We start from the raw sequence: 223,893 nt of genomic DNA, 5'->3' as shown, positions 1-223,893 counted from the left end.
CGTTGTCCCGCGTCGCTGCAAGCAGCGCAGCGCGAGGTGAGTGTGCGCGAGATTGAGCTGGACATGCAGAACGATGAGCTGCGCGCCGCCCAGGCTGCATTGGAAAATACTGGCGAATTGTTTAACCGCCTGTACGACCAGGCGCCCATCGGCTACATCAGCATGGATGCCCACAGTATCATCATGCACTCGAATCTCACCGCATCGGCCTTGTTAGGCACACCGCCAGAGATGCTTTCCGGCCAGCCGTTCACGCGTTTCATTCTTCCTGATGACCAGGATATTTTTTACTTCCTGCGCCAGCGCCTGCTGGACCGCAACACACCGTGTTCCGTCGTACTGCGCATGAAAAAGGGCGTGGGTGACGTATTTTCAGTCATGGCGGAAGCTAAACTTGGCCAGGAGCATTTTGGCCCGGGCGCCGTGTTGTTGGTACTCAATGATATTACCGAGCGCACCGTGGCGGCGGCGCAGCTGCATGCCAGCGAGGAGCGATTTCGCGGGGTAGTTGAAAACGCATCTCTTGGCATGATCATGGCTGACATGCAAGGCCGCTGGCTAACTGTGAATCGGGCGCTGTGCGAGATGTTGGGCTATACGGGGCCGGAATTGCTGGCGATGGGATGCCTGAAACTGACGCATCCCGACGACGTTGACAATAGCGTGCAGTTCGGGCAGCGCCTGTACAGCGGCGAGATCAGCAACTATCGCATCGAAAAGCGCTATTTGCACAAGGATGGCCATGCCATCTGGGCCATACTCAGTGCCACGACGGTGTGCGGTGCCACGGGACTCACCCGGCAGTACGTGGGCATGGTGGAAGATATCAGCGTGCGCAAGCTGGCATTGGAAAAGCTGGAACAGTCGCATGAGAAACTGCGCCAATTCATTGCCCATCAGGAGCGTGTGAAGGAAGGGGAGCGTATTCGCATTGCCAGGGAAATGCATGACGAACTCGGTAGTGTATTAACTGGCGTCAAGGCCCACCTTTCCGTTGCCCTGATACATGACCAGCGTAATGGCGGTACCTTGCAAGCTCGGCTTGAAGATGCCTGCTCCTTGCTCGATACCGCTACCGCGGCCGTACGTACGGTGATCACTGAACTGCGGCCCAGCGTGCTCGATCAGCTTGGCGTCTGGGCGGCGCTGGAGTGGCACGTGGAAGAGGTCTGTGCCAGAGCGGGGCTCATCTGCCACACCCACATTCCTCCTGAGACTGTTCTGCTGGAGATCGACCCCGAGCGCAGTACTGCCTTGTTCCGTATCTTGCAGGAAGCGCTCACCAATGTCGTCCGCCATGCCGGGGCTACGCGGGTTGACCTGCGCGTCAGTCATGCCTACTCGTCGATCCGGATGGAAGTGCAAGACGATGGCAAGGGTATGGATAGCGAGAGCCTGGTGACGGCCAACTCCTGGGGCCTGGCGGGCATGCGCGAGCGCGCCCGGCATTTTGGTGGAGGAATCCGTTTTATGGCCGTTGCGCATGGCACCTTGCTGGTCTTGCAGTTGCCGATACGGGGTGGCGCATGAGATGCGGAAAAATCAGGGTGGTGCTGGTGGACGACCATGTCGTCGCACGCAACGGTATTCGGCTGATGCTGGGCACGGACGACGGCATCGAAGTCGTGGCCGAGGCCGAAACTGCCCGCGCGGCATTGTATCTGCTGCAGGGACAGACATTTGACGTTGCCATTGTCGATATCGGCCTGCCCGATCAGAACGGCTTGCAGTTACTCAAGCAATTGCGCCGCGAGCAGCCACGCCTTGCCGTGCTGATGTTGTCCATGTATGCCGAGACGGTGTACGCTGTGCGGGCCCTGCAATATGGCGCCGCCGGCTATCTGACCAAGAATTGCACTGCGTCCATACTGGTTGGGGCGGTCTACAAGGCTGCAGCGGGAGGGAAATACATCAGCTCGGCGGTGACGGAAGATATTGCTGATATGATCAGCGGCAGCAGGATGGCCTGGCACGAGAAACTGTCGGACCGCGAGCTGGAAGTCCTGCGGCTGCTTGCCGCCGGCGAAGACTTGGCAGATATCGCGCAAATTTTGCATTTGAGTATTAATACCGTGAGCACTTACCGGGCGCGCCTGTTGGAAAAGACGCGCGCCAAGAATAATGTGCAGCTGACTCGGTTCGCCATAGAACATGGCGTCGGTCCGCCGATTCTTGGCGGCTAGCTGGTGGATCGGCACCGAGACAACGCCGCTGTTTTCGGCGCTGCACGGATGTGGCCTTGTTCAGGCACGGCTTGCCGCCTTTGAGATGGAGGACAGCAGCGCCGTGGTTCGCTCCGTGAGTGCATCGATGCTTGCCACTGTTTCCATGGTTTCCCCGTTGGCCAGCGCCTCGATGGCGCCATGATTGAGGATATGCAGGTCTTTGCCGTCCGTGCTGATCCAGCCCTGGCGGCGGAACTTCGACATCAGCCGACTGACGCTTTCCATCGTCAAGCCTATATAGTTCCCGATGTCTTCACGCGACATCAGCACCGTGAAGTCATGGCGCGAGTATCCCCTGGCCGCGAAACGGCTCGACAGATCGAGCAGGAAAGTGGCAAAGCGCTGCTCGGCGGAGTTGCCCAGGAAGCGCATGACGCGCTGGTCGCGATTGATTTCCTGGCTCAATAAACGGTGGAAATGTTGTTGTAGCGCTGGAATGTTGGCGCATAGTATCTGCAGTTGGGCAAAGGGAACTTCGCAGACCTCGCTATCCTCGAATGCCATCGCATTGCTGTCATGAATGCCAGTACTGATGGCGTTCATGCCGAGAATTTCGCCTGCCATGTGAAAGCCCATCACATGCTGTTTGCCATGGGCGTTATCGCGGAACGTTTTGAACTGGCCGCCGTGAATAATGTACAAACAATGAAAAGGCTCGCCCACCCTTAGCAGCAACTCATTGCGCTCCACCCAGTGCCGTTTGCCAATTATTCTATCGAGCTGAGCGACGCTACGCTCGTCCAGGCCGTGGGGCAGGCAACGTTCCCTTGAACTGCATTTCGCGCAGGTATTGCCGCTAGTGTAAATTTTCGCTGGTAACGATTGATAGGTCGAGAGTGGGGCGTTCATGGGTTCCTCTTATTGTAGTTCATGGTGTGCATCAAATTTCTTTGTCTTTCTGACTACATGCCTAATAGTATGTGCGCGCCCAGGCAAGGTGCATATAAGATTAACCCTTGGTCTTGCGTAGCAAATTTCGCAAGCTTTTTGGTAGGGGATCCCCTACATTCATCCTTTGCCAGTACGCACGGGCTTTGTCTGCCGCGCAACTGCGGCTGGTGCAGTCTAGCGTTGACGCCGCTAGCCGTTCGGCGCAGAATCAAATGCATGGAAATCATAGAATCACGCTAGGCAAGGCATGTTCAGGCCCTTGACCATCGAAGCGGGAATCATTCGGGTGCTATTGGTTGACGACCATGCCATCGCACGCCATGGCGTGTCGCTGATGCTTGGCACGGCAGCGGACATTTGCGTTGGCGGCCAGGCGACGTCCTTTGACGACGCGACCGAACGTATTGCGTCCGAGGAATTCGATGTGGCCCTCATTGACATTGCCATGCCGGGAAAAAGCGGCTTGCAACTATTGCAAACCTTGCGCTTGGCCAGGCCGCGCATGGGGCTGATGATACTGAGTCATTATTCGGAAGAAATCTATGGCTTGCGGGCACTCAGCCTGGGGGCATCTGGCTACCTGACCAAGGATGTGTCAGCCGACGTTCTTGTACAGGCCGTGCGCAAGGTGGCGTCGGGAGGGAAATATGTGAGCCCGGCGATGACGGACCGGCTGGCAATGGTGGTGGCACAGGGGCATGTGCGTGTGCACGAGAACCTGTCCGAGCGCGAACTGCACGTGTTCCAGCGCATCGCCGCAGGCCAGTCGCTGGTGCAGATCGGCGCTGCATTGAATTTGCGCCCGAATACGGTCACGAGCTATCGTGCGCGCATCCTGAAAAAAATGAAAATGGCATGTAACGCCGAGTTGATCCGCTATGCGCTGGAACTTGGCATGCTGTAGGCTGCCCAGATATAAACATGAAAAACACCAACAAGGCCACCCTGACCGGGTTGGCGGCCATTCTGCTGTGGAGCGCCATTATCGGTTTAATCCGCAGTGTCAGCGAACTCCTGGGGCCCACGGGCGGGGCGGCGATGATGTACAGCGTGGCGTCGGTGTTCCTGCTGCTGTCCGTGGGCTACACGAGACTGAGCGAATTTCCGCGGCGCTATCTGATCTGGGGCAGCCTGCTGTTCGTCACCTACGAGCTGTGCCTGGCGCTATCGATAGGCTATGCCAGCACGGCCCGTCAATCCATCGAGGTGGGCATGGTGAACTACCTGTGGCCGACCTTCACCAATGTCGCGGCCATCCTGTTTAACGGGCAGAAGAGCAATTTCTTGATCGTGCCGGGCTTCCTGCTGTCCGTCGCCGGCGTCTGCTGGGTGCTGGGTGGCGAGCAGGGCTTCGACCTGGCCAGCACCCTGGCCAATGTGCGCGGCAATCCGCTCAGCTATGGCCTGGCCTTTGCGGGCGCGCTGATCTGGGCCGCGTATTGCACCGTGACGGCGCGCCTGGCGCGTGGCAAGAACGGCGTGACCCTGTTTTTCATCCTGGTTTCCATCAGCTTGTGGATCAAGTACCTGCTGCAAGGGGGAGGCCACATGGTGTTCACTGCCGAGGCCATCACCTACCTGACCCTGGCCGCCGGCGCCATGGGCTTTGGCTACGCCGCCTGGAATGTAGGGATTCTTCACGGCAACGTCACGCTCCTGGCTGGCGCCTCGTATTTCATCCCCGTGCTGTCTGCCGCGCTTTCTTCGCTGCTGCTGCGCACGCCGCTGTCACTGGCCTTCTGGCAAGGCGCGGCGATGGTGTGCGGCGGCGCCATCCTGTGCTGGCTGGCTACGCGTGCAGGACGCACCCGTCCGATCATGAACTGACTCAGCCGGGCAAAAAAACGGCTGAGTACGACATGATTTGCTCAAATATAGTTGTATTTATATATTTGTTTCCATCGGTTTGTACATGTCTTGCGAGCCCGCTTGCGCCTATTTCCCGGAGTAATATCGTCATATTCCCCCGTCCACTTCAGATATTTGCTGTCTTATATAAGATTCGTCGCCATCGGATACACAAACAGCGGCAGGACAGTCTAAAATACGTGGTGGGCAAGCACGGCGTCACCGCCGGCACACTAGCCGTCCAAAGCAAGGCTAACCGTCCTGTGTTTGGAATGAAGAAAGTTAACCACCAGGCATCACCGCATACAAGGGAATGAACATGGCAACACAAAAATCCAAAATCATCTACACGCTGACTGACGAGGCGCCGCTGCTCGCGACGTATTCCCTGCTGCCAATTATCAAAAAATTCACCGCGCCGGCTGGCGTGGACGTGGTCGCCAGCGATATCTCGGTGGCGTCGCGTGTACTGGCTGAATTTCCCGAATTCCTGACGGACGCGCAAAAAGTCCCGAACACCCTGGCTGAACTGGGCAAATTGACCCAGAATCCGGACACCAACATCATCAAGCTGCCGAACATCAGTGCCTCGCAAGGTCAATTGATCGCCTGCGTGCGCGAATTGCAAGGCCGTGGCTACAAGCTGCCGGACTATCCGGAAGATGCCAAGACGGAAGAAGAAAAAGCCTTGAAGGCCCGCTACGGCAAGTGCATCGGCAGCTCGGTCAACCCGGTCCTGCGTGAAGGCAATTCCGACCGCCGCGCGCCGAAAGCCGTCAAAGAGTATGCGCGCAAGCACCCGCACTCGATGGGCGAATGGAGCCAGTCGTCGCAAACCCACGTCTCGCACATGCATCATGGTGACTTCTACCATGGCGAAAAATCGCTGACCCTGGAAAAGGCACGCGATGTCAAGATGGAACTGGTCACGGCCTCGGGCCAGACCATCGTGCTGAAACCGAAGGTTTCCCTGCAAGCCGGTGAAATCATCGACAGCATGTTCATGAGCAAGAAAGCGCTGCTGGAGTTCTACGAGAAGGAAATCGACGACGCATTCAAGACGGGCGTGATGTTCTCGCTGCACGTCAAGGCCACCATGATGAAGGTCTCGCACCCGATCGTCTTCGGTCACTGCGTGCGCATCTTCTACAAGGATGCGTTCGCCAAGCACGCTGCCCTGTTCGACAAGCTGGGCGTGAATGTCAACAATGGCATGAGCAACCTGTACGACAAGATCGAAACCCTGCCAGCGTCGCAAAAAGATGAAGTGCTGAAAGACCTGCACGCCTGCCACGCCAACCGTCCGGAACTGGCCATGGTCGATTCGGCCAAGGGCATCACCAACTTCCATTCGCCGAACGACATCATCGTCGACGCGTCGATGCCAGCCATGATCCGTATCGGCGGCAAGATGTGGGGCGCCGATGGCCGTCCAAAAGACGTCAAGGCAGTGATGCCGGAATCGACTTTCGCGCGCATCTACCAGGAAATGATTGGCTTCTGCAAATGGCATGGCAACTTCGATCCGAAGACCATGGGCACCGTGCCGAACGTGGGCCTGATGGCGCAGCAAGCGGAAGAATACGGTTCGCACGACAAGACCTTTGAAGTGCCGGAAGGCGGCATCGCCAACATCACCGACCTGGAGACTGGCGAAGTGCTGCTGACGCAAACGGTGGAAGAGGGCGATATCTGGCGCATGTGCCAGGTCAAGGACGCGCCGATCCGCGACTGGGTCAAGCTGGCCGTCACGCGCGCGCGCAACTCGGGCATGCCTGCCGTGTTCTGGCTCGATTCCTACCGTCCGCACGAGAACGAAGTCATCAAGAAGGTGCAGGTTTACCTGAAGGAGCACGACACCAAGGGCCTGGACATCCAGATCATGTCGCAAACGCGCGCCATGCGCTACACCCTGGAGCGCGCCTTCCGCGGCCTGGACACCATCTCGGTGACCGGCAACATCCTGCGCGATTACCTGACCGATTTGTTCCCGATCCTGGAACTGGGCACCTCCGCCAAGATGCTGTCGATCGTGCCGCTGATGGCCGGTGGCGGCATGTACGAAACGGGCGCCGGCGGTTCGGCACCGAAACACGTCAAGCAACTGGTGGAAGAAAACCATTTGCGCTGGGATTCGCTGGGCGAGTTCTTGGCCCTGGCCGTGTCGCTGGAAGACATGGGCATCAAGACGGGCAATGCGAAGGCCAAAATCCTCGCGAAAACCCTGGATGAAGCCACCGGCAAGCTGCTGGACAACAACAAGTCGCCATCGCCACGTACCGGCGAACTGGACAACCGCGGCAGCCATTTCTACCTGGCCATGTACTGGGCGCAAGCCCTGGCAGGGCAGAAGGACGATGCGGAACTGGCAGCGCATTTTGCGCCAGTAGCCAAAGCCCTGGCGGACAACGAAGAAAAGATCGTTGCCGAGCTGAAAGCAGTACAAGGCAAGGAAACGGATATCGGCGGCTACTACCTGCCAGATCCAGCGAAGACGGAAGCGGTCATGCGTCCTAGCGCCAGCCTGAATGCCGTGCTGGACAGCATCTGATGCAGTCCTGACAGGCAGTAAGTTCTTTACTGCCTGACAAAAAACAACGCCGCCGGGAGTGATCCTGGCGGCGTTTTTCATTTCCCCTCGGTTTTATTGGTAGTGCTTGTAGACCTCGGTGCTGCCATTGTTCTTGACCAGCAAGACGTCATACGCATCCTTGCGCGGTCCTTCCATGCCAGGCGAACCCATCGGCATTGCCGGCACGGCCAGTCCTTTCGCCTTGGGTTTCTCGCGCAGCAACTGCTTGATCTCGCTGGCTGGTACATGGCCTTCGATGGCGTAGCCGTTGACGAGGCCCGTGTGGCAGGAACCGAGCGCGTCGGGAATGCCTGCCAGCTTGCGGTATTGCGCCGGCATCTCGACATTTTTCGCGCGCACCGTAAAACCGTTCGCTTCCAGGTGCTTGATCCATGCGGAACAGCAGCCGCACGCGGCGCTCTTGTAGACTTCAATGACGGGCAGGGCCGCCATGGCGAACGTGGGCATGCCCAGCATGGCGGCGAAGGCGCCGCGCAATAAGAAATGTTTGATCATGTGTTGCTTTCAGACGAATAAAGTCAATCGTGGCCACACGGGTGGCCTGCTTGCTACTTAAGCGGAAAGCGGCCGCGGGGGCCGGCGCGGGCCGTCGGGAATGAATCCCGTCAGCAAGGTGGCCGTTGCGATGGTGACTTGTTGCGCGCCGGTGCAGGCCGCAGCAGGAAGGGCGAGGCAGGGCGGCATCAGTGCGCCCAGGCAAAAGCTGGAACAGGCGCCGCACGCGGGGTGCTTGGCAGGGGTCTTGTTTTCTTCTGGCGTGCCGGTGCTGTGGGGGACGGCGGATGACTGCGCCGCGTGATGCTGGCAGTCCGCTGTCATCATGGCGGCAGGCAAGGCAGCGAGTGGCGAACACAGCCGCGTGGCGCCTGCTGCGGCCGCTTGCAGCGGCACCGCCGTGATCAGCAGCAGTATCAGCCATGTTTTGAAGAGTCTTAGCATCGCTGGAAAGTATAGCATAGGGGCACTGTCGCCAGGAGCAGGCGCCCACTAGCGCGAGGCGGCGGCAAGCATTTTCGACGCGTACATGGCCCGGTCCGCATGGCGCAGCAGCAACTGCATGGTATCGCCGTCTTCCGGATAGTGGGCCGCGCCGATGCTGACGGCGATCTGCAATTGCTGTCCGTTGCCCAGGTGCAGCGGCGCGGCCAGGGCCGCGTGGATCTTTTGCCCGATCAGGCCGACGTCCACCGGCGTGGCATTGCTTTCCAGAAGCACGACGAATTCATCGCCACCCATCCTGGCCAGGGTGTCTGTTTCGCGCATGCAATCGCGCAGGCGGCTCGCCACTGTTTGCAGCAGCAGGTCGCCGCAGGCATGGCCGTGCTCGTCGTTCACCCGCTTGAAGTTGTCGAGGTCCAGGAACAGCAGCGACAGCCGGCCTTCCTGGCGGTGCGCGCGCGCGAACGCAGTGTGCAGGCGGTCGAGGAACAGGCGGCGGTTCGGCAGGCGGGTCAGCTCATCGTGCATGGCCATGAACTGCATTTGCGTCTGCAACTGCCGGCGTTCGATGGCGGTGGCAAATTGCTTGGCGACAAATTGCAGCAAATCCTGGTCTTGCTCCGAGCCGATGACGGTGTCCTGGCCGCCTTGCAAGGCCAGCGCGCCGATGCTGCCCATGGAGGAGTACAGCGGCACGGCAAGCCAGCTCGAGGACAGCGCGCAGGCCGCCGTTTGCAGCGCCGCCGGCAGGCCGGCCAGTTGTCCCGCCTGCAGCAGCAGGGGGCGGCCGCTGCGCAGGACTTCGTCGCACAGCAGGCTGCCAAGGGACGACGTTGGCTGGGGTGCGCTATCGTCGGCATGGCTGGTCATGGGAGGCTGTGCGCCGTGTTCGTCATGCAGCAGCAAGGTCAGGCTGCGTGTCGGCAAGTGTTCGCCGATGATGTGCTGGATGCGGTGCAGCAAGGCGGGCAAGTCCTGCGTCGCCTGCATGGCTTCGGAAATGGCGTACAGGGCGGCCTGCTTTGCCTGCGCCTGTTTCAGCAAGGTGATGTCGCGCGCCACCGCCACGCGCAACTGGTCGGCGGCGGACCAGCGGGCGGACCACATGATGTGTGCCAGGCTGCCATCCTTGCGCAGGTAACGGTTTTCAAAGTGCGTCTGCGCGTGGCCATCCATGATGGCTTGCGCGGCGGCAAGGGTGCGGACACGGTCGGCGGGAGCGACCAGGTCGAGCATGAGCTTGCCGATCATTTCCTGCTGTGTGTAGCCGAAGATGCGTTCGCAGGCCGCGCTGACGAAGACAAAGCGCCCCTCCACGTCGACCATGCACACGGCATCGAGCAACAAGTCGGTAAAACTGGCCAGCGGGGCGCGCAGAATCTTGTGTTCCATAGAGGCATTTTAATGGACATTCCCGGCCGTGATTCAACTTGTTGACGCAGGCGAGGCCGGCGGCATGAAAATGTTTCATTTCCCCGACGCTCATGCTTTGCTGTTTCTTGCCGTTAATGCAGTATTGCCATGCAGTACTTGCCACCACGCCAGATAACGTGACGCAAGGTTTGCCTGGCGCCAGGCAATTGTGAAAAACCCAACCATATCGATATTTTATGATGTCCCTACTCGCCACTTGCAAGGTTACAGCGCCATGACCTCCATTTCTCCACTTTCAAGCTGGAACAGCGCCCCGTCACGGGCCTCCGCCGTCACGTCAAACCGCACGGAGGCACCGTCGCCGTCGCCCGCATCCACGCCGTCTTCCATCGTTGCCCTCAGTCCGGAGAGCGTGAACGAAAGCAAGCCGGCGACAGCGTTCGTAAAACCGCCGATGGTGTGGGAAAGCGCGACGCGCGACAAGGTGAGCGAGGCGATGACGAAGAATTTTTCTTCGTATGCGTTTGGCGGCCGCTTCAGCGGCCTGGGCGCGGCCATGCTGGGACAAGCCAAGCTGGGGAACTACAATTTCTCGCAGGCGATGCGGCAACCGCCGCCGAGCACCACGCCGAACATCTATGCAGCGTCCGGCATCGCGCCCGGCAGCCTGCATGGCAATGGCGAAGACAGGGTTTCCCTCAGCATCACCACCAAGAGCGGCGTGGAAGTCAAGCTGTCGCTCGACAGCCAGGGCGATGGCCTGGCCGTGAACATGACGACCAGCGGCGACCTTAGCGACGCTGAAGCCAGCGCCCTGGGCGAGCTGGCGAAAGGTTTCCAGGAAGCCATCGACGGCATGGGGCAAAGTACGCCGAAAATCAAGCTCGAAGGCTTGATGCAGTTCGACCAGCAAGTGCTGGAGTCGGTGAAGCTGCATGCGGAAGTGAAGGTGCGTGGTGAGCCGGAAAGTATTCAAACCCTGGATTTCCAGGCCGATGGCGCGCAGCGCAAGGTCAGCTTCAGCGGCGAGGCCGGCAGCCTGGACCTGAAGGTTGACGCCAGCCAACTCAATACCTTGGGCGGCAAGGAGCGGCAAGCCAAGGCGCTGGGCAGTTATATGAAGCAATTCGACCAGGCGGCGTCGCGCGGCCATGGCGACGCGGGCCTGGTGGCCATGCTCAAGGATAGCTTCACGGCCTTGCACAGCAATGCCGCCGTGCCGCAAGCGGCCACGGACAGTCCCGCGACGGGCAAGTGGCGCCTGGCGGCCGAGGACAAGTCTATCCTGACGGGGCTGGCCGATTTCAGCGCCTCCGTGTCGCAAACCGTGAAATTCAGTAATCCCATGCGCAGTACGGAAAGGGATGGCTTCAATTACGAAGTATCGCAAAAGACGGAGCAGGCCGGCGCCAACCAGGACTCGCGTTCAATCAGGCAGCAGCAGCAATCGAAGCTGAGCGCCAGCTTCCATGAGACGCTGGTCCCCGGCGTGCCGCTGCGCCTGCTGGACAATACGGAATCGCAGAACTACACCTACCACCAGATCGAGGATACGGCCAGCAGCGATGCGCAAGTGGCTTACAAGGATGGCAAGATGGTGAAGGCGAGCTTGCGGCAGGAGGGCAACCAGTCCGAGCACGTCATGAAGTATTTCCTGGGCAAGCTGGAATCGGACAAGACTACGCCGGGCAATTATTCCGTGCTGCGCGACTTGCTGCCCGTGCTGGGCCCCTACAAGACGGGCGAGAAGGACATGACGCCCGAGGCGCGCCTGGAACAGCGCAAGCAGGCGTTGCTGACCTTGAACGATGACGTGCTGCTGCAGTCGTATGCGGGCCAGACCATCAGCCTGTGGCAAGCCGATGTGCTGCCGGAGCAGGACAAGGCCGTCGCCGTTTAGCGATAGAGCGCGCCCAATGCAAAAAGCCCGTCTTCCTGCGAAGACGGGCTTTTTGTTTAATGCGGCGCAAACACCTTACGCTTTGGCCTTGCTTTGCTTGATCCAGTAACCGATGCCTAGCGCGGCGAGCCACACGGGAATCAGGTAGACGGAGATGCGCAGGCCCGGCGTCAGATACATGATCACCAGGATGCCGGCCAGGAAGGCCAGGCACAGGTAGTTGGTAAACGGGTAGCCCAGGCTCTGGAACAAGGTCGTCTTGCCTTCGATTTTTTTCTGCGCGCGGAAGCGCAAATGGATCCAGCTGATCATGGCCCAGTTGATGATCAGCGCCGACACCACGAGTCCCATCAGCACTTCGAACGCTTCGCCCGGCATGAAGTAATTGACCACCACGCAGGCGCCCGTGGCCAGGGCAGATACGCCCAAGGCCACCAGCGGCACGCCGCGGCGGTTCAGGTGCAGCAGCGCGCGCGGCGCATTGCCTTGCTTGGCCAGGCCGAACAGCATGCGCGTGTTGCAGTACACGCCGCTGTTGTAGACGGAGAGGGCGGCCGTCAGCACCACCACGTTCAGGGCCGTGGCCACCAGGTTGCTGTCGAGTGCATGGAAGATCAGCACGAAGGGGCTGCCGCCGGTGACGACGTTTTGCCACGGGTACAGCGACAGCAAAATACCCAGCGCGCCGATGTAGAAAATCAGGATGCGGTAGATGGCCTGGTTGGTGGCGCTTGGAATCGTCGTGCTCGGGTCGTCCGCCTCGGCCGCCGTGATGCCGACTAGTTCCAGGCCGCCGAACGAGAACATGATGACGGCCATGGCCATCACCAGGCCTTGCCAGCCATTCGGGAAGAAGCCGCCGTGCTGCCACAGGTTGGCCACCGACGCTTGCGGGCCCGCGTCGCCGGAGGCGAGCAGCCAGGCCCCGAAGACGATCATGCCGATGATGGCGACCACCTTGATGAGGGCGAACCAGAACTCCATCTCGCCAAAGGCCTTTACATTGAGCAGGCTGATGGCGTTGATGACGCAAAAGAAGATGAGCGCCGAAACCCAGGTCGGTACGCCCGGCCACCAGTACTGCACGTAGATGCCGACGGCCGTCAGTTCGGCCATGCTGACGAGCACATATAGTACCCAGTAATTCCAGCCCGACAGGAAGCCGGGCAGGTGGCCGCAGTATTTGTCGGCAAAGTAGCTGAAGGAGCCAGCGACGGGTTCGTCGACCACCATCTCGCCCAGCTGGCGCATGATCAGGAAGGCGATGACGCCGGCGATGCCATAACCCAGCAGCACTGAAGGGCCGGCCATCTTGATGGTTTGCGCGATGCCCAGAAACAGGCCGGTGCCGATGGCGCCGCCCAGGGCGATGAGCTGGATGTGGCGGCTTTTCAGGCCGCGCTTGAGCTCTTGTGGTTCGGTATTCCCGACTGCCGTCATATGTTTTATCCTGTTTTTACGGGGCTGAGGTCGCTGATTCTAAAGCATGAACGGGCAAATCAGGAGTGAAATGCATGTTGCACTGCGGAGGCGCAAGAAAAGCCCTGCATCTTCGCTGATCGGCGCGCAAAACGGCTGCCTAGGCGTTCCCGTGCTACGCGCTGGCGGCGACGATGGCCGGTTCGTACGCGGCCAAAAACTCAGGCGGCAGGCGGCGCGCGCGGCCGCTGCTCAATTCGATGCAGATCAGGTCCCAGCGTGCGCGCACGACGGTGGCGCCGTCGCTGTCGCGGATCAGCTGGAAGCGCCGTTCCATGCTGGAGCGGCCATCGCTGGCGCACAGCCAGGTGGCCAGGGTCAGCGCTTCGCCGGCCCGCGTCGGCAGCAGGTAATCGTATTCGCCGCGGCGTATCGCCATGGCCCGGTCCAGGCGCCGGTAATCGTCCAGGTCCAGCCCCAGGGTGGCCGAGTGGTGCCAGGCGATATGCTCGCACCAGCGCACGTAGACGGCGTTGTTGGTGTGCTGCAGGCCGTCGATGTCGGCCGCTTCGGGCGTGATGGGCAGGGTGTGAGCGTGCGGGTAATCCCAGTTCAAGTGCAGTCCTTTCGATACGGTGGCGGCTGATTGTACGGTCTTGCGGTGCTTCCTGTCTGCGGCGCACGGATGGAAAAACACCGTTTTTCCAATTGATGTATGATGCATCATAATTTTCAACAATTCAAAAACACGCATGAACCATCAATTGGACAGTCTGGTGCATGTCAACCTGGGCAAGTCCGTGTACGCCATGCTGCGCGAAGCGCTGGCGGCCGGGCGCTTCCAGCCGAATGACCGGCTGCGCATCCGCGAGCTGGCGTTGCAGCTGGGCACCAGCGTCACGCCCGTGCGCGACGCCATGCTGCAGCTGGTGCAGGAAGAGGCGCTGGTGCTGCGCTCGCCGCGCGACTTCCGCGTGCCCGTGCTGAGCGTGGCGCGCTACCTGGAAATCCGCGCGCTGCGCCTGGAACTGGAAGGCCTGGGCGCGTTTGAAGCGGCGCAGCGCATCGACGACGCCACCCTGGCCGACCTGGAACGCCTGCTGCAGGCGAATGAAGAGGCCATTGCGCGGCACGACTTGGCGGCGGCCCTGCAATGCAACCAGGCCTTTCATCTGGGCCTGGCGCAGGCGGCCGGCATGCCGACGTTAAAACGCTTCGTCGACCATCTGTGGATGCAGACGGCGCCCCTGATCGCCGCCGGCTATGCCAGCTTTTCGCCGGACATGCGGGTGGGCCACCACCACGCCATCATCAGCGCGCTGCGCCAGCGCGACAGCGCGGCAGCGCGGCGCGCCATCGAACAGGACATCCTCGACGGCGGCACGCAGATGCTGGCCTATGTCATGCGCCAGGAGCGCATCCACGCCGGCGCAACCGAACAAGGAAAAGAAAAGGACGAGGAAGAACATGACGAACATCAAGCACAAGATTGAACAGAAAACGGCCATCGTCACGGGCGCCAGCCGCGGCATCGGTCACGCCGTCGCGGAACGTTTCCGCAGCCTGGGCTGGCGCGTCATCACCGTCTCGCGCAGCCCGATTCCCGGCGGCTGCCCGCGCAGCCAGGAGCACAACACGCATGTGTGCATGGATTTGTCGGACCTGAGCCAGATCGGGCAGATGGTCGAGACGCTGCGCCCCATGCTGGGTGACTCGAAACTCCACGCCTTGGTCAATAATGCGGGCGTGTCGCCGAAGGGGCCTGGCGGCTCGCGCGTCAATTCGCTCACTACCGACATGCAGACATGGCAGGAAATGTACAACACGAATTTCTTTGCGCCGCTGGCGCTCACGCGCGGCTTTGCGCAGGAATTGTCGAACGCGCATGGCGCCGTCGTGAACCTGTGCTCGATCGCCGGCTACCGCGTGCACCCGTTTGCCGGCTCGGCCTACGCCAGTTCGAAGGCGGCGCTGGCGTCGCTGACGCGCGAGATGGCCAACGACATGGCGCCGCTGAACGTGCGCGTCAACGCGATTGCACCGGGCGAGATCGACACGGCCATCCTGTCGCCCGGCACTTCGCACATCGTCGACACGCAAATCCCCCTGCGCCGCCTGGGCACGACGGCCGAAGTGGCCGACCTGGTGGAGTTCTTGTGCAGCGAGCGCGCCTCGTACATCACGGGTGCGGAAATTCCCATCGACGGCGGCCAGCGCATTTAACTGAAAAGGAAGATCGCATGACACGACATATCGGCATCGTCGGCTGCTCGGCCGAAGGCGCGGCCCTGTGCTACCGTACGATCTGCGAAGAGGGCGCGCATGCGCTGGGAGCGTATGAACACCCGGAAGTATCCATGCACACGCCGCCGCTGGCGCGCTATGTGGCATGCCTGAATGCGGGCGACCTGGCCGGCGTGGCCGAGCTGATGCTGGCGTCGGCGCGCAAGCTGGCCGCCGCCGGCGCCGAGTTCCTGATCTGCCCCGACAACACCATCCACCAGGCATTCGAGCTGATGGCGCCCCGTTCGCCGCTGCCCTGGCTGCATATCGCGGATGTGGTGGCCGCCGAAGCGGCGGCGCGTGGTTACCAGCGCGTGGGCCTGACGGGCACGCGCTGGCTGGTCGACAGCGCCGTGTATCCGGACAGGCTGGCCGCGCGCCGCATCGCTTGCGTGCGGCCCGGCGAGGATGAACGCAGCGCCATCAACCGCATCATCATGGAAGAACTGGTGCCAGGCGTGGTCAAAGGGGACAGCGTGGCCCGCTTCCAGGCCATCATCGCCGGCTTGCGCGAGCAGGGCTGCGACGCCGTCATCCTCGGCTGCACGGAAATCCCGCTGATCATCAGCGATGCCAATTCGCCGCTGCCGACGCTCGATTCCACGCGCTTGCTGGCGCGCGCCGCCTTGCGCAGGGCGCTGGCCGCCTGATTATTTGTCCAGCTGCGCCTGCAGCGCGGCCACCACCAGCGCGTGGTCGTCGGCTTGCGCCAGGCCGGAAACGGTCACCGTGCCGACCAGTCCCACGCCGCGTATCAGCAGGGGGAAAGCGCCGCCGTGGCCCGCGAACTCGATGTCATCGAGGTATTTCACGTCTTCGAAGGTGCTGCCGCGGCTTTTATACGAGATGCCCATGTAGTAGGAGCTGCGGCAAAAGCGCTGCACCGTATTGTTCTTGCGGCGTATCCAGTCCGCCTGGTCCGCCGTGGCGCCCGTCATGGCGTGGTGGAACAGGATTTGACCGTTGCGCGTGATGTTGACGGTGACGGCCTTGCCCCGCTTGCGCACTTCTTCGACGATCCACAGGCCCACGGCCAGCGCGGCGTCGTTGTCGAAGCGTTCGAATTGCAGGGATTCTTCCTGTTGCGCCAGGGTTTGCAGCAAATCGGCGTAATGATCCATCGTGGAGGCGGGTGGTAGTGGCTGGAGACGCTACTGTAGCGCACCATGGGCCAGTCGCGCGCGCTTTTTCCATGCCGGGCCTACAATAGGCGGCATGAACCTGTCCCTGTTTGCCGATGAAGACTACGCCGCGGCCGGCCCGGCGCCGCTGGTGCCAGGCTCGTCCGCGTCGGTCCTGCTGCGCGGTTTTGCGCTGCCGTATCTGGACGAGGTGTTGCCGGCGCTGGACGCCATCGTCCTGGCGGCGCCCCTGCGCCACATGGCCACGCCGGGCGGCTTGCGCATGTCGGTTGCCATGAGCAATTGCGGCGCCCTGGGCTGGATCACGGATGGACGCGGCTACCGCTACGCGCGCCACGATCCGGCCAGCGGCCTTCCGTGGCCGCCCATGCCGCCCGTGTTCCTGCGCCTGGCGCAGGAGGCGGCGCTGGCGGCCGGCTATCCGGGCTTTGCTCCCGACGCCTGCCTGGTCAACCGTTATGCGCCCGGTGCGCGCATGGCCCTGCACCAGGACCGCGACGAATGCGATTTCAACGCGCCCATCGTCTCCGTCTCGCTGGGGCTGCCTGCCACTTTCCTGTTCGGCGGCGCCGAGCGGGCCGACAAGGCGGCGCGCATCGCCCTGCTGCATGGCGACGTGGTGGTGTGGGGCGGCGCCGACCGCCTGCGCTTCCACGGCGTGGCGCCCATGAAGGAGGGCGAACACGCGGTACTGGGCGCGCAGCGCATCAATTTGACGTTTCGCAAGGCCAGCTGATCTGTCAATATCGCCTGGTAATGCAAGATACTGGCCAATGCGATTGTTTTTTCATGATAGGCAATTTGTTTGCATATGGAGCAAGCTTGCTGAAGATTGTTAGTCAACCACCGTGGAGGAGGGCAGCATGCCGGAGAAAACCGCGCAGGAGCCTGGCGAAGGCAGCCTGGAGGACGAAGTGGAACGTGAACGGCGCGAACATGCGCTGATCGACGAGGAAAAGCTGGGCATGGACGAGCTGGAAGAAGAACATTTGAAGCGGGAACGCCAGCCGGGCACGCCGGCAGGGCGCTAGATTGCAAGGCGCAGCGTCAAGGCGATCCATCGTCGCTGGCATCGCGCCGCGCTGCCCGGTACAATTTCGCTTTGTCCTTCTCCCCCAACCCCGGAGGCCCATGAAATATCGCGCATTTTTTCCGTTCATCCTCGGCCTGACAGGTGCCACTCTGGCCCCCTCGCAAGCCCAGGCCGCCACCATCTGCACCGCCATGGCCGACGCCAAAACAGGCGCCGTCTTGCTGCAAGAGGGTAATTGCATCGACCGCGTCACCCCCGCATCCACGTTCAAGATCGCGCTCAGCCTGATGGGTTACGACGCCGGCTTCCTCAAGGACGAGCACAAGCCCAGCCTGCCATACCGCCAGGGCTACGTGGACTGGGGCGGCGAAGCCTGGCGCCAGGATACGGACCCGTCGCGCTGGATGCAGTACTCCGTCGTCTGGTATTCGCAGCAGATCACGCAGGCGCTGGGCGCCGAACGCTTCCGGAAATATGCGAAGGCTTTGCGCTATGGCAATGCGGACGTGTCGGGCGACCCGGGCAAGGACAACAGCCTGGAGCGCTCGTGGATCAGCTCTTCGCTGAAGATATCTCCGCTGGAACAGCTGGGCTTTTTGCGCAAGCTGGTCAATTACCAGCTGCCCGTGACGAAACAGGCGATGGAAGAAACGCATCGCCTGACCCGCCTGGCGGACGTGGGCGGCTGGCAAGTGCATGGCAAGACGGGCGCCGCTTTCCCGCGCAAAGCCGACGGCAGCTTTGACGAGGCGCATGGCTACGGCTGGTTCGTGGGTTGGGCCAGCAAGGGTGAGCGCAGCATCGTCTTCGCGCGCCTGGTGCAGGACGAGCAGAAAGGCCAGCCATCGGCGGGCCTGCGCACGCGTGAGGCCATGCTGAAAGAATTGCCGGCCCTGCTGGAGCAGGCGCAGAAGTGACGGCCCGAGTCGTCGCCGCCACCTTCATCGCGACCGAGGGCGACTACCTGGAAGCGATCATCGAGGTGGCCGGCCAGCGCCTGCACGTGATGGACGAGTTTGGTGGTGGGCAGATGGACGCCGGCACGCAAGTCCAGCTTGAACTGTGGCCCATGCCCAGCGAGATGAACGATTGGGACGCCATCTTTCGCGCCAATCCGGGCCAGGAGAAGGGGCTGCGCCGGCTCGATGGCTGGCGCTACCTGGCGCTGGGCGTCGTGACCCAGGTCGATCCCGTCATCTGCGACTGCGGCCTGCTGCAACTGGAAAACCCGTTTACGACGCATGACGTGCGCTGCGTGGGCGCTTATGTCGGCGTCATCCTGGCGCGCCTGGATGCTTGCCTGGCGTAAAATCCGGCCCGCTTTGTTGCCCGCCCTATATACTTGCTGAAACGGATTTTCCGGCATCAGACAAGGTTATAAGCATGGCATCAGGCATGGAGCAGTTTCAGGAGAAAGCACGGCAGGCATTAACATGGGCGCGCGCGCAGGCCTTGCGCGTGGCGGGTGTGACGTGGGTGAGGGCAGTGGCGCTGTACCGGCGCGGCCACGCGCACTTGATGACCTTGCCTCCCGTGCGGCGTGCACTGGTGCTGGGCCTATGGTCCTTCCTGGCCGTGCTGGCGCTGCTGACTTTATACATGCTGTTGCTGATTCCCCTGACGCCCAGCATCCACGATTTGCGCCAGGCGCGCGCGGCCGCACCGAGCACCATGGTCAGCGCCGACGGCAAGGAACTGGCCCGCTTCGACCAGGGCTTGCAGGAACGGGTCACCCTGAAACAGATTTCGCCGAACGTGATCAGCGCGCTGATCTCGACGGAAGACCACCGTTTCTATGAACACCACGGCATCGACTTCACGCGCACGGCCGGCGCCGTCTTGCACACTGCGGGAGGCAATCCCCAGGGCGGCTCCACCATCACGCAGCAGCTGGCGCGCAATATGTTCCCCGAGGAAATCGGCCGCTCGCGCAACCTGAACCGCAAGCTGAAGGAACTGATCACGGCCCTCAAAATCGAGGCCACCTATAGCAAGACGGAAATCCTGGAAGCCTACCTGAACACGGTGCCTTTCCTGTACAACACCTACGGCATCGAAATGGCGGCCCGTACCTATTTCGACAAACCCGCCTCGCGCCTCGACATCCTGGAAAGTGCCACCCTGGTCGGCATGCTCAAGGGCACGAATTACTATAATCCCGTCGGTAATCCCGAGCGTTCCCTGCAGCGCCGCAACGTGGTGCTGGGGCAGATGCGCAAGCACGATGTCATTGACGAGGCGCGCTACAAACAGTTGATCAAACGGCCGCTGCGCCTGCATTTCGAGCGCCAGAGCGAACGGGCGCAGTCGGACAGCCATTTCACGGCCTATGTGCGCAAGTGGCTGATCGAGTGGGCCGACGAAAATGACTACAACCTGGAACTCGATGCCCTGGTGGTGCACACCACGCTCGACTACGATTTGCAGCAGGCGGCCGAGCGCGCCGTCGAACGCCAGGCGAATGCCTTGCAGGCGATTGCCGACGTGGAATGGAGCCGCGCGGGCGTGCCGTCGTCCACTTCGACGGGCATGTACGCTGGCATGCAGGGCGGCAGCGTGCCGTTCGATTATTTCTGGAAATCCCACCCGGCCCTGCTCGACGCCTTCGTGCGCGAGTCGGGCGACTACCGCAAGCTGACGGCCTCCGGTGGCATGCCCGAGGCAGCGCTGGCGCAACTGAAGGGCGACCGCGCCTTCATGGCGGCCCTGCGCAAGTCGAAGACGCGTCTGGAAGCAGGCTTTACGGCCATGGATCCGGCCACGGGCGCCGTGCGCGCCTGGGTGGGCAGCCGCGACTTTGCGCGCGAGCAATTCGACCACGTGTCGCAGGCGGCGCGCCAGCCCGGTTCCACCTTCAAACCTATCGTGTATGGCGCGGCGCTGGAAAAGGGCCTCAGCCCTGAACACGTGTATCGCGATGAAGTGATGGATATCAAGGCGGCCGACGGCACCAAATGGCGCCCGACGGACATGAGCGGTACCACGGGACGCGACATGACCATGCGCGACGGCCTCGTCTACTCGAAAAACACCATCACGGCGCAAGTGATGCAGGATGTCGGCTTGCCGCCGATCATCAAACTGGCGCGCGCGCTCGGCATCCGCGACAGCAAGCTGGAAAAAGTGCCATCGCTGGCGCTGGGCACCAGTCCCGTCACTTTATTGGAAATGGTCAACGCCTACGCCAGCATCGCGGCCCAGGGCGAAGCGCGCCTGCCATTCGTCGTCACGCACATAACCGACCGCGAAGGCAAGGTCATCGCCCGTTTCGGTGAAGAAAAGCCCAAGCGCGCCATGCAGGAAGCATCGGCCGCCACCCTGACGGACATGATGCGCGGCGTCATCGACCGCGGCACGGGCACGGCCATCCGCAGCCGCTTCGGCATCCGCTCCGACGTGGCCGGCAAGAGCGGCACCACGCAAAACAATGCGGACGGCTGGTTTATCCTGATGCATCCGGAACTGGTGGGCGGCGCCTGGGTAGGTTTCAATGACGCCAGGGTCACCATGCGCAGCAACTACTGGGGCCAGGGCGGCCACAACGCCGTGCTGGTGGTAGGCGACTTCTTCAAGACGGCGCTCGACACGGGCAAGCTGTCGCGCGATGCCATCTTCCCCGGCGGCAAGCCGCCACCGCCGCTGCGCCACGTGGAGCCGGTCGAGGAGCCACAGGACGAAGCGGTGGAAGAGCCGGGAGATATGCTGCAGGAGGGCGCGCCGCAGGCGCCGCTGGCCATGCCGGCCGAAGGCGACGGCGGACAGGAAGCGCATGGCAAGGCGGTACAGGAGCCGGCGCCATTCCCGGCACCGCAGCCCGCTCCTGCACCGCAGCCGGCGCCGCAAGGATAAGCGTCGCCATCATGGCGAATTCAACCATTGCAAAGAATAATCATGACTTCACCGAAGCCCACACTGCGCCTGATACTCGGCGACCAGCTCAATGCGCAGCACCGCTGGTTCACCGAAGTCGATGACGCCACCATCTATGTCTTGATGGAAGTGCGGCAAGAAACCGATTATGTGCTGCATCATGCGCAGAAAATCCTGGCGATCTTCGCTGCCATGCGTGAGTTGGCGCGCCAGCTGCGCCAGCTTGGCCACACCGTGCATTACATCGCCATCGACGACGTGGAAAGCACGCGCTCGATACCGGAGAATATCGAAGCGCTGCTTGGCCACTATGACGCCGGCGCCTTCGAATACCAGGCACCCGACGAGTGGCGCCTCGACCAGCAGCTCTACCAGGCGGGGCGACGCTCGAGCATCCCCTGGCTGATGGTCGACAGCGACCATTTCTATACGGCCCGCCATGAGGCAGCCGATATTTTCGCCGGACGCAAGCAATGGCTGATGGAGTTTTTCTACCGCCAGATGCGCAGCGCGCATCAGGTGCTGATGGAAGACGCGAAAAAACCCGTTGGCGGCCAATGGAATTTTGACCACGATAACCGCAAGCCATGGCGCGGCACGCCCGCCGAGCCGCAGGATCCGCGCACCATGCATGACCACTCTCGACTATGGCAAAGCATCGTCGCCGCAGGCGTGAAAAGCTTCGGCGCGCCGCATGCCGACCGGCTGGCGTGGGCGCTGAACCGGGATGAGGCGCTGCAGCAGCTCGATGCCTTCATCGAGCGGGCCTTGCCGCATTTTGGTGATTTCCAGGATGCGATGAGCGTCAAGGCGTGGCGCTTGTTTCATTCCCTGCTGTCGTTCGCGCTGAACGTGAAAATGCTCAATCCGCGCGAAGTCGTCGCCAGGGCGCAAGCGGCGTATCAGGCGGGCCATGCGCCGCTGGCCGCAGTCGAGGGTTTTATACGCCAGATACTGGGATGGCGCGAATATGTGCGCGGCGTCTACTGGGCCCATATGCCCGGCTATGCCGAGAAGAATTTCTTTGGCCACACACGCCCGTTGCCAGCATGGTTCTGGGATGGCAAGACGAAGATGCATTGCCTGTCGCAGGCGATTACCCAGTCGCTGGAACAGGCCCATGCGCATCACATCCAGCGCCTGATGGTGATCGGCAATTTCGCGCTGTTGGCGGGCCTCGACCCGGCCAAGGTGCATGGCTGGTACCTGGGCATTTATATCGATGCCTTCGAGTGGGTGGAACTGCCCAACACCGTCGGCATGAGCCAGTTCGCCGACGGTGGGCTGCTGGCCACCAAGCCGTATGTCTCCAGCGCAGCGTATATCGACCGCATGGGCGATTATTGCAAAGGCTGCCATTACGATAAAAAGGCGCGCATCGGCGAGCGCGCCTGTCCCTTCAATGCCCTGTACTGGGATTTTTTCCATCGCAACGCGGACACCTTGGAACGCAATCCCCGCATCGGCATGGCGTACCGCCAGCTGGAGAAAATGGACGAGGCGACAATCGCGGCTTTCCGGCAGCAGGCCGCCACGATGCTGGCCAGGCTCGATTTCCTGTAACCCAGGGCAATCTGGCCCGGCACGCGCTTAGAGGGTATTGCGTCGCAAGCCCGCTTCCCGCACGAACACTTGCAGCGCGGGCATGGTTTGCCGGTGCAGCATTTTCATTTCCGCTTGCAGCTTGGGCGTGATGGTCAGGCTGCCGTCGGCTTGCTGGCGCACGGGCAAGCCCAGCGCCTTCGCCATTTCAACCGGGTAATTCGTGAAATCGCCGTACGGGCGCTTGCCGTCGACGGACGGGGTGGGCCAGTAGCCTTCGGCCAGGTAATCTTCCGCGCCAATGCCCAGCATTTCCAGCGTCATCCACGACTGTTGCCGCAGCAGTGACAGATGCCGGGTAGTCAAGGTGAAGGGCGCCTTGCCGTAGACATAGCTGCCCGGTTTCAGATCGGCCATCTGCACGAATTGGGGCAGTATTTGCGACGCTTCTATCAGGCGTTGCGCGGCCAGCGCCGCATCCTTGCTGGCGATGGCTTGCATGGCCAGTTGCAAGGTATCGCCTTTGCCCAGCGGGTACGCCGGATTGAGCATGGGTGCGCCGCTTTCCACGGGCGACCAGCCGATGTTGAAACGCCGTATCAGCGCCAGATGGTGCGCATTGAGCACCTTGGGCAGCGGAGAGTCGAGGGTGGCCAGGATGCGCTGGCGCACGGCGTTGGGCAGGTCGCCGTCGGCCGCGTGCGCGAGCATGGGCGAACACAGCAGGGCGCCGGCGAGGCGCAGCAACTGCCGCCGCATGGGCTGGATCAGGCGCGGCATCATGGTGTCGTCAAGTCCTGGCGCTGGAATTCGATGCGGTTTTCCTGGTAGGCCCACTTGGTGTAGGGCCCGAACACGCGCCGGTTTTCCTTGCTGTCGGCATTCGACAGCTCGCGCTTCATGCGCCGCACAAGGGCGGGGTCCGTGAGCGGCGCGGTCGTGGCGGCGAACACGTCATGCCTCACGCTCTGCTTGGCGTCGGCGCCGCGCGAGATGATGGTGAGCTTGCGTGAGGCGGGATCGAAGTACAGGCGCATGGCGAAGGTATTCATGTCCTGCAGATACAGGCCGTCGTCGCGTTGCTGGGCATAGAAGTAATCGCCGCAGACGGCCTTCGGCTCGCGTTTCCACTCGCAGGACAGGGCGATCAGCAGATGCCGGTCATCGAGTTGCTTGACCGAAATGCGTCCTTTGGAATAGCCCCAGGTGCTGGCCGGCACGGTCGCCGACGAGGCAAGATTGTATTCGCCTACCAGATTGGTCAGGGGAGCTTGCGCCGAGGCGCCGGCGCAGAAAATCAAGGCGGCTGCCGCTGCGGCGCCGCGTATCTTGGAAAATGGTGTCATGATGGCCATAAAAAAAAGTTGCCATATTATAGATGGCAACTTTCCAATATGGCCACGCGCTTGCCTTTATTTCAGCTTGCTCAGTTCCGCTATGTCGATCTTGACGACCTTGTCGCCCACGGCGGCGACCAGCGCCTTGAAGTGGGGCGTCGCGTCATGCGCCGTCAGCGCGGCTTTGTCGGCCCACTCTTCCAGCATGATGAAGCGCGTGGGAATCTTGTTGTCGACGTGCAGCTCGTAGCGCAGGCAGCCGCTTTCGGTGCGGCTGGGTGCTACGACGGCTTCCAGGGCGGCGCGCACGGCGTCGATATGGTCAGCTTGGGCATCGATGGTGGCGACGACGATCAGGGTCATGGTGGTCCTTGTGGTTGGGGTTCCCGCAGCTTAGCGCATCTGGCGCTTCCTTGCCGGCCGCTCATCCTGGGGCTGCGCCGAAACAGCTTGCGGCGCAGCTGGCAATCGCTTACGCCGCTTGCAGCGCGCCGATCTGTTCGAAAGCGCCCGTCAACGCCTGCGCCCTGGCTGCATCGCTGACCTTGACGCCTTCGGCGCGCACGATCTCGAGCTGCGTGATGCCAAGGAAACCGAGGAAGGCGCGCAGATGGCTTTCCTGGTGCTCCAGGCTGGCCATCGGCGTGTCGGCGCCGTAATAACCGCCGCGCGTCGAGGCGATGATCACGCGCTTGCTACCCAACAAGCCTTCGGGGCCATTGGCGCCGTACTGGAAGGTTTTGCCGGGCACGGCCAGCGCGTCTAGCCACGATTTGAGCTGGCTGGGGATGGCGAAGTTGTACATGGGCGCGCCGATGACGATGACGTCGGCGGCCAGCACTTGCTCCAGCGCGCCGGCCAGCGCTGCGCCGTCGGCGTCGCTGGGGGCGGCCGTAAATTGCGGCAAGGGTTGCGCGGCCAGGTCGCGGTAGTGGGCGGTGGCGCCCGGCGCGGCCGCTTGCAGGCGCGCGACGATGGCGGCGGACAATTGGCGGCTGACGGAATGCTCGCCGAGGACGCTGGAATCGATATGCAGGATGTTCATGGTAGCCTTCTTGAATGGTATGATCGGGTGGTATGTTTTCGTAACCGAGGTAAATATAGTGACTATCAAATGAACGCACAAGAAGGCACTTTTTCCACACTGGGGCACACCGATGTGACTATTGGCGACGTTGCCGCGCAAGGGGCCGCGCTGGAACGGCGCATGCGCGACGCGGGGGGCCATGCGGGTGTGGCGGACTCGTGCCGCCCGATCACGGACATCCTCACGCGGGTGGGCGATAAATGGAGCGTGATGGTGGTGATGTTGCTCGGCAATGGCACCAAGCGCTTCAACGAGATGCGCCGCCTGATCGGCGGTATTTCGCAGCGCATGCTGACCCTGACCCTGCGCGGACTCGAACGCGATGGTCTCGTGACGCGCACCGTGTTCCCCACCGTGCCGCCACGCGTCGATTACGCCTTGACGGACCTGGGGCGCTCGCTGTTGATCCCCATCAGCGCGCTGAGCGCCTGGGCGTACGGTCACCGCGACGCCATCGATGCGGCGCGGCTGGTGTTTGATGCCAGAAGCGCCGCTCAACCGCCCTCAGGCAATTAGATCGGCTCAAACGGCGGCGCGGGAAAGGCCGGATGCATCAGTTCCTCTGCAACCTTCCTATAAGCTACCTTGCATGTCGTGCCGGTAGCGCGCCGGCGGCAGCTCGAACTGGGTCTTGAAGAAGCGGGTGAACGCGCTTTGCGAGGAAAAGCCCAGGCGCTCGCTGATTTCCACCACGCTTAGGCTCGTTTCGCGCAGCAGACGGCGTGATTCGCGGCTCTTGGCGCGCAGTTCCAGCGCGCGGAACGAGGTCTGCTCCTGCTGCAGCTGGCGCTGCAAGGTCCAGCGGTTCATCGCCAGGCCATCGCACAGGGCCGGCAGCAGCGAGGCGCCGTCGGCATCGCCTGCACCTTGTCGGTCGAGTAAATCGATGATGGCTTGCTCCACGCGGGCCGAAAACAACTGCGCTCCCTGCAACTGCTGCAATTGCCCCTGCGCGTGCCGCAGCGCGTGCGGCGCCAGCATGGCGTTGAACTGGGCGAAAGGCCGGTCCAGCGCGGGCGCGTCAAACGTCAGCGTGTTGCGCGCCTGGCCAAAGGTGGCGGCGGCGCCGAAGCACTCGGCAATGGCCGGCGCGAACCACGGCGCCTTGCCCTGGAAGCCGGCGTGGAAGGCGGTGGCCGCGCCATCGTCATAGGCGCGCGCCACCAGCGACAGCATGCGGAAATTGGCCAGCGCCTGCATGGCGCCCCCTAGCGGGCAAAACTCGGACAGGTATTCGATCTCGATGCGCGTGCCATTCTCGCTCATCAGCATGAAGTCGAATTCGCCGATCAGGCCCCGCAAGTGCAGCAGCTCGTGCAGAGCGCTGCGCAGGGTGGGGCGGTTGAAGCAGACGTGGGCGATGCCCGAGTAATGCGCGAACCAGTGCGTCACGTCGAGGTCGAGAATGGCCCGGTGCTGCGGCAGTTGCTGGGCGTAGGCCGTCATGCGGCGGTGCCGCTCGGCGTTGATGCGGCCACCGGGCTCGTCCAGCTGCGCCGGCGTGATGCCCGTGTGGCGGAAAAAGTCGGCGGGGTCGTGGCCATCGGCTTGCATGGCGCGCGCGCATTGCTGCGCGATCCGGTTCGAAACCGTGCGCGTATCGGGTTTGTGCAAGGGTGTCTCCTGCTTGTTGTAGTAATTTTTCACAAATATTAGCACTTTGTAGGAGATTGTTGGTTGTCGTGCCGTCTAACCAAAAATTGTTCTCGCGGGTATAAAACGCGTGCTGTGCGGTCAAGAAACTCACGCATTCTCACGCTATATTGCTTTCGGGCTGGCCCTGATGCCACCCGGATACCTACAAAAACAGTCTTGGAGATAATGATGAATTGCACTATGAAACCGATGGCCCGCGTGGTCGCCGGCTGCGTCGCCACGCTTGCCCTGGCCGCCTGCGGCAATAACGACAGCGAGCAATACACGCAGCCCGTATTCGGCGCCACCACCTACAGCCAGCTCAAGGTCGACGGCTATACCTTCAAGGATATGAACCGCAACGGCAAGATCGACCGTTACGAAGACTGGCGCCTGCCGGCCGAGGTGCGTGCCGATGATTTGCTGTCGCGCATGAGCCTCGATGAAAAAGCGGGCTTGATGATGCACGGCACGGCGCCCACCGTGGCCGACCCCACCGGCATCGGCCAGGGCGGCGCGTATGACTTGACGGCCCTGCAAGACCTGATCGTCAAGCAGTACGTGAATACCTTCATCACGCGCATGGCGGGCGACACGGCCAATATGGCTACGCAGTACAACAAGGTGCAGGAACTCAGCGAAACGTCGCGCCACGGCATTCCCGTGTCCATCAGCACGGATCCGCGCCACCATTTCCAGTACACGGTGGGCGCCAGCGCCGGCACCAAGGGGTTTTCCCAGTGGCCGGAAACCCTGGGCCTGGCCGCCATCGGCGACGATGCGCTGGTGCGCCGCTTCGGCGACATCGCGCGCCAGGAATATTTGGCCGTCGGCATCACGCAAGCCTTGTCGCCGCAGGCGGATCTGGCTACCGAGCCGCGCTGGTCGCGCATCAACGGCACCTTTGGCGAAGACGCCGACCTGGCCAAGCGCATGGTGCAGCACTATATCGAGGGCTTCCAGGATGGGAACACAGGCCTGCATGACGGCAGCGTGGTGGCCGTCGTCAAGCACTGGGTCGGCTACGGCGCCACGAAAGAGGGCTTCGACGGCCACAATTACTACGGCCGCTACATGACTTACCCGGGCAATAACTTCGCTTACCACGTGAAACCGTTCGAGGGCGCCTTCACGGCCAAGGCGGCCTCCGTGATGCCCACCTACGCTTTGCCGGATGGCAATATCACGATCGACGGCATCACCCTGGAACAAGTGGCGGCGGGTTTCAGCAAGACTATGCTGACGGATCTGCTGCGCGGCAAATACGGCTTCGAGGGCGTGATCCTGTCCGACTGGGGCATCACTTCCGACTGCGACGCCAACTGCCGCAACGGCACGGCGCCGGGCGTGGCACCTTCCTTCATCGGCTTCGGCACGCCGTGGGGCATGGAAAACGCCACCAAGGCCGAGCGTTATGTCAAAGCCGTCACGGCGGGGATGGACCAGTTTGGCGGCGTGACGGAAGCGCCGTACCTGACGCAAGCCGTGCAGCGGGGCCAACTGACGGAAGCGCGCATCAACGCGTCGGCGCGGCGCATCCTGATCCAGAAATTCAAGCAAGGCCTGTTCGAGCATCCGTTCGTCGATGCGGCCAAGGCGGCCACCACGGTGGGCAAGGCGGACTTCATCGAGGCGGGCCTGGACGCCCAGCGCCGCTCGCTGGTCCTGCTGGAAAACAAGGACAAGGTCTTGCCGCTGGCGGCTAGCGTCAAGAAGGTCTATTTGTACGGCATCGACGCGGCCGTGGCGAAGCAGTATGGCTACACGGTGGTCGCCACGCCACAGGAAGCGGACGTGGCCCTGCTGCGCGTGGCCGCGCCATATGAAATCCTGCATCCGAACTACATCTTCGGCAGCATGCAGCACGAAGGACGCCTGAACTATGTCGATGGCGACGCCGACTACGAGGCGATCAAGAACGCGGCGAAGTACGCGCCGAAGACGGTGGTGACGGTCTACCTGGACCGCCCGGCCATCCTCGGCAACGTGCAGGACAAGGCCAGCGCCATACTCGCCAACTTCGGCGTGAGCGACGGCGCGCTGTTCGATGTCTTGACGGGCAAGGCCAAGCCGCAAGGCAAGCTGCCGTTCGAACTGCCATCGTCGATGGCCGAAGTGCAGGTGCAGAAATCGGACGTGCCATATGACACGGCCCATCCGCTGTACAAGTTCGGCTACGGTCTGGTGTATTGACAGGAGTGGGACGGGCCGCCCGGCGCGGCCTGTCCCCGCCCGATTGACAGTACCGGGATGCTCGCCGATACTGGCCGCTTCGTTCGCCGATTCTGCCAGGAAGGAAACCCCCGATGTCCGTCATACCGAAACTGCACCAGACCGTGCTTGCCGCGGCACTGTCCATCGCATTTGCCATGCCCGCCATGGCCGCCGCCCCTGCAGCGCCCAATGCGGCATCGGCCTGGGTCGAGGCCAGCAACCGCAACGCGGCCATCGTGCTGGCGGCGCAGGCGCAGTTTTCGCCCGAAAACGCTTCCGACACGGGCCTGGCGCAGTACGACGGCCTGGCCGCCGACCTGGGGCCGAAGATCACGGAACGTTATGTGACGGCCATGCAGCAGGCGCGCGCGCAATTGCAGCAAAAGCTGGCGGCGGAAAAAGATGAACGCATCCGCCAGGATCTGGAAATCCTGACGCAGGCCGTCGACCAGGAAATCGCCGGCGCCCGGCTGGACGCCAAGTACACCTTGCCGTGGGTCGATGTGCCGCAAATGGTTTTTGGCAGCATGCAAAGCCTGCTGCAGGAACAGCGTCCGGCCGCGCGCCGCGCCAAGGCGCTCGAACGCCTGCAGCGCTACGTGGGCCAGTTCCCGGGCAGCACGCCGATCACGCAGCAGGCCAAGGCGCGCTTCACGGAAAAGATCGGCAAGCCTGGCCTGGCCGGACCCGTGCGGCTGCAGGTGGAGCAGTCGCTGGAAAACGTGCCGACGTATATCGCCGGCATCCGCAAGCTGTTCGCCGACATGCAGATCACAGGCGCGGAAAGCGCGCTGGCCGCCATGGAGCAGCAGTTGAACGAGTATGCGGCATGGGAAAAGCAAGTAGTGCTGCCCCTGTCGCGCACGGATTTCCGCATGGCGCCCGAGCTGTATGCATTTCGCCTGAAGCAGGTGGGCATCGATATCGAGCCACGCATACTTGTCGAACGGGCGCAAGTGGCTTACCTGGAAACGCGCGCCGCCATGCAGGCGCTGGCGCCCGTGGTGGCGGCCAAACTGGCCTTGAAGGGCGTCGACGGCAGCGACTACCGCCAGGTGCTGCGCGCCCTCAAAGTGGACGCCATTCCGAACGAGCAGCTTGAAGCGCACTACAAGGGCGTCAATACGCAGCTGGAAGAGCGCATCGCACGGCAGCGCGTGGTCGATATTCCCGCGCGCGCCATGACCATGCGCCTGGCGTCAGACGCGGAATCGGCGGCCCAGCCGGCGCCGCATATGCGTCCGCCTCCGCTGATCGGCAATACGGGAGAACACGGCCAGTTCGTCCTACCCGTCAGCAATCCGGCTGCCAGCGGCAAGGGCGAGGCCTATGACGATTTCAATTTCGCGGGCGCCGCCTGGACCCTGAGCGCGCACGAGGGCCGTCCTGGCCACGAGCTGCAATTTAGCGCCATGGTGGAGCGGGGCGTGTCGCAGGCGCGCAGCCTGTACGCGTTCAACAGTGTCAACGTGGAAGGCTGGGCCCTGTACGCGGAAGCGGAGATGATTCCCTACGAGCCGGCCGAAGGCCAGTTCATCGCGCTGCAGTTCCGCATGCTGCGCGCGGCGCGCGCCATGCTCGACCCGCTGCTGAACCTGGGGCAAGTCACGCGCGAGGAAGCGGGCCGTATCCTGACGGATGAAGTGATGTTGTCGGCGCCGATGGCACGCCAGGAGCTGGACCGCTACACCTTCAACATGCCGGGCCAGGCGGGCAGCTATTTCTATGGCTATACGCGCATCCTGCAGTTGCGCGCGGAAACGGAGCTGGCGCTGGGCGCGCAATTCGACCGCCTGGCCTTCAATAACTTCCTGCTGGGGCAGGGTTTGCTGCCGCCTGACTTGCTGGCCAAGGCCGTGCGCGAACACTTCATCCCCGCGCAGAGAAAAGCCAGGGGCTGACGCCATTGCATCAAGCGCGCCAGGGAAGGGGAATTTTGCCGCTATTGTCCTCGGGCGAGTCGTATAATTACGCTAATTGTGCTGGCCACCCTGGAGTTCCACTTGCAGCTACCGATCCGTTATCCGAATATGCCGCAACTGCTGCTGAAGGCCCGCGACAGCCTGCTGCAGCATTTCCGTCCCATCCTCAATCACTTCGGCGTGACGGAGCAGCAGTGGCGCATCATGCGTGCGCTGAACGAAAGTCCGACCCTGGAGCCGCGTGAGCTGTGCGAGATCTGCCAGATTTCCAGTCCCAGCATGAGCGGCATCCTGGCGCGCATGGAAGAAATCGGCTTGATCGGGCGCAGCAAGTTCGAAGGTGACCAGCGCCGCCGCAAGGTGCACCTGTCGGAAGCGGGCGCCAGCCTGCTGCTGCAGATGGGTAAGTTGATCGACCTGCAGTATGCACACCTGGAAGCGGCCTACGGCAAGCAAGTGTTCGAAGACATGCGCCGCACCCTGGAAGCTTTTATTGCCCTCGAAACCCTGCCGGTGGCGCCCGCCATCCTGCGCTGAACCCCTTCCCCGCACACCACTTCTCCTTGCCTGAGCATCGACCGGGCGCGTGTTTTTCGACACGCGCTGTCGCTGCTTTCCCCATGCCTGTTCCGTGCATTTCCGCAGTCTGCCGGGCATGTGTCCGCGCGCCTGTCGGTTTTGCTATAAGACACAAGAAAGTTTTGCTATAAGACTACGCCTTATAGTCAATCACTTACATGTGAGTAAATGAGCGTATAATTTGCTTCACTTGATCCACATCAAGAAGAACAGCGGACGCCCCATCAACGGATGGGGCTGCAACGCGGCGCCACGCCTGTATTTCGCCGTCACGGCGGCAATACTGACCGGGCGTACAATAAAACAGGAAAGTCAGGAAAAATGAACACACCATGCATGCGCGCTGCGGCGCTGGCCGTCTCCACACTCATCGGCGCAAACGTTTGCGCCCAAAGCAATGTCACCATCTACGGCGTGGTCGACGCGGCTACCGCCTACGCGAGCAACCAGGGCGGCAAGTCGAATACCTACATGCGCAGCGGTAACTTATCCGCCAGCAAGATCGGTTTCCAGGGCGTGGAAGACCTGGGCGGCGACCTGAAGGCGCTGTTCCTGCTGGAAAATGGCTTTGAAAGCGATACGGGCGCGCAAAGTTCCGCCAGTTCCCTGTTCAACCGCCAGGCCTACGTGGGCTTGCAATCGAAGGCCTACGGCACCTTGACGGCCGGACGCCAGTACACGCCGTACTACCTGCTGGTGGGTTCGCTGGCGTCGAGCAACGTCTTGACGGGCGCCACCGGTGCACACCCGGGCGATATCGACGGCCTCGATACGACCGTGCGCATCAGCAATTCCCTGACCTACAGCATGCCCGTCTGGCGCGGCCTGCAGGCCAGCGCGCAATACGGCTTTGGTGAAGCGGCCGACGGCAATGCCGCGGGCAGCAGTTTCAGCGCCGCCGTCAAGTACAGCACTTCGCCCGCCGAATTCGCGCTCGGCTATCTGAAACTGAAAAATGGACAGAATGGCGCCGGCTGGAGCGATAACGCATCCGGCAGCTTCGGCATCTCCGCCGTCAACCGGGGCTATGCCACGGCGGACAGCATAGCGTTCATCGCCGCCAGCGCGCGCTACACCATGGGCAAGTGGATGGTGGGCGCCAATGCCAGCAACGTGCAATACCAGGCGGGCAGCCGCTCGGCCTTCCGCGACACGGCCATCTTCAACACGGCCGGCCTGATCTCGAGCTACCAGCTGACGCCGCAGTGGTTCCTGGCCGCCGGCTACAGCGACACTTTCGCCAGCCAGTCCAACGGCGTGTCGGACCGCGCGCGCTACCGCCAGCTGTCGTTCGAACAGAATTACGCGCTGTCGAAGCGCACCGCGATCTACCTGATCGAAGCGCGCCAGCTGGCGCGCGGCCAGACTCTGGGCCAGGACGGCGCCATCGTCAAGGCCGTTGCCTCGGTCGGCGATTCGCAAAACGGCACGCCGTCGTCGAACGGCGGCCAGACGGTGGTGATGGTCGGTCTCAAGCATTCTTTCTGAACGGTTGCTGAACTCACGGGAGCTTCAATTGGACGCTACACATCACAAGGAGGGCCGTGGCCCTCTGAATCCCGGCCGCCGCATGGTGCTGGCTGGTTTGCTGTCGGCTTCGGCCGCGGCGCTGATTCCCTGGGCGCTGGCCGAACCGGTCGCCAATGCGGAGCAGGGCGCTTTCCTGGGCGTGTCGGCCATGCTGGTCGGGCGGCAAGTGCTCGACCCCGTGCTGGCCAGGCGCCTGTATGACGCGCTGGTGGCGCAGGACGCCGCCTTTCCCGCCAAGGTGCGCGCGCTGCTTGCCCTGATCAATGCGCAGGGCTTGCAGGCGGCCGGCCTGCAGGAAGCGCTCGACGCGCTCGACCCGGCCCAGGCGCCGCTGGCGGCCCTGCCGCGCCAGATCGCCAGCGCCTGGTACCTGGGCATCGTCGGCACGGGCGAGGCGGCCGTTTGCGTCGCCTACGAGCAGGCTTTGAACGCGGCCGTCGTGGCCGACGTGCTGAAGCCTCCCACGTATTCCTACGGCGCTTACGGCAGCTGGGCCAGAAAACCAATTTAAGGAGCCATCATGGCTGAAGAACTCTCCGCCGATTACCTCGTGATCGGCTCCGGCATCATTGGCTCCCTGGCCGCGCGCAAGCTGGCGCTGGCCGGCGCCTCGGTGCTGATCCTGGAAGCGGGGCCGCGCGTGTCGCGTGGCGAACTCGTCGCCCGCTTCCGCAACACGACGCGCCGCAGCGACTGGATGTCGCCGTATCCCTCGGTGGCCACGGCGCCGCACCCGATTTACCAGCCGAAGGATAACGGCTACCTGGTGCAGGCGGGCCCGTATCCTTACCCGGCCGAATACATCCGCCAGTTCGGCGGCACTTCATGGCACTGGGCCGCGCAGGCGTGGCGCAATGTGCCTAACGACTTCCGCATCCATACCCTGTACGGCGTGGGCGTCGACTGGCCCATCAGCTACGAAGACCTGGAGCCGTTCTACCAGGAAGCGGAAGACATCATGGGCGTTTCCGGTGCGGAGAACACGGGTTCGCCGCGCAAGCAGGCCTTCCCGATGGACCCCGTGACGGAGCCGTACGCCATGCGCCGCATCCGCGAACGCCTCGACCCGTCGTTCAAGGTGGTCGGCAATACGGTGGCGCGCAACAGCGTCAGCTACGATGGCCGCCCGGCCTGCTGCGGCAACAACAGCTGCCAGCCGATCTGCCCCATCGACGCGCAATACCATGGCGGCATCGCCGCGCAGCAGGCCGAAGACGCCGGCGTCAAGATCGTGTGCAATGCCAACGTCTACAAGCTGGAACACGATGCGCAGGGCCGCATCTCGGCTGCCCTGTACTATGACGTGGATAAAAAAAGCCACAGGGTCACGGCCAAGACCTTCATCCTGGCCGCCAACGGCATCGAAAGCCCCCGTTTGCTGCTCGTTTCCGCCTCGGACAAATACCCGAACGGCCTGGCCAACAGCAGCGACATGGTGGGCCGCAACCTGATGGACCACCCGAGCACCTCGATCACCTTCGACGCCGATGAAGACCTGTGGCTGGGCCGTGGCCCGCAAAGCCCCAATTCCATCAACACCATGCGCGATGGCGATTTCCGCAGCCAGCATTCGCCATACCGCCTGGACTTCACGAACATTTCGCGCGTGGACGGCGCCTCGAAAGAACTGATCGGCAAGGGGGTGTTTGGCGAAGCCTTCGAACAGCAACTGCGTTTCCGCTCGGCGCGTGAAATGAGCCTGAAAAACGTGCTGGAAGTGCTGCCGAACCCGGAAAACCGCATTGCCCTCAGCAGCGAGAAGGACGCCATGGGCATCCCCAAGCCGCAAGCGCATTACTCGATCGACGACTACACGAAGCGTGGCCACGAACGCTCGAAGCAGGATTTCGAGAACATCGCGAAGCTAATGGGCGGCACCAATCTGCGCCACAGCAAGGAAGGCGTGTTTGCCAACAACCAGCACATCTGCGGCACCCTGTCGATGGGTTCCGACCCGGCCAAGGCCGTGTGCGACCAGTGGGGCCGCACCTTCGACCATGCCAACCTGTTCTTGTGCAGCACCGGCGTGCTGCCCACGTCCGGCACCTGCAATTCGACGGAAAACGGTCTGGCCGTGGCACTGCGCACCGTCAAGCACATCCTCGACGAACAACAGGGAGGAACAGCATGATGGCGACCTTCAGAATGGCGACCGGCGCCGCCTTGCTGTCACTTTTCAGCCTGCCAGTGCTGGCGGCGCAAGCACCGGGCGCCGACGTGCAGGCGATCGAGCGTGGCCGCTACCTGGCCACGGCCGGCGACTGCATCGCCTGCCATAGTGTGCCTGGCGGTCAACCGATGGCGGGCGGGCTGTCCCTGGCGACGCCGCTGGGCGCCATCATCGCCACCAACATCACGCCGTCGAAAACGCATGGCATCGGCAACTACACGCTGGCGCAGTTTTCCGATGCCGTGCGGCACGGCGTGCGGGCCGACGGAGCGCACCTGTACCCGGCCATGCCCTACACGGCCTACGCCAAGGTGACGGATGACGACACGGCCGCCCTGTACGCCTACTTCATGCACGGCGTGGCGGCGGTCGATACGGCGCCGGCAAAACAGACGGACTTGCCATTCCCGTTCAATATCCGCTTGTCGATGGCGGGCTGGAATGTATTGTTCCTCGACAAAAAGCCCTTCGTGGCCGATGCGTCGAAAAGCATGGAGTGGAACCGCGGCGCCTATCTGGCGCAAGGGCTGGCCCACTGCACCACTTGCCACACGCCGCGCAATGCGCTGATGGCCGAGCAGCTGTCGAAAGAGTTGGGCGGGGCCGACCTGGGCACGTGGTACGCGCCGAACATCACGTCGGACGTCAACAGCGGCATCGGCAGCTGGAGCCAGCAGGAGTTGGCCGGCTACCTGCGTACGGGCCGCGCGGCCAACAAGGCGCAGGCTGCCGGACCCATGGCCGAAGCGATCGACCATAGCCTGAAGCACCTGAGCGATGCGGATTTGAACGCCATCGCGCACTACATCAAGAGCGTGCCCGCCATCCGCGACAAGGCGGACACGCAAGCGGTGACGCAATGGGGACAAGCGGGCGACGAGTTGAGTGCCATCCGCGGCGTGCCGCTGCCGCAAAACCTGAACAAGATGTCGGGTGCGCAGCTGTACGATGCGCAGTGCGCCAGCTGCCACCAAGCCAGGGGCGAGGGCAGTTTCGACGGCAGCTTGCCGCCCCTGTTCCACAATTCGGTGACGGGCCGCAGCAACAGCAATAACCTGGTGATGGCGATACTCGATGGGGTGGAGCGCCAAGGCGGCAAGGGTAGTCATGCTGCGGGCCACCTGATGCCCGCCTTCCGCCAGACCCTGTCGGACGAACAGATCGTCACCCTGGGCAATTACGTGCAGAAGATGTACGGCAATCCCGCAATCAAGGTGACGGCGGAGCAGGTGACGACCCTGCGCAACGGCGGCGCGCCGTCAAACCTGATCGGCCTGGCACGCGCGGGCATCATCGTCGGCGTGCTGGTGCTGCTGGCTTTGCTGGTGTGGTGGCGGGGGCGGCGCAAGGCGGTGTAATCCTGAAAGCATGGCAAAGGCTGGGGTCAGACCTGACAGGGTCTGACCCCTTTTTTATGCTTCATTATTGCAACTCGTTTGCATGTGCGATGAATATGTACTATCATTAGTTACATGAGACGCGACAGCAAACTATCATCGATTCTCCATGTGCTGCTGCACATGGCCCACGCGGGACGCCCGATGACGTCCGAGGAACTCTCCGGTTACCTGGACACCAACCCCGTGCTGGTGCGGCGCGTGATGGCCGGCTTGCGCGAGCGCGGCTACGTGGTGTCGGTCAAGGGCCATGGCGGTGGCTGGCGCATCGTCTGCGACTTGCGCAGCGTGACCCTGCAAGACATTTACGTGGCCGTCGGTTCGCCCACCATCTTCGCCATGGGCAATCGCGTCGATCAGCCGGGCTGCCTGGTGGAGCAAGTGGTCAACCAGTCGCTGGCCGGCGCCTTTGACGAAGCCGAGGCGCTGCTGATCCAGCGCTTCGGCGCCGTCACCCTGGCCGACCTGGCCGAACGTTTCAGCCAACAATACGCCATACATCGAGGAGCACCCCATGCACATTCCTGAACCCCGGGGCGCGGACAGCGCCACGATCTCCGCCCCGTTCGATGCCATCATCGTCGGCGGCAGTTATGCAGGCCTGTCCGCCGCCACGCAACTGGCGCGCGCCCGCCGCCGCGTGCTGGTGATCGACGGCGGCCAGCGCCGCAACCGCTACGCCAGCCATTCCCACGGCTTCCTGACCCGCGACGGCAGCGGGACGGCCGCCATCGCCGAAAAGGGTAAGGCGCAGCTGCTGGCATATGCCACCGTCACCTGGCTGGACGGCACGGCCGCGCAGGCGGCAGCCTGCGGCGATGGCGATGGCGATGGCTTCAACGTGACCCTGGCGGACGGCAGTGTCGTTCACGGCCGCCGTCTGGTGCTGGCCACCGGCGTGATCGACGAACTGCCGCGCGTCGAAGGCCTGGCCGCGCGCTGGGGCAGCAGCGTCTTTCACTGCCCGTATTGCCACGGCTATGAGCTGGAGCAGGGCGCCATCGGCGTGCTGGCCACCGGGCCCCTGTCCATGCACCACGCGCTGATGCTGCCCGACTGGGGCACGGTCACCTTTTTTCTCAATGACGCGTTCGAGCCCGATGCGGCGCAGCTGGCGCAACTGGATGCGCGCGGCGTGACGGTGGTGCGCACGCCCGTGGCGCAGATTGACGGGGTGGCCGATGTAGTCTTGGCGGACGGCAGCCGCCATGCGATGGCCGGCCTGTTCGTGGCGACCCGCACCCGCCTGGCCAGTTCCCTGGCTGGCGAATTGGGCTGCTTGCTGGAAGAGGGCGCCATGGGTCCGTTCGTGCGCACCGACGAGCAAAAGGCCAGCAGCGTGCCCGGCGTCTTTTGCTGCGGTGACGCGGGGCGCATGGCTGGCAGCGTGGCGTTCGCGGTGGCTGATGGCGCCATGGCGGGCGTGGCAGCACACCGCTCGCTGATGTTCGGACTGGATCAGGCGGCAAAACCGCCGTCGATCTTCAGCCCGGCGCCCGTGACGAATGCCGCCTCCGCGCTGGCCAAATAGGCCACCATGCCCGCGATTTCATCGGCCGTGCCGTGGCGGGGCAGGGCCATCAGACCGTGCATCAGATCCGCGAAGTCGCCCGTCGGCGGGTTCATGTCGGTGGCGACGGGGCCCGGCTCCACATTGTTGATGGTGATGCCGCGCGGGCCCAGGTCGCGGGACAGGCCTTGCGTCAGGCCGCTCAGCGCCGATTTGCTCATGGCGTAGGCGGCCGCGCCACCGAACGGCATGCGGTGCGCATTTGTGCTGCCGATGTTGATGATGCGCCCGCCCGTCTGCATGTGCGCCACGGCCGCCTTGATGGCGACGAACACGGCGCGCACATTGACGTTCAAGGTCTTGTCGAAGTCTGCCAGCGAAAAGTCGTCGATGGCGCCGGGCAGGAACACGCCCGCGTTGTTGACGAGGATATCGAGACGGCCAAACTGCGCCGCTACCTTGTCGATGGCGGCTGTCAGGGCAGTGGCGTCGGCCGCATCGGCCTGCACGCCATGCGCCTTGCCGCCGCTTGCCTCCACCGTGGCGGCCAGCGCCTGCGCTTCGGCGGTGGAGCTTTGATACGTGAAGACGACGTTGGCGCCCTGGCTGGCAAGGCGGCGCACGATGGCGGCGCCGATGCCGCGCGAGCCGCCCGTCACAAACGCGATCTTGTCTTGCAGTGGCAAAGAGGTGCTGGTGGTGGCTTGGGTTTGCATGATGGGCTTTCTGTGTGAGGAGTCGAGGAAGCCAGTATCTGCCTTTCATTCCTGCCGCGCTAGCCATGAATCATGACAATCAATTTCAACTATAAGTATCAGATGACCGGGTAGAATAGGCGTATGGAAGCCCTTAATCACTTGCAATCCTTCGTGCTGTCTGCCGAGCTGGGCAGCTTTTCGGCGGCCGCGCGCCGTCTGGGGCTGACGCCGGCCGCTGTCAGCAAGAACGTGGCGCGGCTGGAAGCGAGCCTGGGACTGCGGCTGTTCCAGCGCAGCACGCGCCGCCTGACCCTGACGGAAGGGGGCGAGCGTTTCCTGCAGCAGATAGGCGGCGCCCTGTCCACCTTGCGCGAAGCGATCGCCGGCGTGGCCGAAGAGGGCGGCCAGCCGGCTGGCATCCTGAAAATCAGCATGGCGCCGTCATTCGGGCGCAGTTATGTGGTCCCTCTGCTGGGCGACTTTATCGCGTGCTACCCGGGCGTGATTCCCGACTGCCATTTCGACAACCGCCAGGTGGACTTGATCGGCGAAGGGTTTGACGTGGCCATCGGCGGCGGCATCGAGCTGACGCCGGGCGTGGTGGCGCGCGAACTGGGCCACGCCCACATCGTCGCCACGGCATCGCCCGCCTTCATGCAGGGCAAGGCCATGCCCGTGCATCCGTCGGAGCTGGCGCACTTCGATGGCGTGGCGCGCCGCTCGGCCGGCAGCGGGAGACTGCGCAGCTGGATATTGCGCAATGGCTCGGGCGGCGAAGGCGTTGCCGAATGCCGGCCGCGCGCCATCTTCGACGATCCGGAAGCGATGGCGCAGGCAGCCATCCTGGGCGTCGGCGTGGCGCTGCTGCCCATGCCGCACGCGCTGGCCCATTTGCGCAGCGGCGCCTTGATCCGCTTGCTGCCAGGCTGGCATGCCGATTCCGGTCCCTTGTCCGTGTACTATCCCAGCAAGAAGCTCTTGCCCGCGAAAACGCGCGTGTTCGTCGATTTTTTGCTGGAGCAGTTCCGCCAGCGCGATTTCGCCGCGCAGATACGGCCCGATTAAACAATGAAAAATCTCATGCCTAGTAATTACAGCCTGTTTTACACCTTTGACGGCGATCAACCGGCCCGCTTCCAGGAAGCGCGCGTCTTCAACACGACCGTGTGGACGGCCGCCGGCGGTGCCATGACCTGGGGCGAAGAGAGGCGCGACGACTACGCCAGCGAGGCGCAAGCGTACGCCGCCTACGACGCTCGTTGCCAGGCAGCGCAGGCCGACGGCTATACGCTGGCGCGCGCCACGCTCATCGACCCGGCCGTATTTGATTTCGCGCTGCTGCAAACGCTGGTGGCGGACGCCGCGCGCCTGGCTTTCGACGCCGTGCGCCGTGCGCATCCCGAGCAGCACATCAACGCTTTCGCGCTGGTGAGCGACGACAGCGCCATGACCATCGGCCCGATGGCCAACAGCCGCGAAGCGCTGGCCGCCTCGGAATATGGTGAAGAGATGCTGTGGAATCCGGCCGAATGGGCGTTCGACGAAGGTGGCGCGTACTTCGACAGCGCCTACCGTTTGCTCTTGCAGGCGAACCGCGAGCTGCCGTTCGACGTCGATTTCGACAATTTCCGCAGCGGTGTGTTTGACGCTTGCATCGCGGCGCTGGCGCAGCTTGACGCCCAAGGGGTATTCGGTACGGGCGCGCAGCGCGACGAGGGTGTGCTGCTATTCGAGGTCAGCGACAGCGAGCCAGTGGAAGGCGCGATGGCGTGCTTGAACCCGCCAGTCGTGGTGGCGCGTTTCGAGGCGTGGATGGCCAGCTGGGCGGAATGAGTCTTACGCCGCCACCAGCCTTAGCCTCGTAATCTCCGCCGGCGCGCCGATGCGCTTGGGCGGGCCCCAGTAACCGGTGCCGCGGCTGACGTAAATCCACAGGCGGCCGCGCCGGTGCAGGCCCGCCACGTACGGCTGCTGCAGCGGCACGAACAGGTTCCATGGCCAGAACTGGCCGCCGTGCGTATGGCCCGACAGTTGCAGGTCGTAGCCGGCCGCTTCGGCCTCGGGCGCGCTGCGCGGCTGGTGCGCCAGCAGGATGCGGGGGATATCGGCGGGTGCGCCGGCGATGGCCGCTTGCGGGTCGCTTTTCTGGGCGGGATCGAAGGCGGCGGCGTTGAAATCGGTGACGCCGGCCAGCGCCAGGCGCGCGCCATCGTGCTCAAGCAGCGTGTGTTCGTTCATCAGCACACGCAAGCCCAGGCGGCGGAATTCCGCCACCCAGGGCGCGGCGCCCGAATAGTATTCATGGTTGCCCGTGACGAGGAAGACGCCATGGCGCGCGCGCAGCTCGCCCAGCGGCGCCGTATGGCCGCCCAGCTGCGCCACCGTGCCGTCGACCACATCGCCCGTGATGGCGATGAGGTCCGCCTGCAGGCCGTTGGCGCGCGCGACGATGGCTTCCACGTAGGCGCGCTTGATGGTGGCGCCCACGTGGATGTCGCTCAGTTGCACGATGGTCAAACCCTGCAAGGCGGCAGGCAGGCCGGTGACCGGCACGTCAACCTCGCGCACGCGCGCCACACGGCGGGCATTGATGAAGCCGACGACGGTGGCCAGCAACGCCAGAAGCAGCACGGCCACGGCGGACGCCTGCGTGTGCAGGCGGACGGCAGGAATCAGCATCAGCAGTTCACGCAGCACGGTGAGTATGAACAGCGAGGAAAAAAAGCCCATGCACAGCGAGCCGGCCCAGCTCAGACGGTCGGCCAGGCGCGCATCGTTGGTGACGGCACGGGCGAAGATCGTCATCGGCATCAGCATGGTCGACGCCAGCAAGACCAGGCCGCCCAGCAGCCAGCCGGCCAGGCCGACGGGGAGCGAAGGCAGCAGCAGCCAGCCCAGCAGGGCGTGCAGGGCGCCCAGTATCATGGTGATGCGCAGCAGCGGCGTGCGGGTTGTCATGTCATGGTTCCAGTGGTGAGGCGGCCGCCGATTATAGCCGACGCCCTGGGACCAGGCAGCCGCGGCCCCGCTCAGGGTGCGATATGCAGTCCCAACATGGCCAGCTTGCCGAAATCGACAGGCTTGGCGAAGTGCTCGTTGAAGCCTGCCTGCAGGGCGGTCTGGCGGTCGTGTTCCTGGCCATAGCCGGTCAGCGCGACGAGCAGGAATTGCTGCGGTATCGGCAGCTGGCGCAATTGGACGGCTACGTCGTAGCCGCTCATGTCGGGCAGGCCGATGTCGAGAAAGACGATGTCGGGCTTGAATTCCAGGGTGCGCTCGATGGCTTGCGCCCCCGTGTAGGCCGTGCGCACCGTGTGACCGTACATTTCCAGCAGTTCGGCCAGGGTGTCGGCCGCATCGCAGTTGTCGTCGACGACGAGGATGCGCTGGCTGCCGCCGGGCGCTGCCTGCGGCGCTGGCGCGGCCGGCAGCGGCACGTTGGCGTCGAGCGGCAGGATGACTTCGAAGGTGCTGCCCAGCCCCACGCCGGGGCTGCGCACGCTGACCTGGCCGCCATGCAAGGTCACCAGCTTGCGCACCAGCGACAGGCCGATGCCCAGGCCATCCTGCACCCGGTCGGGCGAGTGGCCGCTTTGCTCGAACAGGCCGAAGATGCTGTCGATGCTGGCGGCGGCGATGCCGATGCCGTTGTCGCTCAGGCTTATGCGTACGTTGTCACCTTCGCGCACGGCGGTAATCACGATGCGCCCGCCCGGCGCCGTGAACTTGGCCGCGTTGAGCAGCAGATTGGCGACGATCTGCGACAGGCGCACGGCGTCGCCGCAGACCCACAGTTCTTCCAGAGGCAAGTGCACGTCCAGTGCATGGCCGCGCGCTTCGACGCTGTGCGAGCTCGTTTCCAGCGCACTGCGGATGACGCTGGCCAGGCTCACGCTTTCCCATTGCAGCGAGATTTTGCCCTGCGAAATGCGCGACACGTCGAGCAGGTCGTCCACCAGCCGCACCAGGTGATCCGTGTGGCGCCCGATGGTGCGGCGCGCATTGTCCTGCACTGCAGGCACGACAGGGTCGAGCTTGCACAGCAGGGCCAGCGCCGTGCGGATGGGGCCCAGCGGGTTGCGCAATTCGTGCGCGAGAGTGGCCAGGAATTCATCCTTGCGGCGGTCCACGTCGCGCAGTGCGCGCTCGACCCGGCCCAGGCGCAGCAGCGCCTTGACGTTGGCGATCAGTTCATCCGCCTCGATCGGCTCGACCAGGTAATTGTCGGCGCCGCCGTCCAGGGCGCGGATCTTATCGGCCGTGCCGATGCAGGAGGCCGACGTCTGCAGCACCAGGATGGTGTTCGTTTCGGCGCCGCCCTTCAACTGGCGGCACACTTCCAGGCCGTTGATGTCGGGCAGCTTGACGTCGAGGAGGATCAGGTTGGGGTGGTCCTGGCGGGCGCGCAGCAGCGCGTCGCCCCCGTTCGAGGCTTCGATGACCTTGAATCCGGCCCGTTTGAGGATGTGTGACTTGGCGTAGCGTGCGCCATCGCTATCGTCGACGTTCAGGATCAGAGCATCGCTGTTGTTATCCGGTAGCATGCGTATTGTCCCATGTGGTTGTGCCTTGCGGCGGAACCGGCTCTTGCCGGTGGTGTGGATTGCCGATCAGCGCGCGCAGGGTCGCCAGCAATTGCTGGCGCGACAGCGGCTTGACGTAGTAGGCGTCGGCGCCCAGGGCCAGACCCTTGCGCACGTCGTCGATCTCGGTGGCGACGATGACGGGCACCTGGCGCCGCAGCGGGTCGTTTTTCAGCTCGGCCAGCCAGTGCCAGGCCGTTTCGCCATGCAGCATGATGTCGAGAATGACGGCGGCGGGACGCTGTTGTTCCCAGTGTTCCTGTGCCTCACGCACGCTGCGCGCCGGGACCACGCGAAATTCGCTGCCGGCCAAAAATTTTTCATACAGCAGGCGGATGGGCGGGTTGTCTTCCACCACGAGCACGGGTATGCGCTGGTCGTTGCCATTGTCGTTGGCCGGCGCACACGGCGGCAGGCTGCCCTCGGGCGCATGATAGCTGGCTGGCAGCACCACGGAAAACAGCGATCCGTGGCCCGGCGTGCTTTCCACGGACACCGTGCCATTGAGCAGGGTGGCCAGGTTACGGCACAGGGGCAGGCCCAGGCCCGTGCCCTTGACCTTGCGCTGCAGGTGGTTTTCCACCTGGCTGAATTCCTCGAAGATCAGCTGCACGTCTTCGGCGGCGATGCCCAGGCCCGTGTCGGAGACGGAAAAACGGATGGCGTCCTGCTCAGGCAAGGGCGTGGCGCTGACGACGATGGCGCCGGCCTCGGTGAACTTGAGGGCGTTGGCGATGAAGTTGCGCAGGATTTGCGACAGCTTGCCTTCATCCGTGTGGATGTGCAGCGCCGGATCGGGATCGATGAAAGTGAGCGTGAGCGAATCGGACACCAGCAGCGGGCGCAGCATGCCGCGCAGGGCGCTGAACAGGTCGGTCACCTGGAAGCTGTTGGCGTGCACGTCGACCTTGCCCGCCTCGATCTTGGCCAGGTCCAGCAAGTCGTTCACCAGGTCGCTCAGGCCGACGGCGCTTTGCAGGATGAACAGCACCTGCTTTTCCTGTTCCTCGGACAGCTCGCCGTCGATGCGGTCGAGCAGCAGCTTGGACAGGGCGCGGATGGAGCTGAGCGGCGTGCGGAATTCATGGCTCATGTTCGACAGGAAGCGCGATTTCATCTGGTCGGCGCGGCGCAGGTGGTCGGCTTTTTCATCCAGTTCCGCGAACAGCGCCACCACGCCCCGGTTGGTGTCTTCCAGTTCGCGCGTCAGCTGCAGCAGGTCGTCCTGGCGCGTTTTCAGTTCGGCCAGGGTGCTCAGCAGCTCGCGATTCTGCTGCTGCACTTCGGAGAGTGTGATATCCGGAGGCAGCGCCTGCAGGCTGCCGGACAGCACACCTATCATGGCTCCGTCGAGCAGGGGCGCGTCGCGCGGGAACAGTTTGTGCAGCGTGATGTGCGTGCCGTCGCCTGGCGCGCTGTGGATGTGGCAGCGGTCCATCAGGCGCTGGGCGCCCAGGATGCCCAGTTCCAGGCCCGTACGCGAGCGGTAGGTGCCGTCCAGTATCCGGTCGAGCTGCGCGATGCCGGGGCCCTGGTCCTCGATGCGGATGCTGAGCACCTGCGGCGCCGTCTGGCCATCGATGGCGAATTGCACCTTGCCATTGCCGGCATAGTTATAGACGTTGCGCGCCAGTTCCGACACGGCCGTGGCGATGCGCACCTGGTCCTGCACGCCGAAGCCGCACAGGGCGGCGATTTGCCGCGCGCGCTGGCGTGCCCCCACCACATCGAGTTCGCTGCCGATATGGGCTGTCAATATGCGTTGTGTCATGCCGCACCTGTTCCTTCTGCTGTTTTTGCTGTTGTAGCCTGGTGTTCCTCATGTTGGCGCAGCACCACCACCGTGACGTCGTCGCGTCCGCGCGCAAAATCGCGGTACAGCACGGCGGCGACGAGGCTGGGGTGGCAGTGCGCCAGGCCCGGGTACTGTTCCAGGTCCCAGCGCGTGTGCAGGCCGTCCGAGTGCATGATCAACGTCGTGCCCGGCTGCCATGGATAGCAAAATTCCTGCACCTTGCGCAGATTGCTGCCGACGATGCCGTTATGCGACAGCAAATGCCGGCGCTGCTGCGCATCGAAGGCGCAGGCGGCGATGTTGCCCACGCCGGCATAGCGCAATTCGCGGCGCGCGCTGTCGATATGCGCCACGGCCATGGCCGCGCCGCGCGTGGCGCGCAGGGCGCCGTGGGCCAGCTCGATGAAGGGGGCGGGCAGGGGCGGCAAGCCAGGCGTGTCGTCTTCCAGCAGCGCGCTGGCGCGTTCCGACGCGCGTGCCGCCAGGGGGCCGTGGCCCAGACCATCGGCCACCATCAGACTCAGTTCATGGCCTTCGCAGACCACGTTCCAGGCGTCGCCGCACACCTGTTCCGAGGCCAGCGGCAGGCATACTGCACCGATCCGCCAGTTCGGATGGGCGGGAATGGCGCTGCTGGCGTGCTGCCCCCAAACCACCATCATCAGTACCGTGCCCTTGCCGGGCGCCGTGTACAGGTCGAATTCCTGGCTCAAACGGCGTATCGCGCCCAGTCCCACGCCGTAGGTGCCCGTGGTGGAATGGCCATCCTGCATGTGCTGGCGCACATTGGCCATGCCGGGGCCGTTGTCGATGGCCAGCACTTCGATGCCGCTGGTGCCGCCGCGCAGCACCTTGCGCAGCAGGATTTCACCGCGCTGTGCGTGCTTGACGATGTTGGTGGCCGCCTCGCTGATGATGATGGCCAGCTGGCCCGTGCGCACGTCGTCGAAACCGATGCGGCGCGCCAGTTCGTTGCCGGCGCGGCGGGCCGCGGCGATCTCGCTCGGTTCGCCGATGGGAAAACTGCGTTGCCTGGCAATGTCAGGGGACGGCTCTTGGTGGTTCAAAACAACTTCCATTTCGCGATAGTGACGGTGGTGCCCGCGCCGGGCGCCGTGTCGATGTGAAAGGCGTCTGCCAGGCGCTTGGCGCCACCCAGCCCCAGTCCCAGCCCGCCGCCGCTGGTATAGCCATCGGTCAGCGCCAGGGCGATATCTTCGATACCCGGTCCCGCGTCGACAAAACGCAGTTCCAGTCCCTGGCGCGCGCCATCGCAGACGCGCGCAATGCTTGCTTCGCCACCGCCGCCGTAGCGCAGGGTGTTGCGCGCCAGTTCGCTCGCCGCCGTGATGATCTTGGTCTGTTCGATCAGGCCAAAACCCATGGCGACCATGCTGTCGCGCACCTGCTTGCGCAACCGCACGACGTCTTGATCGCTGTGCAAGGGCAGGATCTGCGCGTGCTTCTGTGCCTGCGCGCCTAGCACGGCGCTCCCGTCATGCGCATGCGCCGCCCCGTTCCAGCAGTTTGATGCCCAGTTCCACGTTGAGCGCCGTGCTCACGCCTTCCAAGGTCAGGCCCAGTTCCACCAGGGTGATGGCGACGGCCGGCTGCATGCCCACGACCACGGTGTGCGCGTCGAGGATTTTCGCCATCGCCGCCGTATTGCTGATCATGCGGCCGATGAAGGAATCGACGATGTCGAGCGCGGAAATGTCGATCAGCACGCCAGTGGCGCGGTCGGTCACGATGCGCGTCGTCAGATCGTCCTGCAAGGTCATCGCCAGGCGGTCATGCATGTCCACCTGTATGGTCACCAGCAGCAGCCGGCCCATGCGTAAAATGGGGATTCTTTCCATAGGCGCCTCAGTGTGGGTGCTGCTGGTAGGTGATGCTGGAGCCCGTGCGTTTCAGGGCTACGACGAAGGCGTCTGCCAGGGTGGCCTTGGTCATCACGTCCTCCAGGTTCACGCCCAGGTGCACGATGGTTTGCGCGATCTGCGGGCGGATCCCGCTGATGATGCAGTCGGCGCCCATCAGGCGCGCGGCGGCGATGGTTTTCAGCAGGTGCTGCGCCACCAGGGTGTCGACTGTAGGCACGCCCGTGATGTCGATGATGGCGATCAAGGCGCCTGTGTCGACGATCTTTTGCAACAGGCTTTCCATCACCACTTGCGTGCGGGCGCTGTCGAGGGTGCCGATCAGGGGCAGGGCCAGCACGTTTTGCCACAGTTGCACCACGGGCGTGGACAGTTCCAGCAATTCCTGCTGCTGGCGCAAAATTACCTGTTCGCGCGCCTTCTGGTAAATGGCGATGGTCAGCAAGCCCAGCTCGTCGAACAATTTGCTGGTGCTGACGATGGCGTCGCCCAGTTCCTGCGGCTGCGCCGTGATTTCCTTGCGCAGGTAGGCGAACAGCGGCTCCTTGAGGGCGAACATGAAACTGGCCGTGTCGATCGGCGAATAGCCCTGGCGCACGCGCGATTGCGATATTTCCGCGATCAGCTGGCGCGTGTCGTCCCAGGCGCCGCCTTCGAGGTCGAAAGAGTCGCCGCTTTCCAGCGCGCTGGCCAGCAGCGGCAAAAATTGCGATGCCTGCTGGCGCAGCTCGTTTTCCGCGATCTTGTCGCGCCGCACCAGGCGGGCGATCAGGCCGGCCATCCAGCCGTCCAGCAGTTCCGTGTGGTGCTCGTTGATGATGCCGGCCAGTTGTTGCGCCTGGCCCAGGCCCGTCTTGACCGTGTCCGTCTTCATTCTCATGCTCATCCTTGGCTGGAGTGGAGGGTGCGGCACGGTCGAAACGGACCCGCGCTGTGATGAATAAATTATAGGCAGACGTGGCCGTAGCCTGTGTTCTGTGCCGCACATAGTGGCGCATGTCGATCCAGATTCCCGCAGGAAACACTTACGCCTTAAAGATGCATCTATTTTGCATGTTTAAGCGAATTCCGCTACACTGGCAACACTCAACAAGAGAAACACGCCATGAATATTGATAAATTCAAACAACAGCACCTGGCCATCCTGTCCGCCATCGACGATTTGCGCCAGCTGGCGCGCGGCGGTGTCGCCGCGCAGGCGCAGGCCATTGCCGAACAAATCATCGCCATGAGCGGCTTGATCAAGCTGCATCTGTCCGTCGAGCAGCGCTACCTGTATCCGGCCGCGCAAGCGTCCGGCGTGGCCGAGGTGGCCCAGTTGGGTCGCCAGTACGAAAACGAGATGCAGGGCATCGCCGGCGCCTACCTGGATTTTGCGGGCCGCTGGAATACGCCCGTGCGCCTGGAAGCCGAACCGGAAGCCTTCCGCAGCGAAGCCAATATCGTGCTGCACGCGCTGTTCCAGCGCATGCGGCGCGAAGACCATGAGTTATATCCAGCCGTTGAAACGCTGGCCTGATACCGCTTACTAATCTACACAGGAGTTTTACATGCTGACCCAAGAACAACGCGCCATCATCACTGCCACCGTCCCCATCCTCGAGCAGGGCGGCGAAGCGCTGACGCGCCACTTCTACAAGAATCTGTTCCGCGACCATCCCGAAGTGCTGCCGTACTTTAACCAGGCGCACCAGCACAGCGGCGACCAGCAGCGCGCGCTGGCCAATGGCGTGCTGATGTATGCCAAGAACATCGACAAGCTTGCCGCGCTGGGCGACCTGGTGGCCACCATCGTCAACAAGCACGTGGCCCTGCAGATCCGCGCCGAGCACTATCCGCTGGTGGGCGCCAGCCTGCTGCAAGCGATCCGCGAAGTGCTGGGCGCCGAGGTGGCCAGCGACGCCGTCATCGATGCCTGGGGCGCGGCTTACGGCCAGCTGGCCGACATCCTGGCCGGCGAAGAAGGGCGCATCTACAAGGCGCAGGCCGCCGCGCCTGGCGGCTGGAGCGGCGCGCGCGATTTTTTAGTGCGTAGCAAGACGGTGGAAAGCGCGGAGATTACCTCCTTCCTGATGGCGCCCGCTGATGGCCAGCCCGTGCTCGACTTTGCGCCAGGCCAGTATATCGGCGTGCTGGCCAGCGTCGATGGCGTGCCCATGCGCCGCCAGTATTCCCTGTCCGCCGCCAGCAATGGCCAGACTTACCGCATCAGCGTCAAGCGCGAAGAGGGCGGCAAGGTGTCCAATTTCTTCCACGACCATGTGCAGGCGGGCGACACCGTGCAACTGACGCCGCCGTCGGGCGATTTCGTGCTGCGCGACAGCGACAAGCCGCTGGTGCTGATCAGCGGCGGCGTGGGCATCACGCCCACCCTGGCGATGCTGACGGCGGCCCTGCGCGGCAAGCGTCCCGTGCATTTCATCCACGCGGCGCGCAACCACGGCGTGCATGCGTTTCGCGCGCAGATCGACGCACTGGCCGCGCAGCACCCGCAGCTGCAGCGTTATTACTGCTACGCGGAACATGGCGGCGAACAAGATGCGCCGGACGCCGTCGGCTTGCTCAATAAAGAGCAGCTCGGTCACTGGCTGCCGGCCTCGCGCGATGTCGATGCCTACTTCCTGGGGCCGCAGCCGTTCATGCGCGCCGTCAAGCAATACTTGCGCGAACTGGGCGTGCCGGAACAGCAGACGCACCATGAGTTCTTCGGACCGGCAGCCGCGCTGAACTGATCTTGCCGCAAGCCTGCCTGGTGTTGCTCCTGCGAGAAAAAATCGCTGCCGTAAGGGGCGGGTAAGTCTCGCGCCGTATTGTGAATGCAAGCTCGCACAAAAGAGCACGCTTTTACATAACAGGAGGCAACACAATGCATGACGATCTGGTTCAAAAAATCAAGGGCGACCCCAACTATCATCAGTTGGTCAAGGTGCGTTCACGCTTCGGCTGGGCACTGACGGGCCTGATGATGCTGGTGTACTACGGCTACATTCTGCTCATCGCCTTCAACAAGGAATTTCTTGCCACTAAAACGGGCGCCGGTGTCATGACCTGGGGTATGCCGATCGGCCTGTTTGTCATCGTCTTTACCGTGCTGATCACCGGCATTTATGTGCGCCGTGCCAACAAGCAATTCGACGACCTGACCAGCGCCATCCAGGCACGGGTGCAAGCATGAACCGCAGCCCATCGACGCAACGCAAATTTTCCTGCCTGGCAGCCCTGACCTTGCTGGCGAGCGCCAGCAACAGCGTGCTGGCGGCCGGCGCTGACCTGGGCCAGGCAGTCAAGCAGCCCACCAACTGGACGGCGATCACCATGTTCGCCGCCTTCGTCATCTTCACCCTGTTCGTCACCAAATGGGCGGCCGCGAAGACCAAGTCGGCCTCCGATTTCTACACGGCCGGCGGCGGCATCACGGGCTTCCAGAATGGCCTGGCCATTGCGGGCGACTATATGTCGGCTGCCTCCTTCCTCGGCATTTCCGCCGCCGTCTTCCTGAATGGCTACGATGGCCTGATCTATGCCATCGGCTTTCTCGTCGGCTGGCCCGTCATCACCTTCCTGATGGCCGAGCGCCTGCGCAACCTGGGCCGCTATACTTTTGCCGATGTGGCCGCCTATCGCTTCAAGCAGGCGCCGATCCGCATTTTCTCGGCGTCCGGCACCCTCGTCGTGGTGGCCTTTTACCTGATTGCGCAGATGGTGGGCGCGGGCCAGCTGATCAAGCTGCTGTTCGGCCTCGAATACTGGATCGCCGTCGTCCTGGTCGGTACACTGATGATGATCTACGTGCTGTTTGGCGGCATGACGGCCACCACCTGGGTGCAGATCATCAAGGCAGTGATGTTGCTGGGCGGCGCCACCTTCATGGCCGTGGCCGTGCTGGCGCAATTCAACTTCAGCCCGGAAGCGCTGTTCGCCAAGTCGGTGGACGTGCACGCCGCCAAGGAAGCCATCATGGGCCCCGGTTCCTTCATCAAGGACCCGATCTCGGCCATCTCGTTTGGCATGGCGCTGATGTTCGGTACGGCTGGCCTGCCGCATATCCTGATGCGTTTCTTCACGGTGCCGAGCGCCAAGGAAGCGCGTAAATCCGTGTTCTGGGCCACCACCTGGATCGCCTACTTCTACATCCTGACCTTCATCATCGGCTTTGGCGCCATTGTGCTGGTGAGCACCAATCCCGAGTTCAAGGATGCTGCAGGCAAGCTGCTGGGCGGTAATAACATGGCGGCCGTGCATCTGGCCAAGGCCGTGGGCGGTAATGTCTTCCTCGGTTTCATGTCGGCTGTCGCGTTTGCCACCATCCTGGCCGTCGTGGCGGGTTTGACCCTGTCGGGCGCGTCGGCCGTGTCGCACGATCTGTATGCCACCGTCATCAAGAAGGGCAAGGCCACGGGCGCCAACGAATTGAAAGTGTCGCGCGTGACGACGATCGTGCTGGGCATTATCGCCGTGGTGCTGGGCATCGCCTTTGAAAAGCAGAACATCGCCTTCATGGTCTCGCTGGCCTTCGCCATCGCCGCTTCGGCCAACTTCCCCGTGCTGTTCATGTCGGTGCTGTGGAAGGATTGCACCACGCGGGGTGCCACCATCGGCGGCTTCCTGGGCTTGACCACGGCCGTCGCGCTGACGGTGGTGTCGAAGTCCGTGTGGGTCGACGTGCTCGGTCATCCGGAGGCGCTGTTCCCGTATGCTTCACCGGCGCTGTTCTCGATGACGGCCGGCTTCGTTGGCATCTGGCTGTTCTCGGTGCTCGACAAGAGCCCCCGCGCGCGCATCGACCGCGCCGGCTACGAAGCGCAGCAAATGCGTTCGGAGACGGGCATCGGCGCCGCTGGTGCCAGCGCGCATTGATGGATTAGTTCGTTACTGAAGGAAGCAATGCCCGGTTCGCCGGGCATTGTCGTTTTTAGCGCACGGTGTAATGCGCTTACTTTGCCAGATGCAGGGGAATCACGCCCGCCGCCAGCGCGGGTACATTGCCTGCGGGCTCAAGGATGGCTGCCAGGGTCACCGTGTCGAGCACGGCCAGGAAGGCGCCTGTGGCCTGGCCCAGCTTGGCTTTCAGCAGGCAATCCGGCGTCAGCGGGCAAGTATTGTGTTCCTTGTTAAAACACTCCGCCATGAAAAAATCGTTCTCCGTTTCGCGCACCACCGTACCGATATTGATCTCGGCCGGGTCGCGCGCCAGGCGCAGGCCGCCGTTGCGTCCACGCACCGTTTCCACGATGCCTGACAGGCCCAGCTGGTGCACCACCTTCATCAGGTGATTCTTCGAAATGGTATGCAGGTCGGCGATGTCCTGGATGGTCACGAGCCGGTCGCGGTGCACGCCCAGGTACATCAGGGTGCGCAGGGTGTAGTCGGTATAGGCAGTCAGTCGCATGGGGTATCGTTTCTAAAGATGTGGATTACATCCTTGTTTCAGCCGCCAGCATACAGCAGAGCGCCTGGCCATGTGTGTTGTGCCGTCACTTTTCAGCCTCGAAAGACAAAAGTTGGTTGCCTTTCGCTTAAATGCGTAGTAAATTTTCATATTGTTGCCCTGGCAAACAGCTCGCAAGCCCTTTGTGGCCCTTTTGGCGTGGATTTTATTGATGAAAATCAAGAGGATGGTGAGACAATAAGGTAAATTTACTACAAAATGGATGATGGGCGTTTCCCGGGCCGGGAAGCGCGTACTACGCAATCTGTGCGGTGCCGCCGTGGCCGCCCCAGGAAATGAATACCATGCAAATGAATGAAGTGAAAGACGAGCTGCTGAGCAGCGATATCCGCCAGCTGGGCCGTCTGCTGGGCGACGCCATCCGCAACCACCTGGGCGACCCCGCCTTCGAGCGCATCGAACATGTGCGCCAGCTGGCCATCCGTTTCCGCCGCGACAATGATGAAGTGGCGCGCGCGCAGCTGTCGGACGCCTTGCAAGCGCTGTCGCAGGAAGAAACCACGCAGTTGACGCGCGCTTTCAGCTATTTCTCGCTGCTGGCCAATATTGCGGAAGATCAACACCACATCCGCCGCACGCGCGCCCATTTGATCGCCGGTTCGCCGCCGCGCCAGGGTAGCCTCAGCCATGCCGTTGGCAACGTGTTTGACGCGGGCAAGGCCGATGCGCTGGCATCGTTCTTTGAAGATGCCTTCGTCAGTCCCGTCTTCACGGCGCACCCGACGGAAGTGCAGCGCAAGAGCATCCAGAATTGCCAGATGGCCATCGCGCGCCTGTTGAGCGAGCGCGACCGCGTACAAATGACGCCGGAAGAGGCCGAGCAAAACGAGGAAGCGCTGGGCCGGGGCATCGTCACCCTGTGGCAGACGCGTCTGTTGCGCACCAGCAAACTGTCCGTCATGGATGAAGTGGCCAATGGCCTGTCGTTCTACGACCACACCATCCTGCGTGAACTGCCGAAACTGTATTCCTCGCTGGAAACCATGCTGGCCCAGCGAGATGCCCGCTGGGAAGATGCGGAATTGCCCAATTTCATGAAAGTCGGCAGCTGGATAGGCGGCGACCGCGACGGCAATCCGTTTGTCACGGCCGACATCCTGCGCAGCACCCTGCAGACGCAGGCTGACAAGGTACTCGATTTTTACCTCGGCGAATTGCGCAAGCTCGCCTCGCAGCTGTCGCTGGCGCAAATCCTCAATGCCTGCAGCGAGCCGCTGCGCGCGCTGGCCGAACGCTCGGCCGATGCGTCGCCGCACCGCGTCGACGAGCCGTACCGCCGCGCCCTGCATGGCATCCATGCGCGCCTGGAAGCCACGCGCGTGGTGCTCTCCAACAAGGGCAAGCAGGCTGAAGGCGTGCAGCCCTACGCTGCAGCGGCCGAACTGCTGGCCGACCTGGACGTGGTTCAGCATTCGCTCGTCAGCAATGGCTTGCGCGCGCTGGCGCGTGGCCGGCTGCGCCAGCTGCGCCGCGCCGTCAAGGTCTTCGGCTTTTCTCTGGCACCGCTCGATCTGCGCCAGAATTCTGACGTGCATGAGCGTGTCGTGGGTGAACTGTTCGCTGGCGCCCAGCCGGGCCTCTCGTATCTGGACCTCGATGAAGAACAGCGCATCGCCGTGCTGCTGGCCGAACTGGAGTCGCCACGCTTGCTCACGTCGCCGTATGCGCAGTACTCGGAGGAAACCACCTCCGAACTCGACATCTTCCGCGCCGTGCGCGAAGCCCACGTCAAATACGGCCGTGAATCGGTACCGAACTGCATCATCTCGAAGGCGGCCAGCGTCTCGGACTTGCTGGAAGTGGCTTTGCTGCTGAAAGAAGTGGGCTTGCTGCGCCAGGACAGCCGCGAAGTTGATGTCAACATCATCCCCCTGTTCGAAACCATCGACGACCTGCGCGCCGGCCCCGCCATCATGGCGCGCGCCTTCGGCTTGCCGTTCTATCGTGGCTTGCTCGCATCGCGCGCGGACCAGCAGGAAGTCATGCTCGGCTATTCGGACAGCAACAAGGACGGCGGTTTCCTTACGTCGGGCTGGGAACTCTACAAGGCCGAGATCGAGCTGGTGACGGTCTTCAAGCAAGAGCAGATCAAGCTGCGCCTGTTCCACGGCCGCGGCGGCTCCGTCGGCCGCGGCGGCGGCCCCAGCTACGAAGCCATCCTGGCCCAGCCGGCCGGCGCCGTGCAGGGACAGATCCGCCTGACGGAGCAGGGCGAAGTCATCACGGCCAAGTACGCGAACCCGGAAGTAGGGCGCCGCAACCTGGAAGTGCTGGTGGCCGCCACTATCCAGTCGACCCTGCTGCCGCAGGCACAGCTGCAACCGAAGGCCTCGGCCGGCGCGGGCCACCTGGCCGCGATGGAAGAACTGTCCGGCACGGCCCTGAACGCCTACCGCGACCTCGTGTATGGCACGGAGGGCTTCGAACAGTATTTCTGGGAATCGACGGTGATCGCGGAGATTGCCGCCCTGAACATCGGCAGCCGTCCCGCGTCGCGCAAGAAATCCACGTCCATCGAAGATTTGCGCGCCATTCCCTGGGTCTTAAGCTGGGCGCAATGCCGCTTGATGCTGCCGGGCTGGTTCGGCTTCGGTTCCGCCGTGCAAGCCTACCTGGCCGCCCATCCGGCGGACGGCGCGGACGTGCTGCGCGGCATGTACACGGACTGGCCATTCTTCACGTCCCTGCTGTCGAACATGGATATGGTTCTGGCCAAGAGCGACATCGCCATTGCCGGCAAGTATGCGGAACTGGTCAAGGACAAGGTCTTGCGCGATGCCATCTTTACACGGATACGCGCCGAATACGCGGCCACCCTGGACGCCTTGAAGCTGATCACGGGCCAGGAAGAGTTGCAGCAAGCCAATCCGCTGATGCAGCGCTCGATACGCAACCGTTTCCCGTATATCGACCCGCTCAATCACGTGCAGGTGGAGTTGTTGAAGCGTTTCCGCGAAGGCAAGCAGGACGCGGCGGCGCGCACGGGCATCCATTTGTCGATCAACGGCATCGCGGCCGGGCTACGCAACAGCGGTTAATTCATTCAAACAATATCAAGGAGACAGCATGACCATCAAAGTTGCCATCAATGGCTATGGCCGCATCGGCCGCAATGTCTTGCGCGCGTTTTATGAAGGCGGCAAGCAGCAGGATATCGAAATCGTCGCCATCAACGACCTGGGCGACGCCAAGTCGAATGCGCATTTGACGCGCTACGACACGGTGCACGGCAAGTTTCCCGGCGTCGTCACCATCGACGGCGACAACATGCTCGTCAATGGCGACCGCATCCGCGTCTTCGCGCAGCGCGACCCGGCCCTGATACCCTGGGGCGAACTGGGCGTCGACGTGGTGCTCGAATGCACGGGTTTCTTCACGACCAAGGAAAAAGCGTCGGCCCACCTGAAGGGCGGAGCGAAAAAAGTCATCATCTCTGCCCCTGGTGGCAAGGACGTGGACGCCACCATCGTGTTCGGTGTCAACCAGCATGTGTTGAAGGCATCCGATACGGTCATTTCGAACGCATCGTGCACGACGAATTGCCTGGCGCCATTAGTAAAGCCGCTGAACGACGCCATCGGCATCGAATCGGGCCTGATGACCACCGTGCACGCCTATACGAACGACCAGGTGCTGTCCGACGTGATGCATGAAGACTTGCGCCGCGCCCGCTCGGCCACGCATTCGATGATCCCCACCAAGACGGGCGCGGCCGCGGCTGTCGGCCTCGTCTTGCCGGAACTGAATGGCAAGCTGGACGGTTTTGCCATCCGCGTGCCGACGATTAACGTGTCGCTGGTCGACCTGTCCTTCATCGCCAAGCGCGACACCAGCGTCGAGGAAGTCAACGCCTTGCTGAAAACGGCGTCGGAAGGCGCGCTGAAGGGCATTTTGACGTACCAGACGGAACCGCTCGTTTCCATCGATTTCAATCACAACCCGGCCTCGTCGAACTTCGATTCGACCCTGACCAAGGTCTCGGGGCGCCTCGTGAAAGTGTCGTCGTGGTACGACAACGAGTGGGGTTTCTCGAACCGCATGTTGGACACCACGGTCGCCCTGATGGCGGCCAAGTAAGAAGGAACCACCGCTGATCCAGCGCACCAGGACGGCCGGCCCACAAGGCTGGCCCTTGTAGCAACTCATTATAGAAAGCAGCACACCATGACCATGCAAGTACAGCAACGCGCCACCAAGATCGTTTCCACCATCGGCCCCGCTTCGAACGATATCGATACCCTCGTGCGCATGTTCAAGGCCGGCGTCGACGTCGTGCGCCTGAACTTTTCGCATGGCAAGGCGCAAGACCATATCGACCGCGCCCGCATGGTGCGCGAAGCGGCAGCCCTGTGCGGCCGCGAAGTGGCCATCATGGCCGACTTGCAAGGCCCGAAGATTCGCGTCGGCAAGTTTGAAGAAGGCAAGATTTTCCTGGAAAACGGCGCCAAGTTCATCCTCGACGCGAAGTGGGGTGAAAACGGCGAACTGGGCAACATCGAGCGCTGCGGCCTCGACTACAAGGAATTGCCGCGCGACTTGCGCACGGCCGACGTGCTGCTGCTCAACGATGGCTTGATCGTGCTGACGGTCGATAAAGTCGTCGGCAGCGAAATCCACACGACAGTGAAAATCGGCGGCGAATTGTCGAACAACAAGGGCATCAACCGCCAAGGCGGCGGTCTGTCGGCGCCGGCCTTGACAGCCAAAGACATGGAAGACGTAAAAACGGCGATGAGCTTCCAGGCCGATTACGTGGCCGTGTCCTTCCCGAAAAACGCCACCGACATGGTGATGGCGCGCCAGCTGGCCAATATCGCCGGCGAAGCGTGGGACCACAAGCCGATGATGATCGCCAAGATCGAGCGGGCGGAAGCCATTCCTGCGCTGCAAGAAATTCTCGACGCTTCCGACGGCATCATGGTGGCGCGCGGCGATTTGGCCGTGGAAGTGGGTAATGCGGCCGTGCCGGCCTTGCAAAAGCGCATGATCAAGATGGCGCGCGCGTCGAACAAACTGGCGATCACGGCCACGCAGATGATGGAATCGATGATCGTCAACGCCGTGCCGACCCGCGCGGAAGTATCCGACGTGGCCAACGCCGTGCTCGATGGCACGGATGCCGTCATGACGTCGGCGGAAACGGCCTCGGGCCGCTACCCGATCGAGACGGTGGAAGCGATGGCCGCCATCTGCCTGGACGCGGAAAAATGGGATACCTGCAAGCTGGACGCCGATTTCCTCAACGCCACGTTCTCGCGCATCGACCAGTCGATCGCCTACGGCGCCCTGTTTACGGCCCATCACCTGCGCGTGAAAGCCATTGCCACCCTGACGGAATCGGGTTCCACGGCCTTGTGGATGAGCCGTTGTAACATCGACATCCCCATCGTCGCGCTGACCCCGAGCGTGGGCACGCGCCGCAAGCTGGCCCTGTACCGCAACGTCAGCACCCTGGAACTGACGTCCGGCACCGACCGCGACAAGGTCTTGCAACAGGCGGAAGACTTGCTGCTGGAACATAAAGTCGTGGCCAAGGGCGACACCGTCGTGCTGACCTGGGGCGAGCCGATGGGCAAGGTCGGCGGCACGAACGCCTTGAAAATCATGAAGATCGGCCAGCACTGACCGTGTATTATTGAACACATCGCTGGCCGACCGCCGTCTGCAGCCTTAAGAATGGCTGAAAGAGTGGCGGTTGGCCGGCCACCGCAATGGCAGGTGCCCAATCTGCCATTGCGGTGAGCACATTTCCGTGTCAGCATGGTTTCCTGCCTTCCAAGGCGCATCCGGAGTTCATGATGACTACATACTTGCCTGCCTTGATCTGGTCGCTGTCGGCCTTCGCTTGCCTCTTCATTGCCAAACGCCGCTCCTTGAAAACAACTGCTGTCAGGGCCATCCTGGTGGTGTTTCTGGGGCCGTTTGCCATTCCCTTCGTGCTGACCGCAAAGCCAGAGAAACGCCATCTGGCATAATCGCCCGCGACCGCCATGTACGGCTAAGCGTGTGGCCTGCGGGCATTCCTCTTTGCTATATTCAAGTTTTTAGCCGAAAGAGCATGCCCATGAAGCGCAGCGCGACCCTGTTCCTGATGACTATCCTTCCCCTGTGCGCGGCCACGTTCGCCTCGGCGGCCGAGCCTGTGCAGCGCCTGCAGCGCGCCACGGGGCTGTGGAAGGTGACGCCCGCCACCTCGCCGTTTTCCTGGGAAATCTGTGTTGACCAACAATACGACCGCCTGATCGAAGATGACTTGTGGACCGATTTCGAGCAGGAATGTCAGATCGCGTCGCAAAACCGCCAGGGCGACAGTTACCACTTCCAGTCCAGCTGTCCGGGTGCCATGCTGGCCGGCAGCTTCAAGGGCGACCTTGCCAAGGGATACACGTTGATCGCCGACACCACGATGGAATTGAACGGCAAGACCGAGGTGCAGCGGACTGAACTGACGGGGGTGTTTCTGGGCGCTTGTCCAGCAGGACTGGCGCCGGGCGCCAAGAAAATGCGCGGCGGCATGGTGATGAAGAGTCTGTATATAGACCGCCAGCAACCACGCTGAAACAACAGTTTCCAGGGATAGGCAGGCGCCGGCATTGACGCCGAAGGCAATGATTTGTGATAATGAGAATTATTATCAATTAGACGCGCCTTGCCATGAGCGCATCGGAGTCCCTAGTGAACATTGCGCAGTCCAGCGAGTCGATAGCAGGCATCTACAGCAGCCACCACGGCTGGCTGATGCGCTGGCTGCGCGCCAAGCTGCAGTGCGCCGACCATGCGGCCGACCTGGCGCAGGATACCTTCGTGCGCCTGTTGACGGCGCCGCCGGAAGGCCGGCAGACCCTGCGCGAACCGCGCGCCTACCTGACGACCGTGGCGCAGCGCCTGCTGATCGACCATTACCGGCGCGTGTCGCTGGAGCAGGCGTGGCTGGAAACCCTGGCGCAGCAGCCCGATCTGCTGATGCAATCGCCGGAAGAGCGTTTGCTGGTGCGCGAAGCCTTGCAGCGCATCGACGCCATGCTCGACGGCTTGCCGCCGCTGGTACGCAGCGCCTTCCTGCTGGCGCATGTGGACGGCCTCGCTTATGGGGAAATCGCCCGGCGCCTGGCCGTGAGCGAGCGCAGCATCAAGCGCTACATGGTGCAGGCGTTTGAACGCTGCATCCTGCTGATCCTGTGAATGCCAGCATGACCGCCATCGATCCCCGCGTCGCGCGTGCGGCGGCGCAATGGCTGGTGCGTTTGCACGGGGGCGCCTTGACTCCCGACGAGCAGCAAGCTTTCCAGGCCTGGCGTGCCAGCGATCCCGCGCACGAAACGGCCTGGCAGCGTGCCGAACTGGTGTGCAGCACGCTGGCCAGCGTGCCGCCCGCGCTGCGCCAGACGGCGGACGCGGCGCCGCAGTCGCCGCACCGGCGTGCCGTGCTGTACGGCTTGGCCGGGCTGATCGCGGCCGGGCCGGCGCTGTGGCTGGCCAGCCGGTCGGCGCCTTGGCAAGCGTGGCGCGCCGCCATCCGCACGGCCAGGGGGGAAATCCGCCACATGACATTACCTGACGGCACGCAACTGGTGCTCAATACGGACACGGCCATTGATATGCATTACGGCGCGGCATTGCGGCTGGTCGTGCTGCATGCCGGGGAAATTCATGTCGCCACGGCGCACGACGGGGCCGTGCCGGCACGTCCGTTCCTCGTGCGCAGCAGCAATGGTGCCGTGCGTGCGCTGGGCACACACTTCAGCGTGCGCCACGCTGGCACCGTGCTGGCGCCGCGTACGCAGGTGAGCGTCAGCGAAGGCGCCGTCGAGATGCAGCCAAGTGAAGCGCCCGGCGCCTTGCGCAGGGTTGATGCGGGGCAGCAGGGCAGTTTCGACGATCATGCCGTTTCTGCCTTGACGCCGCTGGCGCCGCACGCTGCCGGCTGGCTGAAAGGCGTGCTGATCGCCGAGCGCATGCCGCTGGGCGAGCTGCTCGGGCAGGTAGCGCGCTATCGCTACGGCGTAATCCGCTGCGATCCGGCGCTGGCTGCCATGCCCGTGGACGGCATCTTCCAGCTGAACGACCCGGACAACATCCTGCTCTTGCTGCAACGTTCCTTGCCGATCCGGCTGGCGCGTCGCACGCGCTACTGGATCAGTGTCGAGGCTGCCTGAAGCAAAATTTTCCGTTTGCCTGTCCCTTTTTTCAGATTGCTCCGTCATACAAGGTAGAGAACGAACAATCCGAATCATCGAAAGGGCTTACATGGCTTTGCAGCACCGCATCCTTGCACCATTTTCTCCAGCGCGAATGACGCTCCATCCGACTACGGGCGCCGTGCGCGCCGCGCTGGTCCTGCTCCTCGCCGTGGGCGCCGCCGGCACCGGCTTGCCTCAGGTGGCGCTGGCTGCCGAGTCCAGCCCGGCCGCCAACGTGCGCGACTACAATATTCCTGCCGGCAGCCTGCGCGGCGCGCTGGCGTCGTTTGCCATCGCCGCCGGCGTCAACCTGTCCACCCAGGGCGTGGCGCTCGACGGCCTGGCGACGTCAGGCTTGCAGGGCCGCCATGGCGTCGTGGCCGGCCTGCAAAAACTGCTGCAAGGCAGCGGTTTGGAAGTGACGGATAGTGGCAATGGCAATTACCTTTTGCGCAAGATCAATGTCAGTACGGCCGATGGCGGCCTGGACAGCATGCCCGCCGTGGTCGTCAGCGCCGAGGCGGACCGCGCCACGGAAGGCACGGGTTTATACACGTCGAGGAATCTGTCGACGGCCACGGGCTTGAACCTGTCGCAGCGCCACACGCCGCAAACGGTCAGCGTCATTTCGCGCCAGCAAATGGAAGATTTCGACCTGACCACCTTGCAGGACGTGGCGCGCGCCACGCCCGGCCTGTATGGCAAGACGCAAGGCGTGTCCGACCAGGAAACCACGTATTTCGCCCGGGGCTTCGCCTTGAGCCACGTGAATGTCGATGGCTTGCCGCTCGATGTCACGGGTTTTAATGAACGCAACGTCTCCGCCGACATGCTGATGTACGACCGCGTGGAAGTGGTGCGCGGCGCCACCGGCCTGATGGAAGGGGCGGGCGCGCCGTCGGGCAGCATTAATATGATACGCAAGCGCCCCACGGCTACGCCCTTGCTGGACGCCTCGGCCCACCTGGGCAGCTGGAAGGACCGGCAATTGACGGTGGACGCCAGCAATGCCCTGAACGCCTCGGGCAGCGTGCGCGGCAGGGTGGCGGCCAGCTGGCGCGACAGCGACAGTTTCGTCGACGTGGTCAACAACACCAACGGCACCGTGTATGCGATCGTCGAGGCGGACCTGACGCCGTCGACCACGGCCGGCATCGGTTTCTCGCGCCAGCACAGCCGCACCGACGGCGTGTTCGTCGGCCTGCCGACCTTGCCTGATGGCCGACACATGGACTTGCCCCGCTCGACTTTCCTGAACAACGCCGATTCCTTCCAGAAACGCGACAACAACGTGTTCTTCGCCGACCTGGAAACGAAACTGGAGAAGGGCTGGCGCAGCCGCTTCGCCATCACGCGCATCGATGCCTCGTCGAGTACGCGCAATACCACCAACAGCCGCGTCGATGGCGAAACGTTTCTGCTGGAACAGTCGGAAACGGGCTGGAAGTACAACACGCAACAAGTGGTGGCGGACTGGCGCTTGAGCGGCCCCGTCACCTGGTTCGGCCGCCAGCATGACGTCATCGTCGGCGCCAGCTACCGCCATGACGATTCGGACGCGGCGCAGAGCTGGGAAGGTGCGGGGAAGCGCGTGATCGACATCCGCAGCTGGAATCCGCGCGCCTACCGCATGAATGGCGCGCCATTTGAGCCGTACAACTGGGGCCGCAAGACGGATGAGAAGGGCCTGTATGCGGCCGGCAATTTCAGCCTGGCCGATCCGCTGCGCCTGGTGCTGGGCGGGCGTTTCGGCTGGTATGCGCAGGATGTCACGGGCTGGTATGCCACCAATCCGACGTGGCGCCGCGACCTGACGGAAAACGCGAAGTTCACGCCGTACGCGGGCCTGGTCTACGATTTGGATCAGCACCATTCCGTGTATGCGAGCGGCACGCAGATCTTTCAGCCGCAAAGCGTGCTCGATGTAAAGGGCAACACCTTGCCACCGCTGAGCGGTACCAATCTGGAAGTAGGCGTGAAGGGCGAGTATTTCGGCGGCAGGCTCAATGCCAGCGGCGCCTTGTTCCGCATCAAACAAAACAACCGCGCCATGGCCGATGAAGTCAATTGCCCCACGGGCGGCGCCATCTATTGCGCCCGCGCGGCCGGGCAGGTGCAGAGCGAAGGCGTCGATCTGCAATTGTCGGGCTCGCCATTCCCGGGCTGGCAGATCGCGGGCGGCTACACCTATGTGCTGGCCAAGTATACAAAGGACAGCGTGGCCGCCAACATCGGCCAGCGCATCGCTACCGATGAACCGAAGCAATTGTTCAAGCTGTACACGAACGTGCAGCTGAGCGGCAGCCTGGCGCAATGGAATCTGGGCGCCTACGTGACTGCGCAGGACAAGATTTACCGCCGCGACAAGGCTTACCTGACGCAGCAGGGCGGCTACGCCATCGTCGGGCTGACGGCCGGCTACCGTCTCAGCGAGCAGCTGCAACTGCGCGTGAATGTCGACAACGTGCTCGACCGCCGCTACTACCAGGGACTCGGCTACTCCTGGTCGGGCGGGCTGGAACGCTACGGCGCGCCGCGCAGCGTACTTGTCTCGCTGAACTACAAGATGTAAAGGCTGTGCTTGCAGAACGCGTCCCTCGCGGCGCCTCTGCTACACTGCCGCCGTCTCCATTTTTTACTGTCCCCATGTCCGCCACACCAGTCCTCACGCTCCTGAAAAGCGCTTTCCAGCAATCGCGCGCCGAGAATAACATCGAGCTGATTCTGCCCGAACTGCTGGCCGCGCAATTGCATGTCGTCATCGGAGGGCAAAGCGAGCAGATCGACCTGTTCCTCGTGCCATCGCCCAATCCCGAGCGCCAGTGCGTGACGGTGGCGGAAGACCCGGCTTTCCTGGACGGCATCGCGTTCCCCAAGATTCCCGTCACAGGCGCGCAACTGATCGCTTCGATTCCTCCCGAGATCGAGATCGTCATCCTGCATGGCGATGGCGCCAATTACCTAACGCGCGAGCAGCTGGCGTGGTTCCGCGGCATGCTGGCGCCGACCGCTTGAGCGGAGATATGGCGCGCAAGCTGAAAGGGGCGCGCGCGGAGTGGATATGCTTTGCACCAGCCGAGGGTGCGGCTGCCGAGGCGGCGTTGATGGCGCATATGCATCCCGTGCTGTCGCGCAGCGTGCTGCTGGGCGGCTGCGCCCTGATCCTCGCCTTTATCGGGCAAGCCGTCTGGCGCGACGTGCCGTATGCGGGCGAGGCAGTGTTGTTCGGTCCGCTGGCGCTGGCCGCCTGGATTGCAGGCCTGGTACTGTTTCCCGGACGCAGCCTGCTCTTTCATGTGGAACTTGACGATGCGGGCCTGTTGCTGCGGCGCCATGCGCGGCGCCTGCCGGGCTGGGATAAAAGCGTACAGCTGGAGTTGGTGCAGCTGCAGCGGGTGGAAGTGGTCAGGTATGGAGGCGCGCTGCAGGTCTACCGGGCTGCGCCACCGCTTGCGCGCGTGGAGCTGCTGCTCTACACGACCCTCACGGACTGTCCGCTGATCCGCATGGTGGGCCTGGACTTGCCCGTGCCGCAGCGCTGGTCGCTGTGCCAGATCAAGGACGAACTCAGCCGCCGCTGTAGACTGGCCGGTATCCCTGTCAGCGAGACGGCTGGCCCGATCAGCCAGCAATCCGATGCCATCCGCGCGCGCTGGCCGCAGGCATAGGCGGGCCATTGTCGCATCGCCGCCGCAATTACTATCATTTTTGATAACTGTATTGCTGAAGTCCTATGAATATGTTCGCAAAGCAACTATACTCGTGGCTCTTTAAAAAATCATCGTCACGCTGGCGGCCAGACATCCGCGCCAGAGTTCGTACGCATTCCGCTTTTTCTCTCTGAACAAGCACCTTTCCCCCGCGCGGCAGGCGCGGGCGTGATGACCGAGCCTTGCCCTGGTCGACTGCTACCGTTGTCATTTCCGCTGTGTTGCCGCTTTAGTAAAAAGCGTGGCGCCGGCGCACGGTGCGCCGTCATGTTTTGCGACGTCACGTTTCACTCACCTTATGCCACGACAGTATGCTTAGTTCCATGTTTGATGTATCGGACAACACGCTTGCCTATATCTATGGCACGCACAATGTCTGGCTGGTGCTGTTTTCCATCGGCATCGCCATTTTCGCCTCGTTCATGGCCCTGCAGATCGCCGGCATGGCGCGCAGCAGCGAGCGCGGCTTCCAGCGCCAGACGGCCATCATCACGGGCGCCATCGCGCTCGGCGGCGGCATCTGGTCGATGCACTTCATCGGCATGCTGGCATTCGATATCTGCACGCGCGTTTCCTTCGACCCCGGCCTGACCCTGCTGTCGATGCTGCCCGGCGTGGCCGCTTCGTGGGTGGCGCTGCACTTGCTGGCGCGTCCGCGCATCAGCTGGCGACAACTGGTGGTGGGTGGCGCGCTGGTGGGCGTGGGCATCGGTTCCATGCATTACAGCGGCATGGCCGCCATGCTAACTTCGCTGACCCTGCATTACCAGCCGTGGCTGTTTGTCTTGTCGCTGGTGGTGGCCGTCACCATGGCCATGCTGGCGCTGTGGATACGCTTCGGCCTGAACGCCATGCGCCAGCGCCTGAGCCCCCTGGCATCCTTGCTGGTCAGCAGCGTCGTCATGGGCCTGGCCATTTCCGGCATGCATTACACGGGCATGCTGGCGGCGCGCTTTTCCGGTACGCCCACGGCAGGCGAGAATACGATTACGGTACAGGCCTCGTTCGTGGCCCTGGCCGTGGCCCTGATCACCGTCACCCTGACCGTCTTCGTGGCCGCCGCGAACGGCTTGCTGCGCTACCGCCAGCTGCTGGGCCACGCCAGCGTCAGCGAATCGCGCCTGCGCGCCATCGTCGACACGGCGGCCGATGGTCTGATCACCATCGATGGCCAAGGCAAGGTACGTTCCTTCAACCCCGCCGCGGAAAGCCTGTTTGGCTGGCGCGAAGCCGAGATCGTGGGGCGCGACGCCAGCGTGCTGCTGCAGCCGGCCGACGCGGTCGAATACGAGGGCTATCTGCGCGATTACCTGGAGACGGGCGCCTCGCGCATCCTCGACAGCGGACGCGAACTCGATGGCTGCCACAAGGATGGCGCCGTGCTGCCCATGCGCGTGGCGATCGGCAAGATCGACACGCCGGGCCAGCCCCTGTTCGTGGCTTTTGTCACGGACATGCGTTCGTCGCGCAGCATGGAGCAGGCGCTGAAGGACAGCGAGCGCCAGTACCGCACCCTGATCCGCAATATCCCCGGCGTGTCCTTCCACTGCAGCTACGCGCCCGCATGGCAGATGATTTTCATCAGCGATGCCGTTTTCAACCTGACGGGCTGGATGCCGCAGGATTTCATCGAAGGGCGGGTCAGGCTGTTCGACCTCGTACATCCGGACGACCGCCAGCGCGTCAACGACACCTGCGTGCAGGCGGCCGGCGAGAAGCGCGATTTCGAGAACGTCTACCGCATGATTCACCGCGACGGGCGCGAACGCTGGGTGCGCGAAAGCAGCGGTCCCGTGCTCGATAACGATGGCGTGGTGCGCTGGGTCGATGGTGTCATCCTCGACATCACGGAAAGCGAATTGCGCAACGCCGAATACGAAGGCAAGGTGACGGCCATCTCGCGCGCGATGGCCGTCATCGAGTTCGACCTGCAGGGACGCATCCTGGCGGCCAACGAGAACTTCCTCAACCTCGTCGGCTACCGGCTCGACGACGTGCTGGGCCTGCACCACAGCATCTTCTGCGAACCGGGTTACGTGACTTCGCCGGACTATATGGCGTTCTGGCACCACCTGGCGCAGGGTGAATTCAATACCGGCGAGTACAAGCGCATCGACAAACATGGTCAGGAAGTGTGGATACAGGCCTCGTACAACCCGATCTTTAACACGGACGGCAAGCCGTTCAAGGTGGTCAAGCTGGCCACCGACGTCAGCGAACGGCGCGCCATGCAGGAAAACCTGCGCGCGGCTAAAGACCGCGCCGAGCTGGCCGCCGAATCGAAGACCAGCTTCCTGGCCAACATGAGCCATGAAATCCGCACGCCGATGAACGCCATCATCGGCTTTACGGAAGTGCTGCTGGGGACCGCCCTGGACAGCCTGCAGCGCCGCCATCTGGGCACGGTGCGCCAGTCCGCCCGTTCCCTGCTCGAGCTGCTCAACGACATCCTCGACATGGCCAAGTTGGAAAAAGGCGCCACCGAACTGGAACTGGTGGACTTTTCGCTGCCTGACCTGGTCGACCACGTGGCCGCGTCGCTGCGCATCACGGCGCATGCGCGCGACCTGGTGCTGCATGTGGATGTCGATCCCGGCATGGGCCAGTTCTTCCTGGGCGACGCGCGCCGGGTACAGCAGGTACTGACGAATCTGATCGGCAACGCCGTCAAGTTCACGGAAGTGGGCCATGTGCGCGTGGCCGTCGGCACGCAGGGCGAGCAGGTGCATATCGCCGTGCACGACACGGGCATCGGCATCCCCGCCGACCGGCTCGATAAAATCTTCGCTCCCTTTACGCAAGCCGATTCCTCGATGAGCCGCCGCTTTGGCGGCACGGGCCTGGGCACGACGATTTCACTGCAATTGGTCGAACTGATGGGGGGCACCATCACGGTGGAAAGCACCCTGGGCGTGGGCAGCGTGTTCCACGTGCTGCTGCCGCTGGCGCCGGGCAAGGCCGTGGCGCGCCGCAGCGAGCAGCCCGTGGTGGCCTTGCCGCCGCTGCGCATCCTGGCAGCCGACGACGTGCCGCAGAATGTGGAGCTGCTCCTGATCAGCCTGGGCGCGGCCGGCCACCAGGTGATCGCCGCCAGCGATGGCGAGAGCGCCGTGCGCGAGTTCAGCAAGGGCAGCTTCGACATCGTCCTGATGGACGTGCAGATGCCGCGCATGGATGGCCTGGAAGCGACGCGCCTGATCCGCGTGCACGAGCGCGAACAGGGCCTGAAGGCGACGCCCATCATCGCCCTGACGGCCAGCGTGCTGGAACAGGACCGGCGCGCCGCGCAGACGGCCGGCATGAACGGCTTTGCTTCGAAGCCGCTGGAGATGCACAAGCTGACGGCGGAAATCGCCCGCCTGCTCGACATCGCCGTGGCCATGCCGCCGCCGGCGGCCGGCGCGGTGGCGCGTGCCGCCGCTGGCCAGGTGGACTGGCAGCGCGGCGTCGCCCTGTGGGGCGGCCGCGAGGCCTTGCAGCGCGCCATTGCGCGCTTCGTGCAGGCCAATGGCGACTGCGCCGCGATGCTGGCGGCGGAAATGGAACGCGGCGGCGGCAGCAGCGTGGCGGGCCATTTGCTGCACCGTATCAAGGGCGCGGCGGGCAACCTGTGCCTGGTGCAGGTCGAAAGCCTGCTGGGACGCATCGAGCAAGCCATCGCGCGCCAGCTGCCTGTGACCGAATTGCTGGTGCAACTGGCGGCCGCCTTCATGGCGCTGGCCGGCGAGCTGGAGGCGGGCGCCGAAGCGCCTTTGGTGCCGGCGGCCGAGGCACTCGCCAGCGCGTCGCTCGATGCCTCCGCCTTTGGTGCCTTGCTGCGGCAAGCCATCGCCAGCCTGGAAGGCGGGCAGCTGGACGACGCCTTGATGGCGCAGATCGCCGCCATGCTGGCGCCGCACGGCCAACAGCAGCGACTGCAGGCGCTGGCCAGTGCCATCGACGACTTTGAATTTGCGCGCGCCGCGGGCGTGCTGCGCCAGTTGCTGGCGTGGCTGGATGCGCCGGCGCCCGCCGACCTTTCCTGATATTGGGCTACAGATGACCTTACACGAAGACAAACCGATCCTGCTGCTGGTCGATGATGAAGCGACGAATCTGCAGGTGCTGCGCCAGATTCTGCAGGACGACTACCGCCTGCTGTATGCGAAGGACGGCGAGAAGGCGTTGGAACTGGCGCAGAACAACCCCGTCGAACTGATCCTGCTCGACATTATGATGCCCGCCATGACGGGCTATGAAGTGTGTCGCCAGCTCAAGGCCATGCCGGTCACGGCGCCGATTCCCGTCATTTTCGTCACCGCCCTGTGCGACGTGAAGGACGAGGCGGACGGTTTTGACGCTGGCGCCGTCGACTACATCACGAAACCCGTCAGCCCGCCCATCGTGCGCGCCCGCGTGCGCACGCATCTGTCGCTGGTCGACGCCGAGGAATTGCGCCGCTCGCGCCTGCAGGTGATCCAGACCCTGGGTCAGGCGGCCGAATACAAGGATAACGAGACGGGCATGCACGTCATCCGCATGAGCTATTACGCGCGCCAGCTGGCGCTGGCGGCCGGCTACAGCGCGGGCAGGGCGGAAGACCTGCTGAACGCAGCGCCGATGCACGACGTGGGCAAGATCGGCATCCCCGACGCCATCTTGCAAAAGCCCGGCAAGCTCGATGCGGACGAATGGAAAGTCATGCGCAGCCACGCGGAAATCGGCGCGGCCATCATCGGCGAGCATGCGGGCGGCCTGCTGAAAATGGCGCGCACCATCGCCCTCACGCATCACGAGAAATGGGATGGCAGCGGTTATCCGCAAGGCTTGAAAGGCGAGGAAATCCCCCATGAGGGCCGCATCGTCGCCATCGCCGACGTCTTCGACGCGCTCACCAGCGAACGCCCGTACAAGCCCGCCTGGACGGTGTCGGACGCGATCGCCACCATGCAGCGCGACAGCGGCACGCACTTCGACCCGGACCTGCTGGCGCTGTTTGTCGAACACTTGCCGGCCATGCTGGAGATTAAGGACAAATGGCGCGAGCCGGCATGAACAGGCTACCTGCCCGCCTGTCTCTTATAGTAGTGTCCTGACCCTCATCTCAGGATTACCCATGGATTACCAGAACCGCATTGCCGACTATTTTCGGCAATGGTCACTGCGCGCCGATGGTGTGCCCGTGCTGCAGGGCGGCCAGCCGGCCATGCTGAAGCTGTCGACTGGCGACGATGAGCGCCGCGCTGGCGCCGTGCTGCGCTGGTGGGATGGTGACGGCACCGTGCGCGTGCTGGCCGCGTCATCCGATGATGATGTCTTGCTGCTTGAGCGGGCGATGGGCTCCCGTTCGCTGGCCGCGCTGGCGGGCACGGGGGAGGCGGGCGATGCGGCCGCCACCGGCATCCTGTGCGCCGTGGCGTCACGCCTGCATGCGCCACGGCCATCCGCTCCACCTTTGCCTCCCTTGTCCGGCTGCTTTGCCGCGCTGGCCGCCGCTACTGCGCTGGCGGCCTTGCGGGCGTGACGGGGCCTAAGGCAGGCTGTCAGGCAGCCGCAAAATCCGCCGTATCTCCAAAATCGCCTGCGGGCTTTCCTGCACGCTGTGCCACGAGGGGATGACTTTCTCCGACAACGCGCCATCGAGGTGGGCGCTGGCGTAGGGCACCACGCCGTCGCTCGATTCCGCCAGGGGTAGGTCCGGCGTGTCGTTGCCCATGATGGAGTAATAGCGCACTTTCGGGCAGATGGGCAGGTCCGCCACCAGGCGTACGAATGGGTCCTTGTCGCTGAGGTTGTCGATGCTGTTGGGGATGCGCAGTGGCTCGCTGCTGCCCGTGTCCAGCTGCGCCAAGCTGCCGGCCGCGTCGGACAACTGGTCGAGCATGTTGATGGGCAGTGTGATCAGGTTGGCGATCCAGCGCGCCACCTTGTGGTTGGCGAACGAGGTGCCGCGGTGCGGCGCGGCGATGAAGATGGCGCGGTTCACCTGCGGCATGGCCGTGAAATTCAGGTAGGGCGCCAGGCCGGCGCGCACCTTTTCCGCCTTCTTGCCCTTCAAATTGTATTCTTCGGTGATGGCGTCGAGCAGGGTGTTGCTGGCATCGGACACCATCAGGCGCGCCAGTACGCCGCCCATGCTGTGGCCGATCAAGACCATGTCGTTCGCGGCGTCGGCCTTGGCCGAAGGGGCGAATTGCGCCAGCGTCGCGTTCAGCGCCTGGCGGATGGCGACATTGTTGGCCGCCAGTGGCGCATTGCTCGGGTAGTACACCTGCCATATCTGGTAGCGGCGGCGCAGCTGTTCGTCGCCCATCAGTTCATTCGCCACATTGATCCACGCTTCCGGGCTGCTGGCCAGGCCATGCAGCATGACGATGGTGCGCTTGTTCGGGTCGTAGGGCTGCATCAGGTGCACCTGCGGGCGCGAAATGCCGTCGGCGCGGCCGAACAGGGTGCGCAGCGCCTGCACGCCAAAGCCGGAACGGGCCAGCCACAAGCCATAGCCGGCCGTGAAATTGGCGGCAACGGGCAGTTCCTGGCCCGCCATGCGCGTCGATTCGCTGCGTGTCGGGTCGACCAGCATCACCAGCAGCTGCTGCGTGGCCAGCACTTCCTGCAGGCTGTTGCCGTCGAAGCGGATCAGCGCCGTGACGACGGGGAAGCGGGTTTCCTGGTAGGGCACATACTCGCCTTTCGACGCCTGGGGCTTGGGCATGACTGCCACCAGGTCGGCGCCGAAGCCGTCGCGCCGGTACACATTGCGCAGGCCGGAAAACGACAGCGAGGTGGCCGGCAGCAGTTCCTCGGGCAGGGTGCCGTCGTCGGGCAGGCGCAGAGCCGACAATTCGCTGTCGATTTCCCAGCCGGCGACGCGGATCACATGGCCGTCGGGACGGTATTCGCCGCGGTGGCGGAACAGGTTGCCGACGGCCTTTTGCACGGCATAGTTATAGTAGTCGCGGATTTGCGTCTGCCGCTCTTCGAAGGCGCGCTGGCCCGGCGTGCGCGTCGTGTAAAACAGGTAGGCATACGCATAGCGGGCCGATTCGAGCCAGGCGGCCAGCCGTTCGGCGCTCGGGTGGCCGCCCTGTTTTTCTTCCGCCAGGGCAGTTTCGAGCCACAATTCGGACAGTGTGGCCAGGCGCTGCTCGTCGCTGAGCAGCTCGGAGCGGGCCAGGTCGGCGCGGCAACTGCCCGTATTCGCTTCGCAGGCGGCGATGTCGCTGCCGATGATGCGCAGCACTTCGCTGGCCGAGGCACTGAGCTTGCCCGTGGTGAGGATGTCGCCGCGCCGTTGCTGCAGGTAGTCGGCTGGCGAGATCGCGCTGACGGTGACGGCGGCGCAGCCGCTCAGCAGCGCCGCGGCGCACAGGAGGGCGCATACGCGCAGTCGCCGCATCAGCGTGGCCGGCATCTCAGAACGAGTAGACCAGGGTCAGCGACGTCTGCGTATCCGTGTTCTTCTTGTCGTCGGGTACGCGCGTATCGTTACGGGCGCTGAAGGCGGCCTTCATCTGCATGGTGCCGTTGATTTTCGTGCTGAGGGCCGTTTCGGCGATCGAGTGGGTGTTCGAGGTGCCCCGTTCCACGCTGATCGTCTGCGTAAACATGGCCGACTGGCTGATCTTCCACTTCATGGCGGCTGCGCCGCGTACCGTCAGGCCGTGTTCCGATTCGCCTGCATCGTTGGTGCCGCTGAAATAGCCCGGACCGACTTCCACGTCGACGCTCTTGTCGCTCGACTGGTACCAGCGCGAGCCATGACCGACGGCCAGGGTCGAGTACTTGGTGTAGGCGCCGAACTTGTCGTTCACGTGCGAGGCCAGCACGAACAGTTTTTCATGGTCAGCCATCAGCTTGTAGGCGGCCTTGGCGGAGGCGGAAAAGCGTTCGGCCGAGCGTTCGCGCACTTTCTCGCCGTCGTCGTTGGTCGTTTCGTCTTCCTTGAAGTAGCCGCTGAAGATGTACTGGTTGCTCCAGTCATCGAGTTCCTGGCGTGCGTCGATCTTGCCGGTGACGGAGGTGCCGACCGTGTTGCCCGAGGTGGTGATGGCGCCCAGTTCGGCGGAAGTGCTCCAGCTGCCGATGGGGATTTCATCGAACAGCATGCTTTGCTTGGTGTCTTTGGCGGCGGCGCTGCCGCAGGTGATGGCCATGGCCAGCGCCAGTGCGAGAGAGTAGGTCGATTTCATGGCTGTATTTGTCTGTGGCGCGCGTCAGGCGTGCCTGCTGTTCGTTAATGGCAGTGGTGGCTATGCAGGCCGCGGCAAGCCGCGAGGCGCCGATAAAACCTGCGCACATGCGCGCGCGGGCGCGGCGAAAAATTGTCGAGGCTGTATTGTACCCGACCCTGTCATCGTTCGCCGCACGTGGCGGCGCGTTGCAAGCGGCCCGTGCCTGGCGTATGCTGCGCGTATCTGCTGCCCTGACTTTTACAAGGAACCTCCGTGCGCTGCCTGGTCATCGAAGACGAAGCTGAAACTTCCCGCTATATCTGTGCCGGCCTGCGTGAGGCGGGCCACGACGTCACCGCCTGCGACAATGGCATCGACGGCATGCGCCTGGCCTGCGGCGAAGACTGGGATGCGCTGGTGCTCGACCGCCTGTTGCCCGGCGAGATCGATGGCCTGGCCATCGTCGCGCGCCTGCGCGGCATGGGCAGCAACACGCCCGTGCTGGTGCTGTCCGCCCTGTCCAGCGTCGACGAGCGCGTGCGCGGCCTGCGCAGCGGCGGTGACGATTATCTGTCGAAACCGTTCGCCATCGCCGAACTGCTGGCGCGCATCGAGGCGCTGCTGCGGCGCGCCGCGCCCGTGCCCGAAGCGACGCAGCTGCAGGTGGCCGACCTGGTGCTCGACATGCGCACCATGCGCGTGACGCGCGCCAACCGGCAAATCGCCCTGCAGCCGCGCGAGTTCCGCCTGCTGGAATACCTGATGCGCCACCAGGGCCAGTCCGTCACGCGCGCCATGCTGCTCGAAGCTGTGTGGGACTACCATTTCGACCCGCAGACGAACGTCATCGACGTGCAGGTGAGCCGTTTGCGCACCAAGGTGGACAAGGAATTTTCGCCGCCGCTGATCCACACGGTGCGCGGCGTCGGCTACACCCTGGGCGTGATCGATAGTGCGTAACTGGCACCGCTCGATCGCGGCCCGCCTGGCGCTCGGCTATGGCGTGCTGGTGGTCGTCTCGATCAGCATTGTCTGCGCCGTGTTCTATTTCGGCACCATCGGCGTGCTGGACCGCAGCGTGGACCGCAAGCTGACCTTGCTCTCGGAGCGCCTTGCGGCTTTGTACGAGCAAGGCGGCAGCAGCCGCACGACGGCGGAAATCGCCCATTTGCTCACAGACCGCACCGACAGCGACACGGAGATTTTTTTGCTGGTGGGCGCCGATGGCCGCCGCGTGGCGGGCAATCTGTCGTCGTGGCCCGACCTTGGCAGCCCCGTGGACCGCTTGCTGCACCGCGACGTCACGCGCGAAGGACGCAGGGTGCCCGCGCGCATGCTGATCCGCGACCTGGCGGGCGGCGCGCGCCTGTTCGTCGGACGCGACATGGAGGAGGGCAAGTCGATCCGCACCCTGGTGCTGCGCTCGCTGGCCTATGGCGGCGGGGTGGCCATCCTGCTGGTGGTGGCAGGCGCGTGGCTGTTCCGGCGCCAGCTCGAAGCGCGCATCGGGCAGATCCGCCGCACGGCGGGGGAAATCGAGGCGGGGGACCTGAGCCGGCGCATACCCGTCTCCAGCGAAGATGAATTTGGCTTGCTGAGTCGCGATATCAACCGCATGCTCGACCGCATCGAGCACTTGATGGAAGGCGTGCGCCACGTGTCGAACGCCATCGCGCACGACCTGCGCACGCCGCTGGGCCGCATCCGCAACAAGCTCGATGGCGCCTTGCGCCAGCAGCAGGGCGTGGCCGGCTACGAGAGCGCGGCGCAGGCGGCCATCGACGATATCGACGACCTCACGCGCGTGTTCGACAAGCTGCTGCAGATCGCGGCGGCCGAATCGGGCATGCGCCCGGAGAATTTCGACGACATCGACCTGCAGCAGATCGGCGCCGACATCGTGGAAATGTACGAAGCGACGGCCGACGAGCAGGGCGTGCTGCTGGTGCAGATGTATGGCGAGGGCGTGCCGGCGCGCGGCGACCGCAACCTGCTGGGCAGCGCCCTGGCCAGCTTGGTCGACAACGCCATCAAATACGCGGGGCGGGGCGCCACGGTGGAAGTGTCGGCCGGCAGCGATGAACAGGGCAACTGGCTGGCCGTGCGCGACAACGGCCCTGGCGTGCCAGCGGAGGAACTGCCGAAGCTGACGCAGCGTTTTTACCGGCTCGACAAGAGCCGCCATTTGCCCGGCAATGGCCTGGGCCTGTCCATCGTCGCGGCCATCGCGGCCCTGCATGGCGGCAGCCTGGAGATCGAGGATGCGGCGCCGGGCTTGCGCCTGCGATTGCGGCTGCTGCGCTAAGCTGCCAGCGCCAGTGGCCGGCCGGCACATTACCAACTTGTAACCCCCTTCATTTTCGCCTCCCCCTATCATCCGCTCTACCCGGAACAGGCGGCAGCATGCGCGCAGCCGCCTGTTCCGGGCTGCCCGCGGCCCGCCGCGGCTTGCCTGTCCCGACCCGTCGCAGAGCCGTTTTCATGCATACTTTTACCGCTACCGGCGACAACGCCGCGCCGCAGCAGGCGCCACTGCGCCAGCATGGGCACCGCCTCAAGGCCGCCCTGGGCGCCATCGTCTTTCCCGTGCAACGCGCACGCTGGCAAGCGTTCATCGCATTGATGCCTGGCCTGGCGGCGCTGACGCAGGCCCATCCCAGCCTGCGGTACAAGATTTATCGTCCCTATGCCAGCCGCCGGTTTGGCTGCGCGGCGAGGGTGGACCTGCTGTGCGGACATTACCGCTTCCTGTGGCAGGCTGGCGCGCGGCCGCTGGTCGAATACGCGGCGCGGCGCGCGCTGGTGCTGGCCACTATCGAGGGCAAGGATGGCGCCAGCTACCGCTTGCAGCTGACGGCCATCCACGACAGCCACCGCGAAGGGGAACTGTGCCTGCGTCTGACGCGCGACGGCGTCCCGCTATACCTGGCCAGTTTCCTGTTCCGTCCCCAGTCTGGCGGCACTGTCATCCAGCTGGGCGCCTTGCAGGGCTTGCGCTCACCCGCCGGTGCGCAGGCGGTGAAAGAGGCCACACGGGCGCTGCATGGCTGCCGGCCGAAAAACCTGATGGTGGCCGCCTTGCGCGACCTGGGCGACTTTTTCGGCTGCGGCCACCTTGACCTGGTCAGCAACGCCAACCGCATCGCGCTGAACTGGCGCCGGCGCCGACACATCTCCTGTGACTACGACCTGGCGTGGCAGGAACTGCATGCGCTGCCCACCAGCGACGGCAATTTCCGCCTGCCATGCGGCCCTTGCCGGATGCCGGACCTGGAGCTTGTGCCGTCGAAAAAGCGCGCCGATGCGCGCCGCCGCGGCGCGATGCTGGTGCAACTGGCGGCGGACATGCGCTGGCAAGTGGCGGCCCTGCTGCACGCGCAATGAAGGTAGAACGAAGCGTTTCTTGACCTGCGCGGCTTTTTTGCCGGGCGGCCCGGCGCAATCGGCGTGATCGGCGTATACTTATCGGCGTTCTTAACCTGAAGCCAGTCACCCCATGCCAGCACAATTCCCCACTTCGCGCATGCGCCGCCTGCGCGCGACCCCGCAACTGCGCGAGCTGTTCCGCGAGACCGAGATCAATCCGCGCGACCTGGTCCTGCCGATCTTCGTCGATGAAGGGTCCAGCGATTTCATCGACATCAAGTCCATGCCCGGCGTGCGCCGCATTCCCGAAGCGAAGCTGGCGCAGGAAGTCGAGCGCTACGCGCGCGCCGGCCTGCGCTCCGTCATGACCTTCGGCATTTCGCACCACAAGGATAGCCATGGCACGGACACCCTGAACCCGGACGGCCTGGTGGCGCGCATGTCGCGCATCATCAAGGACGCCGTACCGGAAATGGTCGTCATGTCCGACACCTGCTTCTGCGAATACACGGACCACGGCCACTGCGGCATCCTGCATGGCGACACGGTCGACAATGACAGCACGGTGCTGAACCTGGGCAAGCAAGCCGTCATCGCGGCCCAGGCGGGCGCCGACATCATCGCCCCATCGGCCGCCATGGATGGCCAGGTAGCGGCGATCCGCAGCGCGCTCGACGCAGCCGGTTTCCACGACACGCCCGTGATGGCGTATTCGACCAAGTTCGCCTCCGGCCTGTACGGCCCTTTCCGCGACGCCGCCGGCAGCACCCTCAAGGGCGACCGCAAAACGTACCAGATGGACCCGATGAACCGCCGCGAAGCGGTCCGCGAGTCGCTGATCGACGAAGCCGAAGGCGCCGACGCGCTGATGGTGAAACCGGCCGGTGCCTACCTGGACATCATCCGCGACCTGCGTGAGGTGACACGTTTGCCGATCGGCGCCTACCAGGTCAGCGGCGAGTACGCGATGATCAAGTTCGCCGCACAGGCGGGCGCCATTGACGAGCGCCGCGTGGTGCAGGAAACCCTGGGCGCCATCAAGCGCGCGGGCGCGGACATGATCTTTACTTACTTCGCGATGGATGTGCTGAATAATCCGTACTAAGTAAACATGGGGCAGTGCGGCCGCCTTTTCAGCTATCATGGCGCGCTGCCCAACCGGGTTTTATTTGTAGCTTGTTTATGCCCCTGAAAATCTCCCGCATCCTGCACGCCGGCTATGTCTTCGAATGCGAAGGCACGGCCATCGCCTTCGACCCCATCGTCGAAAACCCGTTCAGCCGCAACTGCCACGCGTTTCCGTCCGTGCGCTTCGACCTCGACGCCGTGCGCCGGCTGCGCTGGGATGCCGTCTTCATCTCGCACTTCCACGACGACCACTGCTCGCTCGACAGTCTCGACGTGCTCGACCGCGCCACGCCCATCTACCTGTACTGCGTCTTCGACGAGCTGTTCGCGATGATCCGCGCGCTGGGTTTTACTGCCGTCGAGCGGCTGCACGTGGACGTGCCCGTGCGGGTGGGCGCCATCGAGGTGATTCCGCGCCGCGCGCTGGACGACGATGTCGATTCGCTGTTCCAGGTGCGAGCGGCGGGACTGAACGTGCTCAATGTCGTCGATTCCTGGATCGGCCCGGAGACGCTTGAGCAGCTGGCCGCCTTTGCGCCCTGGGACATGGTCTTGTGGCCATTCCAGACCATGCGCGAAATCGCCGTCATCGCGCCGTCGCTGGCAGCGCGAGGACCAGTGGATTTGCCAGACGACTGGGTGCCGCAGCTGCGCGCGCTGGCGCCCCGTTACCTGGTGCCCAGTTCCTGCCAGTTCGTGCAGGAAGACTGGTCCTGGTACAACCATGCGATGTTCCCGATCACTTACCGCCGGTTTGCCGATGAGATCGGCGCCGCGCTGCCGGACGCGCACATCTTCCGCCTCGACCCGTCGACGGCCGTGCTGCTCGACGCACACGGTTTACAGACGGCCGTGCCGCTGCCGTGGGTCATTCCCGTGGGCCCGCAGGACGTGGATTTCGACTACCGCCCCGAGGCGCCGCCGCCCGCCACGGCGGACATCGCCCGGCGTTTCGCGCCCTTGCATGCCGACGACACGGCGCTGGTGCTCGATTTTTGCCGGAACGGCTTGCTCGAGCGCTACCGCGACATGGAATTGCCCGAGGATAGCTATTTCCAGGCGCCGCGTTTGTGGCGGCTGTCGCTGTCCGGCCAGGATGGCGCCGCCACAGTCCTGCATTACCGTACGCATGGCGATTTGATCGACCTTGTGCCGGACACGGGCGAAGCGCCGGGCTGGACCACCGAGGTGCCGCTGGTGAAATGCCATGCGGCGCTGGTGCTGGGCGAATCGCTGACGTCGATGTACATGCGCATCAACGATGGTCCTTTCGATGCCGAGGCGCGGGCCGAACTGGAGGAGGCCGACATCGTCGACGATCCCTTGATCCGCTGCCTGTTCAACGACGCCATCGGCGCCTACCAGGCGGCGCAGCTCAAACGCTTGCTGGCCCGCTGAAGAAAGTCGCGCGACAGAGTAAGATAGCTGCTTCTGACTAGAACGGGAAAGACACCATGGCACAAGACAAGGAAACCGCGATCCTGGCGGGCGGCTGCTTCTGGGGCGTGCAAGACTTGCTGCGCCGTTATCCTGGCGTGATCGCCACGCGCGTGGGCTACAGCGGCGGCGACGTGGCCAACGCCACCTACCGCAACCACGGCACGCACGCGGAAGCGATCGAGATCATCTTCGACCCGAACACCATCAGCTACCGCAAGATCCTGGAATTTTTCTTCCAGATCCATGACCCCAGCACGCCGGACCGCCAGGGCAATGACCGCGGCACGAGCTACCGCTCGGCCATCTTCTACACGAACGAAGAGCAAAGACGGGTCGCCGAAGACACCATCCGCGACGTCGACGCCTCCGGCCTGTGGCCCGGCAAGGTGGTGACGGAAGTGGCGCCGGCCGGCCCGTTCTGGGAAGCGGAACCCGAGCACCAGGATTATCTGCAGCGCTTGCCACACGGCTATACCTGCCACTACATCCGGCCGGACTGGGTCTTGCCGCAGCGCGCGCAGTAAGCGAAGAGGAAGAGGGGGAGCGGGCATGCGTTACTGGCGCGTCGAGCGGCGGCAGGCGGAAGGGCAGCTGGACTTCGGGCGTACCCTGGAGCTGATGGCGGCCATCGGCCATGCCGACGTGAATGCCGTCGCCGGGGCCATCCTGAAAACGGTCAGCACGGTCGCGCCCATTGCCCAGTGCACGATTTTTGCCTATGAATTTGGCAACCGCCCCCGCACTGTCGCCGTGGCCGACCGGCGCGGCGGCCGTTTCCTGCAAGACATTGCCGAGAGCTACGCGCGCCACTACTACGCGCTCGATGGCAATCAGCGCGTGATTGTGCCGGCGCCGGGGCGGAAACTCGATCCCGCCATCGTGCTGCACCAGCAGGCCAGCGACGAGATCGATCATCCGGGCTACCGCGCCGTTTGCTACCAGAAACCGAATGTCTCGGACCGTTTATCCCTGCTGGTGCAGCCAGCCGGTGACATCTGGCTGTCCGTCAATTTCTACCGCGACAGCAGCCAGGGCCAGTTCCTGCCCGGCGAAATCGCCGCCGTCGAAACCCTGTCGCCGCTGCTGGCGTATGCGGCGAAACACCACTACAGCCTGAAGGGCCAGCCCGCGCAAGGCGTTTCGCCCATGATGCTGGCCCGGTTGCACCAGCATGGTCCGCAATTGAGCAAGCGCGAACTCGATGTGCTGCGCGGCGTGCTCGAAGGGCTGACGGCCGTGGAGATCGCCGACAGCATGGGCGTGCAGCCTTCCAGCGTCATCACCTATCAAAAGCGCGCGTATAAGCGCCTGGGCATTTCCAGCCAGCGTCAATTGTTTGCGCTATGTCTGGGGCCGCCAGCGATATAGATCGCTGGCTAAGCCCGCATGGCGTGTACAGCACAAAATTGCTGAAATTCAAGGCAATAATGTGAGCATATTGGCACGAAAATAAGGACTATGCTGTCGGCAGAGTGTTGATGCGCCGCTAAGTAACGGCCATCGGCAAGGCTGATAGCCAGTGCCTGTCGCCGCGCGCGATCTCCACCTTTTCATGGCTCAGGAATCATTCCCCGAAGGAGTCCATTGTGTCCTCAACTGAACTGAATGCGGTAGAACACGTCTATCTGATCGCCGGCAATCTCGGCCTGCCTGGCGCACCCATCCTGAATCTGGCCCTGTTTTACAATCCCGCTGACGGCAGCGTCAGCGGCGAAGCCCTGATTACGCAGTCGATCGCACCACCGAATGGCCGCGTTGTGATCCGTCCCGTCAGCGGTCCCGTGCACGGCCTGGGCATCGGCGGCGCCACGCGCGTCTTCAGCCTGAGCGGCGAATACGTGGTGTCCGTACCGCCACCGGCCATCGGCAGCTACCTGGCCAAGTTCGAGGCGACCTTTGTGACCGACAACAACTGGAGCGGCCACGGCTCCTTCATCTATGGCAACCAGAAGATCGACAACGTGCCCATCAAGAAACGCGGCTAGGCACGCTGGCTAGTTCTTTTGGCCAAAGGCTGTCCCTAAAATGGGGACAGCCTTTGGCGTAGTCGTCTGCATACTGTGTTGCAAGCCGGGATCACCCGGCAGCTCTTACCCAAGAACAACAACAAGGGGAGGGCGACACCTTATGGAGACAAGCATGACCATCACCCAGGCGGCTCCCCCCGCCATTTCCGCTACTACTGCGCCCGTTCCTGACGCGGCCACCGTCCAACTTGAACAGCAAGTCATGCGCAAGGTGTCGCGCCATTTGCTGGGATTCTTGTTCCTGCTGTTCGTGTTTTCCTTTCTTGATCGCATCAATATCGGCTTCGCCGGCCTGACCATGATGCAAGACCTGGGCCTGTCCGGCACCCAGTTCGGCTTTGCCACCACCCTGTTTTATATCGCCTACATCGCGTGCAGCATTCCCAGCAACATCGTGCTGGCCCGCATCGGCGCGCGTAAATGGATAGGCAGCATGATGATCGCCTGGGGCCTGGCCTCGACGGCGACCCTGTTCGCCAGCGGCCCGGCCAGCCTGTATGCGCTGCGCTTTCTCGTCGGCGTGACGGAAGCGGGCTTCCTGCCCGGCATGCTGCTCTACCTGACCTACTGGTTCCCCAGCGCCTACCGGGCGCGCGCCAATGCCCTGTTCATGATCGCCATGCCCGTCACGGCCGCCATCGGCTCGGCCTTGTCGGGCCTGATCCTGGGCCTCGATGGCCACTGGGGCTTGAAGGGCTGGCAATGGCTGTTCTTGCTCGAAGGCATGCCTTCCGTGCTGCTGGGCCTGGCCGTGTACGGCTACCTCGATGACTCGCCTGGCAAGGCGAACTGGCTGGGCAAGCTGGAACAGCAAGTGCTGGCGCGCATGCTGGCGGCCGAACACAAGCCTGCCGCGGTGCACATCGCGCCACAGCAAAAGATATCGGTGCTGGCGGAAATGCTGTCGCCCACCGTGCTGAAATTCGGCATCGCCTATTTTTGCCTGGTCAACACCCTGGCCATGGTGGCCGTGTGGACGCCGCTGATCGTGAAAAGTTTTAATAGCAACGCCAGCAACACGCAAATTGGTCTGCTGGCCGCCATTCCGCAAGTGTGCACCGTGATTGGCATGATTCTGTGGGGCCGCCGCTCGGACCGCCTGCAGGAGCGCCGCTGGCATATCGTCTGGCCCATGCTGCTGTCGGCCAGCGGCTGGCTCTTCACCGCGTATGCCGGCAATCCTGTGGTGCAGTTGCTGGGCGTGTGCATGGCCTCGACGGGCGCTTACACGGCCATGTCCGTCTTCTGGACGACACCGGACCGGGCGCTGAGCCTGGGGGCGCGCGCCATCGGTATCGCCGTCATCAATGCCACGGGCAATATCGGCTCCGCCCTGAACCCCGTCGTCGTGGGCTGGCTGAAGGATTTGACGCACAGCTTTGCCACGGGCTTGCTGTACGCCAGCGTGCTGCTGGTGGCCGGCGCGGCCATCGTGCTGACCCTGCCCATCGCGCGTGCCGGTAAAACACATTCTTGAAGAGGAACCCATCATGAGCGACACGTTTCACCCTTATCCCCATGTGCCGAAGGTGTATCCGCCCGGTAAAGCAGTTGGCTCTGGCACGCAGCATGTGCCGGTCCTGATCGTCGGCGGCGGGCCCGTGGGTCTGGCCACGGCCCTGGGTCTGGCCCGCCACGGCGTGCGCTGCGTGCTGATCGAAGCGGACGATGGCGTCTGCACGGGCAGCCGCGCCATCTGCATCTCGCGGCGCAGCCTGGAAATCATCGAACGCCTGGGCGCGCTGGACGGTTTCCTGGCCAAGGGTTTGCCCTGGGCGGGCGGGCGCAGCTTTTACCGCGATGCGGAAGTTCTGCACTTCACGATGCCGCAAGACGCGAACCAGAAGCTGCCGCCCATGGTCAACCTGGCGCAATACCATATCGAGCAATTCCTGCTCGACGCGGCTGAACGCTTGCCGGAGCTGATCGATATCCGCTGGCAAACGCGGGTCACTGGCGTGGACCAGCGCGCGGACGGCGCCACCGTCACCGTGGCCACGCCAGATGAAACCTACAAAATCGAGACGGACTGGCTGGTGGCGGCCGATGGCGGGCGCAGCGTGGTGCGCGAGGCGCTGGGCCTCAAATTGCAGGGCACCAGCTATGAAGGCCGCTATGTGATCGTCGACATCCACCTGCAGAGCGATCGCCCGACGGAGCGCCTCGCGTATTTCGACCCGCCATCGAATCCCGGCTCGACCGTGCTGGTGCACAAGCAGCCCGACGATATCTGGCGCATCGACTATCAATTGCGCGACGACGAGGATGCGCAGGCGGCCGTGCTGCTGGAAAACGTGGCGCCCCGCGTGGACAGCTTGCTGGCCATGATGGGAGAAAAGGCACCGTGGCATCCCGTGTGGATCACCATCTATAAAGCCAACGCCTTGACGCTGGATAAATACCGGCACGGCCCCGTGCTGTTCGCGGGCGACGCGGCCCACCTGGTGCCCATCTTCGGCGTGCGCGGAGCGAACTCGGGCATCGACGATGCGGACAATCTGGCCTGGAAGCTCGCTTATGTCGTCAAGGGCCAGGCGCCGCATACCTTGCTGGACAGCTATTCGGACGAGCGCGTGTACGCTGCCCGTGAAAACCTGCGCCACGGTACGAAAAGCACGGAATTCATGGCGCCGCCCACCTTTGCCTTCGAGCTGATGCGCACGGCCGTGCTGGGCCTGGCGGGCAAGCATGCGCACGTGCGCTCCCTGATCAACCCGCGCCAGACCAGCGCCATCGCCTATGCGCAGTCGCCCCTGAATGCGCCAGAGAGCGAGACGTTTGCCGCCGGCCCGGCGCCGGGTACGGTCTTGCCGGAATGTCCGCTGGCGCTGCCGCACAACGGCGGACAAAAAGCGGGGTATATTACCGATCTGGTGCAGCGCACCGATGGCGATTTTACGGGACTGTACTTCAGCGACGATGGTGCCGTGCCCGCGGAACTGCTGGCGCTGGGCGACATATTGCCGTTGACGACGGTGGCGATCGCCCGCAGCGGGGCGCAAGGGTGCGCCTGGGACCACACGGTGCAGGTATTCTCGCTGTTTGATGCGCAGCCAGGCACGTTTTACCTCGTGCGTCCCGATGGCCATGTGCTGGGCCGCTGGCGCGAGGTGCAGGCGGGGCAGGTGGCGGCGGCGCTGGCGGCGGCCGGCATCGCCCAATCAAAGTAACAAGGAGACAATATGACCGATATCGAACTGGACAATCTTTACACTGAGCTGTGCCACACCATCAGCGGCCTGGGCGAACAGCGTTCGCCCCTGTTTCTGGCCCGCTTCGCCTTGCTGGCCATGGGCGCCATCGGCCAGGCCGACGTGGTGCAGCGCTTGCTGCGCGACGCGGCCGACGGCTTGGCGGAGCCGGCATGATAGGCGCCGGCTACCAAAGCGGCTTCGGCAACGAATTTGCCACGGAAGCCGTGTCCGGCGCCTTGCCACAGGGGCAGAATTCGCCGCAGCAGGCGCCGTTAGGCCTGTATGCGGAACAATTGTCGGGCACGGCCTTTACGGCGCCGCGCGCGCAGAACCGGCGTTCCTGGCTGTACCGCATCCGTCCCGCCAGCCAGCATCCGCCATACACTTTGCTTGCCAACAGCCGCATCGTCAGCGATTTCCACGCCATGCCGCCCACACCGCCGAACCAGTTGCGCTGGGACCCGCTGCCACTGCCCGACGGCAGTACGCCAGTGGACTTCATCGATGGCTGGCAGACGATGGCTGGCAATGGCAGCGCCGAAGCGATGAGCGGCTGCGCCATCCACGTGTATGCGGCCAACCGTGCCATGCAGCGCTTCTTTTATTCGGCCGATGGAGAATTGCTGGTCGTGCCGCAGGAAGGCCGGCTGGCGATTGCCACGGAACTGGGTTTGATCGAACTGGAACCGCAGGAAATCGCCGTGATTCCCCGCGGCGTGCGTTTCCGCGTGACCCTGCCCGATGGCGTGGCGCGCGGCTATGTGTGTGAAAACTTCGGCACGGCTTTCCGCCTGCCCGACATGGGGCCCATCGGCTCGAACGGCCTGGCCAACAGCCGGGATTTCCTCACGCCGCACGCGGCCTATGAAGACATCGATGGCGAGTGCGAACTGTTGGCCAAGTTCGGCGGCCATTTGTGGCGCACGACGCTCGACCATTCACCGCTGGACGTGGTGGCCTGGCATGGCAATTACGCGCCGTATAAATATGATTTGCGCCGTTTTAACACCATCGGATCGATCAGTTACGACCATCCGGACCCGTCGATCTTTCTCGTGCTGCAAGCGCCCAGCGAAAACCCGCTGCTGGGAGCCATCGACTTTGCCATCTTTCCGCCGCGCTGGCTGGCTGCCGAGCATACCTTCCGCCCACCCTGGTTCCACCGCAACGTGGCCAGCGAATTCATGGGCCTGATCCACGGCGTGTACGACGCCAAGGCGGCCGGCTTCGTGCCGGGCGGCGCCAGCCTGCACAACTGCATGTCCGGCCACGGTCCCGATGCGCAGACCTTCGAAAAGGCGTCGCACAGCGACACGTCCGCCCCCGTCAAGGTGGGCGACACCATGGCCTTCATGTTCGAGACGCGCACCATCCTCAAGCCGACGCCGTTCGCCCTAAGCAGTGAGCTGCTGCAAAACGACTATTTCGAATGCTGGCAAGGCTTGCGCAAGCATTTTGATCCTGATCCAAGCTAGTCTGGCCTTGCTCAGGCGGCCCGCGCCCCCGCCACCGTGTGCGGGTTGGCGGGCCGCGCCAGTCCCAGATGGCCGCGCGAGGCAAAATACTCGCCCTGGAAGTTGAGCGCATGCCCTTGTGCGGGCGCGTAAAACTGGCCGCCGGCGCGGTCGGGCTGGTCGAGGGCGTCGTCATCCCAGCTATCCCACAGGGCCTTGGACAAGGCGACGAATTCATCGGCGCGCGCGTAGCGGGCCGCGTGACTGCGTGGTTCAAGAATGCCGAAATTGCGCGCCGTATGCTCGCCAAACGAGGAGACGACGTTCCAGCCAGCGCGCCCGCCGCTCAGGTGGTCGAGCGAACTGAATTTGCGCGCCACGTGGTAGGGGTGTTCGTAATTGGTGTTGATGGTGGCGATCAGGCCGATATGGCTGGTGACGGCGGCAATCGCCGACAGCAGGGTGAAGGGCTCGAAGGGCAGGCCGATGGCGGCGCGGCCCGTGTCGGGCGTGACGGCGCCGGAGCGGCCGATGAAGTCGGCGATAAAGAAACTGTCGAACCTGGCCGCCTCGGCCAGTTTGGCGGCGCGCAGCCACCAGGCCAGGTCGGGCCGCCCGCTGGCGCTGGCGGATGGCTGGCGCCAGGCGGCCGGATGGTGGCCGTGGCGTTGTAAAAACACATTCAGGCCAAGCTGGCGTGCTGGCATGGGGGCTCCGTGGTGGGCAGGCGACATTGCCTGCTCCTTTGCTGCAGCAAGGTTCGGGCCAACGCCCCACATATGCAAAATCCGGATAAGCTAGCGCGGCACCATTCGTTCACGCCTGGAGATGGAGCGCGGTATAGTCGGCTCATGGAACTCTTAGCCCACAATTTCAGCAGCGATTTCGCGCGCAGCGCCCACCTGGCCCGCGGCGCGGGCGATGACGGCGATAGCGAGGCGCTGGTCGCCTTCCGCGACCCGCAGCAAATGAGCTTGTTGGTGCGCGCCACGGCCTTTGTCTTTGCCGACCCCCGTTCGCGCCAGTTGCATGAGCTGATCGAGCGCATCGCTCCCAGCGAGGCGACGGTGCTGATCACGGGCGAAACGGGTACCGGGAAAGAGTTGATCGCGCGCCATGTACACGGCTTGAGCGGGCGCGCCGAGCAGACTTTTGTGGCGATTAACTGCGGCGCGTTTTCCGAAACCCTCGTCGAGAGCGAACTGTTTGGCTATGAAAAAGGCGCGTTTACGGGCGCGCAGCAGGGCAAACCTGGCTGGTTCGAGACGGCCAGCGGCGGCACCCTGTTCCTCGACGAAATCGGCGACTTGCCGCTGGCGATGCAGGTCAAGCTGCTGCGCGTGCTGCAGGAGCGCGAAGTGGTGCGCCTGGGGGCGCGGCGCGCCATCCCCATCGACGTGCGCCTGATTGCCGCGACCAATGTGGATCTGGCCGAAGCCGTGCGGGCCGGGCGCTTCCGCGAAGACCTGTATTACCGGCTGCAGGTGATCGGCCTGCCGCTGCGTCCTTTGCGTGAACGCCCGGGCGACATCATGCCGCTGACGCGCCACTTCATGGCCATCTATGCGCAGCGCTTGCACTTGGGTGAGGTGGAGCTGGGCGCTGACGCGCAGCAAGCCTTGCTGGCGTACCCGTGGCCGGGCAATATCCGCGAACTGGAAAACGTCATCCACCGCGCGCTGCTCGTGTGCCGCAGCGGCGTGGTGCGCGCCGAGGACCTGAGTTTGTCGGGCTGGCACCGCGCACTTGCCACCACTCCCGCGCCAGCGCCCGCATCCGCTCCTGTCCCCGTGCCGGACGCCTGGGCCGGCGGCGCCGATATCGCCTACGCGGCCCACGGCGCGGCCGGCCAGGACGACTTGCTGGCCGCCGAACGTTTCGCCCGCGCCTGGCAAGCCTTGCTCGACTCGGGCGAAGCCGTGGAATTTGAGGCCATGCAGCAGGAACTGGTGCGCGCCGCGTGGGAGCGCAATGAGCGCAACCAGGTGCGCACGGCGAAGCATTTGAATCTGAGCCGTAACATCCTGCGCACCTTCCTGAAAAAGGCGGGCGCCATCGACTAGGCGCATGACTGACCCCGTGGAGCCGGAACCGCAGTGATGCGGCTCCGGCTTTTTTCATGGCTGCTGCGCGCGCAGCACGCTGCTGCCATGGATGCAGCGGATTGCTGCCAAATCAACAGCGAATGGCGCTGGCGGGCGCACGCAGCATGGCATGTTTTCTGCGAGGAGGGTAGGGCAGACCGCTGCGCGCAAGTATGGAAAGCGCGCCCCGGCCCTTTCTTCGACCCACGACAGGAGTCCATGCATGACCATTGAATTCATCTGGCAATTACCCACCAGCGGCGATGGCCGCTATGCGGCGCCCGGCATCACGCGCCGCGGCGAACGGGCGGCAGGCGCGCCCAGTCCGCTGCAGCCGGGCGTGAGCGACCCACGCGGCGCGCGTCCGCCCTTCAACTATTTCGATTACCTGCACCAGATCGCCCGCGCGGCCGACCTGTCCGGCTTTGACGGCATCCAGGTGCGCCACGATACGCAAGGTGATGAAAGCTGGATCGTCGCCGGCTACCTGGCGCGCAGCACGCGCCACCTGAAGCTGATCGCTGAATTCGACGCGGCCTGGGGTTCGGCCGTGTACGCGGCAAAGAACGCCGTCAGCTTCCAGCGCTTCACGGGCGGGCGCTTCGCCTGGCAGATCAGCCAAGGTGGCGATGCGGCAGCGCGCCGGCGCCAGGGCGATGCGGCGCCGGACGCCGATATCCTCCCGCGCATCGATGAATTCATCACGGTGGCGCGCGGCGTGCAGAACACATCGCCGTTTAGCTTCAAGGGCAAGTTCTTCGAAGTGCAGGACGGCGGTTTCAAGGGCCCGCTGGCGAACCACCCCGTCAACGGCATCTATTTGACCGGCGATAGCGCCGAGGCGCTGGCGCTGTCGGCGCGCCAGGCCGACGTGCACGTGTTCGATGCGGCGCCGCTGGCGGACTTGCAGCCTGCCATCGACAGCTTGGCCGCGCAGGTACGCCAGCTGGGCCGCACGGCGGCGGCGGGCTTGCGCATCGACGTGCTGGCCCGTGAAACCTTCGACGAAGCCTTGCGCGACGCGCGCCGCTACCGCAGTGGCGCGGCGCTGCCCGGCGAACTGCCATCCGACGGCAGCACGGCGGTCTTCTGGCCCGGCTTTGCGCAAGCGCAAACAGGCGCCCATGGCGCCCTGGTCGGCAGCTATGCGCAGGTCAGCGCGGCATTGCAAGCCTACGCGCAGGCCGGTGTGTCGAGCTTCGTGCTGGCCGCCATCCCCCATTTCGAGGAAGCCTACCGCATCGGCGAGCACGTGCTGCCTCGTGTGCGGGCAGCGTTGAGCGCGCAGCTGCAAGCGGCTTGAGTTTCTGTATCCAACCTACTGAAGGAGTACCTTGATGGCAATCGATTTTTTCTGGCGCATCCCCACGCATGGCGAACCGAGTTCGCACCGCGCCCGCACGCCGTTTCGCGGCGACTGGTTTCCCGGCAATGACAACCTGCGCCAGGCCGGCCTCGGTGGCGGCGGCGCCGACGGTTTTAGCTACATCGACTACCTGGCGGAAATCGCCCGCGCAGCCGAGATATCGGGCTTCCAGGGCGGCTTGATTCCGTCCTTTCCGATGACGGATGAACCGTGGGCCATTTCCGCGCTGCTGGCGCGCGAGACGAGCACCTTCCGCTTCATGATCCCGTTCCAGCCCGGCTTTTTGAACCCCGTGGTGGCGGCGCGCATGACGGCCAGCCTGCAGCGGGCCACGGGCGGCCGCGCACTGTACAACGTGATCACGGGCGGCGGCGGCCCGGCGCAGCTGTGGTGGGGCGATTCGGCCGGCCACGACGACCGCTACACTCGCACAACGGAATTTCTCGACGTGGTGCGCGGCGTGTGGCGCGGCGGGCCATTTTCCTACCAGGGCAAGTTCTACCAGGTGGAAGACGCGGGCCTGGCCACGCCCCTGTCGGAGCAGGACTTCCCCGAGATTTACTTTTCCGGCTCGTCCGACGCGGCCCTCGGTTCCGCGTCGAAGCATGCAGATTACTACCTGACGTGGCTGGAACCGTTCGAGCAGCTGCGCGAGAAATTCGCCCGGGTGCATGAAAAGACGGCGCTGCTGGGGCGCAAGATCAAGTGCGCCGTGCGCGTCGACATCGTGGCCCGCGCCACGGAGGAAGAGGCGTGGGACGAGGTGCGCAAGGGCTTTGACGCCGTCGATGCCGCCACCCTGCGCCAGTTCCTCGGCACGGATGGCGGCAATTCCGTGGGTGCGGCGCGCCAGCGGGGCAACCGTCCGACCACCCTGAACAGCTACAAGGACTTGATCACGGCGCCGAACATCTGGTCCGGCTTCAATCTCCTGCGCGGCGGGCAGACGCAGGGCATCGTCGGCAGCTATCAGCAGGTGGCCGAACGTCTCGATGAACTGGTGCAGCTGGGCGCCGACGCCTTCATCCTGGCCAGCACGCCGCATCTGGAAGAAGCGTACCGGGTGGGCGAAGAAGTGCTGCCCCTCGTGCGCGGACATACGGCAGCTTTGTTGCGCGCCGCCTGAGTATCCCCTGTTGCCGCGACAGCAGCGCCACCGCCTGCTGTCGCGCAGGCAGCATGCGGCAGCAGCGCTGCTGCCAAATCAACAGCACTATCATGTCGATAGTCTTCCTTTTAAATCAAACACTTAAGTTAATTTTTCTGCGCTGCGGCAGCGGGCATGCGCCTTGCAATAACAGTCATCACCATCTCGCGTTTTGACTTTACTCAAGGATAACCACCCATGCGCCGTTCGACTGCCCCCGCCGCCTTTTCTTCCTTTCCCTTTCATCTGACCCCGCTGCGCCGCGCGTTGCGCTCGGCCTTCGCCATCGGCGGCTTGATGCTCGTCCATGGCATGGTCCACGCGGAAACGCCTGGCGCCGACGTCATTGCCTCGGCCGACGCCAACGGCGCCGGCGAGGGCGCCTCCTTGCAATCGGTGACGGTGACGGCGCAAAAGCGCGAGGAATCCGCGCAAAAAGTGCCGAGCGCGATCACGGTCCTCGGTGGCAAGGAGCTGCTCGATACTGGCATCGGCCGCTCGGCCAGCGAAATCCTCAATTACGTGCCGAACGCCTCGGCCGGCACGCAGCAGCACGGCCGTCCGCGCTGGTGGATACGCGGCGTGGGCGCGGGCCAGCAGCAAATTGATTTCCCGAATCCCGTCGGCTTTTACCTCGATGACGTCTACATCAGCAATTCCAGCGCCACGGGCTTTCCCCTGTTCGACCTGGACCGGGTGGAGGTGCTGCGCGGCCCGCAAGGCACCCTATGGGGCAAGAATACGACGGGCGGCGCCATCAATGTGATTTCGCGCAAGCCGTCCTTCAAGTCCAGCGGCTACGCCAAGCTCGATTACGGCAGCTACGACACCACCCTGGCCGAAGGGGCCATCGGCGGCGCGCTGGTCGACGAAGTGCTGGCGGGGCGTTTGTCTTTCCACACGGAGCAGCAGGACAAGGGCCGCTTCCACAACCAGTTTACGGGCGAGCGCGATGGAAAACTCAAGGATAGCGCCATCCGCGGCCAGCTCAAGGCCCTGATCGGGCGCGACCTGACGGCGAACCTGAACCTGCATTACCGCGACTACACGACCAAGGGCGCCACCACCACCGTTGCCAGCTACGGCGCCAATGGTGTGTACCGCAACGGCTACGTCCCCAGCACCAATCCCGATGATGTCAGCACGAATGCACCGGCCGACAGCGACGTGAAACAGGGTGGCGCCCAGCTGAACCTCGAGTACGCGCTGGGCGAGCTGACCCTGACGTCGATCACGGGCTATGAAAACTTCCGCAACGAAGCGACGGGCGACAGCGACAACACGCCGCTGGAAGTGGGCCGCAGCCGCTCGAAGGCCAGCAGCCGGCAAGTGTCGCAGGAGCTGCGCCTGACGTCGCCGCAAAACGGCGCCGTGAGCTGGGTGGCTGGCCTGTTCTACTTCAATGAAAAGATCGATTCCGATTCGGCCGGCGCACGCCTGCCCAATGGTACCGTGCCGGCGCTGGCGGGCAGCACCCAGCCTGTCGGCTACAACCGCACCGTCTACCAGCACAAGGCGCGCAGCGCGGCCATCTTTGGCAGCACCACCGTCAACTTCAGCGAGCAGTTCCTGTCCACCTTTGGTTTGCGCTGGACCACGGAAACCAAGGACCTGGACTTGCAGCGCGTGCAGGCCGCATCGAACACGGTGACGTTTGGCGATGCGTCGAACTGGTGGAACACGGTCCGGGGCGGCAATTACACGGCCGCTTTGGTCGCCAACAACAACTTCACGTCGAATCCGTCCACCACGTGGAATGCGCTGACGTATGACGTGACGCCCGAATACCGCTTCAGCCGCACCTTGCGCGGCTACCTGAAATACGCGCACGGCATCAAGTCGGGCGGCTACAACACGAGCGCCACGGACGTGCGCGCATTGAATACGGTGAAACCGGAAACCCTGAACTCGTTCGAGGCGGGACTGAAATCGGAATGGCTGGACGGGCGCCTCAATTTCAACGCCAACGTCTTCCATTACGATTACAAGAACGTGCAGGTGAATATCACGGGCGTGTACAACGGCGACCCGACGCAAAGCGTCAATTACCTGCAGAACGTGCGCAAGGCGCATGTGAACGGCGCGGAATTCGAGATCGAGGCGCAGCCGACGGACAACCTGCACATCAACGCCAATATCGGCCTGCTGCGCACGGAATTCGACGATTTCGCCATTCAAAACAATGGCGGCGACCGTTCCGGCAATGAGTTCGTGCGTTCGCCCCACGTGACGGCCTTGCTGGCGGCCGATTACCGCTACCCGCTGGGCAATGGCGCGCAGTTGGTTTTCAGCGGCGACGTGCGCTACACGTCCAAGCAGTACTACTATGTCGACCCGCAAAATGCCGCTCGCGACTTGCTGAACCAGGGCGGCTTCGCGCTGGCCAATGCGCGCCTGTCGTATGTGCTCCCGGGCGGCAAGCAGCGGATCACGGCGTATGCGAACAACCTGGCCGACAAGGTTTACCGCAACCACACGCTCACCAGCTTCGTGCCGGGCGCCGTGAATGGCGACACGGTGATCATCGGCCAGGGGCGCACGGTGGGTGCGTCGTACACGGTGCAGTTCTGACCGCGCAGGGCAGGGGCAGGGGCGATATGCTGTAGTCGCCGGGCGTGGCTGCCGCACCCTGTGCGCTGGCCGCGCAACGTTCTCAGGGCGGGGTGCGATTCCCCACCGGCGGTAATGGCATACGTGCCTAGCCCGCGAGCGCTTGCCGGCATGGTCTTCGGGGCTATGACGACAAGGTCAGCAGACCTGGTGTGATTCCGGGGCCGACGGTATAGTCCGGATAAAGAGAGAGCGGGATGGAACCATTGTGTTGGTGTCGGCATATGCCCGGTGCATGGACGGCCTGTGTTTGCCGTCGGTGCGCTGGCGCGCGTGCCTGCATGCGCAGTTGGGCGTGGCTTTCGCGCGCCTGTCATATCCCCTTCGATTCTATGCCCTGTTTTTATCATTCTTGAAAACAGGAGTCTTACATGTTACAAACGTTACACGCAGCACCCGGCAAGCGCATCGCCTTCATCCAGGCGGGCTGGCACCGCGACATCGTCGCGCAATGCCGATTGTCCTTCATCGCCGAAATGGCGACCCTGGGTTTCACGCAGGACGACATCGATGTCATCGACGTCGCCGGCGCCTTTGAAATCCCCCTGCATGCGCAAGTGCTGGCCAGGAGCGGCCAATACGCGGCGATTGCAGCTTCCGCCCTGGTGGTCGACGGCGGTATCTACCGGCATGACTTCGTGGCCGATGCCGTCATTTCCGGCATGATGCAGGTGCAGCTGGCGACGGGCGTGCCCGTGTTGTCGGCCGTGCTGACCCCACACCACTTCCATGCGGGCCACGAGCACCAGGAATTCTACTTCCAGCATTTCAAGGTCAAGGGTGTCGAACTGGCCACGGCTTGCGCGGCCACCATCCACTCGCTGCAGCGGCTGGCGCAACCGGCTAGCGCGCCGCACGAGGCCTTGGCCGCCTAGGGCGCCGTTTGCCTTGACGCCGTAGTACCCGTGGCCAGCGCAATTCGTGCGCCGGCCCCGTTTCTTTATGCCGCCTGCTGCAGCAGCGCGTCGAGGCGCCGCTGCGCTTCCTCCAGCGGCCGGCGGTCAATCCAGCTATCGATATCGACGTCGCGGTCGAGAAAACCGTGCTGCAGCTGGAAATCCTTCTGCTGGCGGAACAGGGCCACCTTCTCGTCGGACAGGTCGGGCGCCAGGGTCAGGTGAAAACCAGCGCGGTAGGCTTCGGCCACGGCGTCGGCGCCGGCCCGCGTTTCGCCCTGCAGGATGGCCAGCACGTCGGCCTGGTGGCTGCGCGCCCAGTGGGCGGCGCGCAGGGTCTGCGTCAAAAAGCGCACGACCAGCTCGAAATGCTGTTCCAGCATCGTTTCATGCACGGTAATCGGCCGTGGCGTGCCGTTATTCACGCGGAAGCGCCGGTCGGGCAGGGCGTCGATGTCGACGCCCACTTCCAGCCCCGCCGCACGGGCCGCCTCGGCCGCCGCCGCGCCTTTCACGTAGACGGCGTCGACTTCGCCGCACAAGAGCGGCGCGATGCCTTGCCACAGGCCCGCGCCCAGATTGGCCTGCGTTGGCGCCTCGCCCCCCACTTCCACCAGCCGCACATCGTCCAGCGTCAAGCCGGCCGAGGCCAGCACGCCTTTGTAGCCGGCCAGGCTCATGCCGCGCGCGATGCTGCGCCCGCGCCGGTTCTCGCGCAAATCCTCGGCGCGAAAGGCGGGTAGCGCCAGCCGCTTGCCCTGCAGCTGCGCGGGCGTCGTGATGCCGGAACCGGGGCGCACGAGGATAGCTTGCCATTCGTCGATCCAGGTCAGGCCGACCAGGCGCGTGGGCGCCCCTTGCGCGCGCGCGGGCAGGGCCAGCAGGTTGCCCCCTTCGCGCACGAGCGTGGACAGGCCGTGGTCGTAATGGTGGCGCGCCAGTTCGCCGCCTACTTCCTGCAGGGTTTTCAGGGCGATGCCGTCGCGGGCGAATTCCTCGTCCAGCCAGCCCAGTTTGTAGGCCAGGCCCGTGGCTGTGGGCACGGGGCAGCGCGTGAACCAGACGGTATCGACTGTATCGATGGGAGCGGAGCTTGCGTTAGTCATGGGATTCCTTCGTGGTGAGTGGGAGCCTTGAGCCGTGCAGGAAACGTGCCCGCAGCGCTTGCTGGCTTGCCGACAGTGCCTGCGTCTAGCGCTGCTGCCGCGCCAGCAGCCGCTGTTGCGCAGGCAGCAGCCGTCCAGCATTGATGCGGCCCAGGCGCTGGCACGCGTCTTGCGAAAGCAGGAGGTAGACAAAACCCGGTCTCAACCTTTTTACCGAATGGAGCATGACATGACGGACGTGGCACAAGCGGAAGCACAACAAGTACAGGTGCAGGAATTGACGGTAGCCGAACAGGCCTTCGTGGAGCAGGTGCGGCGCGATGCGCAGACGGCCTTCGACGGCCTGCGCGAGACGGGCAGCCTGACGGCCAACGGTACGGTGGGCTTTGTCGAGCGCACTCCTGGCGGTGACAAGGTCGTGGTTGTCAACGACCCGGGCCCGTTCCGCCGCGGCCAGCCCTTGAAGGCGGCCGTGCTGGCGCTCGATGGCACGGTGATCGTGGGCGACGCCAACAACGGCGGCGCGCGCTATTTAAAATTGTTCCGCGAACGGCCCGAGGTCACGTCGATCTCGCACGTGCATTCGCCGTCCTTGGGCGCGTGGGCGCAGACGCACCGCACCCTGCCGATCCGCTACGTGCCCGTGCAGCGCTTCCAGCTGATACGCGAAATTCCCATCTATATCGACCGCCGCCAGCCGGAAGTCGATTTCATCCTCGGCGAAATCGCGCGTAACACGCACGCGACGGCCATCCTGGAAGCGAATGGCGGCGCCACCGTATGGGGCAAGCAGGGTTTGCTGAAACTGGCCGAGTTCATTCTGCTGCTGGAAGAGGGCGCCAAGATCCAGATCGCGGCCGAAGCCATCGGCGGTTCGCGCGATTTCGGTCCCGGCGTGCTGCTGCAGCAATGGAAGATGAGCAAGCTGATCGATACGGCTCGCGCGCTTTCACTGCTTCCTGCCACCGATCTGGTGTAACCCTTTCAAGAACAGGCCCGAGATGTCATTGAAATTCTTACGTTTGCGCTGGCGCAAAGTATTCGCCACCGCCGTGCTGGCCAGCCTGCTGGCGCCCGCCATCGCGCTGGTGGCCGCCGCCGAGCCACTGCCGGAAGCCGTGCGCATCGCCGTCGTGGCCCGCACGGCGCCGTCCGGCAAGACCGTGTTTGCCGGTTCGGCCGCCCAGGTGGCATCAACGGGCTGGCTGGCCGCCGAACTGGGCAAGCTGGGCGTGAAGCTGGAATGGGTGCCCGTCACCACCAATTCGGTGGCGACGCAGGTCAACGAGGCATTTGCCAATCACTCGATCGACCTGGCCCAGTATGGCGACTTGCCATCGATTATCGCCAATGCCTCGGGCTTGCAGACGCGGCTGATTCTGCCCGGCGGCAGCGCCAATAACACCTATCTGGTGGTGCCCAATGGATCGACGGCCCGCTCGATCAAGGACTTGAAGGGCAAGAAGATCGCCCTGCACCGGGGGCGGCCGTGGGAATATCCATTCGCGCGCCTGCTGGAAGCGAACGGCATGACCTTGCGCGACGTAAAAATCCTCAACCTCAATCCACAGGCGGGCGCGGCGGCCGTGGCGACGGGCGGCGCGGACGCCTTCTTTACCCTCAGCGACGCCTTCCTGCTCGAGGATAAAAAGGTCGGCAAGATCATCTGGACCAGCAAGGCGCCGCCGCAGGACTGGAAGATGCGCGCGGAACTGTGGGCTGACAGCGGTTTCCTGCAACGCTATCCGCAGCTGGCCCAGCTGGTGGTGACGGCGTATGTGCGCGAACACCACCGGGCCGCCGGCGCCGGTGGTGAAGATGAATATGTGCGCAGCGAGGCGGCGGCTGGGCAGGTGGAAAGCGTCGTGCGGCGCGAACTGGCGGGCGACCATACGCCGTGGCAGGCGCGCTGGTCGCCCTTGTTTACGGCCAGCCTGCGCCAGCACTATGTGGGCGAGGCGGCGTATGCGAAGAGCGCGGGCCTGATCGGGCGCCCCCTGCAAGTTGACAGCCTGTTCGCGCCCCAGTTCGTCAACCAGGCGCTGGCGCAGCTGAAGCTGCAAACGTACTGGTCGCCATGACTTCCCTCGTCAACGCAATCGCCTTGCCGCGCGCCCCGGCGCCAGCGCGTGCAGCCTCTGTCCCCTTGCTGCAGCGCTTTATCCGTTCCCCCTGGTCCGTGTGGGCGTCGTCGTTCGCCTTGCTGCTGCTCTGGACGGCAGCTACCACGTTCGAATGGATGCCTGCGCATATTTTGATGTCGCCCTGGCAAGTGCTGCTGACGGCCCGCGACCTGGCCGAGAGCGGCGAACTGGGCCAGCACCTGGGCATCAGCCTGTTCCGTCTGCTGGCCGGTTTCGGCCTAGGTGCCAGCGCGGGCCTGGCCTTCGGCGTCGTGCTGGGCCTGTCGCCTGGCTTGCGCAGTTACGTCGACCCTACTTTCAATGTCTTGCGCCAGCTGCCCACCGTGGCCTTGATCCCCCTGTTCATCTTGCTGTTCGGCATAGGCGAGAGCTTCAAGGTGTTTATCGTGGCCAAGGCCAGCTTCTTCATCGTGGCGCTGGCCGTGCATGACGCCATCCGCAACCTGTCGCAGCGCTACTTTGAGGTGGCGCACGTGTATTGCTTTTCGCGCTGGCAGCGCATCCGCCTGATCGTCTTGCCGGCCATCGTGCCGGCCGCGCTGACGGGCATGCGCATCGCCCTGTCGCGCTCGTGGATGGTGCTGGTGGGCGCGGAATTGCTGGCCGCCGACAGCGGCCTGGGCCAGATGATGGAAATGGGCCGGCAAATGTTCCGTCTCGACGTGGTGATGGTGGGCGTGGTGCTGACGGGTGTGATCGGCTTTGGCCTGGACCGGGCCTGCCACGCGCTGGAATCGCGGCTGATGCGCTGGAAGCGCGACGGGGAGTCCGCATGAAGCAACGTTTGAGTTTGATCCTCAAAGGCGCGCTGTTGCCGCTGGCCTTGCTGGGCGCCTGGCAATGGGCATCCGGTCAGGGTGCGGCAGCCGCCTATATCTTTGTCTCGCTGGGCGACCTCGCGCACAGCTTGCGCGACCTGGTCGTGACGGGCGAATTGTGGGTGCATTTGCGCGCCAGCCTGGGCCGCACTCTTGCCGGCTTGCTGCTGGGTGGCAGCGCCGGCATCGTCACGGGCGCGCTGATGGCGCAGTCGCCGTTGGCTGACAGATTGATAGGCCCGCTGTTCCACAGCATCCGGCAAGTTCCCTTGCTGGGCCTGATACCCTTGCTGGGCTTGTGGGTGGGCAATGGCGACGGCGCCAAGCTGCTGGTGATCGCCATCGCCGCCTTTTATCCCACCGTGCTCAACACGTATGCGGGCATGCGCCAGGTGGAAGGAAGATTGCGCGAAGTGGGGCAGGTGCTGACCCTGACGCGCTGGCAAACCTTGCGTCAGATTTTGCTGCCGGGCGCCATGCCGGCCATCGTTACCGGCGTCACGCATGCGCTGGCGTTCGCCTGGCTCGCTTGCCTGGGCGGCGAACTGCTGTTTTCGGCCGGCCCCGGCATGGGTTCCTTATTGCTCAACGGCGAAGTGTCTGGGCGCATGGATGTCGTCTTGCTGGCCGTGCTGGTGATCGCGCTCCTGGCGCAAGCGATGAACGTGGCGTTTGCGCGGCTGGCGCGCCTGCTGGTGAAGGGGCGCAGCAGTGAGTGACTCGATGCATTTACAAGCGGACGCGGCCGTCAGCGCGCGCGAAGGCGAACTGCGCGCCTTCTTGCTGCGCTTTATCGGCCTGACCTTGCTGTCAGGCGTGACCATCGGCATGAACAAGGTGCTGGCCACCTTACTGGGCTTGCATTTGCACGTGAGCAATTTTCAGCTGGCCGCGATCAGCAGCGCGGAAACCCTGGCCATGGCGCTGGGCACCATACCGGCCGGCTACATTCTTTCGCGCGGCAATCCGAAGCACTTGTACGCGGGAGTCAGCCTGAGCCTGGCGCTGGCTTTTTGCGTGCTGCCGTGGCTGCCTGGCTGGCAGTGGGTGGCTTTGCTGATGTTTTTGGTCGGCCTGTGCATTTCACTGCGCATCGTGGCCATGAGCACCGTGTTTCTCGTGCGCCTGCCGGAACTGGGGCAGGGCAAGGCGGGCTGGTACAAGGGGACGTTGATCTTGGGCATGCAGTTCCTCGGGCCCTTGTGCGGCAATTATCTGATTGCGCAACTGGGGCTGAAGGCAGGCTTTTTGATTTCCGCGCTGATGTTCGCCATCCTGGCCGTGCTGGGCTGGCAAGTGTTGCCCGACAACACGGCGCCGCGCAAGCAGGGGGGATATGCTGCCGTGCCCGGTGCGGCCAGCCTGCGCGAGCTGCTGCGCCTGCCTGTCGTGCGCGTCACGTATCTGTTCGAGATCCTCGCCAGCTTCACGGCGTCCAGCGTGGGCGTGTTTTCCATCTTGCTGGCCATCCGGGTGCTGCACTGGCCTGCGCACCATTCCGTCTGGCTGATGGCCGTGCAGGGACTTAGTTGCGTGCTGGTGCTGCTGTTCCTCGGGCGCTTCGTGCTGGCCAGCCGCTACCGCGAACAGCTGTATGGCGGCGCGCACCTGGCCATCATGGTGGCCTTGCTGATCCTGGGTTTGTGGCCCAACAGCATTGCTTATCTGGCCGCCTCCGTGTTGCTGGGCCTGGGCCTGGGCGTGAATAACCTCGTCAATACGGACAATATCGCCCGCGCGCCCGTCGACAAGGCCAGGGTCTCGGCCCATTTGACCCTGTTCGGCATGGTGGGCGGCACGGCTGGCGCGCTGGCGGCGGGCCGCCTGGCTGACCTGACGGGCTTGCGCAATGTGTTCCTGATCTGGCTGGCTCCGTGGCTGGCCGCCTGGCTCTATTTCCACGGCAGCCGCTGGCTGCGCCGGGCGCCGCCCGCCGCCATTCCTTCCTTCGACCCCACCGCAGAGAGTGCGCCATGAATGATTTCGTTTCCCCATCGACCTTGCTGCCACAGCGACAGCACCTGAGCGGCGGTCTGCAAGTGCAACATGTGAGCAAGTCGTTTTCGCTGAAAGGCGCACCGCTGCTGGTGCTCGACGACATTTCCCTGACGATTGCGCCGGGCGAATTCGTTGCCATCGTGGGCGCGTCCGGTTGCGGAAAATCCACCCTGCTGCGCCTGCTGGCGGGTCTCGATACGGATTACACGGGCTTGCTGCTGCACGATGGCGTACCGATACGCGGCACGGATTTGCACCGTGGCCTCGTGTTCCAGGATCACCGCCTGTTTCCCTGGCTGACGGTGCAGCAGAACGTGGCCGTGGCTTTCAGCAATACCAAGGTGCCATTGGCCGAGCGCGCATCGCGCGTGGCGGCGGAAATCACGCGCGTGGGCCTCGATGGCTATGCGGATGCCTACCCGCATCAATTGTCGGGCGGTATGTCGCAGCGGGCGGCGATTGCCCGTGCCCTCGTCGGGCGGCCCGATGTGCTGCTGCTGGACGAACCGCTGGGCGCGCTCGACGCGCTGACACGCTTGCGTTTGCAGCAAGAGCTGCGCCGCCTGTGGCAGGACGAGGGTATCACCATGGTGATGGTCACGCATGACATCGATGAAGCCGTCTACCTGGCCGACCGCATCGTCGTGCTCGATGCGCGCCCGGGCAAGGTGCGCCGCGTGCAGGACGTACCGCTGGCCCATCCGCGCCAGCGCGGTTCACCGGGCTTTGTCGCCATCCGCGACGGCTTGCATGCGGATTTCAGCGACCTCGACGACACGCACGCGCCCGTGGCGCAGGACGAGGTACACCCCAGCAGCTCATGGGATGGCAATGAATGGGCGCGCAGGATGGCGCTGTAGTTGACATGTCTGATCGATTCACCCACCAGGAGATAGCAAATGAGCAATGACAATCAAGCACTCGATACCCTGTGGTACACGCGCTGCCCCGTCCCCACGGGACTGGGGATAGCCCTGCAACAAGGCTGGTTGGAAACAGCCTTGCGCGTCGACGGCACCAGCTTGCGCTCGCTGCGCGAGTCCGAGCAGGAAGCCGTGCGCGAATCGCATTTCGACCATACCTTGCAAAATTCCGTGCGCCACGGCGGCAATATTCCCGCCCTGTGGGCGCGCGCGGCGGGGCGCGAGACGCGCGTGATCGGGCTGTCGTGGTCGGACGAGACGCAGCTGATATTGACCTTGCCCGACAGCGGCATCAAGACGGTGCGCGACTTGAAGGGACGTCGTTTCGGCTTGCCATTGTGGGCCAAGGCGCAGATCGACTTTGCGCGCGCGCAAGCCTTGCGTGGTCTGGAAAATGCGCTGAGCCTGGAAGGTCTGGCCGTTGCGGACGTGGAACTGCTTGATTATGTGATCGCGGCGGGCCAGAGCGAATCGCCGCCGGAGCAGGGCGCGGCGACGAATCTGTTCAGCGGCGAGCGGCGCGGCGGGCAAAGTCCGGAGCTGCTGGGACTGCTGCGCGGCGAGGTGGACGCCATCTTCCTGAAAGGCGCTTCCGCCGCGCAGCTGGCGCAGCAGTTCGGCTTGCATGCGGTGATCGACACGGGCATCCATCCGGAACCCCTGATCCGCGCCAACAACGGCACGCCACGCACCCTGAGCGTCGATGCCCACTTGCTGGACCATCATTTCAGTTCCGCCGTCACCCTGGTCGAGCAGGTACTGCGGGCCGAAGCGTGGGCGCGCGGCCATGCGGACGAGACGCGGCGTTTCCTCGCGCGCGAATCGAATGCCAGCGAGCACTGGGTGCAAGTGGCTTACGGCAAGGATGCGCATTTGCGCCTGGACACGGACCTGGCGGAAACGTCGATCGCGGGCTTGCAGGATTTCAGCGACTTTTTGTTCCGCTGGAACTTCCTGCCAAGCAAGGTCGACGTGCGCGCGTGGATCGATCCCCGTCCTTTCGAAGCGGCGCTGGCGCAGTCGCGTCGTGCGGCTTGAGCGGGAAGCACGTCAACAGTGGCCATGATTGATGATGAGGAGAATGCGATGCGGCGACGCACGGTGATGGGCGGGCTGGCGCTGCTGCCCCTGGCGGGACAGGCAGTGTCGGCGGCGAAAGCGGGGGCGCCACCGGCGGCCCTGCGCATCGCCTCGACGGGGTTTGCGGAAAACGGCAGGGCGGAACTGGGCGGCATCGCTTATCGGGTGCAGCAGGAAGGCTGGCTGGCGCGCGAACTCAAGCAGCGAGGCGTGCGGCTGGAATGGCTGCCCGTTACCGGTGACACGGGCGCCACCATGAACGAGGCGTTCGCCAGCGGGCGCATCGACATGGCCGCGTATGGCGACTTGCCGTCCGTCATCCTCAACGCGGGCGGCGTGCGCACGCAGGTGATCGTGCCAGCGGGACGGGGCACGGACCAGTTCCTGCTGGTACCCAGCAGTTCACGCGCCACGTCATTGGCCGACCTGAAGGGCAAGCGCATCAGCGTGCACCGGGGCCGGCCATGGGAACTGGGCTTGCGCCAGCTGATCGCCGACCAGCGCATGTCGCCCACGGATTTTCGCTTGATTAATATGGACTTGAAACCGGGCACGGCCGCGCTGGCCACGGGCGCCGTCGACGCCTTGTTCATGATCAATGGCTATCCGCTGGAAGACAAGGGCATCGGCCGCATCATCTGGTCCAGCAAGGGCTTGCCGGAACGCAAAATGCGGGCGGAACTGTGGGCGCGGCGCGACTTTACGCAAGCCCATCCCGACATCGCCGAACTGGTGGCCACGGCCTGGCTGCGGGCCCAGCACTGGGCGGCGCTGGATGGCAACCGCGAAGCGGTCATCAGGGATGGCACGCGCAATGGCACGCCCGACAGCGTGGTGCGGCGCAGCTATGACGATCCGGGCTTGCAGTGGAAGGAGCGCTGGTCGCCCCTGTACGACGACGCCGTGTACCGCCATTACCGGCGCGTGCTGGCGTTTGCGCAGGAACAAAAGCTGATCCGACTACCGTTGACGGCGGAGGAATTGCTGGAACCGCGTTTTGTCGCGGCCGGCCTGAAAAAGCTGGGGCTGGCCAATTACTGGGAACCGGCCAAGGTGTAGCGCTACCGTGGGGGGCGCTTCAGTGCGGCAGACACACGCGTCCCACCAGTTTTACGCCCGTATCGCCCGCATGCGCGCGCAGTTGCAGCAGCATCAGGGCCACGCCCAGCATCAGCGCGGCTGCGCAGAGTTTCTTGTGCATCGTCTTTTCCGTTTTCACTATTTTTATGGAGGTTTGCGACAATATTATTGCCGAAATTCAGCGTGCGGATGATCGAATTGCTAAGCGTGCTCTACAATTATGCATCTTGCGCATCCGCGCCATCTGAATTCTATGCATAGTATGTGAAGGGAATGACAAGCCTGTGACTTCCAAGCCGATCAAGATCGCCGCCACCGTCGTCGTGGCACTCGCCGCTGGGGCCGGCATTTATACCTACACCCGTCCCGCCGCCACCGCTGCGCCGGGCGCTCCCGCTTCGGGCAGTCCGGCCGCCGCGCCCCAATCCGCCGTTGATACGGCCGCCGTGGCCAGCCAGTTCCGCGACTTGCTGGGCAATTTCCGCAAGATCATCGTGCTGCTGGCCGACGAGCAAAGCTTGCCCGAAGGGGCGCGCGACGAAGCGCGTAAAGTGGGGCAGGCGCTGTTCCATGAAAACCAGGAACGCATCGCCAAGCTGGACGCGGCGCTGGACCAGCTGATGGCGCCCACCAATCCCGGCCGCTTCGAGGCGCTCGACAGTCTGTTGACGTATATCGAATCCGATCCCGGCCTGTACGATGCGGACCGCCTGGCTTTCCGCGAACTGCTGCAAAGCATGCTTGCCGACGTGGCCAAGGATTCCTCCTTGCCGGCGATCAAGCTACACAAGCGCATTTCCGAAGACCTCGATGCGCTGGGCGAGATCGAGCGCAATTACGAGAAAGAAATCCGGCAAATCTTCGGCAACCTGGGCCAGCGTGCCATCGAACTCAAGCGCGAGCGCTGGGACGATTACGTGGCGCAGCTGAAAAAGCTCTACAGCCGCGAACAGATTTTGAAGGAAAACGGCATCGTCGTACCGTATGCGGTGCCACCAGCCGGCTCCCTACCCGAAGCCAAGCCGGCGCCAAAAAAAGATGAGACGGAAATCTTCGGCCTGGGCTTGCCGAAGAAAACCATCGTGCTGACCTTCGACGACGGCCCGCACCGCCGCTACACGGAAGAAATCAGCGCCATCCTGAAACAGTATGGCGTGCCGGCCGTGTTCTTCAACGTGGGCCGCAACCTGGGCAGCCTGGACGCGGAAGGTCACGCCAAGCTGAACGCGGGCGCGGAAGTGAGCCGCAAGCTGATGAAAGAAGGCTATGCCGTTGGCAACCACAGTTTCAGCCATGCACAGTTGTCGAAACAGACGGGCGACAAGCTGAAAGGCGAAATCCTCGGCACCGACACTTTATTGAAAGCCATCAGCCCCGAGCGGGCCGCGCTGTTCCGCTTTCCGTATGGCGCACGCAACAGCGAAGGCATGGCCGCGCTGGCCGATGCGCATTTGAAATCCGTGATGTGGAATATCGATTCGCTGGACTGGGCCGACCCCGTGCCCAGCTCGATCACCAACCGGGTGCTGGCGTCCGTCGACAAGGCGGGGCGCGGCATCATTCTGTTCCACGACATCCACGAGCGTACGGTGAAAGCCTTGCCAGCCGTGCTCGACAAGCTGATCGCCGAAGGCTATCAATTCGCGGGCTGGGATGGCACGAGCTTCCAGGTGGCGAAAAGCACGGCGCCCGCGCCGGAAAAAGTGCCCGTCACCACCGGTTATGCCAATTCCTGGGCCGTGGTAATCGGCATCGATGACTACGCGAAATGGCCGAAACTGCAATATGCGGTGCGCGATGCGCAAGGCATCCGCGAAACGCTGATCGAAAAGTTTGCATTCGCGCCCGAGCGCGTCGTGACCCTGAAGAATGGCGAAGCGACGCGCAACAATATCCTGGCCGCCTTCCACGACAAGCTGGCGCATGGCGGCGTGCAAAAGAACGACCGCATCTTTGTCTTCTTCGCCGGCCACGGCGCCACGCGCAAGCTCAGTTCCGGGCGCGACCTGGGCTACATCGTGCCCGTCGATTCCGACCCGGCGCAGTTCGCCACGGATGCGATTCCGATGACGGAAATCCAGAATATCGCGGAGTCGCTGACGGCCAAGCACGCGTTTTTTGTCATGGATGCCTGCTACAGCGGCCTGGGCCTGACACGGGGAGCCGGTTCCAGCTCCTTCCTGCGCGACAACGCCAAGCGCATCGGACGGCAAATGCTGACGGCCGGCGGCGGCGACCAGCTGGTGGCCGATGGCGGGCCGAACGGCCACTCCGTATTTACCTGGACCCTGCTGCAGGGCCTGGCTGGCAAGGGCGACCTGAACGGCGACGGCCTCATCACGGCCACGGAACTGGCGGCCTACGTAGCGCCGGCCGTCTCCAGCGTATCGAACCAGACTCCCGCGTTTGGCAGCTTGCCCGGCTCGGAAGGGGGCGATTTCGTCTTTGAATTGCCGGGCGAGACGGAATTCCTCAGCCCGAACACGACGCAACTGTCGACGGAAGCCATCGCCCTGAACAGCAAGCTGGACGCCAAGCCGGCGGCCGCCAGCGTGACGGTGAAGGATTTGCAGGGCGGCGAACAGAAGATCGTCACGCCGGGCGCCGTGCCGACCTCCACGCGCCAACTGGCGCAGCGGGCCAACGACCGCGGCTTGCAGCTGTACAAGGAGAAACAATATGCGGCGGCGGAAGCGCAATTTACGGAAGCGCTGAAATTGCGCCCCGACTTCGCGCTGGCGGCCAACAACCTGGGCTTTGTCTTCTACAAGCAGGAAAAATACCGCGAAGCGGCCCGCTGGTTTGAAAACACGGTCAAGATGGACCCGTCGCGCGCGATTGCCTATTTGAACCTGGGAGACGCCTATGCCAAGGCTGGCGATGCCGCCAAGGCCAAGGCCGCATACAAAACCTATCTGGAGCTGGCGCCGACGGCCTCGACAGCGCCGGCCGTGCGGCAAAAGATGGAGAAGCTGTAAGCGTGTGCTATAGCGTGCCCGTCGTCCACGTGTTTGCCTGCAGCGGGCGCTTTCCCGACTGGGAAGCGCTGCAGGCATATTTGGCGCCCACGTACACGGAGGATGGCGATGCCGTGCCGTCGCCATTCTTCCTGGAAACGGGGCTCATGCATGACGAGCCGGCCTGTGTTGAAAGCGCGATGCTGGCGTCGCCAGTGCCGCTGGCGCAGCTGCTCGACGGCGTGTCGTATGGCGACAGCTGGCTGCCACAGGCGTGCGCGGATGCGCAGGCGCAGGGCGTGCTGGCCGACACCAGCGTGTGCGTGTTTGCGCCGAACCAGCTGGCGCATCCGCAGCGCAGTTCGCTCCATTACGTGGGCAGCTACCGTTACCGGGTGGATTGATCGCCGTCCCGGCGTTCTTCATGCAAAAGCTTGTTGACGGCCGCCAGCAGGCTGGTGCCCGAGGTGGTGATGAAATGGGCGCCCGCCGCTTCCGCTTCCACACCGTAACTGGCGACCGTATCTTTGCTGCAATATACGACGATGGGTAGCGCGGGCAGCGCCTGACGCACTTCGCGCACCGTGCGCACGCCCGCATCCTTGATGCGCCGGCGGTTTTCCACCCGTGCCATGTCCGTGATGAACAGCGCATAGGGCTGCTGTTGCAGCATGGCCAGCGCCTGCTGCGTCGAGACAGCCTGGTCCACCTTGATGTTTTCCCGTTCCAGTTGCTCCACCAGCAAGGTGTTGTTGCGCGGATGGTCATCCAGCCACAGCACCAGGCTGACGGGCTTTTTCTCCGCCGGTATGCCGGCCAGGGCCGTGACTGCCACGCCCCCGTCCGGTGGATGGGCCAGCAGCAGCTGCGTCACGGCTTCCTGCATGTCCTCGAGCGATTTTTGCTGCAGACGGCTCAGTTCCGTCACGTCGATTTCCTTGCCGCTCTCCAGGCGCACGGATTCGTTTTTGACGAGGCTGTCGGCGCGCTTGATCATGATGGACAGATAAATGCGCGTCAGCAGGTAGCCGATCAAAAAACCATGCACGGAAAAGAACAGCATGATGCCGCCCACCACGGCCATGGCTGTGCCCGTATCGGTAGCGAGGCTGGGTGCGATGAAGGCGGCCATGCTGCGCGCGCTGCCGGGCAGGCTTTTGAGCTCGATCAAGCCCACGCCGACAATGATCTTGGTCAGCCAGTCCGATACTTCCACCAGGTTGGAATTGATTTCCATCGGCGCGGGCGTGCCGAGGAAGAGCGTGTTGCCGGTCCTCCCGTTAGCGTTCTCGTCCGTGCTGTGTCCCTTGCCGTTCGGGCGGTCCTCGGCTTGCGCCATGTTGACCATGCCAGAGGGCAGGGTGCGGGGAATGCCGAACAGAAATCCCAGCAGCATGCCGCTGACGCAAAAGCCCAGGCTCCACAGCAGGGCCGGCACGGCGTGGTAGTGGGGCGCCAGTACCGCCCCCCCTATCACTGCCAGCAAGCCCGCCAGCAGGATGTATAGCAGGATGAATGGCAGCGCATCTTTCTTGCGCACCGCTGCCAGCGCACTGGCGCCGGCGCTGCTGGTTTCCGGTTTGTCCACGGCCTCCCCCAATGGATGCGGCATTGCACAAGCTGCATATGCTCATCATAGGGAGTAGGGCGGCCGTGGCATTGAGACGGCGCAAAGCGGCGGCATCCCGGCTGTGCCAGTCTTTGTCAGCCGCCTCCTTGCGCCAGCGCCGCTTCGCGCGCCACCCGCGTATAGGCATTGGCCAGGTCGTGCCATTGCTGTTTCGCCGCATTCAGGTGCAGCCGCTCGAGGAAACTGCCCAGCTTGTCGTTCTGCGCCGCCTTGAGCAGGTCGAGGATGGATTGCATGTCGGTCTGCGAGGTGACGACAGCGCCCAGCAGTGCGGCCAGGCCGGTCTCGGCGCCGCGGCTGCTGTTATCGAGCTGCTGGAAAGCTGCCGAGATGCTCTGGATCGAACGCTTGAAGTCGTCGCGGATGGCATTGAACTTTTGCGGCAAGCCATCCTGGCAGTGATGCGACTGGGCCGCCTGTTCAATCTGCCGCAGCGCTTCCTGGGCCGAGCGGTCGGCCCCCTCGATGGCCAGGCGGATCTGTTCGCGATAGGCGCTTTGCTGCTGCAGCGACACCGCCAGCGCCTGCGTGCCCGCCTTCAGCTGGGCCGAACTGCGCTCCATGTCGCTGCTCAGCTGTTGCAGCGCCTGCGTCGCCGTTTGCCGCTGCTGGTCGTTGGGCCCGATTCCCTGGCGAATCTGCTCCTGCACCGCCAGCACGCGGTCGGCGTTCGCGTCAAAGGCGCGGCTAAAGGCCGGCAAGCTGTCTATCCACGCCTGGGTGGGAGCATAGGCCGTGCCCAGGTTGCCCGCATCGCGTTCCGCGCGGGCCAGCACTTGATCGAGCTGATTGCGCGTCCATGTGAAATCGACATTCTGCGACCATGTTTCCGTGGTCGTCTTGGTGCACATGCCCAGGCCCCACCACGCGTGCTCGCTGCACCAGCTGCACTGCGTGTACAGCGGGTACGGGCCCAGAGGCTGGCGCACGGTATTGCGCATATTCGCCACTTCTCGCTGGAATTGCGCCAGCTGGCGCAGCGCGTTTTCCAGCGCGGCGGTATTGCTGTTTTGCGCCATGGCGGGCGCATGCAGCAGTCCCAGCGCGAGGGTGGCCATGGCCAGCAGATGCAGCAGACGTGCGGCGGCGCGCCTCATGGCTGCCGTCCCGCCGCGGCGGGCGGCGCGGGGAAGTCGACCAGCGAGTTGCTGGCGTAGCGTTGCGCGGCGGTGATGAGCGCCTGCCACAGGGGAAAGGCCATGGCGCTGGCCAGTGTTTGCGCCAGCCAGCTGTCGTTGCCCAGTTCCGCGTCGTTGGCGTCGGCTGCCAGCTGGGTCGTACCGGAACCGAGAGCGCTCCACGCCGTGCGCAAGGCGTCCAGCCAATGGATAAGCTCATCGATAGCCGCTTCCAGCCAGCCGCCATTGGCCAGCAGCAGGTTGACGCCTTCCAGTTGCAGTCGCAGCTGCTCGGACAGCGCCGTGTCGCGCGCCAGCTGCTCGCGCAAGGCGTGCAACTGCGCTTCCAGTTCCTTTTTCTTGTGCCCGCTGAACAGGCCCAAGTGCGCCAATTGTTCTTCTATCGATGCGATGGCTGCCTGCAAGCGCCCCAGCGCCTCTTGCTGCGCCTGCAGATCGGTGCCCGTCTGTGTTGCCAGCTGGGCCAGCGCCGCATTCGCCGGCAAGACGCCATCCTTCCATTTGTTCAAGCCCTGCATCAGGGGGGCAATGGACGCGCGCGCTTCTTCCACCATCGGTCCCAGCGCATGCAGTATTTCGCGCCTGTCGCTGGCGACAACACCTGCCTCCAGCAGTGATTGTTGATACGACAGCATGCTGGCAGCCGAACTTTTCAGGCGCAAGACAAACCACACCAGGCCAGCGTACAGCATGGCCGGCGGCGTGTTCTGCGCCAGGGCGTCAGGCGAGGTGACCAGCAGGGCACGCAAGCTTTTCGGCGTGCCAAAGCGGGCGGCCTCGTCCGCTACGGCTTGCGCCGCCGCTGCCAGCGGCTTGTCCGGGCCGGGCTGCTGCTTGTCCGCCTGGACTATGTAGTACGTGAGGTGATCCCAGGCGCTGCCGCCTTCAAACGCCAAATGGGGATCGCCATCATCAACAGTTTGCCGCAGCGCCGCCTGTTGCACTGCCAGCGGATATCCGAATTGTCTCGACATGGTGTTTGCCTTTCTGTAAGCCAACGATCGGTATGTTTGCCCCCCGGTGCCTGAGCCGGGGGGCAACTGTCATCAAGCGGCGCGCTGGTTTTCCGACAAGTGCTGGCCGAATGCGAGGTTGTCGTAGTCGACCAGCGACTGCACGGTAAACTGCTTGGCGCTGTCATCGATGGCTTGCCAGGAATCGATGGCCAGCTTGGCTTTCGCCTTGACGAGGAAAGGCATGCTGCCCACGTTCGATTCCGTGATGCTGTTGCCCAGCGTGATCATGTCCGTATTCATCTGCACCCACACGCCTTCCACCGTTTGCAGGCTGCCGAGGAATTTGGACATGGCCGGCCCCACGCGCGCCATCTGCGTGTTGAAGTCGCCCAGGTCGCTGCGCAGCCGCTGTTTCTTTTGCAATTCCTGCGTCTGGCTGCTGATCTGTGTGCAATATTCGTTGTAGGCGGCGCGGTTCTGCGCCGCCTTGATGCCCAGCCCGACGCCGGTGGCGATGGCGGCTGCGCCGCCCACCAGCAGCGAGACGCCGCCCGTGAACGGCGCCAGCAGGCCGCCGATCAGCGCGCAGCCGACGGACGCCGTGACGGCGGCGATGGTGAAGTCGCGCCAGGCCTTGTAGGCTGCATCGCGCAGTTTCTCCAGCTCCACGATCTTCGTTTCCAGGCCGCCGATGGTGCGGTTTACATTCGCGATCATCGTCGACGAACTGCTGGTAAATGCCTGCAGTTTGCTGTTGTATTCATTCATTTTCTGTTCGAACAGACCCAGCTTCCTGATCAGTGCCGCCACTTCGGCCGACATTTTTTGCGCCAGCGGTATCGGCCCCATGGTCTGGTCGAACAGATAGGCTTTCAGGTTCTCCACCTGTTCCTTGGGAGGCAGGCCCGGCAGTTCATCGATCACGCTTTGATAGCCGCTCACCAGCTTGGTCGAGGTGTCATGCACGCGCTGGCCCAGCCATACTGTGTGCGTGTAGATTTCTGTCGGCGGCGTCGGCGTGGCCAGCAGGCCGGGATTCTTGATCAGGGCCGCGCGCAGGCTTTTCGGGTTGCCGAATTCGGTGGAGGCGTTTTGCACGCTTTTCATTGCGCCGATGCAATCGAGTACCGTCTGCGAGCCATCGACGGCGCCGTACTTGCTTTCGAAATCGCCTTTGGTGATGGGCAATTCGGTGGCCGAACCCACATAGGCTTGCAATTCGATCCAGCTATCGCTGAACAGGGCAAACTGGCTCTTTTGGCCGGATTGGGGATTGGCCGGCGTGGTCAAGCCTGGCGGCGGGTCGATCGATGGCGTGGCGGCGGTATTGGCGGTATTAATAGCGGTAACACTCATGGTAGTTCCCTTCAGTGATCAGGTCAGACTGCGTGGAAGTACGGAAAACAGCTACTGAAAACGCTGGCGTCAGGCGGCGAGCCTGCCCGCCAGTTGCTGCTGCCAGTCGGGCTGGTCTGGCGGCAAGCTGGCGCCAAAGCCGATCAGATTGGCATCGACAAAGGACCCGGTAACAAACGCCTTCAAGGCGTTGTCGAGCGTGCGCCAGCCATCGGCAGCCTTGACCATCTCGGCTTCGCGCAGCCATGGTCCGGTGTGCAGGTTGTCCACGCTCAAATCGCTGGCGCGCGCGCCCAGTTCCCGCGCCGATGCGCTCCAGGCCGCTTGCACGCTGCGCAACTGGCCCAGGATGCCGTTCGATGCCGGCAGCGAGAATTTCATCAGTTCATCGAGCGCGCCCAGGTCGCTGCGGTAGCACGCGCGCTTGGCGAGGAAGGCGCTCTGCTCGTGTACTTCCTGTACCAGACCATCGTATTTGCCGCGCGCCACGCCGGCTGCCGCGCCCAGCGCCGCTGCGGAGAGGGCCACGCCGCCGCCCGTGACGGCCGAACCGATGGCAAAGCTGCCGCCGCCCGTGGGTACGGCCAGGATCACCATGATGGCAATGCCGATGATGCCGATGACGGCGGGCACGATGCAGGCGGAAATAGTCAATGCCAGCCATTTCGAATAGGCGGCGTCGCGCGCGCGCTCCAGATCCCCGATTTTCTGCCCCAGGGCGCCGATTTCCTTGTCGAGTTCAGTGCGCGTCTTGGATGAGCGTTCGGTGAAGGTGCGCATCAGCAACTGGGCTTCGTCCAGCGCTGTTTCGATTTGTTCGAACTCCGCGATCAACTCGCCGATTTGCGCGATGGTGTGCTGCATATTGTCGAGTATCTGGCCATTGTCGAGGAACAGGCTCTTGATGCCGGCCGTGGCGTCGGCCGCCGATTCGTGGCGCGCCATCTCCGGGATGCTGCGCAAGGTCGACGACAGCGTAAAGGCATCGCGGTGCGCCCGCTCCACGGTCCAGACGGTAGCGGAAAAGGCATCGTTTTTCGGACGCGTGCCGCTGGCCAGGAAATTCGGGTCGTGCAGGATCTTTGCCCGCAGGCTGCTGGGACTGCCGTAGCGTTCGGCCGTCTGGCGCAGCTTGCGCATGGCGTCGAAGCATTCCTTCATTTGCGAACCGGACGAAGCGTCGCCGTAGCGCTGTTCGTATTCGCCGATATCCGACGGCAGGGCCAGCACGGCCTGGATGCGCGTCTGCAGGTCGATCCACTGCTGCGAGGCCAGCACGAAGCGCTGGCCATCCGGATTGTCGCCCGGTATCAGCAGAGTGGAAGAGGGCAGGAACAATGTCATGTAGTTCTCCAGTTCAAAGTGGTCGCCAGGCCGCGCCGTGCAGGCGTGCCGGTGTCTGACAATATGGAAAAAACCAAAGACTTTGCCGCAGCTGCGCCAGCCTGCATGGTCGACATGGCAGGGCGTCGCGTAGACGGCGAAATCACAGCGACAGCCCTGATGCGCGCGGCGGTGCGGCGCGGGCGAAAGAGCGGCAGGCATGGCAGGAGATGCTGGCGGGCCGGTCTTGTGCGCGGATTCTGAGAGGTAGTATGCACTTTTTTATATGGCGACATTCTCTCTAAAGATAACCTCTCGTCTATTTATTTTATTGTTTGAAAACATGTGTTTTGCAGCTTGATTTTGCGCAAATGTTTGAATCCGAACGCCGGTGTTTTGCGTATCTTCAGAGGCGAGTCACAAGCAGTTGTTTTCAGGATGAACGGGAGAAGAAATGCAATCGAGGAAAATCCCTTTGGCATTGGCCTGGCTGGCCATCCAGGCCAGCGCATGGGCGGAGCCGCCTGCCGCCGCGGTGCCTGATGCCGTTGCCAATGAGGCGCGCACCGTACGCGTGACGGGCCACTATGACAACGCCGTCGGCACGTCGGACGCAGCCAGCCAGGGCGTCATCACCAGCGAATTGATCGTCAACAGGCCCGCCTTGCGCACGGGCGAATTGCTGGAATTCGTGCCGGGGCTGATCGTCACCCAGCACAGCGGCGACGGCAAGGCCAACCAGTATTTCTTGCGCGGTTTTAATCTCGATCACGGCACGGATTTCGCTACCCACGTCGACGGCATGCCCGTCAACATGCGCACGCACGCGCATGGGCAAGGCTATTCCGACCTCAATTTCCTCTTTCCTGAGCTGGTACAGCGCATCGACTACAAGAAGGGACCGTATTTCGCCGACGAAGGCGATTTTTCCTCGGCCGGTGCTGCGCGCATCCGCCTGGCCGATAAATTGCCGCAAGGCCAGGCCAGCGTGTCCATCGGCCAGCACGGTTATGTGCGCGGCGTCGTGGCCGATTCTTTTGATGCAGGACAAGGCAGCTTGCTGTACGGCCTGGAAGTCAACCGCAACAACGGTCCCTGGGACGTGCCGGAAAAGGTGCGTAAATATAGCGGCGTGCTGCGCTACAGCCAGGGCACGGCGGAGGCTGGCTTCAGCGTGACGGGCATGGCGTATCACAACAGCTGGAACGCCACCGACCAGGTGCCGCTGCGTGCCGTGGAGTCCGGCCAGATCGGCCGTTTTGGCAGCCTGGCACCCAGCGACGGCGGCGACACGTCGCGCTACAGCCTGTCGTATGCCATGCGCCAGCGCACGGAGAACCGCTTGTTCGAATTCGATGCGTACCTGATCCGCTCACAGCTGGAACTCAATAGCGATTTCACCTACTTCCTGGCCAAACCGGCCACCGGCGACCAGTTCCAGCAAAGCGAACAGCGCACGGTGGCCGGCGTGAACACCAGCGAAAGCTGGACCACGCAGCTGTTCGGTCTTCCCCTGCGCAACAAGCTCGGCGTGCAGGCGCGTGTCGACCGGCTGTCGCCCGTGGGCCTGTACAACACGGTGCAGCGGGTGCGGCAAGGCACGGTGCGCGAAGACCGCGTGCGTGAGGCCAGCATCGGCGTGTATGGCGAAAACACGGTGCAATGGCTGCCGTGGCTGCGTTCGGTGGCGGGCTTGCGCTACGACGCCTACCGTTTCAAGGTCGACAGCAGCGTGGAGGGCAACAGCGGCACGGCACAGGACCACGTGGTGTCGCCGAAGCTGTCCCTGATCCTTGGCCCATGGAGCAAGACGGAATTCTTCGTGAACTATGGAAAAGGTTTTCATAGCAACGATGCACGGGGCACGACGCAGACGCGCCTGCCCGATGGCGAGGCCGCCACGCCCGTCACGCCCCTGGTGCCGACGAAAGGCATGGAGCTGGGCGCGCGCACGGAATGGCTGCCGGGCTTGCAAAGTTCGCTGGCCCTGTGGCGTCTCGATATCGCATCGGAACTGCTGTTCGTCGGCGACGCAGGCGAGACGGAAGCGAGCCGCGCCAGCCGCCGCCACGGCGTCGAGTGGAACAACCATTATATTGCCGCGCCGTGGCTGCTGTTCGACCTGGACTTGGCCGCCTCGCGCTCGCGCTATACGCAACATGATCCTGCCGGCAACCATATTCCCGGCGCCATCGGCAAGGTGGCCTCGTTCGGTGTGACGGTGACGGACCAGGGCCCGTGGTCGGGTGCCTTCCAGCTGCGCTACTTCGGCCCCCGTCCCTTGATCGAGGATAATAGCGTGCGTTCCGAATCGACCACCCTGGCGTATGCGCGCGTGGCATATCAGTGCAACCGCAAGACGCGGCTGTCGCTCGACGTGTTCAACTTGTTCAACAAGCGCGCCAGCGACATCGATTACTACTACGCGTCGCGCCTGCCCGGCGAGGCGACGGACGGGGTGAGCGACCGGCATTTTCATCCGGTCGAGCCCCGTTCCGTGCGCCTGACCTTGTCATATGCGTTCTGATAACGGTAAACTGGGGCATGACAGATCATTTAGTAAATACCAGTAAATTTCTTTCCCTCATACTGCGCCACGCGCCTGAAAAAATCGGTCTCGTACTCGATGCCCAAGGCTGGGCCGATATCGGCCAGCTGCTGGCGCAAGCGGCCCAGCATAGCCGCCGCCTTTCCCGTGAACAATTGGATGACGTCGTGGCGCGCGACAGCAAGACGCGCTACGCCATCAGTGCAGACGGCATGCGCATCCGCGCCAACCAGGGCCACTCGCTGGCCGCCGTCGATATTGATCTGCCACCTGCCACGCCGCCCGCCGTGCTGTACCACGGCACGGCCAGCCGCTTTGTCGAGGCGATCCGCGCCGGCGGTTTGCTGCCGGGATCGCGCAACCACGTGCACCTGTCCAGCACGCACGAAACGGCCGTGGCCGTCGGGGCGCGCCATGGCAAGCCCGTCGTGCTGACGGTGGATGCGGCCGCCATGCAGGCGCAGGGGCACATGTTTTATGTGTCGGACAATGGCGTGTGGCTGGCGGACGCTGTGCCGATGGGGTTCATCGGCTTTCCCTGATTAATGAATGAGGGCCTTGACCTTCGCCTTGCCCTGGCGCTTACGACGCCAGATCAGCACGCCCGTCACGCTGAGGCCCGCTACCAGCACGCCCATGGCGCAAATGAACAGTTTGAAAGGCCAGCCCCACATCGAGGCCATGTGCAGGGCGCTGATCCAGCTGCGGATGGTGTCGCCGCTGGCCGCGCCCGTGGGCAGCCAGGTGGCCAGCTGCCGGCCGCTGGCCGCGTCGAAAAAGACGGTGGTGAGACCCTTGTGGGCGCGCACGTCGCGGCTGCTGCGTACCTGATAGCTGTACACGCCCAGTTCGCGTTCATAGGCCAGCGCGTTTTCCTCGAGGATGGCGAACGCGTGCCGGCGCGCCAGCTCGTCCATCAACAGGCGGCCTTGCGCGCGCGCGGCCGGCCAGTCCAGGTGCGGCCCCGGCGATGGCGTGTGCCGCGCCACCACTTCCTCGGCCCCCTGGTGGGGAAATAGCGGATGCATCACGGCCGCATATGCGCCGTACAGGTTGAAGGCGACGCCGCTCCAGGCAAACACCAGCAGCATGGCCCATAGCCACAGGCCGCCCGCGCGGTGCAGGTCGAACACCAGTTTATAGTTGCCGCCATGGCGGCGCAGCAGCCACGATGGGCGCCAGCGCAGCAGCCAGGGCTTGCTGCCCGGTGAGCGTTTTTTCAGGCGCGCGGGGAAGGTCAGGGCGGCGCCGATGAAGCAGTCGACCGTCCACACGATGGCGATGAGGCCGAAAATCAGCAAGCCCGTATCGCCCAGCGCCAGCGCGTAATGCAGGCGCTCGAGGAAGGGCAGCAGGTTGATGGCGCCCTGGCCGATTTCGCCCCAACGACGCTGGCCCAGCACGGCGCCCGTGTAGGGATCGACAAACACTTCATCGCTGGCCAGCGGCGAGTCGCCCGCCGGGCGCAGGTAGAACACCATGCTGTGGCCTGGCGGCGCCGACAGCGGGGCGTAGCGCACCTGCGCCCGGGGAAAGCGCGTGGCGATCCTCTCGCGCAGCAGCAGGGCGTCGAGCGGCGCGGCGCCTGGCAAAGGCGGCACCACGCGGAAGACGGCGGGCAGCAGGGCCGCCTCCAGTTCATCCTTCCACGCCAGCGCGCTGCCCGTGACGCCCGCCACGACGAGGAAGCCGGCCATCAGCAGGCCGGCATAGCGGTGCAGCGCCGCCAATGCAGGGCGCATTTGCAGCGACGGCATCAGAAGCGATACATGGCGCTGACGTTGGCCGTGCGTTCGGCATTGCGGTAGCACAGGCCCGGCAGGTAACCGCAGTCATACAGGGTCTGCTTGTTGAGCACATTGTTGACGTTGAGGGCAAACTGCCACGGCCCGCGCGACACGCCCAGCGCCGCATCCCACTGCGTCAGGCCGCCATTGCGGATGTTCAGGTTGTCGCCGTCGGAGTTCGAGCGCATGGCGCCGAGAAAGCGCATGCCCAGCGCCGCATACGCGGGTAGCGCCGTGCCCAGGTTGAAGGACTGGCGCGCCCAGGCCGAAGCGCTGTGGCGTGGCGCGCCCGATTGCTGCAAGCCCAGGTCGCCGTTATTGCTCTTCCTGACCTCCGTATCGAGGTAGGTGTACTGCGCGATCAGGCTCAGACGATTGGCGAACTCCGTGCGTGCTTCCAGCTCCACACCGCGCGAGCCCACTTGACCCGTTTGCTGCAGGCGGCCCGGGTTGCCGATGTCGGAGGTGGTGACGTTGTCGCGCACCAGGTCGAATATGGCGGCCGTGTAGCTGGCGCGCTGGCCCACGGGTTCGTAGCGCACGCCCGCTTCGAACTGCTTGCCGCGCGACGGCTTCAAGGCGTCGCCGTTTGCCGTGATGCCCAGTTCGGGCGAGAACGAAGTGGCGTAGCTGACATACGGCGCCCAGCCGCCGTCGAACAGGTAGACGGCGCCCAGGCGGCCCGTGGTGGCCGATGGCGACTGGTGGTAGTCGGGCTTCACGGTGCCGCTATTGAGGTCGGTGACGTCGCGCGACTGCGTGACCTTGTCGCGGCGCAGGCCTGCCGTCACGACCCAGCGGTCCCATTTCAATTGATCCTGCGCATACAGGCCCAGCTGGCGCGATGGCGCGTCGGCGCGCGTGGGCGCCTTGGCCGCAACCAGGGGCTGCTTGCCATACACGGGCTGGTACAGGTCGAGCGGCTCGATAAAACCCTTCTGGTGGCGGTAGTCGTCCGTGTTGCGGATATTCGCGTAATCGACGCCCAGCAGCACCTGGTGCGCCAGGCCGCCGGTGGCAAACTGCGCCTGCAGCTGCGTGTCGGCGAACAGGCTTTTCGACGCCGTATCGACGGGCATGAAATAGCGTTCCACCGTGCCATCGTCATTCAAGCCCAGGGGGAACATATCCGTGCGGTCGTTCTTCAGGCGCGTGTAGCGCAGGTTCTGGCGCAGCGCCCAGGTATCGTTGAATTTATGTTCGAACTCGTAGCCCAGCATGGTGTTGCGGCGCTTGAAGCGGTTGTCGTCGCCCATCAGGTTCACACCCGGATTGACCTGGCCGCGCGAGCCCGGCGCCAGCAGCTGGTTGGGAAACGCGTACTGCTGGTTGTCCTGCTCGTAGCGGGCCAGCAGGGTCAAACGCGTGGCGGGACCCGCCTGCCAAGTCAAGGACGGGGCAAGATACAGGCGGTTGTCGCGGTCGCGCTCCAGTCGCGTGTTCGCTTCGCGGCCCAGCATGACGACGCGGTAAGTCCAGGCGCCTTGCGCGTCCAGCGTGCCGCCCACGTCGGCCTTCAGCTGGCGGCGCTGGTAGCTGCCGTACTCCACGCCCACTTCGCGCACGGCGTCGGCGCTGGGGCGCTTGCTGATGGCGTTGACCATGCCGCCTGGCGGAATCTGCCCGTACAGCACGGACGCGGGGCCGCGCAGCACTTCCAGGCGTTCCAGGCCGTATGGCTCGATCGAGGCGCCAAAGGTGCGGCCCGAATTGCGCAAGCCATCTTGCAGGATGCCGTTCGTTTCGATGGTGAAGCCGCGCAGCAGCGAGGAATCGTCGCTGCCCAGCGGGCGCTGGTTCGGCGTCACGCCGGCCGTGTAGCGCAGGGTTTCGTCGAGCGATTCGGCATTGCGGTCGCTGATTTCATCGGCCGTGACGACGGATACGGATTGCGGGTTTTCATTCAGGGCCGTATCCGTCTTGGTGGCCGACGCGGCGCGCCGCGCCACATAGCCGCGCACGGGGCCCGTGGCCGTTTCGCGTTCGCTGCTGGCATTGATGGTGATGGCGGGCAGGGTGGCGCTGGCCGGCGCCTGTGCCGCCTGTGCACCTGCCGGCGTTGCCGGTGTCTCTGCGCGCAGCGCATACGCGCCATTGGCGCCCGCCACCACGCGCACGCCCTGGCCGCGCAGCAGTTCCTCGAAACCCTGGCGCACGGTGTAGTTGCCCGTCAGGCCGCCGCTGCGCTTGCCCTGCAACAGGGCCGCATCGGCCGACAGTTCCACGCCGGCGGCGCTGGCGAACGTGGTCAAGGCCCTCTCCAGCGATCCGGCGGGAATCGTGAACTGGCGCTGCGCTTGCGCATTCTCAAACGTCTGCGCGTGGGCGGCGCTGGTCGTGACGGCCAGGGCGCCCACGACGGCGCCTGCCAGGAACAGGGCCTGGATGGCGGTGGCGAGGGGGCGCGGACGCAGCTTGCGCGCGGGTGGGGTCAGGCGAGGGGGCATGGTACAAATCCTTGGAAAGTGGCAGGAAAAAATTGCTTCTTCCCGTATTCCGAACGAAAAGTCAAAACCCTCAACTTTTTTTCACTTATTTTGCATTTATTTTTCAGGAGGCCTGGCGCGGCCTCACGCTGACCCAGTAGCGCGTGCGGTAGCTGAGCTGCACGGGCAGGCTCAGGGCCAGGTTGGCCAGTGAGCGGTCCGTGTCGCGCAGCGAATACACGCCCGTCACGCGCAGGCCGGCGATGGATGCGTCGCAGCGCAGCACGCCGTGACGGTAGCGCCCCAGCTCTGCCACCAACTGGTCAAGGCGCATGCGTTCGGCCACCAGGCTGCCATCCGCCCAGGCGGCGGCGCTGTCTTCCACCTGGCCGATGTCTTGCACGTCCAGGCGCGTGTAGCCGGCCCGCTGGCCCGCCTGCAGGTGCAGGGAGGGGGCGCCGTCCTGCGACGGCTGCAGCGCGACGGCACCATGGAACACGGCGACCTTGCTGGCGTCAGCATCGAGGCGCACGGAAAAACGCGTGCCCAGCGCCGTGGCCGTGCCCTGCGGCGTTGCCACCAGCAGCGGGCGGTAGGTGGACGTCGCTTCATGGGCGCTGGTGACGAGGATGGCGCCCGCGCGCAGCACGATGCGCCTTTCATTGGCGCTGTAGTGCACGTCGATGGCACTGGCCGTGTCCAGCACCACCTGCGTGCCGTCGGCCAGCACGATGGCGCGCGTCTCGCCCACGGCCGTGCGGTAATCGCTGGCAGCGCGCTGCCACAGGCTGGACTCGTGCGCCAGCAGGGCCGTGCCGCCGCCCGCCGCGATAAGGCCCAGTAGCTGCAAGGCGCGCCGGCGGCCGATGGCATGGCGCGGCGCTGGCGCCAGCGCGCCGCGCGCCACGTCCCGGGGCAAAGCCTCGAATTGCCGGGCGAAGCGCTGCAGCCGTGCCCAGGCCCGTTCGTGCTCCGGGTGCGCGGCGCGCCAGGCGGCGCAGGCGTCGGCATCGGCCGCGCTGGCGTCTTCCGCCCACAGCCGCGCCATCCACTCGGCGGCGCGCTGCAGCACGGCGGGGGCGATGGGCGCGCCGTCCAACTGGGGGCTCATGCGAATTGTGCCGCGCAGCAGGCCAGCAAGGCGCGGGCGATGTATTTCTCCACCGAGGAGACGGAAACCTCCAGGCGCGCTGCGATGTCGGCGTAGTTTTTGCCTTCCAGTTTGCACAGCAAAAAGGCGTCGCGCACCTTGGCTGGCAGGCTGGCGAGGATGGCGTCGATCTCCATCAGCGCTTCGACGATCAGCGCGCGCATTTCCGGCGTCGGCACGAGCGCTTCCGGCTGCGCGGCGATGGCGTCCGCGTAGGCCGATTCGATATGCCGGCGGCGGAACAGGTCGACCACCAGGCCGTTGGCGATCTGCGCCAGGTGCTGGCGCGATTCCACGGGGGCGGGCGCGCGGCCCCGCGCGAGGATGCGCAGATACGTGTCGTGCGCCAGGTCGGCCGCATCGAAGGCATTGCCCAGCTTGCGGCGCAGCCAGCCCTGCAGCCAGCCGTGGTGGTCGCTGTAGAGGACTTCGATTTGTCGGTGCAGTTCCAGTTCGGGGCCTAGCATGCAACCTTTCCATGCCATGGTCCGCGGGACAGTCTGGCCTTGATGCGATTGAGAATTGTTCGTATTGTAGCCCGATTGCGCGCTCTTGTGACTGGCTAGTGGCGGCCCAGCAACGCTAGCGGGCAGCCATCAAGCTGAAATCAGCTTGATATCGGCAACTCTCTCCACCAGCCACACGCACGCCACCAGCGCGATGGCCAGCGAACCGACCGTCAGCACTTGCTGGTACAACCATGTCTTGCGCAGCAGCCAGGCGAGGGGCAAGAAGGCGGCGACGATGGCCAGTTGTCCCAGCTCCACGCCCACGTTGAAGCCCAGCAGGCTGGCCAGCAGGGAGCCTTGGGGCAAGCCCAGGTCGCGCAGCACGCTGGCGAAACCGAATCCATGGATCAGGCCAAAGGCGAAGGCCGCCACGGGGCGTTTGCCCCGGAACAGCGGCAGCAGATTGTTCAGCGCGGCCAGGATCACGGAAACGGCGATGGCTGACTCGACCCAGCGCGAGGGCAGGGATACGAGCGACAGGCTGGCCAGGCTCAAGGTGATGGAATGGGCGAGTGTGAACGCCGTGACAACTTTCAGCACATCATAGAAGGCCGCCTTCAAGCCCTGCTGTTGCTCGCGCAAGCCCGGCAGCAGCACGGCCGGCAGCAGCAGAGACAGTAAAAACAGGATGTGGTCGTAGCCGATCCAGATATGCCAGATGCCGTGCTTGACGTAGGCGCCGAACTGCGCCAGGCGGTCGGGCGTGGCAAGTGAAATCGTCTGGCGCGGGCTGTCCGGATCGAAGATGGCCGTTTGCGTGTTGCCATCGCTAGCGAGTTTCAACAGTCCCTTGTGCTGTGGGTCGAGGTCGGCGAACAGGGTGTAGCCGATGGTGATACTGGCCGGGGCAGCACCTGGGCAGCTGGCCTGGAAGCGCAGCACGCTGTAGGCGCCGTCCGTATGATGGTCGATCAGCTGCTCGACGGCTTTCAAGGGGCAGACGCCCTGGTCGCTAGCCACTTGCAGGCGCTGCAGCGCGTAGGCGGCAATCGCCTCGTGGCGCGCGCGGAGTTCATCCCACGTCAGGGCGCCGTCGCCATTGCCATCGAGGCCGATGGCAAAATCGAGGTCGCGCAGGGCGATATCCCATTGCCCCTCGACTTGCCGGCCGTGCACGCTCAGGCTCAAATAGCTGTCGCTGGGCTTGTGGGCTTGCGCGGGGGACAGCCAGGCGCACAGCAGCAGGATGAAAAGGCAGCGTTTCACAGTACACCTGCTTTCTTTGCTGCACTGCGTTTCTGCCCATCCTGCGGCCCCAGCTGCCTGACGAGGCGCTGCAGTGCCACGTCTTCCACGCCATTGGCCGCGATCCAGGCCAGCACGGCTTGCGCGGCCCCGTAATTGCGCGCGGCCAGGGCCGCTTCGAGCAAGATGCGCATGTCGGGCACTTCTTTCTGGATGGTCCAGTTCTGCTGCGCCAGTTGCAGGGCGGCGGGGATATCCTGTTGCAAAAACAGGGTGTAACGGGCTTGTTCGCGTTGGTGTACGGTGTCGCCCCGTTGCATGGCGGCGTTGAAGCGGGCTGCCAGTTCCGCTTTTGCCGCCAGGAAGGCGGTCTGCCGGCCGGGCAGAGATCGCAGGGCCAACGCGTAACGCAGCAGCAGGGCGTCGATGCGCTGCTGGTCTTTCAATAAGGTGACGACTTCCTGCGGGCGCTGCCGGTCGAGCAGAAAATCCGCATAGGCGCCCAGCAAATAGCTGTCGCGCGGCTGCCGCGCCAGCGCCTGCTGGTAGCGCGCTTCGGCGATGGCGCTCTCTCCGCGCCGCGTGGCCATTTCCGCCAGCAGGGTTGCGGCCCAGCTTTCCAGTTCGGGTGCCGCGCCGGCGCTCCTCTGCAAGGTCAGGTCCAGCAAACGCTCGCTGCTGGCGGCGCGGCCCGTGACGCTGGCGATATTGGCAAGGCAGGTGACGGTGACCAGCTGTGTTGTCAGGGCGGACAGGCGCGCGCAGCTGGCCGTCGCTTGCGCGTAGTCGCCTTGTACGGTGAGCACGGTGGCGCGCGTAAGCCAGGCCTGGGCGTTTTGCGGCTGCTGCGCGATGACGGCATCGAGGTCTTGCAAGGCGGGGCCGAAATGATGGGTGCTTTGCAAAATGGTGGCGCGTAGCAGCCGCACGGCCACGGGCGCCGCCGCCTGCCGCCACCAGGGCGCCAGTGCAGCTTGCGCATAGCCCAGGTAGCGCGGGTCCGTTTCGCTGCGCGCCAGGGAAATATAGCGCTGCGCCAGGCTGGTGGCCAGGGCCAGGTCTTGCGGCGTCGCATCGAGTTGCTGGCGCAGGCCGCGCAGGGCGAGTTGCGTGGCGTCGGCGCGGCGCGGCAGCTGCTCGACGACGGCGCTGCCATCTTTCGGCGTGTAGGGCGCGGCCCATGCCAGCAAGGGCAGGCAGGCGCACAGCAGGGAAATTAGTGTTTTCATCGTGGACGCCATCGACAGGAATTTGCACAGGCGCCGGAGAGTCGCCTCTCCGGCGCCTGCAGAGGCTTACAGCGGCACCGGCTCCGTATTCTCCGGTGACGTCGCCACGATGGCGTCGATGGCCACGCCATCCTTGTCATCGCTGGTGGTCATAATGACGTTGTTGACGGCCACATAAAACGCATCGAGCAAGACCACGGGTGGCGGCGTGCTGCCGCCATTGTCGCCGCCGTGGCTGCCGCCGCCACCGCAGCCGGCCAGCAAGGCCGTGAGCGCCAGGGCGCCGTATACATAGAGCTTTTTCATCGCGTTCTCCTTGTTACAGCTGCGGCGAGCCGGCCACGGGTGTTTTCAGGTAAGGGAAACCTGCCGTGAACGCGGTTTCATCGAGGAAGGCGCCGTCCGTGAAGTGCAGGCCGCCGGCGGGTGCGTCGGCCGGGGCGCAGCCGATGTTCAGGGTGCACAGCTTGCCCATGGCCACGCGCAATACCACGTCGACCACGTCATCGCCGGGGCGGCGGCCGTTCGGGAAGCCCGCATTATCGCCGCCGATGACGCCGAGGCGGTTTTGCGCGCCGACGTTGGTGGCCGCGATCGAGGTGTTCAGGCGCAGCATTTCAGACGCGACGACCGTTACTGGCTGGTTCACGCCCTTGATGCCCGTCAGGAAAGTGGCCACCAGGTCGTTGCGGGGGAAGTTGGTGGGCGCCTTGGCACCTGCCGAGCCGAACAGCACTTCCACCAGCGCCGGCGCCGTCGGGTTGGTGACGTAGTCGGCAAATTGCGCGTCGCTAGAGGGCTTGCTGGCGTTGAAGCGGTCCTTGTCCTTCAAGCCGATGACCAGTTCATTCACCAGCGGCATGCCCAGGCGCGACACTTGCACCCACGCGCCACCTTCCTTCGACGCCGCGGTGGTGCCCGGCGCCGGGTTCAGCAAACGGCCCTGGCGCAGGCTGGCCGTGGTCCAGCCGCCGATGACGGGGTCGCTGCCAGCCGTCAGGCAGGCGGTCGGCACTTCCATCTCGATGGCCGTGACGTTCTTACGCGCCAGGTCATCCTTGGCAGCGGACTCCGCATTCGCGGCAAACTCCGTGGCGGGCGCCTTGATGTTGATCAAATCGAACGTTTCGCCCAGATTCACCACGAAGGGGTCCTTGCGCTGGCCGACGAACAGGCGCGCCGGCGTGGTGCAGCCGGGGATATTCACCGTATAGACGTGCTGTGCGGCATACGCGGCATAGTTGGGGATGGCCTTATTGCCGATATTGTCGACGGGCTTGTCGAAGGTCGTCCCGCCACCGCTGGCGTTGGTGACGGCGCTCCTCGTGCCCGTGCGGCGGTCGCCCCGCACCACCGTCACGCTGTAGGTTTCGCGCACGTTCAGGCCGGCCGGATTGACGGAATCGATGGCGCCGCCGTTGATCACCAGCGGAATCGAGACTTTCTTGCCGCCCACGGTGAACTGGCCATCCTTGATGGTGTTGCTAAAGCGGAACTGGAAGGTGAGGTCTTCCTTGCCGTCGCCATTGTTGTCGATATGGATTTCATACAGGGCGTTGGGATCCATGGCGAAGTAGTTCGGGCCGCCGTAGGCGTCTTGCAAGGGAATATAGTCGGCCACCAGGGTGGTGTAGGCGCCGCGGCCCGCTTCATAGCTGCGGAACATATAGAAGTCGGTGGCGTCGACTTTGGGGTTTTGCGTGATGAACGGCGCTTCGCGGTGGCTGGAGGCAAAAGCGGGCGGGGCAATGGCCGCCGCCAGAAAATTGCCCAGGATGGCTGCGCCAAGCGCGGTTTTCGATATTGACAAAGACATTTCGATTCTCCCGATTTTTGTTAGCGTTGACAGACAAGTCCAAGAAACTGCAGGCTGCCTGACTTGTACGAACGGGGGGAGAGAACGGATTCAAATCTTTGGCAAGGGCCTCCAGTGCCTTACCAGGCCAGCACTTTGGGGCCGATGGCCGCACCGATGGCCGTCGGCACCAGCATGCCCAGCACGTACCAGAAGCCGACGAAGCTGGCCGCCAGCTCCGGGCAGTGCAGGCAGTACACGAGCGCCGCCATGGCGCCGGCGGCAAACCCTGCAGCGGCCCCCGCCAGGCGCAGCCGCGTGGGAGCCAGCTGGCGCATCAGCCGCAGCACGGCGGCCAGGATGGGCAGCGAGAGCAGGGCGATCAGCCAGGGGCAGCTGCGCCAGGTGGCGCCCCAGAACAGCTCGGCGCGCTGCTCGGGCGGGGCTTCGTTCAGGATGATGGCGCCCAGCGCCCACATCAGCAGCAGCGGCATGGCGAGCAGCAGGGGCAGGGCGCGCGTGTTGGCGCCCGGCACGCACAGGCGGCGGCTGACCTGCCAGGCCGTCAGGCAGAGGCACGCGACAAAGCCCACCTTGATCCAGAAGTCGGGCAGCAGTGCTAGTTGTTCCAGGTTGGGGCGCATGCCCAGTAGCATGGCCATCAAGGCCACGCTGGCCAGCACGCCGGCGCCCAAAGTGCCTGCGGCGCGCCAGTGCGTGCCGGGCGGCGGTGCAGCGGACACGTCGGGGCCGCTGGCCAGCATGGCGATCAAGTCATCGGTTTTCATGGTGCGCTTCCTTCACTCCTTAAATTGGCTGCCAGTGCCTTCAAGCCGCGGTGCACGGCCACCTTGACGCTGGCTTCCGACATCTGCATGGCGGCCGCCGTGTCGCGCACGGACCAGCCGTCGAGCTTGGTATGCACGATGGCGTCGCGCTGCTGCGCCGGCAAGGTAGCCAGCAGCTTGCCCAGGTCGCGGCTGGCCTCGTTTGCCTCGGCATCGGCGCTGGAAAACAGTTCCTGCGCGCTATCTTCTTCGTCATACGGCAAGTGCTGCGCCTCGCGCCGCCCATGCCGCCGCAGCCAGTCGATCAATTTGTAGCGCGCAATCGCATGGATCCACGACGTCAGCGGCACCCCCGTGTCATACGTCAAGCGCTGGTTGTGGATGGCCAGCAAACATTCCTGCACCAGGTCTTCCACCTCGTCCGGCCAGCGCTGCAGGCGGCGCCGCAAAAACGCGCGCAAATGGCTGCTGGTGGCCTGCAAGAAACTGCGATACGCCGCCGCATCGCCATCGAGCCCGCGCAGCATCAAGCCATGCAGCCGCAATTCCGTGCCGTGCAACTGCTCGCTAACGGGTATTCGTTGCATGCAGGCCTTTGGTGACAGGCGTTGAAAAAAATAACTGGAATTATTTTCTGGCGGCTGTAACCAATCCGCAGGGTGCGGCGAATTGACAGGCAAGCACGCTTCTTCATTCAATATACCGGTGAAAGACCATGGACATCAAGCACCGCCTGGCAATACTTCTACTTCCCGTCCTGGGCATGAGCGTGGCGGCCGGTCAGCGCTGCGCCGTGCAAAGCGGACCGCAGACGGCGGCGCTGGTGGAGCTGTACAGCAGCGAAGGCTGCTCCAGCTGTCCGCCCGCCGACCAGCGCCTGAACGCCTTGCGCAAGGAAGCGGGGACGGCCAGCCTGATCGTGCCGCTGGCCTTGCACGTCACGTACTGGGACCAGATCGGCTGGACGGACCCGTTGGCCCAGGCGCAATTCGATGCGCGCCAGGCCGAGCTGCTGCGCCACCAGCCGCGCCATGTGGCCTACACGCCCCAATTTTTCGTCGGCGGCACGGAGTTGCGCAGCTGGGATACGCAACTGCCGGCCGCCATCCGCCGCATCAACGCGACCGCAGCGCCCGTCGCTATCGGCCTATCCGTCACGCCGGGGCCGGGTGGGAAATTATTGCTGGAAGCTAATGCCAACGCGCCGGACGCGCAGATGGGCGGCCAGTTGTACCTGGCCATCAGCGAAAGCGCCATCGTCTCGAAAGTGCTGCGCGGCGAAAACCGGGGCGCCACCCTGCATCACGATGCGGCCGTGCGCTTGTGGCTGGGGCCAGTTGCGCTGGCGCAAGGCCGCGCCCAGTTGCGCCGCGAAGTCAATCTGCCCGCCAGCTGGCGCCCCGAGCAGCTGCAGGTGGTTGCCTTCGTGCAGCGGGCCGACAGCAGCGCCATCCTGCAAGCCGTTAGCACGGCGCCATGCGCGAAAGGGGTACTGTGATGCATGAGCCTGCCGTTTCCAGCGCCGTGATCCACCCCGCCTGGCTGCGCCTGATGCACTGGCTCAATGCCGTGGCCGTGGTCGTGCTGGCCAGCAGCGGCTGGCGCATCTACAACGCGGCGCCATTCTTCCCGTTCGAACTGCCGCGCGCGCTGACCCTGGGCGGCTGGCTGGGTGGCGCCCTGCAATGGCATTTCGCCGCCATGTGGCTGCTGGTGGCCAATGGCTTGCTGTATCTGGTGATCAACATCGCCTCGGGCAGGCTGCGGCGCCAGTTCTTTCCCTTGTCTCCGCTCCTGTTGCTGGCCGATTTCATGGCTGCCCTGAAAGGCAAGCTGGCGCATGCGGACCCACGCCACTACAACATGGTGCAGCGCGCCGCCTATCTGTTCGTCATGCTTGACTGCATCGTGCTGGTGCTGTCCGGCCTGGTGCTATGGAAATCCGTGCAGTTTCCCATCCTGCGCGAGCTGATGGGGGGCTACGAAAGTGCGCGCCGCGTGCATTTCATCGCCATGGCGCTGCTGGTGGGCTTTGTCGGCGTGCACTTGCTGATGGTGGCGCTGGTGCCGCGCACCTTGGTCGCCATGCTGCGTGGGCGCTAAAGGAGATGAGCATGAAAAAAACCATCATTGTGCAGGAGCAGGGCCAGGCCATGCTGGCCGACGCCTTGCGCCAGATCAAACAGCCGTCGCGCCGCCTGTTCTTGCAGCGCAGTTTTACCCTGGGGGGCTTGTCCCTGCTGACCGGTTGCAACATCAAGGACCCGTCCAGCATCGAGACAGCCCTGACGGCAGTCTCGCGCTTCAACGACAGGGTGCAGGGCTGGCTGTTCGACCCGCATAAACTGGCGCCGACGTATCCCGATTCCATGATCACCCGGCCGTTCCCCTTCAACGCCTATTACGGCGAGGATGAAGTGGAAGAGGTCGACGGTGAGACCTGGCGCCTGGAATTGAGCGGCTTGATTGCCGACAAGAAGCCCTGGAGCTTGCCGCAGCTGCGCGCCCTGCCGCAGGAAACGCAGGTCACACGCCACATCTGCGTGGAAGGCTGGAGCGCCATCGGCAAGTGGGGCGGCGTGCCGTTTTCGCACTTCCTGAAGCGGGTCGGCGCCGACACGACGGCGAAATACATCGGCTTCCAATGCGCCGACGATTACTTCACCAGCATCGACATGGCCACGGCCCTGCATCCGCAAACCATCATGGCCTTGACGTATGACGGCCAGGAATTGCCGCCCAAGTATGGCTACCCGATGAAATTGCGCATGCCCACCAAGCTGGGCTACAAGAATCCGAAACATATCCAGGCCATTTTTGTCACGAATACCTACCCGGGAGGGTATTGGGAGAATCAGGGGTACAACTGGTTCGGCGGTTCCTGAACACTTTTGGCAACACCTGCAGCACCGTAGTCGCTTTCACACCGGGCACTTGCCCATTTAACCTAGAGACAAGGACATATCATGAAAACCACCATCACCGCCATCATCGCTTCCGCCATCCTCATGTCGGGCGCTGCGTTTGCCCAGGATGCGATGAAGAAAGACCCGATGGCCAAGGACGCTTCAGCCGATGCCATGCACAAGGATGCGATGGACAAGGACGGCATGAAGAAGCCGATGGCCAAGAAACACATGAAAAAGGATCACATGGCCAAGGATGGCATGGCGAAAGACGGCATGAAGAAGGATGAAATGAAGAAGGATGAAATGAAGAAGGACGAGATGAAAAAGGATGCGATGGGCAAGTAAGGCAGGAGCAGTTCGGGGGCGTGGCGACTGCCTGTCACCACGCTGCCGGGTCAATCACGCCGATGGCCATCAGCGCCGGTTTGCAAAATAAATATCCCTGCATCAAGTCGATGCCCATCTCCCTCAAGCAATCGCGTTCGGCGGCCGTTTCGATGCCCTCCGCCAGAACCGTAATGTGGAGTTCCTTGCAAATGGCGATGATGCCCCTGACGATGGCCTGCTTGGGTATGCTGGCTTCGATGCCGCGCACCAGTTCCATGTCGATCTTGATGATGTGCGGCTGATATTCCGCCAGCAGGCTCAGTCCCGCGTAGCCGGCGCCGAAATCGTCGATGGCTGTCTGGAAGCCGAAGCGGCGATACTCATGGAAGATGTTGACGAGGTGGGGCCGGTCGCGCACTTCTTCGCCCTCGGTCACTTCGAAAATAATGCGGTGGATGGGGAAATTGCATTCGCGCGCTGCGGCAAGAGTAGCCTGGATGCAAGCCTCGGGGCGATATACGGCATTCGGCAGAAAATTGATGGACAGATATTCCTGGATGCCCAGACGGGCCGCGCCCTCGATGGCGCGCACGCGGCACGCCTGATCGAACACATAGCGGTTTTCGTCAGTGACCTGGGACAAGATCGAGTAAGCCGATTCGCCGTTGGGGCCGCGCACCAGGGCTTCATGGCCAAAGATCGCGCGCGTGGACAGCTCGACGATCGGTTGATAGGCAAAGGTGAAGTCGAAGTCCAGTGGCTCGGTGTCCCGGCACTGGCTGCAGCCTGTTTTTTTCCCGGCTTGGCCCGAGGTATCGCTGGATGACGTCATGGTCGCGCTGGCCTCTGATAAAGAATGTACAAATTTCACACCGCCGTTATACCACGACCCTGCGCCAGTGGCGCTATATTTATGGCGCAAAGAGATAGACGGAGGACTATGTCTGGCTCAAAAAGGAACAAGCAGGCGACCAAGATGCCAGTTTGCAATTTGTAGTAAGCTGGTCGCCTCCTGATTTCCTGCATGCACAGTCATGACCGAACCGTCCGCCGCCGCGCTGTCCCCCGCAGCAAATCCCTCCGACAAATCGATCCGCCGCCGCTCGCTGTTCGCCGCCTGCAGCGCGCATGCCGTGCATGACGGCTTGACGGACGTGATCTATGTGCTCCTGCCCATCTGGCAGGCGCAGTTTGCCATCAGTTACGCCATGGTAGGCCTCTTGCGGGGCTCGTACTCGGGCATGATGGCAGGTTTTCAGTTGCTGGCCAGCCGCCTGGCCAGGCGCTGGGGACGCGAACGCCTGCTGGTGGGCGGCACGGCACTGGCCGGGGTCGCCTACCTGATCGCCGGCCAGGCGGGCGGCCTGGCCGTGCTGCTGTTCGCCTTGCTGCTGGGCGGCCTGGGCGCCAGCACCCAGCATCCGCTGGCCTCGTCCATCGTCACCGACACGCATGAGGCGGGCGGCGGCGTCAAGGAGGCGCTGTCGCACTACAACTTTGCCGGCGACATCGGCAAGACCCTGATTCCCGCGCTGGTGGGCTTGCTGTTGCTGGTGTGCAGCTGGCAAGCCAGCGTCTCGCTGCTGGGACTGCTGGGCCTGGCGGCGGCCGGTTTGCTGTGGTGGCTATTGCCGAAGCCGGGCGAGTTGCAGGCGGGCGCGAAGAAGGCGGGCAAGAGCATCGTGGGCAGCGGCTCGAAGGCGAGCTTTCGCGCGCTGCTGGCCACGGGCACCCTGGACAGCGCCGTGCGCATGGGTTTCCTCACCTTCTTGCCATTCTTGCTGAAAAGCAAGGGTGCGGGCACGGCCGGCATCGGCGTGGCGCTATCGCTGCTGTTCGTGGGCGGCGCCTTCGGCAAGCTGCTGTGCGGCTATCTGGGCGCGCGCATCGGCATGATGAAGACCGTGTGGCTGACGGAATCGATGACGTCCGTGCTCATCGTCGCGGCCCTGTGGCTGCCGCTGGCCGGTGTCATGGCCATGCTGCCCTTGCTGGGCTTGGCGCTGAACGGCACTTCATCCGTGCTGTACGGCGTGGTGCCGGAACTGGCCGAGCCTGGCAAGCGCGAGCACGCGTTCGCCCTGTTCTACACGGGCAGCATCGGTGGCGGGGCCCTGTCGCCCGTGCTGTTCGGCGCGCTGGGCGACCATACCAGCGTGAACACAGCCTTGCTGGCGCTGGCGGGCGTCTTGCTGCTGACCTTGCCGCTGGCGTGGAAAGTACAGCGGGGCCTGGCGCACAGCGGCGCCACATGACACGGAGCAACCATGCAGGCACGCCCCGCAAGCCTCTGCCATTGCCACGCGACAAACACGATACGCAGAATGCGCAAGCCCTCATCGCCTTGAGCTGGGAGGAACTGCATCCGGCCATGCCGCAGATACTCGCGTGGATTCAAGATGTCAATTGGCCCGTGGCCGGCGTGCTCCTGCCGTATCTGGCCGGCATCGGTGCTCGTCTGGTCCCCTATATAAAAACGGTGCTGGACAGTAATGACGGACAGTGGAAATATTTTGTTTTGCAGGGCATCGTTCGCCACTCATCGGAACTGGCATTCGAATTAGGCGGGGAATTGAAACGATTGGCCTCTGCGCCAACAATTGAAGAACTGGAAGAAGGCGTGGCCGAGGTGGCCCGGGCAATTCTGGCATGCCAGACAATCACTGTGCGTGATCAATAATCGGGGCTATTATTGGAGTGCATCAGTATTGCATGTGCGTGCGTGTGGCCATTCCCGCAATAGATAGGGGACAATCCGGTCCGAATATATATCGACATCCGGGTTTTGAAAACTCTCTATCATTTAACAGGAAGATTACATGGGCCATTTTAGTATCCCGCAAACCAATAAAGCACTCGCCGTGTATTTACATGGCAAGACAGCGCCCAGGCTCTTTGCGGTATTTGCGGCCATATTGGCGGTAGTGGCGGGTTTTGTGCTGTATCTGAGCACGATCCTGCCGCAGAAAACGCTGACGGAATCTTCGGCCCTGGCGCTGCGTAATGGCGCCAAACTGGGAACGCACAGCAATCTAACTATTCTTTATGGCACGGCGGCTTTTCTATTGCTGATCGCACTGCTGGTGCTGGTCATGCGCGCGGTCATGCTCAAACGGCGCAAGAGCCGTTTTGAATTGCATGAAGACGGCGTGGTGCACGAATTGGACGGCATACGCAGCTACGCAGCCTTTGCCGATATCGAAGATCTGTATCTATTCGCCGGCGGCTCCACCGCAATGACCGGCATGATCAATAACTTAGCCTATCGCACGGGCGTCGACCAGCCCTGGATATGGGCTACCGGAGAACTCAAGCGCTTTGACGATTTCATGGACGCGTTTCGTTCCCGCTATGTTTTGCACCGCATGCCCGTCTTAAAGCAAAAGCTGGCAGACGGCGAGCGCGTGAATTTCCGCTACATCAGTAGTGGCGACGTGTACAAGAAACGCTTGTTCGGTAATTTCCTCAATTTCAAGACACAGGAACTGGCATTGTCAGCGCAGGGCTTGCATGTGGATGGCGTCACCTTTCCTGGCAGCAGCCTGAAATGCATGAATCTGAGTGACTGGACCGAGAAAGTGACGATCAAGGATGCGGCGGGCACCACGGTGTTTTCGTGCATCGGCACGGGTATCCTGAGTTTCGATCTGTTCGTCAATATGATAGACGACGAGATTAATCAGGCCGGGTAAAAATCCGGCGAAAAATATGCCTCCCTATACTGGGAGGCTTGCGACCGGGCTATCCCGGTCGGCTGTCAACTTCAGATAAAAATGACAATACATTTACTGTCGAATGACGAATATCAAAAAACGTTTCATGCGCCTGTGGCATGACTTGCCCGCCAGCACTCCCATCGTCTACACTCGCCGCATGAAAAATTTTGAAAAGCGGCGCGACCGCTATGACTTGTTCCGGGCGTTTGACAATCCCCTCGTCAACATCAACTTTCAGCTCAATGTGCCGGATTTCCGGCCCTGGTGCAAGGAACGGAAAATCCCCGTATTCCACTTCTTCCTGTTTTGCCTGCTCAATACGGTCAGGGAAATTGACAATTTCATGTACCGCATCTACCAGGGCGAAGTGATCAGGATCGACGATTTTCCCGCCTCGTACACCGTCATTAACGGCGACGACAACCTCAATTACACGCGTTTCACGATGACGGACCAGCTCGATGTATTCATCGCGCGCAGCCTGGAAGCCAAGCGCCTCGCCGAAGCGAGCTCCGCGCTGATCAACACGGGCGAGGGCGAAAGCGAGCGCGAGCAGCGCAACAATATTTTCATCACCTGCCTGCCGTGGCTGGACCTGGCGGCCATCGAGCACCCGATCTACCGCCACCGCGACGCCGATATCCCGACCTTTACGTGGGGCAAGTTCGGCCCCGCGCAGGAGGATGGCCGCATGCGGCTGCCATTTTCCGCGCAGGCCCACCATGGTTTTGTCGACGGCTACCATGTGCAGAAACTGGCGCAGGCGCTGGACAAGCGCATCGCCGCCATCATTGCCTAGTTCGACAGATAGTCGCTGGGCGCCTGCCCCAGCACGCGGCGGAAGGCGGCCGTGAAGGCGCTGGGGCTGGCATAACCGAGATCGAGCGCGATGCGGGTGACGGCTTGTCCTTCGGCCAGGCGCGTGATGGCTGCCAGCAGGCACGCTTGCTGGCGCCATTGGGCAAAGGCCAGCCCTGTCTGGGCGCGGAATTGCCGCGTAAAGGTGCGCCGGCTCATGCCGGCCTGCGCCGCCATCGCATCCAGGCTGCTGTCCAGGCTGGGCTGGCGCAGCATGTCCATGCACAGCCGCGCCAGCCGGGGTTCCTGCGGCAGGGGCGCGCTCAGGGGCAGGGGCCTGGCAGCGGCAATCTCATCGAGCAGCAAGGCCATCAATCGTCCGGCGCGCGACGCTTCCGTATACAAGGCATCCACGGTCACGGCCTCGGCCAGCAACTGGCGCAGCAGCGGCGAGGCGTCCAGCACCTGGCAGTGGGACGGCAAGCTCGTCCCGGCGATGGCGGGTGTGTCGATAAACACGTTGTGCATGGTCACGGCGCCATGCATGCGCATGCCGTGGGATAGCCGGGCCGGCACCCAGCAGGCGCGCTGCGGCGGCACCAGCCAGTTGCCTTGCGGCGTGTGCACGCTGATGACCCCGCGCGCCGCATAGGCGAACTGGCCCCGCGCATGGCTATGGCTGGGAAAGACGGTATCGGCGGCATGGTCGCGCGCCGTGGCGATCAATGGGCGTGGTACTTCCGTATAAAAATCATCCATGGCCCGTACTCTACAGTATTTGACCTGGCATCGAAGGCGGGCCGCTTGATCTCCCCTTACCATCCACTCTTTTTCAGGAGTGTGTATGCACAATACCTATCATCGCGTGGGCCATGGTCCCCACGCCGTCATCGTCCTGCACGGCTGGTTTGGCGATGCGCACGCGTTCGCGCCGATGGAAGCGGCCCTCGATGGCGGCGCTTTCAGCTATGTCTTCATGGACAATCGCGGCTATGGCGGCATGCGCGGCGCGGCGGGTGAATATTCGATGGAAGAGGTCGCTCGCGACGCGCTGGCGCTGGCCGATGCGCTGGGCTTTGCGACGTTCAGCGTGGTGGGACACTCCATGGGCGGCATGGCATTGGAACGGCTGGCCTTGCTGGCGCCCTTGCGCCTGCGCAAACTGGTGGCCGTGGCGCCCGTGCCCTGTTGTGGCGTGGCGCTTAAAGCGCCGGCGCGCGCGCTATTTCTCGACGCCAGTGGCAATCAGCAAGCGCGGCGCGCCATCATAGCCCGCAGCACGGGCGAGCGCTTGCCCGCCACCTGGCTGGACTGGAAGGCGCAGTATTCTTGGGAAACGTCGGATCCAGCGGCGTTTGCCGCGTATTTCCTGGCGTGGAGCGAGACGGATTTCAGTGAGGAAATCAAGGCGGCGCGCGTGGCACTGCCCTTGCTGGTGCTGGTGGGAGAGCACGACCCCCGCTTCGACGCGGCCCTGATGCGCCGCACGTATCTGGCGTGGTACCCGCAAGCCCGGCTGGAAGTGCTGGGCAATGCGGGACACTATCCGATGAATGAAACGCCGCTGGCCCTTGCGGCCAGCATCGAGGCGTTTTTACTGCAGTAGTAATGACCAGTAATTACGCTGCCTTGCTGCGCAGGCGCAGCAAGCTCAGGCCCAGCAAGACGAAGGCGCCGCCCGTGATGCGATTGAACAACTTGGCGCGGCCCGGCGTGGCCAGCTGGGTTTTCAGCAGGCGCGCCAGGTTGGCGTAGAACAAGTGGGCCAGCATGGCGCAGGCGACAAACGAGGTCGTCAGCACGGTGAACTGGATGGCGACGGGTTCGCCTGGCGTGATGAATTGCGGGAACAGGGCCGAGAAGAACAGGATGGCTTTCGGATTGGTCAGCGCCACCGTCAAGCCCTGGCGGAAGAGTTTCCAGAACGAATTAGGATTCGCCGCGCCAGCCTCCACGGGGGCATCGGCCACGACGCTGGTCTTGCTGCGCCATTGCTTGATGCCCAGGTACACCAGATACAGGGCCCCAGCCAGTTTCAACAGCATGAAGGCCGTCGCCGAGGTGGCCAGTATGACGCCCATGCCGGCCATAGCCACGCCGGAAATGATGAACAAACCAAAACCGTTGCCCATGCTGCTGATCATCGCGCGGCGCGGGCCGACGGCGATGGCGTTCGAGATGGCCAGCAAGACGGCCGGGCCGGGAGAAAACGTGACGAGCAGGGCGACGCTGCAGAAAAGCAGCCAGTTCGAGAGATGCATGGATGTTCCTGGGTGGGGCCGAAGCCGGATTGAGAGTAAAAACACCCATATTGTACGAAGTTTTCGACTCCCGCGTCAGCGGCCCCGGCTTGAATCAGGCTCAGCGTCACGCAAACAGGCTGGCGACCACATGGTTGATGGCGGCGCCACCGGCGATCAGCCAGCAGAACAGCAGGCCGGCCAGCAGCAGGGGCTTGATGCCGGCGCGGCGGATGGCTGACATGTGCGTCGTCAAGCCCAGGGCCGCCATGGCCATGGCCAGCAGGGCCGTGTCGAGCTCGGTGATGGTGGCCACGGTGCTTGCTGGCAGCAGGCCCAGCGAATTGAAGGCGACTACGCCGATAAAGATGAAGGCGAACCAGGGAATGGCCAGCTTGGCTGCCTTGTCGTGGCCGCTGTTGCCGGCCTTGGCCTTGCCGCGGGCCAGCACCGCCGACAGGATGACGAGGAAGGGCGCCAGCATCATCACGCGCACCATCTTGGCGATCACCGCCGCGTTCGCCGCTTCCTGCCCGATCGACTTGCCGGCCGCCACCACTTGCGCCACTTCGTGCACGGTCGAGCCGATATACACGCCGAAGGCGGCAGGCGTGGCGCCCAGCACCTGCCAGCCCAGATTCAACTGGTACAGCAAGGGATACAGAAAGATGGCGATGGTGCCGAAGACCACGACGGTGGAGACCGCTACTGTCACATCCTCGCTGCGCCCCTTGACGACGGGTTCCGTCGCCATCACGGCCGCCGCGCCGCAGATGGAACTGCCCGCGCCGATCAGAATGGCGCTGTTGCGTTCCAGCTTGAACACCTTGGTGCCGAGGAACATGGCCAGCCCAAACGTGGACGCCAGCACTAGGGCGTCGATGGCGATGCCGGCCAGGCCCACTTGGCCGATATCCTGGAATGTCAGGCGGAAGCCATACAGGATGATGCCAAGACGCAATAACGTCTGCTTGGAAAAGGCCACCCCCGCGCCGCAGGTGGGCGCCAGGCGGCCATACATGCTGTTGCCCAGCACAATGCCCAGCATGATGGCCAGGGTCAGCGCGCTCATGCCGTGGCTTTGCATCCATTCCAGCTTGCCCAGCGCGATGGCGCCATAGGCGATCGCACCGCTCAGCAGCAGGCCCGGCAGAAGGCGGCCATAGCGGTCGCTGAAACTTGTTGTGTTGCTTGTTGAGAGGGATGACATGCCGTACTCCATGGTTACTGGTTCGTATGGCATGACTGTACAGTTCGCCGATTAAATGGTAAAACGGATTGTTTTTGTATGTTCAACCTGAAAAATAGGTATATGGGAGGGAGATAGCGTGGCTTTAACCTTGCGGCAATTGCAGATTTTTCTGGCCGTGGCGGACACGGGCAGCACCAGCGCGGCGGCCGAACACATAGCGCTGTCGCAATCGGCCACCAGCGCTTCCCTGAATGAACTGGAAACCTTGCTGGGTGCACAAGTGTTCGATCGGGTGGGCAAGCGATTGCTGCTCAACGACAATGGCCGCCTGCTATTGCCGCAGGCGCGGCAGATGCGAGACGGCGCTGCCAGCATCGAGCGCCAGTTCGCGGGCGCCGACCCGTCCGTGCCCGTCAGCCTGCAAATCGGCGCCAGCACCACCATCGGCATCTATCTGTTGCCGCAGATCCTGGCCCAGGCGGCGCAGCAGTACGGGCGCAGCATTCCCCAGGTGACCATCGCCAACACTGCCGACATCGCTGCCGCCGTGGCGGAGTTTCGTGTCGATATCGGCCTGATCGAAGGGCCGTGTCACGAAGCGGGTTTGCTGGTGGAACCATGGCTGACGGACCAGATGCTGATCGTGGCCGCGCCCACGCATCCGCTGGCGCAGCTGCGCCATCTGCTCAGCTTTGCGGAATTGAACCAGGCGGGCTGGCTGCTGCGCGAAGCGGGCTCGGGCACGCGTGAAGCCGTGGAGCAGGCGCTGGTGCCGTATTTGCATTATCTGCGCCCTGCGGGCGAGTTCAGCAATTCGGAAGCGATCAAATATGGCGCCGCGGCGGGGCTGGGCATTGCCTGCCTGTCCCGCGTGGTGGTGGCCGATCTGCTGGCCAGCGGGCAACTGGTGGAACTGGAGACCATGCTGCCGCCATTGGAGCGCAACTTTTACCTGATACGCCAGTCTAAAAAAATACTCTCGCCCCGTTTGACGGGTTTTCTGGAACTGTGCCGCCACGCTACACGCATGGCGGGGTAGATACGCGCGGCTTTATTTCGGCCGCGGAGCTTGTAATGTCGCATCGGGCGGCGCCAGCGTGCCTGCGCGCAGCCGTTGGACGGCTTCGGCCACGGCGCGCGCCACGTTGCGCACTTCTTCCTGCATATTGGTATCGCGGTCCAAGGTCTCATGGCTTTGCGCATAGCTGTCGTAATAGCCGATGTAGCGGTCCAGCCGTGATTTCGCGCCCGCATCGACCAGGCCCATCCAGTCCAGCCAGTCCGACAGGCCACGCCGTACCCCTTCGATGCCGGCCACGTCGCCGTGCACGACCAGGCCATACGCGCGCCCGGCCAGGTGTTTCGGGTAATTCCAGCCTTGCAATTCCAGGGCTTTCGCTTCCACGGCTTTCTTGCCGTGCGTGGACGTGGGGTCCGGGTTGCCGCCGTCAGCGCAGACGAGCCGGTCTATCATCAGTTTCAGCACGCTGGGCGTCTGATACCAGTACACGGGCGTGACGATGATGACGGCGTGCGCGGCCGTCCAGCGCTCGTAAATGTCCGCCATCCAGTCATTCGTTTGGCGTTCGCCATGGTTCGGGTAGCAGCTGCACGGCCAGTGGCACAGGGGCATGGCCGTCGAGACGCAGCCCTTGCATGGATGAATGTGCAAGTCATACGCGGACGTCAGCAAGCTCAGGTCCAGCACGTCCGCTTCGATGTGCTCTGCCTGCAGCACTTCTTTCGCCCATTGCGTCATGCGCCAGGTCTTTGAGATTTCTCCTGGGCAAGAGCCGTCGTTGCGTGCCGCGCCGCAGACCAGCAGCACGCGCGACGGCGTGGCCGGATCTTTCTGGCGCACCTCGGCGGCCAGCAGGCGGTCGCGCGTGGCGACCCACTCCACGGATAAATCGTAGTCGGGGTCGATAAAACCCGGTCCTGCCTTCTGCGTGACGGGCGCCTTGCGGCCATCCTGGTAATTCTTCCACGCCACTTCTTCCACCTGCACCAGGGCGCCGCGCACAGTGTCGAACGTGGGGTCGGCAAACGAGCGGATGAATTGCAGATGAAATTCGACCCTGCCCAAAGGCGCGGGCGCCTGGCCCTGGCGCGGCTGGGGAGTGGGGGGAGTGGCGGACATGGCTTCTCCTTGAAGTGGTGGCGCCATGGTGCCTGGAGTCCGGGTGCGGGTCTGTGCGTTGAGCAACTCATCGACGATTGCTTGCCAAATTCCCGTTGGTGGGATAAATTCCCATATATGGAAAGTAGAGAATTGACTGATAACGATACGGAACAGCGCCTGGCGGCGCGTTTAAAGCAGTTGCGCGTGGAGCGGGGCTGGTCGCTGGACCAGCTGGCCAGTGCCAGCCAGGTCAGCCGCGCCACCCTGTCGCGCCTGGAAAATGGCGAAGTCAGCCCGACCACGGTCGTGCTGGGCAAGCTGTGTGCCGCGTATGGCCTGGCCATGTCGCGCCTGCTGCGCATGGTCGAGGACGATTTCCCGCCCCTGCTGCTGCGGGCCCAGCAAAGCGTGTGGACGGACCCAGCTACCGGTTTTATCCGCCGTTCCGTCTCCCCCCCTTCGCGCGCCTTGGCGGGCGAAGCGCTCGAATGCGAGCTGGGCGCGGGCGTGACGATCGCTTACGCGGCCTCGCCGCAGCCCGGCATGGAACACCATCTGTTGCTGCAGGAAGGCAAGCTGAACGTGACCGTCGATGGCCGTTCGCACGACTTGCAAGCCGGCGACTGCCTGCGCTACCAGCTGCACGGCGCCAGCGCGTTTACGACGCCGCCAGACAGCGGCGCCCGCTATTTTCTCTTTCTTGTCTGAGGTCGCCATGCCCGCATCGCTACGCCACTTTTCGTCCACCGATATTCTCGAACGCTTGCCGGAACTGGGCGCCTTGCTGCAAGACTGCGTGCATGACGGCGCCAGCATCGGTTTTATCTTGCCGTTCGACACGGCGGCCAGCCAGGTGTTCTGGGTGGATAACGTGTTGCCGGCCGTCACGCGCGGCGTGCGCCTGCTGCTGGTAGCCGAGGTGGACGGGAAGGTGGCCGGTGCCGTGCAGCTGGACTGGGACACCAATCCCAACCAGGCGCACCGGGCCGAAGTGCGCAAACTGCTGGTCGCGCCCGCTTTCCGCCGGCGCGGCCTTGCGCGCCAGCTGATGCAGGCGCTGGAAGAGCAGGCGCGCCTCCTGCAGCGCAGCCTGCTGACCCTGGATACGCGCAGCAGCGACCATGCCGAACCGTTCTACTTGTCGCTCGGCTACGTGGCGGCGGGCAGCATCCCCGGCTATGCGCTGGCGCCGACCGGCGACCGGCTGGACGCCACCACCATCATGTACAGGCAGCTATAGCGACTCTATGGCGGGGAACTCAGGCTTTCAGCCGCGCTCTAACGCTTGCGGCAGGCAGGTTTGCCGGCGCGGTGACGATGTGCGGGGCGTGTGTGGCCACCAGGCTGATGTCGTGCGCCGCCTGGGCGGGTGCCTGGTCACGGCTCAGCTTGAAGATGTCGACAGTGCCCGACAGTCGCGTGGCGCGCTGCTGCATGCCGGCCGCCGCCGTCGATGCCTGCTCCACCAGGGCCGCGTTTTGCTGCGTGACCTGTTCCATCTGCACGATGGCGGCATTGACTTGTTCGATGCCGGACAATTGCTCGCCGCTGGCCATGCTGATTTCGCCCATGATGTCCGTTACGCGGTGCACGCTGGCCACAATCTCGCGCATGGTGGCGCCGGCAATGTCGACCAGGCGCGCGCCTGCGTCGACACGCTCCACGGAGTCGCCGATCAATTGCTTGATTTCCTTCGCCGCACCGGCCGAGCGTTGTGCCAGGGTACGGACTTCAGCGGCCACGACGGCAAAACCGCGCCCTTGTTCGCCGGCCCGTGCCGCTTCCACGGCCGCGTTCAAGGCCAGGATATTCGTCTGGAAGGCGATGGCGTCGATGACGCCGATGATGTCAACGATTTTTTTCGACGAAGCGTTGATCGAGCTCATGGTGTCGACAACTTGCGCCACCACCGTGCCCCCTTTGCCGGCCACTGCGGCGGCCGATTGCGCCAGTTGATTGGCTTGCCGTGCGTTATCGGCATTTTGCTTGACGGTGCCAGTCAGCTCTTCCATCGAGGCGGCCGTGCGCTCCAGCGAGCTGGCTTGGGCTTGCGTGCGCTGCGACAAGTCCTGGTTGCCAGCCGCAATCTCGATTGACGCGCCCGCGATGTCGTGTGTGCCGCTGCGCACCTCGCCCACGATACTGATCAAGCTGGCATTCATGTCTTTCAGGGCCTGCAGCAATTGCCCCACTTCATCACGAGAATCGACGCGGATATGCTCGCTCAAGTCGCCGCCAGCCACCTTGCGCGCCACTTTGACGGCATGCCGCAAGGGCCGCACGATGCCGCTGCTGATGAACCAGGCCGTCGCCAGGCTCAACACGCCTCCGACCAGGCCCAGCGCAATGATCAGCACGCTGGTATCGCGCGCGCGGGCCATGGCCGCCTCGGCCGCCGTACGCATTTGCGCCGATTGCGTGGCGATCTGCTGGTCGAGCTCGCGCAGGGCAGGCTGTTCTTGCGTGCTGTTGCGCGTAGCCTGCAATTGCGCGATGCGCGCATAGCGCTGGTTCACGCTGCTATCGATTTCCCCGCTCACGGTCGACAACTGCCACGTGCTGATGACCACCACCACGGCCAGTAAAAGCGAAGTGAGCAAAAAGCCTGTGGTCAGGCGCACACCGATACGAATGTTTGAAATATTCATGTCCCCTCAGCTGTTGTCCCATGGTGGCCGTTTTCCATGCCTGCGGCATGACGCGGCGCCTGTCCCCTGACGTTGCTGGGGTGAAATGAGTGTAGCAGCGCGGTACTAAGTAATCTATAAATATTTCCATATTGGAATTAGTTACTGCTTGTTTGGCAACAGTGGCAACTTCCATCGAAATGCATCGCCTCGTTGCATGGCGCCTTGCTTGTTACCAGATAAAATCACCCGCCTTATTACAGACTCGTCCTACCTCGATCCCGGGCATTATCCGACTGGCGTATACCGGTGCTGCGCCTACACTGTTTATTGCACAGACCCGAAGGCGGGTCCTTTCTTCTTACAGGAGGCTGATATGGCGAATATCCAGGCAGGATCGGACGGTGCGGCAAACGAAGAAATGACGGCCAAGCGCCTGAACGTGGTCGACTGGATCTCCATGATCCTGCTGATCGTGGGCGGTTTGAACTGGGCGCTGGTTGGCTTGTTCGATATCGATATCGTGGCCCGCATCCTCGGCGCCATGTCGACGGCGTCGCGCGGCGTGTACGTGCTGGTGGGGCTGGCGGCGCTGTATTCCATCTATCTGTGCGTGCGCAAGCTGCCAGCGAAGCCCTAAGGGAAGCATATGCCTGTCGGTGCCAATACCCGGCGCGAACGCGAATTCAAGAAGCTGGAACGGGATTTCAGGCAGGAAGGACGCTACCCGGGCCGTGAGGAAGAAGTCGCGGCCCGCATCGTGAACAAGCAAAGGGCGCAGGCGGGTGAAACCCGGGCGGACGGGGAAAAAACCGATCACGCTGTCCCGCACGCGTCAGAGCCGGGCTTGCCCATCGCCGGCTACCAGCATTTAACGGTGGCGCAGATCCGCGACAAGCTGGGCGGCCTGTCTGCTGCCCAGCGCAAGCATCTGCGCGACTATGAAGCGGCGCACAAGAAGCGCAAGGGCGTGCTGCAAGCGCTGGAGGTTTGATCTGGGGTCATGGACTTGAGGCGCTTTGCCTAGCTGCATGCCTGATGACGTGTGAAGGGCGGCCAGTGCACGGCCAGCTTCCTTGCCAGCAGCAGCGTGGGTGCATGCCTTGTTGGTGCAGACCTTATTCCTGCGCTAAGTGGCGGTGCTTATTGCGTGCGCAGGTAGGCCAGCAAATCGGCCACTTGCTGCGCATTGCCGATGCCCCAGAAGCGCATGTTATTGCCGGGAATGAAATCGCTCGGTGCTTTCAGGAAGCCGGCCAGGTTTTGCTCGGTCCAGACCATATTCGCGTTTTTCATGGCCGCCGAGTATTTATAGTCGGTGGTGGCACCGGCCTTGCGGCCGATCACGCCCGTCAGCTTGGGGCCAAAGCCGCCGCGCGCCGATGGCCCCACCTGGTGGCACGAGGCGCACTTGCGAAACGCGGCTTTGCCCGCTTCGGCATTTCCCGTGAGGACGGCAGGAGCGGCTGCCTGTGCGGCGGCGAGCGGCGCCAGCAGCAAGGCTGCAGCGGCAAGCGCGGAGGACCAGCGAAAAAGAAATGGGTATGTCATCGGTGAGGCGGAAGTGCGTGATATGGCAAGGGATGACGCATTTTACAGGCGGGCATCAAAAACTGCCCGTCAGCTGCGCAACCATGCCAGGCAGCGCAACAGGAAGCGGCAGAGGATGGAATGAATACCGCTAGCGCTTGCCGCCCTGAGCACCGAGTGCCGCCATGGCCGACGCAAACACGATGCAGGCGATGGCCAGCCACTGGGTCAGGCTCAGCAGTTCCCCCAGCACGGCCATGGCGGCCAGCGCGCTGACGGCCGGCGCCGCGCTGCTGAACATGCCGAACACCCCTTGCGGCAAGCGGCGCAGGGCAAAAATTTCCAGCGAATACGGCAGGGCGCTGGACAGCATGGCAATGGCCAGGCCCATCAAGGCAATTGATGGCGCCAGCAAGGCCGTGCCCGAATACGCGACGCCGATGGGCACCGTCACCATGGCCGCCACCGTCATGCCCCAGGCCACGGCTTGCCCGCCTTGCAAGGTCGAGGCGCGCTTGCCGAAGATGATATACAGCGCCCAGCACAGCGCCGCCCCCAGCGCATACGCCACGCCGACGGGGTCCAGGCTGCCCGGACTGCCTTGCAGCGGCAACAGCAAATACAAGCCGAACACGGCGCAGGCCACCGCGAGCAAATCGCGGGGCCGGCGCGACGACAGCATGGCCACGGCCAACGGCCCCGTCACCTCGATGGCCACGGCGATGCCAATCGGTATCAGCGCAAACGCCCGGTAAATCAGCAAGTTCATCAGCCCCAGCACGGAACCGTAGACCAGCAAGTTCAGCACATCCTTGCGCGTCAGGCGGTAACGCCACGGCCGGAAGATCGCCAGCAGGATCAGCGCCGAAAACCCCACGCGATACGCCGTAATCCCTTCGACCCCGATGACAGGAAACAGATTCTTCGCAATCGCCGCCCCCAGATTGACGGAAATTTGCCCTCCCAGTACGGCCAGGGAGGGGAGCAGGATGCTGTCGGGGAGGGAGGTGGTCGAGGCGGGGGAGGTCATGGGACGCCATTTTAATATGCCTGAGGCTGGCAGTCGCTGGCAGATTGGTAAGCTGCTCGAGGTTTAATGGGGCAGTTGCAGCCGTTTCTGGTGTATCGCGACCTAATTTTCGTTATCATGTTGCAAAATACGCTACAGTTATAGAATCGTTTGCTAGTGGTCAGAAGCAGCCGTTCCTAATCGAACAGCTTTTATCATTTTGAGCCTAAAGACTTTCGGGAGCTAGCATGCAAATGGTTCGAGTAAATTCCAGTGCCATTGTTGCGATTGGTTACGACGAGCAAACAGCTCGCATGCGTATCCAATTCCAGCAAGGGCATAGTTATGATTTTTGCCGAGTACCTTCGAATGTGCATGCTGCGTTCATGCGTGCCTACTCCAAGGGTATTTACTACAATGAGCACATCAAAGACCGATACCAATGCTAGTCGGTATTTGGCCAAAAAGAGTCGGCAATCGGCCAGGAGCAGCCATTTAATCGACAACCTTTTTAAACTGACCATGTTGGAAATACCGAAGCTAATAGAGCCCGTCTTTCGAGAAGCAGGCTGGAAGGGGCCGAAGAGCCAAGCCCCGCTAGGCAAGACGCCAGCGTCTGCCTATGCCATCGCCAATCAAATAGTTGATGAGTTCGGAGGGTTGACTGTAGGCACATGTGGCTTAGGAGCAGAAATGGCATCGAGCGACGTGCGCTTCTACGAGCGTCTTCGTTGCGGTCTGTTTCAAGCTTGGGCAGAACAAATTGGTGAGGTTGTCGCATTTGCCTCGGCCCACCATGACCACATGATCTTGTCAGTCGGCACTGATGGGACCTATTATGTATTTACCGATCCTGACGGCCAGCTATACCAAGGCCCGCAGAATTTCGGAGAGCTGATGCGTCGTTTGCTTTGGGGCTATTCGTACGGTTCCACAATTTCAAAAGACGCGTACCAGTTCTAAGTCACCGTCCGCAATGGGGCGGAACCTGGCAACTATGGCAACCGGCCACAAGCGGACTTAAGAACTGCATGAAAATTGATAAATATTTGACCACACGACTGCCAAAGAACGGTAACGATGTGGACGGGGCCAAAGAACTGTTGGCCTTAGAGCAAGATGTCCATTCGGGGCAATAGTGGTCGTTTTGCGAGGCTACTTTGAGCCGAGGTGCTCGAAAGCAAAGGCTCGCTTACCCTGTCGCCCCTGTTGAATGTCCGCTCAGTTTATTTAAGGAAGAATTGATGTCAAAAATATCTATATCGCTCGCAATGCCAAGTAATAATTTGGATGCTGTGAAATTGATTCATAAGGTAACGGGGTTGCCACTTGGTGTGGCAAAAGAAAAAATTTTGATGGGAGAAAAGGGAGTATTTTATTTTACTGAATTGTTCCTTAATGATCACGTCACTAGGGACAAGGAAATTAGAGCAATAATCCATGGATTTCATGAAATTGGTCTCGATTTGTATATTGCTGAAATACCTTATGATCAAGATTGGGATGCTGCAGTTGATATCGATCGTATAGATGAAGAAATATTGGAGAATATGTTAGATAGCGCATACGATTGAAAAGGAGCAAGAAGGCCAGCCCTGTCGCTCCTGCGGGAATATGCGTCAGGTGAGCTTCCGCTTCGAGGCGGAAGCGGACGTTACAGGTTTTGCCTGTTTTGCGGAGTAAGCGGCCTTTTCTTGCATTCGCCAGCATTATTGAAAGCGGTGAAGTTCGACGCCATTGCGGCGCGCGTTGACGATGGTGGCACGAACATGGTGAAAATAGAGCATCAGCGCGGTAGTCGTAATTGCCGGATTTATCCGTCTGGTATACTGACCGACGTGGCTGCCCTGCATTCCTTGCTGCCTGTCGCACCACATATTTACCAGTAACTCGGGAGTATTATTAAATGACTGTTTTTAGTATCGGTGACACCAATTTTGAAGTGGATGTAGCGAAATCAAGCATTAGTCTGGAAGCTCATGGTAGCGGCATGCTGGAGCTCAATATCGATATCCACGGCGATGATGATGTGTTTATGCGCTTGACCGAGCCGGAGGATGCGGAATGGTCGTGGGCGCTGTATCCGCCAGCCTTTTTCCTGCACGGCTTGCGCATACCGGAAGGGCAGGGAGGAGCGTTTGCGATCGGGATGCTGGATACGCATCCCGAGGCGGAGGAATCGGGTATCTATATGATGGAATATGGCGACGTGTCGGCCGTCAATATTATCGAATTATCCGCACGGCGCCTGCTCGTGTCTGGCATGGTGGACTTGTGCGGCAAGCGCATGCCATTTCATATTGATCTGCCGCGCAGCTAGTGCCGGGGCAGGTCTCCTCGTGATTGGAATGCACCCCATTGACGCGCATTCCCCAGCAGGCCCAACCCCGTTCCTGCCTGATTACTCCAGCTTCAACGCCTTCGCCACATCCCCCCACGCCACATACTTGAAGTTCTGCGGGCCGTCCGGCAAGCGCTTGTAGCCGTCCTGGATCACCAACATGCCTTGCGCATACGCGCCGCCCAGGTTGGCGGAGGTGACGTCGAGGCCATCCGTTTCCGACGTGCCGTCGATGCCGGCAGGCAAGTTGAAGCCTACCTTGAAGCGGCCGCGCGCCTTGTAGGGGGCTTGGGCGTCGAGCACGACGTAGCTGCTGTCGCCCTGGCTGGAAACGATCAGGTAGCCGGTGTTGGGTGCGCCCCCCGGCTTGCGGTAGATGGCCATGCCTTCCACGTCGGCGCTCAAGTGCGCTCCCACGGGCAAGACCATGGAGAGGGCGTCCGGCTTGGCGGCGTCGGCCGAGGTGGTCCAGATGCCGCGCGTTTCCTCGCCCAGGAACAAGCGGGCGTTGGCGTCGTCGGCCACGCAGCCTTCCGGTTGGGTGGCGACCTTGAAGCTGCGCAAGAGAGTGGCGCTGAACTGCTTGCCGCTCATGCCGCTCATTTCGATCTTGTACTGCTGGAAGGTGCCGTCCTTGTCGTTGATGAACGCTTCCACGCCACCGCTGGCCGGCTGGTACAGGCACATGCCGTAGATGCTTTTCAGACCGGTAGGAAAACGGCCCGCTTCCGCCACGTCGCCGCTGGCATTGATGGTGAAGAGCATCATGCTGTTGTCGTCGCGCTGGGTGGCCACGGCCAGGTCGACCTTGCTGCCGCCAAGACTGATGTTCTGGCGCACGTCGACGTTGTTCAGGCGACCCACTTCCAGCAGCTGCGTTTGCTTGCCCTGCAGGTCGTAGACGAGCAGTCCTTGCTTCTTGTTGGTGCCGAGGATGCGTGCGTCGGCAGGGTTGCTGGACAGCCAGATGGCTGGATCGTCTGCCGCGTCGCCCTGGCGCGCCATCGGCTCTGTCTGCGCTTGCGGGGCGATGATGGCCACCGCAGGCAACGTTTCCGCTTGGCCAGCCCATTTCAAGGCCCGCACTTGCCAACCGCTCTTGCCGCGCAACATCAACGAATTCCCGTCGAGCGCCAACTGGCTGTCGCCCTTGCGCACGTTCAAGGCCACGGCTTGCGGCGGCAGGGCCGTCCACTGCCCGCCCTGATGGGCGAACAGGTGCAGCTTGTCCGCCTTGCCGTCGAGCACGGCCACGCCACCCGGCAGCACGGCCAGCGCGCCGGCGCCACCGTCCAGCTGGCCGTACGGCTTGCGCAGGGCGACCACTTCACGCTTGCCCATGCCTTCGGACTCGGCGTCATACGCCCATACACCCATGTTCGACTCGTTCACCAGCAGGCGCTGAGCGCCGTCGTCGACTCTGCAATGCTTCGCGTGCGGCGGCAAGGCGAGTTTACGCACCAGGCTGCGCTGCTCGCCCTGCATCACCCATTGTTCCGCTTGCCCATCCTTGCCGATCAAGAACAGATGGTCGAGCTGCTGGGCGTCGCGGTACAGGCAGGACGCTTCCACGGAAAACGTCGGTACGGGAAACGGCGCCAGCTTGACCAGCTTGCCAGCCTGCAAGTCGACGGAGACGGGCAGCGGGCGCTGCGTGTCCGCTTCCAGGAAGACAGCCAGGACCTTGCCGTCATCGATGCGCGTGTCGAGCTGCTTGGCGCGCACGGCGATGCGGTCCTGTTCCTTGCCGGCCGGATCGAACAGGCGCAAGCCGTGCTTGTCCAGGGTCAGCCAGCCGCCACCGGGCAGGCGGGCCAGCTCTTCGGCCTCTAGCGCGAAGGCAGGCACAGCGTTAGACGCGACCGGGGCGGCCTGCGCCGTGCCGGTGAGGCAGAAAGCAGCCAGCAAAGCGCTGCAAAGTACGTTTTTTTTCATGTTATTTGCAATCATCATCAGAAGGCGCTGGCTTTCAGGCTCACTTTAAAGGTGCGGCCATATTGTTCGTTCTGCACGTTGTATTGCTTCGTACCCTGGTAGACATAGTATTTCTCGTTGTTCAGGTTGGCCGCCTCGAACATCAGTTGGAACTGTTTATTGATCTGGTACGACAGCGAGAAATCGAGCTGCTTCTGGCCGGCGACGATATGGTCCTGGCTTTGGTCCAGGATGTCGCCGCCCATTTCCAGCAGATAGGGCGACTTGTAGTTGAGGGCCAGGCGGGCGCTGACCGGGCCCGTTTCATAGCCCAGCATCAAGTTCATCACCAGGTTCGACTGGCCCGGCAGGCGGATGTCACGCTTGAGTTGCTTGTTCGTTGCCTTGTCGAAGCGGCCGATTTGCGCGCTTGAGGTGCTCAAGGTGCCATTCACGCCGACAAGAAACTTGTTGAATGGCGCCGGCAGCATGCGCAGCGGCTGCATGTAAGCCAGTTCGATGCCTTTGACCTTGGCCGCATCGCCATTCGCATACGAGGTTGCTGTCGTGTAGCCTGTCCATTGACCCGTGCCAGCCAGGTTGGTCGTGTAGGTAAAATTCTTGATGTCCTTGTAGAAACCGTAGGCCGACATCACGCCGTCGTTGCCCAGCACGCGCTCGATGCCCAGATCCAGATTGTTTGCCTTCAGCGGCTTCAAGTCCGGGTTGCCGATCACGGCTTCCGTGTTGCTGGCCAGGCTGATGCCGGGTGCCAGCTGGCTGAAGTTGGCGCGCACGACGGCTTGCGTCCAGGCGGCCCGCACGCTGGTCTTTTGATCTACGTCATAACGGGTTTGCAGGTTTGGCAGCCAGTTGGTGTACGAACGTTCGCGCGTCAGTGCCGTGGCCACGCCTGCGCTGTCCACTTGCGAGCCGGCTGCTTCAAAGCTGGTGCGCTCTGCGCGCACGCCGCCGAGGATATGCCAGGCGTCGAAGTCGTAGCTGTTCTGCACATACATGGCGTTGATGTCTTCATGCATGCGGTAATCGTTGATGATGGACTCGGTGGCCAGGCGCGCCTTGCTGCGGTCCAGGCCCGCGACTCGGGCGCGTATCAGGGCCGGATCCAGCGCCACGCCGATGTTGCCCAGGTCGTAGTCGAGGTTGTGGCCTTGCACGAAGTTGCTCATCGAGGTGGAGCCGGCGCCCCAGTAATTGCCGCTCGATGCCTTGCTGCTGTTGTAGGCCCATTGATCCGTGTCATTGGTTTTTTCACGGCGGCTGACTTTGGCGCCGAATTTCAGGGTGGCGATGTCGAACTTGCGCGCCAGGTCGATGCGCGCGTGGTGTTCATTGTCCTTCGAGTAGCGCTTCTGCAGGGTGATGGCGTTCAGCGCATAGTTGGCCGGATCGTACAGCGAGGCGGGGCCGCTCAATTTCGGCTCCTGCGTATCCGTGAAACTGATGCCGGCGAAATTGCTTGTGCCGCGGAAACGGCCGTCGTTCAACGATTCCGGCGTGTCTTCCGTGGCGCGGCTCATGCCGCCTTTCACGTCCAGAGTCCAGTCGCCCGATTTCTGCTGCGTGCCCAGCACGAGCGAGCGCACTTGCTGCGTGTACTTGCGCTGGCGGATGCGGCGCTCGGCGCGCGCGCTGGCAGTTGCTCCTTCGGCCAGGCTGCCGCCCGCGATATTGCTGATGGTCAGGCGGTCGCGCACTTCATCGTCGGAAAACTCGCTGACGAAGGAGCGCAGGAACCAGCTGTTGCCCGCTTCGGGGCGGTAGTCGAGGTTGACGGCCAGGGCGCCGCGCTTGCGCACGGGCAGGTAGTCGCGCAATTCCAGGCCTGACAATTTACCTTTGCTCCAGGCGCCGCCCGTTTCCACGTCATCGGAACCGAATGAACGCTTTTCCGCGCTCAGGCCGGCTGCCACGCCCAGCTTGCCGTCGAGGAAGCGCTGGGCCCACAGGGCGCCGCCGCTGGGGCTGGTCTTGCCCGTCTTTTCATCGTAGCTGGCGCCCACGTTGGCCGACAGCAGCTTGCCCGGCAAGTCGAAGGCGGACAGCGATTTGACTTCGATGGTGGCGCCCAGCGAGTTGGCGTCCATTTCCGGCAGCAAGGTCTTCGACACTTCCAGCGTGCGGATCAGGCCGGCAGGCAGGATGTCCAGCGCCACGGCGCGGCGGCCCGCTTCCGGCGATGGCACCAGCGCGCCGTTGATGGTGACGGCGTTCAGGTCCGGCCCCAGGCCGCGCACCGTGATATAGCGGCCTTCGCCCTGGTCGCGCTGCACGGACACGCCCGGCAAGCGGGCCAGCGCTTCGGCCGCGTTCTTGTCCGGCAAGCCGCCGATATCGTCGCTGCTGATGACGCTGATGATGTTGTCGGCTTTCTCTTGCGCGGCGATGGCGTTGCGCAGGCTGGCGCGTTGGCCGCTGACGACCACGGTGGCGGCTGGCTGGCCGTCCGCATCTTGCGCTTGCGCATGGCTTTGACCGCTGAAGACGGCCATGATGCCGAGGGCCAGGGCCGTCAGGCGCAGCGGGGAGGGGGACGAAGTGTGCATGGTTTTCATGTGGGACTCGGTTAGGGGAAGGAACCGGGCGGATTCTAGGCAGCAAATATGACGGTTGCGTGACAGGCAAGGGCTTGCCACTCTGAAAACAACGGCATGGGAACGCTTTCCGGCCGGAAATGAACCATGGTGAGCTGAAATGACCTGCCAGCGCAGGGCGCATGGACGATCGCTTGCCGTATTTGCATCAGCTGCGCTGGTAATGATGAGCCGTTTGCACCTGCCGCACGGGCTTGGGGTATGTCATCGTGCCGTCATGGGCGGGCGCTATCGTGGCGACAGCACCACTTTTAAAGGTTCCCCACATGCTGCCGTTGCACCGTAACAGCCTGATCGCCGCCGCGCTGGCATTGCCCCTGTTCTTATGCCTGTACGCCACACTGGGGCATCCTAAACCGTTTGCCATCTGGAAGTGGATGGATATCGTCTGCGAAGGCGGCACGGCCGTCATGGCGGGCATCTGGTTCTTGTTTACCCTCAGCAGCCGGCCGCGCGGACGGGTGACGAGTTTGATCGCTGGCGGCCTGTGCGCCATCATGCTGGGTTCCTGGGCCGATTGCCTGGACGAATTCTTTGCCGTCGATAAGAGCGCCGTGTGGGATAACTGGCTGGAAGCCTTGATTCCGTTCGGCATGCTGGTGTTGACGATCGGCATGTACTACTGGCGCCAGGAACAGTTTCGCTTGAACGAGCACCTGCAAAAGCGCGAACGCCTGTTCCGCGACCACCGCGCCTTCGACCGCATCACGCAACTGGCCGACGCCAGCTACCTGCGCACGCAGATGCGCCTGGAACAGGAGCGCCGGCCCGGCCTCGATTGCGCGCTGGTCTTGCTCGATATCGACAGTTTTCACCTGATTAACCGCGAATACGGCCACCGCGAAGGCGACCGCGTGCTGCAAGCCGTGGGCCACATGCTGCTGTTGAACTTGCGTAATGACGATTTGCTGTGCCGCTATGCGGGTGACCGCTTTGCCGTGCTGATGCCGGGCGTATCGCGCGAAGATGCGGCCGTGAAGGCGCGCCATCTGTGCGCCATGGTGGGGCAGATGCGCCACCACGCCAACGACAACCGCGAAATCCGCTTGAGCTTGCGGCACGCGTGCTCGCTCACCGATGGCGTGCCGGAAGTGGTGCTTGCCGAGCTGAGCCGGGCCGTGGAAACGCCGGGCCGGAGCGCCAGTTCCAGGGCCAGCGCCGCCGCGCCTGCCTGATGCCGCTGAACCAGCAAGGCGACCCCAGCATCGCGGCCCATCACCAGCCGGCGCTGGTGCTCGACTACGCGCGCAGCCGCGACCTAGCCACGGCGCCGCTGCTCAAGGGCACGGGCCTCGATGGCGGCGCGCTGCCGTCCGAGGAAAGCCAGGTCAGCGCCGCGCAATATTTGCAATTGCTGGCCAATGTGGCGCGCGGCCTGGACAGTGCCGACACCAGCTTCATGCTGGGCCAGCAAATGTTGCCCGGCCATTACGGCGCCGCCAGCCACGCCTTGCTGCAGGCGCAGAATCTGCGGCAGGCCCTGACCATCCTGTGCGATTTTCATACCTTGCTGTGTCCGCTGTTGCAACCGCGTTTGCGCGCGGCGGGCGACATGCATGTGCTGTACTGGGTCGATGCGTTCGGCGCGCCGAGCCAGCTGCCTTTTTTGGTGGAAATGCACATGACGGCGCTGGCGGCCATGTGCCGCTGGCTGGCGGGCGAGGCGCTGCCGTGGCGCTTCTGCTTCAACCGCGCGCGGCCCCGCCACGTGGAGCAGCACGAGGTACACCTGGGCCAGGCGCTGCGTTTCGATTGTCAGGTCGACGCCATGCTCATCGATTCCAGCTGGCTCGACAAGCCCTGGCCACGCGGCAATGCAACGGCGGCCGCACTGGCCTTGCGCGCTGCGGCCGTGGCGCCCGTGCCGGCAGCCAGTCTGCTCGGTGCGCTGTACGACTACCTGCTGGCCAATATCCGCTGCGCGCCGACCCTGGAGCGCACGGCGCAGGAGTTTGGCGTCAGTCCCGCCACCTTGAAACGTCACCTGGCGCGCCATGGCACGCATTTCCAGGCCGAGCTGGACCAGGTGCGCGCGCACAAGGCCATCTACCTGTTCCAGGCGCACGGCTACGACAATGATGCCGTGGCCGCCTACCTCGGCTTTCATGATGCCACTAACTTTCGCCGCTCGTTCAAGCGCTGGACGGGGCAAACGCCGCAGCTATTGCGTCACGCGCTGGCCTTGTTTGTGGCTGGATGATCGACGGCGTTGCGCGTTAGCGCCATGGACTGTCGTTCCAGAGGGAACAATTGCCCGTTCTGCTACATCCATAGTACACTCGATCAGAGAGCGAACAGACGCGCTTTGAGGCGCTCCGGCACAGCGTCACGCGACGCTGCAACGCCGCCATTTCGATGGCGGGCCGGCGGCAGACGACCGGTGTGCCGTGCCTTAACCCAGCCTGGAAATTGGCGTGCCCCGTGTGGTGCGCCGGAAACCGGGCAACTTGATAATGCTCAATCGTGTATTCACAATCGCAGATCGATCCAGTCGTCAGCTTCCGCAACACCCAGGGTGAGGCGGTGCGCGGCACGATTTTCAACTTGCAGCGCAATTCGCTGGTCATGGAAATCTACAATCCATACTCGATTGTGCAGGTCAGCGAGGTGCTCAATGACGTGACGGTGCGCATGGGGGCGAAAAACGCCTACGTCGGCAAGGCCGTCGTCATCAGCAGCGTCAACACGGGCCTGACCGCCATCGTTTCCGTGACCCTGATCGACGAGTGGCGCGAATTGAGCGACGTGGTCGTGGTCAAGGGCGCCGTGGCGAAAGAGTCCAGCGCCTTTGTCGCCGGCTGGGGCGAGCGCTTCCGCATCCGCCGCGACTACCAAATCGTCGTCAACGAAATGCGCGCTTTTTTATCGGAAGTGGCGCGCTGGGTCGAGCAGGTCGACTTGTCGGACTCGCTGCCGAAGGAAAATGGCCGCCTGCGTCCCGATATCTTCGATGAACTGGCCTTGCCGCTGATGGAGCAGACCCAGCTGTACTTGCGCCAGCTCGAGGTGGAAGCGTCCCTCGTCGAAGAAGAGCGGGCGCCGGCCCACCGCGCATTTGCCCAGGCCGCCTTGCACCCCCTGATCCTGCGCGCGCCTTTCGTCTTCCGCACGTTTACCAAACCGCTCGGCTATGCGGGCGACTACCAGATGGTCAACCAGCTGCTGGACGATCCACGCCAGGGACCGAGCACCTATTTTCAGATCGTCAATGCGGCCTTTTTGCAGGCAGCCGTGGCGACGGCGCACCGCAACCGCATCGATATCCTGACGGAATTCCTGTCGCAGAAAGCGGCCGCGGCGCGCGCGGCAGGGCGCGTCTACAAGGTGCTCAACGTGGGCTGCGGCCCCGCCATCGAGGTGCAGCGTTTTCTCGAGACTTGCCCGGATGCGCAATGGCTGGCGTTCGAACTGGTCGACTTCAGCAGCGAGACGCTGGACTGGACGCGCGCGCGCCTGACCACCATCATGCAGCGCACGGGGCGCGTGGTCGAGATCGATTATGTGCACGACTCCGTGCATAACCTGCTCAAGCGCCGCCATGGCTCTGGTATCACGGGCTTGCCCGGCAGTTTCGACGCCGTGTATTGCGCCGGCCTGTTCGACTATCTGTCCGACAAGGTCTGCGCGCGCCTGCTGATGCACTTCGCCTCGCGCGTGGGACCCGGTGGGCGCCTGCTGGTGACGAATGTGCACGCGAATAATCCGGGCAAGTTCGGCATGGAGCATTTGCTGGAGTGGCATTTGATCTATCGCAATGAAGAGGGCTTGTCGGCCTTGCTGCCCGAGCACGCAATGGATCCCTTGATCTATGTCGACGCCACGGGCGTGAATGTGTTTGCGGAAGTGAGCATTCCTTGATGGATACTCCAGGCCTGCACGCCGGCTACTCGGCCGTTTTGCGCGACTTCCGCCTGGAATTCAGCCGCGGCGGGGCCTACACGGGCATCGTGCTGATCCTGCTGGGCATGGGCCTCGATTCGGCCCTGTATCCGGACAAGCAGTCGGCGTTCACCAGTGCGCGCATCCTTGTGTCCGTGCTGATATTTTGCGTCGTGCTGGCCATGCGCACGCGCTGGGCGCAAGACCGCATCCAGGGGCTGACTTTTGTGTGGCTGATCCTGCCGCAAATCATGATCGCCTGGATGATCGCCGTCACGGAAGGCGCCACCTCGATCTATTATGTGGGCATGACGCTGGCCATCTATTCGTCGGGCATCGTGCTGGCCTTCGGCTTGTGGCAAAACATGGTCTTCGGCGCCATCTCTTGCCTGCTGTACGTGGCCGCGTGCGCCTGGCATGCGGGCGGCTTCGACTTGCCGGGCACGTTTGTCGTCAATTGCTTGTTCCTCATCATGTCGGCCAGCATCAGCGCCGTCTTCACCTATTTCAATGAGCGTGCCCGCTTCATGCTGTTCCAGCTGAAGGCGGAAGTGGCGCAAAAGAACACGCAGCTGGAAGAAACCAACAAAAGCCTGGCCGATATCAAGGGACAGATGCTGCAGCAAGAGAAAATGGCCGCCATCGGCACCCTGGCCGCCGGCATGCTGCATGAAGTGAACAATCCCGTGAACTTCTGCATGATGGCCATCGAGGTGGCTATCGAAGACCCGGCCGCCAAGCAAAGCGCCCTCATCAGTGAATGCCTGGCTGACGCCAAGCAGGGCATGCTGCGCGTGCAGCACATCGTATCCGACTTGAAGACCTTTGCCTACCGCAAGAGCGGCAACCAGCTGGAAACGGGGCATTTCCAGTTCCGCAGGGCGCTCGATGCGGCCATCCGCCTGGTGGGGCATGAAACGAAAAATGTCAGCATCAGCCACGACTTGCCCGTCGACACCCTGGTGCGCGGCGACGAAGCGGCCATCGTGGGCGTGCTGATCAACTTGCTGGGCAATGCCGTGCTGTCCATGCGCAAGGGCAATGCGCCGCCGTTCGAGATCCGCATCACGGCCCACTGGGATGAAAACCGCCTGCGCATCAGCGTGCGCGACAATGGCCCCGGCATCGCCCCGGAAAACCTGGCGCGCGTGTTCGAACCGTTCTTCACCACGCGCGAAGTGGGGCAGGGCCTGGGCTTGGGTCTGAGCATCAGCTATGGCGTGATCGAGCGCCACGGCGGCACCCTCAGCGCAGAAAGCGAGCTGGGCGAATGGGCCAGCATGAATTTTGACCTGCAGCGCTCCGATTGGGAGGGCCGCTAGCATGGACAATGATAGCCGCGCCTGCGTACTGTACGTGGACGATGAAGAGCTCGCCTGCAAGTATTTCGAGCGCGCCGTCGGTCAGCGCTACCGCGTGCTGTCGGCGCAGAGCGTCGATGCGGCGCTTGCTCTGCTGGAAGACGAGGCCGCGCAGATCGACGTGCTCGTCACCGACTACCGCATGCCGGACCGCCTGGGCAGCGAGTTGTTGCAGGAAGTGGCGCAGCGCTACCCGCACATCGTCTGCATGCTCGTCACCGCGTATGCGGACAAAGACGTGCTGCTCGAACTGATCAACGGCGGCACGCTATTCCGCCTGCTGGAAAAACCGCTCGACTTGCCCGCCATGCTAACGGCGCTGCAACTGGCCGTGCAGACGGGACGCGAGCGCGCCGCGCGCCGCCAGGGTCTCGTGGCGATGGAGGAATCGCTGGCCTTCCTCGCGCATGAATTGAACACGCCGCTGGCGGCCATCGCCAATTTTGCGCGCGGCATCGCGCGGCGCGCGCAGGCGGACGCCGCACCGCAGGCCGAGATCGGCGAAGCGGCCGCCTTGATGCACGATAATGCACGCTATTGCCTGTCTGTCCTGGCCAGCTTTATCGATACGGTGCGCCTGGCCAGCGCCGGACCGGGCATGCAGGGGGGGCGCCGCGCCGGCAGCGCGCGCCAGCTGCTGGCCGCCTTGCTCGACAGCTATCCCTTGAGCACGGCTCAGCGCGCCGCCATCAGGGTCGAGCAGGGCGACGATTTCTCCATTGCCGAGTCACCCAATTGCGTCGCGCTGATTTTATCGTCCGTGCTGGCGAATGCCTTGCGTTCGGCCGGCGAGCAAACCCATCCGGCGATCGGCATCCGCATCGATGCCGGCCGCATCACGGTGCGCGACAACGGCGCCGGCATCGCCCCCGAGATTGTCGAACAGCTGTTGATCGACCCCGTCAGTGCCAGCGGCGGCGAAGGCAAGGGCTGGGGTATGGTGTTTTGCCACCGCATGATGCAGTCCTTCGGCGGCAACCTCGATATCGCCACCGAGTTCGGCAGTTCCACCACGGTAACCCTGAATTTCCCAGTACATATAAGGAACGAGCATGATTGACGCCAATCTGCGTTTACCGGCTCAGCGTGAGTCGGCGCAAGGCTTGCCGACGATACTCTATGTCGATGACGAGGCCAACGCCCTCAAATACTTCCAGCGCGCGATCGCGCCGCTGGCCGACGTACTGACGGCCACTTCGGTCGAGGAGGGCAAGCGCATCCTCGACGAGCAGGCCGACCGCATCGCCGTGCTGGTATCGGACCAGCGCATGCCCGGCGCCTACGGTAACGAGTTGCTGTCCTATGCCTGGGACCGCTATCCGCATATCGTGCGCATCCTGACCACCGCGTATTCCGAGCTGGAGCACACGGTGGAAGCCGTCAACCAGGGGCAAATCCACCGCTACATCCAGAAGCCGTGGGATATTGCGGCGCTGCGCATGGAATTGAAGCAGGCTTTGGAACTGGCGCGGCTGCGCAATGAACACGCCCAGTTACTGCGCGAAAAGCTGATGGTGCGCCAGCGGCAAGCCGTCGCCAACCGTATCGGCACCCTGTACGCCTTGTGCGCCAGCCTGGCAGGTCCGGAGCAGCAGCTGCCCGTGGAAGCGTATTTGTCGGCGGCCCTGACGGCCGGCGTCACGCCACCCGAGCCGAACTGGCTGTTGATGGATTATGCCGACCTGGTCAGTTCGGAAGCCTTCCGCGGCACGGCCTTTGCCGCCGCCGTGCGCCAGCAGCTCGACACGCTCGAGCGCGAGCATCCTGGGCGTGGCGTGGAACAGGTGATCGACATGCTGCTGCCCGTGTTTGGCGCGGCACTGCAAAATCAGGGCGGCACGGCGCTGTTTCTCGATGGCCGCCTGCTGACGGAATTCCTGGAAACACCGACCACCACGCCTGTCTCGTCCATCCACTCTTTCTGGCTGGCCAGCTTGCTGTGGCTGGCGCGGCGCGGCTGGTCCTTGCAGCTCAGTAAGACAGAAATGGGCTTGCAAGGCAAGGTGGTGCAGGCTGAACCGGCGCTCACGCCGGACCACCTGGCCGCCTGGATCGAGCAGTTCTAAGCTGGCGTCGCCTATTTGGTTTCTGGTTCCCATACGTAGGCGACGGTGGCCCATTGCTGCACTGGCTGGCCGTTCTGTTGCGCTGGCGTGAAACGGCAAATGCTGAGGGCCGTGCGCGCCGCTTCGTCCAGTTTGGGGTGGCCGCTACTACGTTCCAGCTGCGATTCCAGCACTGCACCATCGGTGCCGATCAGCAAGGCCAGAAAAGTCGTGCCTTGCGCCACCTCTGGCAGCGTACCCGGTGGGTATTTCGCCTTGCTGCAGTTGCGCATGTCTACCACGGCCGCTTTGACAAGACCCAAGTCGTCAGCGGCAACGGGCGGGGCTGTGGCGGGCGCAGCATGGGTATGGGCGGTGCCGGCGCAGGCCGCGAGCATGAGAGGGGCCAGCAGGCAGTCGCTTAGGGTGAGAGGTTTCAAGGGGACTCCAACAATGATATTGAAAAAAACAGGGCCGCGCGGGCCCCGTGTAGTGGCGCTGGGCGCGCTTAGCGCTCCGCAGCTGCCTTCAGGTTGTTCAAGCCTTTTTCAAAATCCTTGCCGATCATCCTGTCCATGCTGACAAACACCGTCATGACCTTGCTGACGTAAGGGCTGGGACCCGTCATGGTCCAGTTCACCTTGGTGCTGTCGCCTTCGGGCGTCATGCTAAACGTGGTGGTGTTATGGCTTTCAAACGGCTTGAGGAAGTCCAGCTTGATGACGGTGCGTTCGGGCTGGGCCGCTTCCGTGATTTCCATCCGGCCGGCGCCCACCTTGTCATTGCCTTGCCATGCATATTGTGCGCCCAGGCCATTGGTCGGCCCTGAAAACGTGCGGCGCATGGCCGGATCGAGCTTTTCCCACGGCGACCACGCGGCCCAGTAATGGAAGTCCGTGATCAGGGCGGCAATTTTCTCGGGCGGGGCCTTGATGGTGATTTCGCGCTGGACACTGAAGGTGTCGGGTTTGGTGGTGGCATAGCCGAGGATGGCGGCGACGACGACAACGATCAGCAGCAGGGTTTTTTTGATCATATGCTCTCCAAATCTTGAATGGTCGATGCGAACAAATCAAGGCAATCTTAGCAGATATGAATGGCTGTGCGCGGGCTGTTGGTCTTTATTTGCGCCAGCTCTGCGCAGGGCCGCCTGCACACCCGTTTCCCGCCGCGCACAGGCGCGCACGCCAGGTTTGTGCAGGTTTGTGGTGAGGGCCGCCGTCCGCTAGAATGCTGGCCTGCAAAGATTTCAGAGGGAAATATGATTCAACGTTCGATCGCCAGGCTGACCCTGGCGTGCGGCCTGCTGGCTTCCGCCTTTGCCGCGAACCTGGCGCATGCCGATGCCTGTCCCGCTCATTATGTGGATGGCCGCAAGCCGGAAATCACCAACCCCAAACTGGACGTGGCGACCAAGGAGCTGTGCTACAACGTGTTTGGCGTGATGCATTCGGGTATTACGCGTACGCCGTTGTGGTCGGCAGAACATTTGACGGCGAACAACCTGGAAGCGGCACAGGAATTGTCGCGTGAAAATTCCTTCCATGCCGAACGCAAGCTGCCCGTCGCCCAGCGCGCGGAATTGGCCGATTATGCGCGCAGCGGCTTCGATCGTGGCCACATGGCGCCCAACGGCGACATGCCGGACCGCCAGAGCCAGCGCGACAGCTTTACCCTGGCCAACATGGTGCCGCAAGATGCGCGCAATAACCGCTATGTGTGGGCCGGCATCGAGGGCGCCGTGCGCAAGATGGCGAAGAAAGAGGGCGACCTGTACGTGATCACGGGGCCGGCTTTTATTGGCGGCAACCTGCGCAAGGTGGGAAGAGTCATTGTGCCCAGCCATCTGTACAAGGCCGTGTACAGCCCGCGCCAGCGCGCTGGCGCCGCCTACTTCATTGAAAACGTCGACACCAAGACGTATGAAGTGCTGAGCATTGCACAACTGGAAGACAGGATAGGCATCGATCTGTTACCGTCGCTGACGCGGCAGCAAAAGTTGCGCATGCTGAGTTTGCCGAAGATCAATAGCAAGTCCAGGAAATAAGACCGTCAAAAAGGAAATCCCATGTGCGCAAAGAAATTCGTCCCGTATGCCAATGAAAGCGATGTGCTGGACATTGGCAATCTGACCATCGAAAACAGGATCGACCGTATCAGCATCAGCGGCGACATCGACCTGACCCTGGACAAGCCGGGCCTGGCCCTGGCGAAACAGCTGCAAAAACTGCTGGCCGACGTGGTGGCGCAGCTGGAAAAGCAGGAACTGCCCGACCAGCTGCCGCCGCCCGATGTCACATCGGTGGCCAATCCCTTCGAATGAAGCGGGCGGGGAGGCCTACTGTGCCGCTTTGGCGGCGCGATAGTAGCCTTTCCGGCTGAGCTCTTCCGGGGCATTTGCAACTTCATACGCGGTCAGGGCGATCGCGATGGCGGAATATTGCTGCGCCGAGCTGAAAGGCAGCACGTTCTCATACGTGTCGAGCACCGTGTGATGCACGCGGGGATAGTCGAAATCGCCGAGCACGGTAAATTTCGGCGTCGGCACGCCATGCAGGCTGAAGACGGCGTCATCGCTGCCCGCCCACGCGTTCATCGCCTTGCTGGCATCGCGCAGCGCGTCCTGGATGGTCGCGGCGAAGCCGAACACGGGATGGACGTCTTGCAAGGCCTGTTCGACCCGGCCAAACACGGGCTTCCAGGCCGAGGGAATCGCGATGCCGTCGATGGCGCCAGGCCGGCCATCGCGGTTGAGCATCATGACGATATTTTTTAATTCACCCGCATGCCGCTCGGCGAACGCGAACGCACCCTTGCGGCCGATTTCCTCCGCGCCGAAGGCGACAAGCATGATGCTGCGGCGCGGCTTCGCTTCGGATAGCGCCAGCAGGCGCATCGCTTCCAGCATGGTGGCCACGCCGCCGCCATTGTCGGCCGCACCGGTGCCTCCATCGTAGCTGTCGAGGTGGGCGCCGATCAGTACGACTTCGTCTGGCTTTTCCGTGCCCGGAATGCGGGCCACGACATTGTGATACGTCACCGGCCCCGGATAAAACCAGTTGCGGATGTCAAACTCCAGGGTGACCGCTACACCGCGCGCCAGGCGCTGGCGGATGTCGGCGTATTGTGACGCAGCCAGCTTGATGTCGGGCAAGGTCGGAAGGGTCGCCCAGGTGGCGGGCGCCGCGCTGGCGGCATACAGCGGTTCCTCGCCAGACTGGATGGTACCCAGGGCGCCGGCCTCCATCAGCACCCGGGTGATGGCCCTGGGCTGGTGGATGGTCGTGCCATCGCGCCCGCCACCCCCGCTTTCGCCGCCCGTCAGCACCCATGTGCCCTTGAATTGCGCGGCGCGTTCCAGCGCCTCTTCCAGGGTAGCCGGTCCCAGGGTGACCAGGCCCTGCTGCACGCCACGCGTGCCAGCCGTGTAGGCGGGCGTCGCCATGCGCAGGGCTTGCTCCTGGGGCGCCAGCATCTTGCCCGACCAGGGACCGCGATTGAAGCCAACGGGTATCTGGCCCGCTTCTTCCAGTTCGGCTTGCACGCCCCATTGCTGCAATTGCATGCGCGCCCACTGCGCCGCATGCGTGTAGGCGTCGCTGCCGGCCATGCGGCCGCCGAAGCGGTTGCTCAGGATGTCGAGCCAGTCCATCGCGCGCGGTTCGCTGGTGCCCAGCGCAACAATCCGGCGCGCCGTGGCGTCGCCGGACGGCGAGGGCGCGGCCTCGATGCCGGCATTCCTGCCGGACAGCGTGGCCAGGAAGGCGGGCAGCCTGTCTTGCCGGCGTGCCGCCAGCGCCGCGTCCAGCTTCGCTGAGCGATAGCGGCTATCCTGGCGCAGCAGGGTTTCGTAGGCGTGCAGCACGCCCTGCATGCCCGCCAGGTCGCTGGCGCTCTGCTGCCCGGTCTGGTCCGGGTGTTCGATCTTGAAGGCCATCACGCTGGCCAGGTACTGGAAGCGCAGCGCTTCGCGCGTGGCAGCCCTGGGAGCGATGTTCAGCCAGCCATCGAGTGCGCTTGCCTCGAGCGTGAGGTCGGGAATGTCATCGATCCATGCGCTGAGCCAGGCGCCGTCGCGCTGTTGCAGCGCCAGCGGATCGTGCTGCGCGGCCATCTGCACCACGCGCGCGCGCTCGGCCGGGGTCGATGGGCCGCGCGCGGCGCTGTCTGCCGTAGCCGCCGGCAGTGCGGCCGGCAGCGTCGGCGGCACATAGCGCTCCTTGAGCCGCGTGCCGTTCACAGGCTTGGGTTCGTTCTCATCGGTTTCGACCAGGCGTTCGCCGCTCAGCACCTTGCCTTTGGCTTGCAAGGTCCAGCGTATCGTTACCTCCGTGCTGATATCCTTGCCGTTGCGCCCCGTGCTGACACGCTTGCCGCCGTGCCGGAAGACGGTACCGGCGGGGCCGACCGTCCCGTTGACCGTGCGCGGCGGCGTGAGCTGGCCCCTTTCGTCGAGCCACGCGATCGTCGCGCGCATGCCGCCTTGCTCTTCGGTAATGTCGAGTATGCCCGTGTCGATCAGGTCGACCTCGACGCCATTCGTCGTGGTCGTGCCGGTCGCCGTCTGGAATTGCCACTGTCCGACGAGGGCAGGCGTTTGCGCGTACAGGGTGGCCGGTAGCGTGGCAGCCACGAGGATGCACGTGGCGTAAAGGTGGGGATGGAGCAGGTGCATGGTTGTCCTTGTCATGGTTTTCACTCGGGAAGAGTCGAAAAACAGTATGGGGATAACCAGATTGCCAAGATGCTACTTTCCGACCAAGGCCGGGATTTACGGACTGAAGGCGCATTTGGCCGCGCCAAATACCAGATCAACCTCGTCCGATGCGGCTTGCCGGACGAGGTTGCTCTGGCAAAACGCTTACTTCGCGAAGGCTTGCGCCGCCGGCGTCACGGTGACGGCTGACGGGTTGATGTTCAGCTTCATCGCGCCGATGACCTTGTCTTCATCGAGCAGGGCCTGCGGCTTGTTGCCGTCGTACTTGATGGGAGAAAACGCATCGCTGACGAGCTTTTCCTTCAGGCCAGCCGCATCCTTGGCAACGATCACCACGGACAGGTTCTTCGCCGACAAATGCTGTTTGATGGCGCGGTTGACGTCGGACACCGTCAGTTTCGACAAGCCATCACGCATCAGCTTGGTAAATTCCGGCGTGCCATACCATTGCGAGTCGAGCGCATAGCCCAGTTGCTGGTCCTGCGTTGACGTCATGACGAAGACGTTCTTCATCAGGTAATCGCGCGTGGTGGCGAAGTCGTCCTGCGTCAGGCCGTTGTCGATGAGCTTGCCCAATTCCGTCAGGGCCACGCGCAGGGCGAAGTGGGCGTTGTCCGGCGCCACGGGACGGATCCAGATTTCGAACAGCTGCGCCTTGCGGCCCAGGTTCGGGTTCGGGAAGAACTGAACCATACCGCGCGGGAAGGCTTCGATATACGCGTAATCGCCGTAGTTCATGCCGCGAATTTCACGGATGCGCTGGTACAGGTAGGAATTCGAGGCGCGGTGCTCGCCCAGCCAGGTTTTCGCCAGCCACAGGGCGGGGAAGTCCGGGTGCGTGCGCGTCACGTCAAGCGGCAGGCCGAAGGAAATCGCTGTGGCGCGCGTGTTTTTCTCGAGGATTTCCACTTCCAGGCCCTGCGCCTTGCGGCCTGCGGGTTTCACCGTGGCTGGCAAGCCGGGGCCGGCCGGCAGCGTCGCCAGCGCCTGCGTCAGTGTAGCCGTCATGGCGTCGGACACATCGCCGGAAATGCCCACCTTGACGGCGCCTTGCGCATACGCGCTCTTCCAGAACTGTTTGACATCGTCGAGGGTGATGGCGTCGATGCCGGCGAGCGTGCCCAGCACTGGGTGGCCGTAAGGCGTCCCCGCATACACATTGGTTTGCAGGCGTTCCTTGGCGAATTCCTCTTCGTTATTGTCCTTCAGGTCCAGCAACAACGCGTTCTTTTGCGCATCCTTCAGGCGGCGGAAGTCGTCTTCGCGGAAACCGGGCGAGAGCAGCAGCGGCAGGGCGATGGCGTTGAACTGGGTCCAGTTATCCTTGTGGATGGAAGCCGTAAACGTCGTCATTTCCTTGTCCGTCTGCTGGCTGAAACTGCCGGCCAGCGGGAACAGGGCCTGGTTGACTTCGTCGATCTTGCGCTCGGATGAGCCGCCGGACGCCACCATGGCGGCCGTCAGCGCGGCCAGGCCTTCCTTGCCTTGCGGGTCTTGCGCCGAGCCGGCCGTAAACAGCAGCTTGTAGCGGATTTGCGGCAGCGCGGACTTTTGCACCAGCACGTCGAATTTCGCGTTCGACGCGGCCGGCAGCAGGCTGGCCAGTTTCGGCGTGGTGGCGATGGCGGCCGCCATCGGCTGATGCGACAGGGTCGTCACCACCAGGCCGTCGTCCGTCAGGTATTTGCGCGCGGCCGCCTGCAGGTCGGCCGGCGTGAGCGTGTCGATCAGGCGGTAGTACTGGTTGATGGTGGCGTACGAGCGGTCGAAATGTACGAAGGACGCCAGGGTGCCGGCGATCTGCTCCGTGTTGTCGAGCGAGCGGATCAAACCGTATTTTTCGGCCGACTTGGCATCCGCCAGGTCTTTTTCGCTCACTAGCGTGTCGCGCAGCTGCGCCACGGTGGCCAGGATGGCGTCGCGCACGTAGACGGCGTCATCGATGTTTTTCACGCGCGCGCCGAGCACGGCCAGCGTCGGGTCGACCCGGTCCGGCGTCATGTCGAATAACTGATCGACTTTTTGCTCGTTCTGCACCAGGCGTTTATACAGCGGCGAGGTGCGGCCGAACGACAGCGACAGCAGGGTCGCCAGCGCGGCCTGATCCTTGTCCTTCACGGAAAACGCGGGCGCGTGGAAACCCACGGCCACCCACGGCAGGGTCGGCGTGGGCCAGGCCACGTGCTTGTAGACGGGGCCGCGCGGCGCGGGTTCCACGGGCACGGCCGCTTGCTGCTTGCCGCGCTGCCAGCTACTCCAGTATTTTTCTACCAGCGAGATGGCTTGCTGCGGTTCAACATCGCCGGCGATGATGATGGTCGTGCGCTCGGGACGGTACCAGCGGTCGAAGAAGATCTTCGAATACGCGTACTGGTTCGGCATGTCTTCGATGTCCTGGATGAAACCCATCGTCGTATGCTTGTAGGTATGCGTCGTGTAGGCGCTGTCGCGCATCACTTCGAACAGTTTCGAGACGGGATTGGCGCTGTTCTTGTTGTATTCGCCCAGCACGGCCCGCGATTCCGTCTTGAACGCGTCTTCCGCGTAATCGAGGTGCTGGAAGCGGTCCGCTTCCACCTTCAGCACGGTTTCCAGGTCTTGCTTGGCAAACGTGGTGTGGTAATTGGTCAAGTCGTCGCTCGTATACGCATTCTGGCGCGCGCCGGCGCGCGTGATGACTTCCTGGTATTTCTCCGGCGGATAGGCTTTCGTGCCGCGGAACATCATGTGCTCGAAGAAGTGGGCAAAGCCGGACTTGCCCGGCTCGACTTCATTGCGCGAGCCCGTCTGCACGGGAATCTGCAAGGAGACCAGGTTGGGGAAGCCGGTTGGCACGATGATGATCTTTAAACCGTTGGCCAGGGTCTTTTCCGTGGCCTTGAATGGCAGCAAATCGGCCTTGCTGGCGGCAGCGCTGTGGGCGGCGGCCGGTTTGACGGGCGCGGCGGCCAGGTTCGACGCGGCCATGGCCGACAGGGCCAGGGCGAAAGCAGGTAATACATTGGGCATGATTCTTGACACGAAGGCTCCTTCTTTTTTTGGAATGTGGAAAGTGCAACGCCGCAGCATAGAATATTCGTGCCGCCCTGCATAGGGGCAGGAGGCTTTCGGGCAGGTGCTGCGGGGTGGATTAAAAGTCGGGCCGCAGGATGCGTGCCGTCAGGTGGGTCAGGAAGTCGCGCCGGGTGGGCAGGAACATGCGGATATACACGATGTCGTGCGCCCGGTCATGGTGGTAGACGACGCGGATCTCTTCACACAGGCGTTGCCGCACATCCATACCGACTTCGCGGGCGGCCGCGACGGGCGTGCCGCTGTCGGGGAAAGCTTTGAGATCCGTCAATAGCTGCCGGAAAGCCGAGAGGAACTGCGAATGGGCGGCGGCCGTATGGTGCGCCTTGAAGTCGCTGCGTAATTCCTCGAAATCGGCTTGCGCGCTTTTCAGTACGATGATGCGCGCCATCTCAATCCTGGTCGAGGCTGGCCAGGAAATCTTCTTCGGACACCACGTCGTCGCGCGCGATCTCCCGGTTGCCCATGGCGATCAGCTTCATGAACGCGTGCTGTTCCTGCATCTGCCGCGCTTGCCGTTTGCCTTCCTGATACGCGTGCATGGACAGCACGACCATCTTCGCTTCGCCATTTTGCGTGATGATGATGGGCTCGTCCTGGCCCGCGTCAAAGCTGTTGACGATCTCCGTCGTATTGGCCTTGAGATAGGAAATCGGCTTGATGCGTTCCTTGAGGTTCATGGCGGCTCCGAATGCGAAAAAACTGTGACAGGACTAAATATACACCAAATTTGGTCGTGTCGCGTGTCGCTGGCACTTGTTCATTACGTCAGCGTCGCTTCCGGCAGACTGATGCGGTTGCGGCCCAGGTGCTTGGCGCGGTACAGGGCGCAGTCGGCCGTGTGGATCAGTTGTCCCAGTTCCGTGTCGGGGCCTGGCAGGGCCGTGGCGGCGCCGATGCTGACGGTGACGCAGGCGCCGTCGGGACGCTTGCGCGGCAGTTGCAGCCGTTCCACGCGCTGGCGGATGCGTTCGGCCACGATGGCCGCGCCCTTGAGCGACTGGTTCGGCAGGATGACGGCGAATTCTTCGCCGCCATAGCGGGCCACCAGGTCGTTCGTGCGCATCTCGCTGGCCACGGCGCCGGCCACCTTGCGCAGGCACAGGTCGCCGCCCTGGTGGCCGTGGCTGTCGTTGTACTCCTTGAAATTGTCGACATCGACCATCAGCAGCGACAGGGGCTGGCCCTGGCGCTGGGCACGCTGCCATTCGGCAAGAATGGTATCGTCGAAGCAGCGCCGGTTTGCCAGGCCCGTCAGGCCGTCGCGCGTGGCCAGGCGTTCCAGTTCCACGTGTGCGCGTTTTTCGTCCGTCATGTCGCGCAGGGTTTCGACGACGGCGATCAGTTCGCCGTGATTGCCATAGATGGGGCTGGCATCGACGGCCAGGTAGCGCCGCCGTCCCGTGCGCGGCATGTCGCACCAGTTTTCCGCGCACAGATTGCTGCCCGTGCTGCTGCGATATTGCTGCTGGGCATGCAAGGCGCGCATATCGCCGCCGCGCCCGGCCAACAGCAGGTCGGCCAGGGTGGGGCGCTCGTCGTTGTAAAAGCAGCGTCCCGGCTCGCGCGTGCGCAGCACTTCACTTGCCGGCACGCCCGTCAGCTGTTCGCAGGCGCGGTTCCAGATCATCACCTGGCCATGCACGTCGAGGACAAAGGTGGGCACCACCAGCAATTCCATCATCTTGACGGCGAAACCCTGGGCTTCATCGCAGGGCGATGCGCTGGCCTGTGCATGGCTATCCGGCATGTAAGCATCCTTCTTGGGGTGAATGGGAGTGGCTCGCTGGCCATGATGCAGCGTGGCGGGCCGATGATGTTGATATTGAGCAACATTTTCAGTGATGAAGCAGGGGTATCTCCTCGCAGGCGGCCAGTGGCAGTGACAGGTGCAAGGTGGTGCCGGTGCCGCTGTGGCTGTCGATGTGCAGGCTGCCGCCGGCGGCGGCCACGCGCTCATGCATGCCGGACAGGCCGCAACCGAGACGTGGTGGCGAGCCCGACAGCCCGACGCCATCGTCGCTGATGTGGCATGCCAGGGTGGCGCCCACTTGTCGCAGGCATAGCTGGACATGCGTGGCATGCGCATGGCGGGCAATGTTCGCCAGCGCTTCCTGCAGCGCGTGATACAGCAGGTGGCCATGCGCGTTGCCGGCGGCGGCGTCGCAGCGGTAATCGCAGCTGCAATCGATGCCCGTGGTGCGCTTGAAGTCCGCCAGCAAGCCGTCGCAGGCCGCTTGCAGGCCGGCGTCGAGGGCGGGCGGGCGCAGGTCGTGGATGACGCTGCGCAGCGCCGCGATGCTGAGGTCGACATTGTGCGCCATCATGGCCAGTTGCCGCGCCAGCAAGGGCGTCGCGCCATGCGTGCTGGTCTGCAGCATGGTCAGGTCGATTTTCAGGGTCAGCAGATGCTGGCCCAGGTCGTCGTGGATGTCGCGCCCGATGCGCAGGCGTTCCTGCGCGCGCGCCTTGCGCTGCTCGCTGGCCAGGTGCGCCTGCTCGGCATCCGTGCGCAACTGTTCCAGCGCTTGCAGGCGCAGCGCCAGGCGGTGCTGGCGCCACAGCAGCAGCGCCAGCGCGCCGAGCAGTATGGCGCAGGCCAGCATCAACGGGAATAGCGGCCTGGCGGCATGGCCGGCGTGCACGGAAGCGAGTGCCCCGGCCGCCAGGCAGGCCAGAATGCTCAGACGGTACGGCGGGCGTATCCAGCGTTGCACCATAGCCATGCTCCCTAAAAATATTTTCCAATTGGCAATGCTCTTACGGAAAATATATTAACCTGGGGCTATTTATATTGTCTAAACGCAAAATCTGCGCAGTTATGCCTGGCAGCGTGGCTTTCTTGTCTCTGGATGCCGCAGCGGCAGGTGGCGGGCACGGCATTTGCACGGGAAGTGTCGTGGCGGCATATAATAGAGGGTTGTCAATCGGCTTTTGCGGTGACGGCGCGTTGCGCCGGCCTCGATGCGTTCGCCCTGCGCGATGACGCCAGCCAGCTCTTAGGAAATACAGTGACTTATAGCATCAAAGAGATTTTTTATACCCTGCAGGGCGAAGGTGCGCACGCGGGCCGTCCAGCCGTGTTTTGCCGCTTTTCCGGCTGCAACCTGTGGACGGGCCGCGAAAGCGACCGCGCCACGGCCGTGTGCCAGTTCTGCGACACGGATTTCGTCGGCACGGACGGCGAGCTGGGCGGCAAGTTCAAGACGCCCCAGGAATTGGCCGCGCTGATCGACAGCCTGTGGCCAGCCAGCTACGCGCCCAGCAAATACGTGGTGTTTACGGGCGGCGAACCGCTGCTGCAACTGGACACGGCCCTGATCGACGCCATGCATGCGGTCGGCTTTACCATCGCCATCGAAACCAACGGCACCTTGCCTGTGCCAGCCGGCGTGGACTGGATCTGTGTCAGCCCGAAGATGGGCTCCACCCTGGTGGTGCACAAAGGTAATGAAATTAAGGTGGTCATTCCCCAGTTTCAGCAAGACCTGGCCGCCTACGAACATTTGGATTTCGAGAATTTCTTCGTGCAAGCGATGGACGGCCCCCTGGCCGCGCACAATATGCAGCTGGCCATCGAGACGTGCAAAAGCAACCCGAAGTGGAAGCTGAGCCTGCAAACCCATAAACTCCTGCAAATACCTTAATAAAACAATATGCTGACTATCACACGCAAGCTCGAATTCGACGCGGGCCACCGCATTCCCGACCATAAAAGCCAGTGCCGCAACCTGCACGGCCACCGCTACACGGTGGAGATCACCCTGGTCGGCAAGGTCATCGAGGCGGAAGGCAATTCCGACAATGGCATGATCATGGACTTTTCCGACGTGAAAACCCTGGCCAAGCAGCACCTGGTCGATGTCTGGGACCACGCCTTCCTCGTGTATGAAAAAGACACGGCCGTGCGCGACTTCCTGGCCAGCTTGCCCGACCATAAAACCGTCGTCATCGACCGTATTCCGACCGTGGAAAACCTGGCGCGCATCGCCTTCGAGATCCTGAAAGCGGCATTTACCGACCATTTCGGCACGGGCTTGCACCTGCATAAGCTGGTGCTGCATGAAACGCCGAATTGCTGGGCAGAAGTGACCGATGACTGAAACGCACGATAGCGCGCAGGACGCGCGCTACATGCAGCTGGCCCTGGAGCAGGCCCAGCACGCATGGGACCTGGGCGAGGTACCCGTCGGCGCCGTCGTCGTCAAGGATGGCGAAGTCATCGCCGTGGGCTACAACCAGCCCATCGGCCGCCACGACCCCACGGCGCACGCGGAAGTCATGGCCTTGCGCGCGGCCGCCGAAAAGCTGGGCAACTACCGCTTGCCCGGCTGCGAGCTGTACGTGACCCTGGAACCGTGCGTGATGTGCTCGGGCGCCATGCTGCATGCGCGCCTGGCGCGCGTGGTGTACGGCGCGGGGGACCCGAAGACGGGCGCCTGCGGTTCCGTGCTGAACCTGTTCGAGCAGCCGGCGCTGAACCACCAGACAGCCATCGAAGGCGGCGTGCTGGCCGACGAATGCGGCGCTTTCCTCAAGCGTTTCTTTGCCGAGCGCCGCCGCGCGCAGGCGGAAGCGCGCAAGCTGGCCAATCCGCAGGCCTGACACCAGCCCTGACAGGGCAGGGCCGCCATGGCCTTGCCGTGCATGACAGCATGCCAGCCATGCCAGCCATCGTGGCTGGCATTTTTTATAACTGTTGCGAAATAACATCTGTCTGGACCACTTTGCCATTCTCAAATGAGAATGATTCGTGTTACAGTATTGTTTTCGCCAGCAAACTTCCCTTGCGTATCGTTATCGATCCGGGTTCAAGAGCCAGCCTTTACTCTTAGACCGGATCATCATGACTACAGTGCCTACGCAGCGCTCCGCTGCCCCCGTTGTTCCTGCCACTCAACTGCCAGTCCGCCGCCACAACCTGGTGCTGCGTGCCGCCTTGCTGGGCCTGTTCGCCGCGCCCCTGCTGCCCGTGGCCGCGCAAAATGCCGCCGTCAACGAGGGCACTGCCGCCCAGGAACCGGCCAAGCTGCCTGTCTTCCCGGAAATCATCGTCAATGCCAAGCAGGATTACGAGCGCCGCGCCGGCACCAAGACGGTGATCCGCAGCGACGACCTGGAACGCCGCAACGTGACGGACATGGCCGGTATCGTGCGCTATCAGCCGTTGATCAGCACGCCAATGGCGGCCTCGGGCGGCGGCGGCATCTGGGATGGCGCGGGCAATACCGGTTACAACATCCGTGGCCTGGAAGGCAACCGGATCAGCCTGGATGTTGACGGCATTTCCCTGCCGGATGCCGCGCCGAAGCCAGATGGCACGGCCCTCAATGCCTTCGGCACGGGCCGCGATTATTTCGATCCTGAAACTTTCCGTGAAGTGCGCATCGATTCGGGCACGACGGCCGCCAGCGGCGCCAATCCCGGCCTGGGTGGTGGCGTGGCTTTCATCACCAAGTCGCCCGAGGATTACCTGGGCGAAGGGCAGGACCATTACGTGGCGTATAAATATGGCCGCGCGACCGCCGACCGCAGCAATGCGCACACCCTGACGGGCGCCGCCAAGATCGGCGCCAATCTGCAAGGCCTGGCCGTGTACGTGCACCGCGATGGCGAGCAGCTTGATAGCCGTGGCAGCGCGCCCGTCAACCCGGATGACTGGCATTCGAACGCCTTGCTGTCGAAGCTGGTATGGGCCTTGCCGGGCGAACAAAAGCTGGACTTGACGGTCGACATGTTCGAGCGCAAGAACAAGCGCGATCTGCGCAACAAGGTCAGCGCCCTGTATCCGGACGGCGTGCAGCAAGATTCCACCACCAAGCGTACCCGCGTCAGCCTGGGCCACGATGTGGTGCTGAAGGATTTCGCCCTGTTCGACCGCCTGAGCTCGAAAGTTTATCTGCAGAACGCGAAGATCGACGACAAGAGCAAGGGACGCTATACCTACCGCGGCAACTTCCAGCGCGCCATCGACACCAGCTTCAAGAATGACAGCATCGGCCTGACGTCGGAAGCGTTCAAGCAGCTCAACGCCGACAACGCACTGCTGTATGGCGTGCAGCTGGAGCAGGGAAAATCGCGCCGTCCCTGGATGGAGGACCGTACGGCGGTCGCCACGGGCGCACACGAGATCACGCGCAAGAACCGCATGGCCGACATGGACAGCACCAAGCTGGCGCTGTATGTGCGCGACGACTACAGTTTCAATGTGGCCGGCAAGAAGGCGGTCCTGACGCCGGGCTTGCGCGCCGACTACCGCAAGAATGAGCCGAAAAACCTGCAAAACTATGTGACCGCCGTGCCAAATGCGGCCAAGGAAGTGCGCAAGGAAAGCGACAGCTATTTCACGCCGAGCCTGAGCCTGTCCGTGGAAGTACTGCCGCAAATCAATGCTTATGCCACCTTTACCCGCGGCACGCGCTTGCCAACGCCAGCCGAGCGCACGGGCACCTACGATTCCTTCAGCTACACGAGCACGAATGGCTATGCCATCCTTGGCAATGCCAATTTGCGCAAGGAAACCAGCAAGGCCTACGAGCTGGGCTTGAAGGGCGATGTCGCCAAGGGCCTGAGCATGCATGCCTCCGTCTACCAGACGGAATACAAGGGCATGATCGAGTATGTGATGCAGGAAGATGATCCGGAGAACTACCCCACCATCACCCAGGGCTTGTACCGTCCCGAAAACATCGGCAATGCGCGCACCTGGGGCGCTGAGCTGAGCCTGCGCGCGGAGTTGGGCATCTGGTTACCGGCCATGCAGGGTTATCGCGTCGACCTGGCCACGGGCGTGGCCAAGGGCCGCTCCTTCAATACCCTGACAGGCGAGAGCGGCGGCCTGGCCTCGGTGGCACCGGCCAAGACGGCGCTGACCTTCGGCTATGACCACACCAACAAGCTGTTCGGTCTGGAACTGACGGCCCTGCATGCCGGCGACAAACAGGCGCCGAACGACTTGCTGACGGGCACGACTGCGCCGCGCTTCAAGGTGCCGTCGTACACAATTTTCGACCTGTCGACCTACTGGAACGTGCACAAGAACGCCAAGATCATCGTCGGCGTATACAACTTGACGGATCGCAAGTACTGGGATTACGCCGCGGCGCGCAGCCTGTCTGCCGGCACCACGGTGGCTTCCCGCACGGAGATCGAGCGCTACGCCAAGCCGGGCCGCAACGTCGCCGCCAGCCTCAGCGTCAACTATTGATTTTTACCGGGGAGGGGCGCTTGTCCCTCTTTTTTCCATGTTTGATTGAATGGTCTCTCTATGAAGTTTTCCAAACTCGTTCTATCCCTGCTAGGCAGCCTGTTGATTGCAAACGCAACCGCGGCCCCAGCCACCTTGGCGGAACGCTGGTCCACCTTGCGCACGGAACAGCCAAAGCTGCAGATCCGCGATGCGGCGCGCGCGCTGGGTGTGTCTGAAGCGCAATTGCTGGCAACCAATATCGGCAAGGGCGTGACGCGCCTGCAGGCGGACGGCAACCAGCCGCGCGAAATCATGCGCGCGGCGCTGGACCTGGGCATCGTGCAAGCGATCACGCGCAATGAAAACGGCGTCATCGAAACGACGGGCACGGCCAGCAAATTCAAGCAGGCGGGCGACAAGTCCGAGCAGGCCGACGCCAAGCAGGATCCGGAAACGGAAGCGCGTCAGCGCAATATTGCCGGCGGCTACCTGGGCGGCCAGATCGACCTCCGTTTCCACTTTGAACACTGGAAATACGCATTTGCCGTGGAACAAGCGGGCCGCGACGGCAAGCCGACCCGCAGCCTGCAATTTTTTGACGCCAACGGCACGGCCGTGCACAAGATCTACCTGCGCAACGAACCGGGCGTGGCCGTCTACGACAAGCTGGTGGCGACCTTCCGCATGCCCCAGCAAAGCGCGGAATTGAATGTGCTGGCCGTGGCGCCGAAAGCGGCGGAAAAACCGGATGCCGAGATCGACGTCAAGGAATTCCAGCTGGCCTGGAAAGACATGACGGACGTGCACCAGTTCGCGCAAATCATGCGCGAATTCCATCTGACGCGCGAACAGGCGCTGCGCCTGGCGCCGGCCGGCGTGGTCGAGCGCGTGACGCCGGCAGCGCTGCGCACCCTGCTGGAAAACGCGGCGAAGGACAAGGTGGCCATCATGGTGTTCCTGGGCAATGAAGGCTTGACGCAGATCTACAGCGGCAAGATCGAGAAAACCATGGCCGCCGGCGGTTTCTTCAACGTGCTGGATCCGGACTTCAACCTGCACATCCGCGACACGGCCCTGCGCAGCGGCTGGGTCGTCAAGCGCGGCGGTGTCACCTCGGTCGAGTTCTTTGATAACGACGGCACGCAAGTGGTTTCCTTCTTCGGCGTACGCGAACGGGGCAAACCGCAGCCGCAAGCGTGGGTCGATCTGGCTGATTCCTTGCCAAAGGCCAAGTAAGCAGCACCGTTGATTCGGTACAGTTGTCGCGCGCCGTACCGGCGCGGCAACACTTCAGCTGAGTGCCGCGTGCCGGTCTCATGTCTGAAGCACAATAGTGGTATGCTGAGTGCAAGGCCGCAGCGATCGTGTCTGCGTGCTGGTTCCTGAAGAGAGGCAATCATGGCAACCATCATGGCGAACGGCCTCAACATAGCTTATGAAAGCCACGGCGACCCTGACGATCCGTGCGTGCTGCTGGTCATGGGCCTGGGCATGCAACTGATCGCCTGGCCGGCGGACTTCGTCGAAGGCATCGTCGAGCAAGGTTTTCGGGTTGTGCGTTTCGACAACCGCGACAGCGGCCTGTCGAGCAAGATGGCGCTGGCGGGCAAGCCTTATCTGCCGCTGGCCTATGTGAAAAACCTCGTCGGCTGGCCCCTGAAAACTTCCTACACCCTGAATGACATGGCGGACGACGCGCTGGGCTTGCTGGCGGCCTTGCGCATTGCCCAGGCGCACGTGATTGGCGTGTCGATGGGCGGCATGATCGCGCAAGTGATGGCGGCGCGCGCGCAGCAGCAGGTGCTCAGTCTGACCTCCATCATGTCGAGCAGCGGCCGTCGCGGCTTGCCCGGCCCCACGCGGGCGGCGCGCAATGCTTTATTGCAACGTCCTAAACGCAATGCCAGCCGCGCCGAACTGATGGCGCACATGGCGGCCACCGTGCGCGTCATCGGCAGTCCCGCCTATCCCGTCTCGGAAAAACTGCTATACCAACGCATCGAAGCGGCGCTGCAGCGGGGCAGTTGCCCGGAAGGTGTGGCGCGGCAAATGGTGGCCATTGCCGCCTCGGGCGAGCGCACGGCCTTGCTGCCAAGCATCAGCTGTCCTGCGCTGGTGATCCATGGCGCAGCCGATCCCTTGATCCCCGTTGCCTGCGGCATCGATACGGCGGCGCTGATTCCTGGCGCCCGGCTGGAAGTGATCGAAGGCATGGGGCACGACATGCCGCCCCAGTTGATCGAGCGTCTGCTCGCCTTGATCGATGTGCATCTGCAAGGTAAGATGGCGCCCCAGATGCGCTCCCAGCCAGCCTAGGCGCGCCCATTCTTATTTACGTGCGGGCATATTTTGAAGACACCTGAGATTGGCATCGCCATCGTCGCGCCGGGCGGTTGTGCGCCCGACGAAGCGGCACTGGCGCGCGGCATCGCCCGCTTGCAGGCGCAAGGCGCCACCGTCCACAATTACTACGACCCCGAGCACACATTCCAGCGTTTCGGCGGCACGGATGCGGGGCGCCTGGCGCAACTCCATGCCGCAGCTGCCGACCCGGCCGTGCAAGTGGTGATCGCCTTGCGCGGCAGCTACGGCATCAGCCGCATCCTGCCCGAGATCGATTTCCAGGCCATGGCCGACAGCCGCAAACTGTTTGTCGGCTACAGCGATTTCACGGCCTTCCACATGGGCTTGCTGGCGAAAACGAGCCGCGCCAGCTTTGCCGGCCCCATGATCTGCGACGATTTCATCCGCGACGAGCCCGAGCAATTTACGCTCGATCAACTGTGGTCGTGCCTGGCCGGCCCCACGCACACGGTCACGGGCACGGCAGCGGGCAATCCGCAGGTCGAGCTCACGGGTAAATTATGGGGCGGCAACCTGGCCATGCTGGTCCACTTGCTGGGCACGCCATATTTCCCCGAGATCGATGGCGGTATCCTGTTCCTGGAAGACGTCAATGAACACCCGTACCGGGTCGAGCGCATGCTGCTGCAATTGCTGCACGCTGGCGTCATTGACCGGCAGCAAGCGGTGGTGCTCGGTGATTTTTCCGGCTACAAATTGAGCCCGATGGACAAGGGCTACGATGCTGACGCCATGCTGGCCTACGTGCGCGAACGCTTGCCTGTACCCGTGCTGACGGGGCTCGAGTTCGGCCATATCCGCCGCCGTGTCACCTTGCCGTTCGGCGGCCAGGCGCGGCTGCGATCGGATGCGTCCGGCTTCAGCCTGCAGGTGAGCGATTACCCCACCCTGGCGCGCCCCTGAACGCCCTGAACTCCATGTCCGCCAAGCCCGGCAGGTTGCTGCAGCTCGATGTGCTGCGCGGCATCGCCGTGTTTGGCATCTTGCTGGTGAATATCTGGGGCTTTGCCTGGGGCACGATTTCCTTGCGCTACGGCACCTTGCCGGCGCAGCCGCCCGTGCTCGACCAGCTCGTCATTTTTCTGGTTGCGGCGCTGGCGCAATTCAAGTTCTATCCCATCTTCGCGTTTCTGTTTGGCGCCGGCTTTGCCTTGCAGACACGTTCCCTGCAGCGCCAGCTGGGCAGCTGGGCGGCCGCGCAAGCCGCCTACCGGCGCCGTTTGCGCTGGCTGCTGGCATTCGGCCTGCTGCACGGTTTCCTCATCTGGAGCGGCGACGTGCTGACCTCGTATGCCGTCGCCGGTATGCTGATCCTGCCCCTGGCATCAGCCAGGCTCAGTCGCGTGCGCACCCGCGCGTGGTTGGTGGCGGCCGGCTTTTTGCTGTTCATGTGCCTGCTGATTCCCGTGGGCCAGCAGGGCGGCGCGCCGGACATCGCACGCGATCTGCAAGGTTTTGCGGACCGCTACGCCATCTACACGCAAGGCGGCGCGTGGGCCGTGGCGAAGCTGCGCGCCAACGATTTCCTCGTGTCCTTGCTGTACGCCGCTGTCATGCTGCCGCATATTATCGTGCTGTTCCTGCTGGGCATCTTGTCCGTGCGCTGTGGCTGGCTGACGCAGCCGCAGCGCCACCAGCGCCTGTGGCGCCGCGTGCGTGCCGTGGGACTGGGCCTGGGTTTGCCGTTCAGCCTGCTGGCGGCGGGCGCCATCGCCTGGCAAGTGGCTGACCCGTATCAAACCGTTTTCGACACAGCCCTGTTCGAAGTGGGTCTGTTCGCCGGCGGCCCCGTGCTGGCGGCCGGCTATGTGGCCGCACTGATGCTGGCCAGCCCCTTCATGCTGCGCTGGCTCGGCGCATGGCTGGCGCCCGTGGGACGCATGGCGCTGAGTAATTACTTGTTGCAATCGCTGCTCGGCACCTGGCTGCTGCAGGGGCCGGGCCTGGGCTGGGGCGCCCGTTTGCGTCCGGTCGAGATGCTGGGCCTGGCGGCAGTGCTCATGGCAGGGCAAGTGTTACTGAGCCGCTACTGGCTGCAGACCTTTCGCCAGGGACCGATGGAAGCGCTGTGGCGCCGGCTGGCGCGCCTGCCTTAATCCGTTCCCCAATCAAACGTGCTTTGCGCTGCGGCCGCTGGCGGTGCCTTGGCCTTGGCGGACGGCACCAGTGGATTATCGACGGCATGCCACTCGAACAGGTCCGTATCGAGCATGCAGGTGCGCGCCAGGTGCAGCGCTTGCTCGGGAGTGAGTGTGGGATCTAGCCAGCGGTGCGCGTCTTCCAGGCTGACGGTCACGGGGCGGCGGTCGTGGAGATCGACCATGCCGCCCAGGCTGTCGGCCGTCACCAGCACGAAACCGGCTTCCTCTCGGTTGACCTTGTACGGCCCGAACTGCGCCAGTGCCAGCAGGAACAGGCGCGCGCGATCCTTGCGGTGGATGTGCCAGGGCTGCTTGCTGCCTTTCTCTCCCGTCCATTCATACCAGCCGGAAACGCTAACGACGCCGCGCCCTGCGCGCAGCAAGGGCTTCCAATAGGCGCCAGCCAATTTTTCCAGGCGGGCATTGATGGCGATGGGGATTTTTTTCTTGCCGGGGGCGGGCACGGCTTGCGCGGCCCAGGCGGGGCGGTAGCCCCAGAAGACATCGTCGACCCGGTGCACCCCATCCTGGATGTGCAAGATGGGCCGGTAAGTGCCGGGCGAGACGTTCAGGTGCGGCTCGGCTTCGCTGTCGAACACCGCGTCGGTCCAGCCGAAGGACGACGCCATCACGCGCGCCGTGTCATTTTGATCGAATCGTCCACACATGCTGAAATCATACCCGATCGCCTGGCGCCACGCGGGCGTGCGCGTGCGCGCTTCCTGTGTGTGGTCAAACGTACAGACTGTGGGCGGCAACTGGCGCACAGTGGAGGCCAGTCAGGTTCCTGACGTTATTCTTATATCGGAGGAATTATGTCTTTTGAAAATCCCACCATCCACAAAGGTTTTACCATCAGCGCCACGGCCAGCCAGCGTCGCGATGGCCGCTGGGTCGGCTCGTATGTCAGTCAGAACCAGGCGTGTGGCGCGTATGCGGACACTTGTGACTATGACGATTGCAGCAACGAAAAAGAAGCGCAGCAACTGGCACTGTCCATCGGCTGGCGACTAGCCGATGGCGTGCCGGTACGCTGAGCGGCCTTAGCGCTTGCCGCGCTTGCCGCGCAGGGCCAGCAGCAAGCCTGCGAACGGTAGCAGCAGGGCGGCGCCCAGCCGTACGGAGGTCAGGGAAGCGATCTCCACGCCCAGCACATGGGGCAAGGCCAGGAGCAACAGGGGGGCGGGCACGGCAATCGCGAAGAAAAACAGGTACCACGAGTAGCCATTTTTTTTGGCCAGCAAGGCGATCAGTGCGCAGCCGACCAGGAAGACCAGCGGTAAATTCACAAATTCCATGGTTCTGAGTTTTCATCCGGGAAAGCGCGTCATTATACGCGCCAGCCCGGCTGGCCGGATGGGCTTGCCAGCGTCAGTTGCCGACGAAATCCGGCGGCTGCGGCGTCTGTTTGCTCGCCATCGGCGCATCGACCGGCAGCAGCGCGTTGATGGCGCCGTTATAGATGAGTTCCTGAGCATACGCCGACGCTTCGATCAAGGCCGCGTGCACGGATTTGAAACTGCTCAGCGTTTCAATCAGCACGGGCTTGGCGTACACCTGCAGCGTATCGCCGCGCTTGCTGATCAAGATCATGCCCCGGTAGCGCCCATCCTTCTCCAGCGCCCCGGCCACATGAAATTCATAACCCCTGATCTGGTGTTTTTGTTCCTGATCCATGTCCCCCGCCTCCAGACCTGACTGTCATGGCCCAGACCTTTTCTACGCGTATTGAACGGTCGAGTCTTTGATCTGATCAATACTGTCAGCCATGGTTCAACTAGCGTCATTACCCAGCGCGAATGGCGCGGATCTGCTGGGCCGTTTCCTCGATTTCCCGATACGCTTCCTGGATATAGCCATTGATCGGATGCCCATCCATCCACTCGAAATAGGCGCGCTCGTCGTGTTTGATGGCAAAAGGGACGTGGTGATCGCGTATTGACTCGGCCGTTTCGCGTACCAGCGAGGCAAAAATAAGCTCCAGAGTTTCCATGATGGTCACCTTGCGAGACATGAATGCAGAGTGTTGAATGTAGCACAAAGTGGAGCTTGGTCCATGCCGCTTGCCGTGGCGTGCGCAGGCTTTACGGGGTTTCAGGCCGGATGACCGATATGCTCGTACAGGATCACGCAGCCGATGACGATCAGCACCAGGCCACCCACGAGTTCGGCGCGCCGTCCCGCCACCGTGCCCAGCACGCGGCCCAGCATCACGCCCAGCGTCACCATGACGAAGGTGGAAAAGCCGATGGCGGCCGCCGTCACGACGATATTGGCGCCCAGCAAAGCCAGGCCCGCGCCGACCACCATGGCGTCGATGCTGGTGGCCAGGCCGGTCACGGCCAGCACCCAGAACGAGTGCGATTGCGCCGGCGCTTCGTCCTCGTCGGCGTCGCCAAGGGCGTTGCGTATCATCAACAGGCCGATGATGCCCAGCAGGCTGAAAGCGATCCAGTGATCCCACGCTTCCACGTAAGGCGCTGCCACGCTGCCCAGGGCCCAGCCGATGATGGGCGTGATGGCTTCGATGACGCCAAAGATCAGGCCCGTGCGCAGGGCCTCGCGCCATTGCGGCTTGTGCAAGGCGGCGCCCTTGCCCACGGCGGCCGCGAAGGCATCGGTGGACATGGCAAGGGAGAGGGCGGCGGTGGCGGCGAAATTCATCGTTGGCTTTCTGTAAAACCTGGCTGGGATGATAGTTAACACAATAACGCCTAAGAAAACCGTAGCGAGCGGAAGGGAGTTATGGTCGAGAAGCGCAACTGTACGAAGGTACAGTGAGCATCGCAGGCCGTAAATCACGACGCGCAGCAGGTTTGATAGGTGTTTAACGCAAACCCGGCGATTTTACCCTAGGTACAACACCACCAAGGAGGCCAGCAGGCAATACGCGCCAAAAAAATGCCAGCGGCCCTGTTCCAGCCAGCGTGACAGCCAGCGCAGGGCCAGCAAGCCAGCCAGGAAGGAAAGCAGCATGCCCAGCAGGCTAGGACCGAGCAGGTGCAGCAGACTGTTGCCGTGTTCCAGATGGTCCAGGCTGCCATTTGCCACGGCCTGGTAGAAGCGCCAGCCTTCCTTGACCAGCACGGCGGGCGTCAGCACCACGGCCAGGGCAAAGCTGAATTCCTCGGCGCGGCGCTGCGGCACGCCCATGGCGATGCCGGCCGAAATGGTGGCGCCCGATCGGGAAAAGCCGCGGAATGGCAGGCACAGGCCTTGCACGGCGCCGATCACCATCGCCTTGCCGATGGACAAGGTGCCGTGCTGGCGCGCTTGCAGGCGCGAGGAAACGATGATCAGCACGCCGGCGGCGGCCAGCGCGGCGGCCATCAGTTTTGCGTTGCCAAACAGGTGTTCGATTTCAAAGCCGGGCGCATCCTTGCTCATGACGTGGGTGATGCCCTTCAGCAAGCCGAAGCCGACGAGGCCCGTCAAGGCCGTGGCGGCCGCGAGCAGCAGAACATTGCTGCGGAAGGCGGTGACCGAACTGAAGTACGTGGCGCGCCAGGATTTCCAGAAATACACGATGACGGCAAACATGGTGCCCGTGTGCAGCATCACCAGCAGCATGGTCAGCTCCGGCGATGTGGGGTCCAGGCCCATCAGCTTTTCCGCCATGATGACGTGGGCGGAGCTGGACACGGGCAGCAGCTCGGCGAAGCCCTGGACGATGGAAAGAATAAATAGTTGCAAAAAACTCATGGATATCTGTTCTCGGGCGGGGGAAGAAGGGTTGCCGATTTTACCCGCCAGATGCGGCGGGCACGCCCTGCGCCAGATTACAGTTTGTCCATCTTGTTATTGGCTGGCTGCTCCTTGCGGCTTGAACACGGTGCGGAAAGCCCGCAAGGCTGCCGGGTGATAGATCGTGCCATGGCTTTCTTCCGGCATCTTTTCCAGGTGCCATTGCAAGCCGGGTGGCGCCTGCTTTTGCAGCACCTCGGACAGGCGCTGCACTTCGATGGCGATACCCGCTTCGCTGCTGGACGCCAGGTACAGGCTATGCTTGCCTGGCGCGCCTTTCTCCAGCAAGGCTGCCGCCTGGCGCGGCAGGGCGCCATGATTCCACCACAGGCTGGGGTCGAACGCCAGGTAATGGTCGAACAGTTGCGGTTCCAGCAAATAGGTTTCCACCACGAACAGGCCTGCCAGCGATTCGCCGACGATGGCCGTCTCGCCCGTCGTACGGTAACGGCGCCTGACTTCCGGCATCAGCTCATCACGGATAAAGGCCCGGTAGGCGGACGCGCCGCCCACCACGGGGGCGATCTTGCGGTCTTGCGCATTTTCGGTCGGGCCCGTCAAATCGCGCCGTCGCTGCGTGTTTTGCATGCCGACCAGCATGAAGGGGCGCATCGTGCCATTTGCCACCGACACTTGCAGCAAGCCGGCCACGTGTAAAAAGTCTTCCGCCACGCCGCCGTCCGGCATGTACAGCACGGGCAACGGCGCGTCAGGCGGTGTATCCCAGGCGCGCGCCATGTACACATTGATGTGGCGCTTTTCCTGCAGCGCCTGCGAATCGATGACAAAGCTTTCGCCGATGACCAGCGGCGTGGCCGCGCTGGCGGCGGCCGGTACGGCATGGGCAAGGTGGACGACGCTGCCGGAAGAGAGCAGCAGGGCGGCGGCAAGGTGCAGTGCAAAACGTGAAAGGCGCATGTTTTCCTGTGATAAGTAGTTGGATCGATGGCGTGCGACTCGTATAGACATGCCATCGGGCAATTCTATCTTATCTTTGAAACAGCCTTACTTGATCGTCAAGAGTTTTCGCTCGCGCACGATACCCGCCTTGTCGACCGTGTAGGCGACCAGCAAGGCGCCATCGTCCGCGCAGGCATGGCAGCTCTTCAGGGGCGTAGAAAACAGCACGCTCTGGCCGCCATCGCCGGTGGCCGTGCTGCCGACGAAGTCGGCGGGCGCAAACGGGACAGAGTCTGGATGGGCGGCGGCAAATACGCGCCAGGCCGGTGTGGCGCGGTCTTCCTCGCGCACGGAGTCCTCGTCGACGTCGATGGCCGCGCCATCGCTGCCGATCAGCAGGCTGCCTTCATTCGTGTTGGCACGGAATGGATAGGTGACGGTGGCCAGGGCTGCCTTGCCCAGCGGGCGCCAGGCGGAGATGAAGCCTGCCTTGTTCGCTTTAATGAGCATTTTGGCGGCGGCGATGGCTTGCGGGCGTGCGCCGACGCGCTGCATGGTGCGCAGCAGGCAGACGTCGGGTGCGGTGGGCGACTCTTCGCTGCGGCAGGCCGACAGCGAGCGCTCCTGCCACACGGCGCGCGCATCGATGGGGCCTGTCGGTTGGGACTGGGCATGGGCCGCCTGCATGGTGGCCAGAGCGGAGAAAACAAGTGCGGCGAAGCCGCGGTGGGAAAATCGTGTGAGCATGGGGGCTTTCAATAGCGGAAACAAGTAAGCCTCCGATTATAGGAGGGGGCCGGCGTGCTTGCGCGCACGGCTGGCCTTGCTGGCAGCCGGCTTGCGCCTCGATTAACGCTTCTTTGCCGCCGCCTGGCGCAGCGCCTTGGCTTCCTGCTTGTTGAGAATGTGCGGGCGCGTGGCCAGCTCAGCCTTGACGGCAGCGATGGCGGCGCCGAACTGCTGCTCGGCCTGCGCCGGGCTGGCGCCTGCATAATCGTGCTCGTTGGATTGCGCCGCACGCAGCCGGCGCAGCAGCGCCAGCAATTGCTTGCCGTGCAGGCTGGCCAAGTCCTGCGCCAGCACTTGCTTGACCAGCGCGCCTTCCACATGGTCGGGGTCGAGCAGGCGCAGCAGGGCCAGGCCTGCTGGCTGGGCGACTGGTGTCAGTTTGGGTTTATCCACCGGCAGTTTATAGATGAGTGAAGGATTACAGGTATTCCCAGATTTCATCGAAGGTTTCGCGCGCGAAATCGTTGCGCCAGGCTTCCGAGTTCTTTTCACGGCTGACGGGAAATACGGCGCGCCAGGTCTGCTTCGGCGAGCTCGTGTAGGTTGCGGCGATCTTTTTCAGGCCGGCCGTGCATTGCTCGACCTTGCAGCCGCTCTTCGCCAGTTGCTGGGCTGCAGCCGCCCATGCCACTGGCACTTTGACGACCTGGCATTCGAAGCTGACGGCGGCCGTCTGCATGCCGTTTTCCACCGTCACGGGGTCCGCTTTGGTGGCTTGGCACACGGCGCCATTCTTGGCGGCGATGACATTCGCGGCCAGCAGTTCGGCGGCCGGCTTCACTGCCGCTTGCATGGCGGCCGGGAACAGGTCGGCGATCAGCTTGCCAGTTTCCGTTGGGAACTTGGCGTCCGCTTCCTTCAGGCCGCTGTACGACGCATATTCGGCGCTCTGGTGGCCCGCCAGACGCGTGGGGCGCAGGTAGGCGTTGAGCTTGGCGACGCTGGCTTCATCCTGGTTGATGATGGTCTTGATGTACAGGTTGGCCACGTCGACTGGCGCCAGCTCCACGGCTGTTTCAGTGGCGATAGCGGGCTGGGCCAGCGCCACGGCAGCTGCAAAGGTGGCTGCCAGCAGGGATGTGCGCGAGGTTTCTTGTGTTTGATGCATGTATTTTCTCCACGATTCGATGTCAGGCGCCAAAAGATGCCTAGCGGCAATTCTGGCGCGCGCATTATATATGGTGAAAGTCATAACGTTGCGCACTTTAGGCGTCCGCCTTGCTTGCCGCTGCCAGCAAGGCCAGCAGCAGCTCCTTGCGCCGGCCTTCCGCCTTGCGCGCCAGGGCTGCCAGTTTTTCCAGTTTGCCCCAGACCGGATACAGCATGTGCTCCACCAGATAGCCTTCCAGCCCTTGCAATTGCTGGTAGAACAGTTCCAGTTTCTCTACCTCCTCCAGTTCTCCCTGGATCCTGACCTTTGCGTTATCCGTGCACGCGCGCAGGCACGCCGCCAGCACGGGAGTGGACTCGCGCGTCACGCCATGTCTTTCGGCGAAGGCGGCCGTGAACTGATCCTGCACGGACTGGTGCTCTTCGTCGACGTTGGCCATGTAGTGCTGCACCAGCGGGAAATAGCGAGAGTCGAGCAAGCCCAGGCCAAACGTGGCATAGCTGCCGGGCATGCAATTCTTTTCGCCTTCCGTATCGGCATAGAACTCGAATTCTTCGATGGCCGCGCGCGCATATGCTTCAAGTTGCGGCTGCAGGGACGCATAGGCGAGGGCGTTGGCAAAGAAGCGGTGCGTGTCGGACCTGGCCAGGCCTTTCAAGGGAAGATATTCCTTCACCTTCGATTTGAGCTTGATCTGGTAGCCTTTTGGGAAGCCGTTTTGCAGCAAATGCGTGATGAATGCCAGCGCCTGCGCATACGCGTCTTCCTCTTCCCGGGCAATCGTGATGCTGATGGTGGCAAACACATCGTTGGCGCGGCATTCCAGCAGCGCATTTTTCAAGTGGATGTCGTCGTTGGGGAAGGTGCCGCTGCCTTCCTTGAGCATACGCACGGCCCGTTCGCTGCCCAGTTCGCGCGCGATTTCCAGGAATTTCAGGCCCTTTGATTTGGCGTAGTTCGGTTCGTGGCGCAATATCATCACGGCGCCATACAGCAGCAGATCGATCGGCTGCAGCCCTTGCGTATCGGGCGCCGCGCCCATTTTCAAGGTGTATTCCGTGGTGCAATAGGCCGATTTCTGCACATCATAGAACTGCGGCAGAAATTGCTGCTCCGCCCAGGCCGACACGGCCTGGATGATATCGCTGCGATGTTCTGCCAGCGCCTGCGGCCGGGACTTGTTCAACTGCTCGATGCGTTCGAATTGCGCAATCGTCCAGGCGATATCGGGCTGCGGAAACAGATAAGGATCGAGCAGGTGGCGCGTCAGGAAAAACGTTTCCAGCTTTTTTGTCTGCCTGCTGCCGCGCTCGAGTTTTTGCGTGACGTAGGTGTGTATGCGCTCGAGCAAGGTTTGGGGCTTGCCTTCGTTGACGTAGTCGATCAGCTTCAGGTGCAGCTTGCCCTGTGCCGTCTGGAATTTTCCGCGAAAGCTGAAGCGGTAGTCGATCAGGGGCGTGTCGGCCAGTGTCTCCAGCTTCGCTAGTACCATGGCAACCAGCTGGGGCGCGATGGTGTCGCGCACGACGGCTTCATCCAGGCGCGATGACGTCCTTGGTGCGAACTCATCGTTATCGGTCAGCTGGAAATCGTCGGCCGTCGTGCGTCCGGGTTTGTAGTCGAGCAAAAGATCATTAAAGATACCCATCTGCAAGGTGGTCCGGTTCACGGCAGCTTCCAGGTCGGTACGCTTCAGGCGCTCGACAAACCACGCCTCCACGGCCGCCATCATTTCCGCCGTTGCCTGCTCTAAAAGTGTGTTCATTGACTTCCTTGCATTGTGCGTGACAGCGCCACCGCTTGTCGTTACGGACATGTTTAATATAAAGCACTATTTTAGGTGCTCAAGCCTGGCCGCAACAAGGGCCGCACGAGCGTCAGGAGGGGGCGGAGAGGAAGCGCGCGTCGATTTCGTCGGATTGCGGTCCCACGGTGATGGTGGTGTGCCAGCCGGACGGCTTGTCGTTGCCATCAAACAAGGCGATGCGCGTGTGGATGAACAGGACCGAATACACGCCGGATTTCATGTCGCGGTTCAAGTCCCAGTGCATGAGCTCAACGGCTTCGCCCATGCGCGGCAGATGGGCGCCCGGCGGCAGCAGGATGTTCTGATTGACGAATTCCCGGGTCGGGCCCGGTTCCTTGTGGTGCGGATCGATGTAGCGGAACGACACGCTGGTAACAATGTTTTGCATGCTTGACACCTGCTTGATTAAGTACATGATGACAATAGCACAGTGGATGGCCGATGCGTGCGCTGCAGGCGCCATCAGCTACGTACGGTAACAGACGGAGTTTGACCGGTCGTCGCGCTAGGCTTGCGTATTCTTAATCATTGAGATTGCTGAAAACGTCATGATGCATTTATTCCTAGCGGAAAATCGCGCCGAGCTGGAGCGCCGTTGCCGTGACAAAGTCGCCAAGCGACCCCTGCGTTTTCCGACCGAAATACAGTTAAGAGAAGGCATCCCCATCTTTCTGGAGCAGCTGATCCGCACCCTGAAGGCGGAAGAGGCCGGCAAGCTGGCGCAAAGCCTGGCCATTTCCGGTCCCGCCGACGGCAGTGCGCAGGGCACATCGGAACTGGCCAACAGCGCCACCGCCCACGGCGGCCAATTGCTGGCGCTTGGCTATTCCGTGAGCCAGGTCGTGCACGATTATGGCGATCTGTGCCAGGCTGTCAGCGATCTGGCCGTGGAGCTGGACGAGGAATTTGCCGTCGAGGAATTCAGGACGCTGAACCGTTGCCTCGACAACGGCATTGCCGAAGCCGTATCGGAATTTACCCAGCGGCGCGACGTGCTGATTGCCAATGAACAGGCATTGGCACTGAGCCAGCGCATCGGCTACCTGGCCCATGAACTGCGCAATCACTTGGGAACGGCCGGCCTGGCCGTCGCCGCGCTCAAGCAAGGCGGCATGGGTGTGGCAGGCGCACCTGGAGCCGTGCTCGACCGCAGCCTCGTGGGTTTGCGCACCCTGATCGACCGCTCGCTGGCGGACGTGCGGGTGGAGGCGGGCTTGACCTTGCAGCGTTCGGTTTTCTTCCTGAGCAACTTCATCAGTGAACTGAGCCATTCGGCCAGCCTGGAAGCGAACTTGATGCGCTGCACCCTGGTCGTGGACGAGGTCGATCCCTTGTTGCAGCTCCACGCGGACCAGGATTTGCTGCTCTCCGCCGTGGGGAACCTGCTGCAGAATGCCTTCAAGTTTGGCGCGCCGCATGGCACGGTGGTGGTGCGCGCGTATGGGAACGGCGAGCGGGCCAGGATTGAAGTGGAGGACAACGGCGCCGGCCTGTCGCCGGAGGCAGCAGATGACCTGTTTCTGCCCTTTACGCAAGGCGGCGCCAGCAAGACGGGCCCTGGACTGGGCCTGTCGATCGCCCGGCGCAGCGTGGAGGCGAATGGCGGTACCTTGAGCATGGAAAGCGTACCTGGCCATGGCAGTGTCTTCATCATCGACTTGCCCCGGCATGACGATCCTGCGCTCACGTTCGCCACATAAGGGGAGCCCCATCCATGCCCTATGAGATCCTGCGCGACAGCATCGCGCTCGAAGCGGCGGGCGACGCAATCCGCTTTCATTTGACCGTTTTCGGGGCGGAAAAGACCTGCCGCATCACCGTGACGGCCTTGCACAGCCTGAATCAGGGGCCGGGTGGCGATTTGCTGGCCATCTTCGACACGCACCGCCTGCGCATCGGCCAGCGCGCCTTCGCTTATCTGAGCCGTGATCTGCTGGTCAGCACTGTGGTCTTGCGCGCACTTGATTTTTAGTTACTATTTCCTGTGCCGCCGTCCGTGCCCAGGCCAGATATGGTATTTCCGCACAGATCGTCAAGTAAATGCAGGTATGGCTGGACGGAAATGTTACATCTGGGTATTCTGCGCATCTGATACTTATTTCTATACAGAAAAAGGTAAGAGGGCGGTTCGTGCCGGCGGCAACGCGGTGCGCGCTGCCAGGCAAGGTCAGACATGCAAAGGTGAAGTCGTCCGCTTGCTGAGCGAAATGGTCATGTTTCGGCTCGCGGTGGGCAGGGAACAGTGCTGTCATCTTTAAAATAGTAGGAGAGGTTGCTCATGGATGCAGAAAAGGATGTTGTGTACGGTACAGAAGATTTGTTGATGAGTTTGTGCAACTCGGTGGTTCGGGTGCTCAACGTTGCAACGCAAAGTAAAGTCAATTATTCAGGCATGGTGCAGCGCATCACCAAGACCGGCCTGAAGCCGGACATCGGTTGCTTCGTGATGTTCGATGGTGGTTTCACGGGCCTGGTGGTGCTCAATTTTGCCGCCGATACGGCGATGGAAATCTACGAGCGCTACATGTTGCACATGGGTATGCCGAAGTCGGAGCTGGCCAGTTTTTACACGTCGGACGAAGTGTCGAACATCATGGGCGAGCTGATGAACCAGATCGTGGGCGACTTCACGGGCAAGGTACGGCGCGAGCTGCAAACGAATATCACCCAGAGCCAGCCGAAGATGCTGGTGCTGAACAAGCAGGTGATGCTCAGCGTCGACACGCCGCTGGACCGCCCGGAAATGCGCCGCGTTACTTTCTACACGGAAAAGAACAATATTTTCTATCTGGAACTGGCGATCGACCGTACCGAGTTCATCAAGTTGCATGATTTCGATTCGCGCGAAGTCGATGCCGATTCGCTGATGGATACGGAATACGCGAACCGCGAACGGGATGCCGCCCCGGCGCCTGCAGCGGAACCGGAAGACGACGACAACGCCGACCTGCTCAAGTCCTTGGGCATGTAAGCGGGCCTTGCCACTAGCGGCGGCATGCTTGCCGCCGCTAGTCGATGATGTTTGCCTTGCGCAAGCTGTCTGGCAAAAATATAGCCCCCAGAATACCAAACACAACAAACAGCGGGCCACCGATCCACGTAAGAGCCGTGCCTGACGTCATGTCAAAGAACATGCGGCACAGGGACGCGATCAAAAAAGCATATAAGCCCGCTGTCCCCAGCACGGTGCTAGTGATGGCGACGGCATTTCTTGCTGTCCTGATGATCTTGTTGGAATTCATTGCTTATCTCATTTCCGGCCATGCCAGCACATCGTGCGCGCCGCCGCGAGGCTGGGCGGGGGGCAACGAAGATACTTTTTCAAGCCGCCGTTCTCCCGCGATGCCGGGCTGCTTGCCATCATCGAGCGACCAGTACTCGAGCGCATATACATAACTGCCGTCGATGATGGTCAGCGTTTCCTTCTGGCGGCCGTTGGGCGCCTTGTAATACAGGCGCCGCGCGGGCCTGCCATCGACGCGCTGATTGAACGATTGCGCCGATATGGTCGCGCGCTTGCCCGTCTTGCCCGCCATCGACATTGCCGTGATCGTCACGTAAGCCCGCTCCGGGCAGCGGGCCAGCAGGTGGGCGCCGCTCAGGACGGTGGGATGCGTCTGATCCAGCGGGAAGCCGAACGGCTGAACGCCGGCGATATCCTGGCAATCCATCTGCCGCGCCAAGGCCGTCAGCGCGGCCGGGTCGAGCGCGCTGGTATGGTGTTTTTCAGCGGCCTGCGCCTGGCCCAATGCCAGGCGGCGCTCCAGCTCGGCCAGCGAGATGTCGCTGGGAACGGGCAGCGGCGCGGGGGCATCGGGATCGGCGGCCTTCGACGTTTCCGCCTGCATGCGCGAGGCGACGGAGTGGCTGCGCTCGGCGTGCTCAAGGGGGCCGGCAGCCAGACCCGTGTTGGCGAGGCAGGCGGTGATGGCCAGCGTAAAAACATGTTTTGTCAGCATGGGATATCGTGGAGGCGCGCAAACACCATCTCTGGAAAACGGCAGTGTATATTGGTATGGAGACGTTGGAATTTCTAAATTGAAATTATTTGTGCTGATTTGACGTCTATGGAAAATGCGCTGTGGTAAAAAATATATAATCGCTAAAAAAGAAAAGTATTTTTTAGCATCACAGTGATATACATCAATAAGATTGTCACAGATATACACAAATCTCGCTACCCTGCCAGAGAGCTGTTCCATCGTGTGCGTCTCTTTGCCGGTCCTTATCTTGAGTCATTGATTCTTAAGGATGCCATTCGTTGCGGATAGTTGACTGTGCAAGCTGCCTGTTTTTATTTTGCTGATCGCGCCATGTGGGTTTCTGAAAAGCACGATAGGTTTGCATGAGTGCGACAGCTTATCTGGCTGCCCTGCAGGGCGCTTCTTCTTGCGGGACGCAGTGGCGCGATGTTTTCTGACGATCACAGTCCCTTTGGAGGCTGGATGTTGAAACGACAGTTATTGTGTATTGATTTGAGTGGCAATGGTTTGCTGCATGGGGCAGGCATGCAGCAGTTTGCTGTGGCGTGGGAAGGCTGGCAAGTCTGTACCGTGACAGGCCTGGCGGCTGCGGCACGTGCGCTGCGCACGCAGACCTTTCCGGTTGGCGTCTTGATTTCTTCGTTCGACGGGCTGGGAGAAATCGACAGTTTCTTGCATCATCATTGGGAGATGCAATGGGTGGGCATTTTTCCACCACCCGCTTTGCAGACGGCCGCATGCCGGCGCTTGGTCCGTGACCATTGCCATGATTACCACACTTTGCCTGTCGACATGCTGCGGCTGCGACATACCCTGGGCCATGCCTACGGCTACGCCACTTTGCGCGAGATGCCGGACGCGCCTCTGTGCGCGCTGGAACAGGCTGATATGGCGCTCAAGGGCAATGGCGTCGCCATTGGCCGTTTGCGGCGCCAGATAATCAAGGTCGCTGCTGCCAGCGCGCCGGTGCTGATCTGGGGCGAGTCGGGCAGTGGCAAGGAACTGGCAGCGCAAGCCATACATGTCCATTCAGCGCGGGCGGCAGGTCCCTTCGTGCCCATCAACTGTGGCGCCATTCCGGCCGGCCTGGCGCAATCGGAGCTGTTTGGCCATGAACGGGGCGCCTTCACGGGAGCCACGCGCGACAAGCGGGGCTTGATCGAGTCAGCGGCCGGAGGCACGATATTTCTTGACGAGATAGGCGACTTGCCGCTCCCCCTGCAAACCAATTTGCTGCGCTTTCTACAGGAAAAAACGATTTACCGTGTCGGCGCCACGCAGAGCACTGCTGTTGACGCGCGCGTCATTGCTGCTTCGCATGTCAATTTGCTGGAGGCAGTGCAGCAGGGGAAATTTCGCGAGGATTTGTACTACCGGCTCAATGTGCTGGCGCTCGATGTCCCTCCTTTGCGCGACAGGAAGGAAGACTTGATGTTGCTGGCAAATCATTTTTTTGCCACCTATGTGGCGGAGCGGGCGCCGATGGTCAAAGGCTTCAGCAACGCTGCCGTCGAGGCGATTTGCAATTATGCCTGGCCGGGCAATGTGCGCGAATTGATCAACCGGGTGCGACGCGCCATGGTGATGGCGGAAGGCCGGGCGATCATGCCGCAAGACCTGGGCTTGTCCGTTGCGGACGCGCCAGGCGCCGATGTCGCACTCGGCAGTATTCGCTTGCGCTCGGACCGTGACGCCGTGCAGGCATGCCTGGCCAGTGCCGGCAGCAATGTCAGCAAGGCCGCACGCGATCTGGGCGTGTCTCGCATGACGCTGTACCGGATGATCAAAAAGCTCAATATCGAATGTTGAACCTGACGCCTCAGGGGACGTTCTTTGTCCTGCGTGTGGATAGCCGTAGCGAAAACGGTGTAACATGATTGATACAGTCGCAGGACGGGTATGATGTTCTGCAAGTGCTTGATTTTAAATGAGTATTTCTGTTTTTGCAAGGCGGTTCTGAAAAGTGGGTGGCGCACAGCTGTGACAGTTTTTCGTTTTTTGTTTGCCAAGTTTCCTAGGGGAATGCCCTGTAAGCCGAAGCTCATCGAATAAGGCGTTGTAATTCAATGGCTTGGCTCAGTGCTTTATCGCTGGCACCAAATTTGCTGTGAAGCTATGGACCCGACGAGTCAGTCTGGTGCCAGCATCCTGATTAACTTTTAAAGAGGAACTGCAATGAAAAAAACTCTCATAGCGGCAGCGATCACGCTGGCCTTTAGCTTCAGCGTCCATGCCCAGAACAATGGCTCGACCAGGGTCGATGATGTCACGGGTGTCAATACCCAGACGGCGAGCAACACCACGACACTGTCTGGCGCCGGGCCCGGGGCGAACGGGCATTCCACCGCTACGCAAGATAATAACTCGGACCAGAATAACGACAAGAGCACAGGGCAAAACAATAGCAGCGGCAACGCGAATGCCAGTGCGCTGGGCGCATCCGCAGCAAACAATGGCGGCACCAGCACCAGTAGCGCGGCAAATGCCTTCAATACTTCGACGGCAACGGCAGCGAGCACCCTGAGTGGCGCGGTGTCGGGCAACCAGGTCAGTAACATCGGCAATTACGCCACCAATAGTGGCAATACCAACGGTGGTACAGGCAAGGGTGGCATTGGCGGCAGTGCACTGGGCGGCAGCGCCTTTGGCAAGGGCGGCTCGGGCGGCGACGCCACCGGTGGCGCAGGTGCCGCGGGTGCGAGCGGTGGAAACGCCAGGAATGGCAGTGCCATCAATGGCGCAGCGGTCGTGGGCGACAGCACGGCCGGTGCAGGTGGCGCAGGCGGACTGGCCAAGAATGCCAGTAGCGGGGACGCCGGTGCTGGCGGAGCAGGCGGCGCAGGTGGTCGCGGTGCGGCCGGTGGTGATATCTATGGCGGCAACGGCGGCAGGGGTGGCTTGGCAGGCAGTGCCACGGGCGGCGCTGGCGGCGATACTGGCCGCACGTCAGGCGGCAACGGCGGCGATAGCGGCCAATCCATCGGCGGTGCAGGTGGCGACGGTGGCTACAGCCGTAGCGCCGCTGGCGGCGATGGCGGTAGCGGCAGTGCCAACAGCCACGCCAGGAATGCGGGTGGTGGCGTCTCCACTTCCACCGGTGGTACTGGGACGGGCGGTGCCGGTGGTGCCGGTGGCACCAATACAGCGGGTGCAGGTGCCGCAGGCGGCGGAAGTGGCTCAGGTGCCGGTGGTGCTGGCGCTGCATTGACGAGTACGGGTGGCGCCGGGGCCGCGGCAACTGGCGGTGCCGGTGGTGCCGGTGGTGCCGGTGCGGGTGGTACCAGCACTGGCGGCAGCGGCGCCGCTGGTGCGGCGGGCGGCAGTGGTGGCAGCAGCGGGCTGGCGCAAAACACGGGTGGCGCCGGTGCGGCTGGCGGCAGTTCCAGCAATGGCAGCGCAACAAACGGTTCGCCTTCGAACGGCAGCGCCAATGCCGGTGCTGGCGGCGCTGGCGGTGCCGGCGGCGGCGGCAATACCGGTGGCGCTGCCGGTAGCGGTGGCACGAACACTGCCGGCGCGGCAACAGGCGGTGCGGGCGCTGGCGGCACGGGTGGTGCTGGCGGTACGGTGGCTGTCAATGCAGGCACCTTCGACATGTCCAACACCATGACCGGTACCGCGCAGTCGGCGGCCGGCTTGCTGGTCATCAGCCAGAACAGCGGTATTTCTTCGCTGATACAGCAAAGTGTGACGGTGCAGGCCAATCTGGCAGTGGGACACTAAGCTAGCGGTTGCTTGGTGTCAGGCTCCGCCGCGGCAATGCTGCGGCGGAGCATCGCAAGTCATGAACAAGGGGATGAGCATGCGCCTTTTTTTTCATTCGATATGCTGTGCCAGCCTGGTCTGTCTTTCCACAGGCGCCATGGCTGCACAGGAAGCAAGGGCGCTGCCCTTGCTTGCCGGGCCAGAGTTGAGTCTACAGATTATTGCTCTGACGAACACTTCGCTGACGGCGCTGATGCCGTTGACGGCGGATAGAACCTTTGCCGGGAGCCTTGGCCGGCCCGCTGGCGAATACGCGCTGGATCAGGCGCGTGGCGGCACCGATACCGTTACCAATGAAGCGCGCCTGAGTGGCTTTGTCACTGGTAACTCGGCCAGCTACATCAGCACGGGGGCCAACACCATCGATGGCGCCGCGTTTGCCAACGCTTCCGGCATCCCGATCGTCATTCAGAACTCGGGCGCCAATGTGTTGATCCAGAACGCCACCATCATCAATTTGCAGTTGCGCTAGGCATGACGATATCCAGCACATTCTCGCTGTTCATGCTGTGCCTGCCCTTGCTTGGCGGGCTGGCATCCCCAGACGCTGGCGCGGCCGATATCGGCGCCTTCGGCAGCGCGCGCTTTGATGTGCCAGTTATCAGCATGCGCGAGGCGCGTTTCCAGCGCACCTTGCATCAGCAATACGACTTCAGTTGTGGCTCCGCCGCGGTGGCCACCCTGCTGACCCATCATTACGCCGATCCTGTGACGGAGGAGTTTGTTTTTGAGCAAATGTACCAGCAAGGTGATCAGCAAAAGATCCGCCGCGAAGGATTTTCCTTGCTCGATATTAAGCGTTTCCTTGGGACCCGAGGCTTTCTGGCCGACGGGTTTCAGTTGCCGCTGGATAAGTTGGTCGAGGCGGGCTTTCCCGCCATCGTGCTGGTGGCCGAGAAAGGCTACCGGCATTTTGTCGTGGTCAAGGGGCTGAACCAGAGCCGCGTGTTGATCGGTGATCCGGCCGGCGGCACGCGGGCCATGCCGCGCGCCGGTTTCGAGGCGATCTGGCAGGGCCGTTTGCTGTTTGTGATCCATGGACGCGCGACGCCTGCCACACCGGGCCCGGCGGCGGCTGAGGTGGCAATGCAGGAGGCCCGCTTCAACGATGTCGATGACTGGCGTGCGGCGCCGCAAGCGCCACTGGGGATGGCGATCAGCCGCAGCGGCCTCGATCAGGTCACCATGCCGAAGAATGATGGTGGGAATTTTTAATGGCGGGCAAACGCCGCGCTGGAGGATGTATGCACAAGAAAGAGCGGTGGATGGCTGCCAGCCTGGCGTGCCTGCTTGTTGCCGCGCAGAATGCTCACGCTGCACTGCCGGAAGCGGGATGGACGGCGGTCAGCGAGGAAACGCTGGAGCAGGCACGGGGCGGCTTCGACATGCCAGGTGGCTTGAGCCTGTCTTTGGGAATCGAGCGCCTGGTCAGCATCAATGGCAACGTGGTTTCCAGCGTGGCGTTCACGATTGCCGATGTGGCGCACCTGAGCGTCGAGGAAGCGAGCCTGGCGCGTACGGCAATCACGTCGATGAATGTCTTGCAAAATGGCGCCGGCAACGTATTCTCACCAGGCCCGATGGCGCAAACGATGGCCGCCACCGTGATCCAGAACAGCTTGAATGACCAGGTCTTGCGCACCCAGACGATCGTCAATAGCAGCGTGAACAGTCTTGCATTGCTGAAGTTGGCGAACTTTCAGGACACCTTGCAAAATGCGCTAAGCACGGTGGCAGGTCCCAAATAGGGTTTTCAGCAAGCCGCCTGGATTCCCCGGGCGGCATCGTGCAGTAGCGCCGGGCCTTTGCGGTGGTGTTGCCAGGGCCGGCTACTGACAGGCAGGGCTTGTCATCGGGAGAGACTATGCGGCATCTTTACTTATTGCGATTCGGTACGATGGGTGTGTCGGCGTTGCTGCTGTGTACGGCCGTTCAGGCCCAGCAATCGCCCGGCACCGGCCAGGATGATCTGGTGGCGCAGTTGGCAAGCCTGAAGGCGCAACTGGCCGAACAGCGGCAGCAGCTGGAACTACTGCGTGCATCGATGCAAGAGCAGCAGCACCGCATTGAGGTGCTGCAGGGTGCTGCGCCTCTCGACAATAACCTCCTGGCCAGGCAGCGGGGCACGGGTTTGCGGGGGGCATATCTGTCGCTGGCGGAGGTTCAGGACACCGCGTCCGCTCCAGAGACGCCGCCGCCATCGACGCCCCAGCCGGTGGGGCAAGCTCCCAGCCCCCCCATCCGGCCGCCTGAGGTGGCGCCGCTGTTCGAACAGCCAGGCGTGCTGACGCCCAAGGGAAAATATGTGCTGGAACCGTCGATGCAATTCGGTTACTCGTCCAGCAATAGGGTTGCCCTGGTCGGCTACACCATTATTCCCGCATTGTTGATCGGTTTGATCGATGTGCGCGAAGTCAAGCGCAATACCTTCACGGCCGCCCTGGCCGTGCGTACCGGTTTGAGCAACCGTCTTGAAGTCGAAGCCAAGGTGCCCTATGTCTATCGTTCTGATGCCACCGTCAGCCGCGAACTGTTTACGGGCACGGCCGTAGAGCGGGTTTTCGACACCAGCGGGCGCGCCTTGGGCGATATCGAGGTGGCCGCCCGTTACCAACTGAACAATGGCGGCACCGATAAGCCATACTACGTGGCCGGCTTGCGCTTCAAGTCGCGCACCGGACGCGATCCGTTCGAGGTCGTCACCGATTGTACGCAACGCTGCGTGGGCGAGAATGTGACTGGTACGGGCTTGCCGATGGACTTGCCCACCGGCTCCGGTTTCTATTCCCTGCAGCCCAGCCTGACCTGGCTGTTTCCCTCTGATCCGGCCGTATTCTTTGGCAGCATCAGCTACCTGCACAGCTTCAAGCGCACCGATGTCAGCCGCCTGGTGCTCAATGGCGTGCGCGAACCTCTGGGCACCATCGAGCCTGGGAAAATTTTCGGCGTGAATTTCGGCATCGGCCTGGCGCTGAATGAAAAGGCGTCGCTCAGCCTGGGCTACGATCACAGCAGCGTTGGACGCACGCGTCAAAATGGCGTGACCGTGCCCGGTTCCGTGCGCACGCAGCTTGGTACCTTGCTGATGGGGTTTTCGTATCGCCTTAGCAAGGACCGGAGCTTGAACGTGTCGGTGGGCGCCGGTCTGACGCGCGACACCCCGGACGTTTCCATTTCGGTCCGGGTGCCGATGACCTTTTAACGGCGGGCGGGGAGGGCAAGGCAGCCCCGACAGGCTGCCGCTCGCTCGCCCCTAGCGGCCAGCCATCGCCGACGCAATCTCGATCGAACTCAGTTTCCAGCCCCACACGCCATGGCGAAGCAGGACCAGCGCGCCTTCCTGCGCATTGCCATCCTTCGCCCGCACGACGAAGGTGTTGACGCCGGCATAGCCTGCGGAATAGTCGGCCTTCTTCTGCGCGCCATCGGCGGGCGCATCCATATTCGCACTCGTATTCGCATCTGCTTGCGGGCTGACCGCGCTCTTGTTGACCAGCGCGACGACGCCGGCAGGCGAGACCATGGTGTCGACCATCTTGCCCAGCATGGCGCTGGCGATCGACTGGCCCAGGGCGGCCAGCGGGTTGCCGCTGCCGGCTGTCGCTTCGATGCTGCTGGCCATGCTGGCCTCCAGCTGCGTCTTGACGCTGGTGCGCAGGGCGGGGAAGTCCACGTGCGCGGCCAGGGCGTCGGCGTTGCGCTCGGCCAGCGCGGTCTCGATCTGGTGCAAGGAATAGTACGGCGAAGCGTAGACGGTGACAGCGATGACAATGTCGGCCGCAGCGGCGGCAATGGTAATTTTTTTCAAGTGATGCCTGTGCGGTGAAAAGGGAGAAATGATATCGGCGTGCCGGCATGCGCGTCAGCGCCGACTGTGCCACGGCAGCGTATCTGTTAAATGAGGAATTAGCAATAATATTTTTTTATTATCACCTTGCCTGCGTTGTCCGTCATGGCGGCGCTGATCTTGAAGATGGGAACGACGTTCGCGCCCAATGGGTGCGTAACGCCAAAACCGTACATCGGCACGGAGATCGTGATCACCGGCAGGCTGGCATTCTCCGGTGTTGGGGCGGCAAGCGAGACTTTCCCCGACTCGCGCAGACGGTTTCAAATTCCTCGCGGACGATGGTTTCGATCGATATTGAATTGTCCTTCAGATAGTTGCCGAAGGATGCCAGCACGTCGACAGGGGATTGCGATGACGTTGAGCCTGCTACGTTTTGCACCAGTGTGCCGCCAATCGCGCCGCCAATGGCACCAAACATCATGCCAGGATTTGCGTAGCTGTTGGCAGGAAATCAATGAGAATGTATTTTTTTTGCCATCGATGTACGGATGCGATCATCGCAGGCGGCGGCTGGTCATGGTCGGGGAGGCGGGGGCGCGGAGGGTGAATCCGCCATTGCGGCGGCTGCCGTCCCCAGCGGCCACTATAGAGGGAAGAGGGTGGGTGCTGTATAATGGGAGAAAAGTACTTAACTAGCTGTTTTAACTGAATAAAGACCCAATATCACATGCTATCTACAGCTAACATTACGATGCAGTTTGGCGCCAAGCCATTGTTTGAGAATATCTCCGTCAAGTTCGGCGACGGCAACCGCTATGGTTTGATCGGCGCGAACGGCTGCGGCAAGTCGACGTTCATGAAGATCCTGGGCGGCGACCTGGACCCGTCGGGCGGCAATGTCATGCTCGATACCAACGAGCGCCTGGGCAAGCTGCGCCAGGACCAATTTGCGTTTGAAGACATGCGCGTCCTCGACGTGGTCATGATGGGCCACACGGAAATGTGGGCCGCCATCCAGCAACGCGACGCGATCTACGCGAATCCGGAAGCAACGGATGACGACTACATGCAGGCAGCCGATCTGGAAGGCAAAGTCTCCGAATACGACGGCTACACGGCCGAATCGCGCGCCGGCGAACTGCTGCTGGGCGCCGGTGTCGCCATCGAGCTGCATCAAGGTCCGATGAGCAATGTCTCGCCAGGCTGGAAGCTGCGCGTGCTGCTGGCGCAGGCGCTGTTCTCGAACCCGGATATCCTGCTGCTCGATGAGCCGACGAATAACCTGGATATCAACACGATTCGCTGGCTGGAAGACGTGCTCAACGAGCGCAACTCCACCATGATCATCATTTCCCATGATCGCCACTTCCTGAACCAGGTCTGTACCCACGTGGCTGATATGGACTACGGCACCCTGAAGATTTATCCAGGCAATTACGACGAATACATGTTCGCTTCGACCCAGGCGCGCAACCAGCAGCTGGCCAACAACGCGAAAGCGAAAGACAAGGTTGCGGAGCTGCAGGAATTCGTGCGCCGCTTCGCCGCGAACAAATCCAAGGCCCGCCAGGCCACGTCGCGCGCCAAGCAGATCGAAAAGATCAAGGTCGACGACATCAAGCCATCGTCGCGTGCCTATCCGTTCGTGCGTTTCGACGGCGAAAAGAAATTGCATCGCCTGGCCGTGGAAGTCGAGAACATCTCGAAAGGTTTTGACCGCCAGCTGTTCAAGAATTTCAGCATCATGGTCGAGGCGGGCGAGCGCATCGCCATCATCGGCGCCAACGGCGCCGGCAAGACCACCATGCTGCGCTGCATCGCGGGCGACATCGCCGGCCTGCAGCCTGATCAAGGCCGCGTGAAGTGGGCGGAAAACGCCAACGTCGGCTACATGCCGCAAGACCCGACGGAAGATTTCGCCAAGGACACGAACCTGACCGACTGGATCGGCCAGTGGACGAAAGAGGGCGACGACGACCAGGCCGTGCGTTCCATCCTGGGCCGCTTGCTGTTCGGCGGCGACGATGTCAAGAAGGCCGTCAAGGTGTTGTCCGGCGGTGAAAAGGGCCGCATGATGTACGGCAAGCTGATGTTGGGCCGCCACAACGTGCTGATGCTCGATGAACCGACCAACCACATGGACATGGAATCGATCGAGTCCTTGAACATCGCGCTGGAAAAGTACGCGGGCACCCTGATCTTCGTCTCGCATGACCGCGAATTCGTGTCTTCGCTGGCCAATCGCATCATCGAGATCAAGGAAGATGAAGTGGTCGATTACCGCGGCAACTACGAAGACTATTTGAAGAGCCAGGGTATTGATTAATATCTAAGGCAATATGCCGGATGAGGCGCCAGTCGCGCATCCGGCAGCACCACACCGACGCGCCGCGGTTTTTTCGTTCCGGCGCACTTGCTTCATTGCGTTCGTGCCGGTCTATCCCGTTTTTGTTTGACACAGCCATGCAAACTTTAGCCATCAAATCCGTCGAGTATGAACATCCACAAGACGGAGCCAGCTGCACTGCCCACGCCTGGGCACGCACGCCAGCGACGCCTTCCCCGGCTGAAAAAGCCGAACTGATCACGCGCATCAAGCGCCTGCTGATCGAGCGCGAAGCCGTGCTCGTTGCCCACTACTACGTTGATGCCGACCTGCAAGACCTGGCGGAAGCCACGGGCGGCTGCGTCTCCGATTCCCTGGAAATGGCCCGTTTCGGGCGCGACCATCCGGCCAAGACCCTGGTCGTGGCCGGCGTGCGCTTCATGGGCGAAACGGCAAAAATCCTCAGTCCCGAGAAAACCGTGCTGATGCCCGACCTCGACGCGACTTGTTCGCTCGATCTCGGTTGCCCGGTGGACGAATTCACGGCCTTTTGCGACGCCCATCCGGATCGCACGGTGGTGGTCTACGCCAATACCAGCGCGGCCGTCAAGGCGCGCGCGGACTGGATGGTGACGTCGTCCATCGGCCTCGACATCGTTGCCCACCTGCATGCGCAGGGCAAGAAAATCCTCTGGGCGCCAGACAAGCACCTGGGTTCGTATATCCAGAAGGAAACGGGCGCCGACATGCTGCTGTGGCAGGGTAGCTGCCTGGTGCACGACGAATTCAAGGGCATCGAACTCGATCTGCTCAAGGAAGAGTATCCGCAAGCCAAGGTGCTCGTGCATCCGGAGTCGCCCGCGAACGTGGTGGCGCTGGCCGACATGGTCGGTTCAACGTCGCAAATGATTGCGGCAGCGCAAACCATGGATACGGATACCTTCATCGTCGCCACCGACAACGGCATCCTGCACAAGATGCGCGCGGCCGCACCGGGCAAGCGCTTCATCGAAGCGCCCACGGCCGGCAACAGCGCTACGTGCAAGAGCTGCGCGCATTGCCCGTGGATGGCCATGAATGGCTTGCTGAACCTGGCGGAAACGCTGGAAAACATGCACAACGAAATCCACGTCGATCCCGCCGTCGGCCAGCTGGCCGTGCGCTCGATCAATCGCATGCTCGACTTCGCTGCCGCCAAGAAGGCGGGCCTCAAGCCAGGCGCGGACCTGGCAAAAGAAACCACATTGTTCCAAGGAATCGGTCCAGCATGAGTACCCTCGTTAATTCTTTCGCTCCCTTCGATCCGGCCCTGGCGCGCGCGTTCGAAGGCAATTTGCTGGCCGCCTTGCTGGAAGACGTGGGCCAGTGCGACCTGACGGGCGAACTGGTGCCGCCTGACCATATCGTCACGGCCAGAGTCATCGTGCGCGAAGCGGCCGTGCTGTGCGGCGCGCCGTGGTTCGAAGGCATCATGAAAAGCCTGGACCGCAGCATCGATATCGCCTGGCATTACGCCGAAGGCGACATGATGACGGCCGACAGCGTCGTCTGCACGATCCAGGCGCCCGCGCGCGCCTTGCTCACGGCCGAGCGCAGCGCCCTCAATTTCCTGCAACTGCTGTCGGCCGTGGCCACGGCCACGCGCCAGTACGTCGATGTGGTCGCCGGCACCAAGGCGTCCATCCTCGACACGCGCAAGACCCTGCCTGGCCTGCGCCTGGCGCAAAAGTATGCGGTGCGCGTCGGCGGCGGCAAGAACCAGCGCCTGGCCCTGTACGATGGCATCCTGATCAAGGAAAACCATATCGCGGCCGCGGGCGGCGTCAGCCAGGCCCTGGAAAATGCGCGCAATCTCGATGCGGGCGTGCCCGTGCAGATCGAGGTGGAAACCCTGGCGCAATTGCAGGAAGCGCTGGACGCGGGCGCTGTCTCCGTCTTGCTCGATAACTTCAGCAACGACATGATGCGCGAAGCCGTGGCCTTGACGAATGGCCGCGCCTTGCTGGAAGCGTCGGGCGGCATCAATGTCGACACCGTGCGCGCCATTGCCGAAACGGGCGTGGACCGCATCTCGATCGGCAGCCTGACCAAGGATGTGCGGGCTACCGATTACTCCTTGCGCATCGTCGGCTGATGAACAGGGCAGGGCGGCGCCTGCTGGCTTTGGCGCTGCTGTGGCCGGCATTCGCCGTGCCAGTGCAGGCACGCGAGCTGCTGGCCGTGGGCGCGCAGTTCGAGCGCGTGTTCGAATACCAGGATAGCGGTGAATATGCTGGCCTGGGCGCGGACCTGCTGCGCCTGATGGCGGCGCGCACAGGTCATACCGTGCGTTTTCGCATGGTGCCATGGGCCCGCGCGCAAGCCATGCTGGTGCAGGGCCAGGCCGATATCCTGATCGGCCCCTACAAGACGCCCGAGCGTATCGCCAGCATGGCGTTTTCCGACAAGCCGTTTTACCAGGACCAGATGGTCTTTTATGCGCGCCAGGACGCCAGCTTCGGCTGGGATGGCGACTACGCGGTGCTGAAGAACCGTCGGGTGGTGCTGCTCAATGGCTGGGCCTATGGCGCGGACTGGGAGCGTGTGCGACCCGGCTTGCAGGTCAGCGTGGCCAACAATGTGGAAAATGGCTTGAAGATGCTGGTGCACAATCACGTCGACGTGTTCGTCAGCAACCGCCGCAATACCGACCCCGTGATTGGCCGCCTGGGCTATGGCCGCCAGGTGAAACCTTTACCCAAAGTCATCGACATACAAAACGGTTATTTCGCTTTCCCCCGCTCGCCCACCTTCGACAAGCTGCGCCTGCAGTTCGACCAGGAGTTGAATGGCCTGATCGACAGCGGCGAACTGAAAAGACTGGGCAAGCGCTACGACGTCAGCGTGCCCTGATTGATGCGCATGCCGTCCCGCAGGGCGGCATGCATGGCTTCCATTTACAGCTGGCGCGCTTCAAACGTGTTGCACTGGGAAATCTGGCCGCTTTCGATGCCCTTGCTGAACCAGCGCACGCGCTGTTCCGAAGTGCCGTGCGTAAACGAATCGGGCACGACATGGCCTTGTGACTGGCGCTGCAGCGCATCGTCGCCGATGGCCGTGGCCGCCTTCAGTGCCGCTTCCACGTCGCCCTGTTCGAGGATCTTGCGATCCTGGTTCGCGTGATACGCCCACACGCCGGCAAAGCAGTCGGCCTGCAATTCCAGGCGCACGGACATGGCATTGGCCTGGCGTTCCGATTGCGTGCGGCGCGCCTTGTCGACCTTCTCGGACAAGCCCAGCAGGTTTTGTACGTGGTGGCCCACCTCATGGGCGATCACATACGCCTCGGCAAATTCGCCCGAGACCTTGAAGCGCTGCTGCATCAGATTGAAGAAATCGAGGTCCAGGTAGACTTTCTGGTCACCGGGGCAGTAGAAGGGCCCGCTGGCGCTCTGGCCCGTGCCGCAGGCCGTCGGCGTGCTGCCGGAAAACAGCACCAGCTTGGGTTTCACATAGCTGCCGCCTTCGGCCTTGAACAGGGCGCCCCACGTATCTTCCGTATCGGCCAGCACGGTTTTGACGAAGCGCGCCATCTCGTCCGATTCGGGCGGCTGGTGCGCCGGTGCCTGGCTTTGCTGGGTGCTGACCTGGCCACCACCGCCGCTGAGCAAATTCAGCAAGGTCAAGGGATTGACTCCCAGCACATACGAGCCGACGAGGGCGATGACAATGGTGCCGATGCCGATCGAGCGGCCGCCAAAACCAAAGCCGCCGCCACCGCCGCCCCCACCACTGTCTTCACCACGGCGGTCTTCCACATTGTCGCTTTCGCGATTGCCATCCCATTTCATAATATCTACTCCTGCTGCGATTTGCGATTGATTGGTGACGTTTAAAGATGCCTCTTGGGACGAATCTTATAACGAGTCTTATAATTATCGCAGCAAACCGCGCCGCGACAGGAGCGACAGTGTTACGCTTTGCAACTTTCCAACCATTCCACAACAGGTGCACGCATGGCGCTTGCCAACGATACACGCATTTCACCCGCAACGCTGGTCCAGGCCCAACTCGACGCTTATAACGCACACGATGTGGCTGCCCTGCTGGCCATCTATGCGGATGACGCACAGCAATTCCAGCATCCCGATACCTTGCTGGCCACGGGCAGCGCGCAAATCGGCCCCCGTTTCACGGACCGTTTCGCGGCCAGCAAACCGCGGGCGCAGTTGCTTAACCGTATCGCCTGCGGCAAGCTGGTGATCGACCATGAAATCGTCCATGGCGACGCGCCGGACGGTGTTTCCGCGCAGGAACTGGTGGCGACGTATGAGGTGGAGCAGGGACGCATCGCACGTGCCTGGTTCAGCTTTGGCGCCTTGACCAGCTTGCGCGTGGCGCTGCCGGCCGATGTGCCTGCCATGAATGCGCTGATCGCCCGTTCCGGCGTGGCACTGAGCGCGGGGTTTTATACACCCGAGCAAGCCGCAGCCGTGACGCGCCACGTGTTTGGCGTCGATACGCAGCTCGTTGCCGACAGGACGTATTTCGTGATAGAACGCGATGGCGTCATGCTGGCCTGCGGCGGCTGGAGCCGGCGCGCCACCCTGTATGGCGCCGACCGCGCCAAGAGCGGGCCGGACCCGCTGCTCGATCCGGCCAGCCAGCCGGGGCGCATCCGCGCCTTCTTTGTGGAGCCCGCAGCCGCCCGCCAGGGCCTGGGCAGCATGCTGATGCGCCATTGCGAACGCCAGGCGCTGGCCGCCGGTTTCAGTGCGCTTGAACTGGCCGCCACCTTGCCCGGCGTGCCCTTGTACCTGGCCAGCGGTTTTGCCGTGACCGAAGAGTTTCATCTGGACTTGCCCGATGACATCAAACTGCCGCTGGCGCGCATGCGCAAGCGGCTATAAGGGGCGGCCTTACCTGTCATGTTTTACCAGGGCAGCGGCGCCTTTTCCCCGTTGGCGTGTTCGCCGTAGTACAGCGACGGCAGGAAGCGCGACAGATAGGTAAATTCGCTGTAGCAATGGCGCAGCAGGTTCAGGCCAAGCACATCGGGCACATCGCGCACGGGATCGAGGCTGTTACGACCCAGCAGGAAGCGGCTGCGCAGCACGCAGCCGGTGGGCGTGTCGCGCGTCAAGTGCAGCATTTCGCCATCGAGCGGGTCGCCTTGCGGGTCCAGTTGCACGTGCTCGCCGAAGCCGATGCGCGCGCAGATGGCGGCCGACAGGGCGCCGCTGTCCTTGGCCTGCTGCAGTTGCGCTGGATCAAACACGTCTTTTGGATCATGGAACTTCAGCTTTGCTTTCACGGGCGGAATGTCGCCCAGGGATTCCACCGCCTCGATCGAGGCGCCGTAATAACTCTCTCCCTTTTTCCACGCGCTGTTCCAGCCGTGATGGGCCACGTGATCGTGCGGGTGCCACCACTTGATGTGCTGCGTCGTCTCGAAAAACGTAAACCACCAGTCCAGCATGCGCCCGCTGCAGCCGTGCAGCTCCGTGCGCGCCGCCACCAGCAGGCAGCCATTATCCAGGCGCGCGATGCCCGTTTCCAGGTGCAGGGGAAATGGGTCGAGCAAGTCGCCCGTGCCGGTGATGTTCCATGGGAATTCAATATGCTTCGTCATGTCGTTCTCCTTTGTTAGGGTGAGGCAATTATATATTAAAGAAACACATAACGTTTCCTAAATATGTTTCAGTGTAAAATTGCCCATCGATCAAGCTTGGAGTCGGCATGCAGGAAGAAGAGAGCAAGGCTTTGCGTGGGCGGGGCCGTCCGGCGCGTCCACCCGAGGAGGCGCGCGAGGCGGCCGTGCAGGCGGCCACCTGGCTGCTGCTGCACGAAGGCTATGCGGCCACGACCATGGAAGCGGTGGCGCGCCACGCGGGCATGGCAAAAAAGTCGCTGTATCAATATGCTGCGAACCGCGAAGAACTGGTGGCCCTGGTGGTGCGCGGCTGGACGGATGCCTTCCTGCCGGCCATGGCGCACGATGCGGCCGCGTCTGGCGAAGTACTGCCCTTATTGAAGGAGATCTTGCAGGCGATGGCGGCGCGCGTGCTGACGGCGGACGCCGTGGGCCTGTTCCGCCTGCTGTGCACGGAGTTTCCCGCTCGAATGGATTTACTTGCCGTGTATCAGCGCAACGGCATCGAGCGGGGCACGGCCTTGCTGGCCGAGTGGCTGCAGCGTCAGGCGGCGCGCGGCCATCTGCTGCTGCACGATGGGCACGATGGGCACGAAATGGCCGGCTTGCTGCTGGCCATGGTGATCGCCGAGCCGCTGCGGCAGATGGCGCTGGGCTTGCTGGCGCCCGTGCCGGCCTGGGATGCCGCACCGCGCATCGATGCGGCGCTGCGATTGCTCGGTGGGCAGGCGTTCAAGGTGGTTGATGCTTCAGCGCTTCGCGGTAGCTGAGCGGCGATAGTTGCTGGCGGTGCATGTTGGCAAACGCCGTCACGGCCTCGGGCGCGTGGCGCGCGTAGTCGCGCAAGGCCCAGCCGATGGCCTTGCGGATGAAAAACTCGTCTTCATGGGCCAGCGCCAGGGCCGCGTCAAATAGCCAGGCGGCATCCGTGTGGCCGCGCCAGCCCAACTGGTGCAGCATGGCGATGCGGCGCAGCCAGAAGTCCTCATGGTGCAAGGTGCCATCCATGTGCGCATGGCCGTCGCCGCCGCGCTGTTGTTCCGCTTGCAACACCTCGCCGACGATGCCCGCCATGCCGTCGACGCTGTCCCACCAGGCGCGCTGGCGCGCCAGTGCCAGCAGGGCAGGGATGTGCTCCGGTAGTAGTTGCCGCCGGTGCAGTGCCAGCATGTCGAGCGCCACATGCTGGTATTCGCGTTCCGGTTGCTGCCACAGCCGTTGCGCGTGTTCCAGCAGCGTCACGGGATCGATGCCCTTCAGGCCCGTCAGCAAATTCCTGGCGGCCAACCTGCGCTGCGGCGCTGCCACGCCCAGGAACACGAACTGGTCGCGCATATAGGCTTGCATGGGCGCGGCGCGGCTGGGATCGGCGGCCGTTTCCAGCGCGGCTTTCAGTTCTGCATGTAGATCCATCGCATCTCGCTTTTTTTAGGCGTAAAAAAAGCGCCCCCAGGGAGCGCTTTTTCATGCCTATCCAATATTATTGAATCTTGGCCTTTTTCATCAGTTCGTCGCGGTAGGCGGCGAGTTTTTTCTGTTGCAGCGACTCGGCCACTTGACCCTTGACTTCTTCCAGTGCCGGCAGCTTCGTCGGACGGGTTTCTTCCAGCTTGATCACGTGGAAGCCGAATTGCGATTGCACTGGCGTTTGCGTGACCTGGCCTGGTTTCAGGGCGACCATGGCGTCGGAGAATGGCTTCACGTAGGAAGCTGGGCTAGCCCAGTCCAGGTCGCCGCCGTTGGCTGCGGAACCGTCTTTCGATACTTTTGCCAGTTCTTCGAACTTGGCGCCGCCTTTCAGCTTGGCGATGATGTCTTTCGCTTCCGCTTCGGTGGCTACCAGGATGTGGCGTGCATGGTATTCCTTGTCGCCGGCTTGCGCCTTGAACTTGTCGTACTCGGCCTTGATTTCAGCGTCCTTGACGGGGTTTTTCTTGACGTAGTCGGCCAGCAGGGCATTGATGATGATGCTTTGACGGGCATTGTCGATTTGCGACTTGACTTCCGGACGCGTGCCGTAGCCTTGCTTGTCGGCTTCCTGGATCAGTACTTCACGGCCGATCAGGTCTTTCTTGATGGCTTCGCGCAGTTGCGGCGAATCCGCTTGTTTGCCTTGGGCGACGACTTGCTTGACGACTTGATCGACGCGCGACGATGGGATGGCCTTGCCATTCACGGTGGCCACGTTTTGCGCGAACGCAGGGATCGCTACAACGGCGACCAGGGCTAAGATCAGGCGGGCTGGCTTCAAAATCATGTTCATTCCTAATAAATTTACAAAAACTGATACAAGAGATCGCGACTGCCGTGCAGTTCGCGTTCAGGCGCAGAATACACGACCGGCGCCGAAAGGGGCGCCGGGGAGGTCAGTTCTTACTGAACTTTCGCTTTTTTGATCATTTCTTCCTGATACGCTTGCAATTTCTTTTGCTGCAGCGCTTCGGCGATCTGTGGCTTGACTTCTTCCAGGGTTGGCAGTTTTGCCGCGCGGGTGTCGTCCAGTTTGATCACGTGGAAACCGTTAGGCGTTTGCACCGGGGTGTCGGTGACCTGGCCTTTTTGCAGTTTCACGAAGGCGTCGGAGAACACTTTCGGGAAGGACGATGGTGCTGCCCAGTCCAGGTCGCCGCCGTTGTCGGCCGAGCCGGCATCTTTCGATTGCTTGGCCAGGTCTTCGAACTTGGCGCCGCCTTTCAGCTTGGCGATGATGTCTTTCGCTTCGGCTTCGGTAGCTACCAGGATGTGGCGCACGTGGTATTCCTTGTCGCCGGTCTGAGCTACGAAGCGGTCGTATTCAGCCTTGATTTCAGCGTCGTTGACGGGATTCTTTTTCAGGTAGTCGCCGACCAGGGCGTTGATGACGATGGCCTGGCGTGCGTTCTCGATTTGCTGCTTGACGGCTGCATCTTTACCGAAACCTTTGTTTTCCGCTTCTTGCATCAGCACTTCACGGCCGATCAAGTCCTTCTTGATCATTTCGCGCAGTTGCGGCGAATCCGGTTGCTGGCCTTGGGCGACGACTTGCTTGACGACTGCATCAACGCGCGACGATGGGATAGGCTTGCCATTAACAACGGCAACATTTTGCGCAAAAACAGGTACCGCGACAACGGCGAGTAGTGCGATCAGCAAGCGGGCTGGCTTAAAAGTCATTATTAAATCCTGTTAGGGAAAGTTTCGTAAAAAACGCATGGAAAGAAATCCAGACATGGCGCCAGGTGCAATGGCATACCCAAGTGATCCGGGTACGCCAAAAACGCCATCCTTATGCTACCTCGGACGGCGCCAATGCCACAATCGCCAATGCATGTATCTCATTATGCATCATATCGTGCACGGAATCATACACCAGTCGATGGCGCATGACGAGCCTGAGCCCTTCAAATTGACTAGAAATAATCCGCAGATTGTAATGGCCTCCGCCTGAGGCGGCGCCCGCATGGCCCCGGTGGCGTGCCGAGTCGTCTTCCAGCACGCATTCCAGAGGGGAAAGTGCTGTTTCCAGGCGGGTACGAATACGCTGCATCCGCGTTTCCGGCGAAGTGTTCTCGGTGGTGGTATTCATCATGCGTCTTCCTTGATATGTTTGGCCAGGAACAGGGTTTGCGCCACGATGAAGGCAAAGAAGATGCCCGTCGCACCAAACGCCTTGAAACTGACCCAGGCAGCCATGTCGCCCTTGTACAGCACGAAGGCGACGAACAGGTTCAGCGCGCCGATGGCGCCGAAGAAAATGATCCACGCGGCCAGCAACTGGTTCCAGACGGCATCAGGCAATTGCACTTGCGCTTCCATGGTTTTGCGGATCAGGTTTTTCTTGAAACCCACGTGGGCGATCAGGAGCGCCAGGCCGGACAGCCAGTAGATCAGGGTCGGCTTCCATTTCAGGAAGAAATCGTCATGCAGGTAAATGCTGGCGCCGCCGAACACGACAAAGATGAACAGCGACAGCCACAGCATACCGTCGACCTTGCGTCCGCGCAGCAGCAGGTAGCTGACCTGGCAGGCGGTGGCGACGATGCCGACGAGGGTGGCGAGTATCCACGGCGCCTGGTCGGCCTTGATCAGGCCGCCTGATACGAAGCCGGACAAATATTGCTGCACGAAATCGTGCGTGGCCGCTTCATACATGCCGCCCAGTTTAAATGCGGCGAAGAAGGCGATCAGGGGGAATAGGTCGAATAGAAATTTCATGGCGAGACTTTACACTGGTCTTATTAGAATCATCTTAGGAATGGCTTAGGAGCAACGCCCAAGCCGTTGCCGGCATCAAGGCTGCGGATCGAAGCGCAAGGAGGCTGAATTGATGCAATAGCGCAAGCCGGTTGGCGGCGGGCCGTCCGGGAAGACGTGGCCCAGGTGGGCGTCGCAGACGGCGCAGACGATTTCCGTGCGCACCATGCCGTGGCTGCGGTCGACGATCTCCGTTACATTGGCCGGATCGAGGGCCTGGAAATAGCTGGGCCAGCCGCAGCCGGAATCGAACTTGGTATCCGAGGCGAACAGGGGCGTGTTGCAGCAGACGCAGGTGTAAATGCCATGTTCATGGTGGTCCCAGAACTTGCCCGTGAAGGCCCGTTCCGTGGCCGCATGGCGCGTGACTTCGTATTGCATCGAGTCGAGCATGGCGCGCCATTCGGCGTCGGTTTTTTTGACTTTATTCGTGGTCATAATGACTCCTCAGGATGAGCAACTGACTTCAAGGTGGCTGGCCCAGTCGGGCGGCAGGGCCGCATAGTGCTGGTGTTCGGGCTGTTCGTCAAATGGCTTTTGCAAAACTTCCAGCAATGTCGCCACTTCCGTGTAGTCATGCCGCTGGGCTTTCTCGATGGCTACTTGCGCCAGATAGTTGCGCAGCACGTATTTCGGGTTGACCTGGTTCATGGCCGCTTGCCGCTCGGCATCGACACTGTGCTCCTGCCGCAGGCGGGCACGATAAGTTTCTGCCCACGTATCGAAGGCGGGGCGGTCGATGAACATGTCGCGCAGCATGGTGTCGTGCTCCGGCGCGGCCACCTGCAGCGTCGCCAGGGCACGGAAAAAGTTGGTGAAATCCACGTGATTGGCTTGCATCAGTGCAAACATGCTGTCGAACAGTTGCGTATCGTCGTCCTCGCTGGTCTGCAAGCCCAGCTTGGCGCGCAGCAAGGCATTCATCTTGTCCGCGAAGGCGGGCTGGTAGCTGTCCAGCGCGGCCTGCGCCTCGGCCACTTCGCCGATCAGGGGCAGCAGGGCCTGGCCCAGGGCATAGCAATTCCAGTGACCCACTTGCGGCTGGTTGGCATAGGAATAGCGGCCCTGCTGGTCCGTATGGTTGCAGATGTGTTCCGCGTCAAACGCTTCCATGAAGCCGAAGGGGCCGTAATCGAGCGTCAGCCCCAAAATCGACATATTGTCCGTGTTCATCACGCCATGCATGAAGCCTACTGCTTGCCACTGCGCAATCATGTGCGCCGTGCGCACGCACACTTCGGCCAGCAAGGCTTGATATGGATTTGATGCGGCGCGCAAATGGGGATAAAAACCGTCGATGACGTAATCGGCAAGGATTTTCAGCTCGTCCGGCTGCTTACGGTAAAACCAGTGTTCGAACGAGCCAAAGCGCACGAAAGTGGGCGCCATGCGCGTCACGACGGCCGCAGTCTCGACTGTTTCGCGCATGATGCCTTGCTGCGAACCCATGATGGACAGCGCGCGCGAGGTGGGAATACCCAGCGCCGCCATGGCTTCCGAGCAGAGGAATTCGCGGATGGACGAGCGCAGCACGGCGCGACCGTCGCCCATGCGCGAATACGGCGTGGCGCCGGCGCCTTTCAGCTGCAACTCCATCGGACCATGTTCTGTGGCGATATCGCCCAGCAGGATGGCGCGGCCATCGCCCAGCTGGCCGGCCCAGACGCCGAACTGGTGGCCCGAATACACGGCGGACAGGGGCAGCGAACGCTCGGCCACCGTATTGCCACTCAGCAGCGCCACATAATCGGCTTGCGCCAGGCGCGCGGCATCGAGGCCAACCAGGCTTGCGGCCGGCGCGCTGGCGGCCACGAAATACGGGGCGGGCAGGGGTGTGGGCATCAAGCGCGTATAGAACGCGGGCGGCAATGCCGCGAAGGCGTTATCCAGTGGTAAGGTATGAGCGGTGATGGCGATTCCATTCAAATAAGATGTAGCGGCAAGGTGCGCCAGCCTGGAATGCGATTTTACCGCACAGCGCCAAGGCGTGTGGCGGATGTCCGGGCGGCTAAAAAACGGAATCAAAAATTCCATGCTGCAATGCAATATCGAAATGCGTTGACGATTTCCGCACGACCGTACGAAACTAAGGAAAGTCTGTAAATTCCAACAATAACCGAGTATCCAAACCAGGAGACACGATGTCGGCATTCCCCTTGAGTCCAGTGATGGGCCAGATGATGAATCAGCCCCTGCTGATTTCCAGCATTATCGAGTTTGCAGCGCGTCATTATGGGGGCAGCGAAATCATTTCGCGGCGTGTGGAAGGCGATATGCACCGCTATACCTACCGCGATTGCCACCAGCGCGCGCGGCGCCTGGCGAACGCCTTGCATGGCTTGGGGGTGGGCATGGGCGACCGGGTCGCCACGCTGGCCTGGAATGGTTACCGCCACCTGGAAGCATACTATGCCGTGTCCGGCTCGGGCGCCGTGCTGCACACCATCAATCCGCGTTTGTTTCCCGACCAGATCGCCTACATCTCGAATCACGCGGAAGACCAGGTTTTACTGTTTGATTTAACCTTCCTGCCCGTGGTGGAGAAAATCGCCGCCGACTGCACCAGCGTGCGCCACTTCGTGCTGATGTGCGACCGCGAGCGCATGCCCGCCAGCAGCAGCATCCCCGACCTGCTGTGCTATGAAGACTTGATCGCCACGCATTCCGACGATTACGCATGGCCCTTGTTCGATGAAAATGCGGCCGCGACCCTGTGCTACACCTCGGGCACGACGGGCAACCCTAAGGGCGCCCTGTATTCGCATCGCTCGACCGTGCTGCACGCCTATGCCTCGGCCATGCCCAGCGCGCTGAACGTGCGCGCTTCCGATACCGTGCTGCCCGTCGTGCCCATGTTCCACGTGAATGCGTGGGGCTTGCCGTATTCCGTGCCCCTGTCCGGCGCGCGCATGGTATTTCCCGGCGCGGCGCTGGACGGCAAGTCGCTGTACGAATTGTTCGAGGCGGAAAAAGTGACGTTCTCGGCCGGCGTGCCCACCGTCTGGCTGGGCCTGCTGAATCACGCCTTGCAGAATGACTTGAAATTTTCCACCTTCCGCCGCACGGTGATCGGCGGCGCGGCGTGCCCGCCGGCCATGATGGATACCCTGATCGACAAGTTCGACATCGAAGTCATCCACGCCTGGGGCATGACGGAAATGTCGCCGCTGGGCACGGCCGGCGGCTTGCAGACCAAGCACCTGGACTTGCCGAAGGATGAGCAGCGCAAGATCCTGCAAAAGCAGGGCCATGCCATTTACGGCGTGGACATGAAGATCGTCGACGATGACGGCAAGGAATTGCCGTGGGATGGCGTCGCTTACGGCCATTTGCTGGTAAAAGGACCGTGGATCATTTCTTCGTACTACAAGAACGAGGGCGGCGAAGTGCTGCAGGATGGCTGGTTCCCCACTGGCGACGTGGCCACAATCGACTCGGACGGCTACATGCAGATCACGGACCGCAGCAAGGACGTGATCAAGTCGGGCGGCGAGTGGATCGGCACCATCGACCTGGAAAATCTGGCCATGGCGCACCCGGCCGTGCTGCAGGCGGCCTGCATCGGCGTGTTCCACCCGAAATGGGATGAACGGCCCGTGCTGGTGGTGGTGTTGCGTCCCGGCATGACGGTCACGCGCGACGCCTTGCTGCAATTCTTCGAGGGCAAGATCGCCAAGTGGTGGACGCCCGACGACGTGCTGTTCATCGACGCCTTGCCCATGGGCGCGACGGGCAAGATCCAGAAGAACAAGCTGCGCGAGCAGTTCAAGGGCCACCAGTTGCCCGGCATGTAGCGCTACGCCGCTTTACGCGGCCTGCGGCAGCGCCGACCCCAGCTTTTCCAGCAGATGATCGCACTGGAAGACGGACAGGGTCTGGCGCTGCGCCTCCGTGCCGATATCGATCATTTCATCCATTTCGCTGCGCAAGTCCTCATGCTCGCCCGTGCGGATGATTTGCGGGGCCGCAAAGCGCTGGCTGTCGGAGATGGTCATGATGTTGTCGACATGGTCGACGAGGAAGCCGTAGCGCTCGGCGCCCCGTTCCACGATCAAAATCTTGCCCGCGCTGGCGTCTGGCAGGGCCGGCATGGCGTACAGCTGGCGCAAGTCGATGATGCTGATCATTTGCTGGCGTAAATTCAGCATGCCACGCATGCAGGCCGGCATGCCCGGTGGCGTGGTGATGGCGGCGCTGAAATCGATGATTTCGCGCACTTGCCCGATTTCCACGGCGAAGCGGGTTTCCACGGTAAAAGTGATGTAGACGCGGCGCTGCGCCTTGCGCGTGGCGGCGGTGGCTGTTTCCGTAGCGGCCGGGTACAGACGCGCGTGGCCGTCGCGCATCTCGACTATTTCGGCCTGCGACAGGATGCCCTTATGGTCGAGGAAGATGATGTCGCCCAGGCCCTCTTTCGTGATACAGCCGGCAAACATGGCGGCGCGCGCCTTGCTCAACAGGGGAATCGGCAGCACCTCGTCGCCAAAGAAATGCACGATGCTGTCGACGGAATCGACGAGGAAGCCTACGGTCGTGTCATCGAGGCGCACGACGATGATGCGCTGGTCGCTGGTCGCCGTCTTGCCGGATCCGGCCGCCTGCAGCAGGGCGCCGAAGTCGATGACGGCCACCTGGCTGCCGCGAAAATGCATGCGCCCCAGGCATAGTTCGCTATTCAGCAGGGAACTGTGCAGTTCCGGCACCCGGATGATTTCCTGGATGGCCAGCATTTCAAAGGCAAACGTGGCGCCGGCCGCATGGAAGCTGACGCACTGCCGGCGTTCGCTTTGTGCATGGTAGCGTGCCGTGCTCAGTTTGGCGCCCGTCGCCTGCAGGGCCAGTACATGGGGCACGTTTTCGATGCGCAGCAGGGCGTGCGGGTCGAGTACTTGCAGCAGGCGCGCGCCGCCATCGAGCAAGATCGTGCCGGCGATGACGGCGTGGCTGTCACCGGCCGCATATTGCAGGGCGCTGCGCGCGCTGGCGGGCACGCGCAGGATTTCGCCCGTATCCTGGAAGACGATGCCGATCAGCACTTGCTGGAAGTCGAGGATGGCGATCTTGTCCGTGGGCACGGCGCGCGGCGCATCGGCGCGGAACAGGCGGCCCAGGTTGACCACCGGAATGACGCTGCCGCGCAAGGTGAACATGCCTTCCAGATACGCCGGCGACAGGGGCAGGGCGGTGACTTTGGCGGGATAGTTGACCACTTCGCGGATGCAACTGGCGGGCAAGGCGAATTCATCGACGCCCAGATGGAAGGAGCCGAACAGTTCGGTGGCCGTGTCGCGCTCTTCATGCATAGCCATATGCGCCTTCCTTGTGTGGTATCAGTTCGGGTGGCGCCACCACATCGGTGACGGCATAGCTGTGCCGGGCGCAATCGATCAGCAACTGGCGCCCGTGGCGGCCGCCCAGCGCGCAAAAGCTCACGTGCAAGCCGCACTGGTCCAGGTATTTTTGCGCCGCTTCCACGTTTTGCCGGCCCACCTGCAGGCGCCCATTGCGCGGGCCAAACATGCTGGCGCCGCCCGCCAGCACCACTTCGATGTCGGCGTAATCGGCCTGACGCACACCCATCAAACGCAGCAGCGAGGGCACGGCCCGGCTCACATAGCGTGCATTAGGGGCGCCAAGGGCAGTGTCGGCGCCCGGCGCTTCCGGCAGCAAACAGTGGGCCAGGCCACAGCAGGGGCCATTCTTCCAGATGAAGCCGATGCCGATGCAGGAGCCGAGCAAAGCTTGCAGCCGCTCGCCATGCGTGCCCACGCAAAGTTGCCCCATGCCAACATGTTGCAAGGGCGCGTCGTGTTCGTTGAGTAGGGTGATGCTCATGCCGTGCCTGCCTTATAAATCATGGGAAACTCGAATTGATAGCCGGTACCGAGGCGCGCGATGGTTTCCGACTCGCCCAGGATCAGCCTGCCTTCATCCTTGAGGCTCAGGCGCGCCTGGCGCAGCACGGTTTCCTGGTGCTCGGCGTCGAAATAAATCAGCACATTGCGCAAGAACACCAGGTCGAACTGCCGGGCAGGGCGTAGCGCATCGAGCAGATTGTGCTGCGCAAAACTGACGTGTTGCCGCAGCTCTTCGTTGACCTTGACGCCATACGGCGAGGGCGTGAAATATTTGCGCAGCAAGTCCGGGTGCGACAATCGGATGCGCTCGACGGAGCGGCCGCTGTATTGGCCGGCCCGCGCCGCGCCCAGGATTTGCTGCGAAATATCGCTGGCCAGGATCTGGTAACGGAAAGCGGGCGTTTGCAGCTTGAATTGCTCGCACAGCATGGCGATCGAATACAGCTCTTCGCCGCTAGCGGCCGCCGCAGACCAGATTTCCAGACAGCCATCCGGATGGGCGCGGGTCCAGGCGGGCAGGTAGCGGTCGCGGAAGTAATCCCAGATCGATGGCGTGCGGAAGAACAGGGTGTCGTTGGTGGTCACCAGGTCGATGAAATGGGCCACCTCGTCGCGGTCGCTGGCCACCCGTTCCAGGTAAGCCTGGTAGCTGGGCAGGGACAGCGCCTGCAGCCGAGGCTGCAAACGCCGTTCCAGCAATACGCTCTTGCGCGCGGTCATGGCGATGCCCGTATGCTCGCGCACCAGCGCGATCAGGGTCGTCAGCACTTCGGGCGTCAAGGTGGCCGCGTGGCTCATGGCCTATACCACGAAGCCGGAGACAGTCTGGTTCAGGCTGCCCGCACGCTCGTTCAAGCCATCCGTCGAACGGGCGATGCTGTCGCAGTTGGCGGCCGACTTTTCCGTTTCCTCGGCGATGTACTGGATCGCCGTGGAGACTTCGCGCGCCGTCAGCAGCTGTTCATTGGCCGCCTTTGAAATATCCGAGATGGCCAGCGTGGTCTTCGCCACGCCCGAGACGATCTTGTCGAAGGCGTCACTGGCCTGGCGCGAAATCTCGCTGCCCGTCGAGACGCGCTTGACGGACTCGTTGATCAGCTTGGAGATTTCCTTGGTCGCTTGCGAGGACCGCTCCGCCAGCTTGCGCACCTCGTCGGCGACGACGGAGAAACCCAGGCCGTGTTCGCCCGCGCGCGCCGCTTCGATGGCCGCATTAAAGGCCAGCATATTCGTCTGGTTGGCGATTTCGCTGATGACCTTGACGATCTCGCCGATGTCTTCCGACGAGCGGTTGATCAAGTCCATCGCCTCGATCGACTTGGCGACGGCGCGCGCGCCCGCTTCCGCTTCCTGCTGCGTGGCTTTCGCCAGGAAGTCGGCGTTTGAGGTGTTTTCCGCGATGGAATTGATGGAGAACGTCAGGCCGTCGATCGAAGCGTTCATTTCTTCCACCGTGGCGCCCAGCGCCTGCGTGCCCACAGCCACGCCCGTGGCCCGCTCGGCGATCGCGTGCGAGGCGTCGGCAAAGCCGTTGGCGGCCGACACCACATTGCCGATCACGCCGCGCAAGTCGACGATCATCTTGCTGATGCCGCCCGCCAGCAGGTCGATCGGCTCGTCGCCCTCGGGCACGATATTGCACGTCAGGTCGCCTTGCGCCGCGCGCGCCACCGAGTCGAGCAAGGCATTGACCTTGCGGCTGTCGTTGGCGGCCTTGGACTGGATGCTGTTTTCCAGGTTCACCTGCTCCGTGATGTCGATGGCGAACTTGACGACTTTATACGGCTTGCCGTTCAGGTCCAGGATGGGGTTGTAGGTGGCCTGTATCCACACCACCTTGCCATGGTTGCCCAGACGCTTGTAGCGGCCCGCGTCAAATTCGCCGCGGTTGAGCTTTTGCCAGAATTTCTTGTACTCGGCGTTGCTGGCATATTCGGGCTCGCAGAAGGTGCGGTGGTGCTCGCCCTGAATGTCGCTCAAGTCGTAATCCATGACGGCGAGGAAATTGTCGTTCGCGTCCAGCACATTACCCTGCATGTCGAATTCGATTACGGCCTGCGCCTTGCCGATGGCGCTGACCTTGCCTTCGTATTCGGCGTTGCGCTTTTTCAGGGCCGTGACGTCGCTGGCGAACTTGACCACCTTGAAGGGCCGGCCTTCCGCATCGAAAATGGGATTGTAGGTGGCGTTGAGCCAGATTTCGCGGCCATCCTTGGTGACGCGCTTGTATTCGCCCGCTTCGAACTGGCCTTGCCCCAGCTTGTGCCAGAACTGCGCATAGTCGTCGCTGTTGGCGTACTCGGCCAGGCAAAACATGCGGTGGTGCTTGCCCTTGATCTCGTCGAGCGTGTAGCCGACGGACTTGAGGAAATTCTCGTTGGCGTCGAGGATGGTGCCGTCGAGGCGGAATTCGATCACGGCCTGGGCCTTGCTGATGGCGTCGATCTTGCCTTCGTAATCGGCATTGCGGCGCTTGCTGGCCGTGATGTCGGTGGCAAATTTGATGACTTTATATGGCTTGCCATCCGCGTCGAGGATGGGGTTGTAGGAAGCGTTGATCCACACTTCGCGACCATCCTTGGCGCGGCGCTTGTATTCGCCCTGATCGAATTCGCCGCGTCCCAGCTTGGTCCAGAAGTTGGCGTATTCCGCCGTTTTGACATACTCGGGGTCGCAGAAGATGGCATGGTGCTTGCCTTGCACATCGGCCAGGGCATAGCCGAGGACGTGCAGGAAATTGTCATTCGCATGCAGGATGGTGCCGTCGAGTTCGAATTCGATGACGGCCTGGACACGGTTCAATGCAGTATTTATCGCTTGTAAGTCCAGATCCTGGGAGTGGCTGACATGGCTGGCTGCGTCCATAGTATTTCTTTCTGTGTGAGAAGAGGAATGGGAGAGATCAGGCCGCTTTATTATTTTTTCTGCTATCCATATAAGGCAGGAATGTTATTGCATGGGGCGACATCTGGTGATAATCGGTGAGAATGTGCGTAATCAACAGCCGCCAGTGTTTGCCCTGCGGTTCGCCTTATAGTGGATAAATTGTAGAGTATTGATTTTTATCAACAATTTTATTATTCCCCAGCATCTGGCGAAAAACAAGGGGCGGGAATAAATAATGTAAAAATTGTCGCAATTGACCCATGCCGGCATATAACAAACCCATTCTTTTAGATAATAAAACGACGTTATTATTATTGTATTTTTATTATTTAAATGAATATCCAAGTGATAGCTTCTACTGGAACGTGCTGCTTGCAGCAGAATCTTTCCGCAAACGATGTTGTACCATGGCGTACCATGCTGGCAGCCACGTAGGCCATGACATTAGCCACAAAAATAATACGAGCGTTCTTTTTATGCGGTATAGTGAAGCTTCATCCCTTGCAACCACCTCATCGCTAAGCAAAAGTCAATAAACCTATAAGGAAGAGACATGAGTGCTGAATATCAAGTGAACGGCGCCGTTGCCGTCATTACCCTGAATAACCCACCCGTGAATGGCCTGGGCCTGGCGACGCGCACGGCTGCCGTGGCCGGCATCCGCCAGGCGCTGGCGGACGAGGCCGTCAAAGCCATCGTCATCACGGGCGCCGGCAAGGCCTTTTCGGGCGGCGCCGATATCAAGGAATTCAATTCGCCCAAGGCGCTCACGGAACCGACCCTGCACACCCTGATTAACGTCGTCGAACAGTCGACCAAGCCGGTGGTGGCGGCCATCCACAGCGTCTGCATGGGCGGCGGCCTAGAGCTGGCGCTGGGCTGCAACTACCGCGTGGCCGCGCCGGGCGCGCAGATGGCCTTGCCTGAAGTTAAGCTCGGCATCTTGCCGGGCGCGGGCGGCACGCAGCGCCTGCCGCGGGTGCTGGGCCTGGAAATGGCCCTCAACATGATCGTCTCCGGCACGCCCGTGGCGTCCGAAAAACTGGCCGGCACGGCCCTGTTCGATGAAGTCATCGCACCCGGCGCCGACTTGCTGACCTCCGCCGTGGCCTTCGCCACGAAAGTGGCCGACGTGCGCCCGCTGCCGAAAGTGCGCGAGCGCAAGGTCGATTACCCGAACCACGAAGCGTTTTTGCAATTTTCGCGCAATACGGTGAAAACCATGTCCGGCCCGTTCCCCGCACCGCTGAAATGCGTCGATGCCGTGGCGGCCGCCGTGACGATGAAATTCGACGATGGCTTGAAGTACGAGCGCGAACTGTTCATGCAACTGGTGCAGTCGCCCGAATCGAAAGCCTTGCGCCACGCCTTCTTTGCCGAGCGCGTCGCCAGCAAGGTGCCCGATGTGCCGTCCGACACCCCCGTGCGTACGATTGCCAAGGCGGCGATCGTCGGCGCCGGCACCATGGGCGGCGGCATCGCCATGAACTTCGCCAACGCGGGCATCCCCGTCACCTTGCTGGAAACGAAGCAGGAAGCGCTGGACAAGGGCCTGGCCACCATCCGCAAGAATTACGAGAACACGGTGAAGAAGGGCAAACTGACGCAAGAGAAGGCCGAGCAGCGCATCGCCCTGGTGAGTGGCACCTTGGCCTATGCGGATATCGCGCAAGCCGACATCGTCATCGAAGCCGTCTTCGAAGAGCTGGGCGTGAAGGAAACCGTCTTCAAGCAGCTCGATGCCGTCATGAAGCCGGGCGCCATCCTCGCGTCGAACACCTCCACTCTGGACCTTGACAAGATCGCCGCGTTCACCCAACGTCCGCAAGACGTGATCGGCACGCATTTCTTCAGTCCCGCGAACGTCATGAAGCTGCTGGAAATAGTGCGTGGCAAGGAAACGGGCAAGGATGTGCTGGCGACGGCGCTGGCGCTGTCGAAAAAGCTGAAAAAGACGGGCGTCGTCTCGGGCGTGTGCGACGGTTTCATCGGCAACCGCATGATCGAGCAATACAGCCGGCAAGCCGGCTTCCTGTTGGAAGAAGGCTGTCTGCCGGAACAGGTCGACAAGGCGGTCGAGAAATTCGGTTTCGCGATGGGCCCGTTCCGCATGGGCGACCTGGCCGGCAACGACATCGGCTGGGCCATCCGCAAGCGCCGCTATGTGGAAAAACCGGAAGTGACGTACTCGAAGACGGCCGACCTGCTGTGCGAACTGGGGCGCTACGGCCAGAAGACGGGCGCCGGCTGGTACGACTACAAGGCGGGCGACCGCAAGGCGTATCCGTCGGAACAGGTCAACGCCATGATAGTCCAGCATTCCGCCGACATCGGCGTGGCACGGCGCAAGATCAGCGACCAGGAAATCGTCGAACGGCTCGTGTACGCGCTGGTCAATGAAGGCGCGCGCATCCTCGAAGAGGGCATCGCCCTGCGCGCCTCGGACATCGACATGGTGTATTTGACGGGCTACGGCTTCCCCCTGTTCCGCGGCGGCCCGATGTTCTACGCGGACACGGTGGGCTTGCCGAACGTGCTCGACACGATTGCCGGTTACGCGAAAGGCCGCCACGGCGAAGCGTGGACGCCGGCGCCGCTGCTGGTGAAGCTGGCGGGCGAGGGCAAGGGCTTCAATAGCTGATGCACGCGCGCTGAATGAAAAAGGGCAGATTTCTCTGCCCTTTTTTTATTTCTTTTTCGCCACCATCTTGACCGCCTCGTTGACGATGACGGGGTTGTCTTTCTGGATGTAATAGCCGGCGCCCGTGATGCGCTCGATGGCGGGCGCGCCGGACAGGCGCTGCCAATCCTTTTCCTGGGCCCGCACCACGTTTTCAAACGAGCCCATTTCCTCGATGCCGAACTTGTCGCGCACCAGCAGCATGGCGGGCACGCGCAGCGGGCTGCTCATGTCGACATGCTGCAGGCACTGCGTCTGGGCATCGAATTCGGCCGATTCCGTGCTGTTGAACATCAGCTTGCGCCGCGTCTTCACGAGCATGGCGTAGGTGGACGCGTCCGTCTGCATCCGGCTCCACTGCTGCGGGTGCGTGGGATCGAGCAGGACCAGGCCGGCCACGTCCTGCGGGTACAACCTGGCATACACATACTGGTACAGACCGCCCAGGCCATGGCCGACCAGCACATACGGCGGCTTCAAGCCCGCTTGCGCCAGCAGGGCACGCTGCTGGGCGGCAATGGTGCAGGGATCGCGCGGCGTGGTGGTTTTTTTGCTGTCGCCGTAGCCAGGACGGTCGTACACGAGCACGCGGTGCTGTTTGGCCACCTCGGGCACTACCTTGGCCCACACATCCTTGCCGTCGCCCATGGCCGACTGGAAGACCACGGGCAAGCCGCTCTGGCCGCTCAGGGTGTAGGCGATGCTGGCGTCGGGCAAGGCGGCCGTGGCCGGTACGCCTGGCGTGGCAGGCGAGGACGGCAGCAGGGAGCAGCCGGAAAAACAGCCTGCCAGCAGCAAGCCGGCGCTGGAGAGGAGCATGGTGCGCGCGGGGCGGCCGACGAATAGATGATGCATGAATCTCCTTCTTGGTGCAGGGACCGGGGACTGGTATGGCGTGCCAGCCATTATAGGCAAATCGTCTCGAAGTGGAAATGCCGAACAGAGGCGGATTTCCCGTCCTGTCAGCCGGCGTCGGCGCGATGGCAGACGGCTTCGATGCGGTTGCCGTCCGGATCGAACAAAAAGGCCGCGTAATAGCTGGCGTGATAGTGGCGCAGGCCGGGCGCACCCAGGTCGATGCCGCCGTGCGCCAGCCCCGCATGCCAGAACGCTTCCACGGCTGCGCGCGAGGGGGCCTTGAAGCAGCAATGGCGGCGCGGCGCGTCGTCGGGCGCGGGGCCCAGGCGCACGGAAAAATAGCTGCGCTCGGGGTGTTCCGCATCGCTGCGCTCGCCATAACCTATCCACGCGTGGGCGTGGTCGCTGCCCACCTTGGGCACGCCGAGTGCGGCGAAGATGGCGTCGTAGAAGCGCTCGGCGCGTTCCAGGTCGTTGACGGTGAGGGAAACGTGATCGAGCATGGGCACTCCACTGTAAAAACAAGGACGGCCATAGCATAGCCCGGATCAGGGCGTCCGTGGGCGGCAGTGACCGAGTGACACTGCCGGTGGCCGACTGCCGGTTAAGGAGGGCTGGCGCACGAGCAGGGTGCCGCTGGCGCTCCTGCAGACGCAGCGGCCGAGCAGACGGGGCAGCTTGTTGCCGGGCGCGCGAGCCGGGCCACGATACTGCGGGTGAACAATTGCACGCGGGGCGCGAACAGCATCACGGCGCAGAAGGCCACGGGCCAGGCGGCAAAGAACGCATGGCGCCAGCGGGGCAGGAAGTCCGCTTGCAGGCCGATATTGAGCCAGGTGACCCAGGCGCTCATCAGCAAGGTCATTATCAGCGACATCAGGAAGGCAAATACGCAGCGCAGGCGCAGGGCTTCGGACATGGGGCACTTTCAAAATTATAAGGATAGGGCAGCGTAACGACTTGCAGCAATCTATACTAGAGCCATATTTTTAATTTCAAATTCCGAAAATGCAATCATGCTCGACGAATCATGCTTGATGACCTAGCCCTGTTTGTCGCCATCGTGGAGGCGGGCAGCCTGCATGCGGCGGCCGTCAAGGAAGACTTGCCCGCCGCCACCGTCACGCGCCGGCTGCAAAAGCTGGAAAGCCAGCTCGGTTACCGCTTGCTCAACCGCAGCGCGCGCCGCCTGCAGCCAACGGCCGAAGGCTGGCAATACTTCGAGCAGTGCCGTCCCTTGGTACACGCCCTGCGGCAAGCGACGCAGCAGCTCGACGCCAGCCTGTCGGCCGTCTCGGGCAGCATCCGCGTGCTGGCGCCCGTCAATTTCGCCAGCGGCTTGCTGACGCCGGCCTGGGTCAGCTTCATGCAGAAGTACCCGGACATCCGCCTGGAGCTGGAGCTGTCGAACCTGCTGCAAGACCTGGTGGGCAGCGGCGCCGACCTGGCCATCCGCGTGGGCGCGCTCGACGATTCTTCGCTGATGCAGCGGCGCCTGGGCAGCGCCGCGCTGGTGATGGTGGCCGCACCCGCCTACCTGGCGCGCGCCGGCGTGCCGCGCGACTTGCAGGAGCTGGCGCGGCACGAGCTGATCGTGGCCGAGCCGCTGCGCTCCTGGCGCTTGCGGCGGCCCGGCGACGGCGCCGAAATGGTGATCGAACCGCAGGCGCGCCTGCGCGTCAACGAGATGCGCCTGGCCGTGGAAATGGCCGACGCGGGCATCGGTATCCTGCTGTGTCCGCTGCTGCAATGCCGCGACGAAGTGGCCAGTGGCAGTCTCGTGCGCGTCCTGCCCGACTGGATGCCGCAGCCGCGCCACGTGTATGCCGTGTGGACGCAGCGGCGCTACCTGCCGGCCCGCGTGCGCGTGTTGCTCGAGCATCTGGCGGCGTTTGC

General features: G+C 62.9%; 217 protein-coding genes and 1 riboswitch (2 of these 218 cut by a window edge). Of the genes, 126 read left to right on the top strand and 91 right to left on the bottom strand.

Annotated elements, in window-relative coordinates:
• Window positions 1-1,530: the 3' portion of a PAS domain-containing sensor histidine kinase gene (locus ACQ4WY_RS02620; RefSeq protein ID WP_436502698.1), read on the top strand. Its footprint begins 66 nt before the window's first position; only the last 1,530 of its 1,596 coding nucleotides appear in the window; its start codon lies off the left edge, out of view; its stop codon occupies window positions 1,528-1,530.
• A 20-nt stretch (window positions 1,531-1,550) separates the two neighbouring features.
• Window positions 1,551-2,183: a response regulator gene (locus ACQ4WY_RS02615; RefSeq protein ID WP_436502697.1), complete on the top strand. Its 633-nt coding sequence runs from the start codon at window positions 1,551-1,553 to the stop codon at window positions 2,181-2,183.
• Window positions 2,184-2,243: 60 nt separating this feature from the next.
• Here ACQ4WY_RS02615 and ACQ4WY_RS02610 read toward each other — a convergent pair whose 3' ends face one another.
• On the bottom strand, window positions 2,244-3,074 hold the full coding sequence (locus ACQ4WY_RS02610) for a helix-turn-helix domain-containing protein (protein ID WP_353656868.1): 831 nt from the start codon (window positions 3,072-3,074) through the stop codon (window positions 2,244-2,246).
• 301 nt (window positions 3,075-3,375) lie between these two features.
• Between ACQ4WY_RS02610 and ACQ4WY_RS02605 the strand changes: the two genes are divergently transcribed.
• The 3 genes from ACQ4WY_RS02605 (at window position 3,376) to ACQ4WY_RS02595 (ending at window position 7,515) form a co-directional block, all read left to right on the top strand.
• A complete protein-coding gene (locus ACQ4WY_RS02605) occupies window positions 3,376-4,020 on the top strand; it encodes a response regulator (protein WP_436502696.1) in 645 nt (214 codons plus the stop codon).
• Between the two features lie 17 nt (window positions 4,021-4,037).
• Window positions 4,038-4,943, top strand: a complete 906-nt coding sequence (yddG, locus tag ACQ4WY_RS02600) for an aromatic amino acid DMT transporter YddG (protein ID WP_436502695.1) — start codon at window positions 4,038-4,040, stop codon at window positions 4,941-4,943.
• Between the two features lie 340 nt (window positions 4,944-5,283).
• The gene (locus tag ACQ4WY_RS02595) at window positions 5,284-7,515 is read left to right on the top strand and encodes an NADP-dependent isocitrate dehydrogenase (RefSeq protein ID WP_436502694.1); all 2,232 of its coding nucleotides are present in this window, start codon (window positions 5,284-5,286) and stop codon (window positions 7,513-7,515) included.
• A 93-nt stretch (window positions 7,516-7,608) separates the two neighbouring features.
• Here ACQ4WY_RS02595 and ACQ4WY_RS02590 read toward each other — a convergent pair whose 3' ends face one another.
• The 4 genes from ACQ4WY_RS02590 to ACQ4WY_RS02575 form a co-directional block, all read right to left on the bottom strand.
• Complete coding sequence (locus tag ACQ4WY_RS02590) at window positions 7,609-8,052, bottom strand: DUF411 domain-containing protein (protein ID WP_436502693.1); 444 nt, start codon at window positions 8,050-8,052, stop codon at window positions 7,609-7,611.
• A 57-nt stretch (window positions 8,053-8,109) separates the two neighbouring features.
• On the bottom strand, window positions 8,110-8,496 hold the full coding sequence (locus ACQ4WY_RS02585; protein ID WP_436502692.1) for a hypothetical protein: 387 nt from the start codon (window positions 8,494-8,496) through the stop codon (window positions 8,110-8,112).
• Between the two features lie 48 nt (window positions 8,497-8,544).
• Complete coding sequence (locus ACQ4WY_RS02580) at window positions 8,545-9,888, bottom strand: sensor domain-containing protein (protein WP_436502691.1); 1,344 nt, start codon at window positions 9,886-9,888, stop codon at window positions 8,545-8,547.
• Between the two features lie 246 nt (window positions 9,889-10,134).
• Window positions 10,135-10,260 (bottom strand): hypothetical protein, encoded by a 126-nt coding sequence (locus ACQ4WY_RS02575; RefSeq protein WP_436502690.1) that lies wholly within the window; start codon window positions 10,258-10,260, stop codon window positions 10,135-10,137.
• Window positions 10,261-10,282: 22 nt separating this feature from the next.
• Between ACQ4WY_RS02575 and ACQ4WY_RS02570 the strand changes: the two genes are divergently transcribed.
• On the top strand, window positions 10,283-11,770 hold the full coding sequence (locus ACQ4WY_RS02570) for a hypothetical protein (protein WP_436502689.1): 1,488 nt from the start codon (window positions 10,283-10,285) through the stop codon (window positions 11,768-11,770).
• Window positions 11,771-11,845: 75 nt separating this feature from the next.
• Here ACQ4WY_RS02570 and ACQ4WY_RS02565 read toward each other — a convergent pair whose 3' ends face one another.
• Both ACQ4WY_RS02565 and ACQ4WY_RS02560 read right to left on the bottom strand, forming a co-directional pair.
• Window positions 11,846-13,210, bottom strand: a complete 1,365-nt coding sequence (locus tag ACQ4WY_RS02565; protein WP_436502688.1) for an amino acid permease — start codon at window positions 13,208-13,210, stop codon at window positions 11,846-11,848.
• 154 nt (window positions 13,211-13,364) lie between these two features.
• Window positions 13,365-13,805 (bottom strand): acyl-CoA thioesterase, encoded by a 441-nt coding sequence (locus tag ACQ4WY_RS02560; protein WP_436502687.1) that lies wholly within the window; start codon window positions 13,803-13,805, stop codon window positions 13,365-13,367.
• 136 nt (window positions 13,806-13,941) lie between these two features.
• Here ACQ4WY_RS02560 and ACQ4WY_RS02555 point away from each other — a divergent pair, with 136 nt between their 5' ends.
• From ACQ4WY_RS02555 to ACQ4WY_RS02545, 3 genes are read left to right on the top strand one after another with little or no spacing between them, the layout of a single operon-like run.
• A complete protein-coding gene (locus ACQ4WY_RS02555) occupies window positions 13,942-14,682 on the top strand; it encodes a GntR family transcriptional regulator (RefSeq protein ID WP_436502686.1) in 741 nt (246 codons plus the stop codon).
• A complete protein-coding gene (locus ACQ4WY_RS02550; RefSeq protein WP_353656878.1) occupies window positions 14,657-15,412 on the top strand; it encodes an SDR family NAD(P)-dependent oxidoreductase in 756 nt (251 codons plus the stop codon). Before ACQ4WY_RS02555 ends, ACQ4WY_RS02550 begins: the two co-directional genes overlap by 26 nt.
• A 17-nt stretch (window positions 15,413-15,429) precedes the next feature.
• Window positions 15,430-16,122 (top strand): aspartate/glutamate racemase family protein, encoded by a 693-nt coding sequence (locus ACQ4WY_RS02545; RefSeq protein WP_436502685.1) that lies wholly within the window; start codon window positions 15,430-15,432, stop codon window positions 16,120-16,122.
• On the opposite strand, the gene ACQ4WY_RS02540 is transcribed toward ACQ4WY_RS02545, so the two are convergent.
• Complete coding sequence (locus tag ACQ4WY_RS02540; RefSeq protein WP_353656880.1) at window positions 16,123-16,593, bottom strand: heme-degrading domain-containing protein; 471 nt, start codon at window positions 16,591-16,593, stop codon at window positions 16,123-16,125.
• 94 nt (window positions 16,594-16,687) lie between these two features.
• Between ACQ4WY_RS02540 and alkB the strand changes: the two genes are divergently transcribed.
• The 6 genes from alkB (at window position 16,688) to ACQ4WY_RS02510 (ending at window position 23,080) form a co-directional block, all read left to right on the top strand.
• Window positions 16,688-17,350, top strand: coding sequence for a DNA oxidative demethylase AlkB (gene alkB / locus ACQ4WY_RS02535; RefSeq protein ID WP_436502684.1), 663 nt, complete (start codon window positions 16,688-16,690; stop codon window positions 17,348-17,350).
• Window positions 17,351-17,477: 127 nt separating this feature from the next.
• The gene (locus ACQ4WY_RS02530) at window positions 17,478-17,645 is read left to right on the top strand and encodes a hypothetical protein (protein ID WP_436502683.1); all 168 of its coding nucleotides are present in this window, start codon (window positions 17,478-17,480) and stop codon (window positions 17,643-17,645) included.
• A 100-nt stretch (window positions 17,646-17,745) separates the two neighbouring features.
• Window positions 17,746-18,564: a class D beta-lactamase gene (gene blaOXA / locus ACQ4WY_RS02525; protein WP_353656883.1), complete on the top strand. Its 819-nt coding sequence runs from the start codon at window positions 17,746-17,748 to the stop codon at window positions 18,562-18,564.
• On the top strand, window positions 18,561-18,956 hold the full coding sequence (locus ACQ4WY_RS02520; protein ID WP_436502682.1) for a hypothetical protein: 396 nt from the start codon (window positions 18,561-18,563) through the stop codon (window positions 18,954-18,956). Before blaOXA ends, ACQ4WY_RS02520 begins: the two co-directional genes overlap by 4 nt.
• Before the next feature lie 86 nt (window positions 18,957-19,042).
• Window positions 19,043-21,496, top strand: a complete 2,454-nt coding sequence (locus ACQ4WY_RS02515) for a penicillin-binding protein 1A (RefSeq protein ID WP_436502681.1) — start codon at window positions 19,043-19,045, stop codon at window positions 21,494-21,496.
• 42 nt (window positions 21,497-21,538) lie between these two features.
• A complete protein-coding gene (locus tag ACQ4WY_RS02510) occupies window positions 21,539-23,080 on the top strand; it encodes a cryptochrome/photolyase family protein (RefSeq protein ID WP_436502680.1) in 1,542 nt (513 codons plus the stop codon).
• 27 nt (window positions 23,081-23,107) lie between these two features.
• Here the strand turns inward: ACQ4WY_RS02510 and ACQ4WY_RS02505 are convergent, their stop codons facing one another.
• The 4 genes from ACQ4WY_RS02505 to ACQ4WY_RS02490 form a co-directional block, all read right to left on the bottom strand.
• On the bottom strand, window positions 23,108-23,842 hold the full coding sequence (locus tag ACQ4WY_RS02505; protein ID WP_436502679.1) for a hypothetical protein: 735 nt from the start codon (window positions 23,840-23,842) through the stop codon (window positions 23,108-23,110).
• On the bottom strand, window positions 23,839-24,405 hold the full coding sequence (locus ACQ4WY_RS02500; protein ID WP_436502678.1) for a hypothetical protein: 567 nt from the start codon (window positions 24,403-24,405) through the stop codon (window positions 23,839-23,841). Before ACQ4WY_RS02500 ends, ACQ4WY_RS02505 begins: the two co-directional genes overlap by 4 nt.
• A 66-nt stretch (window positions 24,406-24,471) precedes the next feature.
• The gene (locus tag ACQ4WY_RS02495; protein WP_353656890.1) at window positions 24,472-24,759 is read right to left on the bottom strand and encodes a putative quinol monooxygenase; all 288 of its coding nucleotides are present in this window, start codon (window positions 24,757-24,759) and stop codon (window positions 24,472-24,474) included.
• A 109-nt stretch (window positions 24,760-24,868) separates the two neighbouring features.
• Window positions 24,869-25,441, bottom strand: coding sequence for an FMN-dependent NADH-azoreductase (locus ACQ4WY_RS02490; protein ID WP_436502677.1), 573 nt, complete (start codon window positions 25,439-25,441; stop codon window positions 24,869-24,871).
• 162 nt (window positions 25,442-25,603) lie between these two features.
• Between ACQ4WY_RS02490 and ACQ4WY_RS02485 the strand changes: the two genes are divergently transcribed.
• Window positions 25,604-25,999 carry a winged helix-turn-helix transcriptional regulator gene (locus ACQ4WY_RS02485; RefSeq protein WP_436504379.1) on the top strand — a complete coding sequence of 132 codons (396 nt, stop codon included), beginning with the start codon at window positions 25,604-25,606 and terminating at the stop codon, window positions 25,997-25,999.
• A gap of 57 nt (window positions 26,000-26,056) precedes the next feature.
• Here ACQ4WY_RS02485 and ACQ4WY_RS02480 read toward each other — a convergent pair whose 3' ends face one another.
• Entirely contained in the window at window positions 26,057-27,097 is a 1,041-nt protein-coding gene (locus ACQ4WY_RS02480; RefSeq protein ID WP_436502676.1) for a helix-turn-helix transcriptional regulator, read from the bottom strand.
• Window positions 27,098-27,319: 222 nt separating this feature from the next.
• Between ACQ4WY_RS02480 and ACQ4WY_RS02475 the strand changes: the two genes are divergently transcribed.
• From ACQ4WY_RS02475 to ACQ4WY_RS02435, 9 genes are all read left to right on the top strand, one after another.
• A complete protein-coding gene (locus ACQ4WY_RS02475; protein WP_436502675.1) occupies window positions 27,320-29,311 on the top strand; it encodes a glycoside hydrolase family 3 protein in 1,992 nt (663 codons plus the stop codon).
• A gap of 113 nt (window positions 29,312-29,424) precedes the next feature.
• Complete coding sequence (locus ACQ4WY_RS02470; protein ID WP_436502674.1) at window positions 29,425-31,233, top strand: DUF885 domain-containing protein; 1,809 nt, start codon at window positions 29,425-29,427, stop codon at window positions 31,231-31,233.
• Between the two features lie 102 nt (window positions 31,234-31,335).
• Window positions 31,336-31,791, top strand: coding sequence for a homoprotocatechuate degradation operon regulator HpaR (hpaR, locus tag ACQ4WY_RS02465; RefSeq protein WP_226939756.1), 456 nt, complete (start codon window positions 31,336-31,338; stop codon window positions 31,789-31,791).
• A 363-nt stretch (window positions 31,792-32,154) separates the two neighbouring features.
• Complete coding sequence (locus ACQ4WY_RS02460; protein ID WP_436502673.1) at window positions 32,155-33,321, top strand: porin; 1,167 nt, start codon at window positions 32,155-32,157, stop codon at window positions 33,319-33,321.
• 28 nt (window positions 33,322-33,349) lie between these two features.
• A complete protein-coding gene (locus ACQ4WY_RS02455; RefSeq protein ID WP_436502672.1) occupies window positions 33,350-33,874 on the top strand; it encodes a sugar dehydrogenase complex small subunit in 525 nt (174 codons plus the stop codon).
• 9 nt (window positions 33,875-33,883) lie between these two features.
• Entirely contained in the window at window positions 33,884-35,494 is a 1,611-nt protein-coding gene (locus ACQ4WY_RS02450) for a GMC family oxidoreductase (RefSeq protein WP_436502671.1), read from the top strand.
• Window positions 35,491-36,891 (top strand): c-type cytochrome, encoded by a 1,401-nt coding sequence (locus ACQ4WY_RS02445; protein ID WP_436502670.1) that lies wholly within the window; start codon window positions 35,491-35,493, stop codon window positions 36,889-36,891. Before ACQ4WY_RS02450 ends, ACQ4WY_RS02445 begins: the two co-directional genes overlap by 4 nt.
• Window positions 36,892-37,005: 114 nt before the next feature.
• Window positions 37,006-37,458: an RrF2 family transcriptional regulator gene (locus ACQ4WY_RS02440; RefSeq protein WP_436502669.1), complete on the top strand. Its 453-nt coding sequence runs from the start codon at window positions 37,006-37,008 to the stop codon at window positions 37,456-37,458.
• On the top strand, window positions 37,445-38,461 hold the full coding sequence (locus ACQ4WY_RS02435; protein WP_436502668.1) for an NAD(P)/FAD-dependent oxidoreductase: 1,017 nt from the start codon (window positions 37,445-37,447) through the stop codon (window positions 38,459-38,461). Before ACQ4WY_RS02440 ends, ACQ4WY_RS02435 begins: the two co-directional genes overlap by 14 nt.
• On the opposite strand, the gene ACQ4WY_RS02430 is transcribed toward ACQ4WY_RS02435, so the two are convergent.
• On the bottom strand, window positions 38,389-39,156 hold the full coding sequence (locus tag ACQ4WY_RS02430) for an SDR family oxidoreductase (protein ID WP_353656900.1): 768 nt from the start codon (window positions 39,154-39,156) through the stop codon (window positions 38,389-38,391). The two genes, ACQ4WY_RS02435 and ACQ4WY_RS02430, sit on opposite strands and share 73 nt — an antisense overlap.
• Window positions 39,157-39,279: 123 nt before the next feature.
• Between ACQ4WY_RS02430 and ACQ4WY_RS02425 the strand changes: the two genes are divergently transcribed.
• The gene (locus tag ACQ4WY_RS02425) at window positions 39,280-40,203 is read left to right on the top strand and encodes a LysR family transcriptional regulator (RefSeq protein ID WP_436502667.1); all 924 of its coding nucleotides are present in this window, start codon (window positions 39,280-39,282) and stop codon (window positions 40,201-40,203) included.
• Between the two features lie 15 nt (window positions 40,204-40,218).
• The gene (locus ACQ4WY_RS02420; RefSeq protein ID WP_436502666.1) at window positions 40,219-40,971 is read left to right on the top strand and encodes a DUF4303 domain-containing protein; all 753 of its coding nucleotides are present in this window, start codon (window positions 40,219-40,221) and stop codon (window positions 40,969-40,971) included.
• A gap of 3 nt (window positions 40,972-40,974) precedes the next feature.
• Here the strand turns inward: ACQ4WY_RS02420 and ACQ4WY_RS02415 are convergent, their stop codons facing one another.
• From ACQ4WY_RS02415 to ACQ4WY_RS02385, 7 genes are all read right to left on the bottom strand, one after another.
• Window positions 40,975-42,096 carry a metallophosphoesterase gene (locus ACQ4WY_RS02415; RefSeq protein ID WP_436502665.1) on the bottom strand — a complete coding sequence of 374 codons (1,122 nt, stop codon included), beginning with the start codon at window positions 42,094-42,096 and terminating at the stop codon, window positions 40,975-40,977.
• Window positions 42,097-42,167: 71 nt separating this feature from the next.
• The gene (locus tag ACQ4WY_RS02410) at window positions 42,168-43,682 is read right to left on the bottom strand and encodes an ATP-binding response regulator (RefSeq protein WP_436502664.1); all 1,515 of its coding nucleotides are present in this window, start codon (window positions 43,680-43,682) and stop codon (window positions 42,168-42,170) included.
• Window positions 43,669-45,492 (bottom strand): ATP-binding protein, encoded by a 1,824-nt coding sequence (locus ACQ4WY_RS02405; protein WP_436502663.1) that lies wholly within the window; start codon window positions 45,490-45,492, stop codon window positions 43,669-43,671. Before ACQ4WY_RS02405 ends, ACQ4WY_RS02410 begins: the two co-directional genes overlap by 14 nt.
• On the bottom strand, window positions 45,489-46,583 hold the full coding sequence (locus ACQ4WY_RS02400) for an ATP-binding protein (RefSeq protein WP_436502662.1): 1,095 nt from the start codon (window positions 46,581-46,583) through the stop codon (window positions 45,489-45,491). The genes ACQ4WY_RS02405 and ACQ4WY_RS02400 overlap by 4 nt, the downstream gene beginning before the upstream one ends.
• On the bottom strand, window positions 46,580-47,002 hold the full coding sequence (locus ACQ4WY_RS02395; protein ID WP_436502661.1) for an ATP-binding protein: 423 nt from the start codon (window positions 47,000-47,002) through the stop codon (window positions 46,580-46,582). Before ACQ4WY_RS02395 ends, ACQ4WY_RS02400 begins: the two co-directional genes overlap by 4 nt.
• Before the next feature lie 10 nt (window positions 47,003-47,012).
• The gene (locus ACQ4WY_RS02390; protein WP_353656908.1) at window positions 47,013-47,375 is read right to left on the bottom strand and encodes an STAS domain-containing protein; all 363 of its coding nucleotides are present in this window, start codon (window positions 47,373-47,375) and stop codon (window positions 47,013-47,015) included.
• A 7-nt stretch (window positions 47,376-47,382) separates the two neighbouring features.
• A complete protein-coding gene (locus ACQ4WY_RS02385; RefSeq protein ID WP_436502660.1) occupies window positions 47,383-48,276 on the bottom strand; it encodes an STAS domain-containing protein in 894 nt (297 codons plus the stop codon).
• Between the two features lie 225 nt (window positions 48,277-48,501).
• Between ACQ4WY_RS02385 and ACQ4WY_RS02380 the strand changes: the two genes are divergently transcribed.
• The 4 genes from ACQ4WY_RS02380 (at window position 48,502) to ACQ4WY_RS02365 (ending at window position 52,253) form a co-directional block, all read left to right on the top strand.
• Window positions 48,502-48,915 (top strand): hemerythrin domain-containing protein, encoded by a 414-nt coding sequence (locus tag ACQ4WY_RS02380; RefSeq protein WP_436502659.1) that lies wholly within the window; start codon window positions 48,502-48,504, stop codon window positions 48,913-48,915.
• Between the two features lie 31 nt (window positions 48,916-48,946).
• On the top strand, window positions 48,947-50,128 hold the full coding sequence (hmpA, locus tag ACQ4WY_RS02375) for an NO-inducible flavohemoprotein (protein ID WP_436502658.1): 1,182 nt from the start codon (window positions 48,947-48,949) through the stop codon (window positions 50,126-50,128).
• Between the two features lie 134 nt (window positions 50,129-50,262).
• The gene (locus tag ACQ4WY_RS02370) at window positions 50,263-50,571 is read left to right on the top strand and encodes a DUF485 domain-containing protein (RefSeq protein WP_436502657.1); all 309 of its coding nucleotides are present in this window, start codon (window positions 50,263-50,265) and stop codon (window positions 50,569-50,571) included.
• The gene (locus ACQ4WY_RS02365; protein WP_436502656.1) at window positions 50,568-52,253 is read left to right on the top strand and encodes a cation acetate symporter; all 1,686 of its coding nucleotides are present in this window, start codon (window positions 50,568-50,570) and stop codon (window positions 52,251-52,253) included. The genes ACQ4WY_RS02370 and ACQ4WY_RS02365 overlap by 4 nt, the downstream gene beginning before the upstream one ends.
• 76 nt (window positions 52,254-52,329) lie before the next feature.
• Here ACQ4WY_RS02365 and ACQ4WY_RS02360 read toward each other — a convergent pair whose 3' ends face one another.
• On the bottom strand, window positions 52,330-52,785 hold the full coding sequence (locus ACQ4WY_RS02360; protein ID WP_353656913.1) for an RrF2 family transcriptional regulator: 456 nt from the start codon (window positions 52,783-52,785) through the stop codon (window positions 52,330-52,332).
• Window positions 52,786-53,129: 344 nt separating this feature from the next.
• Between ACQ4WY_RS02360 and ppc the strand changes: the two genes are divergently transcribed.
• The 13 genes from ppc to ACQ4WY_RS02295 all read left to right on the top strand — a co-directional run bounded on the left by ppc (window position 53,130) and on the right by ACQ4WY_RS02295 (window position 70,238).
• Window positions 53,130-55,883, top strand: coding sequence for a phosphoenolpyruvate carboxylase (gene ppc / locus ACQ4WY_RS02355; RefSeq protein WP_436502655.1), 2,754 nt, complete (start codon window positions 53,130-53,132; stop codon window positions 55,881-55,883).
• Window positions 55,884-55,911: 28 nt separating this feature from the next.
• Complete coding sequence (gene gap / locus ACQ4WY_RS02350; RefSeq protein ID WP_353656915.1) at window positions 55,912-56,922, top strand: type I glyceraldehyde-3-phosphate dehydrogenase; 1,011 nt, start codon at window positions 55,912-55,914, stop codon at window positions 56,920-56,922.
• An 87-nt stretch (window positions 56,923-57,009) separates the two neighbouring features.
• Window positions 57,010-58,470, top strand: a complete 1,461-nt coding sequence (gene pyk / locus ACQ4WY_RS02345) for a pyruvate kinase (RefSeq protein WP_081345659.1) — start codon at window positions 57,010-57,012, stop codon at window positions 58,468-58,470.
• Window positions 58,471-58,556: 86 nt separating this feature from the next.
• A complete protein-coding gene (locus ACQ4WY_RS02340; RefSeq protein ID WP_436502654.1) occupies window positions 58,557-58,820 on the top strand; it encodes a hypothetical protein in 264 nt (87 codons plus the stop codon).
• A gap of 89 nt (window positions 58,821-58,909) precedes the next feature.
• A complete protein-coding gene (locus tag ACQ4WY_RS02335) occupies window positions 58,910-59,404 on the top strand; it encodes a DUF3617 domain-containing protein (RefSeq protein WP_436502653.1) in 495 nt (164 codons plus the stop codon).
• A 116-nt stretch (window positions 59,405-59,520) separates the two neighbouring features.
• On the top strand, window positions 59,521-60,027 hold the full coding sequence (locus tag ACQ4WY_RS02330; protein ID WP_436502652.1) for a sigma-70 family RNA polymerase sigma factor: 507 nt from the start codon (window positions 59,521-59,523) through the stop codon (window positions 60,025-60,027).
• 8 nt (window positions 60,028-60,035) lie between these two features.
• The gene (locus tag ACQ4WY_RS02325) at window positions 60,036-61,001 is read left to right on the top strand and encodes a DUF4880 domain-containing protein (RefSeq protein WP_436502651.1); all 966 of its coding nucleotides are present in this window, start codon (window positions 60,036-60,038) and stop codon (window positions 60,999-61,001) included.
• A 136-nt stretch (window positions 61,002-61,137) separates the two neighbouring features.
• Window positions 61,138-63,597, top strand: a complete 2,460-nt coding sequence (locus ACQ4WY_RS02320) for a TonB-dependent siderophore receptor (RefSeq protein ID WP_436502650.1) — start codon at window positions 61,138-61,140, stop codon at window positions 63,595-63,597.
• Between the two features lie 74 nt (window positions 63,598-63,671).
• Entirely contained in the window at window positions 63,672-64,040 is a 369-nt protein-coding gene (locus tag ACQ4WY_RS02315; RefSeq protein ID WP_436502649.1) for a hypothetical protein, read from the top strand.
• Entirely contained in the window at window positions 64,037-64,693 is a 657-nt protein-coding gene (locus ACQ4WY_RS02310; protein WP_436502648.1) for a hypothetical protein, read from the top strand. The genes ACQ4WY_RS02315 and ACQ4WY_RS02310 overlap by 4 nt, the downstream gene beginning before the upstream one ends.
• A 365-nt stretch (window positions 64,694-65,058) precedes the next feature.
• Complete coding sequence (locus ACQ4WY_RS02305) at window positions 65,059-68,760, top strand: PAS domain S-box protein (protein ID WP_436502647.1); 3,702 nt, start codon at window positions 65,059-65,061, stop codon at window positions 68,758-68,760.
• Between the two features lie 13 nt (window positions 68,761-68,773).
• Window positions 68,774-69,769, top strand: coding sequence for a response regulator (locus ACQ4WY_RS02300; RefSeq protein ID WP_436502646.1), 996 nt, complete (start codon window positions 68,774-68,776; stop codon window positions 69,767-69,769).
• Window positions 69,770-69,830: 61 nt separating this feature from the next.
• Window positions 69,831-70,238: an aminoglycoside phosphotransferase family protein gene (locus tag ACQ4WY_RS02295; RefSeq protein WP_436502645.1), complete on the top strand. Its 408-nt coding sequence runs from the start codon at window positions 69,831-69,833 to the stop codon at window positions 70,236-70,238.
• 6 nt (window positions 70,239-70,244) lie between these two features.
• Here ACQ4WY_RS02295 and ACQ4WY_RS02290 read toward each other — a convergent pair whose 3' ends face one another.
• Window positions 70,245-72,113 (bottom strand): esterase/lipase family protein, encoded by a 1,869-nt coding sequence (locus ACQ4WY_RS02290; RefSeq protein ID WP_436502644.1) that lies wholly within the window; start codon window positions 72,111-72,113, stop codon window positions 70,245-70,247.
• A 16-nt stretch (window positions 72,114-72,129) separates the two neighbouring features.
• Window positions 72,130-72,906 carry a DUF481 domain-containing protein gene (locus tag ACQ4WY_RS02285; RefSeq protein ID WP_436502643.1) on the bottom strand — a complete coding sequence of 259 codons (777 nt, stop codon included), beginning with the start codon at window positions 72,904-72,906 and terminating at the stop codon, window positions 72,130-72,132.
• A gap of 255 nt (window positions 72,907-73,161) precedes the next feature.
• Here ACQ4WY_RS02285 and ACQ4WY_RS02280 point away from each other — a divergent pair, with 255 nt between their 5' ends.
• The 12 genes from ACQ4WY_RS02280 to hmgA all read left to right on the top strand — a co-directional run bounded on the left by ACQ4WY_RS02280 (window position 73,162) and on the right by hmgA (window position 85,518).
• Complete coding sequence (locus tag ACQ4WY_RS02280) at window positions 73,162-73,848, top strand: winged helix-turn-helix domain-containing protein (protein WP_353656930.1); 687 nt, start codon at window positions 73,162-73,164, stop codon at window positions 73,846-73,848.
• Window positions 73,841-75,193, top strand: a complete 1,353-nt coding sequence (locus tag ACQ4WY_RS02275; protein ID WP_436502642.1) for a sensor histidine kinase — start codon at window positions 73,841-73,843, stop codon at window positions 75,191-75,193. The genes ACQ4WY_RS02280 and ACQ4WY_RS02275 overlap by 8 nt, the downstream gene beginning before the upstream one ends.
• 176 nt (window positions 75,194-75,369) lie before the next feature.
• Window positions 75,370-76,272, top strand: a complete 903-nt coding sequence (locus tag ACQ4WY_RS02270; RefSeq protein ID WP_436502641.1) for a VirK/YbjX family protein — start codon at window positions 75,370-75,372, stop codon at window positions 76,270-76,272.
• A gap of 112 nt (window positions 76,273-76,384) precedes the next feature.
• A complete protein-coding gene (gene hemB / locus ACQ4WY_RS02265) occupies window positions 76,385-77,359 on the top strand; it encodes a porphobilinogen synthase (RefSeq protein ID WP_035819309.1) in 975 nt (324 codons plus the stop codon).
• A 77-nt stretch (window positions 77,360-77,436) separates the two neighbouring features.
• The gene (locus tag ACQ4WY_RS02260; RefSeq protein WP_436502640.1) at window positions 77,437-78,780 is read left to right on the top strand and encodes an MBL fold metallo-hydrolase; all 1,344 of its coding nucleotides are present in this window, start codon (window positions 77,437-77,439) and stop codon (window positions 78,778-78,780) included.
• A 56-nt stretch (window positions 78,781-78,836) separates the two neighbouring features.
• The gene (gene msrA / locus ACQ4WY_RS02255; RefSeq protein WP_436502639.1) at window positions 78,837-79,346 is read left to right on the top strand and encodes a peptide-methionine (S)-S-oxide reductase MsrA; all 510 of its coding nucleotides are present in this window, start codon (window positions 78,837-78,839) and stop codon (window positions 79,344-79,346) included.
• Window positions 79,347-79,371: 25 nt separating this feature from the next.
• Window positions 79,372-80,190: a helix-turn-helix domain-containing protein gene (locus ACQ4WY_RS02250; RefSeq protein ID WP_436502638.1), complete on the top strand. Its 819-nt coding sequence runs from the start codon at window positions 79,372-79,374 to the stop codon at window positions 80,188-80,190.
• A gap of 218 nt (window positions 80,191-80,408) precedes the next feature.
• Window positions 80,409-80,807: a DUF1842 domain-containing protein gene (locus ACQ4WY_RS02245; RefSeq protein WP_353656937.1), complete on the top strand. Its 399-nt coding sequence runs from the start codon at window positions 80,409-80,411 to the stop codon at window positions 80,805-80,807.
• Window positions 80,808-80,961: 154 nt separating this feature from the next.
• Window positions 80,962-82,326 (top strand): MFS transporter, encoded by a 1,365-nt coding sequence (locus ACQ4WY_RS02240; protein ID WP_436502637.1) that lies wholly within the window; start codon window positions 80,962-80,964, stop codon window positions 82,324-82,326.
• A 13-nt stretch (window positions 82,327-82,339) separates the two neighbouring features.
• On the top strand, window positions 82,340-84,019 hold the full coding sequence (locus ACQ4WY_RS02235; protein WP_436502636.1) for an FAD-dependent oxidoreductase: 1,680 nt from the start codon (window positions 82,340-82,342) through the stop codon (window positions 84,017-84,019).
• Between the two features lie 12 nt (window positions 84,020-84,031).
• Complete coding sequence (locus ACQ4WY_RS02230; protein ID WP_436502635.1) at window positions 84,032-84,217, top strand: hypothetical protein; 186 nt, start codon at window positions 84,032-84,034, stop codon at window positions 84,215-84,217.
• Window positions 84,214-85,518, top strand: coding sequence for a homogentisate 1,2-dioxygenase (hmgA, locus tag ACQ4WY_RS02225; RefSeq protein WP_436502634.1), 1,305 nt, complete (start codon window positions 84,214-84,216; stop codon window positions 85,516-85,518). Before ACQ4WY_RS02230 ends, hmgA begins: the two co-directional genes overlap by 4 nt.
• Window positions 85,519-85,529: 11 nt before the next feature.
• Here hmgA and ACQ4WY_RS02220 read toward each other — a convergent pair whose 3' ends face one another.
• Window positions 85,530-86,204, bottom strand: coding sequence for an LLM class flavin-dependent oxidoreductase (locus tag ACQ4WY_RS02220; RefSeq protein WP_436502633.1), 675 nt, complete (start codon window positions 86,202-86,204; stop codon window positions 85,530-85,532).
• Between the two features lie 144 nt (window positions 86,205-86,348).
• Here ACQ4WY_RS02220 and ACQ4WY_RS02215 point away from each other — a divergent pair, with 144 nt between their 5' ends.
• The 5 genes from ACQ4WY_RS02215 (at window position 86,349) to ACQ4WY_RS02195 (ending at window position 93,579) form a co-directional block, all read left to right on the top strand.
• Window positions 86,349-87,560 (top strand): sigma-54 interaction domain-containing protein, encoded by a 1,212-nt coding sequence (locus tag ACQ4WY_RS02215; RefSeq protein ID WP_436502632.1) that lies wholly within the window; start codon window positions 86,349-86,351, stop codon window positions 87,558-87,560.
• A 244-nt stretch (window positions 87,561-87,804) separates the two neighbouring features.
• The gene (locus ACQ4WY_RS02210; RefSeq protein WP_436502631.1) at window positions 87,805-88,884 is read left to right on the top strand and encodes an LLM class flavin-dependent oxidoreductase; all 1,080 of its coding nucleotides are present in this window, start codon (window positions 87,805-87,807) and stop codon (window positions 88,882-88,884) included.
• Between the two features lie 34 nt (window positions 88,885-88,918).
• Window positions 88,919-90,073, top strand: coding sequence for an LLM class flavin-dependent oxidoreductase (locus ACQ4WY_RS02205; protein WP_436502630.1), 1,155 nt, complete (start codon window positions 88,919-88,921; stop codon window positions 90,071-90,073).
• Between the two features lie 219 nt (window positions 90,074-90,292).
• Complete coding sequence (locus tag ACQ4WY_RS02200) at window positions 90,293-92,665, top strand: TonB-dependent receptor (protein ID WP_436502629.1); 2,373 nt, start codon at window positions 90,293-90,295, stop codon at window positions 92,663-92,665.
• Between the two features lie 74 nt (window positions 92,666-92,739).
• Window positions 92,740-92,902: riboswitch (FMN riboswitch) on the top strand.
• Window positions 92,903-93,075: 173 nt separating this feature from the next.
• Window positions 93,076-93,579: a 6,7-dimethyl-8-ribityllumazine synthase gene (locus ACQ4WY_RS02195; protein WP_436502628.1), complete on the top strand. Its 504-nt coding sequence runs from the start codon at window positions 93,076-93,078 to the stop codon at window positions 93,577-93,579.
• Window positions 93,580-93,644: 65 nt separating this feature from the next.
• On the opposite strand, the gene ACQ4WY_RS02190 is transcribed toward ACQ4WY_RS02195, so the two are convergent.
• Window positions 93,645-94,706, bottom strand: a complete 1,062-nt coding sequence (locus ACQ4WY_RS02190; protein WP_436502627.1) for an ABC transporter substrate-binding protein — start codon at window positions 94,704-94,706, stop codon at window positions 93,645-93,647.
• A gap of 229 nt (window positions 94,707-94,935) precedes the next feature.
• Here ACQ4WY_RS02190 and ACQ4WY_RS02185 point away from each other — a divergent pair, with 229 nt between their 5' ends.
• From ACQ4WY_RS02185 to ACQ4WY_RS02150, 8 genes are read left to right on the top strand one after another with little or no spacing between them, the layout of a single operon-like run.
• Complete coding sequence (locus ACQ4WY_RS02185) at window positions 94,936-95,685, top strand: class II aldolase/adducin family protein (RefSeq protein ID WP_436502626.1); 750 nt, start codon at window positions 94,936-94,938, stop codon at window positions 95,683-95,685.
• Between the two features lie 22 nt (window positions 95,686-95,707).
• Window positions 95,708-96,787 carry a PhnD/SsuA/transferrin family substrate-binding protein gene (locus ACQ4WY_RS02180; protein ID WP_436502625.1) on the top strand — a complete coding sequence of 360 codons (1,080 nt, stop codon included), beginning with the start codon at window positions 95,708-95,710 and terminating at the stop codon, window positions 96,785-96,787.
• Window positions 96,784-97,626, top strand: coding sequence for an ABC transporter permease (locus ACQ4WY_RS02175; RefSeq protein WP_436502624.1), 843 nt, complete (start codon window positions 96,784-96,786; stop codon window positions 97,624-97,626). Before ACQ4WY_RS02180 ends, ACQ4WY_RS02175 begins: the two co-directional genes overlap by 4 nt.
• Window positions 97,623-98,387, top strand: a complete 765-nt coding sequence (locus ACQ4WY_RS02170; RefSeq protein ID WP_436502623.1) for an ABC transporter permease — start codon at window positions 97,623-97,625, stop codon at window positions 98,385-98,387. Before ACQ4WY_RS02175 ends, ACQ4WY_RS02170 begins: the two co-directional genes overlap by 4 nt.
• A gap of 4 nt (window positions 98,388-98,391) precedes the next feature.
• A complete protein-coding gene (locus ACQ4WY_RS02165; protein WP_436502622.1) occupies window positions 98,392-99,645 on the top strand; it encodes an MFS transporter in 1,254 nt (417 codons plus the stop codon).
• Window positions 99,642-100,526 (top strand): ABC transporter ATP-binding protein, encoded by an 885-nt coding sequence (locus tag ACQ4WY_RS02160; RefSeq protein WP_436502621.1) that lies wholly within the window; start codon window positions 99,642-99,644, stop codon window positions 100,524-100,526. Before ACQ4WY_RS02165 ends, ACQ4WY_RS02160 begins: the two co-directional genes overlap by 4 nt.
• A 39-nt stretch (window positions 100,527-100,565) precedes the next feature.
• Window positions 100,566-101,627, top strand: a complete 1,062-nt coding sequence (locus tag ACQ4WY_RS02155) for an ABC transporter substrate-binding protein (protein ID WP_436502620.1) — start codon at window positions 100,566-100,568, stop codon at window positions 101,625-101,627.
• 48 nt (window positions 101,628-101,675) lie between these two features.
• Window positions 101,676-102,728 (top strand): ABC transporter substrate-binding protein, encoded by a 1,053-nt coding sequence (locus tag ACQ4WY_RS02150; RefSeq protein WP_436502619.1) that lies wholly within the window; start codon window positions 101,676-101,678, stop codon window positions 102,726-102,728.
• A gap of 19 nt (window positions 102,729-102,747) precedes the next feature.
• Here the strand turns inward: ACQ4WY_RS02150 and ACQ4WY_RS02145 are convergent, their stop codons facing one another.
• Window positions 102,748-102,870, bottom strand: a complete 123-nt coding sequence (locus ACQ4WY_RS02145) for a hypothetical protein (RefSeq protein ID WP_353656961.1) — start codon at window positions 102,868-102,870, stop codon at window positions 102,748-102,750.
• A gap of 163 nt (window positions 102,871-103,033) precedes the next feature.
• Between ACQ4WY_RS02145 and ACQ4WY_RS02140 the strand changes: the two genes are divergently transcribed.
• Complete coding sequence (locus ACQ4WY_RS02140; protein WP_436502618.1) at window positions 103,034-105,727, top strand: polysaccharide deacetylase family protein; 2,694 nt, start codon at window positions 103,034-103,036, stop codon at window positions 105,725-105,727.
• Between the two features lie 2 nt (window positions 105,728-105,729).
• On the top strand, window positions 105,730-106,110 hold the full coding sequence (locus ACQ4WY_RS02135) for an immunity 22 family protein (protein WP_436502617.1): 381 nt from the start codon (window positions 105,730-105,732) through the stop codon (window positions 106,108-106,110).
• On the opposite strand, the gene ACQ4WY_RS02130 is transcribed toward ACQ4WY_RS02135, so the two are convergent.
• The 5 genes from ACQ4WY_RS02130 to ACQ4WY_RS02110 form a co-directional block, all read right to left on the bottom strand.
• Window positions 106,095-107,294 carry a response regulator gene (locus ACQ4WY_RS02130; RefSeq protein WP_436502616.1) on the bottom strand — a complete coding sequence of 400 codons (1,200 nt, stop codon included), beginning with the start codon at window positions 107,292-107,294 and terminating at the stop codon, window positions 106,095-106,097. The genes ACQ4WY_RS02135 and ACQ4WY_RS02130 overlap by 16 nt on opposite strands.
• Before the next feature lie 116 nt (window positions 107,295-107,410).
• Window positions 107,411-108,433, bottom strand: coding sequence for a hypothetical protein (locus ACQ4WY_RS02125; RefSeq protein WP_436502615.1), 1,023 nt, complete (start codon window positions 108,431-108,433; stop codon window positions 107,411-107,413).
• Window positions 108,430-109,449, bottom strand: a complete 1,020-nt coding sequence (locus ACQ4WY_RS02120) for a hypothetical protein (RefSeq protein WP_436502614.1) — start codon at window positions 109,447-109,449, stop codon at window positions 108,430-108,432. The genes ACQ4WY_RS02125 and ACQ4WY_RS02120 overlap by 4 nt, the downstream gene beginning before the upstream one ends.
• A 72-nt stretch (window positions 109,450-109,521) precedes the next feature.
• Window positions 109,522-110,787, bottom strand: a complete 1,266-nt coding sequence (locus ACQ4WY_RS02115; protein WP_436502613.1) for an alpha-xenorhabdolysin family binary toxin subunit A — start codon at window positions 110,785-110,787, stop codon at window positions 109,522-109,524.
• 69 nt (window positions 110,788-110,856) lie between these two features.
• On the bottom strand, window positions 110,857-112,131 hold the full coding sequence (locus ACQ4WY_RS02110) for an alpha-xenorhabdolysin family binary toxin subunit A (protein WP_436502612.1): 1,275 nt from the start codon (window positions 112,129-112,131) through the stop codon (window positions 110,857-110,859).
• 433 nt (window positions 112,132-112,564) lie between these two features.
• Between ACQ4WY_RS02110 and ACQ4WY_RS02105 the strand changes: the two genes are divergently transcribed.
• Both ACQ4WY_RS02105 and ACQ4WY_RS02100 read left to right on the top strand, forming a co-directional pair.
• Window positions 112,565-114,637, top strand: coding sequence for a TonB-dependent receptor (locus ACQ4WY_RS02105; protein ID WP_436502611.1), 2,073 nt, complete (start codon window positions 112,565-112,567; stop codon window positions 114,635-114,637).
• 17 nt (window positions 114,638-114,654) lie between these two features.
• The gene (locus ACQ4WY_RS02100; protein ID WP_436502610.1) at window positions 114,655-115,200 is read left to right on the top strand and encodes an RNA 2'-phosphotransferase; all 546 of its coding nucleotides are present in this window, start codon (window positions 114,655-114,657) and stop codon (window positions 115,198-115,200) included.
• Here ACQ4WY_RS02100 and ACQ4WY_RS02095 read toward each other — a convergent pair whose 3' ends face one another.
• The 10 genes from ACQ4WY_RS02095 to ACQ4WY_RS02050 all read right to left on the bottom strand — a co-directional run bounded on the left by ACQ4WY_RS02095 (window position 115,201) and on the right by ACQ4WY_RS02050 (window position 126,114).
• A complete protein-coding gene (locus ACQ4WY_RS02095) occupies window positions 115,201-116,415 on the bottom strand; it encodes a PepSY-associated TM helix domain-containing protein (RefSeq protein WP_436502609.1) in 1,215 nt (404 codons plus the stop codon).
• Window positions 116,415-118,892, bottom strand: coding sequence for a TonB-dependent siderophore receptor (locus tag ACQ4WY_RS02090; RefSeq protein ID WP_436502608.1), 2,478 nt, complete (start codon window positions 118,890-118,892; stop codon window positions 116,415-116,417). Before ACQ4WY_RS02090 ends, ACQ4WY_RS02095 begins: the two co-directional genes overlap by 1 nt.
• 103 nt (window positions 118,893-118,995) lie before the next feature.
• Window positions 118,996-119,982 (bottom strand): FecR domain-containing protein, encoded by a 987-nt coding sequence (locus ACQ4WY_RS02085; RefSeq protein WP_436502607.1) that lies wholly within the window; start codon window positions 119,980-119,982, stop codon window positions 118,996-118,998.
• Complete coding sequence (locus ACQ4WY_RS02080) at window positions 119,979-120,488, bottom strand: sigma-70 family RNA polymerase sigma factor (protein ID WP_436502606.1); 510 nt, start codon at window positions 120,486-120,488, stop codon at window positions 119,979-119,981. The genes ACQ4WY_RS02085 and ACQ4WY_RS02080 overlap by 4 nt, the downstream gene beginning before the upstream one ends.
• Before the next feature lie 129 nt (window positions 120,489-120,617).
• Complete coding sequence (locus ACQ4WY_RS02075) at window positions 120,618-121,736, bottom strand: HupE/UreJ family protein (protein WP_436502605.1); 1,119 nt, start codon at window positions 121,734-121,736, stop codon at window positions 120,618-120,620.
• Window positions 121,733-122,944 (bottom strand): tetratricopeptide repeat protein, encoded by a 1,212-nt coding sequence (locus tag ACQ4WY_RS02070; protein ID WP_436502604.1) that lies wholly within the window; start codon window positions 122,942-122,944, stop codon window positions 121,733-121,735. Before ACQ4WY_RS02070 ends, ACQ4WY_RS02075 begins: the two co-directional genes overlap by 4 nt.
• A 66-nt stretch (window positions 122,945-123,010) precedes the next feature.
• Entirely contained in the window at window positions 123,011-123,250 is a 240-nt protein-coding gene (locus ACQ4WY_RS02065; RefSeq protein ID WP_353656978.1) for a hypothetical protein, read from the bottom strand.
• A gap of 13 nt (window positions 123,251-123,263) precedes the next feature.
• Window positions 123,264-124,760 (bottom strand): DUF4331 domain-containing protein, encoded by a 1,497-nt coding sequence (locus ACQ4WY_RS02060; RefSeq protein ID WP_436502603.1) that lies wholly within the window; start codon window positions 124,758-124,760, stop codon window positions 123,264-123,266.
• A 119-nt stretch (window positions 124,761-124,879) separates the two neighbouring features.
• Window positions 124,880-125,527 carry an NrsF family protein gene (locus ACQ4WY_RS02055; protein ID WP_436502602.1) on the bottom strand — a complete coding sequence of 216 codons (648 nt, stop codon included), beginning with the start codon at window positions 125,525-125,527 and terminating at the stop codon, window positions 124,880-124,882.
• The gene (locus ACQ4WY_RS02050; protein WP_436502601.1) at window positions 125,524-126,114 is read right to left on the bottom strand and encodes a sigma-70 family RNA polymerase sigma factor; all 591 of its coding nucleotides are present in this window, start codon (window positions 126,112-126,114) and stop codon (window positions 125,524-125,526) included. Before ACQ4WY_RS02050 ends, ACQ4WY_RS02055 begins: the two co-directional genes overlap by 4 nt.
• Window positions 126,115-126,242: 128 nt before the next feature.
• Between ACQ4WY_RS02050 and ACQ4WY_RS02045 the strand changes: the two genes are divergently transcribed.
• The 4 genes from ACQ4WY_RS02045 to ACQ4WY_RS02030 all read left to right on the top strand — a co-directional run bounded on the left by ACQ4WY_RS02045 (window position 126,243) and on the right by ACQ4WY_RS02030 (window position 128,781).
• Window positions 126,243-127,025, top strand: a complete 783-nt coding sequence (locus ACQ4WY_RS02045; RefSeq protein WP_436502600.1) for a DUF1223 domain-containing protein — start codon at window positions 126,243-126,245, stop codon at window positions 127,023-127,025.
• Complete coding sequence (locus ACQ4WY_RS02040) at window positions 127,025-127,630, top strand: cytochrome b/b6 domain-containing protein (protein ID WP_436502599.1); 606 nt, start codon at window positions 127,025-127,027, stop codon at window positions 127,628-127,630. Before ACQ4WY_RS02045 ends, ACQ4WY_RS02040 begins: the two co-directional genes overlap by 1 nt.
• Window positions 127,631-127,635: 5 nt before the next feature.
• Entirely contained in the window at window positions 127,636-128,412 is a 777-nt protein-coding gene (locus tag ACQ4WY_RS02035) for a molybdopterin-dependent oxidoreductase (protein WP_436502598.1), read from the top strand.
• Window positions 128,413-128,493: 81 nt separating this feature from the next.
• The gene (locus ACQ4WY_RS02030; RefSeq protein WP_436502597.1) at window positions 128,494-128,781 is read left to right on the top strand and encodes a pentapeptide MXKDX repeat protein; all 288 of its coding nucleotides are present in this window, start codon (window positions 128,494-128,496) and stop codon (window positions 128,779-128,781) included.
• A 34-nt stretch (window positions 128,782-128,815) separates the two neighbouring features.
• On the opposite strand, the gene ACQ4WY_RS02025 is transcribed toward ACQ4WY_RS02030, so the two are convergent.
• Window positions 128,816-129,595, bottom strand: coding sequence for an EAL domain-containing protein (locus ACQ4WY_RS02025; protein WP_436502596.1), 780 nt, complete (start codon window positions 129,593-129,595; stop codon window positions 128,816-128,818).
• A 202-nt stretch (window positions 129,596-129,797) separates the two neighbouring features.
• Here ACQ4WY_RS02025 and ACQ4WY_RS02020 point away from each other — a divergent pair, with 202 nt between their 5' ends.
• The 4 genes from ACQ4WY_RS02020 (at window position 129,798) to ACQ4WY_RS02005 (ending at window position 133,278) form a co-directional block, all read left to right on the top strand.
• Window positions 129,798-131,018, top strand: a complete 1,221-nt coding sequence (locus ACQ4WY_RS02020) for an MFS transporter (RefSeq protein WP_436502595.1) — start codon at window positions 129,798-129,800, stop codon at window positions 131,016-131,018.
• Window positions 131,015-131,443 carry a DUF5071 domain-containing protein gene (locus ACQ4WY_RS02015; protein WP_436502594.1) on the top strand — a complete coding sequence of 143 codons (429 nt, stop codon included), beginning with the start codon at window positions 131,015-131,017 and terminating at the stop codon, window positions 131,441-131,443. The genes ACQ4WY_RS02020 and ACQ4WY_RS02015 overlap by 4 nt, the downstream gene beginning before the upstream one ends.
• A gap of 139 nt (window positions 131,444-131,582) precedes the next feature.
• Window positions 131,583-132,455 carry a hypothetical protein gene (locus ACQ4WY_RS02010; RefSeq protein WP_436502593.1) on the top strand — a complete coding sequence of 291 codons (873 nt, stop codon included), beginning with the start codon at window positions 131,583-131,585 and terminating at the stop codon, window positions 132,453-132,455.
• 127 nt (window positions 132,456-132,582) lie between these two features.
• Window positions 132,583-133,278: a CatA-like O-acetyltransferase gene (locus ACQ4WY_RS02005; RefSeq protein ID WP_436502592.1), complete on the top strand. Its 696-nt coding sequence runs from the start codon at window positions 132,583-132,585 to the stop codon at window positions 133,276-133,278.
• Here ACQ4WY_RS02005 and ACQ4WY_RS02000 read toward each other — a convergent pair.
• Window positions 133,275-134,036, bottom strand: a complete 762-nt coding sequence (locus ACQ4WY_RS02000; protein WP_436502591.1) for an AraC family transcriptional regulator — start codon at window positions 134,034-134,036, stop codon at window positions 133,275-133,277. The genes ACQ4WY_RS02005 and ACQ4WY_RS02000 overlap by 4 nt on opposite strands.
• Before the next feature lie 85 nt (window positions 134,037-134,121).
• Here ACQ4WY_RS02000 and ACQ4WY_RS01995 point away from each other — a divergent pair, with 85 nt between their 5' ends.
• The gene (locus tag ACQ4WY_RS01995) at window positions 134,122-134,883 is read left to right on the top strand and encodes an alpha/beta fold hydrolase (protein WP_436502590.1); all 762 of its coding nucleotides are present in this window, start codon (window positions 134,122-134,124) and stop codon (window positions 134,881-134,883) included.
• Window positions 134,884-134,896: 13 nt separating this feature from the next.
• Here ACQ4WY_RS01995 and ACQ4WY_RS01990 read toward each other — a convergent pair whose 3' ends face one another.
• On the bottom strand, window positions 134,897-135,538 hold the full coding sequence (locus tag ACQ4WY_RS01990; RefSeq protein WP_436502589.1) for a LysE family translocator: 642 nt from the start codon (window positions 135,536-135,538) through the stop codon (window positions 134,897-134,899).
• Between the two features lie 106 nt (window positions 135,539-135,644).
• Window positions 135,645-136,727 (bottom strand): YeiH family protein, encoded by a 1,083-nt coding sequence (locus ACQ4WY_RS01985; RefSeq protein WP_436502588.1) that lies wholly within the window; start codon window positions 136,725-136,727, stop codon window positions 135,645-135,647.
• Between the two features lie 118 nt (window positions 136,728-136,845).
• On the opposite strand from ACQ4WY_RS01985, the gene ACQ4WY_RS01980 reads away from it, so the two are divergent.
• Window positions 136,846-137,748, top strand: coding sequence for a LysR family transcriptional regulator (locus ACQ4WY_RS01980; RefSeq protein ID WP_436502587.1), 903 nt, complete (start codon window positions 136,846-136,848; stop codon window positions 137,746-137,748).
• Between the two features lie 12 nt (window positions 137,749-137,760).
• On the opposite strand, the gene ACQ4WY_RS01975 is transcribed toward ACQ4WY_RS01980, so the two are convergent.
• Window positions 137,761-138,849, bottom strand: a complete 1,089-nt coding sequence (locus tag ACQ4WY_RS01975) for a flavodoxin family protein (protein WP_436502586.1) — start codon at window positions 138,847-138,849, stop codon at window positions 137,761-137,763.
• 117 nt (window positions 138,850-138,966) lie between these two features.
• On the opposite strand from ACQ4WY_RS01975, the gene ACQ4WY_RS01970 reads away from it, so the two are divergent.
• Both ACQ4WY_RS01970 and ACQ4WY_RS01965 read left to right on the top strand, forming a co-directional pair.
• A complete protein-coding gene (locus tag ACQ4WY_RS01970) occupies window positions 138,967-139,539 on the top strand; it encodes a helix-turn-helix domain-containing protein (protein ID WP_436502585.1) in 573 nt (190 codons plus the stop codon).
• A 7-nt stretch (window positions 139,540-139,546) separates the two neighbouring features.
• Window positions 139,547-140,071, top strand: coding sequence for a GNAT family N-acetyltransferase (locus ACQ4WY_RS01965; RefSeq protein ID WP_436502584.1), 525 nt, complete (start codon window positions 139,547-139,549; stop codon window positions 140,069-140,071).
• A 19-nt stretch (window positions 140,072-140,090) separates the two neighbouring features.
• On the opposite strand, the gene ACQ4WY_RS01960 is transcribed toward ACQ4WY_RS01965, so the two are convergent.
• Entirely contained in the window at window positions 140,091-141,479 is a 1,389-nt protein-coding gene (locus ACQ4WY_RS01960; protein ID WP_436502583.1) for a methyl-accepting chemotaxis protein, read from the bottom strand.
• Window positions 141,480-141,834: 355 nt separating this feature from the next.
• Here ACQ4WY_RS01960 and ACQ4WY_RS01955 point away from each other — a divergent pair, with 355 nt between their 5' ends.
• Together ACQ4WY_RS01955 and ACQ4WY_RS01950 are read left to right on the top strand one after the other, a co-directional pair.
• A complete protein-coding gene (locus ACQ4WY_RS01955; RefSeq protein ID WP_199534280.1) occupies window positions 141,835-142,098 on the top strand; it encodes a DUF378 domain-containing protein in 264 nt (87 codons plus the stop codon).
• A gap of 9 nt (window positions 142,099-142,107) precedes the next feature.
• Window positions 142,108-142,452, top strand: a complete 345-nt coding sequence (locus ACQ4WY_RS01950) for a hypothetical protein (protein ID WP_436502582.1) — start codon at window positions 142,108-142,110, stop codon at window positions 142,450-142,452.
• Between the two features lie 149 nt (window positions 142,453-142,601).
• Here the strand turns inward: ACQ4WY_RS01950 and ACQ4WY_RS01945 are convergent, their stop codons facing one another.
• Window positions 142,602-143,009: a c-type cytochrome gene (locus tag ACQ4WY_RS01945; RefSeq protein ID WP_436502581.1), complete on the bottom strand. Its 408-nt coding sequence runs from the start codon at window positions 143,007-143,009 to the stop codon at window positions 142,602-142,604.
• Between the two features lie 130 nt (window positions 143,010-143,139).
• On the bottom strand, window positions 143,140-144,018 hold the full coding sequence (locus tag ACQ4WY_RS01940; RefSeq protein ID WP_436502580.1) for an EamA family transporter: 879 nt from the start codon (window positions 144,016-144,018) through the stop codon (window positions 143,140-143,142).
• Window positions 144,019-144,245: 227 nt separating this feature from the next.
• Between ACQ4WY_RS01940 and ACQ4WY_RS01935 the strand changes: the two genes are divergently transcribed.
• The 4 genes from ACQ4WY_RS01935 to ACQ4WY_RS01920 all read left to right on the top strand — a co-directional run bounded on the left by ACQ4WY_RS01935 (window position 144,246) and on the right by ACQ4WY_RS01920 (window position 146,317).
• Window positions 144,246-144,446 carry a KTSC domain-containing protein gene (locus ACQ4WY_RS01935; protein ID WP_436502579.1) on the top strand — a complete coding sequence of 67 codons (201 nt, stop codon included), beginning with the start codon at window positions 144,246-144,248 and terminating at the stop codon, window positions 144,444-144,446.
• Window positions 144,415-144,960, top strand: coding sequence for an SUKH-3 domain-containing protein (locus ACQ4WY_RS01930; protein WP_436502578.1), 546 nt, complete (start codon window positions 144,415-144,417; stop codon window positions 144,958-144,960). Before ACQ4WY_RS01935 ends, ACQ4WY_RS01930 begins: the two co-directional genes overlap by 32 nt.
• Window positions 144,961-145,241: 281 nt before the next feature.
• Window positions 145,242-145,571 (top strand): hypothetical protein, encoded by a 330-nt coding sequence (locus ACQ4WY_RS01925; protein WP_436502577.1) that lies wholly within the window; start codon window positions 145,242-145,244, stop codon window positions 145,569-145,571.
• Window positions 145,572-145,903: 332 nt separating this feature from the next.
• Window positions 145,904-146,317, top strand: a complete 414-nt coding sequence (locus ACQ4WY_RS01920) for a hypothetical protein (protein WP_436502576.1) — start codon at window positions 145,904-145,906, stop codon at window positions 146,315-146,317.
• A gap of 81 nt (window positions 146,318-146,398) precedes the next feature.
• On the opposite strand, the gene ACQ4WY_RS01915 is transcribed toward ACQ4WY_RS01920, so the two are convergent.
• Window positions 146,399-148,273, bottom strand: coding sequence for a phytase (locus tag ACQ4WY_RS01915; RefSeq protein WP_436502575.1), 1,875 nt, complete (start codon window positions 148,271-148,273; stop codon window positions 146,399-146,401).
• A gap of 17 nt (window positions 148,274-148,290) precedes the next feature.
• A complete protein-coding gene (locus ACQ4WY_RS01910) occupies window positions 148,291-150,819 on the bottom strand; it encodes a TonB-dependent receptor (RefSeq protein WP_436502574.1) in 2,529 nt (842 codons plus the stop codon).
• Window positions 150,820-151,133: 314 nt separating this feature from the next.
• Between ACQ4WY_RS01910 and ACQ4WY_RS01905 the strand changes: the two genes are divergently transcribed.
• The 6 genes from ACQ4WY_RS01905 (at window position 151,134) to ACQ4WY_RS01880 (ending at window position 158,173) form a co-directional block, all read left to right on the top strand.
• Window positions 151,134-152,042 carry a GGDEF domain-containing protein gene (locus ACQ4WY_RS01905; protein WP_436502573.1) on the top strand — a complete coding sequence of 303 codons (909 nt, stop codon included), beginning with the start codon at window positions 151,134-151,136 and terminating at the stop codon, window positions 152,040-152,042.
• Entirely contained in the window at window positions 152,042-153,067 is a 1,026-nt protein-coding gene (locus tag ACQ4WY_RS01900; RefSeq protein ID WP_436502572.1) for an AraC family transcriptional regulator, read from the top strand. Before ACQ4WY_RS01905 ends, ACQ4WY_RS01900 begins: the two co-directional genes overlap by 1 nt.
• A gap of 263 nt (window positions 153,068-153,330) precedes the next feature.
• Window positions 153,331-154,725 carry a class I SAM-dependent methyltransferase gene (locus tag ACQ4WY_RS01895; protein ID WP_436502571.1) on the top strand — a complete coding sequence of 465 codons (1,395 nt, stop codon included), beginning with the start codon at window positions 153,331-153,333 and terminating at the stop codon, window positions 154,723-154,725.
• Window positions 154,725-156,068 carry a sensor histidine kinase gene (locus ACQ4WY_RS01890; protein WP_353661027.1) on the top strand — a complete coding sequence of 448 codons (1,344 nt, stop codon included), beginning with the start codon at window positions 154,725-154,727 and terminating at the stop codon, window positions 156,066-156,068. Before ACQ4WY_RS01895 ends, ACQ4WY_RS01890 begins: the two co-directional genes overlap by 1 nt.
• Before the next feature lies 1 nt (window position 156,069).
• Window positions 156,070-157,167 (top strand): hybrid sensor histidine kinase/response regulator, encoded by a 1,098-nt coding sequence (locus ACQ4WY_RS01885; RefSeq protein ID WP_436502570.1) that lies wholly within the window; start codon window positions 156,070-156,072, stop codon window positions 157,165-157,167.
• Window positions 157,160-158,173, top strand: a complete 1,014-nt coding sequence (locus ACQ4WY_RS01880; protein ID WP_353657013.1) for a response regulator — start codon at window positions 157,160-157,162, stop codon at window positions 158,171-158,173. Before ACQ4WY_RS01885 ends, ACQ4WY_RS01880 begins: the two co-directional genes overlap by 8 nt.
• Window positions 158,174-158,184: 11 nt before the next feature.
• Here ACQ4WY_RS01880 and ACQ4WY_RS01875 read toward each other — a convergent pair whose 3' ends face one another.
• Window positions 158,185-158,592: an energy transducer TonB gene (locus ACQ4WY_RS01875; protein WP_436502569.1), complete on the bottom strand. Its 408-nt coding sequence runs from the start codon at window positions 158,590-158,592 to the stop codon at window positions 158,185-158,187.
• Window positions 158,593-158,660: 68 nt separating this feature from the next.
• Entirely contained in the window at window positions 158,661-159,188 is a 528-nt protein-coding gene (locus ACQ4WY_RS01870) for an SRPBCC family protein (RefSeq protein ID WP_353657014.1), read from the bottom strand.
• Window positions 159,189-159,413: 225 nt separating this feature from the next.
• Between ACQ4WY_RS01870 and ACQ4WY_RS01865 the strand changes: the two genes are divergently transcribed.
• Together ACQ4WY_RS01865 and ACQ4WY_RS01860 are read left to right on the top strand one after the other, a co-directional pair.
• Entirely contained in the window at window positions 159,414-160,199 is a 786-nt protein-coding gene (locus ACQ4WY_RS01865) for a DNA/RNA non-specific endonuclease (RefSeq protein WP_436502568.1), read from the top strand.
• Window positions 160,200-160,220: 21 nt separating this feature from the next.
• Complete coding sequence (locus tag ACQ4WY_RS01860; protein WP_436502567.1) at window positions 160,221-160,475, top strand: hypothetical protein; 255 nt, start codon at window positions 160,221-160,223, stop codon at window positions 160,473-160,475.
• A 15-nt stretch (window positions 160,476-160,490) separates the two neighbouring features.
• On the opposite strand, the gene ACQ4WY_RS01855 is transcribed toward ACQ4WY_RS01860, so the two are convergent.
• From ACQ4WY_RS01855 to ACQ4WY_RS01830, 6 genes are all read right to left on the bottom strand, one after another.
• Window positions 160,491-162,827, bottom strand: coding sequence for a M28 family metallopeptidase (locus ACQ4WY_RS01855; RefSeq protein WP_436502566.1), 2,337 nt, complete (start codon window positions 162,825-162,827; stop codon window positions 160,491-160,493).
• Window positions 162,828-163,013: 186 nt separating this feature from the next.
• On the bottom strand, window positions 163,014-165,878 hold the full coding sequence (locus ACQ4WY_RS01850; protein ID WP_436502565.1) for a M16 family metallopeptidase: 2,865 nt from the start codon (window positions 165,876-165,878) through the stop codon (window positions 163,014-163,016).
• Window positions 165,879-165,999: 121 nt separating this feature from the next.
• Window positions 166,000-166,332 (bottom strand): type II toxin-antitoxin system RelE/ParE family toxin, encoded by a 333-nt coding sequence (locus ACQ4WY_RS01845; protein WP_436502564.1) that lies wholly within the window; start codon window positions 166,330-166,332, stop codon window positions 166,000-166,002.
• A 1-nt stretch (window position 166,333) separates the two neighbouring features.
• Window positions 166,334-166,621 (bottom strand): type II toxin-antitoxin system Phd/YefM family antitoxin, encoded by a 288-nt coding sequence (locus ACQ4WY_RS01840; RefSeq protein WP_436502563.1) that lies wholly within the window; start codon window positions 166,619-166,621, stop codon window positions 166,334-166,336.
• Between the two features lie 83 nt (window positions 166,622-166,704).
• Window positions 166,705-167,691, bottom strand: a complete 987-nt coding sequence (locus ACQ4WY_RS01835; RefSeq protein ID WP_436502562.1) for a sensor domain-containing diguanylate cyclase — start codon at window positions 167,689-167,691, stop codon at window positions 166,705-166,707.
• Between the two features lie 88 nt (window positions 167,692-167,779).
• The gene (locus ACQ4WY_RS01830; RefSeq protein ID WP_436502561.1) at window positions 167,780-168,667 is read right to left on the bottom strand and encodes a sensor histidine kinase; all 888 of its coding nucleotides are present in this window, start codon (window positions 168,665-168,667) and stop codon (window positions 167,780-167,782) included.
• A 285-nt stretch (window positions 168,668-168,952) separates the two neighbouring features.
• Here ACQ4WY_RS01830 and queE point away from each other — a divergent pair, with 285 nt between their 5' ends.
• From queE to ACQ4WY_RS01790, 8 genes are all read left to right on the top strand, one after another.
• A complete protein-coding gene (gene queE, locus ACQ4WY_RS01825; protein WP_353657023.1) occupies window positions 168,953-169,588 on the top strand; it encodes a 7-carboxy-7-deazaguanine synthase in 636 nt (211 codons plus the stop codon).
• A gap of 9 nt (window positions 169,589-169,597) precedes the next feature.
• Window positions 169,598-170,044 carry a 6-carboxytetrahydropterin synthase QueD gene (gene queD, locus ACQ4WY_RS01820; protein WP_035819191.1) on the top strand — a complete coding sequence of 149 codons (447 nt, stop codon included), beginning with the start codon at window positions 169,598-169,600 and terminating at the stop codon, window positions 170,042-170,044.
• On the top strand, window positions 170,037-170,546 hold the full coding sequence (tadA, locus tag ACQ4WY_RS01815; RefSeq protein WP_436502560.1) for a tRNA adenosine(34) deaminase TadA: 510 nt from the start codon (window positions 170,037-170,039) through the stop codon (window positions 170,544-170,546). The genes queD and tadA overlap by 8 nt, the downstream gene beginning before the upstream one ends.
• 241 nt (window positions 170,547-170,787) lie before the next feature.
• Complete coding sequence (locus ACQ4WY_RS01810) at window positions 170,788-173,148, top strand: TonB-dependent hemoglobin/transferrin/lactoferrin family receptor (RefSeq protein ID WP_436502559.1); 2,361 nt, start codon at window positions 170,788-170,790, stop codon at window positions 173,146-173,148.
• A gap of 60 nt (window positions 173,149-173,208) precedes the next feature.
• Window positions 173,209-174,366, top strand: coding sequence for a hemin-degrading factor (locus ACQ4WY_RS01805; RefSeq protein ID WP_436502558.1), 1,158 nt, complete (start codon window positions 173,209-173,211; stop codon window positions 174,364-174,366).
• A gap of 162 nt (window positions 174,367-174,528) precedes the next feature.
• Complete coding sequence (locus ACQ4WY_RS01800; RefSeq protein ID WP_436502557.1) at window positions 174,529-175,446, top strand: alpha/beta fold hydrolase; 918 nt, start codon at window positions 174,529-174,531, stop codon at window positions 175,444-175,446.
• Window positions 175,447-175,479: 33 nt separating this feature from the next.
• Window positions 175,480-176,397 (top strand): muramoyltetrapeptide carboxypeptidase, encoded by a 918-nt coding sequence (ldcA, locus tag ACQ4WY_RS01795; RefSeq protein ID WP_436502556.1) that lies wholly within the window; start codon window positions 175,480-175,482, stop codon window positions 176,395-176,397.
• 14 nt (window positions 176,398-176,411) lie between these two features.
• Window positions 176,412-177,590 (top strand): DUF418 domain-containing protein, encoded by a 1,179-nt coding sequence (locus tag ACQ4WY_RS01790; RefSeq protein ID WP_436502555.1) that lies wholly within the window; start codon window positions 176,412-176,414, stop codon window positions 177,588-177,590.
• Here ACQ4WY_RS01790 and ACQ4WY_RS01785 read toward each other — a convergent pair.
• Window positions 177,587-178,303 carry an SOS response-associated peptidase gene (locus tag ACQ4WY_RS01785; protein ID WP_436502554.1) on the bottom strand — a complete coding sequence of 239 codons (717 nt, stop codon included), beginning with the start codon at window positions 178,301-178,303 and terminating at the stop codon, window positions 177,587-177,589. The two genes, ACQ4WY_RS01790 and ACQ4WY_RS01785, sit on opposite strands and share 4 nt — an antisense overlap.
• A 147-nt stretch (window positions 178,304-178,450) precedes the next feature.
• Here ACQ4WY_RS01785 and ACQ4WY_RS01780 point away from each other — a divergent pair, with 147 nt between their 5' ends.
• Window positions 178,451-178,672 (top strand): hypothetical protein, encoded by a 222-nt coding sequence (locus ACQ4WY_RS01780; protein ID WP_436502553.1) that lies wholly within the window; start codon window positions 178,451-178,453, stop codon window positions 178,670-178,672.
• Window positions 178,673-178,678: 6 nt separating this feature from the next.
• On the opposite strand, the gene ACQ4WY_RS01775 is transcribed toward ACQ4WY_RS01780, so the two are convergent.
• The 11 genes from ACQ4WY_RS01775 to ACQ4WY_RS01725 all read right to left on the bottom strand — a co-directional run bounded on the left by ACQ4WY_RS01775 (window position 178,679) and on the right by ACQ4WY_RS01725 (window position 186,374).
• Window positions 178,679-178,933 (bottom strand): hypothetical protein, encoded by a 255-nt coding sequence (locus ACQ4WY_RS01775; protein WP_436502552.1) that lies wholly within the window; start codon window positions 178,931-178,933, stop codon window positions 178,679-178,681.
• A gap of 73 nt (window positions 178,934-179,006) precedes the next feature.
• On the bottom strand, window positions 179,007-179,312 hold the full coding sequence (locus tag ACQ4WY_RS01770) for a hypothetical protein (RefSeq protein WP_436502551.1): 306 nt from the start codon (window positions 179,310-179,312) through the stop codon (window positions 179,007-179,009).
• A gap of 109 nt (window positions 179,313-179,421) precedes the next feature.
• Window positions 179,422-179,628 (bottom strand): hypothetical protein, encoded by a 207-nt coding sequence (locus ACQ4WY_RS01765; RefSeq protein WP_436502550.1) that lies wholly within the window; start codon window positions 179,626-179,628, stop codon window positions 179,422-179,424.
• Between the two features lie 101 nt (window positions 179,629-179,729).
• Window positions 179,730-180,299, bottom strand: coding sequence for a manganese efflux pump MntP (gene mntP / locus ACQ4WY_RS01760; protein WP_353657034.1), 570 nt, complete (start codon window positions 180,297-180,299; stop codon window positions 179,730-179,732).
• Between the two features lie 183 nt (window positions 180,300-180,482).
• Window positions 180,483-181,337 (bottom strand): undecaprenyl-diphosphate phosphatase, encoded by an 855-nt coding sequence (locus tag ACQ4WY_RS01755; protein ID WP_436502549.1) that lies wholly within the window; start codon window positions 181,335-181,337, stop codon window positions 180,483-180,485.
• A gap of 96 nt (window positions 181,338-181,433) precedes the next feature.
• The gene (locus tag ACQ4WY_RS01750; protein ID WP_436502548.1) at window positions 181,434-182,297 is read right to left on the bottom strand and encodes an alpha/beta hydrolase; all 864 of its coding nucleotides are present in this window, start codon (window positions 182,295-182,297) and stop codon (window positions 181,434-181,436) included.
• Window positions 182,298-182,384: 87 nt separating this feature from the next.
• Window positions 182,385-183,026, bottom strand: a complete 642-nt coding sequence (locus ACQ4WY_RS01745) for a hypothetical protein (protein WP_436502547.1) — start codon at window positions 183,024-183,026, stop codon at window positions 182,385-182,387.
• Window positions 183,027-183,128: 102 nt separating this feature from the next.
• Complete coding sequence (locus ACQ4WY_RS01740; RefSeq protein WP_436502546.1) at window positions 183,129-183,461, bottom strand: hypothetical protein; 333 nt, start codon at window positions 183,459-183,461, stop codon at window positions 183,129-183,131.
• A gap of 25 nt (window positions 183,462-183,486) precedes the next feature.
• Window positions 183,487-184,176: a hypothetical protein gene (locus ACQ4WY_RS01735; protein ID WP_436502545.1), complete on the bottom strand. Its 690-nt coding sequence runs from the start codon at window positions 184,174-184,176 to the stop codon at window positions 183,487-183,489.
• Between the two features lie 97 nt (window positions 184,177-184,273).
• Entirely contained in the window at window positions 184,274-185,944 is a 1,671-nt protein-coding gene (locus ACQ4WY_RS01730; RefSeq protein WP_436502544.1) for a DUF6138 family protein, read from the bottom strand.
• A gap of 112 nt (window positions 185,945-186,056) precedes the next feature.
• Window positions 186,057-186,374, bottom strand: coding sequence for a hypothetical protein (locus ACQ4WY_RS01725; RefSeq protein ID WP_436502543.1), 318 nt, complete (start codon window positions 186,372-186,374; stop codon window positions 186,057-186,059).
• 160 nt (window positions 186,375-186,534) lie between these two features.
• Between ACQ4WY_RS01725 and ACQ4WY_RS01720 the strand changes: the two genes are divergently transcribed.
• The 3 genes from ACQ4WY_RS01720 (at window position 186,535) to ACQ4WY_RS01710 (ending at window position 188,957) form a co-directional block, all read left to right on the top strand.
• Complete coding sequence (locus ACQ4WY_RS01720; RefSeq protein WP_436502542.1) at window positions 186,535-187,686, top strand: sensor histidine kinase; 1,152 nt, start codon at window positions 186,535-186,537, stop codon at window positions 187,684-187,686.
• Between the two features lie 14 nt (window positions 187,687-187,700).
• A complete protein-coding gene (locus ACQ4WY_RS01715) occupies window positions 187,701-187,958 on the top strand; it encodes a DUF1488 family protein (protein WP_436502541.1) in 258 nt (85 codons plus the stop codon).
• A gap of 306 nt (window positions 187,959-188,264) precedes the next feature.
• The gene (locus ACQ4WY_RS01710) at window positions 188,265-188,957 is read left to right on the top strand and encodes a DUF3334 family protein (RefSeq protein WP_101481424.1); all 693 of its coding nucleotides are present in this window, start codon (window positions 188,265-188,267) and stop codon (window positions 188,955-188,957) included.
• A 37-nt stretch (window positions 188,958-188,994) separates the two neighbouring features.
• On the opposite strand, the gene ACQ4WY_RS01705 is transcribed toward ACQ4WY_RS01710, so the two are convergent.
• On the bottom strand, window positions 188,995-189,228 hold the full coding sequence (locus tag ACQ4WY_RS01705) for a hypothetical protein (RefSeq protein ID WP_436502540.1): 234 nt from the start codon (window positions 189,226-189,228) through the stop codon (window positions 188,995-188,997).
• 3 nt (window positions 189,229-189,231) lie between these two features.
• The gene (locus tag ACQ4WY_RS01700; RefSeq protein WP_436502539.1) at window positions 189,232-189,945 is read right to left on the bottom strand and encodes a hypothetical protein; all 714 of its coding nucleotides are present in this window, start codon (window positions 189,943-189,945) and stop codon (window positions 189,232-189,234) included.
• Between the two features lie 549 nt (window positions 189,946-190,494).
• Between ACQ4WY_RS01700 and ACQ4WY_RS01695 the strand changes: the two genes are divergently transcribed.
• The 6 genes from ACQ4WY_RS01695 to ACQ4WY_RS01670 all read left to right on the top strand — a co-directional run bounded on the left by ACQ4WY_RS01695 (window position 190,495) and on the right by ACQ4WY_RS01670 (window position 196,936).
• On the top strand, window positions 190,495-191,778 hold the full coding sequence (locus ACQ4WY_RS01695) for a sigma-54 interaction domain-containing protein (RefSeq protein WP_436502538.1): 1,284 nt from the start codon (window positions 190,495-190,497) through the stop codon (window positions 191,776-191,778).
• 366 nt (window positions 191,779-192,144) lie between these two features.
• Window positions 192,145-193,692 (top strand): hypothetical protein, encoded by a 1,548-nt coding sequence (locus tag ACQ4WY_RS01690; RefSeq protein ID WP_436502537.1) that lies wholly within the window; start codon window positions 192,145-192,147, stop codon window positions 193,690-193,692.
• Between the two features lie 187 nt (window positions 193,693-193,879).
• On the top strand, window positions 193,880-194,206 hold the full coding sequence (locus tag ACQ4WY_RS01685; RefSeq protein ID WP_436502536.1) for a hypothetical protein: 327 nt from the start codon (window positions 193,880-193,882) through the stop codon (window positions 194,204-194,206).
• Between the two features lie 32 nt (window positions 194,207-194,238).
• Window positions 194,239-194,949 (top strand): C39 family peptidase, encoded by a 711-nt coding sequence (locus ACQ4WY_RS01680; protein WP_436504378.1) that lies wholly within the window; start codon window positions 194,239-194,241, stop codon window positions 194,947-194,949.
• A 29-nt stretch (window positions 194,950-194,978) separates the two neighbouring features.
• Complete coding sequence (locus tag ACQ4WY_RS01675; RefSeq protein ID WP_436502535.1) at window positions 194,979-195,482, top strand: hypothetical protein; 504 nt, start codon at window positions 194,979-194,981, stop codon at window positions 195,480-195,482.
• 116 nt (window positions 195,483-195,598) lie between these two features.
• Window positions 195,599-196,936 (top strand): transporter, encoded by a 1,338-nt coding sequence (locus ACQ4WY_RS01670; RefSeq protein ID WP_436502534.1) that lies wholly within the window; start codon window positions 195,599-195,601, stop codon window positions 196,934-196,936.
• A 51-nt stretch (window positions 196,937-196,987) separates the two neighbouring features.
• Here the strand turns inward: ACQ4WY_RS01670 and ACQ4WY_RS01665 are convergent, their stop codons facing one another.
• Window positions 196,988-197,542 (bottom strand): DUF2939 domain-containing protein, encoded by a 555-nt coding sequence (locus ACQ4WY_RS01665; protein ID WP_436502533.1) that lies wholly within the window; start codon window positions 197,540-197,542, stop codon window positions 196,988-196,990.
• A gap of 709 nt (window positions 197,543-198,251) precedes the next feature.
• Between ACQ4WY_RS01665 and ACQ4WY_RS01660 the strand changes: the two genes are divergently transcribed.
• The 4 genes from ACQ4WY_RS01660 to ACQ4WY_RS01645 all read left to right on the top strand — a co-directional run bounded on the left by ACQ4WY_RS01660 (window position 198,252) and on the right by ACQ4WY_RS01645 (window position 202,742).
• Window positions 198,252-199,850: an ABC-F family ATPase gene (locus ACQ4WY_RS01660; protein WP_436474397.1), complete on the top strand. Its 1,599-nt coding sequence runs from the start codon at window positions 198,252-198,254 to the stop codon at window positions 199,848-199,850.
• A 137-nt stretch (window positions 199,851-199,987) separates the two neighbouring features.
• Window positions 199,988-201,121 carry a quinolinate synthase NadA gene (nadA, locus tag ACQ4WY_RS01655; protein ID WP_133991278.1) on the top strand — a complete coding sequence of 378 codons (1,134 nt, stop codon included), beginning with the start codon at window positions 199,988-199,990 and terminating at the stop codon, window positions 201,119-201,121.
• Complete coding sequence (gene nadC, locus ACQ4WY_RS01650; RefSeq protein ID WP_436502532.1) at window positions 201,118-201,984, top strand: carboxylating nicotinate-nucleotide diphosphorylase; 867 nt, start codon at window positions 201,118-201,120, stop codon at window positions 201,982-201,984. The genes nadA and nadC overlap by 4 nt, the downstream gene beginning before the upstream one ends.
• A complete protein-coding gene (locus ACQ4WY_RS01645) occupies window positions 201,984-202,742 on the top strand; it encodes a substrate-binding periplasmic protein (protein ID WP_436502531.1) in 759 nt (252 codons plus the stop codon). The genes nadC and ACQ4WY_RS01645 overlap by 1 nt, the downstream gene beginning before the upstream one ends.
• Window positions 202,743-202,786: 44 nt before the next feature.
• Here the strand turns inward: ACQ4WY_RS01645 and ypfJ are convergent, their stop codons facing one another.
• Window positions 202,787-203,680 (bottom strand): KPN_02809 family neutral zinc metallopeptidase, encoded by an 894-nt coding sequence (gene ypfJ / locus ACQ4WY_RS01640; RefSeq protein ID WP_436502530.1) that lies wholly within the window; start codon window positions 203,678-203,680, stop codon window positions 202,787-202,789.
• Window positions 203,681-203,845: 165 nt separating this feature from the next.
• Here ypfJ and ACQ4WY_RS01635 point away from each other — a divergent pair, with 165 nt between their 5' ends.
• Window positions 203,846-204,739, top strand: a complete 894-nt coding sequence (locus ACQ4WY_RS01635) for a GNAT family N-acetyltransferase (protein ID WP_436502529.1) — start codon at window positions 203,846-203,848, stop codon at window positions 204,737-204,739.
• Between the two features lie 23 nt (window positions 204,740-204,762).
• Here ACQ4WY_RS01635 and ACQ4WY_RS01630 read toward each other — a convergent pair whose 3' ends face one another.
• Window positions 204,763-205,461 carry a DAPG hydrolase family protein gene (locus ACQ4WY_RS01630; RefSeq protein WP_436502528.1) on the bottom strand — a complete coding sequence of 233 codons (699 nt, stop codon included), beginning with the start codon at window positions 205,459-205,461 and terminating at the stop codon, window positions 204,763-204,765.
• Between the two features lie 107 nt (window positions 205,462-205,568).
• Between ACQ4WY_RS01630 and ACQ4WY_RS01625 the strand changes: the two genes are divergently transcribed.
• On the top strand, window positions 205,569-206,252 hold the full coding sequence (locus tag ACQ4WY_RS01625; protein WP_436502527.1) for a TetR/AcrR family transcriptional regulator: 684 nt from the start codon (window positions 205,569-205,571) through the stop codon (window positions 206,250-206,252).
• Here ACQ4WY_RS01625 and ACQ4WY_RS01620 read toward each other — a convergent pair.
• From ACQ4WY_RS01620 to ACQ4WY_RS01590, 7 genes are all read right to left on the bottom strand, one after another.
• On the bottom strand, window positions 206,215-206,895 hold the full coding sequence (locus ACQ4WY_RS01620; RefSeq protein ID WP_436502526.1) for a DNA alkylation repair protein: 681 nt from the start codon (window positions 206,893-206,895) through the stop codon (window positions 206,215-206,217). The genes ACQ4WY_RS01625 and ACQ4WY_RS01620 overlap by 38 nt on opposite strands.
• Window positions 206,896-206,962: 67 nt before the next feature.
• Window positions 206,963-207,739: a peptidylprolyl isomerase gene (locus ACQ4WY_RS01615; protein WP_034756072.1), complete on the bottom strand. Its 777-nt coding sequence runs from the start codon at window positions 207,737-207,739 to the stop codon at window positions 206,963-206,965.
• Window positions 207,740-207,855: 116 nt separating this feature from the next.
• Window positions 207,856-208,635, bottom strand: coding sequence for a peptidylprolyl isomerase (locus tag ACQ4WY_RS01610; protein WP_077404793.1), 780 nt, complete (start codon window positions 208,633-208,635; stop codon window positions 207,856-207,858).
• Between the two features lie 112 nt (window positions 208,636-208,747).
• Window positions 208,748-209,050 carry a BolA family protein gene (locus ACQ4WY_RS01605; RefSeq protein ID WP_436502525.1) on the bottom strand — a complete coding sequence of 101 codons (303 nt, stop codon included), beginning with the start codon at window positions 209,048-209,050 and terminating at the stop codon, window positions 208,748-208,750.
• On the bottom strand, window positions 209,047-209,676 hold the full coding sequence (locus ACQ4WY_RS01600; protein WP_046682773.1) for a septation protein A: 630 nt from the start codon (window positions 209,674-209,676) through the stop codon (window positions 209,047-209,049). The genes ACQ4WY_RS01605 and ACQ4WY_RS01600 overlap by 4 nt, the downstream gene beginning before the upstream one ends.
• Before the next feature lie 75 nt (window positions 209,677-209,751).
• On the bottom strand, window positions 209,752-210,153 hold the full coding sequence (gene msrB / locus ACQ4WY_RS01595) for a peptide-methionine (R)-S-oxide reductase MsrB (RefSeq protein WP_070218372.1): 402 nt from the start codon (window positions 210,151-210,153) through the stop codon (window positions 209,752-209,754).
• Window positions 210,154-210,162: 9 nt separating this feature from the next.
• Entirely contained in the window at window positions 210,163-211,641 is a 1,479-nt protein-coding gene (locus tag ACQ4WY_RS01590) for a protein adenylyltransferase SelO (protein ID WP_436502524.1), read from the bottom strand.
• A gap of 215 nt (window positions 211,642-211,856) precedes the next feature.
• Between ACQ4WY_RS01590 and ACQ4WY_RS01585 the strand changes: the two genes are divergently transcribed.
• On the top strand, window positions 211,857-213,509 hold the full coding sequence (locus tag ACQ4WY_RS01585) for a 3-(methylthio)propionyl-CoA ligase (protein ID WP_436502523.1): 1,653 nt from the start codon (window positions 211,857-211,859) through the stop codon (window positions 213,507-213,509).
• Between the two features lie 12 nt (window positions 213,510-213,521).
• Here ACQ4WY_RS01585 and ACQ4WY_RS01580 read toward each other — a convergent pair whose 3' ends face one another.
• From ACQ4WY_RS01580 to ACQ4WY_RS01565, 4 genes are read right to left on the bottom strand one after another with little or no spacing between them, the layout of a single operon-like run.
• Window positions 213,522-215,024, bottom strand: coding sequence for a chemotaxis protein CheW (locus tag ACQ4WY_RS01580; protein WP_436502522.1), 1,503 nt, complete (start codon window positions 215,022-215,024; stop codon window positions 213,522-213,524).
• Window positions 215,011-215,550, bottom strand: coding sequence for a chemotaxis protein CheD (locus ACQ4WY_RS01575; protein ID WP_436502521.1), 540 nt, complete (start codon window positions 215,548-215,550; stop codon window positions 215,011-215,013). Before ACQ4WY_RS01575 ends, ACQ4WY_RS01580 begins: the two co-directional genes overlap by 14 nt.
• Window positions 215,547-216,371, bottom strand: coding sequence for a CheR family methyltransferase (locus tag ACQ4WY_RS01570; protein ID WP_436502520.1), 825 nt, complete (start codon window positions 216,369-216,371; stop codon window positions 215,547-215,549). Before ACQ4WY_RS01570 ends, ACQ4WY_RS01575 begins: the two co-directional genes overlap by 4 nt.
• Before the next feature lie 3 nt (window positions 216,372-216,374).
• Window positions 216,375-218,375, bottom strand: a complete 2,001-nt coding sequence (locus ACQ4WY_RS01565; protein ID WP_436502519.1) for a methyl-accepting chemotaxis protein — start codon at window positions 218,373-218,375, stop codon at window positions 216,375-216,377.
• Between the two features lie 637 nt (window positions 218,376-219,012).
• Between ACQ4WY_RS01565 and ACQ4WY_RS01560 the strand changes: the two genes are divergently transcribed.
• Entirely contained in the window at window positions 219,013-221,100 is a 2,088-nt protein-coding gene (locus ACQ4WY_RS01560; protein WP_436502518.1) for a 3-hydroxyacyl-CoA dehydrogenase NAD-binding domain-containing protein, read from the top strand.
• Window positions 221,101-221,145: 45 nt separating this feature from the next.
• Here ACQ4WY_RS01560 and ACQ4WY_RS01555 read toward each other — a convergent pair whose 3' ends face one another.
• The 3 genes from ACQ4WY_RS01555 to ACQ4WY_RS01545 form a co-directional block, all read right to left on the bottom strand.
• Window positions 221,146-221,994, bottom strand: coding sequence for an alpha/beta fold hydrolase (locus ACQ4WY_RS01555; RefSeq protein WP_436502517.1), 849 nt, complete (start codon window positions 221,992-221,994; stop codon window positions 221,146-221,148).
• A 107-nt stretch (window positions 221,995-222,101) separates the two neighbouring features.
• Window positions 222,102-222,500, bottom strand: a complete 399-nt coding sequence (locus ACQ4WY_RS01550; RefSeq protein ID WP_436502516.1) for a VOC family protein — start codon at window positions 222,498-222,500, stop codon at window positions 222,102-222,104.
• Between the two features lie 101 nt (window positions 222,501-222,601).
• Entirely contained in the window at window positions 222,602-222,916 is a 315-nt protein-coding gene (locus tag ACQ4WY_RS01545) for a DUF2798 domain-containing protein (RefSeq protein WP_436502515.1), read from the bottom strand.
• Between the two features lie 111 nt (window positions 222,917-223,027).
• On the opposite strand from ACQ4WY_RS01545, the gene ACQ4WY_RS01540 reads away from it, so the two are divergent.
• On the top strand, window positions 223,028-223,893 hold the 5' portion of the coding sequence (locus ACQ4WY_RS01540; RefSeq protein WP_436502514.1) for a LysR family transcriptional regulator. The gene runs 40 nt beyond the window's last position; the window shows 866 of its 906 coding nt (coding positions 1-866); its start codon is at window positions 223,028-223,030; the stop codon falls past the right edge of the window.

It is taken from the genome of Janthinobacterium salmonicoloratum (genome assembly GCF_051380845.1).
In the GTDB taxonomy this organism is placed as follows: domain Bacteria; phylum Pseudomonadota; class Gammaproteobacteria; order Burkholderiales; family Burkholderiaceae_D; genus Janthinobacterium; species Janthinobacterium lividum_F.
This window is presented reverse-complemented; position numbering and strand designations above follow the sequence as displayed.

Coding starts and splice junctions, on each gene's coding strand:
- ACQ4WY_RS02610 (WP_353656868.1), bottom strand. CDS start 3,074: ATGAACGCCCCACTCTCGACCTATCAATCGTTACCAGCGAAAATTTAC.
- yddG (WP_436502695.1), top strand. CDS start 4,038: ATGAAAAACACCAACAAGGCCACCCTGACCGGGTTGGCGGCCATTCTG.
- ACQ4WY_RS02595 (WP_436502694.1), top strand. CDS start 5,284: ATGGCAACACAAAAATCCAAAATCATCTACACGCTGACTGACGAGGCG.
- ACQ4WY_RS02590 (WP_436502693.1), bottom strand. CDS start 8,052: ATGATCAAACATTTCTTATTGCGCGGCGCCTTCGCCGCCATGCTGGGC.
- ACQ4WY_RS02585 (WP_436502692.1), bottom strand. CDS start 8,496: ATGCTAAGACTCTTCAAAACATGGCTGATACTGCTGCTGATCACGGCG.
- ACQ4WY_RS02580 (WP_436502691.1), bottom strand. CDS start 9,888: ATGGAACACAAGATTCTGCGCGCCCCGCTGGCCAGTTTTACCGACTTG.
- ACQ4WY_RS02575 (WP_436502690.1), bottom strand. CDS start 10,260: ATGGAAGACGGCGTGGATGCGGGCGACGGCGACGGTGCCTCCGTGCGG.
- ACQ4WY_RS02565 (WP_436502688.1), bottom strand. CDS start 13,210: ATGACGGCAGTCGGGAATACCGAACCACAAGAGCTCAAGCGCGGCCTG.
- ACQ4WY_RS02555 (WP_436502686.1), top strand. CDS start 13,942: ATGAACCATCAATTGGACAGTCTGGTGCATGTCAACCTGGGCAAGTCC.
- ACQ4WY_RS02550 (WP_353656878.1), top strand. CDS start 14,657: ATGACGAACATCAAGCACAAGATTGAACAGAAAACGGCCATCGTCACG.
- ACQ4WY_RS02545 (WP_436502685.1), top strand. CDS start 15,430: ATGACACGACATATCGGCATCGTCGGCTGCTCGGCCGAAGGCGCGGCC.
- ACQ4WY_RS02540 (WP_353656880.1), bottom strand. CDS start 16,593: ATGGATCATTACGCCGATTTGCTGCAAACCCTGGCGCAACAGGAAGAA.
- alkB (WP_436502684.1), top strand. CDS start 16,688: ATGAACCTGTCCCTGTTTGCCGATGAAGACTACGCCGCGGCCGGCCCG.
- ACQ4WY_RS02530 (WP_436502683.1), top strand. CDS start 17,478: ATGCCGGAGAAAACCGCGCAGGAGCCTGGCGAAGGCAGCCTGGAGGAC.
- blaOXA (WP_353656883.1), top strand. CDS start 17,746: ATGAAATATCGCGCATTTTTTCCGTTCATCCTCGGCCTGACAGGTGCC.
- ACQ4WY_RS02515 (WP_436502681.1), top strand. CDS start 19,043: ATGGAGCAGTTTCAGGAGAAAGCACGGCAGGCATTAACATGGGCGCGC.
- ACQ4WY_RS02510 (WP_436502680.1), top strand. CDS start 21,539: ATGACTTCACCGAAGCCCACACTGCGCCTGATACTCGGCGACCAGCTC.
- ACQ4WY_RS02505 (WP_436502679.1), bottom strand. CDS start 23,842: ATGATGCCGCGCCTGATCCAGCCCATGCGGCGGCAGTTGCTGCGCCTC.
- ACQ4WY_RS02500 (WP_436502678.1), bottom strand. CDS start 24,405: ATGACACCATTTTCCAAGATACGCGGCGCCGCAGCGGCAGCCGCCTTG.
- ACQ4WY_RS02495 (WP_353656890.1), bottom strand. CDS start 24,759: ATGACCCTGATCGTCGTCGCCACCATCGATGCCCAAGCTGACCATATC.
- ACQ4WY_RS02490 (WP_436502677.1), bottom strand. CDS start 25,441: ATGAACATCCTGCATATCGATTCCAGCGTCCTCGGCGAGCATTCCGTC.
- ACQ4WY_RS02485 (WP_436504379.1), top strand. CDS start 25,604: ATGCGCGACGCGGGGGGCCATGCGGGTGTGGCGGACTCGTGCCGCCCG.
- ACQ4WY_RS02475 (WP_436502675.1), top strand. CDS start 27,320: ATGAAACCGATGGCCCGCGTGGTCGCCGGCTGCGTCGCCACGCTTGCC.
- ACQ4WY_RS02470 (WP_436502674.1), top strand. CDS start 29,425: ATGTCCGTCATACCGAAACTGCACCAGACCGTGCTTGCCGCGGCACTG.
- ACQ4WY_RS02460 (WP_436502673.1), top strand. CDS start 32,155: ATGAACACACCATGCATGCGCGCTGCGGCGCTGGCCGTCTCCACACTC.
- ACQ4WY_RS02450 (WP_436502671.1), top strand. CDS start 33,884: ATGGCTGAAGAACTCTCCGCCGATTACCTCGTGATCGGCTCCGGCATC.
- ACQ4WY_RS02445 (WP_436502670.1), top strand. CDS start 35,491: ATGATGGCGACCTTCAGAATGGCGACCGGCGCCGCCTTGCTGTCACTT.
- ACQ4WY_RS02440 (WP_436502669.1), top strand. CDS start 37,006: ATGAGACGCGACAGCAAACTATCATCGATTCTCCATGTGCTGCTGCAC.
- ACQ4WY_RS02435 (WP_436502668.1), top strand. CDS start 37,445: ATGCACATTCCTGAACCCCGGGGCGCGGACAGCGCCACGATCTCCGCC.
- ACQ4WY_RS02430 (WP_353656900.1), bottom strand. CDS start 39,156: ATGCAAACCCAAGCCACCACCAGCACCTCTTTGCCACTGCAAGACAAG.
- ACQ4WY_RS02425 (WP_436502667.1), top strand. CDS start 39,280: ATGGAAGCCCTTAATCACTTGCAATCCTTCGTGCTGTCTGCCGAGCTG.
- ACQ4WY_RS02420 (WP_436502666.1), top strand. CDS start 40,219: ATGCCTAGTAATTACAGCCTGTTTTACACCTTTGACGGCGATCAACCG.
- ACQ4WY_RS02415 (WP_436502665.1), bottom strand. CDS start 42,096: ATGACAACCCGCACGCCGCTGCTGCGCATCACCATGATACTGGGCGCC.
- ACQ4WY_RS02410 (WP_436502664.1), bottom strand. CDS start 43,682: ATGCTACCGGATAACAACAGCGATGCTCTGATCCTGAACGTCGACGAT.
- ACQ4WY_RS02405 (WP_436502663.1), bottom strand. CDS start 45,492: ATGACACAACGCATATTGACAGCCCATATCGGCAGCGAACTCGATGTG.
- ACQ4WY_RS02390 (WP_353656908.1), bottom strand. CDS start 47,375: ATGGAAAGAATCCCCATTTTACGCATGGGCCGGCTGCTGCTGGTGACC.
- ACQ4WY_RS02385 (WP_436502660.1), bottom strand. CDS start 48,276: ATGAGAATGAAGACGGACACGGTCAAGACGGGCCTGGGCCAGGCGCAA.
- ACQ4WY_RS02380 (WP_436502659.1), top strand. CDS start 48,502: ATGAATATTGATAAATTCAAACAACAGCACCTGGCCATCCTGTCCGCC.
- hmpA (WP_436502658.1), top strand. CDS start 48,947: ATGCTGACCCAAGAACAACGCGCCATCATCACTGCCACCGTCCCCATC.
- ACQ4WY_RS02370 (WP_436502657.1), top strand. CDS start 50,263: ATGCATGACGATCTGGTTCAAAAAATCAAGGGCGACCCCAACTATCAT.
- ACQ4WY_RS02365 (WP_436502656.1), top strand. CDS start 50,568: ATGAACCGCAGCCCATCGACGCAACGCAAATTTTCCTGCCTGGCAGCC.
- ACQ4WY_RS02360 (WP_353656913.1), bottom strand. CDS start 52,785: ATGCGACTGACTGCCTATACCGACTACACCCTGCGCACCCTGATGTAC.
- ppc (WP_436502655.1), top strand. CDS start 53,130: ATGCAAATGAATGAAGTGAAAGACGAGCTGCTGAGCAGCGATATCCGC.
- gap (WP_353656915.1), top strand. CDS start 55,912: ATGACCATCAAAGTTGCCATCAATGGCTATGGCCGCATCGGCCGCAAT.
- pyk (WP_081345659.1), top strand. CDS start 57,010: ATGACCATGCAAGTACAGCAACGCGCCACCAAGATCGTTTCCACCATC.
- ACQ4WY_RS02340 (WP_436502654.1), top strand. CDS start 58,557: ATGGCAGGTGCCCAATCTGCCATTGCGGTGAGCACATTTCCGTGTCAG.
- ACQ4WY_RS02335 (WP_436502653.1), top strand. CDS start 58,910: ATGAAGCGCAGCGCGACCCTGTTCCTGATGACTATCCTTCCCCTGTGC.
- ACQ4WY_RS02325 (WP_436502651.1), top strand. CDS start 60,036: ATGACCGCCATCGATCCCCGCGTCGCGCGTGCGGCGGCGCAATGGCTG.
- ACQ4WY_RS02320 (WP_436502650.1), top strand. CDS start 61,138: ATGACGCTCCATCCGACTACGGGCGCCGTGCGCGCCGCGCTGGTCCTG.
- ACQ4WY_RS02315 (WP_436502649.1), top strand. CDS start 63,672: ATGTCCGCCACACCAGTCCTCACGCTCCTGAAAAGCGCTTTCCAGCAA.
- ACQ4WY_RS02305 (WP_436502647.1), top strand. CDS start 65,059: ATGTTTGATGTATCGGACAACACGCTTGCCTATATCTATGGCACGCAC.
- ACQ4WY_RS02300 (WP_436502646.1), top strand. CDS start 68,774: ATGACCTTACACGAAGACAAACCGATCCTGCTGCTGGTCGATGATGAA.
- ACQ4WY_RS02295 (WP_436502645.1), top strand. CDS start 69,831: ATGGATTACCAGAACCGCATTGCCGACTATTTTCGGCAATGGTCACTG.
- ACQ4WY_RS02290 (WP_436502644.1), bottom strand. CDS start 72,113: ATGCGGCGACTGCGCGTATGCGCCCTCCTGTGCGCCGCGGCGCTGCTG.
- ACQ4WY_RS02285 (WP_436502643.1), bottom strand. CDS start 72,906: ATGAAATCGACCTACTCTCTCGCACTGGCGCTGGCCATGGCCATCACC.
- ACQ4WY_RS02270 (WP_436502641.1), top strand. CDS start 75,370: ATGCATACTTTTACCGCTACCGGCGACAACGCCGCGCCGCAGCAGGCG.
- hemB (WP_035819309.1), top strand. CDS start 76,385: ATGCCAGCACAATTCCCCACTTCGCGCATGCGCCGCCTGCGCGCGACC.
- ACQ4WY_RS02260 (WP_436502640.1), top strand. CDS start 77,437: ATGCCCCTGAAAATCTCCCGCATCCTGCACGCCGGCTATGTCTTCGAA.
- msrA (WP_436502639.1), top strand. CDS start 78,837: ATGGCACAAGACAAGGAAACCGCGATCCTGGCGGGCGGCTGCTTCTGG.
- ACQ4WY_RS02250 (WP_436502638.1), top strand. CDS start 79,372: ATGCGTTACTGGCGCGTCGAGCGGCGGCAGGCGGAAGGGCAGCTGGAC.
- ACQ4WY_RS02240 (WP_436502637.1), top strand. CDS start 80,962: ATGACCATCACCCAGGCGGCTCCCCCCGCCATTTCCGCTACTACTGCG.
- ACQ4WY_RS02235 (WP_436502636.1), top strand. CDS start 82,340: ATGAGCGACACGTTTCACCCTTATCCCCATGTGCCGAAGGTGTATCCG.
- ACQ4WY_RS02230 (WP_436502635.1), top strand. CDS start 84,032: ATGACCGATATCGAACTGGACAATCTTTACACTGAGCTGTGCCACACC.
- hmgA (WP_436502634.1), top strand. CDS start 84,214: ATGATAGGCGCCGGCTACCAAAGCGGCTTCGGCAACGAATTTGCCACG.
- ACQ4WY_RS02220 (WP_436502633.1), bottom strand. CDS start 86,204: ATGCCAGCACGCCAGCTTGGCCTGAATGTGTTTTTACAACGCCACGGC.
- ACQ4WY_RS02215 (WP_436502632.1), top strand. CDS start 86,349: ATGGAACTCTTAGCCCACAATTTCAGCAGCGATTTCGCGCGCAGCGCC.
- ACQ4WY_RS02210 (WP_436502631.1), top strand. CDS start 87,805: ATGACCATTGAATTCATCTGGCAATTACCCACCAGCGGCGATGGCCGC.
- ACQ4WY_RS02205 (WP_436502630.1), top strand. CDS start 88,919: ATGGCAATCGATTTTTTCTGGCGCATCCCCACGCATGGCGAACCGAGT.
- ACQ4WY_RS02200 (WP_436502629.1), top strand. CDS start 90,293: ATGCGCCGTTCGACTGCCCCCGCCGCCTTTTCTTCCTTTCCCTTTCAT.
- ACQ4WY_RS02195 (WP_436502628.1), top strand. CDS start 93,076: ATGTTACAAACGTTACACGCAGCACCCGGCAAGCGCATCGCCTTCATC.
- ACQ4WY_RS02190 (WP_436502627.1), bottom strand. CDS start 94,706: ATGACTAACGCAAGCTCCGCTCCCATCGATACAGTCGATACCGTCTGG.
- ACQ4WY_RS02185 (WP_436502626.1), top strand. CDS start 94,936: ATGACGGACGTGGCACAAGCGGAAGCACAACAAGTACAGGTGCAGGAA.
- ACQ4WY_RS02180 (WP_436502625.1), top strand. CDS start 95,708: ATGTCATTGAAATTCTTACGTTTGCGCTGGCGCAAAGTATTCGCCACC.
- ACQ4WY_RS02175 (WP_436502624.1), top strand. CDS start 96,784: ATGACTTCCCTCGTCAACGCAATCGCCTTGCCGCGCGCCCCGGCGCCA.
- ACQ4WY_RS02170 (WP_436502623.1), top strand. CDS start 97,623: ATGAAGCAACGTTTGAGTTTGATCCTCAAAGGCGCGCTGTTGCCGCTG.
- ACQ4WY_RS02165 (WP_436502622.1), top strand. CDS start 98,392: ATGCATTTACAAGCGGACGCGGCCGTCAGCGCGCGCGAAGGCGAACTG.
- ACQ4WY_RS02160 (WP_436502621.1), top strand. CDS start 99,642: ATGAATGATTTCGTTTCCCCATCGACCTTGCTGCCACAGCGACAGCAC.
- ACQ4WY_RS02155 (WP_436502620.1), top strand. CDS start 100,566: ATGAGCAATGACAATCAAGCACTCGATACCCTGTGGTACACGCGCTGC.
- ACQ4WY_RS02150 (WP_436502619.1), top strand. CDS start 101,676: ATGCGGCGACGCACGGTGATGGGCGGGCTGGCGCTGCTGCCCCTGGCG.
- ACQ4WY_RS02145 (WP_353656961.1), bottom strand. CDS start 102,870: ATGCACAAGAAACTCTGCGCAGCCGCGCTGATGCTGGGCGTGGCCCTG.
- ACQ4WY_RS02125 (WP_436502615.1), bottom strand. CDS start 108,433: ATGAGGCGCGCCGCCGCACGTCTGCTGCATCTGCTGGCCATGGCCACC.
- ACQ4WY_RS02120 (WP_436502614.1), bottom strand. CDS start 109,449: ATGTCGAGACAATTCGGATATCCGCTGGCAGTGCAACAGGCGGCGCTG.
- ACQ4WY_RS02115 (WP_436502613.1), bottom strand. CDS start 110,787: ATGAGTGTTACCGCTATTAATACCGCCAATACCGCCGCCACGCCATCG.
- ACQ4WY_RS02110 (WP_436502612.1), bottom strand. CDS start 112,131: ATGACATTGTTCCTGCCCTCTTCCACTCTGCTGATACCGGGCGACAAT.
- ACQ4WY_RS02105 (WP_436502611.1), top strand. CDS start 112,565: ATGCAATCGAGGAAAATCCCTTTGGCATTGGCCTGGCTGGCCATCCAG.
- ACQ4WY_RS02100 (WP_436502610.1), top strand. CDS start 114,655: ATGACAGATCATTTAGTAAATACCAGTAAATTTCTTTCCCTCATACTG.
- ACQ4WY_RS02095 (WP_436502609.1), bottom strand. CDS start 116,415: ATGCCGTCGCTGCAAATGCGCCCTGCATTGGCGGCGCTGCACCGCTAT.
- ACQ4WY_RS02090 (WP_436502608.1), bottom strand. CDS start 118,892: ATGCCCCCTCGCCTGACCCCACCCGCGCGCAAGCTGCGTCCGCGCCCC.
- ACQ4WY_RS02085 (WP_436502607.1), bottom strand. CDS start 119,982: ATGAGCCCCCAGTTGGACGGCGCGCCCATCGCCCCCGCCGTGCTGCAG.
- ACQ4WY_RS02080 (WP_436502606.1), bottom strand. CDS start 120,488: ATGCTAGGCCCCGAACTGGAACTGCACCGACAAATCGAAGTCCTCTAC.
- ACQ4WY_RS02070 (WP_436502604.1), bottom strand. CDS start 122,944: ATGAAAACACTAATTTCCCTGCTGTGCGCCTGCCTGCCCTTGCTGGCA.
- ACQ4WY_RS02065 (WP_353656978.1), bottom strand. CDS start 123,250: ATGAAAAAGCTCTATGTATACGGCGCCCTGGCGCTCACGGCCTTGCTG.
- ACQ4WY_RS02060 (WP_436502603.1), bottom strand. CDS start 124,760: ATGTCTTTGTCAATATCGAAAACCGCGCTTGGCGCAGCCATCCTGGGC.
- ACQ4WY_RS02055 (WP_436502602.1), bottom strand. CDS start 125,527: ATGAAAACCGATGACTTGATCGCCATGCTGGCCAGCGGCCCCGACGTG.
- ACQ4WY_RS02050 (WP_436502601.1), bottom strand. CDS start 126,114: ATGCAACGAATACCCGTTAGCGAGCAGTTGCACGGCACGGAATTGCGG.
- ACQ4WY_RS02045 (WP_436502600.1), top strand. CDS start 126,243: ATGGACATCAAGCACCGCCTGGCAATACTTCTACTTCCCGTCCTGGGC.
- ACQ4WY_RS02040 (WP_436502599.1), top strand. CDS start 127,025: ATGCATGAGCCTGCCGTTTCCAGCGCCGTGATCCACCCCGCCTGGCTG.
- ACQ4WY_RS02035 (WP_436502598.1), top strand. CDS start 127,636: ATGAGCATGAAAAAAACCATCATTGTGCAGGAGCAGGGCCAGGCCATG.
- ACQ4WY_RS02030 (WP_436502597.1), top strand. CDS start 128,494: ATGAAAACCACCATCACCGCCATCATCGCTTCCGCCATCCTCATGTCG.
- ACQ4WY_RS02025 (WP_436502596.1), bottom strand. CDS start 129,595: ATGACGTCATCCAGCGATACCTCGGGCCAAGCCGGGAAAAAAACAGGC.
- ACQ4WY_RS02020 (WP_436502595.1), top strand. CDS start 129,798: ATGACCGAACCGTCCGCCGCCGCGCTGTCCCCCGCAGCAAATCCCTCC.
- ACQ4WY_RS02015 (WP_436502594.1), top strand. CDS start 131,015: ATGACACGGAGCAACCATGCAGGCACGCCCCGCAAGCCTCTGCCATTG.
- ACQ4WY_RS02010 (WP_436502593.1), top strand. CDS start 131,583: ATGGGCCATTTTAGTATCCCGCAAACCAATAAAGCACTCGCCGTGTAT.
- ACQ4WY_RS02005 (WP_436502592.1), top strand. CDS start 132,583: ATGCGCCTGTGGCATGACTTGCCCGCCAGCACTCCCATCGTCTACACT.
- ACQ4WY_RS02000 (WP_436502591.1), bottom strand. CDS start 134,036: ATGGATGATTTTTATACGGAAGTACCACGCCCATTGATCGCCACGGCG.
- ACQ4WY_RS01995 (WP_436502590.1), top strand. CDS start 134,122: ATGCACAATACCTATCATCGCGTGGGCCATGGTCCCCACGCCGTCATC.
- ACQ4WY_RS01990 (WP_436502589.1), bottom strand. CDS start 135,538: ATGCATCTCTCGAACTGGCTGCTTTTCTGCAGCGTCGCCCTGCTCGTC.
- ACQ4WY_RS01985 (WP_436502588.1), bottom strand. CDS start 136,727: ATGTCATCCCTCTCAACAAGCAACACAACAAGTTTCAGCGACCGCTAT.
- ACQ4WY_RS01975 (WP_436502586.1), bottom strand. CDS start 138,849: ATGTCCGCCACTCCCCCCACTCCCCAGCCGCGCCAGGGCCAGGCGCCC.
- ACQ4WY_RS01970 (WP_436502585.1), top strand. CDS start 138,967: ATGGAAAGTAGAGAATTGACTGATAACGATACGGAACAGCGCCTGGCG.
- ACQ4WY_RS01965 (WP_436502584.1), top strand. CDS start 139,547: ATGCCCGCATCGCTACGCCACTTTTCGTCCACCGATATTCTCGAACGC.
- ACQ4WY_RS01960 (WP_436502583.1), bottom strand. CDS start 141,479: ATGAATATTTCAAACATTCGTATCGGTGTGCGCCTGACCACAGGCTTT.
- ACQ4WY_RS01955 (WP_199534280.1), top strand. CDS start 141,835: ATGGCGAATATCCAGGCAGGATCGGACGGTGCGGCAAACGAAGAAATG.
- ACQ4WY_RS01950 (WP_436502582.1), top strand. CDS start 142,108: ATGCCTGTCGGTGCCAATACCCGGCGCGAACGCGAATTCAAGAAGCTG.
- ACQ4WY_RS01945 (WP_436502581.1), bottom strand. CDS start 143,009: ATGACATACCCATTTCTTTTTCGCTGGTCCTCCGCGCTTGCCGCTGCA.
- ACQ4WY_RS01940 (WP_436502580.1), bottom strand. CDS start 144,018: ATGACCTCCCCCGCCTCGACCACCTCCCTCCCCGACAGCATCCTGCTC.
- ACQ4WY_RS01935 (WP_436502579.1), top strand. CDS start 144,246: ATGCAAATGGTTCGAGTAAATTCCAGTGCCATTGTTGCGATTGGTTAC.
- ACQ4WY_RS01930 (WP_436502578.1), top strand. CDS start 144,415: ATGAGCACATCAAAGACCGATACCAATGCTAGTCGGTATTTGGCCAAA.
- ACQ4WY_RS01925 (WP_436502577.1), top strand. CDS start 145,242: ATGTCAAAAATATCTATATCGCTCGCAATGCCAAGTAATAATTTGGAT.
- ACQ4WY_RS01920 (WP_436502576.1), top strand. CDS start 145,904: ATGACTGTTTTTAGTATCGGTGACACCAATTTTGAAGTGGATGTAGCG.
- ACQ4WY_RS01915 (WP_436502575.1), bottom strand. CDS start 148,273: ATGAAAAAAAACGTACTTTGCAGCGCTTTGCTGGCTGCTTTCTGCCTC.
- ACQ4WY_RS01910 (WP_436502574.1), bottom strand. CDS start 150,819: ATGCACACTTCGTCCCCCTCCCCGCTGCGCCTGACGGCCCTGGCCCTC.
- ACQ4WY_RS01905 (WP_436502573.1), top strand. CDS start 151,134: ATGCTGCCGTTGCACCGTAACAGCCTGATCGCCGCCGCGCTGGCATTG.
- ACQ4WY_RS01900 (WP_436502572.1), top strand. CDS start 152,042: ATGCCGCTGAACCAGCAAGGCGACCCCAGCATCGCGGCCCATCACCAG.
- ACQ4WY_RS01890 (WP_353661027.1), top strand. CDS start 154,725: ATGGATACTCCAGGCCTGCACGCCGGCTACTCGGCCGTTTTGCGCGAC.
- ACQ4WY_RS01885 (WP_436502570.1), top strand. CDS start 156,070: ATGGACAATGATAGCCGCGCCTGCGTACTGTACGTGGACGATGAAGAG.
- ACQ4WY_RS01880 (WP_353657013.1), top strand. CDS start 157,160: ATGATTGACGCCAATCTGCGTTTACCGGCTCAGCGTGAGTCGGCGCAA.
- ACQ4WY_RS01870 (WP_353657014.1), bottom strand. CDS start 159,188: ATGATCAAAAAAACCCTGCTGCTGATCGTTGTCGTCGTCGCCGCCATC.
- ACQ4WY_RS01865 (WP_436502568.1), top strand. CDS start 159,414: ATGATTCAACGTTCGATCGCCAGGCTGACCCTGGCGTGCGGCCTGCTG.
- ACQ4WY_RS01860 (WP_436502567.1), top strand. CDS start 160,221: ATGTGCGCAAAGAAATTCGTCCCGTATGCCAATGAAAGCGATGTGCTG.
- ACQ4WY_RS01855 (WP_436502566.1), bottom strand. CDS start 162,827: ATGCACCTGCTCCATCCCCACCTTTACGCCACGTGCATCCTCGTGGCT.
- ACQ4WY_RS01850 (WP_436502565.1), bottom strand. CDS start 165,878: ATGCCCAATGTATTACCTGCTTTCGCCCTGGCCCTGTCGGCCATGGCC.
- ACQ4WY_RS01845 (WP_436502564.1), bottom strand. CDS start 166,332: ATGGCGCGCATCATCGTACTGAAAAGCGCGCAAGCCGATTTCGAGGAA.
- ACQ4WY_RS01840 (WP_436502563.1), bottom strand. CDS start 166,621: ATGAACCTCAAGGAACGCATCAAGCCGATTTCCTATCTCAAGGCCAAT.
- ACQ4WY_RS01835 (WP_436502562.1), bottom strand. CDS start 167,691: ATGCCGGATAGCCATGCACAGGCCAGCGCATCGCCCTGCGATGAAGCC.
- ACQ4WY_RS01830 (WP_436502561.1), bottom strand. CDS start 168,667: ATGGCTATGGTGCAACGCTGGATACGCCCGCCGTACCGTCTGAGCATT.
- queD (WP_035819191.1), top strand. CDS start 169,598: ATGCTGACTATCACACGCAAGCTCGAATTCGACGCGGGCCACCGCATT.
- tadA (WP_436502560.1), top strand. CDS start 170,037: ATGACTGAAACGCACGATAGCGCGCAGGACGCGCGCTACATGCAGCTG.
- ACQ4WY_RS01810 (WP_436502559.1), top strand. CDS start 170,788: ATGACTACAGTGCCTACGCAGCGCTCCGCTGCCCCCGTTGTTCCTGCC.
- ACQ4WY_RS01805 (WP_436502558.1), top strand. CDS start 173,209: ATGAAGTTTTCCAAACTCGTTCTATCCCTGCTAGGCAGCCTGTTGATT.
- ACQ4WY_RS01800 (WP_436502557.1), top strand. CDS start 174,529: ATGGCAACCATCATGGCGAACGGCCTCAACATAGCTTATGAAAGCCAC.
- ACQ4WY_RS01790 (WP_436502555.1), top strand. CDS start 176,412: ATGTCCGCCAAGCCCGGCAGGTTGCTGCAGCTCGATGTGCTGCGCGGC.
- ACQ4WY_RS01785 (WP_436502554.1), bottom strand. CDS start 178,303: ATGTGTGGACGATTCGATCAAAATGACACGGCGCGCGTGATGGCGTCG.
- ACQ4WY_RS01780 (WP_436502553.1), top strand. CDS start 178,451: ATGTCTTTTGAAAATCCCACCATCCACAAAGGTTTTACCATCAGCGCC.
- ACQ4WY_RS01775 (WP_436502552.1), bottom strand. CDS start 178,933: ATGGAATTTGTGAATTTACCGCTGGTCTTCCTGGTCGGCTGCGCACTG.
- ACQ4WY_RS01770 (WP_436502551.1), bottom strand. CDS start 179,312: ATGGATCAGGAACAAAAACACCAGATCAGGGGTTATGAATTTCATGTG.
- ACQ4WY_RS01765 (WP_436502550.1), bottom strand. CDS start 179,628: ATGGAAACTCTGGAGCTTATTTTTGCCTCGCTGGTACGCGAAACGGCC.
- mntP (WP_353657034.1), bottom strand. CDS start 180,299: ATGAATTTCGCCGCCACCGCCGCCCTCTCCCTTGCCATGTCCACCGAT.
- ACQ4WY_RS01755 (WP_436502549.1), bottom strand. CDS start 181,337: ATGAGTTTTTTGCAACTATTTATTCTTTCCATCGTCCAGGGCTTCGCC.
- ACQ4WY_RS01750 (WP_436502548.1), bottom strand. CDS start 182,297: ATGCGCCTTTCACGTTTTGCACTGCACCTTGCCGCCGCCCTGCTGCTC.
- ACQ4WY_RS01745 (WP_436502547.1), bottom strand. CDS start 183,026: ATGCTCACACGATTTTCCCACCGCGGCTTCGCCGCACTTGTTTTCTCC.
- ACQ4WY_RS01735 (WP_436502545.1), bottom strand. CDS start 184,176: ATGCATCAAACACAAGAAACCTCGCGCACATCCCTGCTGGCAGCCACC.
- ACQ4WY_RS01730 (WP_436502544.1), bottom strand. CDS start 185,944: ATGAACACACTTTTAGAGCAGGCAACGGCGGAAATGATGGCGGCCGTG.
- ACQ4WY_RS01725 (WP_436502543.1), bottom strand. CDS start 186,374: ATGCAAAACATTGTTACCAGCGTGTCGTTCCGCTACATCGATCCGCAC.
- ACQ4WY_RS01720 (WP_436502542.1), top strand. CDS start 186,535: ATGATGCATTTATTCCTAGCGGAAAATCGCGCCGAGCTGGAGCGCCGT.
- ACQ4WY_RS01715 (WP_436502541.1), top strand. CDS start 187,701: ATGCCCTATGAGATCCTGCGCGACAGCATCGCGCTCGAAGCGGCGGGC.
- ACQ4WY_RS01710 (WP_101481424.1), top strand. CDS start 188,265: ATGGATGCAGAAAAGGATGTTGTGTACGGTACAGAAGATTTGTTGATG.
- ACQ4WY_RS01705 (WP_436502540.1), bottom strand. CDS start 189,228: ATGAATTCCAACAAGATCATCAGGACAGCAAGAAATGCCGTCGCCATC.
- ACQ4WY_RS01700 (WP_436502539.1), bottom strand. CDS start 189,945: ATGCTGACAAAACATGTTTTTACGCTGGCCATCACCGCCTGCCTCGCC.
- ACQ4WY_RS01695 (WP_436502538.1), top strand. CDS start 190,495: ATGCAGCAGTTTGCTGTGGCGTGGGAAGGCTGGCAAGTCTGTACCGTG.
- ACQ4WY_RS01690 (WP_436502537.1), top strand. CDS start 192,145: ATGAAAAAAACTCTCATAGCGGCAGCGATCACGCTGGCCTTTAGCTTC.
- ACQ4WY_RS01680 (WP_436504378.1), top strand. CDS start 194,239: ATGCTGTGCCTGCCCTTGCTTGGCGGGCTGGCATCCCCAGACGCTGGC.
- ACQ4WY_RS01675 (WP_436502535.1), top strand. CDS start 194,979: ATGCACAAGAAAGAGCGGTGGATGGCTGCCAGCCTGGCGTGCCTGCTT.
- ACQ4WY_RS01670 (WP_436502534.1), top strand. CDS start 195,599: ATGCGGCATCTTTACTTATTGCGATTCGGTACGATGGGTGTGTCGGCG.
- ACQ4WY_RS01660 (WP_436474397.1), top strand. CDS start 198,252: ATGCTATCTACAGCTAACATTACGATGCAGTTTGGCGCCAAGCCATTG.
- nadA (WP_133991278.1), top strand. CDS start 199,988: ATGCAAACTTTAGCCATCAAATCCGTCGAGTATGAACATCCACAAGAC.
- nadC (WP_436502532.1), top strand. CDS start 201,118: ATGAGTACCCTCGTTAATTCTTTCGCTCCCTTCGATCCGGCCCTGGCG.
- ACQ4WY_RS01645 (WP_436502531.1), top strand. CDS start 201,984: ATGAACAGGGCAGGGCGGCGCCTGCTGGCTTTGGCGCTGCTGTGGCCG.
- ypfJ (WP_436502530.1), bottom strand. CDS start 203,680: ATGAAATGGGATGGCAATCGCGAAAGCGACAATGTGGAAGACCGCCGT.
- ACQ4WY_RS01635 (WP_436502529.1), top strand. CDS start 203,846: ATGGCGCTTGCCAACGATACACGCATTTCACCCGCAACGCTGGTCCAG.
- ACQ4WY_RS01630 (WP_436502528.1), bottom strand. CDS start 205,461: ATGACGAAGCATATTGAATTCCCATGGAACATCACCGGCACGGGCGAC.
- ACQ4WY_RS01625 (WP_436502527.1), top strand. CDS start 205,569: ATGCAGGAAGAAGAGAGCAAGGCTTTGCGTGGGCGGGGCCGTCCGGCG.
- ACQ4WY_RS01620 (WP_436502526.1), bottom strand. CDS start 206,895: ATGGATCTACATGCAGAACTGAAAGCCGCGCTGGAAACGGCCGCCGAT.
- ACQ4WY_RS01615 (WP_034756072.1), bottom strand. CDS start 207,739: ATGATTTTGAAGCCAGCCCGCCTGATCTTAGCCCTGGTCGCCGTTGTA.
- ACQ4WY_RS01610 (WP_077404793.1), bottom strand. CDS start 208,635: ATGACTTTTAAGCCAGCCCGCTTGCTGATCGCACTACTCGCCGTTGTC.
- ACQ4WY_RS01605 (WP_436502525.1), bottom strand. CDS start 209,050: ATGATGAATACCACCACCGAGAACACTTCGCCGGAAACGCGGATGCAG.
- ACQ4WY_RS01600 (WP_046682773.1), bottom strand. CDS start 209,676: ATGAAATTTCTATTCGACCTATTCCCCCTGATCGCCTTCTTCGCCGCA.
- msrB (WP_070218372.1), bottom strand. CDS start 210,153: ATGACCACGAATAAAGTCAAAAAAACCGACGCCGAATGGCGCGCCATG.
- ACQ4WY_RS01585 (WP_436502523.1), top strand. CDS start 211,857: ATGTCGGCATTCCCCTTGAGTCCAGTGATGGGCCAGATGATGAATCAG.
- ACQ4WY_RS01580 (WP_436502522.1), bottom strand. CDS start 215,024: ATGGCTATGCATGAAGAGCGCGACACGGCCACCGAACTGTTCGGCTCC.
- ACQ4WY_RS01575 (WP_436502521.1), bottom strand. CDS start 215,550: ATGAGCATCACCCTACTCAACGAACACGACGCGCCCTTGCAACATGTT.
- ACQ4WY_RS01570 (WP_436502520.1), bottom strand. CDS start 216,371: ATGAGCCACGCGGCCACCTTGACGCCCGAAGTGCTGACGACCCTGATC.
- ACQ4WY_RS01560 (WP_436502518.1), top strand. CDS start 219,013: ATGAGTGCTGAATATCAAGTGAACGGCGCCGTTGCCGTCATTACCCTG.
- ACQ4WY_RS01555 (WP_436502517.1), bottom strand. CDS start 221,994: ATGCATCATCTATTCGTCGGCCGCCCCGCGCGCACCATGCTCCTCTCC.
- ACQ4WY_RS01550 (WP_436502516.1), bottom strand. CDS start 222,500: ATGCTCGATCACGTTTCCCTCACCGTCAACGACCTGGAACGCGCCGAG.
- ACQ4WY_RS01545 (WP_436502515.1), bottom strand. CDS start 222,916: ATGTCCGAAGCCCTGCGCCTGCGCTGCGTATTTGCCTTCCTGATGTCG.